Here is a 230,686-nt window from a genome sequence, read left to right on the forward strand (position 1 = left end):
CTTGACTGTTCCTATGGCAACGAATCCGTCAACGCCAACCCGGATGATTTCTCGGCTCTCATGGGAAGTGAAAAGCCGGGTAAGCAATTCTGGAAGTGCTCGCAATAGTAAGTTTTATTGAAGTTATTTTAATCAATTAAAGAGGTGATTTGTGCGCGTAAAAGTTCTAGTACTCTCAGTCCTGACATTGGCTTTGGTTGCATGCGGTGGGGATAATGTCCCGAAAAAGACAGAGGTCGCCAGGGCCGAAATAAAAGCGGGCCAGAATTTTGGTATCATCAAAGTGACTCGTGACTCTTCTGGCGAACTGAGCTGTTCTGGCTCTGTTGTCAATGTCGCGTGGGATGCCAATAAGCCAGGTGTCGAGCAAAAAAACGCAGAAATACAAATTTGGATTGAGCCAATTGCTGGCGAGCCGATACTCTTCGTTGAAGGTGGGTTGGCAGGTGAAGCCAAAACCGGCAATTGGGTGAATCCTGGGCTTAAGTTCGTTGCTAAATTGAAGAAAGATAATTCAATTGTGGATGAATTTATTGTCGCTGGTAAGAAGTGCTAGTTTTGCGATTTGAGCGTTTAACATGTTTCATGTTTTAGGCTAGGGGGCTGCGCCTTTATAAGATTAATCGGCGCAGCTACTGGGCTTTATGTTTTGCATGAAAGCTTTTGTGGTGAGTAGTGCAAAAAATAGATAAGAAAAATGAAGTTTTGGCTGTTGCGATGCCGCGAAGAGGTCGCCAGGGAAATGCCATAAGATGCTGTAAGGCGCATTGGTTTTTCACTGGTTTAGTGACTTCGAGATTTTGACGGATTTTACATGGTGATATCGCGATTGCTGTTTGTAAGTTTAAAATTTTCCCTGTTTTCAGGGGCTCGGGAGTAGTGAATGAGTGTTCAACCAATATTTGTTATCGGTAGTTATCGCTCCGCAACAAGTCTGATGGGATGGGTGTTGGGGCAGCACTCTAATATCTTTCCTTTGGAAGAAACTCATTATATTTATAAAATGAGTACTGATGCGGCAGCGCAGCATGATCTCGGGACAAAAGGCCTGGCTCGTTCGTTTCTTTTGTCGGCTAACATCTCGCGCAGGTCTTATTGTATTGCGGCCGGGGTCTCCTGCAATGATTTGATCCTCAAGTCGCGTAGCAATATTGTTGAGAATGCTGCACAGCCGCAACATGCGGCGGACGCCTCCGAGTTTGTCAAGTTTTCCACCAGCCCCGACAAGAAGCGCTGGTTGGATGCGACACCAGAAAATGCGCATTTTGTGTACTCGTTGTTACGTATGTTTCCCAATGCAAAATTTATACATATTTTGCGCAATCCGAAGTTGGTGGCGAGCTCTCTGATGAACTTCAGTGGTGTTGGTGCCAATGACTATGAAGAGGAAAATGCCTACAATACCTGGACGCGCCTGGTGACTGCATGCCAACTTGCAGAGAAAGCCTTTGGCACCGACGTAGTAAAGCGAATTTATTATGATGATATTGTTGCAAATCCGGAACAGGTCGTCAGGGAGTGTCTCGAATTTGTTGGTGAAGCCTATCAGGCTGATTGCTTGGGGCCATTTTCGCTGAAGGTGAACTCGTCCAAACATAAGCAGCCAATGGATATTTCCATCGAAGGCAATATTAACGACTCCAGGCTTTATGTAAGAAAAGCTTTCCTACTCTATCAGCAGTTACTGCAAGATAAGGAAATCGCGCCCAGAGGGGATCTGGAAGCGCTGCGTCTATGCAAGTCTCAAGATGCAGATTATATTTTTTCACGGAGTCAAAAGGGTATCGCAGATTACAATGCTAATGTAACCCGCCTATATGCCGAAAATCAGCGGCTGAAAGCTGAAAGTGTACAACTTAAATCTGATTTGATGCGGGCGAGCCTGGAGGTTATTGATTGGGGGCCAAAAGAGATCTATGCAGGGCAACCGTTCAATGCTCAAGCGAATGGGGCTTCAGCCCTCTGGCTTAAGGTTCGTGGCGTTGTAGATGATGTCCAGGTTGAGCTGGGTGGAAATGTATTGCCTGCGGTATTGTCCAAGGACTTCAGTGTAATCACTCTCGAAGTGCTCCCCAGCTTGACCTGTACGCCTTGCAGTATGCCGTTGGTATTAAAAAGTAAAGCAAGTGGCGACATTGTCGGCGGTATTGAGTTATCAATTTTGCCGGTTGCCGAAGATGAGGGCCATGCGTTCGAAAGCCTGGAAGTGGCGACGTGACAAAAGGGTGTTTCATGGGATTCCTCCCATAGAAATTACTGCGCGTTTTTCGTCGACAGTTGCGCCAAGTTTCCAAAGGCGTTTTTAAACCGGATGGAGTAGGTGCCATGGAAGGAAACTACTGATCGAGTCAGGGGGGCTGCCTGCCGTCCCTGACTCGATAATCACTATTGAGCAATGGGCTGCACGGTTATGATTTTATAGTTTCTACGACTTTTGCGATCGTTTCTCTAATCGTCATTCCGTCTGAGCCCACCTCAACCTCTGCCGCAAGCGGCGCCTCATAAGGACTCCCCACCCCCGACAAATTCGGTAGTTGCCCCGCCCGGGCTTTCTTGTACAGCCCCTTCACATCCCGCTGCTCGCAGACCTCCAACGGTGTGTTGACGTAGACCTCGACAAAATTCTCTTCCCCGATCAGTTCCCGTGCCATCTGCCGCTCTCTCCTGAACGGTGAAATGAATGCAGTCATGACCACCAACCCGGCATCCATCATCAGCTTGGCCACTTCGGCGATTCGGCGGATGTTTTCTACGCGGTCGGCATCGGTGAAGCCGAGGTCTTTGTTCAGGCCCTGGCGGACGTTGTCGCCGTCAAGCAGGTAGGTGCGATAACCACTGGCGTGCAGTTCGACTTCGAGGGCATTGGCCAGTGTCGATTTGCCCGAACCGGACAGGCCGGTGAACCAGATGACCTTGCCCTTGTGGCCGTTGAGTTTCTCGCGGTTTTCGCGGCTGATCGAGAGGGCCTGTTTATGCACGTTCTGCGCGCGTCGCAGGCTGTGGGTGATCATGCCGGCGGCAACCGTGGCGTTGCTGATGCGATCGACCAGGATGAAGCTGCCAAGGGTCTTCGAGTATTGATAGCTGTCGTAGACCATTGGTTTGCTGATGGCGAGCGTACACACGCTGATATCGTTCAGCAGTAGTTGGGTGCTGGCGTCGTGGGCCAGGGTGTTGATGTCCACCCGGTATTTGATGGTGGTGATGGAGGCGCTGGCCCATTGCGAGGCAAGCTTGATGTCGTAGTTGCGGCCGTGCAGCCCGGCTTCTTCGTCCATCCACACCAGCGTTGCTTCAAACTGGTCGGTGGTTTCCAGCGGGTTCTTGCTCAGTGAAATGATGTCGCCGCGAGATGCATCGATTTCCCGGTCGAGCTTCAAGGTGACGGCGTCGCCGCGCTCGGCCTGTTGCATCGAGCCGTCCATGCTGACAATTTCCGCCACCGTTGCGGTTTGACCGGAGAGGGTCACGCGGATCTCGTCGCCGACGTTGACCTTGCCTTCGCCAACATAGCCGCTGAACCCGCGGAACGAGGCGTTCGGCCGATTCACCCACTGCACGGGAAACACCAGGCGTTCGGCTTCTGGTGCGGTGATTTGCGCGGTTTCCAGGTAACCCATCAGCGTTGGGCCGTTGTACCACGGCGTGTGGGCCGAGCGCTGGGTGATGTTGTCGCCCTTGAGCGCACTGACAGGAATGGCCGTGACCTTCTCAAAGCCCAGTGTCTGGGTGAATGCCTGGAAGGTCTCGACGATACGCTGGAAGGTGTCCTGATCAAAGTTGACCAGATCCATCTTGTTCACGGCCAGCGCCACGTGACGGATACCCATCAGTGATGTCAGGTAGGCGTGACGCCGGGTCTGGGTCAGCACGCCTTGCCGCGCATCGACAAGGATGATTGCCACGTCGGCAGTGGATGCACCGGTCACCATGTTGCGCGTGTATTGCTCATGGCCCGGCGTATCGGCCACGATGAATTTGCGTTTGGCAGTTGCGAAATACCGGTAGGCCACATCGATCGTGATGCCCTGTTCACGCTCCGCCGACAAGCCGTCGACCAGCAACGCAAAGTCGATGTCAGCACCTTGGGTGCCATATTTTTTCGATTCGTTTTTCAGGGTTGCCAGTTGATCGTCGGTCAATTGCCGGGAGTCCCACAGCAGGCGACCGATCAGGGTGCTTTTGCCGTCGTCGACGCTGCCGCAGGTGATAAAACGCAGCAGGTCCTGGCCTTGTTGCTGTTCGAGGTAAGCCTCAATGGTCGAGGGTTGTTGCGGGGCAATTGCCAGGGCTTTAGGGGACATCAGAAGTATCCTTCTTTCTTTTTCTTTTCCATGCTGGCGGAGCTGTCACTGTCGATGGCTCGGCCTTGCCGTTCGGAATGACTGGAGTCCAGCAACTCAAGCAAAATGTCAGCCACGGTGGTGGCGTTCGATTCCATTGCGCCGGTCAGCGGGTAGCAACCCAGGGTGCGGAAGCGAATGTTCCTGGCTTCGATTTTCTCGCCGGGCAGCAGGGGCATGCGGGCGTCATCGACCATGATGGTCATGCCGTTGCGCACCACGACGGGACGCTCCTTGGCGAAGTACAGGGGGACCAGCGGAATGTTTTCCTGGTAGATGTATTGCCAGATATCAAGCTCGGTCCAGTTGGATAACGGGAACACACGAATGCTCTCGCCCGGTTTTTTTCGCGTGTTGTAGAGGTTCCACAATTCGGGGCGCTGCTGTTTCGGGTCCCATTGGTGGCTCTGGGTGCGGAACGAAAAGATGCGTTCCTTGGCCCGGGATTTCTCTTCATCGCGGCGTGCGCCGCCGAACACCAGGTCGAACTTGTATTTGTCCAGTGCTTGCTTGAGGCCTTCGGTCTTGGTGATGTCGGTGTGCAGTGCCGAACCATGATCAAAGGGGTTGATGCCCTTGCTGATGGCTTCCGGATTGATGTGCACCAGCAGGTCCATACCGCTTTCTCGTGCCATCAGGTCGCGGAAGAGGTACATCTCCTGGAATTTCCAGCGCGTATCGACGTGCAGCAAAGGCAGTGGCGGTGGAGACGGGTAAAAGGCCTTGCGTGCCAGATGCAGCATCACCGCGCTGTCCTTGCCCATCGAGTACAGCATCGCGGGGTTTTCCGCCTCGGCCACCGCCTCGCGAATGATTTGCAGGCTTTCGGCTTCAAGATGCTTGAGGTGGGGCGTGCGCACCTTCAGCATATCGACCGGACCGATCTGGCTGCTTGTGTTCAGTATGGCCGGGTACCCCAGCAGTCCGAACTCAACCAGTTCTGGCGCAGTGGCCTGCCTGCAAACGTTGACCAGGCGACCACTGGGGAAGATGACGATGTTCTTGGCGATGTGGGCCTGCAGGCGACGCAGTGCAGCGCTTAGCGATTGAGCGTCAACCGGTTCGATCCCGAGTGGCAACCAGTAGCGCGCACCTCGGGCGTCGTTGGCGTGCAAGACGTCCGTGCCGTCTGCGGTGCGATGCAGCTGGGCATATAGCACCAGTTTGCGTTTGATCCGGGCCTTTTCAATCTCCCAGTCCAGAACCGAGGGTGTCGGACTGCGCCCGGATTCGTCACTCAGGTTTTGCGCATTGAGCGTATCGGGCAGAAGTGCAAGCTCGTGCAAGCGTCGTTCGGCGGTGCGCTTGGTGTCAGCTTGATTGAGTTGATTGAGATGGACGAAGGCCTGCTGCGTATCCCATACAACCGGGGCATCGAGGCCAAGAAGATCGGGGTTTGCCACTGGATAGCTTCCTTGTCGCAAAATGTTTATTTTGCTTTTTTGGATTCTGGTTATTATGTTTTATCGAGTGTTTTCGATTTATTTTGCAATTAAAGCACAAATTGCGACACTGGTTCATTGAATGTTTACGTGCCTGCACCTCAACGCCGTGTCACGCAGTAACCCATTGCCATTCTTGTGCAGCGCTGGTTATAGTCAGCCCTCGGCAGGTTCATGACCTGCTTTTCCACTCCTGAAAAAGATCAGCCCAATGCCTGCATCCCTCATCAACGCGGTAGTCGATTCAGCGGTCAACGCTGGCGTCGTGCCGTGCGGGAATCAGCAGCCGGGGCAGATCAGTCATTACCCCCCTCCTGTCAGTCGCACGCCAGTGTGCGCGGTGGTCTCACCGCCAGGCGTTGGCATTTCGGGCTGATCGGCTGCTTTCTGCCGTTCCCCCTGCCAACCCGAAAAAAAACGACTGAATTTCAGCTTCGGCTGAGTTGGCTTTTTGCCTGACTACAGGTGGTATTCATGTTTGTCCTTTCGAAAAACTCCGTGCTCGCGGCGGCGTCCACGAGCCTGTTCGTTTTGCTGTGGAGCAGCGGGGCGATTTTCTCCAAGTGGGGGCTGGCCCACGCGTCACCCTTCGCCTTTCTGGTGTTTCGTTTTGTCATTGCCCTATGCGGCCTGGTGTTGCTGGTGCCGTTGCTCAAGCTGAAGTTGCCCAAGGGCGGCAAACCGATGCGGTATGCGATGGCTACCGGCGTGGTGTTGTTGGGGGCGTATCAGATTTTCTATCTGCTGGCCCTGGACCTTAAAGTCACGCCCGGGGTGATGGCGACTATCATGGGCGTGCAACCGATCCTCACCGTGGTGCTGATGGAGCGCGAGCGCTCCTGGAGCCGGATGTTCGGTCTGGCCCTGGGGCTGACCGGCTTGGTCATGGTGGTCTATCAGGGCATCGGGCTGGCGGGGATGTCGCTGGCCGGGATGCTCTTCGGTCTGCTGGCGCTGGCGAGCATGACCTTCGGTTCGATCATGCAGAAACGCATCACCGACAATCCCCTCGGCACACTGCCGGTGCAGTATCTGGCCGGGCTGCTGTTGTGCGGGATTTTCGTACCCTTCCAGCCATTTCACTTCGAGCACGGCAGCGGTTTCATCCTGCCGGTGCTGTGGATGGGGCTGGTGGTGTCGGTGCTGGCGACACTGTTGCTCTACCGTTTGATCGCCAGGGGCAATCTGGTGAACGTCACCAGCCTGTTTTACCTGGTACCGGCGGTCACAGCGGTGATGGACTATCTGATCTTCGGCAATCGCCTGGCGCTGTTGAGCCTGTTCGGCATGCTGATGATCATCGTCGGTCTGGTGTTTGTGTTCCGTAAACCTGCATAAACCGGAGAAGGCCTGTTGCAATGCTCCGGGCCTTTTTCATTTGGCCAGTGCATACCCGGCACGCACCGAATTCATGAACGGCTGCATTGCCGAAGACTGAATGCGATGGGGAGATGAGTGCTTCCACCTTGTGATTGTCGGAGTATGGGCTGACGCCATCGCGAGCAAGCTCGCTCCCGCAGGGTTCTGCGCTGAACACAGAGTTTGTGTACAACACCGACCTCTGTGGGAGCGAGCCTGCTCGCGATGACATTTTCAGCATCCCGGCAGCTCTACCGGTCCGCCACCATTTGCGGTTTCACAGCAGCCGGCTTCAACACCAACCACAACGCCAGCGCAATCAACAACCCGCCATAGATATGCGCCATCGACAGCGGCTCATCGAGAAACAGCGCCCCCCACAGTACGCCGAACAGCGGGATCAAAAAGGTCGTAGTCATCGATTTCACCGGACCAATCGAGCTCAGGAGCCGGAAGTAAACAATGTACGCAAACGCCGTGCATCCCAGACCCAACCCCAGCAACGAGAGCCAGACACTCCAGCCGCCCCAGGTCGCCGGTGATTGGCTGGTCACGCTGTAGCCGAACAGCGGCAGCAGGAACAACGTCGCGCCGAGCATGCTGCCCAGCGCCGACAGGCGGCTGTCGAGCCCACCGGCCTGATCGAGCCAGCGGCGGGCCAGAAACCCCGCAAATCCGTAGCAAGTAGTCGCGAGCAGACAGGCGACGGCCCCCATCAGCAGTTGCATGTCGAACGTCACCGGGCCGGCACGGGTCAGCACGCCCACGCCGAACAGCCCCAGGAACACGCCGCCGAGTTTGGCGCCAGTGAGCCTTTCATGGAAAAACAGGCCGCCGATCAGCACGCCCATCAAGGGGGTCGTGGCATTGAAAATCGACGAATAGCCGGCCGGCAGCACCTGCGCGGCCACCGAATAGAGCGTCGCCGGAATCCCGGAGTTGATCACCCCGAGCAGCATCACGGTCTTGAGTTTGCCCTTGAAGTCCCAGCTGATGCGCATCAGCCCGAGAATCACCAGCAGTCCGGCAGCGGCTATCGATACACGGAAAAAAGCGGTCGGAATGCTGCCAATCACCGGGGCAATGATGCGCATGAACAAAAAACTCGCACCCCAAATGGCCGCCAGGGACAGTAAACGGAAAATATCGACGGGGTTCACAGCGGTCCTTCCTTGGGGGAGGGGCGAAAGTGTTGCTGAGTGTGTGATCGATGGCAACCGAAAACCGGGCATTTAATTCACCCGGAAAATTACGCTTCTCCTGCACCCGGTTCACTAGCTAAGCTCAAGCCTCCCGAATTCCCGCAGAGGTCTCTCCATGCCGCAGCAATGGCCAGCCGCCGACATCGCCCGCTTGATCCTCGATGGCTTTGACGATTACCGCGAGCATTTTCGCCAGATCACCGACGGCGCCCGGGCCCGTTTCGAGCAAGCCAGGTGGCAAGAGACTCAGTCGGCATCGGCGGCGCGGATCAATCTGTACGAAGACAAGGTCGGTGAAACGGTGGAGCGACTGCGCACCGCGTTTGACGCCGACACCCTGGACGTCAGTTGCTGGCCGCTGGTCAAGAGCGCCTATATCAGGCTGATCGACCTGCGCTTCGACGATGAACTGTCCGAGACCTGGTACAACTCGATCTTCTGCGGGCTGTTCAGCCATGACCTGATCAGCGACGGCTGCATGTTCATCCACACCACCCGGCCGAGCCTGCGCCGTGCCCGGGCCGCGCAAACCCGCACCTACAAGCCGCAAGGCCAATTGTCGGCGATGCTCGCCAGCATCTTTGCCGACTATCGCTTCAGCGAGGATTACGCCGACCTGTCCAGTGACCTGAAACGCCTCGAAGCGCAACTGCGCGAGAACCTGCCGGATTGGGTGTGCAAGGACCCGGAACTGAGCGTCGAGCTGTTTTCCTCGGTGCTGTACCGCAATAAGGGCGCGTACCTGGTGGGGCGTATCTACACCGCCGACGAGCAATGGCCGCTGGCGATTCCATTGCTGCACCTCGAGGGTCGCGGCATCCAGATCGATGCGCTGATCACCGATGAGGCGGACGTGTCGATCATCTTCTCGTTCACCCGTTCGTATTTCATGGTGGATGTGCCGGTGCCGGCGGAGTTCATCGGCTTCCTGCGACGTATCCTGCCGGGCAAGCACATTGCCGAGCTGTACACCTCGATCGGCTTCTACAAGCACGGCAAGTCGGAGTTCTACCGGGCGCTGATCAATCACCTGGCCAACACCGACGACCAGTTCATCATGGCCCCCGGCGTGCGCGGCATGGTGATGAGCGTGTTCACCCTGCCGGGTTTCAACACCGTGTTCAAAATCATCAAGGACCGTTTCTCGCCGTCGAAAAACGTCGACCGCGCCACGGTGATCGAAAAGTACCGCTTGGTGAAAAGCGTCGATCGGGTCGGGCGCATGGCCGATACCCAGGAGTTCGCCGATTTCCGTTTCCCCCTGAGCAAGTTCGATCCGGCGTGTCTGGAGGAGTTGCTGGAAGTCGCACCGTCCACGGTGTCGGTGGAAGACGACACGGTGTTGATCCGTCACTGCTGGACCGAGCGCCGCATGACCCCGCTGAACCTCTACCTGGAAAACGCCAACGAGGCGCAGGTGCGTGAAGCGCTGGAAGACTACGGGCTGGCGATCAAGCAACTGGCGGCGGCCAACATTTTCCCCGGCGACATGCTGCTGAAGAACTTCGGGGTGACCCGTCACGGTCGTGTGGTGTTTTACGACTACGACGAGATCTGCTTTCTGACCGAGGCCAACTTCCGCCACATCCCGCTACCGCGTACACCCGAAGATGAAATGGCGTCCGAACCGTGGTACTCGATCGGGCCACTGGACGTGTTCCCCGAGGAATTTCCGCCGTTCCTGTTTGCCGATTTCGGGCAACGCAAGTTGTTCGATCAGTTGCATGGCGAGTTGTATAACGCCGATTACTGGAAGAGCCTGCAGGAAGCGATTCGGGCGGGGAAGGTGATTGACGTATTTCCTTATCGGCGTAAAGGCCTGGACACCGAGTAGTCCTCTGCAATTGCTGCGCAATTGATCGCGAGCAGGCTCGCTTCCACATTGGGCTGTGGTGTACCCCGATTTTGTGGCCGCTATAGATCCAGTGTGGGAGCGAGCCTGCTCGCGATCGGCCGCGCAGCGGTCGTAAAATCTGCGACAATCCGCACCCTGCGCCACTAGACGACTGAATTGCGTACCCGATGACCGACGAATCGCCCTCCATCGACAAACTGCTGAAAAACCTCGATCACGCCATGCTCGCCGACCGCCACCGGCTGCGGCGGCAGTTGCTTGAGCTGCGCAAGAAACCCGACGAGGCCAGGCTGGGCCAGTGGGTGACGCGGATGCAGGCGTCCTGCGAGCAGGTGTTGGCGCGCAAGGCCAGCTTGCCGGTGATTCGTTACGACGACAGTTTGCCGATCGCCGCCAAGCGCGACGAAATCAAGAAAGCGCTGGAAAAGCACCAGGTGCTGATCATCGCCGGTGAGACCGGCTCGGGCAAAACCACCCAGTTGCCGAAGATCTGCCTGGAAATCGGTCGCGGCCAGCATGGCCTGATCGGCCACACCCAGCCGCGCCGGATCGCTGCGCGCAGTGTCGCCAGCCGGGTCGCCGAAGAACTTGGCACCCCGCTGGGCGCGCTGGTCGGCTATCAGGTGCGCTTCGAGGATCAGAGCGATTCCAGCACCCTGATCAAGCTGATGACCGACGGCATCCTGCTGGCGGAAACCCAGAACGACCGCTATCTGGAACGCTACGACACGATCATCGTCGACGAAGCCCACGAACGCAGCCTCAACATCGACTTCCTGCTCGGCTACCTGAAAACCCTGCTGCCGCGCCGTCCCGACCTGAAGGTCATCATCACTTCGGCGACCATCGACCTGGAGCGTTTCTCCAGGCACTTCGACGACGCGCCGATTGTCGAGGTGTCTGGCCGCACCTACCCGGTGGATACCTGGTATCGGCCGCTGACGCTTGAGCAGGACGAAGAGGGCAACCGCGTCGAGGACGACCTGACGGTGGATCAGGCGATCCTCGCCACCCTCGACGAAATCGCCGCCTATGAGCGCAGTGAACGCCGCAGTCCCGGTGACGTGCTGGTGTTCCTGCCCGGTGAGCGCGAGATTCGCGACGCCGCCGACATGCTGCGCAAGGCCCAGCTCAAGCACACCGAAATCCTGCCGTTGTACGCGCGTTTGTCGCCGGCCGAGCAACAGCGGATTTTCCAGTCTCACCCTGGGCGTCGCGTGGTACTGGCGACCAACGTCGCGGAAACCTCGCTGACTGTGCCGGGCATTCGCTATGTGATCGACAGCGGCACTGCGCGCATCAGTCGCTACAGCTATCGCGCCAAGGTCCAGCGCCTGCCGATCGAAGCGGTTTCCCAAGCCAGTGCCAACCAGCGTAAAGGCCGGTGCGGACGGGTCGAGCCGGGCATCTGCGTGCGCCTGTACAGCGAAGAGGATTTCCTCGGTCGCCCGCAATTCACCGATCCGGAAATCCTGCGTACCAACCTCGCGGCGGTCATTTTGCAGATGTTGCATCTGCGTCTTGGCGAGGTCACCGCGTTCCCGTTCATCGAGCCTCCGGATGGCAAGGCCATCAGCGACGGTTACAACCTGCTGCAGGAACTCTCGGCGGTGGATCGCAATAGCCAGCTGACGCCGCTCGGTCGTCAATTGGCGCGGCTGCCTGTGGACCCGCGCATGGGCCGCATGCTGCTCGAAGCGGCGAAGCTCGGCAGCTTGCAGGAAGTGCTGATCGTCGCCAGCGCCATGTCGATCCAGGACCCGCGCGAGCGTCCGCCGGAGCGTCAGCAAGCGGCGGATCAGGCCCACGCTCAGTGGAAAGACGTCGACTCGGACTTCGCCGGGCTGGTCAATCTGTGGCGCGGTTTCGAAGAGCAGCGCCAGGCGCTGACGGCCAGTCCGCTGCGTAACTGGTGCCGCAAGAATTTCCTCAATTACCTGCGCTTGCGCGAGTGGCGCGACTCCCATCGCCAATTGAGCCTGATCTGCCGCGACATGCAGTTGAGCCTTAATAAAGAGCCGGCGGACTATCCGAAACTGCACAAAGCGGTGCTGGTGGGGTTGCTCAGCCAGATCGGGCAGAAAACCGAAGACGGCGATTACCTCGGCGCGCGCCAGCGGCGGTTCTGGATTCATCCGTCGTCGGGCATCGGCAAGAAGCGTCCGCAATGGCTGATGACCGCCGAACTGGTGGAAACCACCAAGCTCTACGCGCGCATGGTCGCCAAGATCGACGCCGACTGGATCGAGCCGCTGGCCGGGCACCTGATCAAGAAAAACCACTTCGAACCCCATTGGGAGAAGAAGCGCGGCCAGGTCGTGGCGTTCGAGCAGATCACCTTGTTCGGGTTGATCGTGGTCGGGCGCAGGCCGGTGCATTACGGCCCGGTCGACCCGGTGGTGTCCCGCGAGTTGTTCATCCGCGAAGGGCTGGTGCGTGGTGAGATCCAGTCCAGGGCCAAGTGCCTGACGGCCAACAAGCAATTGCTGGAACAGCTCGACGAGCTGGAAGCCAAGGCCCGCCGTCGCGACATCCTCGCCGATGAAGAAACCCTGTACGCCTTCTACGACGCGCGACTGCCGGCGGAGATCCACCAGACCGCGACCTTCGACAGCTGGTACCGGATCAACAGCCAGAAAGACCCGCAGCTGCTGATCATGCGCGAAGAAGACGTGCTGGCCCGTGAAGCCAGTGAAGTCACCGCCCAGCATTACCCGGACACGCTGCATATCGGCGATCTGGAGTTGGCCCTGAGTTATCACTTCGAACCGAACCACCCGCGCGACGGCGTGACCCTGCGCGTGCCGGCGCCGCTGCTGCCGATGTTGCCACCGGAACGCCTGGAGTGGCTGGTACCGGGCGTCATCGAAGCCAAGTGCATTGCCCTGGTGCGCAACCTGCCCAAGGCGCTGCGCAAGAACTTCGTACCGGTGCCGGACTTCGTCAAGGCGGCGTTGCAGCGCATGACCTTTGCCGAGGGCTCGCTGCCCCAGGCCTTGGGTCGCGAGCTGCTGCGCATGACCGGTGCGCGGGTCAGCGATGAAGCCTGGGCCGAGGCGGCGCAGCAGGTCGAAAGCCATCTGCGGATGAACCTGGAAATCGTCGACGCCCAAGGCAAGTTCCTCGGTGAAGGTCGCGATCTGGCCGAACTGACTGCGCGTTTCGCCGAGGCCAGCCAGGCTGCATTGGCGGTACCGCAAACCGCAAAGAGCCAGCAGCCGGTGGAGCCGAAAGTGTTCGCTGCTGTGGCCGAGAAAACCCAGCAGAAGATCGCAGGGCTGTCGATGACGGTCTACCCGGCGCTGGTGGAAGAAGCCGGGACGGTCAAGGAAGGGCGTTTCTCGACCCCGGCCGAGGCCGAGTTCCAGCATCGCCGTGCCCTGCAACGCTTGCTGATGCAGCAACTGGCCGAGCCTGCCAAGTTCCTGCGTGGCAAGTTGCCGGGGCTGACCGAACTGGGCCTGCTGTACCGCGACATGGGGCGCGTCGATGCGTTGGTGGAAGACATTCTGCTGGCCAGCCTCGACAGCTGCATTCTTGAAGGCGAAGACCCGTTGCCCCGCGACGGCGCCGGTCTGGCGTCCCTGGCCGAGCGCAAGCGCGGCGCCTGGACCGAGCACGCCGAGCGTGTGGCGAAGCTGACCCTGGAAATCCTCAAGCTCTGGCATGGCCTGCAAAAACGCTTCAAGGGCAAGATCGACCTGGCGCAAGCCGTGGCCCTGAACGACATCAAGCAGCAGCTCAGCCACTTGGTTTATCCGGGGTTTGTCCGGGAAACGCCGATGCAGTGGCTCAAGGAATTGCCGCGTTACCTCAAGGCGATTGAGCAGCGCTTCGAAAAAATCGGTGCCCAGGTGCAGCGCGACCGGGTCTGGAGCGGCGAATTGTCCGGTCTGTGGACGCAATACCAGACCCGCGCCAGCAAACACGCCCAGGAAGGCAAGCGCGATCCGCAGTTGGAGTTGTATCGCTGGTGGCTGGAGGAATACCGGGTTTCGCTGTTTGCGCAACAGTTGGGAACCAAGGTGCCGATCTCCGACAAGCGCCTGAACAAGCAGTGGAGCCAGGTCGAACCCTGACACAATCCCTGTAGGAGCTAGCTTGCTCGCGATGGTCGTCAACGATAACGCTGGGAACCTGACACCCCACGGCGTTCTCTGGTTCATCGCGAGCAAGCTCGCTCCTACAAGTATTGCGTTGCTCTCGCAAAAGGCGCCAAAACCCAAGCTTTATGGCAAACTTCGCGACCATAAACGCCAGTTTCGCGACCTAGAGCCTTCGACCAGGTTGCGAGCAGGAATAAAGCGATGCCAGGTTTGCGTCCCCCGGATGGAAATAGACCCTTTATGTGTTGGTACGACGGTGCCAATGCTTTCTGCCTGAACAGATTAGAGACACGACCATGCATAACGTCGTCATCAGCGGCACCGGCCTGTACACCCCGGCCAACAGCATTTCCAACGAAGAGCTGGTGCAGTCTTTCAATACTTATGTGGCGCAATTCAACGCCGACAACGCTGACGCCATTGCGCGCGGTGAAGTCGAAGCATTGACCGAATCCAGCGCAGCCTTCATCGAGAAAGCTTCCGGCATCAAGAGCCGCTTTGTCATGGACAAGGAAGGCATCCTCGACCCGCAACGCATGGCTCCACGTCTGCCGGAGCGTTCCAACGACGAGTGGTCGGTGCTTTGCCAGATGGCCATCGGCGCCGCCGAACAAGCCTTGCAGCGCGCCGGCAAGACCGCAGCCGACATCGACGGCGTGATCGTCGCCTGTTCCAACCTGCAGCGTGCCTACCCGGCCATTGCCATCGAAGTCCAGGAAGCGCTGGGCATCCAGGGTTTCGGTTTCGACATGAACGTGGCTTGTTCTTCGGCGACCTTCGGCATCCAGACTGCTGCCAACAGCGTGCAACTGGGACAGGCCCGGGCGGTCCTGATGGTCAACCCGGAAGTCTGCACCGGCCACCTGAACTTCCGTGACCGCGACAGTCACTTCATCTTCGGCGATGCCGCCACTGCGGTGATCATCGAGCGTGCCGACCTGGCGACGTCCAGGTACCAGTTCGACATCGTCAGCACCAAGCTGCTGACCAAGTTCTCCAACAACATCCGCAATAACTTCGGCTTCCTCAACCGCGCGGCGGAAGAGGGCATCGGTGCCAGGGACAAACTGTTCGTGCAGGAAGGCCGCAAGGTGTTCCGTGACGTTTGCCCGATGGTGGCCGAGCTGGTCGCAACGCATCTGCAAGAGAACCAGCTCAACGTCAGCGACGTGAAGCGCTTCTGGCTGCACCAGGCCAACCTCAGCATGAACCACTTGATCGTGAAGAAACTGCTCGGTCGCGACGCCACCGAACAAGAGGCGCCGGTGATTCTCGACACCTACGCCAATACCAGTTCCGCCGGTTCCGTGATTGCGTTCCACAAGAACCAGGACGATCTGGCCGCCGGTTCGCTGGCCGTGCTCAGTTCGTTCGGTGCCGGTTATTCGATTGGTAGTGTGTTGCTGCGCAAACTGTAGGAGCGAGCCTGCTCGCGATGGTCGTCAACGATAACGCGGTAAACCTGACTCCCTGCGGCGTATTCAGGTTTATCGCGAGCAAGCTCGCTCCTACAAGAGAGGGTTGGCAAAAACAAACAGCCCGGCGTTGATGCATCGGAGGATGGTGGGGACCGACACACCAACGCCAGGCTGTAAAAGGGGCCGGGCTTCCCTGCCCGAGTCGTATAGCGGGGAGAATCAGAACTTGGCTTCGGCATCCAGTTGCAGGGTGTTGATGTCCGAATCGGTTTTCTTGATGTTGGCGTTGGTCTGATCCGAGGTCGCCATGAAGTAGGTCGCGCCCAGGGCAAAGTTCTTGTCCAGGTCGTAGCTCACTTTCAGCTTGCTGCCGCGCGAACCGGTGAAGCCGTTGGCGAAGTCGGAGTCGGTGAAGGCACCCACCACAGCGTTACGTTGCACGTCGCGGTAGTTGTAGTCCACGTTGAAGCCGTAGAGCTTGGACTTCACACCGGCCAGCCAGCCAGTGTCCTGGTCGTTGCTGGCATCGGTGTTGTTGACGTACTGACCGTAGATCGACAGCGGAACCGGCAGGTTGCTGAAGTCCAGCTGACCAAAACCTTCGTACAGATTGAACTGCTCGCCCGGGCTGTTGCCGTTGACGGCCAGTGCGCATGGCGCAGTAACGGTACCCGAGGTAGGGCAAGCGCTGCTGTCGTCGTTGTCGTAGGCGTAGAGACTGCCGCCCAAGGTCATTTTCATGCTGTCGGTGATGGCGAAGCGCGCACCCAACTGGCCGGCGTACAGACGCAGGTCGTGCTTGAACTGCACGCCTTCGCCGTCGACGTTGTCCTTGAGGGTGTAGTGACCGGCGCTACCGAACAGCTCGGTGCTGCCGCTCAGCGGGTACTTGTAGGTGACGGCCAGACCTTCCGGGTTGATGTCGCTATCCCAGATGATGTCGCCCATGCTCACCCATTGTTGCGGCATCTTGCCGCCAACCAGGTGCAGGTTCTTGATCGCGTCCGGGTGGTAGTCGATGTAACCCTGGTCCAGCCAGATCTGCTTCTTGTCGAAGTAGTTGTTCAGGTCCTGGTTGGTCGAGCGAGCGTCGTCATTGCTGCCGGTGGCGATACGGATACCGGTGTCGACCTGCGGGTTGATTTCGCTGTAGGCACCCAGGCGGGCACGAATGCGCTGACGGTCCTGGTCCTTGTTGTTCGGCACGCCATCGTTGTGCACGGTTTCTTCGCGGAAGCGCACGTCACCCTTGAACTGGGTCTTGGCGGCCCATGCCAGCTTCTGGTCGAAAGTGCTCAGTGCATCGGTTTTCTTCGCGGTGGCTGCAATTTGCTCGTTGGTCTCTTGTTGAGCCTGACGGGCGATCTGCTGGTCTTTCTGATCCCTGGCCAGCTCGGCTTGCAGTTCGCTGTACTGCGCATTGGTGATCGAGCCGTTAGCCTTGAGCATGTCGAGCAGTTTGGCGTCGACTGCGGCACTGGCCGGAACACTCATGGCCAGCAACAGGCCACCGCACAAGGCCGCCGCAGTTTTCGTGGAAGCAAGACGCATATCAATCTCCGAAGATGAGAGGGGATGACAGAGCCATCCGGGTCACAACCGACCGTAAGGGGCGGAAAACAGTGGCCGGGTATAACCCGGCGCTCTAAAAACAGGCGCCAGTATCGCGATGGTTTATTACAGGGCAGTGGCAATGTGATGTCATGTCGATGACGATACAAAGTCGTCGTGAACTATTGAGTTAGAGCACTGTCGTCGTTTTGCCCGTGTGCATTGCAGAGCGATAGGCGATACTCGCTGGGCTTTCACGCCATGAAGAGTGAGGATGGTGATGCCGTTGCAACGCCTGCAAAAACTGTCAGAAATCGCCCCGCAGACGTGGGACGCACTGGTGCCCCAGACTCAGCCTTTTCTGCGTCATGCCTTTTTGAGCGCGCTGGAAGACAGCGGCAGCGTCGGGCCCCATACCGGCTGGCAGCCCGAGCATTTATTGCATATGGAAGGGGATCGACTGATCGCCGCGCTGCCCGGTTATCGCAAGTGGCATTCCTACGGCGAGTACGTGTTCGATCACCCCTGGGCCGATGCCTGTGAGCGTGCCGGCATCGACTACTACCCCAAACTGTTGAGCGCGGTGCCGTTCAGTCCGGTCAGCGGGCCGCGGCTGTTGGCGGCCACGGTCGAAGAGGGTTTCGAGTTATTGAAAAGCCTGCCGGGCTACCTTGAACTTGAAGGGCTCTCCAGCGCCCACATCAATTTCACTGATCCGTTCACTGACGCGGCATTGAGCGAGCAGCCCGGCTGGCTGCAGCGCGTTGGCTGTCAATACCACTGGCAGAATCGCGGCTACCGGGATTTCCAGGATTTCCTCGATGTACTCAGTTCGCGCAAGCGCAAACAGATGCGCAAGGAGCGCGAGCAGGTGGCCGGGCAGGGCTTCGATTTCGAGTGGTTCGAAGGTCGGGAACTGAGCGAGGCGCAATGGGATTTCGTCTATGCCTGTTACGCCAATACTTACGCGGTGCGCCGGCAGGCGCCGTATCTGACGCGGGAGTTTTTCAGCCTGCTGGCCGAGCGCATGCCGGAGTCGATTCGCGTGGTGCTGGCCAGGCAAGGTTCACGGCCGGTGGCGATGGCGTTCAGTCTGGTGGGGGGCGACAGCTTTTATGGCCGCTATTGGGGATGCCTGGCGGAGTTCGATCGCCTGCATTTCGAGACCTGCTTCTACCAGGGTATGGACTATGCCATTGCCAACGGTATCCAGCGTTTTGATGCCGGAGCACAGGGTGAACACAAACTGATTCGTGGATTCGAGCCAGTCATTACCCATTCCTGGCACTACTTGCGGCATCCGGGATTGAAAGCTGCGGTGAAAGACTTCCTGGAGCAGGAACGGTTGGGGGTGCTGGCTTATGCAGAGGATGCGAAGTCAGCCTTGCCTTATCGACAAGGCTGATCTTCAACGTTTCAGCTTTCTTCTTTGCCCAGCCAGCGATACAGCACGCCGCCGACCACTGCACCGAGAAGCGGTGCGACCCAGAACATCCACAGTTGTTGAATCGCCCAGCCGCCGACGATCAGCGCCGGGCCGGTGCTGCGCGCCGGGTTGACCGAGGTGTTGGTGACCGGGATCGAGATCAGGTGGATCAGCGTCAGCCCCAGGCCAATGGCAATGGGGGCCAGTCCTGCCGATGCACGTTTGTCGGTGGCGCCTAGGATGATCAGGATGAACATCGCGGTCATCACCAGTTCAGTGACAAACCCTGACGCCATCGAATAACCGCCGGGCGAGTGTTCGCCATAGCCGTTAGATGCAAGACCTCCCGCCAGTTCGAAACCGGGTTTGCCGCTGGCAATGAAGTACAGCAGGGCGGCTGCAATCACGCCGCCAATGACCTGGGCAACGATGTAGGCCGGCAATTCCTTGGCCGGAAACCGCCCACCCACCACCAGGCCGAGGGATACCGCGGGGTTGAGATGACAGCCGGAAATATGGCCGATGGCGAAAGCCATGGTCAGCACGGTCAGGCCAAACGCGAAGGATACTCCGAGCAGACGCGATCCCCACCTCCGGGAAAGCCGCCGCCAACACCGCACTGCCGCAACCACCCAACACCAGCCAGAATGTACCTACCAACTCTGTAGCCGAACGTTTTAACAGAGACATAAGAGCGTGTCCTTTCGAGATTATGCTGCCTTTAGCATCCAGCCGATGGACTGCAGAACCACCTCTAGAACGTTGAAGTCAGTACAGCATGGTTTTTCCAGAATTCCAGCAGGCATAAAAACCGCCAGGCCCCGTTGTTGGCTGGGCTGGCGGTCTTCTGTGATCGATCGGCTTCACTGGACCCCTGTGGGAGCCTGCTCGCGATGACGGAATATCATTCAACAATGATGTTGTCTGACGCACCGCTATCGCGAGCAGGCTCGCTCCTACAGGGGAAGTGTGTTGTTCAGGGGATCAATCGATCCCGACAAACCCACCGGTCTGGTGTTGCCACAACCGCGCATACAAACCGCCATGGGCGAGCAGTTCGGCATGGGTTCCGGTTTCGGCGATCTTGCCGTTTTCCAGCACCACCAGCCGGTCCATCCGGGCGATGGTCGAGAGGCGGTGAGCGATAGCGATCACGGTTTTGCCCTGCATCAGGGTTTCGAGACTTTCCTGGATTGCCGCTTCGACTTCCGAATCCAGTGCCGAGGTGGCCTCGTCCATGATCAGGATCGGCGCGTCCTTGAGCAGTACCCGGGCGATGGCGATGCGCTGGCGCTGGCCGCCGGAGAGCTTCACCCCGCGCTCACCGACGTGGGCATCGAAACCGGTGCGGCCTTCAGCGTCCGACAGTGTAGGAATGAACCCGTCGGCCCGGGCCTTTTGCACCGCTTCCCAGAGTTGGGCGTCGGTGGCGTCGGGCTTGCCGTACAGCAGGTTGTCACGGATCGAACGGTGCAGCAGCGAGGTGTCCTGGGTGATCATCCCGATGCGTTCGCGCAGGCTTTCCTGGCTGACGTCGGCGATGTTCTGGCCGTCGATCAGGATGCGTCCGCCTTCGACGTCGTACAGGCGCAGCAGCAGGTTCACCAGAGTCGATTTGCCGGCACCGGACGGGCCGATCAGGCCGATTTTTTCACCGGCCTTGATGGTCAGGTTGAGGTCACCGATGATCCCGCTCCGCTTGCCGTAGTGGAAGTCCACCTGTTCGAAGCGCACTTCGCCACGTGCCACCGCCAGGGGTTTGGCCTGGTCGCGGTCGGTAACGGAGACCGGTTGCGAAATGGTCTGCAGACCGTCCTGCACCATGCCGATGTTTTCGAAAATGCCGGTGACCACCCACATGATCCAGCCGGACATGTTGACGATGCGGATCACCAGACCGGTGGCCAGGGCAATCGCCCCCACACTGATCAACGACTGCGTCCACAACCACAGGGCCAGGCCGGTGGTGCAGACGATCAGCAAGCCGTTCATGCTGGTGATGACCACGTCCATGCTGGTGACCACGCGGCCGGCCAGTTGCGCCTTCTCGGTCTGCTCCTTGATGGCTTCGCGGGCGTATTGCTGTTCGAAGTTGGTGTGGGCGAACAGCTTCAGGGTGGTGATGTTGGTGTAGCCGTCGACAATCCGCCCCATGAGTTTGGAGCGCGCATCGGACGCCACCACCGAGCGATCCTTGACCCGAGGCACGAAGTAACAGAGGGCGCCGATGAAGGCGAAGATCCAGGTCAGCAGCGGGATCATCAGGCGCCAGTCGGCTTCGGCGAACAGTACCAGGGAACTGATGGCGTAGATCAGCACATGCCACAACGCATCCACCGCTTGCACGGCGGAATCGCGCAGTGAGTTGCCGGTTTGCATGATGCGTTGGGCGATGCGCCCGGCGAAGTCGTTCTGGAAGAAATTCAGGCTCTGCTTGAGCACGTAGCTGTGATTCTGCCAGCGGATCATGCTGGTCATGCTGGGGCTCAGGGTCTGGTGCACCAGCAGGTCATGCAGGCCGACAAAAATCGGGCGCAGCACCAGCGCAACCACTACCATCCAGGTCAGTTCGAGGGCGTGATCCTGGAACAGGCTGACGTTCGGCGTGCCTTGGGCCAGGTCGATGATGCGGCTCAGGTAGCTGAACAGCGCCACCTCGATCAACGCACCGATCAGGCCGACGATCAGTAGGGCGGCGAAGCTCGGCCAGACCTGCTTGAGGTAATAGGTATAAAAAGGGAATACACGGTCTGGCGGAGACGCCGTCGGTGCTTCGCGGAAAACATCGATCAGTTTTTCAAAGCGGCGATAAAGCATGGGTTGTTCGCCCGCGTACGGGCTCTCCTTTTAACGTTTTGAGCGTTGCCGGCAATCACCGGCAACGGCTCGGACATCCTTGTCCAGCTTAGTCTCAGTCGATGCGCTTGGCCGACTTGATGAACACCGGGTCGGCCGGCACATCCTTCATGCCGCCACGAACGGTGGTTGGCGAGTTGACGATGATATCCACCACGTCCATGCCTTTGACCACTTTGCCGAACACCGCGTAGCCATCGCCCTGGTCAAGGAAGTCGTTGTCCTTGACGTTGATGAAGAACTGGCTGGTGGCCGAGTCAGGCACCGAGGTACGGGCCATGGACAAGGTCCCGCGTACGTTATGCAGGCCGTTTTTCGATTCGTTCTTGATCGGAGCGTTGGTGTCTTTTTGCTGCATCTGTTGAGTGAATCCGCCGCCCTGGACCATGAAGCCCGGGATCACCCGGTGGAAAATCGTGTTGTTGTAGAAGCCTTTGTCGACGTACTCAAGGAAGTTCCTGGTACTGATCGGGGCCTTGACCGGGTCCAGTTCGATTTCGATCTGGCCGTTGGTGGTTTCCAGCAGCACATGCGGTGCCTTTTCCGGCGTCGCGGCCATCAGGTTGGCGGCAAACAGGACGGAGCCTGCGGCGAGGGCGATTTTTTTCAGCATGGGTCAGTGATCCTGAGTGGTGGTGTCGACTGCGGCCAGAAACTCCAGCAGTGTTTGGTTGAAGTGTTCCGGCTGGTCCAGCGGCGTGGCGTGGCGTGAATCGGCGATCACCACCAGTCGCGCGTCGGGCAGCAGTTTTACGTAGTTTTCCTTCAGCGCCACCGGTGTGTAGTCCCGGTCGGCACTGACGATGAGGGTTGGACAGGTGACCTTCGAAAGTCGTTCCTGAACCCCCCAGCCGACAATGGCATTGAAGCTGGCGAGATAAGCATGTTTGTCGTTTTTTGCCCAGCGCTCGGCCATTTTTTGTCGCAAGTCGGCCTGCTCGGGTTTCGGGAACAACTTGGCGCCCAGCGCCTTGCCGATGGTGCCCAGGCTAAGGGCGCGCATCAGGCTCCAGCGCTTGAACCACTGCCAGTAATCGTCGCGGCTGCGCAGTTTGACCTCGGGCGCGCTGTTGACGATGCACAGGCTCTTGAGCAGTTTCGGCTGGTCCACGCCCAACTGGAAGCCGATCATGCCACCCATCGACAGGCCGACATAATGTGCCGGACCGAGATTGAGGTGCTCGATCAGTGCAACCAGGTCAGCGCTGAATCCGGCAATGCTGTAGCGCTCCCGGGGTTTGTCCGAGCGACCGTGACCGCGCACATCCGGGACAATCACCCGGTAGCGGGTGGCCAGTGTCGGGATCTGTTTTTCCCAGTCCAGCGTGCTGGAGCCCAGACCGTGGACCAGCAGCAGCGGCGTGCCGTGGCCATATTCCTCATAGTGCAGGTTGCAACCTTCGTGTTCGAAATAGGCCATGCATACACTCCGTGTCAGGCTTGTTCGGGGGCGGCGAACGGTGCGTCCAGTGGGGCGGTGTCAAACGTGCGCAGCAGTTCGATGAGAATCTGCGTGGCCGGCCCCAGCGGTTTGTCCTTGTTCGAATACAGGTAAAAGCTCGGGTTACGGCTACCGCCCTGATCCAACGGTAGCAGCTTGAGCGTACCTTCCTTGAGCTCCCGTTCGATCAAGTGCCTGGGCAACCAGGCAAAACCCAGGCCGCTGCTGACGAAGGTCGCGGCGGTGGCCAGGCTGCCGACCGTCCAGCGCTGTTCGGCACCGAGCCAGCCGACATCCCGCGGTTGCTGGCGGCCCGAGTCGCGGATCACCACCTGCATCTGGCTTTCCAGGTCCTGGAAGCTCAGTTCGCGGTTGAGGCGGTGCAGGGGATGCTCCGGGTGGGCGACCGCGACGAATTCGACGTCGCTCAATTCCGCGCCCAGGTAACCGGGAATACTGAAACCGGTGATGGCCAGGTCGGCCACGCCTTCGAGCAGGACTTCCTCCACGCCCGACAGCACTTCCTCACGCAGACGCACCCGGCAGCCACGGCTTTGCGGCATGAACGCGGTCAAGGCGCGGACGAGGCGGGCGCTTGGGTAAGCGGCATCGACCACCAGGCGCACTTCGGCTTCCCAGCCCTGTTCCATGTGATGGGCCAGGTCTTCGAGTTGGCTGGCCTGTTTTACCAGTTGTCGGGAGCGACGCAACAGCACCCCGCCGGCTTCGGTCAGCACGGCTTTGCGTCCGTCGATGCGCAGCAACGGCACGCCGAGTTGATCCTGCATGCGGGCCACGGTGTAGCTGACGGACGATTGCGAGCGATGCAGCGCCTCGGCGGCCTGGGCGAAACCACCGTGATCGACCACGGCCTGCAGCGTTCGCCATTGATCAAGGGTCACGCGGGGCGCTTTCATGTTGAGCTCCTCTTGTCCTAAGCTGGCAGCCCTTATTGGAGGCTGCTGAATGAAAAAATTCTGTTGTGTGCTGCTGGCGCTGCTGCCGCTGACGGCGATGGCTTACCCGATCGATGTGAAAAAAGACCTCAACGGCATGAAAATCGATTACCAGACCTACGACACGGATAGCGACATCGGCTCCATTCAGGTGGCCAACTACGGCGACGTCGATGCCAGCTGCAAGGCCGTTTTCATCAATGGCCCGGAAGCACCGCGTACCCGCAAGATCGACGTACCGGCCGGCAAGCACAAAAATGCCACCGCCAAGTTCACCCGCAGCATCATCAAGCTGCGCATCGAGCTGTCCTGCACCCCGAAATGACGCCTGGCTCTTCTGTGGGAGCGAGCTTGCTCGCGATGCGGTGGGTCAATCGACACCACTGCGTCTGATACACCCTCGCGAGCAAGCTCGCTCCTACAGAGGTAGGGCATGCTGAGCTTATAAACGAATTTCTTGATGGGTTATAGCAGTTATTTGCGCTTTTTCATCGATATGACTCTGTTTAACCTTCACTCCATCGACCTACCGCATTCTCAGATGGAGGCTACATCCCATGTCCCGCGTTCTGATCATCGAAAGCAGTGCCCGTCAGCAAGACTCGGTTTCCCGCCAACTGACCCAGACCTTCATCAACCAGTGGAAAGCCGCTCACCCGAATGACCAGATCACCGTCCGGGACCTGGCCGTCAAGCCGGTGCCGCACCTGGACAGCAACCTGCTGGGTGGCTGGATGAAACCCGCCGAGCAGCGCAGCGACATCGAACAGGCGTCCCTGGAACGCTCCAACCAGTTGACCGATGAATTGCTCGCCGCCGATGTATTGGTCATGGCCGCGCCGATGTACAACTTTGCGATCCCCAGCACCCTGAAAGCCTGGCTCGACCATGTGCTGCGTGCCGGCGTGACGTTCAAATACACCGAAACCGGTCCGCAAGGTTTGCTCAGCGGCAAACGCGCCTATGTGCTGACGGCTCGTGGCGGCATCTATGCCGGCAGCACCGCCGATCACCAGGAACCGTACCTGCGGCAGGTCATGGGTTTCATCGGTATCCACGACGTGACGTTCATCCATGCCGAAGGCATGAACCTGGGCGGTGACTTCCAGGAGAAAGGCCTGAACCAGGCAAACGCCAAGCTTTCGCAAGTGGCCTGAGCCGTTTAATCGCCAGATAATCGCTGGATGGTCTAGTGATCTGGCGCAACCCTTCAAGCCTGTACGCGCATCGACCTCCCTTCGCACTTGTTGCTCCTGAGTGCTCTGGCCCGATTGAACGCTTTAGCGAGATCGGGCTTTTTTTTGCCTGCGATTTTATAGACACCCACGCAACCCTGTGGGAGCGAGCCTGCTCGCGAAAGCGTCGGCACATCCAGCCTCTATGCGTCTGACGCGCCGTCTTCGCGAGCAGGCTCGCTCCCACAGGTTTTGTGTTGGTTTAGCGTTCGCGATCAGCAGCAAAAACCGCTATCGTCGCCGCCATTCGAAATGAGGCGAGCATGGGCTATCTACTTTTTGTCACGCTGATCCAGGCGTTTTCCTTCAGTTTGATCGGCGAATACCTGGCCGGTCATGTCGACAGTTACTTCGCCGTGTTGGTACGCGTACTGCTGGCGGGGCTGGTGTTCATCCCGCTGACCCGCTGGCGCTCGATTGAGCCGGCGTTCATGCGCGGCATGCTGCTGATCGGCGCGTTGCAGTTCGGCGTGACGTACGTCTGCCTGTACCTGAGCTTCCGTGTATTGACGGTGCCGGAAGTGCTGCTGTTCACCATCCTCACGCCGCTGCACGTGACCCTGATCGAAGATGCGCTCAATCGTCGCTTCAATCCCTGGGCCCTGGTCGCGGCGCTGGTGGCAGTGGCCGGGGCGGCGGTGATTCGCTTTGACCGGATCAACCCGGACTTCTTCATGGGCTTCCTGTTGCTGCAACTGGCCAACTTCACCTACGCCGCCGGGCAGGTGCTCTACAAACACCTGGTCGCACGCCACCCGAGTGATCTGCCGCATTACCGGCGCTTCGGCTACTTCTACCTCGGCGCACTGGCCGTGGCGTTGCCGGCGTTTCTGTTGTTCGGCAAGCAGAACTTCCTGCCCGAAGCGCCGTTGCAATGGGGCGTGCTGCTGTTCCTCGGCCTGGTCTCGACCGCTTTGGGGCTCTACTGGTGGAACAAGGGGGCGTGCATGGTCAACGGCGGGACGCTGGCGGTGATGAACAACCTGCATGTGCCGGTGGGGTTGCTGATCAACCTGCTGATCTGGAACCAGCATGAAGAACTGGGGCGGTTGTTGCTCGGCGGTTCGGTGATTTTGCTGGCGGTGTGGATCAGTCGGTTGGGTATACGCAAGCCTTTGGCCGTTCACTGAACCCTGGGTGACCCGATACCTCTGTGGGAGCGAGCCTGCTCGCGATGGCGGAGTGTCAGTCGACGAAGATGTTGCCTGATCCACCGCTTTCGCGAGCAGGCTCGCTCCTACAAGGGATTGCGTGATCTGCGAAAATCATTTCGGCGCCAATTGTCCCACCAGAAACTCGATGAACGCCCGGGTCTTCTGCGGCACCCGCCGCGCCGACGAATACACCGCGTTGATGGTGATCGCCGGAGCCTGCCATTCGCACAGCACCGGCACCAGCCGCCCGGCCGCCAGCGCATCCTCGACGATGAAGTCGGGCAGCAGGGCGATGCCCATGCCGGCTTCGGCCGCCTGGGCGAGCAGGTCGCCGTTGTTGGCGTGCAGTGGGCCGGTGACGTTCACCCGCTGGGTTTCCTTGCCATTGCACAGTTGCAGGCTGACACCGCTCTGCAGATACCCGTAGTTCAGGCATTGATGGGCGCGTAGATCCTGCGGAGTCTGTGGCACGCCCGCGCGCTCGAGATAAGCCGGGGACGCCACCATGATGCGCGGCGCGGGAGCCAGTTGCCGGGCGATCATCGTCGAGTCGGGCATGCTGGCGATGCGGATGGTCACGTCAAACCCGCCCCGCACGGGATCGACCTGCTGGTCGCTGAGCACCAGTTGCAGCTCGATGTTCGGGTGCTGTTCATGAAACAGCGGAATCAACGGCCCCAGCCGCCGAAGACCGAACGACATCGGCGCATTGACTCGCAACACACCGCGTAACTCGCCGATGCCGTCACGGGCCCGTTGCTCGGCCTCGTCCAGTGCCGCCAATACCTCCCGTGCCGCATCGAAATACTCGGCCCCGGCCTCGGTCAGGTGCAGGCTTCGGGTGGTGCGTTGCAGCAATTGCACGCCGATGGTTTCTTCCAATGCCTGAATCTGTTTGCTGACTTTCGAGCGCGGTACATCCATGGCCCGGGCAGCTGCGGCGAAGCCGTTCTCGCCGACCGTGACGACGAAGGCGCGCATGCATTCGATACGATCCATATTGTCCCTGTTTTGGAATCAATGATTCTCGATTTTAGGTAATTGTCCCTTTTATCGCCAGCCCCTAAAGTGACATCCAAGCCGACAACAACGCCGCTGAAGGCAAAGTCGACTAACCCCTTACCCATTCGAAGTATCGACATCAAAAGGAACGCGCCATGTCTATTCGTGAACTGCTCAACCCAACCAACTCCGCCCTGATCCTGATCGACCACCAGCCGCAAATGGCTTTCGGCGTGCAGTCCATCGACCGCCAGACCCTGAAGAACAACACCGTGGGCCTGGCCAAGGCGGCGAAGATCTTCGACGTGCCGACCATCTATACCTCGGTCGAAACTGAAAGCTTCAGCGGTTACATCTGGCCCGAATTGCTGGCTGTACACCCGGATCAAAAGCCGATCGAGCGCACTTCGATGAACTCCTGGGAAGACAAGGCATTGGTCGACGCGGTGAAAGCCACCGGTCGCAAGAAGCTGATCATTGCCGCGCTGTGGACTGAGGTCTGCCTGACTTTCCCGGCACTGGAAGCCCTGGCCGAAGGCTACGAGGTGTACATCGTCACCGACGCCTCCGGCGGCACCAGCAAGGAAGCCCACGACATGTCGGTGCAAAGGATGATTCAGGCCGGCGCGGTGCCGGTGACCTGGCAACAAGTGTTGCTCGAATACCAGCGTGACTGGGCGCACAAGGACACTTACGAGGCGGTGATGGAACTGGTGCTGGAACACAGCGGCGCGTACGGCATGGGCGTGGATTACGCCTACACCATGGTGCACAAGGCGCCGCAGCGGCAGGTGAAGTAACCGAAAAATTATCGCGACACTTGTGGGAGCGAGCCTGCTCGCGATGAGGGAGGGTCAATCGACATCATTGTTGAATGACCCAATGCCATCGCGAGCAGGCTCGCTCCCACATTTGTTTTTTGTAGTGTCACACCCTGTGTTTTTCGGCTTCGGGAAGATAGCTAGCGCCCAACACCGCCGGCAATATCCCCGCACGCAAATCCGACCCGCTCGGTTGCTGATAAAGACTCAACCCAAACTCCGGCAGCACCGCCAGCAGATAGTCGAAAATATCCCCCTGGATCCGCTCGTAATCGGCCCACGCCGTGGTTCCGGTGAAGCAATAGATTTCCAGCGGAATACCCTGGGCCGTGGTCTGCATCTGACGCACCATGCAGGTCATGTTCGGCTGGATCCCCGGGTGACTCTTCAGGTAGGCCAGCGCATAGGCGCGGAAAGTACCGATGTTGGTCATCCGCCGACGGTTGGCCGACATCGCCGCGACGTTGCCCTGGGCTTCGTTCCAGGCCTTGAGTTCGGCCTGTTTGCGGGTCATGTAGTCGGTGAGCAAGTGCACCTGGGACAGCTTCTGCTCCTCGTCGTCGCGTAGAAAGCGTACGCCGCTGGCGTCGATGAACAGGCTGCGTTTGATCCGGCGGCCACCGGAAGCCTGCATGCCGCGCCAGTTCTTGAACGACTCGGACATCAGGCGCCAGGTCGGGATCGAGACGATAGTCTTGTCGAAGTTCTGCACCTTGACCGTGTGCAGCGTGATGTCCACCACATCGCCGTCGGCGCCCACCTGGGGCATCTCGATCCAGTCGCCGACCCGCAGCATGTCGTTGCTGGTCAACTGCACGCTGGCTACGAACGACAGCAACGTGTCCTTGTAGACCAACAGAATCACCGCCGACATGGCACCCAGACCCGACAGCAGCAACAGCGGCGAGCGGTCGATCAGCGTGGCGACGATGATGATCGCGCCAAACACGTACAACACCATTTTCGCCAGTTGCACATAGCCTTTGATCGACCGGGTGCGGGCGTGCTCGGTGCGCGCGTAGATGTCCAGCAGGGCGTTGAGCAGGGCGCTGACCGCCAGCAACAGAAACAGGAAGGTGAAGGACAGGGCGACGTTGCCGAGGAAGTTCAGGCTGGTTTTGCTCAGGTCCGGCACCAGATTGAGGCCGAACTGGATCACCAGCGAAGGCGTGATCTGCGCCAGGCGATGGAACACCTTGTTCTGTAGAAAATCATTGACCCAGTGCAGGGCCGGCTGGCGGCTGAGCATTTTTGCCGCGTGCAGAATGAGGTAGCGCGCCACCCGTCCGAGGAACAGCGCAATTGCCAATAGCAGCAACAGCGACAGGCTGGAGTGCACGAGCGGGTGCTGGTCGAGAGCGCCCCAAAGGTCCAGAACGTTGGTCCAGAGCTGTTTGATATCCATGGTCGAAACGATTCTTCTGTAAGGCGCGAGAGGGGATTAGAGCATTTAAGACGCTTTGTATTACGTTTCGGGAAAAATCAGGCAACAAAAAACCAACTGTTTACCGTCATTTGTATAAAGAAACTCGGCCTGAGCGTTCGAAACCGTTACCCTATGCAGCTGTTTTTTTGCATTTCTTCGAGGTAGCACCCGTGTTTTCCCAATTCGCCCTGCACGAACGCCTGCTCAAAGCCGTGGCCGAGCTGAAATTTGTCGAGCCAACGCCTGTGCAAGCCGCGGCCATCCCGCTGGCGCTCCAGGGGCGTGACCTGCGGGTGACGGCGCAAACCGGCAGCGGCAAAACCGCTGCATTCGTTTTGCCGATCCTCAACCGTCTGATCGGCCCGGCGAAAATCCGTGTCAGTATCAAGACCCTGATCCTGCTGCCGACCCGCGAACTGGCCCAGCAGACCTTGAAAGAAGTTGAACGCTTCTCGCAGTTCACTTTCATCAAGTCCGGCCTGATCACCGGCGGCGAAGACTTCAAGGTCCAGGCCGCGATGCTGCGCAAGGTGCCGGACATCCTGATCGGTACGCCGGGCCGGATGATTGAGCAGTTGAACGCCGGCAACCTCGACTTGAAAGAAGTTGAAGTACTGGTGCTCGACGAAGCCGACCGCATGCTCGACATGGGCTTCGCCGAAGACGTTCAGCGTCTGGTGGACGAATGCACCAACCGTCAGCAGACCATGCTGTTCTCCGCCACCACCGGTGGTTCGGGCCTGCGCGAGATGATCGCCAAGGTCCTGAACAACCCTGAGCACTTGCAGCTCAACGCGGTCAGCCAGTTGAACGACACCACCCGCCAGCAGATCATCACCGCTGACCACAACCAGCACAAAGAACAGATCGTCAACTGGCTGCTGGCCAACGAGACCTACCAGAAGGCCATCGTCTTCACCAATACCCGGGCCATGGCCGACCGTATCTACGGCCGCCTGGTGGCGCAGGAATACAAAGCGTTCGTGCTGCACGGCGAGAAAGACCAGAAGGATCGCAAACTGGCGATCGACCGTCTGAAGCAGGGCGGCGTGAAAATCCTCGTGGCCACCGACGTTGCCGCTCGCGGTCTGGACGTGGACGGCCTGGACCTGGTGATCAACTTCGACATGCCGCGCAGCGGCGACGAATACGTGCACCGCATCGGTCGTACCGGTCGCGCCGGTAACGATGGCCTGGCCATTTCGCTGATCTGCCACGGCGACTGGAACCTGATGTCGAGCATCGAACGCTACCTCAAGCAGAGCTTCGAGCGCCGCACCATCAAGGAAGTCAAAGGCACCTACGGCGGACCGAAAAAGGTCAAGGCCTCGGGCAAGGCCGTCGGCGTGAAGAAGAAAAAGACCGACACCAAGGGCGACAAGAAGAAGACTGCCGCCAAGACCCCGACCAAGCGCAAGAGCGCCAACCGGCCCAAGAGCGATTCCCTGGTCAGCAAGGACGGCATGGCCCCGCTCAAGCGCCGCAAGCCGGAAGCGCCGGCGGCTGAGTAAGTCGTTGTAGATGGCCTGTGAAAAACCCGGACAGTGTCCGGGTTTTTTTATGCCTGGCGTTTATCAGCCTTCGGTTTTCTTCTCGGCGGACTCCAACTCCTTCAGGCGTTGATCGATCAACTGGCATTTATCCGGCAAGTCCTTGGCCGCCGTCCCCAAGTCCATCTTCTGCAATTCGTCGTTGATCTCCTTGGCCTTGGTCGGGTTTTGCTCGGTGAGCCTGGCCACTTCCCGGGCCAGTTGTTCGCGCTTGGCGGTGGCTTCATCAAGGGTGCAGGCCCAGGCGGGCAGGGCGCAGGTGAGGGCAGCGGCGAGAGTGAGCGTCTTCAGCAGTGGTTTCATGGGGGCGGGCCTCAGCTCCGGTCAAGGCGGGTTAACCGGTTGAGCGTTGGCCCCTGGGGAAAGTTCAGTCTGTGATTGCCGGGGCCCCTTCGCGGGTAAGCACACAGGTTTTGTGAGCGCCACAGGAACTGTGGGAGCGTGGCTTGCCCGCGAAGGCCGCGCCTCGCTGTCTGGGGCTAACCACCATGACAGCAGCTCGACTTCTCCTGTTCCTCATATTTGTCGTGATGCCGGACCCACTCCATGATTTCTTCTTCGTTGCGCCCCTTGGGCGTCAGGTCGAGGTAGTTGTAGGCGCCGACCAGCATGTCCAGGCCCCGGGCATAGGTGGAGTAGGTATGGAAGATTTCGCCGGCGTCATTGCGATAAAACACGCTGAGACCGGGGAGTTCTTCCTCGGCGCCGTCGGTTTTTTCGTAGTTGTACGTAGCCTTTCCGGCGGCGACCTCTTCGGCTCGGGCACAGACGCCAAAGTCGTAGTTGAAATCGCATCCTGCCGAAGACACCCAGTCGAATTTCCAGCCCATGCGCCGTTTGAAGGCCTGGAATTCAGCGAACGGTGCGTGGGAAACCGCCACCACGGCCACGTCATGGTGGGCCAGGTGCTGGTTGGCGCCGTCGATGTGATCGCTCAGGTACGAGCAACCGGGGCAGCCCTCGTCCCAGCCCTCGGCGAACATGAAGTGGTAGATGACCAACTGGCTGCGCCCCCCGAACAGGTCCGCCAGTTTCAGTTCGCCATCGGGGCCCTGGAAGTGGTAGTCCTTGTCGATTTTTACCCAGGGCAGGGCGCGGCGTTCGGCGCTGAGCCTGTCTCTTTCCTTGGTGAAGGCTTTCTCGTGGGCCAGGTGCTGTTTGCGGGCGGCGAGCCATTCTTCCCGCGATACGACGGGATGGTTCTGAATGTTCATGTTGTTTTCTCCTGCGTGGGGCGGGGAGGTGACCTACACAGCCTAGTCGTTTGGCTTGCATGAAATTCGACATGCCGCCGGTCGGTCGTCTGCAAACGCCCGGCTGAACGGCGGCCGGGTGTACCGGTCACAACCTGTAAGGCCCGTTCAATTGCACGGGCATCAATCGAACGGGTACCGGAGGCTGAATCAGGATGACGACTTACAACTGGGACTTGATTGAGCGCTTGCTGCATGAAGTGCAAAACAGTGCGGGCCACAGTTTCACGCCGCGGCCCTACGCCGAACAGCATGCCGCGCAGAAGGCCGCGGAAGGCGAGCCGATTGAAAATCTTGATCACTTGAAAACGATGGCTGGCGAGTACGAAAAGTTGCTGCTGGCGCGTGGCTATATCGAGCCGCGACCGGAAGACGAAGGTGGCACGGGCACCAATTACATATTGACGGCACGGGGTTCGCGTTTGTTGAGCCTGATCGACAGCAGTATTCCCGGCAATGATCACCCGCGGCAGGTGCTGGACGAACAGGAGGATGCGCTGAATGAAGTAACGTTTGATGAGGTGGCGTCAAAGGCGCAGATTGCCTGACGTGGTGTGATCCCCTGTGGGAGCGAGCAGGCTCGCTCCCACATTGGTCTTGCGTTGTCCTCAGCTTTGTTTCGCTGCTTTCAGGCACTTCAGGTCGCTGAAGTCCTTCCTCACACCTTCAATTTTCTTCAGCAATCGTGCGCGCTGGTTCGGCGTGCTTTCGGCCATCAGATCCACGAACAGCGAACGTGCCTGGGCTTCGGTGTTGGCAAAGGCCTGTCGATAGGCGGGCGTCCACAAGCTCTCGCGATTGACCAGAAGTGTCTCGATGCGTTGTGGGAATTGCGGACTCTGGCGTTGCGCAATAGCCGCGCTGAACTGCTTTTGCCAATGGACCCGGTTGGCAAGCCACTGGGTGTTCTGCTCGCCCAGGGCGTTGGACCATGTGGCTACCCGCTGTTGCTGGGTAGTGCTCAGTGGCCCGAGCCAGTCGTTCAGGCGCTTCTCCATGCGCGCGCCGCGTTCCTTGATCTGCTGGTCGAGGGAAGGTTTGAGGTATTCCTGCTGGCGTTTGCGCTGGTCCTTGGCAAAGGCGTCGTTCATTTCGGCGACCTGTTTATCATCCAGCCCTTGCAGCAACTCGATGGCTGACGGGGTGATTTCCCGCGCGGTTTCGGCGATCGCCTGTTCGGCTTCACGGGCACGGGCCTGCAAGGCGGCATCGGTGACCTGGTTGGTGGCGATCATGGCTTGCAGGCGGTCCAGCCAGTCGAGGTAGCCGGGCAGTTGGGTGGTGCAGTGCCAGCTCAGGTGTTCCTTCAGGCGTTCGTCCAGCCAGCTTTTCTGCTCGCCGTTCATGTCCAGATAGTCGCTGAGCGTCCACGGGATGATCACATCGAGATTGCGGTAGGCCAGGCCCACGCGGCTGCACGCGCCGAGGGCGAGGGAAACGCTCAGCACAACGACGATATGTTTGAACCAGCGGGACATGGGCGAATCCTTGCGAAAGCCAGTCTTCGGGGTCTGATTCTCATGTGAACCCGGGAGGCGTCCGGCAGTTCAGTCGATCAATAGAACGCATGTTCGGCCTTGAGCGTCACCAGCCCGTCGCATTGGTTGTTGTGCCCGGCATAGGCCGAGCAACCGCTGCCGCTCAGGCTGGAGTCACTGTAGATCAGGTCGAGGTCGATGCCCATGAACGGTCGGGACAATTTCAGCGACCAATCGGTAAAGCTGCCTACATACCCGCCATCCACCGCCACTGGCGTATTGAATTGGTGGGTGGTGTATTTCAGGCTGATGCCGACACCGAACGGTTGATTGCCGCTCAAGTCAGCGAACAGGGTGTTGTTCTGCTTGTCCGGGTCATTGCTGAAGGCGATGCCGAAACGGCTGCCGAGCAAGGTCAGGCCGCCGAACAGTTCCTGGCTGGCAGGGGTCGTGACTTCGGGGTAGCTGTAGCGGATCAGGCCCACTTCGTAGCCGAGGGTTTGGTCGAAGGGTTGTTTAAAACCCATGTAGGAATCGATTTCGAGGTCTTTTCCCGGGCTGATGCCCATGCTGGGCGACCATTGGCCCACATAGAAACCGCTGTCGTGGCTCAGGTCCAGGCCGCCGTGGAACGAGCCGACGGCCGAAGGCTTGACCAGGCCCTGGGCCATGCTGCGGGTGGGGCTGGTGCCGAGCTTGAGGTCGAAGGCACCCAGTTCACGCTGAAAGATTTGTGCGTGTGCCACGGAGCAGGCCAGCAGGCCACCGAGCAATGCCGATAGATAGAAAGGTTTGAACATGCGTCACTCCATGAACAGCGAGGACAGGCGGGTGGGCCCGCTGAAACGCTTGATCCAGACGTGTGCAAGGATACCGGCGAATGATCGGCAATGAAGGCCGTTCGTCGATTTACAGAGAATTGAAGGAGTGGCGCGGGAGTATCGAGGGTTCCAGTCCAAGCGCTTCGAAGCTCAAAGCGCTTTGGGACCAGGTGACGCGAGGGGATTACTTTTTGCCCAGGGTGATCTGCTTGGACGGGCCGAACGTCTGGCCGCTGACGCCTTTGGCAATTTGCTGGATTTCACCGCCGGACTTGAGGAACGCAGCGATCTGGCTGTTGATCGATTCGCTGGTTTCGACGGCTGGAGCTGGCTTTGCTTTGCTGGTGGATGCTTTTACGCGCATGGCGGCCATTAACCTGTAGAAAATTAACTTGGCCAGGCATCGTACAGGAATTACCAGATAATTGCTTGGCAAATATCCCCTCGGTATATCCGTGAGGGCGGGGTAACCAGTCACCGGCCAATATTCGAAATATGCACCTAAGCCGCTGTTTTAACTAATAACATTGCCTGAAAAAATACCGCGTCACGCTTGCCTGGGCATGGCGTAAATGCCCGGATCGGCCTGACGAGCGGCCAGGCGCGGTATGAAACCCCGGGAAAATTAAGGGTTTCAGAGGATTTTCTCGCGCCACCGGGCCGGCTGCCGAACGCGGCGCTTAAAACCGGGTAGAATGCCGCCCACGCAATGAGGGTATTGGACATGGCTTTAGTCGGGCGTTACAACAGTTTACAAGTGGTTAAACACACTAACTTCGGTTTATATCTGGACGGTGGCGCGGATGGCGAAATCCTTCTGCCTAATCGTTATATTCCAAAAGATATTCCTAGCGAAGATGAAGACTGGCTCAACGTTTTTATTTATCTGGACAGCGATGACAAACTCATCGCAACTACTGAAAAACCGAAAGTTCAAGTCGGTGAATTCGCCAGTTTGAAAGTTGTTGAAGTCAACAGCATCGGCGTATTCCTGGACTGGGGGTTGCCGAAAGACCTGTTGCTGCCGTTCTCCGAAGAGAAGCGTCAGATGACGGCGGGCGAGTATGTGGTTGTGCATGTCTATCTCGACAAGCACACCCGTCGCATCACCGCGACCGCGCGCCTGGACCGCTACCTGGACAAAACCCCGGCCAACTACACCGCGGGCCAGGAAGTGGATCTGCTGGTGGCCGAAGCCACGGACATGGGCTTCAAGGCCATCATCAACAACAAGCATTGGGGCCTGATCCACAAGAACGAAATCTTCAAGTTCATGCGCGCCGGTAAAGAAGAAAAGGGCTTCATCAAGGAAGTTCGCGCCGACGGCAAGATCAGCCTTAGCCTGCAGCCGGTCGGCCAGGACGCGGCCACCAGCCTGAACTCGAAGATCCTCGCCAAGTTGCGCGAAAACAACGGCAGCCTGGCGGTGAGCGACAAGAGCGATCCGGCGTTGATCAGCAGCCTGTTCGGTGTCAGCAAGGGCAACTTCAAGAAGGCCATCGGTGCGTTGTACAAGAATGGCCAGATTGTCATTCATGCCGATCGCATTGAACTCAGTTGATGCGCTGACAATACAGAGGGCCAGGATGGCGCAGGCAGAGAAGTAGAGGTCTCTGGCAGGCGGCATTTTCTGGTCTTCTGGTCAATAATCGACAATATGATTCTTCGCCCCGGTGTTTTCTTTTCAACGAGAAGGTCGGGGCTTTGCTTTTACTGCCGAGTCTTTGCCATGGATTGTGTCTTCGAGGTGTTCCGGTGAGCGCCACCCGGCGCAGCGCCGACGGGTTTGCCCTGCAAGTGATGGTCGGGTTGTGCCTGGTCTGGGGCGTGCAGCAGGTGATGATCAAGTGGGCGGCGGCCGATATTGCGCCGGTGATGCAGGCGGCCGGACGTTCCGGTATGTCGGCGTTGCTGGTCGGGCTGCTGATCTGCTGGAAGGGCGGCTGGAACCAGGTGGGTGCGACCTGGCGCGGCGGTCTGTTGGCCGGTGCCTTGTTCGGCCTGGAGTTCTTCTTCATTTCCGAAGGCCTGCAACTGACCACGGCGGCGCACATGTCGGTGTTCCTCTACACGGCCCCGATCTTCACCGCATTGGGGGTGCACTGGTTGCTGCCCAGTGAGCGTTTGCGGCCGTTGCAATGGCTGGGGATTGTTCTGGCGTTTATCGGGATTGCGATTGCGTTTGCCGGTGGGGTGTCCTGGGACAACCTTGATTACCGCATGTTGATGGGCGATGCCCTGGGCGTGCTGGCGGGTGCCGCCTGGGGCGCGACCACGGTGGTGGTGCGCGCTTCGCGCCTGTCGGAAGCGCCGGTGACCCTGACGCTGTTCTATCAGTTGATTGTCGGCTTCTTCGGCCTGTTGTTGATTGCGCTGCTCAGCGGCCAGATCACCCATGTCAGCCTGACCAGCGTGGCGGTGGCCAGTGTGCTGTTTCAAGGCGTGGTCGTGTCGTTCTTCAGTTACCTGATCTGGTTCTGGCTGCTGCGCCGTTACCTGGCGGCCAACCTCGCGGTGTTTTCGTTCATGACGCCGTTGTTCGGCGTCACCTTCGGTGTGGTGCTGCTCGGCGAGGAACTGAGCCTGAACTTCGTCATCGGTGCCGTACTGGTATTGGCGGGCATCACTTTTGTCAGCGCCGAACAGTGGTTGCGCCGTCGTTTGCGCAAAGCCCTCGGGCAGCACTGACCGGCGCGAGCAACAGACCGCCGGCGATCAACAGGCCGCAGCCAGCGACCACCAGTGCCGGCTGCAAACCACCACTGAAATGGCTGCTCAGCGCCGCCAGCAATGGCCCGCTCAGTTGACCCACGGCAAAGCAGGCTGTCAGCAGGCCGGCATTGCGCTGGGTGGCGTGGGGCGCCAGTTCCCGGGAGCGTTGCATCACCAGTTGCATGCAGGCCAGGAACGGCGTGCCGCACAGGATCACACCCAATGCCAGGCCCGGCCCGTTGCCCAGCAGGCAGGCAAACACGCCAGCGGCTTGCAGCCATAACGTCGCCATCAACCAGTGCCCCGTGGCGCCGGATTTTTGCCGCCGCAGACTCACCAGCACCACGCCGGTTGCCGCCGCCAAACCAAAGCATGGCCAGAACAGGTCGGCCTGCCATTGGCCATGAAATTGCGCGTTGGCCATTTGCGACAAAAAGGTCGCCGGAATGATGTAGCCCAATCCGTACAAGGCGTAGATCCAGCCCAGACGAGCGATGCCTTGATTGCCCGACGCGCTGGCGCCGCGTGTAGCCGTCGCGGTGACCCCCGGTTGTGGCAGGAACGGCAAGATCCCCAGCAACATCGTCAGCCCTGCGGCGGCGTACACCAGCCACAAGGTGGCGGACGTCTGGCCCAGCAGATTCGAGCCCAGGGCCAACAGACCTGTCAGAAAAATCCCCAAACCCGGCCCGGCGAAGACCAGGGCACCGAGTCGAGGACGACCGGCCGTTGCCGCGAGTGGCTGGCTCAGGGCGGTAATCATCACCAGCACCCAGGCGCTGGCCACGCCGGTGCCGAAGCGCAGCAGCAGGTGCGACCAGAAACCATTGGCCCAGAACGACGCCAGGGTCAGCAGCACACAGAGCCACAATCCGCCGAGCAAGCGCCGACGCACTTGCGCGGGACGCCGGGAAAACATGGCGTCCACCGCACCAATGAAATACCCGAGGTAGTTGGCGGCGGCAATCAGCCCGGCGGCGGTCAGGTTGATCTGGCCTTCGCTGAGCAGGTGCGGCAGTTGCGGTGTCAGGGCAAAACGGCCGATGCCCATGGCCATCATCAGGGCAACGAAACTGGCGGATAAGCGGATCAGGGGAGACATGGTCTGGATTCCGTTCAGAGGATCGATGACCGTCAGGCTAGGACTGATTGACTTTCTTTAAAAATGAATAATAGTGAGTAACTTGTTCTTTTTTGGAGAATGTCGTGGAGTTCAGCCAATTGCGCATCTTCCAGGCGGTGGCGGAGGAAGGGTCGATAACCCGTGCCGCCGAACGGCTGCATCGAGTGCCGTCGAACCTGTCGACCCGGCTCAAACAGCTGGAAGAGCAACTGGGCGTCGAACTGTTCCTGCGCGAACGTCAGCGTTTGCAGCTGTCGCCTGCGGGAAAAGTCTTGCTGGACTACACCGCCAGGCTGTTTGCCTTGCGCGACGAAGCCAGCGCGGCAGTGCAAGGCGGGCAACCGGCGGGCGACTTCGTACTCGGCACCATGTACAGCACGGCGGCGATTCACCTTCCGGGGCTATTGGCGCACTACCACCGTTTGTATCCGGCAGTGAACCTGCAAGTACAGTCCGGGCCCAGTGGTGAATTGCTCGAAGGCCTGCTCACCGGTCGACTTGATGCGGCGCTGGTGGATGGCCCCCTGGAACTGGCCGGGCTCGACGGGGTGCCCTTGTGCGACGAGCGCCTGGTGCTGATCAGCGAGGCCGACCATCCGCCCGTGCGCAGCGCGCTGGATGTGGAGGGGCGTTCGGTGTTCACCTTTCGCCAGGGCTGCTCCTACCGCATGCGCCTGGAGGCCTGGTTCGCCCATGACCATGCGGCCATGGGCCGGGCGATGGAGATCGAGTCTTACCCGGGGATGCTGGCATGCGTGATTGCTGGTTCCGGTGTAGCGCTGATGTCGGAGTCGATGCTCGCCAGTCTGCCAGGCCGTGAGAGTGTGGCCGTGCATCCGTTGGCCGAGCCGTTCGCCAGCGCTACTACCTGGCTGATGTGGCGCAAAGGCATGGTCGGGGCCAATCTGAACGCCTGGATCGAGCAGCAACAGGTGGTTTTTCCGCCGGCACGGGTACGGTCACGGGAAATTGCCTGAACACAGGCTGATTGTGATGGATTCAGTAACAGATCATTGTGACTTTGCGCGAGCATTGCGTAGGACTTCGGACTATTATCTGTACGAAGGGGCTACAGAACTTTGGCCGCTCGGCACTACCCTGAAGGGGGCACCATGAAAGAGAAAATCCAAAACTGGCTGCATGACCTGGGCGTCGCTCTCGGTTTGATCGAGCCGCCTTTGCAACCCGTGCCAATTCGTACTGATGACGAACAACGTCGGCGCCAGCAGCGACGCCGGTAATGGCAGATAACATCTGACAGGTGAAAGGTTTCCTGTGGCGAGGGAGCAAGCTCCCTTGCCGCTTCGTGTACGTTTGATCACCCGCCTTAGTAGCGCTCGATCTCCAGCAAAAACCGGCTCAAATCATTCGCCGTCCTGGCGGTCTTGAGCATCCGGTCTTCCTCCACCGTAAATGCCGTGACACCCAGTTCATCTTCCAGATGGAAGATCAGCTCTTCGATGTCTTTTTTATCCAATCCCAACTGCGCCAGGCTGGCGTTGTCGTCGAAGTCATCCCGACCTTCCAGCAGGCGGCTGATGTAGCGATGTACGACAGCACGAAGGGCAGCTTCTTTCATGATGGTTCTTCGAGGCGGTGGGTGTCGTTCTCCCTGCCGGTGCAGTTCCTGCCGTTGAGTACAGCAGGATTTAGCCGTGTGAGCGCTGCCACTCGTCAATCATATTGCGCAAATGTTCCCCGGAAAAACTGCCGAAATGCCCGCCGTGCACCGTGCGGATCGATAACGCGTGCAAGCGTCGCAGGCTGCGGGCGTAGTCATCGAGGTTGGAGTGGTAGGCGTCTTCGATCAGCGGGCCGTCGTAGATGATGTCGCCGCTGAACAAGGTCTCGGTGGCGGCTTCGTACAGGCAGATGCCACCCGGCGAGTGTCCCGGTGTGTGCACGACCTGCAACACCCGATTGCCCAGGTCCAGCACATCTCCGTCTTCGACAAAACCCGTCGCCGGTGCGGCCTTGACCCGGTACTCGGCGTAGCACAGCGGGCAATCGGGGTGCGCCTCGAACATGTCGTCGCCGACGAAGGCTTTGCTCAGGTCGTTGTCGCCATCGGGCGCGGCGAGAATGTCCGCCTCGGCCGGGTGCACCAGTCGTTCCGCGAATTCGTGATGGCCGGCGATGTGATCGAAATGGCAGTGGCTGGCCACGGCCACCAGCGGCCGTTCGGTGATCCACGGCAGTTGCTCGCGCAGACTGACCAGGCCCGAACCGCTGTCGAGCAGCAGGTCTTTGTCACGGCCCTGGATGTGCCAGAGGTTGCAGCGGTAGAAAGGCCGGATGTACGGCTCGTGGATCAAGCGGATGCCATCGCAGAGATGTTTGACTTCGAACCACTGATCGCGGCTGACGATCTTCATGTGCAGTTTCCTTCAGACGAAAAAAACGGGTGTGGCAAGTGGGCGTGTCCTCCCTTATTTCATGCGTCGCGCCGGATCTGATGTCGTGCAGGGCAAGGCGCGAGGAGCGTGGTTTGGTTGTTCCAAATAAGGTCCGAGCAACGCAGCCCTGCACGACATCAGATCCGGCCCTTCGGGTTGTGCCTAAAAGCGAGCTAGGCTGTGTTGCAGTCCTTGGCAAGGAAACGACCCTTACCTACGGACTGCGCCTTGCCTAGCTCGCTTTTAGGCGCAACGCGGCGCATGAAATAAGGGAGGACACGCCCGTGCCACACCCGTCGAAGAAAGCATCAAGTCGTTATGTACAGCTTAGGCAGCGTTGGCCTCAGTCACCGGGCGAGGGGACAGCAGGCTGACCAGCACGAAGCTCACCAGGCTTACGCCGAGGCTGAAGTAGATCGGCGAGTTGGCATCCATTCCGTCCTTGAACATGAATATCAGGGCGGTAATAAAGCCCAATGCCATGGCGGCGATTGCACCGGCCGTGGTGGCGCGTTTCCAGAAGATCGCACCCATCAGCGGGATCAGCATGCCGCCTACCAGCAGGTTGTAGGCCAGAGTCAGCGCGCTGATGACGTCATTCACCACCAATGCGATGCCCAGCACGACAATGCCGGTCAGCAGGGTGAACAAGCGGTTGGTAGCAATGTTCGACTCTTTACCACCGCGCAGCTTTGGCAGCAGGTCTTCGGTCAAGGTGGTGGACGCGGCCAGCAAGCCGGCGCTGGCGGTGGACATCATGGCCGCCAGGGCCGCAGCGATCACCAGGCCACGGATGCCGTCCGGCAGCGAGACTTTGACGATAGCGGCGAAGGCGTTGTTGACGTTGTCCAGGTCCGGGATCAGCACGTGTGCAGCCATACCGATCAGTGCGCAAACCAGGCCGTAGATGATGCAGTAGATACCGGCCGAAGTACCGGCGTACTTCGCCACTTTTTCGCTTTTGGCGGTGAACACCCGTTGCCAGATGTCCTGACCGATCAGGATGCCGAAGAAGTAAATCATGAAGTAGGTGATGATGGTGTCCCAGCCAATGCTGGTGAAGCTGAAGCTGGCGGCCGGCAATTGCGCGACCAGTTGATCCCAGCCACCCACGCGGAACAGGCAGATCGGCAGAAGCAGGAACATCAGGCCGACGGTCTGGATACCGAACTGCACAATATCGGTCAGGGTCAGCGACCACATGCCGCCGATGGTCGAGTAGATGACGACGATACCGCCACCCACCAGTACCGAGACCCAGAATGGCAGGTCGAACAGCACTTGCAGTACGGTGCCGATGGCCAGGATTGAAACCACGCCGATCATCAGGGCGTAGGCCAGCATGATAGTCGCGCTGGCGGTGCGGGCCATTGGGTTATAGCGTTTTTCCAGCACCTGGGTGACGGTGAACACTTTCAGTTTCAGCAAAGGTTTGGCGAGGAACAGGTTCAGCGCGATGATCCCGCAACCCAGTGCGGCGCAGAGCCAGAAACCGGAGATGCCGTGCACGTAGCCCAGACGCACGGTGCCCACGGTGGATGCACCGCCGAGGACGGTGGCGGCCATAGTGCCCATGTACAGGCTCGGGCCGAGGTTACGACCGGCGACCAGGTAGTCCTCGTGGGTCTTGGCCTTGCGCATGCCGTAGTAGCCGAGTATCAGCATTGCGGCGGCGTAGATGAGTACGACGAATAAATCCAAAGCCATTATGGCGTGTCTCCGATTGTCTTTTTTATGGTGGAACAAAGATGGTTCTGTGGGCTAGGTCTCTGTGGGAGCGAGCCTGCTCGCGATTGCGATTTGTCAGTCACATCAATGTCGGATGTGCCGCAGTCATCGCGAGCAGGCTCGCTCCCACAGGTGGATCTGTGTCAGGCGGGCTGACGTAGTTCAGGCTTTGCCATGGTGCTTGCGCCCTTGCTGCGAGAATCGTTCGGACCGAACACTGCGCTCGACTCCGGGAACAGGCTCAGCAGCGCCAGGTACACCAGCGAGGCCAGGCCCAGGGTCACCGGCAGGCTGATGTCGATACCACCGGCCATTTCGCCCAGCGGCCCGACAAACTGACCCGGCAGGTTCACGAAGCACAGGCCGACGGCCGCGCTCGGGATCCAGGCGCCCAGGCCACGCCAGTTCCAGCCGTGGGTGAACCAGTAGCGGCCACCTTTCTCGCCGCGGGTGAACACTTGCAGGTCATCCGGGCAGTAGAAACCGCGACGCACCAGCAGGCCGATGATCATGATCACCATCCACGGGGTGGTGCAGGTGATGATCAGCACGGCGAAGGTCGACACGCTCTGCACCAGGTTGGCCGCGAAGCGCCCGATGAAGATGAAGGCAATCGACATCACACCGATCAGCAGCGTGGCCTTGACCCGCGACAGCACCCGTGGGAATACGCTGGACATGTCCAGGCCGGTGCCATAGAGCGAAGTGGTACCAGTGGACATGCCACCAATCACCGCGATCAGGCACACCGGCAGGAAGAACCAGCTCGGTGATACCGCGAGCAGGCCGCCGACATAGTTGTTGGCCACGATGTAGTCCGGTGCCTTGACCGCTACGATGGTGGCGGTGACGAGGCCGAACAGGAACGGGATGAAGGTTGCGATCTGCGAAATCACCACCGCCGCCATGATGCGGCGCTTGGAGGTGTCACGCGGAATGTAGCGCGACCAGTCGCCGAGGAACGCACCGAAGGAAATCGGGTTGCTCATGGCTACCAGCGCAGCGCCGATGAACGCCGCCCAGAAACCGGGTTGGCCCATGTTGACGGTGCCGGCGTAGTTCACATCGAAGGGACCGGCGAAGGCGAAGGCGCCCAGCAGGAACAACAGGCTGGCACTCCACACCGCGATCTTGTTGACCCACAGCAGGAAGCGGAAGCCATAGATGCACACGGTCAGTACCAGGATCGCGAACAGACCGTAGGCCAGGCCCAGGGTCAGGTCGGTTTCCGGCAGGCCGATCAGGCGTTTGGCACCACCGATCAGCGCATCCCCCGAACTCCACACCGAGAGCGAGAAGAAGGCGATGGCGGTCAACAGCGACAGGAACGAACCGACGATCCGCCCGTGCACGCCGAAGTGCGCACCGGACGACACGGCGTTGTTGGTGCCGTTGATCGGGCCGAACAGGCCCATTGGCGCGAGGATCAGCGAACCCAGCAATACGCCCAGCACAATCGCCCAGACGCCCGCCTGGAAAGACAGGCCGAACAGTACCGGGAAGCTGCCGAGGACGGCGGTTGCAAAGGTGTTGGAACCACCGAAGATCATCCGGAACAAGTCCGTCGGGCCTGCGGTGCGTTCGCTGTCCGGGATCTGTTCGACCCCGTGGGTTTCAATTTGCGTAAGGCTTTGGTCGTTGTTGTTGTTATTCATGATCAGCTCCGATCATAAAGGCGCGCTCATCGTGCGTGAGCGTCACCTGTGTTGGCTAAGGGGTTGGCAGCCCTTCCGGCATCGCGGACAAATGTTCGTGGCAGGCCAGCCATAGGCCTTGTTGTTCTTGGCCAGACGCTTGTTTCTTGAAAACAATCGTCTCGCGCTCCTGGCTGAAGTGTTGCTCCCCTTGCATGCGCAACTCGGTGGCGACGTCATGGATGAAAATCGCCACGTCACCCAGCAGGCTGACGAAAGCGTTGCTTGAGGTGCACGAGAGCACCTCGAAGCCATCCTCGGCGCGCCAGCTGTCCCACATCGCCTGATAGGCGTCGCGCGACAGCAGGGGCTGTTCGAGGGTGTAGAAGACGAAGCTGGCTTCAAAGCTGAATGCGCCGAAGTAGGCTTCGCGATCGTTACGGGCAAAAGCGGACACCAGATCGGCGGCGGCTTTCAAGACCTGATCACGTTCATTCATGACCAATCCTCAGCGGTGGACTACGCCAGGCAGTACGCAGAGCATTTCGTACAGCAGGTTGGCGGCCAGCAGCGAGGTGTTACCGGTGGTGTCGTAAGCGGGGGAGACTTCTACCAGATCGCAACCGACCAGGTCGAGGCCTTGGCAGCCACGAACGATCTCGATTGCCTGAATGGTCGTCAGACCGCCGATTTCCGGGGTGCCGGTGCCAGGCGCCCAGGCCGGGTCAATGCCGTCGATGTCGAAGCTGAGGTAAACAGGACCGCCGCCGACTTTCTCGCGAACTTCAGCCATCAAGGGCTCCAGCGATTTGTGCCAGCACTCTTCGGCCTGAACCACACGGAAGCCCTGGTTGCGGCTCCAGTTGAAGTCGTCAGCGGTGTAGCCCTGGGCGCGCAGGCCTATCTGCACGACACGGTCCGGGTCCAGCAGGCCTTCTTCGACGGCGCGGCGGAAGGTGGTGCCGTGGGCGATCTTCTCGCCGAACATGTGATCGTTCACATCGGCGTGAGCGTCGATGTGCACCAGGCCGACCTTGCCGTGCTTCTTATGGATGGCACGCAGGATCGGCAGGGTGATGGTGTGGTCGCCGCCCAGGGTCAGGGGGATCACGTTGTGTTCGAGGATGTCGTCGTAGGCTTCTTCGATGATGCGTACGGCGTCCAGCAGGTTGAAGGTGTTGATCGCCACGTCGCCGATGTCGGCAACCGACAGCGAGTCGAACGGCGCAGCACCGGTGGCCATGTTGTAAGGACGGATCATCACCGATTCGGTGCGGATGTCGCGAGGCCCGAAGCGGGTGCCGGGGCGCAGCGAGGTACCGATGTCCAACGGCACGCCAACGAAGGCAGCGTCCAGGCCGGCAGCGGTATTCAAATGGGGGAGTCGCATCATGGTGGCGATGCCGCCGAAGCGCGGCATTTCGTTGCCGCCCAGTGGTTGGTGAAGAATCTTGTCCACGGGTAGGGCCTCATCGTCGTTGTTTTATTTATTGGTTTGCGCCGTTCACGGGAGTACGGACGAACCTTGTGGCGCCGATTCTGCGAAATGTAGTGCCCGGGAAGAATCGCTACGGGCAAATACTTAGTTCAGATTTTTCTAAACTAATGACTGGGACAGCGATAGACTTCCCTCCATACGCAAAACCCGATGCCAGGAGCAAACCCTGTGGGAGCGAGCCTGCTCGCGATGGCGGCGGGTCAGTCAACATTGATGCTGATTGTCATGGCCTCATCGCGAGCAGGCTCGCTCCCACAAGGTTCTCTATTGATTCGAGTACTACGTGTCACCCCGAGATCGGAGCATTTCCATGGCCAACGCTTTACCCGACCTGAAACTATTGCGCATCTTCGTCAGCGTGGTGCGCCATCAGGGGTTCGCCAACGCCCAGCAGGAGCTCAATCTCTCGACGTCGGCCATCAGCACCTACATGAGCCAGCTCGAAGCAGCCCTCGGCCTGGTGCTCTGCCATCGCGGCCGTGGCGGTTTCAGCCTGACCAGCAAGGGCGAGCTGTTCCATCAGGAAACCCTGCGTCTGTTGGGCGAGCTCGAAGGCTTCGAGCAGTACGCCGCCGCCCTCAAGGGCGAGTTGCGCGGTACCTTGAACCTGGGGGTGATCGACTCCACCGTCAGCGACAAGGCCCTGCCGTTCGCCGAAGCCATCGGCGCCTACAGCCAGGAACACCCGGCCGTGCATTTGCACCTGTCGGTGATGAGCCCTTACGAATTGCAACTCGGCGTGCAGGACAACCGCCTCGACCTGGCCATCGGCGCGTTTTCCACGCGCATGAGCGGTCTGGTGTACATGCCGCTGTACCGTGAACAACACTGGTTGTATTGCAGCACGCGGCATCCACTGTTCAACGAGCGGCGCATCCCCGAGCAAGTCATCACCCAGCAACGCATGGTCGGTCGTGGCTATTGGAGCCAGGCCGAACTGGCGCGCCACGGCTTCAAGCACAGCGCCGCGACAGTAGAAAGTATGGAGGCCCAATTGATTCTGGTGCTGTCCGGCGCCTACATCGGCTACCTGCCGGAGCACTACGCCCAGGCCTGGGCCGACAAGGGGGACTTGCGGGTGTTGCTGCCGGCGACCTTCGGTTATCAGGCGCCGTTCTCGATGATCGTGCGTCGGGGCCGTAGCCGCGAGCCGCTGATCCAGACCTTCCGTGATCTGCTCAAAGCACAACTGAATCAGGCGTAAAGACGATGTCCAGAATTCAATGTCCGCGTTGCCTGCGCCCGCAAACTCATTGTCTGTGCCCGTTGATTCCCAACCTCGACAGCCGCACCCGGGTGCTGTTGTTGCAACATCCGAGCGAAGTGAACCATGCGCTGAATACGGCGCGGTTGGCGGCGTTGGGCTTGAACAATGCCGAGTTGATCGTGGGCGAAGTGTTCGAGGATTTGCCGACGTTGTTGAATCAACCGGGGCATCGGGCGCGGTTGCTGTTTCCCGGCGAAGATGCCCAACCGATGCAGGCTTGTGCCGCGACAGACGAACCCTTGCTGCTGGTGGTCCCCGACGGCACCTGGCGCAAGGCGCGCAAGATACTGCACCTCAATCCGCTGCTGGCGGCATTGCCGAGGGTGACGCTGGCCGAAGGCGGTGTGTCCCGTTATCGACTGCGCAAGGCGCCGGGGCCGGGGGCGTTGTCGACGGTGGAGGCGATTGTGCAGGCGCTGGAAATCCTCGAAGCGCCGGCGATGTTTACGCCGTTGCTGAAGCCGTTCGAGGCGTTGATCGAGGGGCAGATTGCGGCGATGGGGGAGGAGGTTTACCAGCGTAACCATGGGTCAAAATAGTCGGTGCCTGTCATGGCCCCATCGCGAGCAGGCTCGCTCCCACAGGGGATTTTCGGTGGCTACAAAAATTGTGTTTACCGAAGAACCAATGTGGGAGCGAGCTTGCTCGCGATGGCGGCAGATCAGTCACCACAGATTCTGGATACTGCCTACCTTTCCCGCATCGCCTCGGTCCGCGCTTTCAACACCGGTTTAAGCAAGTAATCCAGCACCGTTTTCTCCCCGGTAATAATATCCACCGTCGCCACCATCCCCGGGATGATCAGCAGCGGTTTCACATCCCCGCCCAAATGGTTTTTGTCGGTACGCACCTGAATCAGATAGAAACTGTTGCCCTTGTCGTCGGTGATGGTGTCGGCGCCGATCAGTTCCAGCTTGGCGCTCAGGCCGCCGTAAATGGTGTAGTCGTAGGCACTGAACTTGACCATGGCTTTCTGGCCAGGATGCAGGAATGCGACGTCCTGTGGCCGCACTTTGGCTTCGATCAGCAGGTTGTCTTCCAGTGGTACGATTTCCACCATGTCACTGCCGGGCTGGACCACGCCGCCGATGGTGTTGACCTTCAACACCTTGATGATGCCGTGCACCGGCGAGACCACCGTGGTACGTGTCACGCGGTCGTCGATGGCAATGCTCGATGCCGTGATTTTCGACAGGTCGGTGCGTTTCTCGTTCAGCTCTTTGGCGGCTTCCGAGCGGAAGGTTTGCTCCGACTCGTCGATCTTGCTTTTGATCTCTTCGATCGCCGACTCGGCCCGGGGAATCGCCAGGGTGGTGGCGTTCAAGGAACCGCGAATCTCCACGGCGCTGCGTTTGAGCCGCAGGATTTCCACCGGTGATACCGCACCCGTGCCCACCAGCGGTGTGGACATGTTCATCTCTTGTTGCAGCAGCGCCAGGCTGGAGCTGAACTGCCCCTGTTTCGAGCGGAACTCCGCCAGCTCCTGGGTTTTTTGCCGAAGTTGCTCGGTCAGGGTGCGCTGTTCGCTGGCCAGTCGCCGTTGCCGTTGTTCGTACAGCGAGCGCTCGTCTTCAGCCACTTGCGGGGCCTTGGCGATCACCTCTTCCGACAGCTTGAACGGCCGGCCTTCGGCTTCGGCCGAAAGCCGTTCGACCTGCGCGGTCAAGGCATAGCGATCGGCTTCGCTTTCGCCCTTGTTCGACAGGTAGCGGGTGTCATCCAGGCGCAGCAAGGTATCGCCCTTGTTCACCATTTGTCCTTCACGGACGAAAATTTCAGTGACGATGCCACCCTCCAGGTTCTGGATCACCTGGACCTTGCTCGAGGGAATCGCCTTGCCTTCGCCCATGGTCACTTCCTGCAACACGGCGAATTTGGCCCAGACCACTGCGCTGACCAGCAGCGCGGCCGCCAGCCACACGGTGATGCGCGACCAGCGCGGTGAGTCCTGCAACGAGGCGCCGGCGGTTTCCGGCATGAACTCGGTTTCGGCGCTTTTGTTGAAACTGTCGAAGTAGCCACGGGATCCTTGATCGGCAGACATGGGCGACTCCTAGACGGCCGCAGAGCCGACACGGCCCTTGCGCAGTGCATCGATGACCGCTTCCTTCGGACCGTCGGCGACGATCCGTCCGTTGTCCAGCACCACCAGCCGATCCACCAGGCTTAGCATCGAGGTTCGGTGGGTCACCAGCAGGATGGTTTTGCCCTGGACCCAGCCGTGAAGTTTTTGCCGAAGGATGTCTTCGCTGCTGTTGTCCATAGCGCTGGTGGGCTCGTCGAGCAGCATGATGGGCGGGTCGAGCAACATCGCCCGGGCCATCAATACGGCCTGGCGCTGGCCGCCGGACAGCAGTTGCCCGCGTTCGCCGACGGGCCGGTCGAAGCCTTGCGGGTGTTGCCGGGCCAGTTCGGTCACGCCGGTCATTTCCGCCACTTCGAGCATGCGTGAGTCGCTGATGTAGCGCGCGCCGAGGGTCAGGTTGTCGCGCAGGCTGCCGGCCAGAAGCGGCAGGTCGTGGGCGACGTAACCGATTTGATGGCGCAGGTCGGCGACGTCCAGTTGCCGCAGGTCCAGGCCATCGAGCAGCAGCTGGCCTTCATCCGGTTCGTAGAAGCCCATCACCAGTCGCGCCAGGGTGCTTTTGCCCGAGCCGCTGCGGCCGATGATTCCGATGCGCTCGCCGGGTTTCACACTGAAGCTGACATTGGCCAGGGCAGGAGAATTCTGACCGTTGTAGTGGAAGGTCACGCCGACGACATCCAGCGCGCCTTGCAGTTGGGTGCGCTCCAGCGGCCGCTGTTTGATGTCGCGTTCCTGGGGCAGGCCCATCAGCGCGTCGGTACTTTTCATGGTCAGTTGCGCTTGCTGGTAGCGGGTGATCAGGCCGGCGATCTGCCCCAGTGGCGCCAGTACCCGGCTGCCGAGCATGTAGCTGGCCACCAGGGCACCGACGCTGAGGTTGCCGGCGATGATGCTGTAGACCCCGGCGACGATGGTGGCCATACCGGACAGTTGCTGGATGAACAGCGTGCCGTTGGTGGCCAGGGCCGAGAGGTTGCGCGCGTGGCTGTCGAGGCGGGTGAGGGCGCCGTGGGTGCTTTCCCATTTGTGCTGGCGTTCGCTTTCAGCGCTGCAGGCCTTGAGGGTTTCCAGGCCGCTGAGGGTTTCGATCAACAGCGCCTGGCGTTCGGCGCCGAGGCTGAGGCTTTTCTGCACGGTATCGCGCAGGCGCACCTGGATCACCATGGCGAAGATGATGGTGACGGGAAACGCCAGTATCGGGATCACCACCAGCCAGCCACCGAGCAGCCCGATCACCAGCAGCATCAGCAGGCAGAAGGGCAGGTCGATCAGGCTGGTGAGGGTTACGGCGGTGAGAAATTCCCGCAGGCCCTGGAAGTCATGAATGCTTTGGGCGAAACCACCGATGGTCGCCGGTCGCGCTTTCATCGCCATGCCGGTGATGCGCTCGAACAGTGTGGCGGACAGGATCACATCGGTTTTCTTGCCGGCGGTATCGAGCAAGTGCGCGCGCACGACCCGCAGCACCAGTTCGAAGGCGGTGCCGATCAGCAAGCCGATCGCCAGCACCCACAAGGTCGAAGTGGCCTGGTTCGGCACCACGCGATCATAGGTTTGCATCACGAACAACGGCACCATCAGGCCCAACAGGTTGATCAGGAAACTCGCCAGGATCGCATCGCTGTAGAGCCATTTCGACAGCTTCAGCGTGTCGCGGAACCAGGCATGGACCCGAGGCACCAGGGGCGAGCGCAAGTCTTCGAGTTCGTGGCGTGGCCGCGCAAACAACGCCTGGCCACTGTAGTGTCCGGCCAGCTCCTCGGGGCTGAGCCATTGTTCGCCGCCGTCGGCTTCGCAGGGCAGGATCAGCACCTTGCCGTCCTCGCCATAACGGCGCAGGACGGCCGTGCGGCCGTTGTTAAGCAACAGCAATACGGGCAAATTGAGCGCGGAGATATCTTTGAGGTCACGGCGCAGCAAGCGTGCCTGCAAACCGGCCCGGGCCGCTGCACGGGGCAGCAGGTCCAGGCTCAGGCGTTGGTGTGCCATGGGCAGCCCGGCACTGAGGCTGGCGCGACTGACCGTCGCGCCGTGGAGTTTGCAGAGGATCAACAGACCGTCCAGAAGCGGGTCATCGAAGCTCAGGCGCGGATCGACACCGGTGTTGCCGGGTTCCATGCTGGTCATTGAACCCTCCCGGGCACTACTTCATTTCAGGTAGTCGAGCTTCGTTTTTCACTTCGGTCTGGGCGATAGCATCGGCGGGCAGTACGACCCGTTGCTTGCTCAGCAACTGGCCCATGTTCGCCAGGATGCGGTACATCGAGAACTCCTCGGTGTAGCGCACTTCGGTGTAGCGACGGTTGGCGTTGTAGAGCTCGTTTTCACTGTCGAGCAGGTCAAGCAGGGTCCGTTGGCCGAGGCCGAACTGATCCTGGTAGGCGATGCGCACGCGCTTGCTGGTGTCGGCGTATTCACGGGCGGTCGGGGTTTGTTTCTTGGCATTGACCATGGCGTTCCAGGCCAGGTGAATGTTCTCGTTGAGCTGGCGCAGGGCATTGTTGCGGATGTCCATGGCCTGGTTGATCTTGTGCGAGTCGGAGGCCAGGCGCGCCTTGTCGCTGCCGCCGCGGAACAGGTTGTAGTTCATTATCACGCCGACCCGCCATTCGTTGTCGTGGCCTTCGTCACCCTGCAGGTTGTTGTTCGCGCCCACCGCCGCCTCGGCATCGAAGCGTGGGTAGAACGGCGACTTGGCGACTTCGTACTGGCTTTCGGACGATTGCACGTCGGCCTGGGCGGATTTCAGGTAAGGGTTGTTTTCCACCATGCTCTGCTGGGCTTCTGGCAGGGAGGTAGGGACTTCGCCGCGAATCGACGGCGGGGTTTCGAGCTCATCGGGCATGCGCCCCACAACGGCATAGAAGTTCGACTCGGCATCGGCCAGATCGACTTCGGCGGTGTCGAGGTTGTTTTCCGCCAGTGCCCGGCGAGCGCTGGACTGGTCGGCATCGGCGTTGCTGCCCACGCCGCGCTGGGTGCGCAGGCCGATCTGGTCGTTGACCCGCAAGTGCGCTTGCAGGTTGTTCTTGGCCAGTGTCACCAGTTCGCGGCGCTTGAGGACTTCGAGGTAAACCTCGGTGGTGCGCAGGGCCAGGTCCTGAGCCGTGCCCTGAGCGTAATAGGCGCGCGAGTTGACCACGCCTTTGGTGCGTGCGACTTCATTGGAAGTGTTGAACCCGTCGAAGAGCATTTGCCGCAGGCGCAGCTCCGACTGGGTGTAGTTGAGGATTTCGGTATGGTGATTGCCGAACGCCCGGGTATTGGTGTTGTCGCTGTACCCGCGCCCGTAGGCGGCGTTCAGATCAACCGATGGATAAAAGCCCCCTTTGGCGACCTTCACGTCCTCGTCAGCCGACAGACGGCTGTCCACCCGTGATGCCAGCTCCGGGTGCGTCGCGATGGTGCTCTGGATTGCCTCGGTCAGCGTCATGGCCTGGGCCTGGTACGAGCAGGCCATGGCCAAAAGAACCGCGCTGCAGAGGGGGGTTAATAGGCGCATGGTGCATCTCCCTGATTCCTGATGGTGCTTATCAGTCGCCAATTTATTGACGACAATTGTAGGTAAAGTTGTTTCACATCTTTAACAAAAGAGCTAAGAACATTCTGGAGCGTAGCTAAGAAATTTTTTTCATAACGACTATGCAAAAAAAAACTTATGCGCTCTACAAAATCCAGCACATTGTTCAAGTCGAAACCCCTTGTTTTATGAGCTCTCTGGCGCTCATCTGGGTTTGAGGAAAGTTCCAATCCACTTATCGAAATAGAGCGGAGAGGTGCTGGAGGGGAGGGATGCGAGCGATCTGATGGCGACGGTTTTTTGTCACTTTAGTGCTTCGAGATCGTTACGCATCGCTCACAGGCAAGGTTGTTGCGAACAGGGATCCGATGCCATTGATTGCAGAGGGATTTTCCGAAATCGTAAACAGCGCCGTGAGCGACTGGCTGGGCGAGATCGTGTTCCGGGTCCACGGCTTACTCAAGTAAGCCGGCACCCGGAACACGATCCGCCAGGCAACCCGCTCGAGCCATGAGCACGTTCTTCGCACAATCAAGGTGCCGACAGCGGTTGGCGGCGGAGGAAGTGCACATGGCAACGCTCATCGGAATCGTCAGTAAGGTCATCGGTCAGGTGTTCGCGGTTGCGAGCGATGGCACCCGGCGTGCTTTGGTCGAGGGGGACCGGCTGTTCGCTGGCGACCAACTGAGCACCGGCGCTGAAGGCGCGGTGGCGGTGCATCTGCAAAATGGCCAGGAACTGACCCTCGGGCGCGGCAGCAGCATGCAGATGACGCCGCAGTTGCTCGCCAATCAGATTCCCCATGTGAACTCGTCTGAAGCGCTGACGCCGAGCGAAGCGCAACTGACCGATGTTGAACAACTGCAAAAAGCCATTGCGGCGGGCGACGACCCGACCCAAACCGCTGAAGCCACCGCTGCCGGGCCTACCACGACGGCCGGTGTACCGGGTGGCATCGCGGGCAGTGGCCATAGTTTCGTCATGCTCGAAGAAGTGGGCGGACGAGTCGATCCGGTGATCGGCTTCCCTACTGACGGATTCAATGGCATTCCCGAACTTCCCGAAGAGCGCCTGAACGCCAATCCGGACAACGACGTTGTTGCGGCCGAAGCCCCTGTGGTGCCGCCGGTGGTGCCGCCGGTGGTGCCGCCGGTGCCGAACAATCCGGTGACCTTCGACGGCCTGTCGCAGCAGAACGGCGAGCGGACCGTCAACGAGGCCAACCTGGCCGACGGTTCGGCGAGGAGCGAAGGCTCGCTGACGCGAAGCGGCACCTTCACCATCAATGCGCCCGACGGGCTGAGCAGCCTCAGCATCGGTGCGATCAACTTGATCAGCGGCGGTGTGGCGGCAGGTTTCCCGCAGTCGATCACCTCCCCGTTGGGCGGCACGCTGACCGTCACCGGTTTCAACCCGGCCACGGGCGTGGTCAGTTACAGCTACACCCTCAACCGTGCCGAATCCCATGTGAGAGGCGAGGGTGCCAATAGTCTTGTCGAACACGTCACCGTGGTGGCCAGCGACAGCAATGGCGACAGCACTACCGGTACAGTGACAATCAACATCATCGACGACGTGCCGCAAGCAGTCGATGACAACAATGGCACTGCTTCGGAATCTCTGCTGACCCTCAACGGCAACGTACTGAGCAACGACGTGCAAGGCGCTGACCGGGTGCCGCTCGGGGAGAACAGCGGCCCAATCACCCCCGGCACCTTCACCGGCACCTACGGCACCCTGGTGCTGAATGCCAATGGCACCTACACCTACACGCTGAACACCAGCGATGCTGATTTCAAAGCCCTGCACGGCGGTGGCAATGGCACCGAAACCTTCAGCTACACCCTCACCGATGCCGACGGTGACAGCAGCAGCGCCAACCTGGTGCTGCAGATCCACAACAACGATGACTCGATCACGATTGGCGGTTTGAATGCCGGGGGCGGCGAGCTCACCGTCTTCGAGAAAAACCTCAGCGACGGCAGCGCACCGGACGCCACCGCGCTGACCCAGAGCGGCACCTTCACCATCACTGCGCTGGACGGCGTCACCACCCTGACCGTCGGTGGCATCGCCGTGGTCACCGCTGGCGTGGCCGCCGGCTTCCCGCAATCGATCACCACGCCGTTGGGCAGTACCCTGACCATCACCGGGTTCAACGCGGTGACCGGCGTGGTGAGTTACAGCTACACGCTGGTCGATAATGAAACCCATCCAACCGCCAACGGCGCCAACACCTTGCCTGAACAGTTCGCCGTGACCGTGGTCGATGACAACGGCACCACCGCGACCGGTTCACTGGACGTCAGCATCGTCGATGACCTGCCTAACGCTGTGGGCGACAGCAATCCTTCAACGGCTTCGGAAACCCTGCTGACCCTCAACGGCAACGTACTGAGCAACGACGGGCAGGGCGCTGACCGGATAACAGTCGGGGAGAACAGCGGCCCGATCACCCCCGGGACCTTCACCGGCACCTACGGCACCCTGGTGCTGAATGCCAATGGCACCTACACCTACACGCTGAACACCAGCGATGCCGATTTCAAGGCATTGCACGGCGGTGGCGACGGCACCGAAACCTTCACCTACACCCTCACCGATGCCGATGGCGACATCAGCACCGCCAACCTCGTGCTGCAGATCCACAACAACGATGACCCGATCACGATTGGCGGATTGAATGCCGGGGGCGGCGAGTTGACCGTCTTCGAGAAAAACCTCAGCGACGGCAGCGCACCGGACGCCACCGCGCTGACCCAGAGCGGCACCTTCACCATCACTGCGCTGGACGGCGTCACCACCCTGACCGTCGGCGGCATCGCCGTGGTCACCGCTGGCGTGGCGGCGGGCTTCCCGCAATCGATCACCACCCCGTTGGGCAGTATGTTGAGCATCACCGGGTTCAACGCGGCGACCGGCGTGGTGAGTTACAGCTACACCCTCAACGACAACGAAGCCCATCCAACTGCCAACGGCGCCAACACCCTGCCTGAGCAGTTCGCCGTGACCGTGGTCGATGACAACGGCACCACCGCGACCGGTTCACTGGACGTCAGCATCGTCGACGACCTGCCCAACGCCGTGGGCGACAGCAATCCTTCAACGGCTTCGGAAACCCTGCTGACCCTCAACGGCAACGTACTGAGCAACGACGTGCAAGGCGCGGACCGGGTGACGCTCGGAGAGAACGCCGGGCCGATCACCCCCGGAACCTTCACCGGCACCTACGGCACCCTGGTGCTGAATGCCAACGGCACCTACACCTACACCCTCAACACCAGCGATGCCGATTTCAAGGCATTGCACGGCGGTGGCAATGGCACCGAAACCTTCACCTATACGCTGACAGACGCGGACGGCGACAGCAGCACCGCCAGCCTGGTGCTGCAGATCCACAACAACGATGACCCGATCACGATTGGCGGTTTGAATGCCGGGGGCGGCGAGCTCACCGTCTTCGAGAAAAACCTCAGCGACGGCAGCGCACCGGACGCCACCGCGCTGACCCAGAACGGCACCTTCACCGTCGCCGCCCTCGACGGCGTCACCACCCTGACCGTCGGTGGCATCGCCGTGGTCACCGCTGGCGTGGCCGCCGGCTTCCCGCAATCGATCACCACCCCGTTGGGCAGTACCCTGACCATCACCGGGTTCAACGCGGCGACTGGTGTGGTCAGCTACAGCTACACCCTCAACGACAACGAAGCCCATCCAACCGCCAACGGCGCCAACACTTTGCCTGAACAGTTCGCCGTCACCGTGGTCGATGACAACGGCACCACCGCGACCGGTTCACTGGACGTCAGCATCGTCGACGACCTGCCTAACGCTGTGGGCGACAGCAATCCTTCAACGGCTTCGGAAACCCTGCTGACCCTCAACGGCAACGTACTGAGCAACGACGGGCAGGGCGCTGACCGGATAACAGTCGGGGAGAACAGCGGCCCGATCACCCCCGGCACCTTCACCGGCACCTACGGCACCCTGGTGCTGAATGCCAATGGCACCTACACCTACACGCTGAACACCAGCGATGCTGATTTCAAAGCCCTGCACGGCGGTGGCAATGGCACCGAAACCTTCAGCTACACCCTCACCGATGCCGACGGTGACAGCAGCAGCGCCAACCTGGTGCTGCAGATCCACAACAACGATGACTCGATCACGATTGGCGGTTTGAATGCCGGGGGCGGCGAGCTCACCGTCTTCGAGAAAAACCTCAGCGACGGCAGCGCACCGGACGCCACCGCGCTGACCCAGAGCGGCACCTTCACCATCACTGCGCTGGACGGCGTCACCACCCTGACCGTCGGTGGCATCGCCGTGGTCACCGCTGGCGTGGCCGCCGGCTTCCCGCAATCGATCACCACCCCGTTGGGCAGTACCCTGACCATCACCGGGTTCAACGCGGCGACCGGTGTGGTGAGCTACAGCTACACCCTCAACGACAACGAAGCGCACCCAACAGCCAACGGCGCCAACACCTTGCCTGAACAGTTCGCCGTGACCGTGGTCGATGACAACGGCACCACTGCGACCGGTTCACTGGACGTCAACATCGTCGACGACCTGCCCAACGCCGTGGGCGACAGCAATGGCACTGCTTCGGAAACCCTGCTGACCCTCAACGGCAACGTGCTGAGCAACGACGTGCAAGGCGCGGACCGGGTGACGCTCGGAGAGAACGCCGGGCCGATCACCCCCGGGACCTTCACCGGCACCTACGGCACCCTGGTGCTGAATGCCAACGGCACCTACACCTACACGCTGAACACCAACGATGCCGATTTCAAAGCCCTGCACGGCGGTGGCAATGGCACCGAAACCTTCACCTATACGCTGACAGACGCGGACGGCGACAGCAGCACCGCCAGTCTGGTGCTGCAGATCCACAACAACGACAATCCAGTGGTCCTCAACGGCCTCAACGTGTATGGCGGTGAACTGACGGTTTACGAAAAAAACCTCAGTGACGGCAGCAACCCTGACACACCAGACCTGACCCAGAACGGCACCTTCACCATCACTGCGCTGGACGGCGTCACCACCCTGACCGTCGGTGGCATCGCCGTGGTCACCGCTGGCGTGGCCGCCGGCTTCCCGCAATCGATCACCACCCCGTTGGGCAGTACCCTGACCATCACCGGGTTCAACGCGGCGACCGGTGTGGTGAGCTACAGCTACACCCTCAACGACAACGAAGCGCACCCAACAGCCAACGGCGCCAACACCTTGCCTGAACAGTTCGCCGTGACCGTGGTCGATGACAACGGCACCACTGCGACCGGTTCACTGGACGTCAACATCGTCGACGACCTGCCCAACGCCGTGGGCGACAGCAATCCTTCAACGGCTTCGGAAACCCTGCTGACCCTCAACGGCAACGTACTGAGCAACGACGTGCAGGGCGCCGACCGGATGCCGCTCGGGGAAAACAGCGGCCCGATCACCCCCGGCACCTTCACCGGCACCTACGGCACCCTGGTGCTGAATGCCAACGGCACCTACACCTACACGCTGAACACCAACGATGCCGATTTCAAGGCATTGCACGGCGGTGGCAACGGCACCGAAACCTTCAGCTACACCCTCACCGATTCCGATGGCGACAGCAGCACCGCCAACCTGGTGCTGCAGATCCACAACAACGACAATCCAGTGGTCCTCAACGGCCTCAACGTGTATGGCGGTGAACTGACGGTTTACGAAAAAAACCTCAGTGACGGCAGCAACCCTGACACACCAGACCTGACCCAGAGCGGCACCTTCACCATCACTGCGCTGGACGGCGTCACCACCCTGACCGTGGGTGGCATCGCCGTGGTCACCGCTGGCGTGGCCGCGGGCTTCCCGCAATCGATCACCACGCCGTTGGGCAATACTTTGAGCATCACCGGGTTCAACGCGGCGACCGGCGTGGTGAGTTACAGCTACACGCTCAATGACAACGAAGCCCACCCGACCGCCAACGGCACCAACACCCTGCCTGAGCAGTTCGCCGTGACCGTGGTCGACGACAACGGCACCACTGCCACGGGCAGCCTCGACGTGAACATCGTCGACGATCTGCCAAAAGGCGTGTACGACAGCAATCCTTCAACGGCTTCGGAAACCCTGCTGACCCTCAACGGCAACGTGCTGAGCAACGACGTGCAAGGCGCGGACCGGGTGACGCTCGGAGAGAACGCCGGGCCGATCACCCCCGGCACCTTCACCGGCACCTACGGCACCCTGGTGCTGAATGCCAATGGCACCTACACCTACACCCTCAACACCAGCGATGCCGATTTCAAAGCCCTGCACGGCGGTGGCAATGGCACCGAAACCTTCACCTACACCCTCACCGATGCCGACGGCGACAGCAGCACCGCCAACCTGGTGCTGCAGATCCACAACAACGACGCTTCAGTGGTCCTCAACGGCCTCGACGTGTATGGCGGTGAGCTGACGGTCTACGAAAAAAATCTCAGCGATGGCACCCACCCGGATACACCGGCCCTGACTCAGAGCGGCACCTTCACCGTAACCGCCCTCGATGGCCTGCAAACCCTGACCGTGGGCGGCATCACGGTCGTCAGCGGCGGTGTTGCAGCCGGCTTCCCGCAAACCGCCGTCACGCCACTGGGCAGCACCCTGACCATCACCGGTTACAACCCGGCGACCGGCGTGGTGAGCTACAGCTACACCCTCAACGATAACGAAGTCCATTCACCAGGCAACGGCGCCAACAGCCTGACCGAGAACATCAACGTCGTGGCCACCGACACCGATGGCGACAGCGATACCGGGCAGATCAACGTCAAGATCGTCGATGACCTGCCGAGCGCCAATCCCGACGCGGATTCGGTGCAGGAGGGCGGCACCGTCAACCTCAGTGTGCTGGGCAACGACGTCAGCGGGGCTGATGGTCCGGCTGTCGCTGGAGCGGTGGTTGGTGTGCGTGCGGGTAGCGACACATCAACCTCGGCCATCGGCGGGCTCGGCGACCACATCGCCGGTACTTACGGTTACCTGACCCTCGATGCCAACGGCAGCGCCGTGTATCACAGCACGCCTAACGCAGTGAGCGGCCCCGGCGCGGTGGATGTGTTCACCTACACCGTGCGCGACTCCGATGGTGACGAAAGCACCACCACCCTCACCATCGACGTCTACAACAGTTACCTGAAGGCCGTCAGCGACAACGACGTGACGGTTCTGGAAAAAGCCCTCGACCTGAGCCAGGACGGTCAGGACCTGGTGGCCGGCACCGTCACCGGCAGCGATCCGACCAGTACGGGCGAAACCGCGTCCGGCACGCTGGTGGGTTCGGTCACCAACGCCGTCGGCGCGATCACCTATGCCCTGGTCGGCAGCGATGTCGGGGCATACGGGCAGATTCAGCTCAACGCCAACGGCACCTATACCTACACCCTGACGACACCACCGAGCACCATGCCGCATGCCAATGACGGCCCGAACGTGATGTACGAAACCTTCACCTATCAGGCCACTGATTCGCTGGGCAACATCGTCACCAGCACCATCATGGTGAACATTGTCGATGACGTGCCCAAAGCGATGAACGACAGCAACCTCGGCACGGCTTCGGAGACAGTGCCAAGCCTCAGCGGCGATGTGTTCGGCAACGACGTGATCGGCGCCGATAAAGTCGCCATCGGCCCGGATGCCGGCCCGGTCACCCCAGGCACCTTCACCGGTACCTATGGCACCCTGGTGCTCAATGCCAACGGCACCTACACCTACACGCTGGATCCCGATAATGCGGACTTCAAAAACCTGCATGGCGGTGGCAGCGACACCGAAACCTTCACCTACACCCTCACCGATGCCGACGGTGACATTAGCACCGCCAACCTGGTGCTGAACGTCTACAACAACGACGATAAGGTCACTCTCGACGGCCTCGACGTGTATGGCGGTGAACTGACGGTCTACGAGAAAAATCTCAGCGACGGCACCAGCCCCGACACACCGGCCCTGACCCAGAGCGGCACCTTCACCGTGGCTGCCCTCGATGGCCTGCAAACCCTGACCGTGGGCGGCATCACGGTCGTCAGCGGCGGTGTTACAGCCGGCTTCCCACAAACCACCGTCACGCCACTGGGCAGCACCCTGACCATCACCGGTTTCAGCCAGGGCGTGATCAGCTACAGCTACACCCTCAACGATAACGAAGCCCATCCAACGGCCAACGGCACCAACAACCTCATCGAGAACATCAACGTCGTGGCCACCGACACCGATGGCGACAGCGATACCGGGCAGATCAACGTCAAGATTGTCGACGACCTGCCAAACGCCAAACCAGACTCGTCGTCGGTAGTGGAGGGCGGCACCGTCAACATCAGTGTGCTGGGCAACGATGTCAGCGGCGCCGATGGACCGGCGACGGTGGTTGGCGTGCGTGCCGGCGGCAACACCTTGACGTCAGCCATCGGCGGGCTGGGCAATCAGATCAACGGTACCTATGGCTACCTGACCCTCGATGCCAACGGCAACGCGGTGTACCACAGCAACCAGAATTCCGTCGGCGATCCGGGCGCCACTGACACGTTCACCTACACCGTGCGTGATTCCGATGGCGATGAAAGCACTACCACCCTCACCATCGACGTCGCCAACAGCGCGATCAAGGCCAACCCCGACAGCGACGTGACGGTCTACGAAAAAGCCCTCGACCTGAGCCAGGACGGCCAGGACCTGGCCGCCGGTACGGTCACCGGCAGCGACCCGGGCAACACTGGCGAAACCGCATCCGGGACCCTGGTCGGTTCGGTCTCCGGTGCTGGCGGCGCGCTCACCTACACACTGGTCGGCAGCGCCACCGGCAGCTACGGGCAGATCCTGATCAACCCCGACGGCAGCTACACCTACACCCTGACCTCGGCGCCGAAAACCTTGCCGAACGCCAACGACGGGCCGAACAGTCTGAGTGAAAGCTTCACCTACAAAGCCACCGATGCGCTGGGCAACAGCAGCACCAGCACCATCGTGGTCAACATTGTCGATGACGTGCCCAAGGCGGTGGCAACGGATCGCTCGGTGGCGGCGGTGGAGATCGATTCCAACCTGCTGATCGTGCTCGACGTCTCCGGCAGCATGGCCGATCCTTCCGGCGTGTCGAACCTGTCGCGGCTGAGTCTGGCCAAGCAGGCCATCAGTGCGTTGCTGGATAAATACGACGACCTGGGCGATGTGAAAGTGCAGCTCGTCACCTTCAGCAGCAGCGCCACCGACATGACTTCGGTGTGGGTCGATGTCGCGACCGCTAAGACACTGCTGGCCGGCCTCGTCGCGAACGGCGGCACCAACTACGACGCGGCCGTGGTGACCATGCAGACCGCGTTCAACACCTCGGGCAAACTGACCGGTGCGCAAAACGTCGGCTACTTCTTCTCCGACGGCAAGCCCACCACCGGCCAGGAAATCGGCACCGCCGACGAGACCGCGCTGAAAGCCTTCCTCGATGCCAACGACATCAAGAACTACGCGATCGGCCTGGGCAGTGGCGTGAGCAACGCCAACCTCGATCCGTTGGCCTACGACGGCAACAGCCACACCGACACCAATGCGGTGGTGGTCACCGACCTCAACCAACTCAACTCGGTGCTGTCCGGCACCGTGGTCGGCGCACCGGTCACCGGTTCGTTGCTGGGTGAGGGTGGCGCGTTCGGCGCTGATGGCGGTTTCATCAAATCCATCGTGGTCGACGGCACCACCTACACTTACGATCCCAAAGCCCTCAGCGGCCAGGGTTCGTTGACGCCAAGCGGCGGCACCAACCACGGCACCTTCAACACCGTGAACAACACGCTGAGCATCGCCACCAACAACAGCGGCACATTGGTGATCAACCTCGACACTGGCGACTACAACTACACCTCGCAGAAAACCACGTCGGTGTTGATCACCGAGAACATCGGCTTCACCGTCAGCGACAACGATGGCGACCTCACCAGCTCGACGCTGACCGTGAAAGTGATCCCCAACGCGCCTCCGGTGGCGGTGGACGACCACGTCATCACCAACGTCCTGTCGAGCAATATCGTGGTGCCGGCCGAACTGCTGCTGGTCAACGACACCGACCCCAATGGCGACCAGCTTTCGGCGACCCCGACCTCGTTCAACACCGGCTGGGTCGTGAAAGGCGGGGACTTCACCGGTACCGGCGCGATCGACTTCGCCGGCGAAAACAACAACCCCGCCAACCAGAGTCTGGCCAATGTGCGCAACGCCTTTGTGGCCAACGCGACGACCATGACGGCGCTGCTGGTGATCAGTGGCTATCTGGGCGCCGCGAACAACTCCAATGGCAACAATGAAGACTTCATCACGGTCAAGCTGAATCAAGGTGAGACGCTCAACCTCAATCACAACCTGGATGCCGGGCACATCACGATGGAGTATTCGCTCAACGGTGGGGCGTTCGTCAGCATCGCCGATGGTGACACCATTACCGCAGGCGCGGATGGCACTTATCAGATCCACGTGACCAACATCGCCAACACCAGTGGCGGCAATAAGAATTCGGCGGAAAACTACGAACTGACCATGACCGTCAACTACGCCGGAGCACACGAAGTCACCACGGACTACCACGGCACCTACACCGCCAACGACAACCACGGCGGCAGCGATTCGGCCAACCTGACCATCAGCTATCAGGACGGCCACACCCTCACCGGCACCAGCGGGGATGACGTACTGGTGGCGGGCACGGGCAACAACTTCATCAATGCCGGCGACGGCAACGATGTGCTCACCGCCGGTTCCGGCAACAACGAGCTGCATGGCGACGCCGGCAATGATCTGCTCTTCAGCGGCCAGGGCAGTGACATCGTCGATGGCGGCACGGGTATCGACACGGCCAGTTACGCCCACGCCACCGCCGGAGTGACGGTCGACCTCAGCCTGCTCGGTGGGCAAAACACTCTCGGTGCCGGCACTGACACCCTGGCCGGCATCGAAAACCTCACCGGCTCGAACTTCAACGACACCCTTACCGGAGACAACACCAACAACGTGATCAACGGCGGCCTGGGCAACGACATCCTCAACGGCGGGGGCGGCGATGACTTGCTGATCGGGGGCCTGGGCAACAACACCCTCACCGGTGGGGCGGGGGCCGATACCTTCCAGTGGCTCAAGGGCAACAATGGCCATGACGTGATCACCGACTTCACGCCCGGCACCGACAAACTCGACCTGTCGCAACTGCTGCAAGGGGAAAACGGCACCACGGCGTCGCTGGATGACTACCTGCATTTCACCGTCACCGGCAGCGGGCCGTCGACGGTGACCAGCATCGACGTCAGCGCCATGGCCGGCGCCGCGCCGAACCAGACCATCGACCTGGCCGGCGTCGACCTCGCCAGCCATTACGGTGTAACGCCGGGGGCGGGTGGGGTGATCGCGGGCGGGTATGACACCGCGACCATCATCAACGGCATGCTCAACGATCATTCGTTGAAGGTGGATACCGTGTAACCCGAAGCCGCAACCACAGAACCCGCGTTCCCGATCAAACGGGAGCGCGGGTTTTTTATGGGCAAAATCGGGTGGTCTGAGGGCAGTTTTACGATGAACGGTCGCAATACCTGTTATTTCTGACAGTAGGCAGATTCTTCCCGCGGGCATTAAATAAAGCCATTCAAGCAGCGCAATCAGGTGCGTTGCACCACCACCTTCACTCAGGAAGGCTCGAAATGGCGACGCCCGAAAAACCTGCTGATGATTCGCAAGTACACGACGCATCTGTGCTTGCTGCTGACGCCCCCGACATCCCAGCGGTCATTGATCCTGCTGACTCATGTGGGCTGTTGCCGCTGACGGCACTGGGTGACGATCTGATCGCGACCTTCATGGAGTTTGGTCGGGGAACCAACCCGGGCGAAGAAGATTTGGTCGAGCTGGGGTTCATGCAACCAGGGGCTGAGTTTTACGCTGTCGATGAACGCTGGTATCCGACCACCGACGTTATCGTGTTCCCGCAAACCCTCAAGGTCCCACGCAATCGCTTGATACAGGGCATCTATGAGGTGGCGCTCAGGGTGTCCATTTACGGCGTCAATCCTGTGGAGGGGAAGAGGAAAACCCTGACGATCGACACCACGCAACCCAACTACGGTCGCAAGCCTCTGGCGGTAGTGTTTCCTCCAGAGTTGAACGGCACGATCACCGAAGCCTTCCTGACGCAGGAAGGAGAGGTCAGCGTGCAAGTACCCTTGTATACCGATGCCAAAGCCCGGGATCGCGCCGTTTATTACTGGACAGACAAAGACTCTCCGCCCGACGCCGAAACGCCGATTCGTGAGCAGGAGTTCAGCCAGCAGGATATTACCGACGAACGACTGCGCATCACTGTCTATGCCGACGAAATCCGCGCTTGGGGCAGCGGTAAGCGTTACCTCTATTACTACCTGAGGGATCTGGCCGGCAATGCCGGACCACGGTCTTATCTGGCTGACATTTACGTCGATTTAAGCCCCGTGCCGGGAGCCCTGCCGCCACCCCGAGTGCCACTGTCTCCCAGAGGTCTGGTGGATCGGCAGCAGGCCCGCGATGGTGTGCGGGTGGAGATCGATGAGTACGAATTTGCGGATCCCGGCCATTGGGTGGCCATTTTTTGGGATGAGACGCCGCTGGCGGAGATTCAGGTTGATCCGGCAGGCTTTCCGCTTTCCGCTCCGGTGCTCTGGCCGACTTTGCAGGCCAAAGGTGATGGGCCATTGCGGGCAAAAGTGTACTACCGGATTCGCCAAGGCACTGCGTATGGGCCTGCATCGCCGGATATCTCGGTCGCGGTCGACCTCACCGTGGCCGGCCAGGATCACGACAAGGCACCTGCATTGATCAATGCGAACCTCGCATTGGTGGATGTATTTGGAGAAGTATCAGGCATCAAGAACACATTGTTGACCGAAGACCATGGCCGTCCGGCCAGAGTTGAGCTCGCCTTGTATGACGCACCCGAACCATTGCAAATACTTGAGTTGTACTGGGGAAGCTATCCAGGAGCAGTCGCTGAATACAAAGTCAAACCGGGAGATACCGCCGGGCAGCTCATCGAATTCATCGTACCTTGGGAAGTGATCGACACCGATAAGCAGAATCCGGCCTTGCCCGTTTACTACACCACCAGCAATGGAGTGAACGGGCAACAATCCCTGACGACGCTGGTCAGGGTGGACATTGTACCGATTGAAAACCTCAAGGAGCCGACGTTTCCTCATGGCGGTTTGTATGGCGTACTCCACTGCTGTTCGAGGCCCAGGCTCTGGGAGGGGGTGACGGTCAGGATCAAGGCCGACCCCCGTATCGAGCAGGGCGACACGCTGATACTGGTTTGGCAAGGGTGTGCCGGACCGAATGGCACCAGCCCCATCGCGGGGGCCTACAGCGAGATTGTCAAAGAGCTGACAACGCTACAACCCGGAATGGATATTGATATTGTCGTGCAAGACTACGACAACTTGATTGCCCCGATGGTGAACAACGGCTCCGGGCTGGCTTATTACCGACTTGAAAAGCGTAACGGTGGTCGGGGGCGGTCCCGATCGGACTTTGTGGTGATCAATCGCACCATGCCCAGTGGCGAGATATGTTCGCCAACGAATGATTTGTGTAACGAAAACTGAAGAGTTTTCGCCGTAGCAATGTAGTGAATGTCCGGCATCTGTATTGACGCTTAGCCATAAGTGGCAGATGACCCGGCGCGTCTAATGAAAAGGAGAACAGGCAATGACTGATATGAACATTTTATCGGCAGCGGAGTTGGCTCGGAAGAAGTTGTTTGATTTGCGCGAGTCACTGCGGCTTGCCGCCGGCACGCCACCTAAAGTAGTGGATTTGTTGCCGGCGCTACCCAGCGATAATGTAGAGAAACTTCAACTGGCTCGCCAGGGTCACGATTGCGATGTAGAACTTCGCGATGTGCAGGTACCTCCGGGAGCACAGCCAGGAGAGATCGAAATTACCTTGATGAAAGGTGATACTGAGGTTTCAGGGTGGGAGCTACTACCAAATCCTGTTCCAGATCCTTTTAAGATGGTATTGAAAGCTATCAATACGGTGACTGAAGGGCCGTTCTCTCTGCGCTACAAAACCCAGTATGCAAGTAATGCGTTCACATCTGACCCGTCGTTGTTTTTCATCGATAAAACGGCACCCAATCATGGATCACCCGGGCCCGTGGCTACCCCTCCGGCCGAAGTCGTGAATGGCCTTGTCACTCGCGAAATTCTGGATAAATTGGATGGTTTGACAATGACTGTCGAGACTCCGGGTGATATGAAGGAGGGAGATAGATACTACGGTTACTATGGCAAGAGTATTCCGGGGGTTCTTACTGGTGTGTTCAGTGTTACTGATGATCTCACTCGGCCGATTGAAATAAAAATACCCAAGAGTCAAATTGAAACTGGCAGCTCAGGGGATTTTATTTTTTATAGCAAGTATGAGGACCGTGTGGGGAACCTCGGGCCTGAATCCGCACCGCTAGACCTTTATGTTCGACTGACCCCCGTACCCAGCGGGCTGCAACCGCCAGAGGTACCGGAACACGATGATGGCGTGATCGATCTGGACGATGCCTGGCCTCATGTGGGCGTGGTCATCCCGACCTTCGCTAATGGACTGCCAGGAGACCAGGTCAAGGTAACGTTCGATGGCATCGTTCAACCGCTCAAGCTCACGGACGGCACGACGCAAGTGGTTGTTGACGTACCTTTTGCGGATGTGGCGAGCAAAGGCGATGGTCCGAGAGAAGTCCTCGTGACCTATGTCATCGTACGAGGCAGTGATGAATATCCGGAACTGACGGGGATTAGGCTCAATATCGACCTGACAATTCCGGGCCCGACCAATCCAGAACCGGATCCGGACCTGGGCAACCCGAACCTGACCAAACTGGTGGTAAAAGGCTCAACAGGCGATGACACGTTAGTGGAAGGAGATATTGGCAATTTAATTGATATCGAATTGCCGATTTATACGGGATTCAAGGTCGGGGATCTTGTTGACTTGCTCTGGAACGGCGTGCCCGTTCCAGAACCGGACGGACACTATGAGGTGGTCGGAGATGAAGATCCTGACTTCAAGATCCCGTTCAAACTTCCGTCGGCTGTATTTGAGGCGACCGGCAACGGTATTCAGAAAGCGCGATATATCATCACCAACCCTACTCAAAATGGAGAGAACAAAAACCCGTCACCACCTACGGATGTCGATGTGTACATCCACCCCGTGTCGCTTCCTGATCCCGAAATTTTGCATCTTTATACCAGTCCGAACGATAAAAAGTTCCTAGACTGCAGTTCTCTGCGGGATATTCCGGTGGTGGGTAAGGCCGCGATAGTCAAAGTGCAAGGGGGGGGCTCTCTGGCCGCAGATATGAAACTGGACTTCGAGTGGTCGGGGGGCAAGTATCCGGGTCCGACCCCGGTGCCCGAATACTTGTTTGATAAAACGCTGACAGGAAACGAGCATGTCGACGGATTTGAAGTTTATTTGCCATTCAACGCCGCACTCAGGCCGATTGTCGATGGGCTTGGGGGGATTGTTTACACGACAACAGTGGATGGGCGCACTCATAGTTCAGTCAAGGTTGAAGTGAGGGTTGTGGTCATCGACTCAAACGAAAACTTCTGCCCTGGCACTCGTGCTGAATAACATTTATTAGTTTTATCACCCAGAGGTGGAGGATGACCTCCACCTCTCTCGCACATATAAGTGAGGAATCACTCTTTTAATTTTAGGAAAACTCCTACAGAACCGTCGTACTCCTCCTTGTACTCTGCGCGCATGTTTTTTATGCCTGCCTCCCACTGGAGGACTGTATCGCTCAAAAGTTAAAGGGAGTCATCATGGATGCTTGTTCGCAGTTGTTTCCGTTGAACCGAATCAAAAAAAATCTCGCGTGGCTGACCCTGGCCCCGTCCCTTCTTTCAAGTCCCCTGGTGTTTGCGTTGACCACGATCGACGCGGGTCAAACACTGGGCATCGATCAAACCACACCGCAAGACAACTATCTCGCCCGGAACGGCGGCGTATTGAATTCCAATGGCGCGGCCACCTTTGAGGTGTTGGTCACCAGCGGAGCACAATTCAATGCGGTGGGCGGTACCTACGACGGCCGTCTGGGCAGTCCAGGGGTTTCGCTCACCAACGCCAGTGGTAGTTTGACGGGTGCCACGGTAACCGGCACCCGCATGGGCATGCTCATCAACCGGGTCAGTGGAACCAACACCGGTTCGACTGCCGTGATCAACGATAGCCGGATCCAGGGCGTATCCGCCGGGATCGAAACCGGTGGTGGCAGCCTTGTGCAGTTGACCAATACACAGGTTTCCGCAACCAGGTCGAACGGGATCGGTCTGAATTCGTTTGGTGCTGATGTAAGGGCCACGGGTGGCAGCATTACCGGTGGCGCGAACGGCGTTCGCCTGCGGGCTGACGCCGAAGGTGTGGGCGACGGCGCCAAACTGCGGCTCGACAATGTCCTGGTGCAGGGGCAAGCGGGCTCGGCGATCCTCGCTGATGCCGGTGTGACGGCGCAGATACAAGTGCTGAACAACACTCGTCTGCTTGCCGGCAACAACCTTCTGCTTGAGGTGAAGGGCGCCTCCACCGCCAACATGACCGTCGCCAACAGCACCCTGCAAGGCAACGTGAGCGTCGACGGTGGCAGCACTGCGAACCTGACGTTCGATGGCGGACACATGGTCGGCGATGTGGTGAAGGTCGATGATGCCTCGACGGCCAACGTCACCCTGCAAAACGGTTCGACCCTCACCGGCCGCCTCGACAAGGCCAACGGTGTCACCATCAACAGCGGTTCGAACTGGACGCTCACCGGCAACGACAGCATCGGCACACTGGCCATGAATGACGGTCGTGTCAGCTTTGGCGCGGCGGGTGCCCCGGCTACCTACTATCAATTGAATGTCGGGACACTGGCGGGCAACGGTGTGTTTGCCATGAAGGGTGACTTCGCCACCGGCAACCGCGACTTCCTCAACGTTACCGGTGTGGCGACGGGCGACTTCGGCCTGGCCGTGGCCGCCTCCGGGCTGGACGCGGCGTCACCGCAGGCCTTGACCCTGGTGCACACCGCGGCGGGCGATGCGAAATTCTCGCTCGAAGGTGGCCCGGTCGACGTGGGCACCTGGTCCTACGACCTGGCCCAGCGCAGCACGGGGCCAGGGGAGACCGAATGGTTCCTCGACCCGACCACCAAGACCGTCAGCCCCGGCGCGCGCTCGGTGCTGGCCTTGTTCAACGCACCGATCACCATCCTGTATGCCGAGGGTGCATCGCTGCGCAGCCGCATGGGCGAACTGCGTTTCAACGGCGGTAAAACCGGCTTCTGGATGCGTGGCTACGGCAACAAATACAACGTGTCTTCCGGTTCCGGCGTGGCCTATCAGCAAACCCAGCAAGGCCTGTCCCTGGGGGCGGATGTGCGTTTGGGCGAGAGCCAGTGGCTGGCAGGTGTCATGACCGGTTACAGCGATTCCGACCTGAACGTCGAGCAGGGCACGTCCGGGACCATCAACAGCTACTACCTGGGGCCATACGCGACCTGGCTGGACGCCGAGACGGGGTACTACTTCGACGCCACGCTCAGGTTCAACCGCTATCACAATGAAGCCAAAGTCAGCATGAGCGACGGCTCGCGCAGCAAGGGCGATTACCGCAACTCCGGCATCAGCGCTTCCGCCGAGTTCGGGCGCAACATCAAGCTGGACAGGGGCTACTTCATCGAGCCGTACGCCAAACTGTCGACCGCGGTGATTCAAGGTAGCGACTATGACCTGGACAACGGCATGAACGCCGACGGTGATCGTGCACGTTCCGTTCTCGGCGAAGCCGGCGCCACCGCCGGCCGTACCTTCAACATGGACAACGGCATGATCGCGCAACCGTATGTGCGTGCCGCCGTGCAGCAAGAGTTCATCAACAACAACCGCGTCACCGTCAACCACGACAACCAGTTCAACAACGATTTGTCCGGCACTCGCGGGCTGCTGGGGCTGGGCGTTGCATTGGCGGTGACCAAGGACGTGCAAGTGCATGCCGATTTCGATTACAGCAACGGTGAGAACATCGAACAGCCGTATGGGGTGAATGTGGGGTTTCGTTGGGGTTTTTAAACGCTTGGTGTGAAGGGTTCCAAAAAAAACGCCTCGCAATGTGCGAGGCGTTTTTTATGCGCGATTATCTAAATCCAACACCGAGGGCGGTGCTCCCCCCTTGTTCATGAACGTCGCCATTCGCGGAAGTAACAATGTTCATACATTTTCTGCTCGGAAATGGCCAAGTAGTGGTGCCTTGGGTTGTCGACCAATAAAGTGCATTGCCCATGGGCCAACGTGAACCATACGCCTGATGAAGTTCATACAGTTCAGCATAACTGGGTATCCGCGCCCCAGCTTGAGTGGCTGCTGTATTGATTCTGGCCCATGTGTCCCTTCCCAGGCCCACGCAATGGATAACACCCGTGACGGTTACGGTGTAGCTCAAGGACTGATTGACCGCATCCTGTACCGTAATGTTAGCAGTGCCGCGACCTCTGACCGTCACCAGTCCCGTGGTATCGACGACCGCCACCGCCGTATTACTGGAGCTATAGGTGTACCCAGGCACACCTCCCGATGCCTGATGTTGCACCGATGTTCCCGGGCCAAACGCTGGAAGGACTTCGGGGTTATTGGGAAGCAAGTAGATTTTCCCGTCCAATGTCACCGGGCTGGTATTGAAGTTCAGCGGCGGGGTCGCCGTGTTCACGGTAAAGCGGCGGGCATTGGAAAACTGCCCGGTGCTGACCGCTTTCACCGTGATGCTATGTCCACCCAAGGCCACAGGCAAGGTAGCATTCCAGGTGTCCCCCACGGCTCGCACTATGTGTTTGGGCTCATTGTTATCGTGGATCTGAACCTCATGGTCGGGCGTGACACTCCCTTGAAGGCTCACGGTCGTATCGGTGGTGCTCCCGCCATCTGGCAGCTCGCCACGGGAATCCCTGACGGACGTGATTGTCGGGGCGACATGAGTCGCCACGGTGAAGGTCCGGGTCGGAGACGTTAAATCGCCCTCATCCACGGCGACGAGGTTGTAGGTTTTTTCACTCAATCCACTGATGGACAGGTTCCAGATTGGTCCAGAGCCTTCATCCAATAGGGTATTGCTGTCATACAGCCTGATTTTCCTGTTGGCGCTGGCCGTAACAGTGACCGTGACGGATCGATCATAGGTCGTGCCGCCATTGGGCACCGGTCCCTTGGAGTCAGTGACATTGGTGATATCAGGACCACTGGCCTCCAACACGGTGAAGTTGTAAGCCGAAGACGGTAAACCGCCTTCATCCACATCCACGGCGACGAGGTTGTAGTTTTTGAGACTCAACTCACTGATGGTCAGGTTCCAGATTGGTCCAGAGCCTTCATCCAATAGGGTATTGCTGTCATACAGCCTGATTTTCCTGTTGGCGCTGGCCGTAACAGTGACCCTGACGGATCGATCATAGGTCGTGCCGCCATTGGACACCGTTCCCTTGGAGTCGCTGACATTGGTGATTCTAGGTGCACTGGCCACAGCCACGGTAAAGGTCCGAGGCGGTTCGGAAACCGCTCCGTCGCCATACAGCGCTTTCGCGGTGAGTTTGTAGGTCTTGACAGCCAGTGAGTTGATCACTTGGGTCCATGTGCCATTCTCGGTTGGAACTTTAACCAGCGATGTTGCACCATCGAATAGCTCAACTGTCTGATTGGGGCTGGCCGTGCCGGTGACGCTGACGGATCTGTAATAAGTCCTTCCTCCCTCGGGCACTGTGCCTTTGGCGTCGGTAACATTTTTAATCACCGGTTTATCGGCCTGGGCAACGGTAAAGGTCCGGGGCGGTTCGGAAACCGGTTCTTCACCATACAGTGCCCGTGCGGTGAGGGTGTAAGGCTTGAAAGCCAATGAGCTGATCACACGGTTCCATGTGCCATTGCCGGTTGGAATTTCACCCAGCGATGTTGCCCCATCGAATAGCTCAACTTTGTGATTGGGGCTGGCCGTGCCGGTGACAGTGACGGATTTGAAATAGGTCGTTCCTCCCTCGGGCACTGTGCCATTGGCGTCGGTAACGTTGTCAATCATCGGTTTATCGGCCCGGGCAACGGTAAAGGTCCGGGGCGGTTCGGAAACCGGTTCTTCACCATACTTTGCCCGCGCGGTGAGGCTGTAGGCCTTGACAGTCAGTGAGTTGATCACACGGGTCCAAGTGCCATTACCGGTTGGAATTTCACCCAGCGATGTTGCCCCATCGAATAGCTCAACTTTGTGATTGGGGCTGGCCGTGCCGGTGACGGTGACGGATCTGAAATAGGTCGTTCCTCCATCGACCACTGTGCCTTTGGCGTCGGTAACCTCGGTAATGGTCGGAGTGACGGCCTCAACCACCGAAAATGTCCTGAGCAGACTGTCCACCGGGGCTGCGTCATACAGGGCACGGGCGAGAATGTGGTAATTCTTCACAATCAGATTGGTCAGCACCTTCGTCCAGATGCCGCCATTATCAACATCGACGGGTCCAAGTGACGTGGAACCGTCAAACAGTTCAACCTTCTCGCCCCGCGTCGCCGTCCCGGTGATGGTCACTTGCCTGAAGTAAGTGGATTCGCCCTCGCCGACCGTACCTTTCGGGTCAGCCACGTCAGTAATCTCCGGCCTCAGGTAGTCGTACCGGGTTTTGACGGTCAGCGCCAGACGCGGAAACTCGATGGCCGTGTGTTCCTGCGAGTCGCCATCGAAGGCAACCTTGCAGATCACCGTCGCCGGTGAAGCATGACCCAGTTTCAACAGTTCGGATCTGAGGAGGGTTTCATTGAGGCCGTTGGCGAGTTGTGTCTGTGTGATCTCCGTACCGTCGAGCAGTTCAATCGTGTGAGTCGCACCGGATGCGGTCTTGCCTTGCAGCCTTAGCCAGATGCGTTGTTTGAGCGCGATAAATGGCCATTTATCGACAGTGACTCTGGCGTCGCCGGCAAAGGTCATCAGGTCAAGGATGCCGTTGGGGGCCTGGGGCACTTGTGGGCGCGGAAGCTGGTTATCGGGATCTTGAAACCTCAACACATTGAGGGTCAGCAAATCGGAGGGTTTCCAGAAATTGTAGCGCTTGACCTCATAGGACACTGCAACGCTTTTACCGATGTTCGGCCCTACGACAGAGGACGGCAGAGAGAACTTCACCCGGCCACTGGCGTCTGCCGGTAATTCCAGATCTTCCGATGTGCCCGCACCGGGTGTGCCGCGCCATTTCAAGGCAATGGTGTCCAGTGCCGGATCCATGTTTGCGTATTCGACCGATACGTCCACGCCCTGGGTCGCATTCATGGGATCAAGCTCGTCATCCGGGGCCTGAATCACCCTCGGTGGCGGAAGCTCTCCCACCAGTTGACCAATCAACAGATTCAGCGTCGCCGAGTAACTCGTCAGGCCGGTGCCGGCGTGTTTGAGGGTGTACCTGACCTTGACGTACTGCCCGATGTTGGCCGAGACAAACCAGGCGTCGACCCGGAAGTTTACCGGCTTGCCCGCAATGACGGACGTGATCGGTAGCCAGTCGCTGGTACTGCTGCCAGCGCTGATACCCGTCCAGTAATACGTCAGAATGTCGCCTTTGAGCGTCCCGAGGTATTCGATCCGTACCGTGGCGTTATCGAAAATTTTTGACGGGTCCAGCACGTCGTCGTCGGCCTCCACTACCTTCGGCGCCGGCAGCGTGGCCCGGATGGCCTTGACATCGACCAGCAGGTGCTCGGATTCGCTGACCCCATAAATTGCCGCTTTATCGTTGGACACCACATACGACAAATCCAGCTTGCCGTCAGCCAGAACGGCGATGTGTTCACTCAGCACGTAAATCGTGATCTTCTTGCGCTCGGCGTCCCCCTGGCTGACGGTGTACTCCTCGCCATGGACATAGGGCTGACCATTGGATCGGGTGCCCAGCCATCTCAGGTTGATGAAGTCGCCGTTGGTCATTCCCGGGTAAGTGATGTCTACGGTGGCAATGGAGTTGTCAGGTTCGAGGAGGTTGCCAACCAGCTCCCGAATGGTCGGTGCCGGATGCGCATACACATCGCCGATCACACTGGCGAAGGCGCGTTTGGAGGAGAGCGGTGGGCCGCCATTGCGTTTGGTCAAGACGTAGGAGGCGTCGGCCGAGCCCATGGCGATGGCGCGGACCTCGGCGTAAGGCACCATGAAATCCTTGACACTGGGGATGTTGTCCACGGTCCATGATTCGGTATGAATCAGCGGGTTGCCAGTGAGCGGCGTGCCGATCCAGGTCATCGTGACCGTATCGCCCAGGTCGAAATCAGTGCCCACGACCAGGACTTGTACTGTCACGTCTTTCTGGTTCAGTTTCTTGAGGTCGATCACACCGTTGTCCGACTCCCGGATCATCGGTGGGTCCAGACGCCAGGCGCCTGCCTCCACCCGCACGGTGGTGGCTTGCGACCATTGTTCGGAGTAGTTCCAGACTTCGTCGTGGACCTCGTATTGCACCATCAGTGCCGCGCTGTCGCCGCCCGCCAGTATGTCGGCCTGCGTGGCGGTGATCACGATAGGCTCGGAGCCATCAACTTGTGCCGTCGTGACAAAGTGAGGTGCCAGATAAGCGCTGCCCCATTTCACCTGGACCACATCGCGCACGGCGATGTTCGGGTACACGCCGATGGTCATGGGCACACCCCTTTGCGCCCACTCGGCATCCACGCCGTTTTTGATCACGTCTTCCGGCAGTTGCGCAATATGCAATTCGGAATGGCCCGGTAGATGAGGGTCTTTGTCGCGCCCGGCCGGCCGATCCAGTTTCACCAACAACCGCAACGGCACGGCCGGATCATCGGGTACGGGTTCACCCTGACGGGTCAGCACGTAGTAGACCTCCTCGACCCAGCCGGAAACGATAGCCTCGGCAGGCAGGAAAAAAAACACGGTCTTGTCGATTTCATCTGGCTCGACAATCCGGGTAAGGAGCTTCTCGGTGCCCCAGTAGATATCCAGCGTATCGCCGTCGAGCATTGGAAAGCTGTAAGCGTTGACGGCACACAAAATGCCTTCGGGGTACTCTTCGACGGCGTGGATGTTGAGGCCACCGTCACCGTCAACGACCGGATGCGTCATGCCGGCAATCAGCAAGGGGCGTAGAGCAAGAGGGGAAATGGCGGCCGGGAAAACCGGAAACAGAAACGAGCGGAAATGCGACATGGAAAAAGCCCTCGTCGATGTGATGCTATTCAGGTACGAATAGATCGTTCGATTGGGCCCCAGGGCGGAGGTGTTGGCTACTGTCAGAAATAACAGGTTGGGGTGGGTTTTCGATGAGTGGTAGGGGGTAGCGCAAAGCAGCTCGAACCATCAATCGGCTGTTTGAGGCTGGAGAAGCATCCAGGCAAAACCTATGTGGGACGTATTGAGCGGGGGGGAGCACTTTCCTGGGACGGCATTATCCCGCGCAATAAGTCGCTTTGTTAATCTTCCTCCATCGAAAAATCGCCAGCTTTAGGAGCAAGCCTCAAACACCATCGCCGTATGGGGATGGTGTTTGAGATGGACTCACGTTTTTCCGTTTCATCGCTTCCTATTTAAGGCAAGCAAACGCGGGAAACGATTGTAAACGGGTGGACGTCTGTTCATAGTATCTAAGGTATATGGGGGGGGCGTATATCGCTCATTAAAAAGTCAAGTGCTCTTTACCCCCCAAGCCCCGGCTCTATCGTAGATACTTTGGCAATGAATAACGCCGGCGGCTTTTTGGAATATCGTTCCTTGGTATGCTGGGCAAGCCATGGAATCCTGCGTATCTCCTGGCCAGTAGAACGCAAGTGGATAGGGTGCCTTTGTATTGATATTCTCGATGAATAGAGCGTTCGCCATGCTACTAGTCAGAATTCGTACACCTGTTGCATCCCTCCACTGGTACGCTTGCGTCCAGTCAATTAAGTTGTTGTTTACAACTAAGTCATATACGTTCGAGACGTTGACGCTGTAGGAAGCACGTTGACCGCTTTGGTCGGCCACAGTAATTGTGGCAACTCCATTTTTTTCGCTTTTTACTTTCCCGCTAGATGGATTAACGGATGCCACGGAGGGGTTACTAGACGAGTAAGTGTATGCAGGCCGGCCACCGGTCGCAGTCCTGGTTGCTGTAGTGCCAGGCGCGTCAGCTCCTGTTTTCGGCCAGTCTTGAGCCTTCAAACGGATTCCGTTCAAGCTTACAGGAGATGGATCAATCACCAGCGTCGGAATAACGGTGAAGGTTCTGGCCGCTGACGAGGCGCCCGCACCATAGAGTGCTTTGGCGGTGATGCTGTGCGCCGCAACCGCCAGGCCGGTGACGGTCAGGGTCCAGATTCCCGTTGTGACATTGGCCGTGGCCTTACCTTTGGAAACGGTGCCGTCAAACACCTCGACCTGTTGGCCCTTGCTCGCTGTACCGGTCAAGACCACGGCGGTTTCCACGGTGTAACCGTTCGCCGGAATGTCGGTATTGCTGGGCGAGCCTTTCACCGTGGTGATCGTCGGGGCCACCACCGCCGTGACGGTGAAGGTTCTTGCCGCTGACGAGGCGCCCGCACCATAGAGTGCTTTGGCGGTGATGCTGTGCGCCGCAACCGCCAGGCCGGTGACGGTCAGGGTCCAGATTCCCGTTGTGACATTGGCCGTGGCCTTACCTTTGGAAACGGTGCCGTCAAACACCTCGACCTGTTGGCCCTTGCTCGCTGTACCGGTCAAGACCACGGCGGTTTCCACGGTGTAACCGTTCGCCGGAATGTCGGTATTGCTGGGCGAGCCTTTCACCGTGGTGATCGTCGGGGCCACCACCGCCGTGACGGTGAACGTTCTTGCCGCTGACGAGGCGCCCGCACCATAGAGTGCTTTGGCGGTGATGCTGTGTGCAGCAACCGCCAGGCCGGTGACGGTCAGGGTCCAGATTCCCGTTGTGACATTGGCCGTGGCCTTACCTTTGGAAACGGTGCCGTCAAACACCTCGACCTGTTGGCCCTTGCTCGCTGTACCGGTCAAGACCACGGCGGTTTCCACGGTGTAACCGTTCGCCGGAATGTCGGCATTGCTGGGCGAGCCTTTCACCGTGGTGATCGTCGGGGCCACCACGGCCGTGACGGTGAAGGTTCTTGCCGCTGACGAGGCGCCCGCACCATAGAGTGCTTTGGCGGTGATGCTGTGTGCAGCAACCGCCAGACCACTGACGGTCAGGGTCCAGATTCCCGTTGTGACATTGGCCGTGGCCTTGCCTTTGGAGGTGGTGCCGTCAAACACCTCGACCTGCTGGCCCTTGCTGGCGGTCCCCGTGAGGGTGACGGCGGTGTCGACGGTGGTGCCGTTTTGAGGAATTTCATCGCCCTTGGAGTCTTCGGCCTTGGTGATGGTCGGAGCTGCCACAGCCGTGACGGTCAGGGTGCGTGGCGGCGTTGAAACCTGGCCACTGCCATACAGCGCCTTGGCGGTAAAACTGTGGGCGGCCAGGCTCAGGCCCGTCATGGGATGGGTCCAAATACCGGTCGTGAGGTCGGCCGTCGCCTTGCCTTTGGAGGTGGTGCCGTCAAACACCTCGACCTGCTGGCCCTTGCTGGCGGTCCCCGTGAGGGTGACGGCGGTGTCGGCGGTGGTGCCGTTTTGAGGAATTTCATCGCCCTTGGAGTCTTCGGCCTTGGTGATCGTCGGCGTCACCACCTCGAAGGCCTTGATCGTATAGACCTGATCCGCGAACACCAGCGCCTTGGCCTCGACATTGCTTTTATCCAGCGCGGCCTTGAAGCTCAGCGTCAAGCGGCTGCCGTCGGCCAATTCATTGAAGTAGCTTTTGGCGACCGGTCTTGGCCAGTATTTTTGCGCGAACCAGGTGCTGTTGACATAGCTACTTCCTCCGGCCCAGACGGTATGGTCATGGTCATCACCATTCGCTTTCTTGCCCGCCAGGCTCATCCACACCTGTTGACCGACCGCGATCAGCGGCCAATCCCGTGCATGGATCGTCGCGTTGCTGCCTAGCGCGCTGACATCCAGGACACCGTTGTCGTCGGCATCGGTGATGATCGGTGAGTTCAGCGCGTCAACCGGCAAGGTACCGACCGCCAGGCTCAACGGCAACGACGTAACAGATTTGCCGTCACGGGTAACGGTAAACGTCACGGTCACCGTTTTGCCCAGGTTGAACGCCAGCACCGTGACCGGCAGTTCAATGTTCAGACTCGTCTCACTGATCGGCCTGGCTTCGGTGGTGTGGGAGCCCTCGGCATGGCTGCCGGCCGCCGCGGCCCAGGTCACGCTCAGCAGGTCGGTCAGCAGCAACCCTTCCGGCGGCACCTCGGCCGTCAGCGCTTCCACGGCGTTCATCGGGAGCAAGGTTTTGCCGTCCGGTTCGGCTTGCCGGATTTTCGGCGGGTCGAGCGCCAGTGCCGCGCCCACACTGAAGTCCAGTGGCTGTGAATGCCGGGTGCGTTCCCCCGCCCGTTCGACGAAGTACCTCGCCCGTACGGTGCCGCCCTCGTTGCCCTTGATCAAATCGGCGCTGATGGGGAAGGGCACCGGTTTACCGGCGGTGATCGAGCTCAGGGTGACGAAGTCGCTGGACAGGCCGGTTTTCGACCCCACCCACTCGCGTGTCACCGTGTCGTTGGCCAGGGTATTGAGCCAGGTGGCGGTCAGCGTGGTGCCGTTGCGGTCCGGGTCGAGAACGTTGTCGACCACACCGGCTACCGTCGGCGGCGGCAGTTCCAGGCGCGGCTCGCCAACATTGAGCAGTGCGGCATGTTCGGACTCGCGGACCGCATTGAGCGCACTGTAGTGATCCAGCTTGGCCAGCACACTGTCGTCGCTCAGCAATTGGTAATAGAGCTCCAGCGTCCCGCCTTCCAGGGGCTTGATGTGGACGCCGTCAACGGTGATGTACAGCGACTCTCCGGCGCTGATATCGCCATGGGTGATGGGGCGCAATGGCAGGTCGGGCAGGGACGGGGTGAGATCCGGCAGGGTGCCGAGCCAGAACAGTTTGATCGCCTGACCGGCCTCGAACGAAGCATCGAACGGGATTTCGATGCGCGTGTCTGGCAGGTCCGGATCGAGTGCCCCTTGCGAGGCGTCTTTGGCGATTGGCGCCTTGAGGCGCTGGAGTTCGCCGATGACGCTGATGAACTGCCCTTTGGAATGAAATTCGGCCGAGCCATCGGCTTTCTGGATGCGGTACGACAGCACCATCTGGGTCTTGGCCAGGCGTCGCAGCAGCGCATTGTCGATCGATATTTCAAGGATGGTAGGAACGCTCTCCAGGACCTTGCCCGGCAGTTCCTGGTCGATCGGTGTCCCTTCCACCGGCGTGCCTTTGAGCTTGAGGAAGATGGTGTCGCCCACCGCGAAAAACTTTTTGTCCATGGCAATGACTTGCCCGGTGCCCTCGGCATCGCCCAGCTTGTCGAGATCCAGCACATTGTTAAGCGTTTCCTCGAGCAGTGGCGCCTCCGGGCGCGCCGCGTCGATGCTGACCACCACCCGTTGGGCGGCACTCCAGTCCTCGGAGCGGTTGTCGACCTTGTCGTAGAGTTCGAACACCACCACCAACCCGGTGCTGTCAGAGTCCCCCGCGTCACGGATCGTGGCCTCGTCGACATGAATGACGATAGGCGTTTTGCCGTCGGCCTGATCCTGGGTCAGGGGCGGGTTGAGCACGAAAACGCCGCCCCAGCTCAGGCGGATCACATCGCCGGGGCTAATGTCCGGGTAGAGGTCAATCCCGATGTCGACGCCATCGGCCACGTTGTCCTGATCGATGCCACCCTCGAGAATCTCGCGGGGAATGTGCATGATCAGCTTGGAGTGGCCCGGCGTGTCGTTGTCATCCTTGCCGCCGGGGCGGGTGAGTTTGACCAACACCTTCATCACTTCGGAGGGCTCGGCCGTCTGGCCCAGACGGGTCACGGCGTAGGAGACATCGACGTTGCCGGCAAGGATGTGCCGTGCCTCCACGAACATCCGCAGTTCCGTGTTGACCTCTGAAACGTCCACGGTCTTTTGCAGCACCTGATTGCCTAGGCCCCAGAAAATTGCCAGGCGGTCGCCTTGGCCCATGACCCCCCACGGGCCGGCCAGACATTGCAGGCCATGGCGCGGGAAGTTGTCCAGCACCGCCGCGATGTTCAGGCCCCAGACATCCGGATTGCTGGAGATCGGCTCCCTGGTGCGTCCGGGAATGTCCAGCTCGCGCAGGAGGTTGATGTGGTTGTCGGGGGAACGGGACGAGGCCATGGGCGGGACTCCGGTCGAGGGAAGGGGACGGAGTGATTTAAAGCCTGAAGGGGTGGGGCTGCCTACTGTCAGATCTGACAGGTTTGGAGGGGTTTCCGATGAGTGGTAGCGAGATCTGCAGCCAGGGGGGAGGGTGATACAGACAGGGCGCGAAGGGGGTATTTCACGGTCTTTGCAGGGTCTTCTGCCGCAGTATGTAAACCGTCACCAGCACCGCACTGGTCAGCATGAAACCCCTTGCCCAGGGCTGCGCTACCAGGTAGCAGGAGAGCAGGATGCTCGCCCACATCAGGCCGATGGCGTAGACCTTGCTCTTGAGCGGGATGCCGTTACCGTCGAGGTAATCGCGAATCCAGGGGCCAAGCCGTGGATGCTCGACCAGCCATTGATAAAAGCGCGGCGAACTGCGGGCGAAGCAGGCGGCCGCCAGTAGCAGGAAAGGGGTGGTGGGCAATACCGGCAGGAAAATCCCGATCACCCCCAGCGCCACGCTCAGCCAGCCGATGGCCAGCAGCCCGTAGCGCAACATCAGGGGGCGGTTGCCTATGGGGTTGTCCATAGGCCGGATCTTAGTGGTGACGGGGCTTGAGGATCGCCGGTTTTTCGTCTGGTGCGTTGCACAGCAGGTACAGCGCGGTCAGGGCTTCCGGGATCTGCACGATCATGTCGTCCATCAGGTTGGCATCTTTGGCGATGTCTTCGAACTCCGGCTGCTCGTCGAACAGGCCCGAGCCGACCATGATCGGCAGCAGCATTTCGCTGACTTCTTCTTCGGCGCTTTCGAACCAGGCCGCTTCGCGCAGGAATACGCCTTCCATGAAACCGATGCACCAGCCGCGCAGTTCGGAGTCGTCCGGGTCGTCGCCCAGGTCGAGGTCGCACGGCAGCTCGAACTCTTCGTCGGAGGCCAGTTGGCGGGCGATGTGGGCCTTGAGGCCGATCAGCGTGGCTTCGATCTCTTCGCGCTGGGCTTCGCCGCTGTAATGCGGCTCTTCGGCGAAGAGGGCGTCGATCCACTCACGATCAGGAACGACTTCGGAACAGATCGACAGCGCGGTGAGGTAGCCGTGGGCGGCCACGTAGTCCAGCGCCTCGTCATGCAGTTCATCGGCGTCGAGGAAGACTTGCAGGCGGGTTAGTTGCTCAGCGAAGGACATTAAAGGGCTACCTTGGGGAATGTTCGATGCGGGAATTCTAGGCCTTCTTGAGCGCTTGGGCCAGCCGCACCGCATATTTGCACCGTATTCCCTGTAGGAGCGAGCCTGCTCGCGATAGCGGTGGTTCAGGCGAAATCAATGTTGACTGTGATGGCCTCATCGCGAGCAGGCTCGCTCCCACAGTGTTCCCACAGTTTTTTTGCACATCAGGTTTGCCGGTGTCTTATCAGCGGTGCCCTTTGCCGGACGGGGCTCGGGTATACTCGCGCGTTTTGTGATGCCCTGCTGGCGTCACGGCTGAAATGTAAAGCGTCATGCAATGCGCACTTACGATTTGTCGGTGCGGCGTTGCGGGTTCTGAGCCAGCCTTGCAGGGATGTTTCGGTGATTTTTGGAGTTTCTATGCTCGAACAGGCTCAACGCGTCCTCAAGGACATCTTCGGCTACGACAGTTTCCGTGGCCGCCAGGGTGCAATCATTGAGCGCGTGGCCAGCGGCGGCGATGCCCTGGTCCTGATGCCTACCGGCGGCGGCAAGTCCCTGTGCTTCCAGGTGCCGGCGCTGTTGCGCGAAGGCCTGGCCGTGGTGGTCTCGCCGCTGATCGCACTGATGGATGATCAGGTCGCCACCCTCGAAGAGCTGGGCGTGGCGGCGGCGGCATTGAACTCCACCCTCAGTGCCGAGCAGCAGCGCGACCTCGCCGCGCGCATCCGCCGCGGTGAAGTGAAGATGCTCTACCTGGCGCCGGAACGTCTGGTCCAGCCGCGCATGCTGTCCTTCCTGCAGGGGCTGGACATCGCCCTGTTCGCCATCGACGAAGCCCACTGCGTGTCGCAATGGGGCCACGATTTCCGTCCGGAATACCTGCAGCTGGGGCAGTTGGCGGAAATGTTCCCCGACGTGCCGCGCATCGCCCTGACCGCCACGGCCGACAAGCGCACCCGGGAAGAAATCGTCACCCGACTGCACCTGCAAGACGCCGAGCGCTTCCTGTCGAGCTTCGACCGGCCGAACATCTTTTATCGCATCGTGCCCAAGGAACAACCGCGCAAGCAGTTGCTGGCGTTCCTCGCCGAGCGCCGTAGCGATGCGGGCATCGTGTATTGCCTGTCGCGCAAGAAAGTCGAGGAAGTCGCCGCGTTCCTCAGTGAGCAAGGCTTCCCGGCGTTGCCCTACCACGCCGGCTTGCCCAACGATTTGCGGGCCTACCATCAAAAACGCTTCCTCAATGAGGAAGGCCTGATCATGGTCGCCACCGTGGCGTTTGGCATGGGCATCGACAAGCCCAACGTGCGTTTTGTCGCGCACCTCGATTTGCCGAAATCCCTTGAGGCCTATTACCAGGAAACCGGTCGCGGCGGCCGTGACGGCCTGCCGGCGGATGCCTGGATGGCCTACGGCCTGCAAGACGTGGTGATGCTCAAGCAGATGCTGCAGAACTCCGAGGGCGACGAGCGTCACAAGCGCCTGGAGCAACACAAGCTCGACGCCATGCTCTCGCTCTGTGAAGAAACCCGCTGCCGTCGGCAAACGCTGCTGGCCTACTTCGACGAAGACATGCCCGAGCCCTGCGGCCACTGCGACAACTGCGTCGACGGCGTGCAGACCTGGGATGCCACCGAGCCTGCGCGTCAGGCGCTGTCGGCGATCTATCGCACCGGTCAACGCTATGGCGTCGGGCACCTGGTGGATGTGTTGCTGGGCAAGGACAACGAAAAAGTCCGCAGCTTCGGCCATCAGCACCTGTCGGTGTATGGCGTTGGCAAGACGATGGCGGAGGGCGAATGGCGTTCGTTGTTCCGCCAGCTGGTGGCCCGTGGCCTGGCGGACATCGACCTTGAAGGCTACGGCGGCCTGCGCCTGAGCGACAGTTGCCGGCCGCTGCTCAAGGGTGAAGTGACCCTGGAGTTGCGCCGCGATCTCAAGGCGCAAACCGTGGCGAAAAGCAGCAAGAGCCAGGCGAGCCAACTGGTCCGTGGCGAGGAGCGCGAACAATGGGAAGCCTTGCGCGCCCTGCGTCGCAAACTCGCCGAAGAACATGGCGTGCCGCCGTACGTCATCTTCCCCGACTCGACCTTGCTGGAAATGCTGCGCAGCCAGCCGACCTCGCTGGCGGAAATGGCCAGGGTCAGCGGTGTCGGCGCGCGCAAGCTGGAGCGCTACGGCGAGGCCTTCCTCGAAGTGCTCGGCGGCCAGGTCGAGGCGCCGAAACCGGTGGCCGACGTGCGTCACGAACTGATCACATTGGCGCGGGCCGGGATGACGCCGGTGCAGATCGCCGGTCAGTTGCAGTGCTCGGAAAAGAACGTCTACACCATGCTGGCCGAAGCGATCGGCAAGCAGCAGTTGTCGTTGGAACAGGCGCTGGATCTGCCTGAAGATCTGATGGGTGAAGTGCAGGACGCCTTCCTCGACGGCGAAGGTGAGTTGCCGCCGGTTTCCGAGATCGCCGCGCTGTTCGCGGGCCGGGTGCCGGAAGGGGTGTTGTACTGCGTTCGGGCGGCGTTGCAGTCGGAGTTCGAGATTTGAGACATCCGTAGTGCTGATGTAACGATTCACTACAGATCAAGCCTTGCCTCAAGTCGAGGCTCATGCTTAGCTGACTAATAATTAGCTTTTATTTATTTTAGTCTGATCATGAGTGTTTTATGCCGTTAACCGATCAACACCGCTTTGGCATGCAATTGGCCCAGATGTCCCGTGGCTGGCGTGCCGAACTGGACCGCCGACTGGCGGGCATGGGCTTGTCCCAGGCGCGCTGGCTGGTGCTGCTGCACCTGGCCCGTTTCGAAGAAGCACCGACCCAGCGTGAGCTGGCACAAAGCGTTGGCGTTGAAGGCCCGACCCTGGCCCGTTTGCTCGACAGTCTGGAAAGCCAGGGCCTGGTGCAACGCCAGGCAGTGCTGGAAGACCGTCGGGCGAAGAAAATCGTGCTCTGCGCCCCGGCGCGTCCCCTGATCGAACAAATTGAAACCATTGCCACGCAACTGCGTCACGAACTGTTCGAAGGCGTCGATGAGGCGGATTTGAAGGTGTGCATGCGGGTTCACGGGCTCATCCTGGGCAATCTTGAAAAGTCTTGAGGCATAACCGAACGCCAGGTTTTTGAGATAGCGCATTGGGCAAACTATAAGAACTACTCGGCCATATCGTGTTCGTAACGGATGTACGAACGCGTACGTGTAGTTTCTGTAGATCTCAAGGATGCTCATGCTCAAGTGTTGGCGATTGGTTTTACGCGGTGGTTCTCAGTGGTTGCTGGCCGGGGCCGCTGTCACTTACTCGGCATGGGCGCCTGCGCTGGGCCTGGGTGAAATCACCCTGCATTCGGCGCTGAATCAACCGCTGCGTGCCGACATCGCACTGGTGGATGCCGCTGGCGTGGAGGAAAACCAGCTGTCGGTGAGCCTGGCAACGGCGGACGAATTCAGCCGTGCCGGGGTCGACCGGGCATTTTTCCTCAACAACCTGACGTTCACCCCGGTGCTGCGTGGTAATCGCAGCGTGATCCAGGTGACCTCCGGCAAGCCGGTCAGTGAACCCTTCCTGAATTTCCTCGTGCAGCTCAATCAGCCTAATGGGCGATTGCTGCGTGAGTACACGGTACTCATCGATCCGCCGGGTTCCCCAAGTGTTGTTCCGGCCGCCGATGAACCGGTTTCGAGTTCCTCTGCGTCAGCATTCCCCCGTGTTCAACCGGTCGTGGCACCGTCACCCGTGGCCAAGGCGCTGCCCGAAACGGACGTCGCCGTGGTTGATCCCGCAGTCGAGCAACTGGCCGCCAGCACCCTGCAAAACCATCAGTTGCAAACCACGGTCGATGAGCTCAGCGCGAAGCTTCAAGGCCAGGATGAGCTGATCGCCGACCAGAAAAAACAGTTGGCTGAACTGCAAACACAACTGGCGGAACTCAAAAAGGTAAAGGCGCAACCCATTGCATCCGACGTGGCGGCGCCAGCCCCCGCCATTGCTGAAAACCCCGGGATTGGCTGGTTGCCGATTGCCGGCGTGATGGCGTTGCTGGCGCTGGGCTGGTTTGTTCGCCGTCGACACCAGCAGTATCAGGCCGCAGCTTCAGAGGCGCTGCCGTCGCAGCCTGAACCGTTGGCGGAGCTTTTTACCGAGCCTGTGACGTGGCCCACCGTCAGGCAACCAGTCGTGGTGCCGGCCAACGATGAGCTGGAGTGGGCCGACAGCAGTCGTTCCACCTCGGTCGCTGCTGCCGTGGCGGTGGTTCCGGGTCTGGCGATAACCGGGGAATCCACCACTGACGATGAGTACCGGCTCAACCTGGATGAGCTATCCATGGCGTCGAATTGGGACGTGATCAGCCCAGGCGGGAACCCGCAGCCGGCTGCTCTGGCCGTGATCGAGCCTGGGTTCGAGTTGGAAGCGCAATTCGCTCCGCCGTCTCGACAGCCTCCGGTCGGGCTATCATAGCGGTGTCGTCAAACTCTGGAGTCACGTTCCATCATGGCCGTCAGCAAACCGGAAATCGTCATCACTTATTGCACGCAATGCCAGTGGCTGTTGCGTGCGGCCTGGCTGGCCCAGGAACTGCTCAGCACCTTTGGTGATGATTTGGGCAAAGTCTCCCTGGTGCCGGGCACCGGCGGGGTCTTTCATATCTACTGTGACGCCGTACAGATCTGGGAGCGCAAGGCCGACGGTGGCTTCCCCGAGGCCAAAGTGCTCAAGCAGCGGGTCCGCGACCAGATCGACCCGGACCGCGACCTGGGGCACAACGACCGCACTCAGTGAGACGCGGCCTCGGCTGCAATGGCTGTCTTGCTTGAACCGCTCGCGAACCGGCTGGACACCACAATTGCCACAATGATCAGCACGCCCCCCAGCAACATGCGCAGGGTCGGGTTTTCGTTGAACAGCAGCCACGCGACGGTGATGCCGTAGACCGGCTCCAGGGCAAACACCACGGCGGCGGTGCGTGCCTTGATCACCGCGAGGCTGGCGACGAACAGGCTGTGGGCGACACCGGTGCAGAACACACCAAGCAGGCCGATCCACAGCCAGTCGATGGCACGCACTTCGCTCAATTGAGGCGCCGCCACCGGCAGCAGGCACAGGGCAACCACCACGTTCTGGCACAGCGCCGCCTGTACCGGCGGGACTCGCCCGGAACTGGCACGGTTGGTCAGTGACAGCAAGGCGAACAACAACCCGGAACCCACGGCCCACAGCAGGCCGGTGGTGGCGCCACTGGCCAGGTCAAAATCGGGTGTGACCAACACCAGGCCGACACTCACCAGCAGCACCAGCACAATTTCATTGGCGCGAATGCGCTCGCGGAAGATCAGCCCTTCGAGGATCACGGTAAAGGCCGGGAAACTGGCGAAGCCGAGCGTCGCAATCGCCACGCCTGCGACTTTCACCGCAATGAAGAAGCTCACCCAGTGCCCGGCCAGCAACAAGCCGCTGAGCAGCAGCCGACGCCAGTCCACCGCTTCGAGTTTCTGCCAGCGTGTCTGGCTGGCGAACCGTGCAAAGAACGCCAGTGCGAGCACGGCAAACGCGGCACGGCCGAATACGATAATCGCCGGGGACGCGGCAGCCAGTTTGCCGAATACGCCGGTCAGGCCGAACATCAATGCGCCGATATGCAAGGCGCCAAGGGCGGTACGGGGAGTCATTGCAATCCTTAACGACAAACGAACAGAGGCCTCATTGAAGCGCGTATTGGCTCATCAAGTCTGTCGGCAAACTCGCGTTATTTGTCGCCAGCCTCGCGCCGCAGTTTTCCGGGTGATACCCCGAACTCGCGCAGCACCGCCGCCGCGAAGGCACTCTGGGAGCTGTAGCCGACGCGGCTGGCAACCTCGCCGATGGGCAGCGCCGAGCTACGCAGCAAGCCCGCCGCGATGTGCAGGCGTCGGCTGCGGATGTAATCCATCGGCGTCTGCCCGCATTCGGCCATGAACCGTGCATGCAAACGGGCACTGGAGAGGCCCGCGACCCGGGCCAGGTCGGCCACTTGCAACGGGTACGCCGCGTATTGATCGATGTGTGCATTCAGCGCCGCATAGGGCAGGCGCCGACCGCCGACAGCCTCGGGTCTGGCATTGTTGAGACTGGCCAGCAACAGCACCGCGCCTTGTTGAGCGATCAGCGGATCATCCACCGGACTGTTCGCCAGCCAACTGACCAATTGGCTTTGCCCGGCGTCCAGGGGCAGGCGCCCGGCGTTGTCGAGCAGGCGTCGGCTGGGCTCGGCGTGATCGCCCAACGACTGGGCGACCCATTGTTCGCCGGGGACATCCAGCACCAGGCAGCGGCTGCCATTGGCGCTGCCACAGGCGTGATGCGCTCCGGAGGGGACCACCACGAAGCTCTGCTGGACCACCTGGCTGCCACGGCCGTCGACCTCGAAATCCAGCGCGCCCGAAAGCCCGAACACCAGTTGCGCGTGTTCGTGGCTATGGACGATCAGATCATGGCTGTATTGGCGAAGCGTGAGGATCGGTCTCATCGCGGGTCTCCCGGTTCAGGGCATCAGTCTACACCGAGCGGGCCAACAAGCGCTGTCACAGGACTGACTTGGTGCTGTCATGGACCATTAACCGGCTCGGGGCAGACTTGGCAAAACTTGCCAGAGGGTTGCCCATGACCAGCGCCGAGCTCGCCAAACCCACCCGTAAGCAACGTGTACGGACTTTATGGATTTCCGATGTGCATTTGGGCACCCGGGATTGCCAGGCTGAACACCTGTCGCAGTTTCTCAAGGGCTACCACGCAGACAAGATCTACCTGGTGGGCGACATCATCGACGGCTGGAAACTGCGCGGCGGCATGTACTGGCCGCAAGCGCACACCAACGTCATCCGCCGCCTGCTGACCATGAGCAAGCGTGGCACCGAGGTGATCTATGTCACCGGCAACCACGACGAATTCCTGCGCCGCTATTCGAAACTGATCCTGGGAAACATCCAGTTGGTCGACGAAGCCGTGCACGTCACCGCCGACGGCCGGCATCTGCTGGTGATCCATGGCGACCAGTTCGATGTGATCACCCGTTACCACCGCTGGCTGGCGTTTCTCGGTGACTCGGCCTACGAATTCACCCTGACCCTCAACCGCTGGCTCAATCATTGGCGCGCGCGATATGGCTACGGCTACTGGTCGCTGTCGGCCTACCTCAAGCACAAGGTGAAAACCGCAGTCAGCTTCATCAGCGACTTCGAGGAAGCCATCGCCCATGAATGCGTCAAGCGCGAACTGCACGGGGTGGTGTGCGGGCACATTCACCATGCCGAGATTCGCAAGGTCGGCGAGGTGGACTACCTCAATTGCGGCGACTGGGTGGAATCGTGCACCGCGCTGATCGAGCATTGGGATGGTTCGATCGAGCTGTACCGGTTGGCGGATGCCCAGGCGCGCGAGGCGCAGTTGAAGGCGGCCGGGGTTGCAGAGTTGGCCTGATGATCAATGTGCCTGTGCGGGCCTCATCGCGAGCAGGCTCGCTCCTACAGTTGATTTTTGCTGAATACAGAATCTGCTCGCGCCGCAAAACCCTGTAGGAGCGAGCTTGCTCGCGATGGACCGCGAAGCGGTCCCGCTGGATCTGTCAGGCTGGCGAATGCTCCTGCATCGCCGCCTTGTAGATCGAATTTCTGGGGTGCGCAAACAGGCGCTCCATCATCGGTTCGAAAAAGCTCAATGGCAGCGTGTCGTACGCCGGGTCAAACGCCGCCGCATCGTACCTGGCGCAGAACTCGACGGTCGCCTGGTACTGCGGATGGTCCTGGAATTGCTCGCGCAGATGCCGGTCCATGCCCAGGTGATGGAAGAAGTAGTAGCCCTGGAAAATCCCGTGCTTTTCCACCATCCACAAGTTCTCGGCGCTGACGAACGGCTTGAGGATCGCCGCCGCGATGTCCGGGTGATTGTAGGAGCCCAGGGTGTCGCCGATATCATGGAGCAGGGCGCAGACCACGTACTCTTCATCGCGGCCATCGCGCCAGGCGCGGGTGGCGGTTTGCAGGGAGTGGGTCAGACGATCCACCGGGAAGCCGCCAAAATCACCCTCCAGCAGTTTCAGGTGCGCCACGATCCTTGTCGGCAATTGTCGGGCGTACGCGCTGAAGTCCGCGGCGATGATCGCCCAGTCTTCCTGTGTGCCGTCCTTCATGTGGGTGAAGCGGGCATTGGCATTCATGGGCAACTCTCTTGTGACGGGTGTCAGCTAGAACGGTACGCGCCCCAGGATCATGTCCCGGTACATGACGAAATCGCCGAGCAGGCTATAGATGGGATGTTGGAACGTTGCCGGGCGGTTCTTCTCGAAGAAAAAATGTCCGACCCAGGCAAAGCTGTAGCCTGCCAGCGGCAGGGTCCACAACAGCATCCAGGCTCCGCGACCAATGGTCAGCGTCAGAATCAAGATAACCAGGGTGGTGCCGATAAAGTGTAAACGGCGACAGGTACTGTTGCTGTGCTCACTGAGGTAGTAAGGATAGAACTCAGCGAAGCTGTTGAATCGTTTGACGTTTTCCACGACTGCGATCTCTGTGGTTATTGTTCTTGCTGCAAGTTGTTCTGCGGCTAGCCTATTTGAGTCTAGAGTGATCAAAGGCATCAGCCAGTGACAATAGGCGCCACTTTAGTATCCTTCGGTCAATAGCCGTAGCATTCGGCCACCATGTAAGAAAACGCCATGAGCGAACGAACGACTTCTGCAAGCTGGGCGATGGGGATTGTCAAAGCGCTGGAGATGGACGGCCTGGATTGCCGGGTTCTGTTCAAGCAGCTGGGACTCGACTACGCGGCACTGGATGATCTCGACGCACGCTTCACGCAAGACTCCATGACACGGCTGTGGCAGCGCGCGGTCGAGCTGTCCGGCAACCCGGCCATCGGCCTGAACATGGGCAAGGTGGTGCGACCGGCGCAGTTTCATGTGGCCGGTTACGCCTTGATGTCCAGCCGGACCCTGGCCGAAGGCTTTCAGCGTCTGGTGCGTTATCAGCGGATCATCGCCGAAAGTGCCGACCTGAGCTTCCAACTACTGGAAGAAGGTTACGCGCTGATTCTGACGGTGCATGGCGATCATCTGCCGCCGACCCGGCAAAGCGCCGAAGCTTCGCTGGCCTGTGCCCTGGGGCTGTGCGGCTGGTTGACCGGGCGTACGTTGCAACCACGCAAAGTGTTGTTGCAAGGCGCCGAGCCGGCCAACCTGGAACCCTATAAACAAGCCTTCCATGCACCGCTGGTGTTCAACGCGCCTTTCGATGCGCTGATTTTCGAACGCGCCGATATGGAAGCGCCGCTGCCGACGGCCAACGAAGCCATGGCGTTGCTGCATGACCGCTTTGCCGGCGAGTACCTGGCGCGTTTTTCCGAAAGCCGCGTGACCCACAAGGCGCGGCAGGTGTTGTGTCGCCTGCTACCCCAAGGCGAACCCAAGCGCGACACCGTGGCGCAGACGCTGCATCTGTCCCAGCGCACCTTGCAACGGCGTTTGCAGGAAGAAGGCACGAGTTTTCAGGCACTGCTGGACGATACCCGGCGCGAACTGGCCGAGCAGTATTTGGCGCAACCGACCATGACCTTGCTGGAAATTGCCTACTTGCTGGGGTTTGCCGACCCGAGCAACTTTTTCCGTGCTTTCCGCCGCTGGTTCGATGCCACACCCGGCGAGTACCGGATGCGGCTGATGCAATCAGCTGAAGCGATCAATGACGCCAAAATGCCGGAATACAAAGCACAAACACCGTAATGATCTCCAGTCGGCCCAGCAGCATGCCGAACGAGAGAATCCACTTGGCGGCATCCGGCAGGGTGGCGAAGTTGCCCGCCGGGCCGATGGTTTCGCCGAGCCCCGGGCCTACACCGGACACGGTACTGGCCGCGCCGGTGAGGGCGGTCATCCAGTCCACGCCGAGCAGCGACAGCAGCAGTGCAATCACGCAGATGGTGATTGCGAAGAAAAATGAAAAGGTCAGGATCGACCGCACGATTTCTTCGTCGAGGCGGTGACCGTTGTACTTCTGCTTGATCACCGCCCGCGGGTGAATCAGCTGGTTAAGGTTGGCCTTGAGCAGGATATAGGCCACCTGGAAGCGGAAAATCTTGATACCGCCCGCGGTCGAGCCGGAGCAACCGCCGACAAACCCCAGGTAGAAGAACAGCATCAGCGAGAAATTGCCCCACAGGCTGTAGTCCCCCAGTGCAAAACCGGTGGTGGTCACTACCGACGTCACGTTCAGCGCCACATGCCGCAACGCCTCCAGCCAATGCAGCTGGGTCGTCCACCAATACCAGGTGCCGAGCACCAGCCAGGTCACCAGCAGCATGCCGAGCAGGCCTTGAACCTGTTCGTCCTTGATCAGCGCCCGACGGTTACCACGCAACATGGCGACATACAGGGTGAACGGCAGGGCACCGAGAATCATGATGACGATCGCGACCCAGTGCACCGCCGGTTGCGGCCACTTGGCCAAAGACTGGTCGGAGGTGGAGAAACCGCCGGTGGAAATCGCCGACATCGCATGGTTGATGGCGTCGAACAGGCTCATCCCGGCCCACCAGAACGCCAGGCTGCCGACAATGGTAATGCCGACGTAGGCCGCCACAATCAAACGCGCCACCATGTGCGAGCGGGGCATGACCTTTTCCGAGCGGTCCGACGATTCGGTCTGGAACAGGCGCATGCCACCGATGCGCAACAGCGGCAGGATCGCCACCGCCATACCGATAAAACCGATGCCGCCGATCCAGTGCAGCAACGAGCGCCACATCAGGATGCCGGGGGACATGGTGTCCAGGCCATTGAGTACGGTTGCGCCAGTGGCGGTGATGCCGGACATGCTTTCGAAAAATGAATCGGTGTAGCTGATGTGCTGGGTCAGCAGGAACGGTAGCGCGGCGAAGATGCACACCACCAGCCAACTGCTGACGGTCAGCAGGTACATGTCCCGGGGGCGCAGGTGAATGTGTTCGGGGCGCCCCGGAATCACCAGCGCCAGACCGGCGACAAAGGTGATCATGCTCGCCCAGAGGAACGACGGCAGATCGCTGGTGCGCTCGAAAATGACCAGCGTGGCCATGGGCACGACCATGGAGATCGCCAGCGTGATCAGGAAGATGCCGATGATGAAACCAATGATCCGTAAGGTCGGCAACGCCATGAGGTCCGCTCGGCTGATAGTGGAAAGGGCGCCATTCTACCTGCGGGGCAGGGCATGTAAACCGGCACTGTCGCGGCAGTTACCGCTAGAATAGCCGCACAAATTTTTCAGGAGGTGGCCGATGCAGGCTCTCGACGCTTTGCTCAACCGTGTTTCCGTTCCACGACTGATTGACCCTGCACCCACTGCCGAGCAGCGCGAGGTGCTGTTTGGCGCTGCCATGCGCGCTCCGGATCACGGTCACTTGCAGCCTTGGCGTTTCCTGACGGTGGAAGGCGCGGCGCGTGAGCAGATGGGCGAATTGCTGGCCGAAGCGGCGAAGTTGCAAGACAGCGAAGTCGGCGAAGCGGCCCTCGACAAGGCGCGCAATGGTCCGTTGCGGGCCCCCTTGGTGGTGGTCGTGATTGCTCGCGTGCAGGATCACGCCAAATATCCGAAGTCCGAGCAGTTGCTGGCGGCGGGTTGTGCGGCACACGGGATATTGCTCGCGGCCTATGCCCAGGGCATTGGTGCGGTGTGGCGTACCGGTGACCTGGCTTACTCGGCCCATGTGGCCAAGGGCTTGGGTTTGGCTGAGGGGGAAGAGGTGATTGCCTTCCTGTATCTGGGCACGCCGCAGAAAGAGCCGCGAGTGGCCGAGAAAGTCGATCTCGCAGAATTCGTCAGCGCCTGGCCGGGTAGACCGTAAACCCTGTAGGAGCGAGCTTGCTCGCGAAGGCGTCGGTCCATCCAGTATTGAGTTGGCTGGCACACCGCTTTCGCGAGCAGGCTCGCTCCTACAGTAGATCCGGGTGGTTCTGAGCCGGCTCAGGGCTGTACGACAGCCCCCGGCACCAACGGCAACTCCAGGCTGGCAATGAACCCGCCTTCCGGGTGATTGGCCAGCACCAGGCTGCCGCCATGTCGCTCCGCCGCGCGGCGGGCGATGGCCAGGCCCAGGCCGTGTCCGGCTGCTGTCTGCCCCGGTGCCCGATAGAACGGCTCACCGAGCTGGTTCAAATATTCGGCACTGACCCCAGGCCCGTGATCGCGCACGGTCACGACGATCCGCTCACCCTGACGCAGCGCCTGCATTTCGATCGGCAGGCCACCCACCGGATTGAAACGCTGGGCGTTGCGCAGCAAATTGTCCACGGCCCGTTCAATCATGGTCGGCCAGCCCTTCAGATTCAGCTGCGACTCGGCTTCGAGGTGGACCAGTTGCTCGGGTGAACCGAGTTGCGCATCCTTTTGCAGGCTATTGAGCAAGGCGTTCAGGTCCACCTCTTCGGCACTGGCGTTATCGGAGTCGACCCGCGCCAATACCAGGATTTCGCTGATCAGTGCTTCCAGTCGGTCGCACTCGCGGGTCAGGCGCGGCCACAGCTGTTCCCGTTCCGGCGGGGTGGCCCGTTCGGCCAGTGCCAGCGCGATACGCAGGCGGGCGAGGGGCGAACGCAGTTCGTGGGACACATCCCGCAGCAGTTGTCGCTGACTGCCAATCAGGCTTTGCAGGCGCGCGCCCATGCGGTTGAAGTCGTTGGCCAGGACGCCGAACTCATCGCGACGGTTGGCCAGTTTGACCAGGCTGTTCTGTTGATAGGTGGTTTGTCCAAGGTCATGCACCGCTCCGCGCAGACGGCTGAGCGGGCGAGTGATGGAATAGGTCACCAGCAGGCTGAACAGTGTCAGCACCACCAGGGCGATTCCCAGGGCACTGAGCGGCCAAAGCAGGCTCTCGCGGTGCCAGGCGTTCAGTTCCGGATGCGGGATGCGGTAGATGAACAGGTAGGTGTCACCGGTTTTTTCGCTGGTGAACTCATCGGTCAGACGCCGCCATGGCAGGCGCCGGTCATCCTTGTTCTGGCGCGCCTCAAAGGCCGCCGCACGTTTGGGGAAGGTGCCGCGCACCACCGGATCGCCGCTTTCGTTAAGCACCTGAACGTCGATGTGATACTGGCGTTTGCGTTGCTGGAGAATGTCCTGGGCGGCGTCTTCGCCCTGGCTTTCGTAGGTTTGCGTCCACTCTTCGGCCAGTGTGTTGAGGCCCGGGTGGCGGCTGAGAATCCAGGCGTCCTGGTTGAGCATGTGCCCGAGCAGGATGGAAAGCCCTGCAACCAGAGCGATGGCCAGCCAGAAGCTGGCCAGGATACGCCAGAACAATGAACGCACGGAAAATCCTCAAACGATCACAAATCCATGTGGGAGCGAGCCTGCTCGCGATAGCGTCGGCACATTCAACATCGATGTGACTGACAGAACGCCATCGCGAGCAGGCTCGCTCCCACAGTGAGTAGTGTGGTGCCAGACCCAGCGGTGAAAAACCGTTGGGTCCGGGGTCAGCGCATTATTGCGCCTTTTGCGGTTGTTGCGCTTTCCAGGCCTTGAACTCCGCCCACTCGGCGCGACGTTCAGCCTGTTTTTTCTGGATCTCGTCGAATTTCTTCTGTTGATCCGGTTTCAGCACTGCGCGCACGTCAGCTTCGGCTTTCTTGTGGTTGGCCGCCATCTCGTCTTTCATGGCTTTCTGGTCGGCTGGCGAGAGCTTCTCCAGGTACTTGTCTACCAGTTGCTTACGCTCGTGCATCTGCTCGCCCATGATCTTGCGGATCTGCTCGCGCTGTTCGCGACTCAGGTCCAGTTCACTGTACGGGCCTTTGCCGTGCATGCCGTGCATCTGACCGCCGTGGCGCGAACCGTCCATCGACCCATCCATGGGGCCCGCGCCTTCAGGCATGGCCATGGCAACGGTCGGCAGGGCGGCAGCGAACATCAGAGCGATAAGAGTCTTGCGCATGGTGTATCTCCTTGTCTCGTTCCCGGTACGTTCCGGATGAGTACAGATTACGCAGATCAAGGTCAGCGGCGGTCAGCGGAGGGTAAAGCTTTGGTAAACATGATTTTCGGCTGACCTGACAAAGCGGCAGCTCCTACGGGGTTCAGAGGCTGTAGTAATAGCCGCGGCTGCGCAGTGCGACGATGCGGGGTCGGCCATCGGGGTGTGGGCCGATCTTCTTGCGCAGGTTGCTGACGTGCATGTCCAGGCTGCGGTCGTACAGGGTCAGCTTGCGGCCGAGGGCGATCTGCGCCAGCTCCTGTTTGTCCAGGGGCTGGCCGGGTTGCTTGAGCAAGGCTTCGAGCAGGCGGCTTTCGGAGACGGTGAGGGTGAATTCCTGTTCATCGATGCTGACCACGCCGCGCACCGGGCTGAAACACAGGTCGCCCAGTTCGATCTGGCTGGACACCGCCGCCGGGTGGCTGCGACGCAGGACTGCGCGCAGGCGGGCGGTCAGTTCCCGTGGGTCGCAGGGCTTGGCCAGGTAATCGTCGGCGCCGAGTTCCAGGCCGAGGATGCGGTCGAGGGGTTCGCCCCGGACCGAGAGCATCAGCACCGGCAAATCCGGGTGGTCACTGCGCAATTGCTTGAGCAGTTCCAGGCCGCTGCCGTCGGGCAACATCACATCCAGCACCACGGCCGCCGGGGCGGTTTCGGCCAGCGCGCGGCGTGCGCTCTGGCCGTCGTGACAGGCACGTACCTGAAACCCTTCCTGGCTCAGCCAACTGCTCAGGAGCTCACACAGCTCCTGGTCATCATCAATAAGTAACAGCTCGCTCATGACTCACTCAATTTAGCCATTGTCGACGTTTTCGACTTGCTCCACTGGCGAAGATACCGCAGAGCAGAGCCAATAGCGCTACCCCGGCGCCAATGACGAACCATTGTTGCTGGTCGGTCAGCAGGCGCGGCAGGGGACTGCTGGCCTGGGCTTCCTTGAGTTGCAGCTTCAATCGCTGGTTCTCCTGGCGCAACCGGGCCAGTAGCGGGCTTTCGCGTTCGCCATCGGCCGTTTGCAATTGCTTGTTCAATTCTTCCCGTTGCCGTTCGCTTTCTTTCAAGCGTTGCTGCAGCTCGGTGATCTGGCCGCCGGCGCTCAAGGAAAGCGGCGTCGAGTTGCCGCCTTCGGCGGATTCTTCACCGTGGGCGGGCGCCCCAATCGACAACGTGACCAACATCAGGCACAACGGACCCTTGCGCATGGCGACTCCTGGTTCCAATACGAGTATTGGTGAAGTTGTCGGCTGGCAAACGAGAATAATGAGCGATTGAGAGCGCGATGAACCGATATGGTTCACCGCGTGGGGGCAAATGCGAGTAGAAAGTTACGGCAGGACTTGCTTGAACGGCTTGACCAGAACGTTGGCGTAGACGCCCGCGGCGATGTACGGATCGGCGTCGGCCCAGGCCTGGGCGGCGCTCAGGGAGTCGAATTCGGCGACGATCAGACTGCCGGTGAAACCCGCCGCGCCCGGATCATTGCTGTCGATTGCCGGGTGCGGGCCGGCCAATACGATGCGACCTTCGCCCTTGAGCACTTGCAGGCGCTCCAGGTGTGCAGGCCGGGCGGCCAGGCGGGCTTCCAGGGAGTTGGCGACGTCTGTGGCAATGATTGCGTAAAGCATGTCAGTCCTCGGTTTTTGGCGTTGTGGTGTCGGCATCGTGCAGATGGCGGGACAGGTAGATGCCCTGGCCGACCAGGAACAGCAAAGTCATGCCCAGGCTGCCGAAGACCTTGAAGTCGACCCAGTAGCTCTGGAAGGTGAACGCGACAAACAGGTTGGCGGCACCGCAAAACAGGAAGAAGGCGATCCAGGCGATGTTCAGGCGTGTCCAGACCGGCTCCGGCAGGGTCAGCGCGTGGCCCATGATGCGTTTGATCAGCAGGCTGTCACCGACGAAGTGGCTGCCGATGAACGCCAGGGCGAACAGCCAGTTGACCACCGGGGCTTTCCATTTCAGGAACGTTTCGCTGTGGAACGCCAGCGTCAGGCTGCCGAACACCAGGCAGGCGATCAGGGTCAGCCACTGGCTCTTCTCCAGCTTGCGCTGCTTGACGAACAGTGTGCCGTAGACCACCAGGGAGCTGACGATCAGCATCGCGGTGGCGCTGTAAATACCGCCTACAGTGATCTGATGACCGGCGATGTCGACGACCCGTGGGTCGATTTTGAAGACGATGAAAAACAGCAGGAGCGGGATGAAATCGATGAATTGTTTCACAGTGGCAGCCAGAAGCAGGATGTGGCGGCATAATAACAAACATATGGGCGCGCGATAGCGCCAGCTGATTTGAGGTTACAAAGCCCTGTGAATGTTGATTTGCACTGCCATAGCACGGCCTCCGATGGCGCCCTGGCGCCTGCGGTTCTGGTGGCGCGGGCGTTCGAGAAAGGCGTGCGAGTCCTGGCCTTGACCGATCACGACACCCTCGAAGGCCTCGACGAGGCCCGGCACGCGGCTACCGCGCTGGGGATGCAACTGGTCAACGGCGTCGAATTGTCCTGCACCTGGGGCGGCGCAACCATTCATGTCCTGGGCTACGGTTTTGACGTGAACGCCGCGCCGTTGGTCGAGGCCATCGCCAGATTGCATGATGGCCGCTGGCTACGCTCCGAGGAAATCAGCCGCAAACTGGCGCTCAAAGGCATGCCGGGGGCGCTGGAGGGCGCCCGGGAGATCCAGCAGGAACTGGGCGACAGCGCAAACGCACCGGCCCGCCCGCATTTCGCCGACTGGATGGTGCGAGAAGGTTTCGTCAAGGACCGCGCCGAGGCGTTCCGCAAATGGCTGGGCGCCGGCAAGCTGGGCGACGTCAAGCAACACTGGCCGACCCTGGAGGAAACCGTCGAAACCCTGCGCGCGGCCAAGGCCTGGGTCAGCCTGGCACACCCATGGCACTATGAATTCACCCGCAGCAAGCGTCGTCGTCTGATTGCCGACTATATTCAAGCAGGGGGCCACGCCATCGAAGTGGTCAATGGTTACCAGCCTGCCGAGCAAGTGGGCAGCCTGGCCATTCTGGCCCGTGAGTTTGGTCTGCTGGTCAGTGCCGGCAGTGATTTTCATGGCCCAGGAGGCTGGTCGGAAATCGGTGAATACCGGCCACTCCCGGAGGATCTGCCACCGCTATGGTGTCGATTCAAACATGACCCAGTTATTGCCGCCGTCTGAACAGGTAGAGAATGTGAGTCAATTTTTCCAGATTCATCCGGAAAACCCGCAAGCGCGCCTGATCAAACAGGCAGTCGAAATCATCCGCAAGGGCGGGGTGGTGATTTATCCCACGGACTCTTCCTACGCCATAGGTTGCCAGATCGGCGACAAGGTGGCCGTGGAACGCGTTCGGCGCCTGCGACAGCTCGATGAAAAGCACAATTTCGCGCTGATCTGCAGCGACCTGTCGCAACTGGGCCTGTTCGCCAAGATCGACACCGGCACGTTCCGCATTCTCAAGGCTCATCTGCCGGGGCCGTATACCTTCATCCTCAACGCCACCCGCGAAGTGCCGCGGCTGTTGTTGCACCCGAAGAAACGCACCATCGGCCTGCGCGTGCCGAGCCACCCCATTGCCCTGGCGTTGCTGGCTGAACTGGGGGAGCCTTTGATGAGCGTGACCCTGATCATGCCAGGCGATGAAGATCCGTTGAGCGACCCGTACGAAATGCGCCAGTTGCTCGAACACCAGGTCGATCTGATCATCGACGGCGGTTTCGGCGGGATCAAGGCGTCCACCGTGATCAGCCTCGCCGACGGCGAGCCGGAAGTCATTCGCGTCGGTTGCGGCGACCCTGCGCCGTTCATGGTCGAGGCCTAGATGTCCGCAGTAGAACCCGTCGACAGTCAGGCCGGAGCTCAGCAGGAACTGCCCTTCGCCATGGTCTATGGCCAGGCGGTCATGGAAATGCCCCTGGACCTGTACATCCCGCCGGATGCCCTCGAGGTCTTTCTCGAGGCGTTCGAAGGCCCGCTCGACCTGCTGCTGTACCTGATCCGTAAACAGAACATCAACATCCTCGATATCCCGGTGGCGGAAATCACTCGCCAGTACATGGGCTACGTCGAGTTGATGCAGTCGGTACGCCTGGAGCTGGCCGCCGAGTACCTGGTAATGGCCGCGATGCTGGCCGAGATCAAGTCGCGGATGCTGCTGCCACGGGCCGAAACCGTCGAAGACGAAGAGGAAGACCCGCGCGCCGAACTGATCCGCCGCTTGCAGGAATACGAGCGCTTCAAGGCTGCAGCCGAAGGCATCGACGGCCTGAGTCGCGTTGGCCGTGATGTGGTGGTGCCCAAGCTTGACGCCCCGGAAGCCCGGGCGCGCAAGCTGCTGCCAGACGTGCGCTTGTCAGAGCTGCTGTTGTCCATGGCCGAGGTCTTGCGCCGTGGCGACATGTTCGAAAGCCATCAGGTCAGCCGCGAGGCACTGTCGACCCGCGAGCGCATGAGCGATGTGCTGGAACGCCTCAAAGGCGGCGGTTTCGTGCCGTTTGTCGAGCTGTTCACCGCTGAAGAAGGGCGCCTTGGGGTGGTGGTGACCTTCATGGCGATCCTTGAATTGGTCAAGGAGTCGCTGGTCGAGCTGGTGCAGAATGAGCCATTTGCCGCGATCCACGTGCGAGCCCGAGCCGAATAACGAGTCGAAACATGAACCTGACTGAACCCCGCGATCTGGCACCCCTGCTTGAAGCCTTTCTGTTGGCCTCGGGAAAGCCGCAATCTTTGGAAAGCCTGTTCGAACTCTTCGAGGAAGGCGAGCGGCCGGAACCGCAGGTCTTCAAGAAGGCCCTGACGATTCTCGCCAAGTCGTGCGATGGCCGCGCGTTTGAACTCAAGGAAGTGGCCTCGGGGTATCGCCTGCAGATTCGCGAGAAGTTTGCGCCGTGGGTCGGACGTCTGTGGGAAGAGCGCCCGCAGCGTTACTCCCGGGCCATGCTGGAAACCATGGCCCTGATCGCCTATCGCCAGCCGATCACCCGTGGCGAAATCGAAGACGTACGGGGCGTGGCGGTCAACAGCAACATCGTCAAGACCTTGATGGAGCGCGAGTGGATCCGCATCGTCGGCTACCGCGACGTGCCCGGCAAACCGGCGATGTTCGCCACCACCAAGGCGTTCCTCGATCACTTCAACCTGAAGAACCTCGATGACCTGCCGCCGCTGGCGGAACTGCGTGAGCTGGAACCGGATCCGGTGCTCGATTTCGACGACGCCCCCGTACCCGCCGGGCTGCAAGAGCTGGCCGACGCCAGCGCCGAGCCGGAAGAGCCGAAAGAAGAGACCAGTTTCCACACGCTGTTGCTGGAACTGGACAGCATGGAAGAGGGGATCAAGACCGATTTCGACGATTTGCTGCGTGATGGTGCGGCACCTGAGTTCGATCCGGAACAGTCGGTTATCGAACCAGAAATCGAAGCGGCACAGCCCGAGCCTGAGCCGGACGGCGAGCCAGAACCCGAAATCGAGCCGGAGCAGGACGACGACATCCTCGGCGTTGCCGAAGCCCGGGAAAAACTCCTGGCCGCCGTTGCCGCCCTCGAACAGCCGAAACCCGAGCCGGAACTGTCGGACGAAGAGGCCGAAGCCCGGGCCCTTGCCGAAGCCATCGAAGCAGAACGCCGCCAATTCGAAGACTGATACGATTCTCATGAACAATGGAGATTCACTGTGGGAGCGAGCCTGCTCGCGATGGCGGCAGGTCAGTCACTTCGATGTTGGATGTGCCACCGTCATCGCGAGCAGGCTCGCTCCCACAAGGTTTGTGTCCATAAGCAAGCTGTGTGTCACCGGCCAGCGGAAAAACAAATAACCTTGCCTTGATCAGCTAGTCTCTGATGCGCAAACGCCCTCATGCGCGTATGATTCGCGACCCTTCGGCGATCCCTTCGCCCAAGTACCCAGTTTTCAGACCACACCGGGAGGTGCCCAGATGAGTATCAAAGACCAGCAAGACGACCAGCCAATCGGCCCAGCAGGCGAAAAACTGCAGAAAGTCCTCGCCCGAATCGGCGTCGGCTCGCGCCGTGACGTGGAAGCCTGGATCAGCCACGGCCGCATCAAGGTCAACGGCAAAGACGCCACCCTTGGTCAGCGCGTCGACATGCACGACGCCATCACCATCGATGGCAAGGTGATCAAGCGCGAAGAGGCCGCCGAGTCGGTGCGCCGCGTGATCATGTACAACAAGCCGGACGGTGAGATCTGCACCCGTGTCGACCCTGAAGGTCGCCCAACGGTGTTCGACAAGATGCCGCGTCCTAAAGAGGGACGCTGGATCAACATCGGTCGCCTGGACATCAACACCACCGGTCTGCTGATGTTCACCACCGACGGTGAGCTGGCCAACCGCCTGATGCACCCTTCCTACGAAATGGACCGTGAATACGCGGTGCGTGTGCGTGGCGAAGTCGATGACGAGATGATCGAGCGTCTGAAGGCTGGCGTGGTCCTTGAAGATGGCCCGGCGAAGTTCACCGACATCAAGCAGGCGCCAGGCGGTGAAGGTTTCAACCACTGGTACCACTGCGTGGTGATGGAAGGCCGTAACCGCGAAGTTCGTCGCTTGTGGGAATCCCAGGGCCTGGTGGTCAGCCGTCTGAAGCGCGTGCGTTTCGGCCCGGTGTTCCTCAACTCCGACCTGCCGATGGGCCGCTGGCGCGAAATGAGCCAGTACGAAGTCGACATCCTGAGTGCCGAGGTCGGTTTGACGCCGGTCGCGATGCCGCAGATGAACGCCAAGAGCAAGGACAAGCTTGACCGGATGCAGCGCAAGTCGTCGCGTCCGATGGCCAAGACCGAGCGTGTGCGTACCCTGCGTCCAGCCACTGGTGCAGCTTCGGCACCTGCCGCGCCGCGTGCCAACCGCGAGCCACAGATCGAAGGCGAGCGTCCAGGGCGCAAGCCAGCTGCCCGTCAGGACGGCGAGCGCGGTCCGCGCACGCCACGTCCGGCCAATGGCCGTACCGAGCGTGGCGAAGGTCGTGGTACGCCGGTAGCCGATCGCCCGGCCGACACCAAGCGTCCGGCCAAGCCTGCGCCGAAGCGTCCGGGGATCAAACTGGTCGACGGCGACACGCCATCGGGCAAGCGCCGTGGCGCACCGGCCGGTTCCGGCCAGCGTCCTGGCTTTGGTCGTCGCAAGCCGGAATAATCGGCTGAGCGCTTCATGAAAAACGCCAACCTTCGGGTTGGCGTTTTTTTTGGGCCTGGCTTTATGTCTGTGTTGTTTTTGAGGCCGCCTTCGCGAGCAGGCTCGCTCCCACAAGGGATCGCATTTCTGCAAAACAAGCCGCTCTCCTGTGGGAGCGAGCCTGCTCGCGATAGCGCCAGTTGCCGCACCGGGATGCCCGAAGTGGAAAGCCAAAATTACGCACTGTAAAGAATTCATGACGAAATCAGCAGGTTAACCCCGTGAAATCGCCATTCCCCGAATACTGTAAGAAAACGCTTACGCATCAGCGTCTTCCTTCCTCCTTCCAGCGCTCTATCCCGCTTGTTTCACTGCTCCATGCAGGGTGTTATGCGCGCCATGCCTGTCGTGCAGGTGCATAACAAAAAGGAGGCGCAATGAACGCCGTATTCCATCTCCATCTCTCTGCGAGGGGCGGTTTTCCTGCCTTTCCCGTCGATGATCCGCAAGGGTCTGACCCATTTTTTGCAGCCGCCCGAGCTTCTCGGGGCGGACACAGGCAATCCCGGCCATAGACGCGCTTGTCCAGCGGGTCTGGCAGCAGGGGGTTACGGGTGTACAATGCGCCGCGTTTTACCTGTGACCTCCTGCGCATCTGCGCAAACCTCAAGGCTATCCGCCTTGTTCACTCCGTCGCGTCACGAGCGTGTCGGGTTCGATTTCGTCACAGATAAAAACAAACAGGTGACGCATGACCGTTGTAAATACGCTGAACTCCTGGTGCCTGCGCTGGGGTTTGATCGGTGCCGCTTAACGCCTTTCTTGAGCAGCAACGTCTACTGAACATCATCAAACCTTGCGTGAGACCCTTTTCATGAGTGGACAAAACCCGCAATCAGGCGAGCTGAAACGCGGCCTGAAAAATCGCCATATTCAACTGATCGCCCTCGGTGGCGCGATCGGTACCGGCTTGTTCCTCGGCTCGGCCGGGGTACTGAAATCCGCCGGCCCGTCGATGATCCTCGGCTACGCCATCTGCGGCTTCATCGCTTTCATGATCATGCGCCAACTGGGCGAAATGATCGTCGAAGATCCGGTGGCCGGTTCCTTCAGCCACTTCGCCCACAAGTACTGGGGCGGCTTTGCCGGCTTCCTGTCGGGCTGGAACTGCTGGATCCTGTACATTCTGGTGGGCATGTCCGAGCTGACCGCGGTCGGCAAATACATCCACTACTGGGCGCCGGACATCCCGACCTGGGTCTCCGCAGCGGCCTTCTTCGTGCTGATCAACGCCATCAACCTGGCCAACGTCAAAGTCTTTGGCGAGGCCGAGTTCTGGTTCGCGATCATCAAGGTCGTGGCGATCGTCGGCATGATCGCCCTGGGCAGCTACCTGCTGGTCAGTGGCAATGGCGGCCCGCAAGCAGCGGTCAGCAACCTGTGGTCCCACGGCGGCTTCTTCCCGAACGGCGTCAGCGGTCTGGTGATGGCCATGGCTTTCATCATGTTTTCCTTCGGTGGCCTGGAAATGCTCGGTTTCACCGCAGCCGAGGCTGACAAGCCGAAAACCGTGATCCCGAAAGCCATCAACCAGGTGATCTACCGGATCCTGATTTTCTACATCGGTGCCCTGGTCATCCTGCTGTCGTTGACGCCGTGGGACAGCCTGCTGACCACCCTGAACGCCTCCGGTGATTCCTACAGCGGCAGCCCGTTCGTGCAAGTGTTCTCGATGCTGGGCAGCAACACCGCCGCGCACATCCTCAACTTCGTGGTCCTGACCGCGGCGCTATCGGTGTATAACAGCGGCACCTACTGCAACAGCCGCATGCTGCTGGGCATGGCCGAGCAGGGCGACGCGCCGAAGGGCCTGGCGAAAATCGACAAGCGTGGCGTGCCGGTGCGTTCGATCCTGGCCTCGGCCGCCGTGACCCTGATCGCGGTACTGCTGAACTACCTGATCCCGCAAAACGCGCTGGAACTGCTGATGTCGCTGGTGGTGGCCACCCTGGTGATCAACTGGGCGATGATCAGCTACTCGCACTTCAAGTTCCGCCAGCACATGAACAAGACCAAACAGACGCCACTGTTCAAGGCCCTGTGGTACCCGTACGGCAACTACATCTGCCTGGCGTTCGTGGTGTTTGTTCTTGGTGTGATGCTGTTGATTCCGGGGATTCAGACTTCGGTGTATGCGATTCCGGTGTGGCTCGTGTTCATGTGGGTCTGCTACGGCATCAAGAACAAGCGCAGTACGCAACACGCATTGCAGGCTGCAGTGAAGTAACTCAGTCGTAGAAACAACAAACCCGGCCGAGTGCCGGGTTTGTTGTTTCAGGGCATACCAACATTTCCCTGTGGGAGCCAGCCTGCTGGCGATTGCGGTGTGACAGGTTAGTCGATGTTGACTGACACGGCCCTATCGCGAGCAGGCTCGCTCCCACAAGGGATTTGTGGCGTGCTGAAGATCTGATCGCGGTATCCTGCACGCTCTGAATACGGACGCTTTTCCATGCTGGTGATTTCCAACAACGTGCAGCTGCCGGATGCCGAGATCGAGTTGACGGCCATTCGCGCCCAGGGTGCCGGTGGGCAGAACGTCAACAAGGTCTCCAGTGCCGTGCACCTGCGCTTCGACATACCTGCGTCGTCCTTGCCCGAGTTCTACAAGGAACGGCTGCTGGCGCTGCGCGACAGCCGCATCACCAGCGACGGTGTGTTGATCATCAAGGCCCAGCAGTACCGGACGCAGGAGCAGAACCGCGCCGATGCGCTGTTGCGCCTGACCGAGTTGATCCAGAGTGCCACCAAGGTCGAGAAAAAGCGCCGCCCGACCAAGCCGACCCTCGGCTCGAAGACCCGTCGCCTCGAATCCAAATCCAAGCGCGGCAACATCAAGGCCGGGCGCGGCAAGGTCGATTTCTAGCGAGCGTCCCGCGCTTCGCGTTGCTTCGGTGCCTGCCGGTACAGGTAAAGGCTCAACATCAAACCGCTGAGGGCAGCGAGGGCGGCGAACAGGAAGATCGATGCAAAACCAAATCCTGCCGCAATCGCACCGGCCAATGGCCCGGTAATCCCCAACGACAAGTCGATGAACAGCGAATAGGCGCCGACGGCTGCGCCACGGCTGGAAGCCGGGACCAGATTGACCGCCTCCACCCCCAGTGCCGGAAACACCAGGGAAAAGCCGAAGCCGCTCAGCGCCGCACCCGCCAGTGCCCAATGGGCATCCGGCGCCAGCCACAGCAACAGCAATCCCAGGGTTTCCACCGACAGGCAGGCAATGGCCACGCGAAAGCCGCCGAGGCGATTGATCAGGTTGCCGAACAGCAAGCGCGCGCCAATGAAACTGGCGCCGAACAGGCTCAGGCACAGCACCGCGTTGTCCCAGTGTTGCGTGGCGTAATACAGGGTGATGAAGGTGGCGATGGTGCCAAAACCGATGGAGCCCAGGGCCAGGCCGCAGCCGTGGGGGAAGACTCGCCCCAGCACGTGCATGAACGGCAGACGCTCACCGGTAACGATCGGCGCGGCGGTTTTCGGCCAGGCCAGCAGCAGGCCGAGCACAGCCAGCAAAACAATGCTCACCCCCATGCTCCACAAGCCCAGTTGATGGACGAGCAATACGCCCAGGGGCGCGCCGACAGCCAGTGCGCCATAGCTGGCGATACCGTTCCAGGAGATGACCTTGGCCGTGTTCGCCGCGCCGACCCGGCCAATGCCCCAGCCAATCGAGCCCGAGCCCACCAGGCTTTCGGCGCTGCCGAGCACCAGGCGGCCGATCAACAGGCTGATCAGGCTCAAGGTCGGCAGGCTCTGGGTCCAGGCGGAGATCAGCATGAACACACCGCTCAATCCACAACCGGCCAGGCCATACATCACAGCCAGCTTGCTACCCTTGTTGTCGATGATCTTCCCGGCATAGGGGCGGCTGAGCAGGGTGGCCAGGTATTGCACGCTGATCACCAGACCCGCGATGACTGCGCCGAAGCCCAGGTCGCTGTGGACGTAACCGGGCAATACGGCCAGGGGGATGCCGATGTTCAGGTAGCCGATGAAGGTGAAAAGGACGATGGAGACAACTTGCAGCGTGACCGCCAGGGGGCGCTGGTTTTCGGGCATGGGTAAAGGTCCACGGTAAAGCAGGATAGATAGGCTGCTTATGATAGCGGTGTGGACGGTCACAGGTTGTGAAAAAGTAAAACTATTTGCCGGGTGGCGTCATTCAGGTTTGGCGGGAGCGACCAGTTGCGTGGTGACCAGGGCGGCCAGCGCATTTTCCTGGGTGCCGAAGCGGGCGAGCAAGGCGGCTTGTTTCTCGGGGGGGAGGCGATTCCAGATCCCGATCATTTTCTCGGCGGTGCCGATCAGGACGCTGGCCTGCGCTTCACTGAATTCATCGGTCATGGTCAGGCTCGTTTCAGGCAGTGTGGAAAGCGCATGGTAGCGCTTTCCACACAGTCTGTGCGGCGGGTATTTCAGTCTTCTCTGTCAGCCTGGCGGCTGTCAGTGGCTTCTTTCGGCTGGGGCTGTTGGGCTCCGGCTTGCTGCGTGGTCGTCTGCTCAGGTTCGTGCAGGCTTGGGAAGGGGAGATTAGGAATCTCGTGCATGGTTGCGCTCCTCGCTAAGTCTGTTGATAGATCTGGTAGATCCGCGCTTTTAAAAAAGCCTGGGCAGGATACAGCAGTAAAAATGACAAACGGACGTTTATATCCATTTGTTTCGACGGATGGGGTTGTATAGACAGATCGGTAACACTGGCGCAGAAATAATTGTAGGAGTGAGCCTGCTCGCGATAGCGGAGTGTCAGTCAACATCAATGTTGAATGACACTCCGCTATCGCGAGCAGGCTCGCTCCTACAGGGGGATTTGCAGTGTTTGAAGGTTATTTGCAGACCTTCGCAATCGCCTCGGCCAGCAGATCCAGACGCGTGGCATCAATCCCCGCCACGTTGGCCCGGCCCGAGCTGACCATGTACACGCTGTGATGATCGCGCAGGTTGTTCACTTGCGCAGGCGACAAGCCGGTGTAGGAGAACATCCCGCGTTGCATGCCGATATGAGCAAAACGCTCGCGCAAACCATGAGGTTCCAGCGCTTCCACCAGACCGCTGCGCAGTTGGGCGATACGCAGGCGCATGGCTTCCACTTCGTCAGCCCAGAGATTTTTCAACTCCGGGTCACCGAGGATGGTCGCGACCACGGCCGCACCGTGATCCGGCGGCGTCGACCACAGGTTGCGGGCGATGTTGGCCAGCTGGCTGCGGATGTCGACGAGCTTGTCGGCGGTTTTCGCGCAGACAATCAGGGCGCCGGTGCGGTCGCGGTACAGGCCGAAGTTCTTCGAGCAGGAGCTGGTGATCAACAGCTCCGGCAACTCGGCGGCGAACAGCCGGGTCGACCAGGCATCCTGTTCCAGGCCATCGCCGAATCCTTGATACGCGAAGTCGATCAGCGGCAGCAGTTCGCGCTTGCGCACCACCTCCAGCACCCGCTGCCAGTCATCCCGGGACAGGTCGAAACCGGTCGGGTTGTGGCAACAGGCGTGCAGCAACACCACGTCGCCCTTGGGCGCTTCATTGAGCGCCGCGAGCATTCCTTCAATGTCGAGACGGTTGTCGCTGCCCACGTACGGGTAGTGGCTGACCTTGACCTTGGCCGCCGCGAAAATCGTTTCGTGGATCGGCCAGGTCGGGTTGCTCAACCACACGCCGCGCCCCGGCAGGCACTGCGCGATGAAGTCCGCGCTCAGGCGCAAAGCCCCGGTGCCGCCCGGCGTCTGGGTGGCGCCGGCGCGTTGTGCACTGATCAGCTTCGAGTCGGCGCCCAGCACCAGCTCATTGATGGCCTTGCCGAACGCCGGCTCGCCGTGACCGCCGATGTAGGTCTTGGTGGACTGGCGATCCACCAGGCGCTGCTCGGCAAGTTTCACCGACTCAAGAATCGGCGTCAGGCCCTGGGCGTCCTTGTAGACACCCACGCCCAGATCGAACTTGCGCGGGTTCGGGTCCTGCGCGTAGGCCTCCATCAGGCCCAGGATCGGGTCGCCAGGCACTCGACCGATGGCGTCGAAATGCATTACTTGCGCCCCTCTGCGTCCTTCGCAACGATGTCCGTGCGCGCGGCCATGATGAAGTCGTTGCGGTGCAGGCCCTTGATCGAGTGGCTCCACCAGGTCACGGTCACTTTGCCCCACTCGGTCAGCAGGCCCGGGTGGTGGCCTTCGGCCTCGGAGATTTCGCCGACGGCGTTGGTGAACGCCAGGGCGTGCTTGAAGTTCTTGAACAGGAAGACCTTTTCCAGCTGCATGATGCTGTCACGTACTTCGATGTTCCAGTCCGGGATCTGCTTGATCAGGATCGGCAATTCTTCGTCGCTGACTTGTGGAGCGTCGGCGCGGCAGGCTTCGCAATGGGCTTGAGTTAATGCGGTCATGATGAATTCCTGAAATCGAATGTGGGGAAATCGGCCCTCAGTGCTACCACGCTAATCCAAAGCGATGGTTTCTGACAGGCTCACTTGATTCTAAAAGCGGCGGATCACGCGGCCTTTGGTTTTGGCGGAAACTTCGGTGTGTGCAGACCCATCTGCATCGCTTGCTTGACCATGCCCATGATGTCTTCGTGGGCGAGGTCGAACAGGCGCTTGAGATTTGGCAATGCGAAGTACAGTGGTTGCAAGATGTCGATGCGGTAAGGCGTGCGCATGCATTCCAGCGGATCGAACGGCTGATGCTCAGGCTCGTCCGACAGGCAATACACGGTCTCTTTCGGTGAAGACAGAATGCCGCCGCCGTAGATGCGTTGGCCTTGCGGGGTGTCGACCAGGCCGAACTCGATGGTCATCCAGTACAGCCGCGCCAGGTACACGCGTTCTTCCTTGGACGCCTTGAGGCCGAGTTTGCCGTAGGTATGGGTGAATTCGGCGAACCACGGGTTGGTCAGCAGCGGGCAGTGACCGAAGATCTCGTGGAAAATGTCCGGCTCTTGCAGGTAGTCCAGTTCTTCGCGGGTACGAATGAAAGTCGCCACCGGAAACTGCTTGCTGGCGAGCAATTCGAAAAAGGTCTGGAAGGGAATCAATGCTGGAACCCGGGCAACCTGCCAGCCGGTGGTTTCACCGAGGACCTTGTTGATTTCGCCGAGTTGAGGAATGCGGTCGTGGGGCAGACCGAGTTTTTCGATACCGTCCAGGTATTCCTGGCACGCACGCCCTTCGATCACTTTCAGTTGACGGGTGATCAGCGTGTTCCACACCGCGTGTTCTTCGGCGGGGTAGTCGATAAAACCTTGCGCATCGGGCTCGCGAGCCACGTATTGCGTCTGCTTCATGCTGCTCTCCTGCTAGGGGATTTCGTTCTTGTTATGTACTGCTATGGACCTAGAAATACCCCATCAATTGCAGCGTTGCAGCAGGTGCCCGGCGTGATACGTAGGAAAATCCCTCGATATTCGTAAAGTTTTCGTTACGAGTTGGCCGCGATCGTGCAGCTATTGAGATTTCCCGGTTTGAAAAACGCTTTGCCTGTCACATAATCTTGACGACTATCTGAGTGCCTCGACAGAAAAATGCGATCGAGCGCACCGCAATACCCTGTGGGAGTGGCGGTGCGACGATTCGACTTGCTCGCGAAAGCGCCGGCATGTCCAACATTGATGTATCAGACAGGCCGCCTTCGCGAGCAAGCCCGCTCCCACAGTTCATGCGCCAGGCATCAACCTCAATCACTGCTTTTTCAGGTCTTTTTTATGCGTATCAAAGTCCACTGCCAGAACCGCATCGGCATCCTGCGCGACATTCTCAACCTGTTGGTGGAGTACGGGATCAACGTGGCCCGCGGTGAGGTGGGCGGTGAGCACGGCAACGCCATCTACCTGCATTGCCCGAACCTGATCAACATTCAGTTCCAGGCCCTGCGTCCGAAATTCGAAGCAATCGCCGGGGTCTTTGGCGTCAAGCGTGTAGGGCTGATGCCCAGCGAGCGTCGGCACATGGAACTCAATGCACTGCTCGGCGCGCTGGAGTTTCCGGTGCTGTCGATCGACATGGGCGGCTCGATCGTCGCCGCCAACCGGGCGGCGGCGCAGTTGCTCGGGGTGCGGGTCGACGAGGTGCCGGGGATTCCCCTGTCGCGCTACGCCGAGGATTTCGATTTGCCGGAACTGGTGCGCGCCAACAAGTCGCGGATCAACGGGCTGCGGGTCAAGGTCAAGGGGGATGTGTTCCTGGCCGACATCGCGCCGCTGCAATCGGAGCACGACGACAGCGAAGCCATGGCCGGTGCGGTACTGACGCTGCACCGCGCCGACCGGGTGGGCGAGCGCATCTACAACGTGCGCAAGCAGGAATTGCGTGGCTTCGACAGCATCTTCCAAAGTTCGAAAGTCATGGCCGCCGTGGTGCGCGAAGCGCGGCGCATGGCGCCACTGGATGCGCCGCTATTGATAGAAGGCGAAACCGGGACTGGCAAAGAGTTGCTGGCGCGAGCTTGCCATCTGGCCAGCCCGCGTGGGCAGTCGCCGTTGATGGCGCTCAATTGTGCCGGTCTGCCGGAATCGATGGCCGAGACCGAGTTGTTCGGTTACGGCCCGGGTGCTTTCGAAGGGGCAAGAGCCGAAGGCAAGCTCGGGCTGCTGGAACTGACGGCGGGCGGCACGCTGTTTCTCGATGGCGTCGGGGAAATGAGTCCGCGCTTGCAGGTGAAATTGCTGCGCTTTTTGCAGGACGGTTGCTTCCGTCGCGTAGGCAGTGATGAGGAAGTCTACCTCGACGTGCGAGTGATCTGCGCGACCCAGGTCGACCTGTCCGAATTGTGCGCTCGCGGCGAGTTTCGCCAGGACCTTTATCACCGCTTGAATGTGTTGTCGCTGCACATCCCGCCGTTGCGCGAATGCCTCGACGGTTTGACGCCGTTGGTGGAGCACTTCCTCGATCAGGCCAGCCGGCAGATCGGTTGCCCGCTGCCGAAACTGGCCCCGGCGGCCATGGAGCGGCTCAGTCATTACCATTGGCCGGGCAACGTGCGGCAGTTGGAAAACGTGCTGTTCCAGGCCGTTTCCCTGTGTGACGGCGGGACCGTCAAGGCCGAGCACATTCGTTTGCCGGACTATGGCGTGCGTCAGCCCCTGGGTGATTTTTCGCTGGAAGGAGGGCTGGACGAGATCGTCGGGCGTTTCGAGAAGGCGGTGCTGGAGCGGCTGTATTCGGAGCATGCCAGCAGCCGATTGCTCGGCAAGCGACTGGGTGTTTCCCATACAACGATTGCCAACAAGTTGCGTGAATATGAAATAGGCAAACTGGAGCGTTAATGACTCGACCAGACAAGAATTATTATCGGATGTAAATATTTATCCAGCGCTTCAAGTTTGCATTTAAAACGCTAAAACCTCTGCTATTGACCTGAATCATGGAACTTACAGAGGAAGCCATCTAGGCTCTTCTCAAAGTTTGGCAGGAGCGCTGACCATGCCATCAATGGATGACTCCACCCGGCGAGTTCGCAAAGAAACTCGCCTGTTCTATTTCCTGATCATTGTTCTGTTTCCACTGTTATCAGTGGCGATAGTCGGTGGTTACGGTTTTTTTGTGTGGTTTCTGCAAATGCTCCTCGGTCCGCCAGGGCCTCCCAACTGATCGACATTCATCGCTAATTCAGCAGGGAGTACGGGTCGTGGAAAAGACGCTGCACATTGCCAGCCTGGTAGTACATGCCCGTCCTGCCTTGTTCGAGGCGGTGAAAGCCAATCTGCGTTTGCTCACGGGCGTTGAGCTTCATCAGGAAAGCCCCGCCGGCAAATTGGTGGTTGTGCTGGAAACCGAGCATGAAAGCCAGATTCTTCAGCGAATCGATCAGATCAATCGCTTGCCGGGTGTGCTCAATGCCGCTCTGGTTTATCACGAGATTCTCGATGTGACGGGAGAAAGCACATGCCTATGACTCGGCGAGAGTTTGTCAAAGCCCAGGCTGCCGGAATCGCGGCAGCGGCTGCGGGTCTCCCGGTGTTTACCTCGGCCAGCAACCTGATTACCGAACAGGACATGGTTTCCCTGAACTGGAACAAGGCGCCCTGTCGTTTTTGCGGTACCGGTTGCAGCGTCATGGTGGCGACCAAGGACAACCGCGTAGTTGCAACTCACGGCGATGTAAAAGCCGAGGTCAATCGCGGGTTGAACTGCGTCAAAGGCTACTTTTTATCCAAGATCATGTACGGCGTTGATCGGCTGACTCAGCCGCTGTTGCGCATGACCAATGGGCAATATGACAAACAGGGCGAATTTCACCCGGTGTCCTGGAAACAGGCATTCGATGTGATGGAGTTGAAGTACAAGGAGGCGCTGAAGAACAAGGGCGGGGAATCCATCGCCATGTTCGGTTCCGGCCAGTGGACGATCTGGGAAGGGTACGCGGCCAACAAATTGATGAAGGCGGGATTCCGCTCGAACAACATCGACCCCAATGCACGCCATTGCATGGCCTCGGCGGTCATGGGATTCATGCGCACGTTCGGTATCGATGAGCCGATGGGCTGTTATGACGATATCGAAGTCACCGATGCATTCGTCCTGTGGGGTTCAAACATGGCGGAAATGCACCCGATTCTCTGGAGTCGGGTGACTGATCGTCGTTTAAGCCAGCCGAATGTGAAAGTGGCCGTGCTCTCTACGTTCGAACATCGCAGTTTTGAACTGGCCGACATTCCGATGGTGTTCAAGCCGCAGACTGACTTGCTGATTCTCAACTACATCGCCAATCACATCATTGAAAGCGGCTCGGTCAACAAAGACTTTGTCAGCAAGCACACCAAATTCGCCAAAGGCACCGATGACATCGGCTACGGTTTGCGTGCCGATAATCCGCTGGAGATGAAGGCCAAAAATGCCGACAAAGCGAACACCTGGACCGACATCGACTTCGAGCAATTCGCTGCTTTCGTAAAACCCTACACCCTGGAACGCACCGCGAAGGAAACCGGGGTGCCAGCCGAGCGCCTCAAAGCACTGGCCGAACTGTATGCCGACCCCAAGCGCAAGGTGGTTTCGTTCTGGACCATGGGTTTCAACCAGCACACCCGGGGCGTGTGGGCCAACAACCTGATCTACAACATCCACCTGCTGACCGGAAAAATCAGCGAGCCGGGCAACAGTCCGTTCTCCCTGACGGGCCAGCCTTCGGCCTGCGGAACGGCGCGGGAAGTGGGCACGTTCTCCCATCGTCTGCCGGCCGATCTGGTGGTGACCAATCCGAAGCATCGCGCCACGGCGGAAAAAATCTGGAAACTGCCGGCGGGCACCATCAAGGAAAAGGTCGGGTTCCATGCCGTGCAGCAGAGCCGCATGCTCAAGGACGGCGTGCTCAATGTGTATTGGACGATGGCCAGCAACAACATGCAGGCCGGGCCCAACATCATGCAGGAAGTGTTGCCGGGTTGGCGCAATCCCGAGAACTTCGTGGTGGTGTCGGATGTGTATCCCACCGTCTCGGCGCAGGCGGCGGATCTGATTTTGCCCACGGCCATGTGGGTCGAGAAAGAGGGCGCTTACGGCAATGCGGAGCGACGTACGCAGTTCTGGCACCAACTGGTTTCGGCGCCGGGTGACGCCAAGTCGGACCTCTGGCAACTGGTCGAATTTTCCAAGCGCTTTAAAACCGACGAAGTCTGGCCGGCGCAATTGTTGGAGAGTTCACCGCAGTACAAGGGCAAGACCCTGTATGAGGTGTTGTTCAAGAATGGCCAGGTCGATCAGTTCCCGGCTGAGCAACTGGCTGAGGGCTATCAGAACGACGAGGCCCGGGATTTCGGTTTCTACCTGCAAAAAGGCTTGTTCGAAGAATATGCCCAGTTCGGCCGGGGGCATGGACATGACCTGGCGCCCTTTGATCGTTATCACTCCGAACGCGGCTTGCGCTGGCCCGTCGTCGAAGGCAAGGAAACGCTGTGGCGCTTCCGCGAAGGTTACGACCCCTATGTCGAGAAGGGCAGTGGTGTGCAGTTCTATGGCTACCCCGACAAGAAGGCAATCATCTTCGCGCTCCCCTACGAGCCACCTGCGGAAGCCCCGGACGCGGACTTCCCGTTCTGGTTGAGCACCGGGCGGGTGCTTGAACACTGGCACACCGGGACCATGACCCAACGTGTCGAAGAACTCTATAAAGCGGTCCCCGATGCGCTGGTCTACATGCATCCGGCCGACGCCAAGGCCTTGAATGCCAGGCGTGGCAGCGAAGTGAAGCTGATCAGCCGGCGTGGCGAAATGCGCGCCCGAATTGAAACCCGTGGACGCAACAAACCGCCTCAAGGCCTGGTGTTCGTGCCGTTTTTCGATGCCAACAGGCTGATCAACAAAGTCACGCTCGATGCAACGGACCCCATCTCCAAGCAGACCGATTACAAAAAATGCGCGATCAGGATTGAGTTGATCAAGACGGCATAAGGAGCGCTTTCATGAACTATCGTTCGCTGTCCCTGCTTGCCGCTCTGCTGGTGTGGCTGCCCGTGGCATTTGCGGCAGAACCCGGTTACCCACTGGATGCGCCGGCACCCGATGGTCGACGGGTCGGCGGGACCTTGACTCAGGAGTTGCCCGCTCCACCCCTCGCGGAAGACGAGAACAAGGACCTCAAGCGTGAACGTAATTATCCCGAGCAACCGCCGACCATTCCCCACAGCATTCGCGGCTATGGCATCGACATGAACAGCAACAAGTGCCTGACCTGCCACAGTCGTGGCAACAGCGCGCGCACCCAGGCGCCGATGATCAGTATCACGCACTACATGGACCGCGACGGCCAGGCATTGGCGGCGGTGTCGCCGCGCCGCTATTTCTGTAACCAGTGTCATGTGCCGCAAAAAGATGTGAAACCACTGGTGAACAACAGCTTCAAGAACATCGATCAGGTCTTGCAAGACGAAATCAACCGCCAGCCGAAACCTTGAGGAGAGGCCATGAAATCTTTGCTTGCCTTGCTCAAGGATTATTGGGGTGTGCTGCGTCGGCCCAGCGTGCATTACAGCCTGGGCTTCCTGACCCTGGGCGGGTTTATCGCCGGGGTGATTTTCTGGGGTGGGTTCAACACCGCGCTGGAAGCGACCAACACCGAGAAGTTCTGCACGTCCTGCCATGAAATGCGCGACAACGTGTTTGTCGAGTTGCAGGAAACCATTCACTACACCAACCGCTCGGGCGTGCGCGCCACGTGCCCGGACTGCCACGTCCCCCACGAGTGGACGCACAAGATCGCGCGCAAGATGCAGGCCTCCAAGGAGGTCTGGGGCAAGCTGTTCGGTACTATCAGCACCCGGGACAAGTTTCTGGGCATGCGCCGGGAGCTGGCCGAGCACGAGTGGGCGAGGCTCAAGGCCAACGATTCCCGGGAGTGTCGCAACTGCCACAACTTCGAGTTCATGGACTTCACCCGCCAGGGCAAACGCGCCGCCAACATGCACTCCACCTCATTGGCCAGCGGCCAGGCCACCTGTATCGACTGCCATAAAGGCATTGCCCACAAACTGCCCGACATGAGCGGCGTGAAAGGCTGGTAGCCGGCTTTTCACGGCGTTGCCGTCAAGCGGCATAATCGCGCCGGTTTTTCGTCTTCGATCGATTGTTCGTTTCCCTTCCAGTCAGCCTCCAACCCCCGGTTTCAAGGGGGTTCGAGCCGCTGCGCGCAAGTTGGTCTGCAAATTGCTACAGCCTGCGCAACACAGCAGTGGGCGGCAAACGTCCGGCAGGCAGAGGAACAATTGTGGACAAGTACCTTTATGTGGCAATGACCGGCGCCAGCCAGAATGCACTGGCGCAAAAGGCTCATGCCAACAACCTCGCGAACATCTCCACCAACGGCTTCCAGAAAGACCTGGAACAGGCCCGTTCGATGCCGGTGTTCGGTGACAGCTTTCCGGCGCGTGCGTTTGCCATGTCCGAACGCCCGGGCACGGATTTCTCCCCGGGTTCACTGGTGGAAACCGGTCGCGACCTCGACGTTGCCGTGCAAGGCAACGGCTGGATTGCCGTGCAGACGCCCGATGGCGGTGAAAGCTACGTGCGCACCGGCAGCCTGAACGTTGACGCCCTGGGCGTGCTGCGCGCCGGCAATGGCATGCCGGTCATGGGCAATGGCGGGCCGATTGCCGTGCCGCCCGAGCAGCAGATCGAAGTTGGCGAGGACGGCACCATCAGCATCCGCGCGATGGGTGAAGGTCCTCGGGTGATGGCTGAAGTCGACCGCATCAAACTGGTCAACCCGGACCTCAAGAACATGAGCAAGGGCCTGGATGGTTCGATCCACACCAAGGACGGCGCGCCTGCGCAGGCCGATGCCAACGTCAAGCTGGTGTCCGGGTTCCTCGAGTCGAGCAATGTCAATGCCGTGGAAGAGATGACCTCGGTACTGGCCTTGGCCAAGCAGTTCGAACTGCACATCAAGATGATGAACACCGCCAAAGACGATGACCAGGCCATGGCTCGGGTCTTGCAGATCAGCTAATTACCAGAACGTCGCGCCGTAAAACAGGCGCACGAGGAGAATCGAATGCTTCCGGCTCTATGGGTTGCCAAGACAGGTCTGTCCGCCCAGGACACCAACCTGACCACCATTTCCAACAACCTGGCCAACGTGTCGACCACGGGTTTCAAACGTGACCGCGCCGAGTTCCAGGACTTGCTCTACCAGATCAAACGCCAGCCAGGCGCCCAGTCGACCCAGGACAGCGAACTGCCGTCGGGTCTGCAACTGGGTACCGGTGTGCGCATCGTCGGCACCCAGAAAAACTTCACCGCCGGCAGCCTGCAAACCACCGAGCAGCCACTGGACATGGCCATCGACGGTCGCGGGTTCTTCCAGATCCTGCAACCGGACGGCACCACGTCCTACACCCGTGACGGTACATTCCACCTGGACTCCAACGGTCAGATCGTGAACGCCAGCGGCTTTGCCCTGGAGCCGGCGATTGTCATTCCGAACGAAGCGCAGACCTTCACGGTCGGCCGCGACGGCACCGTGTCCATCACCGTTGCCGGCAACCCGGCTGCCCAGGTGATCGGCAACCTGCAAACCGCCGACTTCATCAACCCGGCCGGCCTGCAAGCGGTGGGCAACAACCTGTTCCTGGAAACCGCCGCCAGTGGCGCGCCGCAAGTCGGCACCCCGGGCCTGGCCGGTTTCGGTACCACGCTGCAGAACACCCTGGAAACGTCCAACGTCAGCACCGTTGAGGAGATGGTCAACATGATCACCACTCAGCGCGCCTACGAGATGAACTCCAAGGTGATCTCCACTGCCGACCAGATGCTCTCGTTCGTAACGCAGAATCTGTAATCAAGTCTAAGTGGCGGCCATTGGGCCGCCTGCAACACCGTGAGGTAGGGTCATGAATCGCTATGTATCTGTTCTGGCACTGAGTGGGATCGCCGCGCTCGCAGGTTGCGTGCCTGCGACGCCCAAGCCCAATGACCCTTACTACGCCCCGGTGTTGCCGCGCACGCCGTTGCCGGCGGCGGCGAACAATGGCTCGATCTATCAGGCCGGTTTCGAACAGAACCTCTACAGCGACCGCAAGGCGTTCCGGGTCGGTGACATCATCACCATCACCCTGAACGAAAGGACCCAGGCCAGCAAAAACGCCAATTCGCAAATTGGCAAGAACAGCAAGGCCAACATCGGCCTGAGTTCGCTGTTCGGCAGCAGCGCCACCACCAACAACCCGTTCGGCGATGGCGACCTCAGCCTGAGTGCCAGTTACGAAGGTGACCGCGCGACCAAGGGGGACAGCAAGGCGGCGCAGGGCAACACCCTGACCGGCTCGATCACGGTCACCGTCGCCGATGTGTTGCCCAACGGCATCATCGCGGTTCGCGGCGAGAAGTGGATGACCCTCAACACCGGCGATGAGCTGGTGCGGATTGCCGACCTGGTTCGCGCCGATGACATCGCCACCGATAACACCGTGCCGTCGACCCGTGTCGCCGATGCGCGCATCACCTACTCGGGCACCGGTTCGTTTGCCGATGCGAGTCAGCCAGGCTGGTTCGACCGTTTCTTCCTCAGCCCGCTGTTCCCTTTCTAGGTGGTCAGTTTGAATCTTAAACACCTCATGGTGGCCGCCTTGATGCTGTGCGCCGCGTTCAACGCGCAGGCCGAGCGCCTGAAGGACATCGCCAGCATTTCCGGCGTGCGTTCCAACCAATTGATCGGCTACGGCCTGGTGGTCGGGCTTAACGGCACCGGCGACCAGACGACGCAGACCCCGTTCACCCTGCAGACCTTCAACAACATGCTCTCGCAGTTCGGCATCAAGGTACCGCCGGGCTCGGGCAACGTGCAGTTGAAGAACGTCGCGGCGGTGTCGATCAGTGCCGATTTGCCAGCGTTCGCCAAGCCGGGTCAGCAGGTCGACATCACTGTTTCGTCCATCGGTAACTCCAAGAGCCTGCGTGGCGGTACCTTGCTGCTGACGCCACTCAAGGGCATCGACGGCAACGTCTATGCGGTGGCCCAGGGCAACCTGGTGGTCGGCGGTTTTGATGCGGAAGGGCGAGACGGTTCGAAGATTACCGTCAACGTTCCGTCGGCCGGTCGCATCCCGGGTGGTGCGTCGGTGGAGCGTGCGGTGCCGAGCGGTTTCAACCAGGGCAACAGCCTGACGCTGAACCTCAACCGTTCCGACTTCACCACCGCCAAACGCATCGTCGACAAAATCAACGACATGCTCGGCCCTGGCGTAGCCCAGGCCATCGACGGCGGTTCGATTCGCGTCACTGCGCCGCTCGATCCGAGCCAGCGCGTCGACTACCTTTCGATCCTGGAAAATCTCGAAGTCGATCCGGGCCAGGCGGTGGCGAAAGTCATCATCAACTCCCGTACGGGCACCATCGTGATCGGCCAGAACGTCAAGGTGTCCCCGGCCGCCGTGACCCACGGCAGTCTGACCGTGACCATCACCGAAGACCCGATCGTCAGCCAACCCGGCCCTCTGTCCAATGGCACGACGGCGGTGGTACCGCGCTCGAAGGTCAACGCCCAGCAGGAAGCCAAGCCGATGTTCAAGTTCGGCCCGGGCACCACCCTCGACGAGATCGTACGTGCGGTGAACCAGGTCGGCGCGGCACCGGGTGACCTGATGGCGATCCTCGAAGCGCTGAAGCAGGCCGGTGCCCTGCAAGCCGATCTGATCGTGATCTGAGGACGGCCATTGTGGATATGCGCAAGAGCGGTCTGGTCAGCAGCAGCGATTCGGGCTCCTATTCGGACCTGAACCGTCTGAATCAGCTCAAGGTCGGCGACAAGAACAGCGACGGCAACCTGCGCAAGGTGGCGCAGGAGTTCGAATCGCTGTTCCTCGGTGAGATGCTCAAGTCAATGCGCTCGGCAACCGAAGCGCTGGGGCAGGACAATCCGCTGAACACGCCGGCTGCCAAGCAGTACCAGGAAATGTACGACCAGCAACTGGCGGTTTCCATGTCCCGCGAGGGTGGAGGTATCGGCCTGGCCGACGTGCTGATGCGCCAGATGTCGAAGAACAAACCGCTGACGTCGGGTGAGGCGGCTGCTGCGTCACTGGCCAAGCAAGAGGCTGCCAAGACCGCCGTGGAAACGCCGGTGGCGGCAGGTACGGTGGCAATCGATGGCCCGCTGTCGCGGGTCAATGGCCAGCGTCCGTTGTGGGCTTCGCGTTCAGTCCATGCGCCGCAAGAGGCGGGCGAGGGTGCCCATCGCAATGACATGGCGCTGATCAATCAGCGACGCCTGGCACTGCCGCCGAAACTGGCTGATCGGTTGTTGGCCGGGCTGGTGCCTTCGGCGGCGACCGCTGTCACCACGACGATCGACAAGACAACCTTGCCAGAGCGCACGACGAACACCGGCACGGGACCGTTGTACAACGGCGACTGGCTGGCGACCGCGCAACAATCCTCCACTGGCGGCATGCAGATCTACGGGCGCGCCATGGCGCAGATTCCGCTGGCACCAGCGAAGAAAGCCTTCAGTTCCGTCGACCAGTTCGTCAACACCATGCTGCCGATGGCCAAGGAAGCGGCGGCCCGCATTGGTGTCGACCCACGTTACCTGGTGGCCCAGGCGGCCCTGGAAACCGGCTGGGGCAAGTCGGTCATGCGTGCTCAGGACGGCAGCAGCAGCCACAACCTGTTCGGCATCAAGGCCGGCAACAGTTGGCAGGGCAATTCGGCGCGGGCGATCACCAGCGAATTCAGGAACGGGCAGATGGTCAAGGAGACGGCCGAGTTCCGTTCCTACGACTCCTACAAGGACAGTTTCCATGACCTTGTGACTTTGCTGCAGACCAACAATCGCTATCAAGATGTCGTGAAGTCGGCCGATAACCCAGAACAGTTTGTACGCGAGTTGCAGAGAGCCGGTTACGCAACCGACCCGAACTACGCGAGCAAGATTTCGCAGATAGCCAAGCAGATGACGAGTTACCAGAACTACGCTGCGGCGGGCGTTTCCACCACGCCTTTATAGGCACAAGGTATAAGGTCTGAACCATGAGTTTGCTCAATATCGGGATGTCGGGGCTGAGCGCCAGCCATAACGCCTTGGCGACTACCGGCAACAACATTGCCAACGCCGACACCGCCGGTTACTCGCGCCAGCAAACCGTGCAAGGCAGCAAGGGGTCGATTCAGTACGGCAACGTCTACATCGGCACCGGCACGACGCTGGCCGATGTGCGCCGGGTATACAACAGCTACCTCGACGCGCAGTTGCAGACCACGACGTCGCTCAACAGTGATTCGGCCGCGTACCTTGGGCAAGTCACGCCACTCGATACCTTGCTGTCCGACAGTGGTACCGGTCTCAATGGTGCCCTGACCAAATTCTTCGCCTCGGTACAGAACGTCAATGCCAAACCCGGCGACGACGCTTCCCGCCAGTTGTTGCTCAGCGATGCCCAGGCCCTGAGCAATCGCTTCAACTCCGTGTCCAGCCAGTTGAACACGCAGAATGCGAACATCAACGGCAACCTGACGAACATGGCAGATCAGGTCAACAAGCTGGCCACGACCCTGGCGCAGTTGAACCAGAAAATCAGCGAGATTTCGAGCTCCGGCGGTACGCCGAATGAACTGCTCGATGCCCGTAACGAAACCATGCGCCAGCTGTCGACCTTCACCGGCGCACAGTATGTCGAGCGCGACGGCAACGTCGATGTGTATCTGGGTAGCGGCCAGCCACTGGTGATCGGCAGTACGGTCAACAAGCTCGAGGCGGTGCCGGGTAAAGATGATCCGGGACGCTTGTCGCTGCAGCTCAATCGTGGTTCGAGCACCATCGACATCACCTCGATCATGGCCGGTGGTGAAATCGGCGGCCTGCTGCGTTATCGCAGCGAAGTGCTCGATCCGGCCATGAATGAATTGGGTCGTGTGGCGCTGGTCGTCGCCGATCAGATGAACAGTATCCAGGCTCAGGGCATCGACAAGAACGGTGATTTCGGTTCGAACCTGTTCAACAGCATCAACAGTGCCGCGCAGATGTCTCAGCGCAGCATTGCGTCCACCAGCAACAGTGCCGGCTCCGGTAACTTCGATGTGAGCATCGAGGACACGGGCAAACTGACCATCAACGATTACAAGGTCACGTTCACCAGCGCTACCGATTACACCGTTCAGCGTCTGCCCGATAACACGCCGATGGGCAACTTCAGCACCACGACGACACCTGCGCCGGTGATCGACGGGTTCTCGATGACGTTCAACGGGGGAGCTGCCCAAGGCGACACTTTCAAGCTCACCCCGACACGTAACGCATCGGCCAATATCAAAACCGAGATGACCGACTCCAAGCGTCTGGCCATCGCGGCGCCGTTGGGAGCGGCCATTGCTGCGGGTGGTAGCGGCACGCTGACCATTCCGGCCAGCGGTCAGCCGACCCTGACTACCCGATTCGACCTCTACGACGCGGCCACCACCACCGCGATGCAGAACGGTATGAAGTATTCGACGCCGGTTAAAGTGGTGTTTGGCGATCCGTCGGCTGACGGCACGACCCAGAGCTATCAATTGCTGGATGCCAAAGGTGGCGTTCTCGGCAGCGGTACCATCCAGCCTGGCCAGAACAACACCTTGAACCTGAGCATTGCGCTCAAGGATTCGACCGGTGCGCCGATCCCGCCAGCGCCTGCCACGCAGTACACCGTTGATTTCGACATGACCGTCGCCGGTTCACCTGGCAAGGGCACGGCGATCAACGTCAGCCTGAGCCAGCCAGGTTCCCTGGACAATCGAAACGGCACGGTTCTGGCGGGTCTGCAGACTGCGCAAACAGTCGACACCGGTTCGGCAAGCAAAGGTATTTCGCTGAATGATGCCTATGGCAAACTCGTCGAGGGCGTCGGCTCCAAGGCGGCCCAAGGCAAGCTGGACAGTGCTGCGACCACCGCCATTCTGGCGAACGCCAAGGGCGCGCGTGACTCGCTTTCGGGTGTCGACCTCGACGAGGAAACCGGCAACCTGGTCAAGTACCAGCAGTACTACACCGCCTCTTCGCAGATCATCAAGGCTGCGCAGGAAATCTTCAGCACACTGATCAACAGTCTTTAAGGAGTCGTAGCCCATGCGCATTTCTACCGCCCAGTTTTACGAGTCCTCGGCAGCGAACTATCAGAAAAATTTCGCCAACGTGGTCAAGAGCAGCGAAGAGGCGAGCAGCCTGGTTCGCGTCAACACCGCAGCGGATGATCCGGTTGGCGCTTCGCGTTTGCTGCAATTGGGTCAGCAGGCTTCGATGCTCGACCAGTTTTCGACCAACATGACCACCATCAAAGGCACGCTCGGTCAGACCGAAGCGGTGATGACCAGCATCGGCAACGTGTTGCAGCGGGCCAAAGAACTGGCGCTGGGTGCGGGCAACGCCGGTTTTACCGATGCCGACCGTCAGGCGAACGCATCCGAGCTGGGTGAGATTGAAGAGCAATTGCTCAGCCTGATGAACAGCAAGGACGAAAACGGTAAATACATCTTCGCCGGCTCCAAGGGTGATGTGGCTCCGTTCAGTCGCAACACCGATGGCACCTACAGCTACAACGGCGACCAGGTGACCCTCGACCTGCCAATTGGCGACAATCAATCGATGGCTTCCAACAGTACCGGTTGGGACGTATTCCAGCAGGCGATCAACACCAACCGAACGTCCGCCACGCTTACGTCGCCAGCGGTGGATGACGGTCGTGTCGCGTTGTCCAACGGTCAAGTCGCGTCGGATGTCACCTACAGTGCCAAGTTCCGTAGCGGCGAGCCTTACACCGTGGAGTTCTTGAGCAGCACTCAGCTGAAAATCACCGATGCGCTGGGTAACGACGTAACGTCTGAAGCGAGCCAGAACGGCGTGTTCAACTCCAACAACGCAGCCACGCAAACCGTGAGCTTTCGCGGCGTTGATCTGAACCTCAATATTAACCTCAAGGCAGGTGACAGTGCCGACCCGGATGCGGCAATTGCCGGCCACAGTTTCACCCTGGCGGCCAAGCCGGACAGCTTCAATACTTCGCGCAGCCCGGGCAATCCTTCGAGCGCCCTGGTGACAGGCGCCTCGGTGACCAACAGCGCTGACTACCACGCCAGCTTCCCGGGCGGTGGTGCTGTGCTCAAGTTCACCAGCGCTACGGATTTCGAACTGTATGCCGCGCCGGTGACGGCTGACAGCACGCCAGTGTCGACCGGCACCATGGCTGGCACTACCGCAACCGCATCGGGTGTTTCGTTCACCGTCGCCGGCGCACCGGGCGCAGGTGACCAGTTCTCGGTAGCGGTCAACACGCACCAGACCCAGAACGTTCTGGATACGGTCAGCCAACTGAAAATGGCCCTGTCGACACCGACCAACAATAATCCGATCGCCATTCAGAAAATGAACGCGGCAGTCACAGCCGGTATCGGCAACCTGGCCAGCGGCATCGATCAACTGGCCACTGGTGTCAGTTCTGTGGGGGGGCGCGGTGCATCGCTGGTGACCCAGACGGACATCAACCAGAGTCTGGTACTGGCCAACACGCAGACCCAGGGCGCCATTCGCGACTCCGATCCGGCTGAAGTAATGACCCGCCTGACCCTGCAGCAAACCATGCTGCAGGCATCGCAATTGGCGTTCAGCAAGATCGCTCAGTTGGGCCTGTTCAACAAAGTCTGAGTCAGGGCCTTCCCGATGACTTCGCGAAGGCTTTCGACAACCGAGTGAAAACCGTCTTTTTTCTGCGGTTCAGGGAGTCTTGCTTCATCCAGGCAAGCTCCCGCCGCTCGCGAGTTCTCCCGCCGTGAAACCAGCACCTCTTGTCACCATTGCCATTCCCGCCTTCAATCCGCAATTCTTCCTCGTGGCACTGGAAAGCGCCCTGAGTCAGACCTACGCCAATCTTGAAGTGATCGTTTGCGATGACAGTGGCGGTGACGAGATCCGCGAGATCGTCGATGCCTGTGAAGTGCCTGTCTCGATTCGTCTGCGTTATGTGCGCAATCCGCGGCGCCTGGGTTTTCAAGGCAACCTCATCGCGTGTGCGCAGGAAGCCAGCGGCGACTACCTGAAATTGTTGTGCGATGACGATCAGTTGCTGCCTGAGTGCATTGCGCAACAGATCGCCGGATTCATCGATCACGACGACGTCAATCTGGTCATCGGCCAACGGCAGTTCTACGACGAAGACTGCATCCTGTTATCCGACCGTGTGGAAAATAGCTGCTTTTCCAAAGGTGTCACCTTGTTCAAGGGTGAGGATCTGTTGGGGATTCTGGAAACCACTGTCTTTAATTTTCTCAGTGGCCTCAGTGGGGCCTTGCTGCGAACTCTGCATGCACTGGAATACTTGCCGGCCCTGACGCAGATCGGCGAGGGCTTTGTTGCGAACCTGGATTTTGCTTTGTTCGCGTGTCTGTTGCGACGCGGCAATCTTGTCGTGGTCGGGCAGATCCTGAGTCTTGAGCGTTTGCATCCGGCGCGCCTGAGCAACCAGTCCGCAGTCAAGGCTGCGGTCGTGACCGAACTCGACTGGCTCAAGCAAATGCTCGCTCTGCGCAGTGGCGAGCCGGCGCCGGCACCCGGTTGGGTGCGTCATGTTGCGCTGGCCGATGCCATTGAAGGGCAGGCTTATGCGTGGGAAGAGGCCGCCCTTGGCCGACAGCTGGGTTTCATTCAAACCCTGGTGAATTCCCGGGTCGGCCCGGATTGCGACAGTTTCGCTGACATGTATCGGCAATGGCTGTCCTGCCGCCATCTGAATCCGGCCCAGCAACGCCTGCTTGATGCTCGCGTGCAGAGTTGGAGCTGGCGTCCGCGCGTCGTGCCGATCGTGCTCGACAGCGAAGGTGATTTGTCGGCGTTGGAGGACACCCTCAAAAGTCTTCGTCAGCAAGCCTACAGCGCTGAGCAAGTGGTGGTGCTTTCCCCATTGCGGCACGCACCTGTCGACGGTGTGCGTCATGTGCCACTGGAGGCGGACGCGGTTGCCCAGTTCAACCACCTGCTGGCCGAGTTGGACAACGCGGACTGGATCTATCTGGTTCGCGCCGGTGACCGCATGCATGAACTGGCGCTGCTGTTGCTCGCCGAGCGCATGGTGGAGATGCCGGATGTGCGCTGCCTTTACAGCGACGAAGGCGGCTTGCGTGACGAGATCTCGATCGAGCCGGTGTTCAAGCCGGATTTCAATCTCGACTTGATGCGCAGCTTTCCCTATGTCGGCCGTGTGCTCGCGCTACAGCGCCAGCGCCTGTTGGAACTTGGCGGGATGGCGGCGGGCTTTGGCGAGCTTGGCGTGCACGATCTGCTCTGGCGCCTGGTCGAAAACAACGGGCCACACGCGATCGGGCACATTGCCGAAGTTCTGGTGGAGTCCACCCTGCGCCTGTCCCGGTGGCTGACACAACCACAGGTCATGGATCAGGCCCCGGTAGTGTTGGCGGCGCATCTGACGCGCCTGGGTGTTCCTCACCGAATCCGCACCGGCAGTCAGCGTATGATCAGTCGTGTGGACTACCTCCATGTTCAACCGGGCATGGTGTCGATCATCATCGCGACCCGTAATGAGCTGGCGTCTCTGGAGCGTTGCATTGAAAGCCTGCTGGAGAAAACCACCTGCCAGCAATTTGAAGTGCTCATTGTCGATAACGGCAGCACGGCGCTGGATGCCTGCAACTGGCTGTCGGCCGTGGAGCAAATGGGAAGCGACAAGCTGCGCGTGCTTCGTTGTGATTATGGCGACAATCTGGCGGCGGTGCACAACTTCGCCGCCGGCCAGGCTCGCGGTGACTACCTGTTGTTTTTCAGTCCGTGCAACAGCGTGGTCAATCCGGACTGGCTCGACGAGTTGCTCAACCATGCCCGGCGTCCGGAAGTCGGCATCGTCGGTGGCCGTCTGGTGAGTCCGCAAGGGCGCATCGAAGGGGCTGCGCTGGTGTGCGGGCTGCGGGGGGCAGTGGGGGTGCCTAATCGTGGCGAGCTACTGAATACACCGGGTTACATGCAGCGCCAGCAGACCGTGCAGAACTTCAGCGCGGTGGGCATCGACTGCCTGCTGGTGCGCAAGAAGGTCTTCGATGAAGTGCTCGGCCTCGACGAAAAAGACCTGTCGCAGGCACTCAATGGCGCAGACTTCTGCCTGCGGGTGAAGCAAAACGGATACCTGGTGGTATGGACGCCGTACGCCGAACTGATGCGAGTGACAGTGGCTTCCTATGGGGAGCCGGCCCCGCGCATCCTGCAAAACGAGCAGAAAAGCTTTTATCAGCGTTGGTTGCCTCTGGTTGCCAGGGATCCGGCTTACAACCCTAACCTGAGTCTGGGCAGCAGTAATTTCAGTCTCGAACCCGGATTCAAAAGCGGCTGGGATCCGTTCTTCCGTCAGTTGCTGCCCAAGGTGCTGGCGATCCCGATCAACACGTCTGCCGTGGGCCATTACCGGGTTGCCCAGCCGTTTCTTGAGCTGGAAGCGGCCGGGCGTATAGTCGGACATTTGAGTTACCACACGCCGACGAACATCGAGCTTGAGCGCAGTTCGCCGGACGTGATTGTGTTGCAGGGTCGCTATAGCCGGAACGCGGTCGACGAAGTGGAGCGCGTCAAAGATGCCTCCCGGGCATTCAGGATTTTCGAGCTGGATGACTATGTGATCGATGTGCCGAAAAAGAACGCACACATTCGCAAGGCTGAAGTCGGCGTCGACAGTATCGTGCGTCGTGGCATCAGTCTGTGTGACCGGGTGGTGGTATCGACCCAGCCGCTGGCCGATGCATTGCGCGACATGCACCACGACATCCGGGTCGTCCCGAACATGCTGGCGCCACACCTGTGGGCCGGCCTGAGCAGTCGTCGACGTACTTCGCGAAAACCTCGCGTCGGCTGGGGGGGCGGGACCAGTCATGACGGCGACCTGGCGATCATTGCCGATGTCGTCCGTCTGCTGGCCAACGAAGTCGAGTGGGTGTTCTTCGGCATGTGCCCGCCGGCGCTGCGTCCGTTCGTTCATGAATTCCATCCAAGCGTCGGCCTGGACGCCTATCCGGCCAAACTGGCCAGCCTGAACCTTGACCTGGCACTGGCACCACTTGAATTTCATATCTTCAACGACTGCAAGAGCAACCTGCGCCTGCTGGAATACGGTGCCTGCGGCTACCCGGTGATCTGCACCGAGACTGAAGCCTATCGCGGCTATCTTCCGTGCACCAAGGTCGTGAGCAACAGCGCCGAGGAATGGCTTGAGGCGATCCGCATGCATCTGTCCGATCCAGAGGCCAGCTACCGCATGGGCGATGCGTTGCGCGAGGAAGTGCTGCGCGATTACATGCTCAAGGGCAACAACCTCAATTACTGGGTCGAGGGTTGGTTGCCCAACTGATCCGAAGTGAATATTGGTGTTTGAGCAGGCGGCCTTGGGCCGCCTGTTTTGTTTGTGTCGAAAGCGTCGCAAATCCCGCTGATGAATTCATCCCTTTTTTCATGGCCGATTACGCCACCGGCATAGAGCCTGCGCGGCTGGCGCGTTTCCTGCACGTCCCCCTCAAATCGCCATAAAACGAGCGCTCGCGGTCATTCCACCAGCGCCCGGAACGGTAGAAGGTTTAGCCAGAAGGCCTGCAACGCTCAAGAAAGCTGCGCGCAGCCGGGTGAAGAACAAGAGGGGAGACGATGAAGGCAGTTATTTTGGCGGGTGGCCTCGGCACGCGCATCAGTGAAGAGTCGCACCTCAAGCCCAAGCCGATGATCGAGATCGGCGGCAAGCCAATTCTCTGGCACATCATGAAGCAGTATTCCGCCCACGGAATCCACGATTTCGTGATCTGCCTTGGCTACAAGGGTTACGCGATCAAGGACTTCTTCGCCAACTACTTCCTGCACACCTCCGACGTCACCTTCGACATGCGTAACAACCGCATGGACGTGCACCAGAATTACAGCGAGCCGTGGAGCGTCACCCTGATCGACACCGGCGAAGAAACCATGACCGGTGGCCGTCTGCTGCGTGCCGGTCGATACCTGAAGGATGAAGAGGCGTTCTGCTTCACCTACGGCGATGGCGTTTCCGATCTGAACATTCGTCAATTGGTGGACTACCACCGAGCCCATGGCCGTCTGGCAACCGTCACCGCCGTGCAACCGCCCGGTCGTTATGGCGCGCTGGACCGTCACGGTGATCAGGTGCTCGGGTTTACCGAGAAACCGCGTGGCGACGGTGGCTGGATCAATGGCGGATTTTTCGTTCTGTCACCCAAAGTGCTGTCGTATATCGCCGGTGACGGGACGACATGGGAAGCCGAACCCTTGGCGCGCCTGGCCCAGGAAGAACAGTTGAAAGCCTTCGAACACAATGGTTTCTGGCAACCGATGGACACCCTGCGCGACAAGAACCATCTCGAAGCACTGTGGCAGAGCGGGGAGGCCCCATGGAAGCAATGGGCCTGAGTGCGGATTTCTGGCGTGGCAAGCGCGTCCTCGTTACCGGCCATACCGGTTTCAAAGGCAGCTGGCTGACGCTGTGGCTGCAAAGCCTCGGCGCACAAGTCAGCGGTTTTGCCCTTGATCCTTCAACCGGGCCGAGCCTGTTCGAACTGGCGCGTGTCCACGAAGGCATCAACGATCAGCGCGGCGATCTGCGGGATCTCGGTGCCTTGCTGGAGATCATCGCCGAAACCGAGCCTGAGATCGTCCTGCACCTGGCCGCTCAGCCGCTGGTGCGTGAAGGTTATCGCGATCCGCTCGGCACCTATTCCAGCAACGTCATGGGCACGCTCAACTTGCTCGAAGCGATTCGACAGGTCGGCTGTGTGCGTGCCTGCGTGCTGGTGACCACCGACAAGGTCTACGCAAACAAGGAATGGCTGTGGCCGTACCGCGAAGACGAAGCCCTGGGTGGCCACGATCCTTACAGCAGCAGCAAGGCCTGCTGTGAACTGTTGGCGCAGTCTTATGCCGCGTCGTTTTTTCCGGCCGACAAATACGCCGGGCACGGTCTGGCCCTGGCTACCGCGCGTGCCGGCAATGTCTTGGGCGGCGGTGACTTTGCGCCTGAGCGACTGATTCCCGACGTGCTCAGAGCCTGGACGGCAGACGAGCCGGTGACCCTGCGCTACCCGCAAGCCGTGCGCCCGTGGCAGCACGCGCTGGAGCCACTGGCCGGTTATCTGCAATTGGCCGCCGGCCTCTACGAGCAAGGCCCGGAATACGCCGGTGCGTGGAACTTCGGCCCGGGCGAAGCGGACATGTGCAGCGTCGGTGAAGTCGTCGAAATGCTTGCCAATCGCTGGCCACAAGCCCGTGGTCTACGCATCGAGCCGAGTGAATTGCACGAGGCCGGTCTGCTACGTCTGGACAGCAGCCGCGCGCGCCAACGGCTCGGCTGGCAGCCACGCTGGACCTTGCAACAATGCCTGACTCAAACCCTCGACTGGCATCTGGCATGGCAGAACGGCGATGACATGCGTGCCGTGACCCTTGGCCAATTGAACCTGTACCGAGGCGCACTGTGAGCGAGTTTTCCTTGCGCGCGCTACCGCTGGCCGGACTGTTCAGCGTCCAGCACAAGCGCTTCGAAGATCAGCGCGGGCACTTCGCCCGACTGTTCTGCGAGGGCAGCCTGAGTGCGTTTGGCAGCGAATTTCACATACGTCAGATCAACCATTCCCGCACCCGTGAGAAGGGCAGTGTGCGCGGTCTGCATTATCAGAATGCCAATGCGCCGGAAGCCAAACTGATCACCTGCCTGCGCGGTGAAGTGTGGGATGTGGCGGTAGACCTGCGCCCCGAATCCGAGACCTTTTTGCATTGGCACGCCGAGCATCTGAAGGCGGGTGACGGTCGCGGTCTGCTGATTCCGGCGGGGTTCGCCCACGGTTTCCAGACACTGACTGAAGACGCCGAATTGCTTTACCTGCACAGCGCCGATTACGCGCCGGAGCATGAGGGCGGTCTGTCGGTGAACGATCCACGGCTGGCGATTGCCTGGCCGTTGCCTGTCAATAATTTGTCAGCGCGTGATTCCAGCCATCCCGCGCTCGATCAACACTTTGCTGGAGTGCGTCTATGAACTGCCGTGGGTGCGCCGCACCGCTGAGCCTGCCGCTGATCGACCTTGGCACCTCGCCACCGTCCAACGCCTACGTGCATGCCGATCGCCTGGAGCAGGCCGAGCAATGGGTACCGCTGAAGGTCGCCGTGTGCCAGCAATGCTGGCTGGTGCAGACCGAGGATTACACCCGCGCCGACAGCCTGTTCGACGCCGAGTACGCTTATTTCAGTTCGTTCTCCAGCACCTGGCTGGCCCATGCCGAGCGTTATGTCGCCGAAATGGTCGAGCGTTTCGGCCTGACTGCCGACAGCCGCGTGGTCGAAGTCGCTGCCAACGATGGTTATCTGCTGCAATTCGTGGCGGGTCGCGGCATCCCTTGCCTGGGTGTCGAGCCCACTCGCAGCACTGCGCAAGCCGCGCGGGAGAAAGGCCTGGAAATTCGTGAGCTGTTCTTCGGTCGTGAAACTGCCGCGCAGTTGAACAGCGAAGGCTGGGGCGCCGACTTGATGGCCGCCAATAACGTGCTCGCGCATGTGCCGGACATCAATGATTTCCTCGGTGGTTTCGCAACGCTGCTCAAGCCGACCGGCGTGGCCACTTTCGAATTCCCGCAACTACTGACGCTGATGGCCGGCGCGCAGTTCGACACGCTGTATCACGAGCACTATTCCTACCTGTCTTTGACTGCCGTGCAGACCCTGTGCGAACGCAATGGCCTGGAAGTGTTCGACGTCAGCCCATTGAGCACTCATGGCGGATCGCTGCGGGTGTTTGTGCAGCGCAAGGACGGCGAACGTCGCGCGGTACAAGCGAGCGTGCAGCAGCAGTTGCAGGCCGAGCTCGATGCCGGGGTGAAAACCGCCGAGTACTACACGAGCCTCGCGCCCGCCGCTGAGCGCATCAAACATGAACTGCTGCGCTTCCTGTTGCAGGCCAAGGCCGAGGGCAAGCGCGTGGTCGGTTACGGCGCAGCGGCCAAGGGCAACACGCTGCTCAATTACGCCGGGGTCAAACCCGACCTGCTCGCCTGGGTGGCCGACGCCAACCCGCACAAGCAGGGCAAGTTTCTGCCGGGCAGTCGCATCCCGATCGTGGCGCCGGCGCAAATCGACCTGGAAAAACCCGATTACGTGCTGGTGCTGCCCTGGAACCTGCTGCACGAAGTCAGTCAGCAACTGGCGCAAGTGCGTCAATGGGATGGGCGCTTCGTGATCGCCGTGCCTGAGTTGAGCGTACTGTGAGAATTCTGGTTACGGGAGCCACGGGCTTCGTCGGTCGGCATCTGGTCGCTGCGTTGCTGACGCGCGGCTGTGCCGTTCGCGCCGTGGCGCGCAATGCAGACACGGCGCAGGGCATGCCGTGGATAAACGATGTCGAGTTCGTGAGCGCGGATATTCACGCCGCCGATCTCGATGTCAGCGCGCTGACCGATGGCATCGACGCGCTGGCGCATCTGGCCTGGCCGGGGTTGCCGAACTATCGGGCGCTGTTTCATTTTGAACATAACCTGATGGCCGATTACCGCTTTATCAAAGGCGCGGTCGAGGCGGGCGTGAAGCAGGTTCTGGTCACCGGTACTTGCTTCGAGTACGGCATGCAAGGCGGACCGCTCAGCGAAAGTACCGAGCCGCGCCCGAGCAATCCGTACGGTCTGGCCAAACACACGTTGCACCTGTTTTTGCAGAACCTGCAGCAGGAACATCCGTTCACCTTGCAGTGGGCGCGACTGTTCTATCTGCACGGCGAGGGACAGAACCCCAACAGTCTGCTGGCGGCCCTGGACAGTGCGATCGATGCCGGTGAGCAATCGTTCGACATGTCCGCCGGTGAACAGCTACGCGATTTTCTACCGATTGAAACCGCGGCCGGTCACCTCGCCGCAATCGTGCATCAGCGCGATTTCGACGGCGTTATCAATTGCGCCAGTGGTCAACCGGTGTCGGTACGGACGCTGGTCGAACAACGCCTGCGCGAACGCGGCGCGACGCTGAATCTGAACCTTGGCCACTACCCATACCCGAGCCACGAACCGATGGCGTTCTGGGCCGTGACCGAGCGTTTGCAACAGTTATTGGGAGAGCCGCAATGAGGCACGAGTTGTATCGGGTCACCGACCTGCCGGTGTTGCAGAATCGCACTTTTGCCGATGCCGGGTCGGCGCGAGCCTCTGCCAGTGCCGACATGCTGCTGGTGCAGGACGAGCGTAGCGGCCTGGTCTTCAATGCCGCCTTCGACGCCGACAAGCTCAGCTACGACGCTGACTATCAAAACGAGCAGGCACATTCAGGGCAGTTCCAGAAGCACCTGAGCGACGTCGAAGGCATCATCGCCAGGCACTTCAAGGGCCAGGAGCTGATCGAAGTCGGCTGCGGCAAGGGCTACTTTCTTGAACTGCTCAAGGGCCTGGGCTATTCGATCACGGGCATCGATCCGGCTTACGAAGGCGATAACGCCGACGTGATCATAGCGCCGTTCACTCGCGGTCTCGGTCTGGCTGCGCACGCCATCGTCCTGCGGCATGTTCTGGAGCACATTCAGGATCCGGTGAGCTTCCTCGCTGAAATTGCCAACGCCAACCAGGGCGGGCAGGTCTACATCGAAGTGCCGTGCTTCGACTGGATCCTTGAGCATAAAGCCTGGTTCGATCTGTTCTACGAACACGTCAATTATTTCCGCCTCGATGACTTGCGCCGGATGTTCGGCACTGTGCACGAGGCTGGTCACCTGTTCGGTGGCCAATACCTGTACATCGTCGCCGATCTTTCCACGTTGCGCCTGATCCCGGAGCAACCGGTGCCGCGCCTGACGCTGCCGCAGAATTTCACCGCCAGCCTCGACCGCGCGGTGCGGATCGTTCAAGCCGCGCCCGAGCAGGGTTCGGCGATCTGGGGCGCCTCGTCCAAAGGCGTGATCTATTCGCTGTTCCTGCAACGCGCGGGTGTGGCGGTTGATCGAGTGGTGGATATCAACCCGGCCAAGCAGGGACGTTATCTGCCGCTGAGCGGTGCCCGCGTGTCTTCGCCGCAAGAGGCCCTGGACGCGTTGCCCGAAGGCGCCAACCTGTTTGTGATGAACTCCAATTACCTCGAAGAAATCAAGCGGATGACCGGTGGACGCTACGTCTATCACGCCGTTGACAGCGCTTCGTTCCAGTGACCCTTGAGATTTTGACAATGACCGACAACAGCATCAATAAAGCCTTCGAAGCCGAGTGCCGGGAACAGATTGCCCAGCAGGGCGACGACCAGAAACTCACTGGCCTGGCCCGAGATTTCTTCAACGAATCGGCCAGGCACAAGTACAGCTACCACTTCTCGTGGATGGGCCGTCCGATCATCCAGTTGCCACAAGACATGATGGCGATGCAGGAGATCATCTGGCAGGTCAAACCGGACCTGGTCATCGAGTGCGGCATCGCCCACGGTGGTTCGATCATCTACTACGCCTCGTTGCTGGAGCTGCAAGGCCACGGTGAAGTACTGGGCATCGACCTCGACATTCGCCCGCACAACCGCGAGGCGATCGAAAGCCATCCGATGGCCAGGCGCATCAAGATGATCGAAGGTTCCAGCATCGACCCGGCCATCGCGGCTCAAGTTCACGCTGCGGCCAAAGGCAAAAAAGTCATTCTGGTCCTCGACTCCAATCACACCCACGACCACGTACTCGAAGAGTTGCGCCTGTACGCGTCGCTGGTTTCGGTCGACAGCTACTGCGTGGTGATGGACACCGTGGTGGAAGACATGCCGGCCGACTTTTTCCCGGATCGCCCATGGGGCCCGGGCGACAACCCGAAAACCGCGGTATGGAAATACCTGGAAGAGAACAAGGATTTCGAGATCGACCAGCAGTTGCAAAACAAGCTGCTGATCACCGTGGCGCCGGACGGCTATCTGCGTCGCGTTCGTTAATCAAAAACAGTTTCAGGCGTCAGGCGACTGGCCGGTTGCGGGGATAGGAAAATGCAGGTTCAAAGCAGTACGCAAACCAACGTGACACCGCTGAACGAGCTGTTCACGGTGGTGCTGATCACCCACAACCGCAAGGCGTTCCTGCGACGCGCGTTGCAGTACTACAGCAGTTACTCCGCCAAGGTGATGGTGCTGGATTCATCGGTGCAGGGCGATGACAGCATCGCAGGCGATTTTCCTTCGGTCGATTATCGCCATTTACCTGATTACACCTATCTGGGGTTTCAGCAAAAGCTGGCCTATGGGGTCAGCCAGGTTACTACGCCCTACATGGTGCTGGCCGCTGACGACGACTTCATGCTGCACGGTGCATTGACCGACTCAGTCAATTTTCTGGAAGCCAACCCCGATTACGGCATGTGCCATGGCTATTGCCTGATGTACCTCACGCACGCCAACTTCGTGCAGTACTATCGCCGTGACAAGAAGGTGCAAGAGGACTACAACGCCGAGCGTGCGCAGGATCGTATTCTCGACTACATGGGGCAGTACATACCGCCGTTCTATGCAGTGCATCGCACCGCATTGTTGCAGGACTGGTATGCGGCGATGCCGCAAGGCACGATTTTCGAGTGGCAGGAAATCGGCCATGTGTATTACATGCTGGCGCGGGCCAAGGCGCGGATTCTGCCGATTCCGTATGTGGTGCGGGAGGTCAACTATGGCCGCTCGGATCACAACACCGAGATCATTCACGTCCTCAGTTTCAAGGATGCCCGTTCCGTCGCCGAGCGTGAGCGCTTTGCCGGTTTCCTCGCCACGTTGCCAACCGACATCGATGAGCCGAACGCGGAGCAAACCGCAGCCTTTGCCCTGCAGAGTTTCCAGGCGCTGGCGAACAGCCTCGCCACACGCAATGCACTGACGATCGAACCGATCTTCGAGTCCTGGTGGAAAGACCCGACTACCGGGCCGAAACGAGTATTCGGACCCAGGCAATACGTCGAAATGCCGTTCTACAATCAGGCGTTTTTCGATCGGTTGACCGAGTTTGAATTCCTCCTGCATGCGATGCCTGCGGGGCGCTTGCAACTTGAAGAAATGGAAGGTGCATTGCTCAAGCAGCACACGCTGCTGGGCACTTATTCCAATGACACGACCGAGACTATCCAGAACCGCTTGCTGGAAGCCGTGCAGTTGGGGCCGTTCAACCGTCGCGTCGTGCAGAAAATGCATCGGCAGTTGCTGGACATGGGCCAGAACGGTGATGCGCAGGTACTCGCAGACTGGATGGCGCGGCTGGACAGCGTGCCGACCTACGATAGCCGTCAACTGCTCGACAGCACGCGTTCCGGCCAATTGATGAACTGGTTGCAGGCACGTCAGCCGAACGAGACCGCCATCCGCAAGATCAATCAACAGCTGGCGACTGTCGAGGGCGGGCCGCGGTTCGGCATTCTGTTACTGGATCTTGAAGCTGATATGGACAAGCTTCAGGTCACCTTCGACAGCCTGATGGAAAGCGCTTTCCGCGCGTTCAAGGTGGTGGTCTTCACGACAGGGGACCTGCCGGCTGTCACGACCGAACAGAGCACCGTGCATTTCGTCAAAGTCAGCACCGCTAACTACGTCGACAAGCTGAACCAGATCGCCCGGCGCTCGAATGCCGATTGGCTGCTGCTGGCCGAGGCCGGTGACGAGTTCACCCGCAGCGGTTTCCTGCGTGCCAGCCTTGAACTGCAGAACGCCGAAGGTTGCCGTGCAGTGGCCATGGATGAGATCCATCGTCGTCCTGATGGTCAGTTGACTGAAATGTTCCGCTCGGCCTTCAACCTCGATCTGCTGCAAAGCATGCCGTCGCTGACGGCCCGGCATTGGCTGATTCGCCGCGAATTCATGGTCGAGGCCGGAGGCTTTGCCCGCGAGTACAGCGATGCGCTGGAATTCGACCTGCTGTTGCGCCTGATCGAAGCCGGAGGCCTGGCCGGTCTGGCGCATCTGGCCGAGCCGTTGCTGATCACCCCGGCCGTGGCGCCGGCGCCGAGCGAGCATCAACGTCAGGCCCTCGCGCGGCATCTGGCAACCCGCGGTTATCAGGCGCAAGTGAGTGCCGAGGCATTCGGTGGCTTGCGCGTCGATTACCGCCACGCCGAGCGACCGAAAGTGTCGATCATCGTCTGCAGCGATGACAATCAGGAACACCTGCAGCGTTGCCTGGTGAGTGTGTTGCAACGCACGCGTTATCAGAACAACGAGATCATCATTGCCGACAACCACAGCCAGTCGAGTGAGCTTTTGGCCTGGCTGGAAAGCCTCGAGCAAAACGGGCGTGGGCGTATTCGTCTGATCAGGAATGAGCAGCGCCTGAGCGCTTCGGCATTGGTCAATCAAGCTGCCGCTCAGGCTCAAGGCGAATATCTGGTGCTCCTGGCAGCGGACGCCGAAGTGCTCAACGCCAATTGGATCGAAGCCCTGCTGAACCAGGCACAGCGCCCGGAAGTCGGCGTGGTCGGCGCCAAACTGGTGGATCGCGAAGGCTCTGTCACTGGCGCCGGATTCATCCTGGGCCTTGGTGATGGTTTGGCTTCACCGTTCCTCGGCGAGAAAAAGGACGCAACGGGTTACATGCACCGGTTGCTGGTCGAGCAGAATTGTTCGGCGGTCTCCCGCGTATGCCTGATGCTGCGCAAGGAGATTTTCGAGGCCTTGGGTGGACTGGATCAGGAGCATTTCGATGAGGCGTTCGCCGATGTCGACCTGTGCCTGAAAGCCGCGGATGCGGGGCTGTTGACCGTATGGACGCCGCAGGTGCAGATCGTCCACACCGGCACGTTGGCGAACGATGCGCAGGCCATTGCCGCGCTGCAAGACAAGTGGCAAGCGCACTTTGCCCAAGACGTTGCCTACAACCAGAACCTTTCCCTGACCGGCAAGGGCTTCACCCTCGGCCAGGCCTCCAGTATCGACTGGGCGCAGTTGCTCGCCTAAGCCTGACGATCAGGAAACAGGACTCAAGACATGTTCAACGGTCAATCGATTTTCATCTCCGGCGGCACCGGCTCGTTCGGTCGCAACTTCATTCGTCGCTTGCTGGAGCAATACCAGCCCAAGCGCGTGGTGGTGTTCTCGCGCGATGAACTCAAGCAATACGAAATGCAGCAGACGTTCAACGCGCCGTGCATGCGTTACTTCCTCGGTGACGTACGCGATGCCGACCGTTTGCGTCAGGCGATGCGCGGCATCGATTACGTGGTGCACGCGGCCGCGCTGAAGCAAGTGCCGGCGGCGGAATACAACCCGACCGAGTGCATTCGCACCAACGTCAATGGCGCGGAAAACATCATTGCCGCCGCCATCGACAATGGCGTTAAGAAAGTTGTGGCGCTGTCGACCGACAAGGCGGCCAGCCCGATCAACCTGTACGGCGCAACCAAGCTGCTGTCGGACAAACTGTTCGTGGCTGCCAACAACATTGCCGGCGAACAGCAGACCCGTTTTGCCGTGGTGCGCTATGGCAACGTGGCCGGTTCGCGGGGGTCGGTGGTGCCGTTCTTCAGCAAATTGATTGCCGATGGTGCCGAAGAATTACCGATCACCGATGAGCGCATGACACGCTTCTGGATCACCCTCGACCATGGTGTGCAGTTTGTTCTCGACAGCTTTGCACGCATGCACGGTGGTGAAGTATTCGTGCCGAAGATCCCGTCGATCCGCATCGTCGACTTGGCGCGCGGCATGGCCGAGCACCTGCCGCACAAGCACGTCGGGATTCGTCCGGGCGAGAAACTGCACGAGCTGATGGTGCCGCTGGACGATGCGCGGATGACCCTGGAGTTTGCCGATCACTACACCATCCAGCCGTCGATCCGCTTCACCAGCGTCGATGTCGATTTCGCTGTCGACAAACTGGGCGAGCGCGGTCAGCCGGTGGGTGAAGAGTTCGAATACCGGTCCGACACCAACCCGCACTTCCTCTCGGTCGGGCAGATCGCCGCACTGCACGCGAAGCTGTCGAAATGATCCCTTACGGTCGGCAGAATCTCGATCAGGCCGATATCGAAGCCGTGGTCGACGTGCTGAAATCCGACTGGCTGACCCAAGGGCCGACCATCGAGCGTTTCGAACGGGCGATGGCCGAACGTTGCCAGGCGGATTACGCGGTAGCGGTGTGCAACGCCACGGCGGCGCTGCACATTGCCTGTCTGGCGGCCGGTCTCGGCGTGGGTGATCGCTTGTGGACGACGCCGAACACTTTTCTGGCCTCGGCCAACTGCGGTCGTTATTGCGGCGCCGAGGTTGATTTTGTCGATATCGATCCGCTGACCTGGAACCTCGATGCGTTCGCGCTGGCCGCGAAGCTGGAACGGGCCGAGCGCGACGGTACGTTACCGAAGGTTTTAGTGGCGGTGGCGTTCTCCGGGCAAAGCTGTGACATGCGCCGGATCGGCGAACTGGCCGAGCGCTACGACTTCACCGTCATCGAAGATGCTTCGCATGCGGTCGGCGCCTCATATGCCGGTCGTCCTGTGGGCTGTGGTGAATTCGCGGCGATGACCGTGTTCAGTTTTCATCCGGTGAAGATCATCACCAGTGCCGAGGGCGGCATGGTGCTGACCAATCGCGCGGAGCTGGCCGAGCGCTTGCAGCGCTTGCGCAGCCACGGCATGACCCGCGATCCGCAACAGATGAGCGAGCCCAGCCACGGCCCCTGGTATTACCAGCAGGTGGAGTTGGGCTTCAATTACCGGATCACCGATTTGCAAGCCGCGCTCGGGCTGTCGCAGCTTGGCAAGCTGGATGAGTTTGTCGCCCGTCGACGTGAGCTGGCGGCACGCTATGCGCGCTTGCTGGCTTGTCTGCCTGTGACATTGCCGAGCGCACAGTCCGAAGCCGAATCCGCCTGGCATTTGTACGTGGTGCGTTTGCAGAGCGAGCGCATCAACCTCAGCCATCGTCAGGTGTTCGAAGGCTTGCGCGCGGCCGGGGTCGGGGTGAATCTGCACTATATTCCGGTGCACTTGCAGCCTTACTATCAGGACCTGGGTTTTGCCGAGGGAGACTTTCCCGAGGCCGAACGTTATTACGCAGAAGCGATCAGCCTGCCGCTGTTTCCACTGCTGACCGATCAGCAACAGGACTACGTGGTCGAGCAATTGCGACGCTTGGTTCTTGAGGAGTAGGACAAGGTGAGCTGCGTTGCGATCATCCCCGCCCGTGGTGGCAGCAAGCGCATTGCGCGCAAGAACCTGAAGCCGTTCGACGGCGTACCGATAATCGTCCGTTCGATTCGCACTGCGCTGGAGTCGGGATTGTTCGAGCGCGTGGTGGTCAGCACCGACGACGAAGAGATTGCTCGGGTCGCACGAGCGCATGGCGCCGATGTGCCGTTCCTGCGGCCGGCTGAACTTGCCGACGATTTCACCGGTACCGCTGCTGTGATCGTCCACGCCTTGCAGCAGTTGCCGGGCTTCGATTACGCCTGTTGCGTGTACGCCACCGCGCCGCTGTTGCAGGCGCGGTATTTGCGTCAGGGTTTTGATTTGCTGGAGCAGCGTGCGGACAAATCCTTTGCCTTCTCCGTCAGCAGTTTCGGTTTCCCGGTCCAGCGTGCGCTGACCCTCGACGGGCAGGGCGCGCTGACGGCGTTGTACCCGGAATTTCGTAATACCCGCTCGCAGGATCTGCCTGAAGCATTTCAGGATGCCGGTCAGTTCTACTGGGGGCGCAGCGAGGCCTGGTTGCGCGGCGAGGTGCTGTTCTCACCGGCCAGTCTGCCGGTGATCGTGCCGCGGCATCTGGTACAGGATATCGACACGCCAGAAGACTGGACGCGCGCCGAGTATCTGTACGCCGCACTCAAGGCGGGCGGAGAACTTTCATGAGAGTGCTGATTCGTGCCGACGCCTCGCCGACCATCGGCAGCGGCCACATCGCTCGTTGCCTTACGTTGGCGCGGGTGTTGCGCAAGCAGGGCAGTCATGTGGCGTTTGCCTGTCGGCGCTTGCCGGGACATCGGCTCGACGCCTTGCAGGCCGAAGGTTTTGAGACGTTCGCGCTGCCCGAGCGCTATGTCGATGAAGACCCACAGCAGACTATCGAAGCGATGCTGCCTTGGCAGGCCGACATCGCAGCGCTAGCCCAATTGCTTGAGGAGCACGCGGGGTTCGACTGGATCATCGTCGACCACTATGGCCTCGATCATCACTGGCAAACGGCGGCCCGGCGCTGGGCACCACGGATTGCCGCGGTGGATGATCTGGGGACCCGGCGCTACAGCGTCGATCTGCTGCTCAATCAGAACTTGTCGGGCCTGACCGAGAATTACCCACCACTGCTGCCTGAAGGTTGCCGCACGCTGCTCGGCCCGCGCTACGCCATGTTGCGTGAAGAGTTCAGTTGCCCGGCCATCGCGATCAAACCCAGGGCGCAGCGGGTGCTGGTGAACTTCGGTGGTTTCGACGCGGCAATGCAGACCCATCACGCCATGTTGGCGCTGGCCGATTTTGCAGCGCTGGAGGTGGACTTTGTCGCCGGTGCCGATAACCCGGCATGGGCGCAGATGCAGGCACTGGCCGAGACTCGGCCGAACTGGCATCTGCACAGTTTTGTCAGCGATTTTTATCAGCGCATGAGCGCGGCCGATCTGTTTATCGGCGCGGGTGGCGGTACCAGTTGGGAGCGCGCGGCCATGGGCCTGCCGACGATTTGTATCGCCGTGTCGAACAACCAGCAGGCCAACGGCGAAGTGATGGCGGCAGCGGGAGCGCATGTGTTCATGGGCGCTCGCGAGCAGGTCAGCGTCGAGCAATTGCGCCAGGCCATCGGCTTTGTCGCCGAGAATTTTTATTTGCGTCAGAGCCTCGCCGATCGTTCGCGGCGGTTGGTCGATGGTGGCGGGGCGCTTCGCGTCGCGGTAGCGCTGGCCGGTGCCATGCTCAACCTGCGCGTGGCGACTACGCAAGATGCTCAGCTGTTGTTCGAGGGGCGCAATGCCAAGGCCGTGCGGCGCTGGTCGAAGGATCAAGGCTTGATCGACTGGGCGCAACACCTGAACTGGTTGAACGCAAGTTTGCGCAACCCGCAGCGTCTGCTGTTGATTGCCGAGGCCGATGACGGTCCGGTGGGGGTCTTGCGTTATGACCTGCGCGGGCTCGAAGCCGAAGTGTCGATTTATCTGCTTGAGGGGCGTTTCGGGCTTGGCTGGGGCAGGGCGTTGCTGGCGCGCGGCGAGTCGTTCGTCAGTGAATACTGGCCGCAACTGACGACCATTACGGCCCAGGTGCTGCCCGCCAATCACCCCTCATTGAATGTTTTTCGAGACGCCGGGTTCACTCAAGGTGCCTGCGCGTTCACCCGTGTTTTGAAGGAACATCCGCATGCCTAGTTTCAAGATCGGCAACCGCCTGATCGGTGCCGACGCGCCGCCGTTCATCATTGCCGAGATGAGCGGCAACCATAACCAGTCGCTGGACGTTGCCCTGCAAATCGTCGAAGCGGCGGCCAGGGCCGGCGCGCATGCCTTGAAACTGCAAACCTATACAGCCGAGACCATGACTCTGGATATTGCTGAAGGTGAGTTCTTCATCAAGGATCCGGGCAGTCTGTGGGCGGGCAGCTCGCTCTACGATTTGTATGAAAAGGCCTATACGCCGTGGGAATGGCATGCGCCGATTTTCGCCCGGGCCAAAGAGCTGGGGATGCTGGCCTTCTCGACGCCGTTCGATGACACGGCGGTGGATTTCCTCGAAAGCCTCGATGTGCCGGCCTACAAGATCGCCAGTTTCGAAAATACGGATTTGCCGTTGATCCGCCGTGTGGCCTCCACCGGCAAACCGCTGATCATCTCCACCGGCATGGCCAGCATCGCCGAGCTTGATGAAACCGTGCGCGCGGCCCGCGAGGCCGGTTGCAAGGATCTGGTGCTGCTCAAATGCACCAGTACTTATCCGGCGACCCCACTCAACAGCAACGTGCGCACGATCCCGCATCTGCGCGAATTGTTCGGTTGTGAAGTGGGACTGTCCGACCACTCCATGGGCGTTGGCGTGTCCGTCGCCGCTGTGGCGCTCGGCGCGACCGTGGTGGAAAAACACTTCACCCTCGACCGCGCGGCCGGCGGGGTGGATGCCGGTTTCTCGCTGGAACCTGAGGAAATGGCCAGTCTGGTGCTCGAGACCGAACGCGCCTGGCAGGCCATGGGGCAGGTGCAATACGGCCCCACCGAGGCCGAGCGCAAGTCGCTGGTGTTTCGCCGTTCGTTGTACGTCACCGCTGACATGGCCGCCGGTGAGCTGTTTACCGAGGACAATCTGCGCGCCATTCGTCCGGGTCTCGGTTTGCCGCCCAAGCATACCGACGCGCTGCTCGGGCGCCGCGCTCGGGCCCCGATCAAGCGCGGCACGCCGCTGGACTGGTCATTGGTTGAATGACCCGATATGCAACCGATTCGGCAAAATAGCGTGACCTGCGAGTCATAACGCGCATCTTCACTGTATTGTATTGATCGGGGAGATGGCGCCTGGTCCTTTATTGGATCCAGTGATAGCCCTTTGCGCTCCCCATGGCTGTCCGTTGTGGCGGCCGTTTTCTGTTTGTCGGCGCCCCTCGAATCCTTGCGAGCGGTGGTCTTGGGCTGTTTTTTATTGGGAAGCCGTAATGATTGGCATAAAAAGCATTGCGAGCTACGTTCCTGTAGCCGGCGTGGACAATTACGCACAAGGTGCAAAATTCGAGAAGGATGAAGAATTCATCCTCGGCAAGATCGGTTCGGCATTCCTGCCGCGCAAAGATGCTGAACAGGAAACCTCCGATCTGTGCGTGGAAGCGGCCAATGCGCTGTTTGCCAACAACCCTGAGCTGAAGCGTGAATCGATCGACGCACTGATCGTCGTCACCCAGAACGGTGACGAAGAAGGCCTGCCGCACACCGCGGCGATCGTGCAGGACAAACTCGGTCTGCCGACCAATGTCGCTGCGTTCGATATTTCCCTGGGCTGCTCCGGTTACGTTTACGGCATCTACGCGATCAAGGGCTTCATGGAAGCCGCTGGCCTGAAAAACGGCCTGCTGATTACCGCTGACCCCTATTCGAAGATCGTCGACCCGGAAGATCGCAACACCACCATGCTCTTCGGCGATGCCGCTACCGCGACCTGGATGGGCGAAGATCCGTCCTGGGCGCTGGGCAAGGCCAAGTTCGGCACCGACGGTTCTGGAGCGCCGCACCTGAAAGTCACCGATGGCGTGTTCTTCATGAACGGCCGTCAGGTGTTCAACTTCGCGCTGCTCAAAGTACCGGCACACTTGCACGAATTGCTCAACGACTCAGGCCTCAAGGCCGATGACATCGATGCGTTCTGCATTCACCAGGGCAGTGCGGCGATAGTCGATGCCGTGGCGCGGCGCTTCGAAGGCGAGCCGGAGAAGTTCATCAAGGACATGGTCGAGACGGGTAATACCGTGTCGTCGAGTGTTCCGCTGCTGCTGGAAAAACACGTGCTCGATTCTGACTGGAAGCGCATCGCGATCAGCGGTTTTGGCGTAGGTTTGTCCTGGGGTTCGGCGATCATCTACCGTCCCTGAGCAAGCTCCTTATCGGTAAATCGCGGCACAAAATAGCGCTCAAGGTGTAACCTTGAGCGCTATTTTTTTGCCCGAATTTTCACGAGGCGCCATGAGCGAGTTTTTTCAATCGAATGCCGACGTTATCCAGCGTCGCTGGCCTCTGGTGGCTGCCCGCCTGTTGGCGGAAGATCCGTCATCGCTGCAGGCTGATCTGGTGGAAGGGCTGGGTTCGACGTTGAGCATCAACGGCATTCAACTGACCAGCCGCCATGACCGGACGCGCGAGGCGCAAATCCAGGCGGCGAGCCTGGCGCAGAACAGTCGGGTGCTGCACGTCTATGGCACCGGGCTGGGCGATCTGCAACTGGAACTGTTGCAGCGTCCGCAGCTCAAGCAATTGCACGTGCATCTGCTCAACGGTGCGGTGTTTGCGTTGGTTCTGCAGTTGCTCGATCAACAGCCGTGGCTCAACGATCCGCGCATCGAATTGCATTACGCCGGCGATCTTGCGGAAATCTGCCTGCCGTTTTTCGCGTTGCCCTCGGAGTTGGTATTGGCCGACAACTACAACGCCAAGATCCGTGATCGGCTGATCAGCGAAACCCACCTGAGCTTCAACAATCGCGAGTTCGACCCGCAATCACCGGAATGCGTCGAGCGTCTGCAAGCCAGCAAGACGCTGCTGCAGGGTGATGGCGATGTAGCTGAGCTGTTTGGCTCGCAGACTGGACGCGATGTTTTCGTGATTGCCACGGGGCCGAGCCTGGAGCTGCACTTCGAGCGCCTGCGAGCCATTCGCGAGCAAGCCGAGCGGCCGTTGTTCATTTGTGTCGATACGGCGTATCGCCCGTTGCTGGAACACGGCATTCGTCCAGACTTTGTGGTCACCATCGATCAGCGCATTTCGGCCCGGCATCTGCCGCCGACGGACACTGCTTCAATAGCGCTGATCTATATGCCCATGGTTGATCCGCAGGTGCTCGAGGACTGGCAAGGCGTGCGCTACGCCGCTTACTCGGCCAGTCCGATCTATCAAGCGATTCGCCAGCAACTGCCTCGCGGCGAACTGTATGTCGGTGGCAGTGTGATTCATCCGGCGGTGGATCTGGCGGTGAAAATGGGTGCGGCGCAGATCACTCTGTTCGGCGCCGACTTTGCTTTTCCTGGCGACAAGACCCATGCCGGTTGGGGCGACGGTGATCTGGGGCCGCAACTGGTCGCAGCCAAACACTGGGTGCTCGATGGCCATGGACAGCGAATCAAGACCCAGCTCAACTTTCGCAGTTATCTGTGCGAACTGGAGCGCTACATCGCCAGGCATCCGCAGGTGCGTTTCCATAACACCAGCCGGGCAGGAGCGATGATTGCCGGAACGGCGTTTGATCCGGAGTGGGCGGTATGAGCATGAGCGATTCGTTTGTTGTCAGGGCGCGCGAGTGCGCCGTCCTGTTTCGCCTGGGGCGGGACGTGGAGGCCGAGGGCGTGATGATCGATCTTGTGACTGATATACAGCCGTCATTCGACAAGGCATCGCAGCAAAGTCAGCAGCAGTGGTTGCAGGTGCTTGCTCAGATGCTGCAATGCCAGGAAACCCAGAATTGGTTGGCGTTGGCCGACTATCTGGAATACGAGCTGGTACAGGTGGTGACTGACAATCTGTCCATTTGAACAATTTTGCTCTGTCGCGGCTGTCAGGAGGGCATTGTTCTGAGTGAGTGGCGAATTCCTGACGCCATTTATTCGCTGTCGAGCGGTCGCCAAGACCTTGATTTACGGGGGGGTGGCCACCTGATGGCAAAAATTTTCGAAATTCTGCTAAAGCAACCTGCGTTGGCGACGATAACTATTACGAAGGTTCTCTAGGCCATACCGGGCGGTTGCCAGGGCCGGAAGCCGTAGTACCCAACCAACGAGGAATTCGTCATGGCTTTAACAGTAAACACCAACACTACTTCCCTGGGTGTTCAGAAGAACCTGAACCGTGCGTCCGACGCACTGTCGACCTCGATGTCCCGTCTGTCCTCCGGCCTGAAAATCAACAGCGCTAAAGACGACGCCGCTGGCCTGCAGATCGCTACCCGCATGACTTCGCAAATCCGTGGTCAGACCATGGCTATCAAAAACGCCAACGACGGTGTTTCGATCGCTCAGACCGCTGAAGGCGCTCTGCAAGAGTCGAGCAACATTCTGCAACGTATGCGTGAAATCTCGCTGCAATCGCGAAACGACTCGAACGGTACTGCTGACCGTACCGCTCTGGACAAAGAATTCCAACAGTCCGTTGCTGAATTGACCCGTATCGCTCAATCGACCAACCTGAACGGTAAGGCTCTGATCGACGGTACTGCTGGTGCGATGGAGTTCCAGGTAGGTTCGAACACAACTTCCGACAACCAGATCACTCTGACCCTGTCGACCAGCTTCGACGCCAGCGCCCTGGGCATGACCGGTCTGGTCATCTCTGGTGTGGACAACGCTACCAACCACACCAACGTTGATGCTTCGATCTCGGCAATCGATGCTGCCCTGGCAAACATCAACGCCACTCGCGCTGACCTGGGTGCTGCTCAGAACCGTTTCTCGACCACCATCTCCAACCTGCAGAACATCAACGAAAACGCCAGCGCTGCACTGAGCCGCGTACAAGATACCGACTTCGCTGCTGAAACTGCACAGCTGACCAAGCAGCAGACTCTGCAACAAGCTTCCACCGCAGTTCTGGCCCAGGCCAACCAACTGCCATCCGCTGTACTGAAACTGCTTCAGTAATAGCCGATGAGTTTTGGCGGGGGAGTGCGCTTGCGTGCTCTCTCGCTTTTTCACTTTGAGAGGTGATGGACATGGATATGAGCGTCAAGCTGAACTTGTCTTATCCTGCGGCACAGCAGGCGACGACTGTTGCCGACAAGCCTGCGCAGAAGCCTCGAGCGGAAACTGCGCAAGTGGTAGCCGTCAAGGAAGAAAGTAAAAGCGCAAAAACCGAACAGGAAAAACTGAAGATGGCCGTTGAGGAAATCGAAAAGTTCGTACAGTCGGTCAAGCGTAACTTGGAGTTTTCGATTGATGAGCCTTCAGGCAAAGTAGTGGTCAAGGTAATTGCCGGCGACTCCGGTGAGGTGGTCCGCCAGATCCCCAACGAAGAAGTCCTGAAACTGGCAAACAGTTTGAATGATGCAAGCAGCCTGTTGTTCAGCGCAAAAGTCTGACAGCTGGCACGAATTTTGTTGCTATGTTCTTTTGGGCGTTGTAGTGGTCAAAAGGCCGGCGACACACTGAAGGGAGCTCAACATGGCAAGTCCAATTCTACCGGGTCTGGGTTTAGGCTCTGGCCTCGATACCACCGCCATCGTCAAAGCATTGGTGGATGCCGATAAGGCCGCCAAACAGAATCAGATCACTCGTCAGACGGCTACCAACACTTCGCAGATCTCCGCGATTGGTAGCCTCAAAAGTGTCCTGGCGAACTTTCAGGCGGCGATCAAGAATCTGGGCGATACCAAAAATCCGCAATTCCTGGGTTTCACTGCGACGTCCGCCGATCCAAAAGTGCTGACAGCGGTAGCCAGCAATACGGCCGTCAACGGTACGTATTCGATCAAGGTCACCAACCTTGCGACCTCCTCCAAAGTGGCGACTGCCGCTTTTGTTGGTGGCGTCACCAGCTCTATTCCTGAAGGTACGCTGAATATCACGCAAAATGGCGTCAGCCGTCCCGTGACCATTCCGGCGGGCGCAACGTTGCAATCGGTGCGTGATGCGATCAACACCCAGCAGGGCGCCAACGGCTTCAGCGCCAACATCGTGACCGACCAGTACGGTTCGCGTCTGGTGATGGGTTCGACGACGACCGGTGCCGGTTCCGATATCACCCTCAGTGGTATTGCAGGCCTGGAAATCACCGCTGGCCAGAAAATGGACACGCCGCCGACGGCGACCTCGGCCGGTGCCATCGGTGAGTTCGCGATGGATGCGAGCTTCAGCGTGGATGGCCTCGCGCTGACCAGCAAGAGCAACACGGTCGATAAGGCGATCTCCGGCTTGACCCTTAATCTGGTCGCCGGTGGTAATGCAACCACAACGGTAACAGTGGGCCCGAACAGCGATGGCTTGAAAAAATCCATTCAGACGTTCGTGGATGCTTACAACCAGGTCGTGACCAGCGTGAATGCCTTGACCAAGCCAACTCTGGATGACGACGGCAAACCGACCGTTGCGGCAGCGTTGACCGGTGACCCTCTGGCGCGCGGTATTCTGGCGTCGATTCGTGAGCCTCTGGCCACGACGGGTGCGGGTGACAAACTCACGGTTCTGTCGCAGTTGGGTATTACCACCAACCAGAAGACCGGTGCGCTGGATTTTGACAGTGCCAAGTTTACAACCGCCATGGGTGCGCAGCAGCTCGGTGGTGAGGTTCAGAAGCTGTTCCTGGGCGACCCGGCAGCAACCGGTGCCGCCTCCAAAGGCTTGCTGGATCGTATGAACGATGCCATCACGCCTTATACCGTCACCGGCAAGGACGGCATCCTGGATGCGCGCTCGACCAACCTGGCCAAGGCCAAGACCAATCTGTCCAACCAACAGGTCGCGCTGGATCGTCGGGTTGAAACGCTGACTGCCGTGTTGACCAAAAAGTACAACGACATGGACACCCTGGTCGGAAAGCTGAAGGCCACTGCCAGCAACATTACTTCGATGTTCGAAGCGATCTCGGCGCAGCAGAAGAACAGCTGATAACGCGGTAAACGCCAAAAGCCCGGCGACGTTTTCGGCGTTCCGGGCTTTTTGCATTTGCATCTAAAGTTTTTTGACGCGTCGTCGATATGCTGGTTATACGAACCAAAGAATTCAGATGAGGTACAACATGAATCCAATGTTAGCCCTTCGCCAATATCAGAAGATTGGCGCTCAGGCCCAGACTTCCGAAGCCAGCCCTCATCGTCTGGTGCAAATGCTGATGGAGGGAGGCCTGGATCGAATTGCCCAGGCCAAAGGTGCGATCGAACGCAAAGACATCCCGAACAAGGGTGTGTTCATCAGCAAGGCCATCGGCATTATCGGTGGTCTGCGTGAAGGTCTGGATCTGGATAACAAGGCTGAGTCGGTGGGCGAGCTGGACAGTCTCTACGCTTACATGATGAAACGTCTGGCGCAAGCCAACGTCAATACCGATTCAAAGATCCTCGACGAAGTCGCTGACCTGCTGAACACGGTCAAGGACGGCTGGGATGCCATCGGCACGCCAGGTCCTCAGTTTTAAGGAGATCACCATGAGTCTTGTATTGCAGCGAATCGAACAAACCCGGGAAGGTCTTGTAGGCGCTCTGGCCGAGCGTAACTGGGAAGCTATCGGGGAGTTGGACCAGGCTTGCCGTTCCTGCATGGAAGACGTCTTGAGTGAACCTTCGGTGGACGAGGCGGCGTTGCGCGATAATCTTGAGGAGTTGCTGGGGGTCTACAAGCAGCTACTTGAGGCGGCAACGGGAGCGAGGCAGGCGATAGTCGATGAGATGTCGCAGATCCACCAAGCACAAAACGCGGCAAAGGTTTACCATCTGTTTGGTTAATTAAACCCAGGTTAATCCAGACATGTGCGCCATAAATTTGACTGTGCACGGTTTTTTGACTTAACTAGTGGCTGGTTCCAGATTTCAGTCGTCTTCAGGCATATCAGGCCTGCAAGCGTTTAGCTTGCCCCAGCATTTTGGGCATTGAGTTGACTAGGGAAGTTGCTATTGCATGTGGCGTGAAACCAAAATTCTGCTGATCGATGACGATAGCGTCCGCCGCCGCGACCTGGCGGTGATTTTAAATTTTCTCGGCGAAGAAAATTTACCCTGCGGTAGCCATGACTGGCAGCAGGCTGTCGGCTCTTTGTCGTCAAGTCGTGAAGTGATCTGCGTCCTCATCGGGACGGTCAACGCTCCTGGTGCACTTCTGGGTTTGCTTAAGACACTCTCGACATGGGATGAGTTCCTTCCGGTTTTGTTAATGGGCGATAATTCTTCCATTGACCTGCCCGAAGACCAGCGTCGGCGAGTGCTTTCGACCCTCGAAATGCCGCCCAGCTACAGCAAATTGCTCGATTCGCTGCACCGTGCCCAGGTCTATCGCGAGATGTACGACCAGGCCCGCGAGCGCGGTCGCCATCGCGAACCCAATCTTTTCCGCAGCCTTGTCGGTACCAGCCGGGCGATTCAACACGTCCGCCAGATGATGCAGCAAGTCGCCGACACCGATGCCAGTGTGCTGATCCTCGGTGAGTCCGGCACCGGCAAGGAAGTGGTTGCGCGCAACCTGCATTACCATTCCAAGCGCCGCGAAGCGCCGTTCGTGCCGGTCAACTGCGGTGCGATCCCGGCCGAGTTGCTGGAAAGCGAATTGTTCGGCCATGAGAAGGGCGCCTTCACCGGGGCGATCACCAGCCGCGCCGGTCGATTCGAACTGGCCAACGGCGGCACCCTGTTCCTCGATGAAATCGGCGACATGCCGCTGCCGATGCAGGTCAAGTTGCTGCGCGTGTTGCAGGAGCGCACCTTCGAGCGCGTGGGCAGCAACAAGACCCAGAGCGTCGACGTGCGCATCATTGCGGCGACCCACAAGAATCTCGAAAGCATGATCGAGATCGGCACCTTCCGCGAAGACCTGTACTACCGCCTGAATGTGTTCCCGATCGAGATGGCGCCGCTGCGTGAGCGCGTCGAAGACATTCCGCTGCTGATGAACGAACTGATCTCGCGCATGGAGCACGAGAAGCGCGGTTCGATCCGTTTCAACTCGGCGGCGATCATGTCGCTGTGCCGCCATGCCTGGCCGGGCAACGTCCGCGAACTGGCCAACCTGGTGGAGCGCATGGCGATCATGCATCCATACGGCGTGATCGGCGTGGTCGAGTTGCCGAAGAAATTCCGCTACGTCGACGATGAAGACGAGCAAATGGTCGACAGCCTGCGCAGCGATCTGGAAGAGCGCGTGGCCATCAACGGCCATACCCAGGACTTCACCGCCAATGCCATGCTGCCGCCGGAAGGCCTGGACCTGAAGGACTACCTCGGTGGTCTGGAGCAGGGGCTGATCCAGCAGGCGCTGGATGATGCCAACGGCATTGTGGCCCGCGCTGCCGAGCGCCTGCGCATCCGTCGTACCACGCTGGTGGAAAAGATGCGCAAGTACGGCATGAGCCGTCGTGATGGAGACGAACAGGCGGATGATTGACGCCTGTTTTCCAATCCATTCATTTATAAGCAGTTTTTTTTAGGCACGGGTATTGCTAAGTCCCTCGCAACGTTCCGTTTAACTGACGGTCAGCCAAGCGAGAGAGCACGATGCCCCAAGCCGCCCAGATGTCTCCTGTCCCTGATGCTTCGCGGCAACCGTCGTCCGTAGAGCAGGCGAGCCGGCTTGGCCTTGAGCAGGCATTCGCGCTGTTCAATCAGATGTCCAGTCAGTTGACCGATTCCTACAGCATGCTTGAAGCCCGGGTCACCGAGCTCAAGGGTGAATTGGCGGTGGTCAGCGCCCAGCGCATGCAGGAACTGGCGGAAAAAGAACGCCTGGCCAACCGCCTGCAAAACCTCCTCGATCTGTTACCCGGCGGTGTCATCGTCATTGACGCCCAGGGCATCGTGCGCGAAGCCAATCCGGCGGCGTGCGAGTTGCTGGGACTGCCGCTGGAAGGTGAATTGTGGCGCCACGTCATTGCCCGCTGTTTTGCGCCGCGCGAAGACGATGGCCATGAAGTCTCCCTCAAGGATGGTCGGCGCCTGTCGATCGCCACGCGCTCGCTGGACGCCGAGCCAGGCCAGTTGGTGTTGCTCAACGACCTGACCGAAACCCGCCACCTGCAGGATCAACTGGCTCGTCATGAGCGGCTGTCGTCACTGGGGCGCATGGTTGCTTCGTTGGCTCATCAGATACGCACGCCGTTGTCCGCCGCGTTGCTGTATGCCAGTCATTTGACCGAGCAAGAGCTGCCGGTCGCCACCCAGCAGCGCTTTGCCGGGCGCCTCAAGGAGCGCCTGCACGAACTGGAACATCAGGTGCGCGACATGTTGGTCTTCGCCCGTGGTGAGTTGCCGCTGACCGATCGCGTAACCCCCGGTCAATTGATGCAATCGTTGCAAGCGGCGGCGCTGACCCATGTACAGGATCTGCCGATCCGCTGGCAGTGCGATAGTCACTCGGGTGCGTTGCTGTGCAATCGCGACACCCTGGTCGGCGCGATCCTCAATCTGATCGAGAACGCCATTCAGGCCAGTGCCGGTCAATTGCGTCTCAAGATTCACCTCTATACCCGCGGCAGCAACCTGCGCCTGTGCGTGAGCGACAGTGGCTGCGGTATCGATGCCGCCGTTCTGGCGCGATTGGGTGAGCCATTTTTTACCACCAAGACTACCGGAACAGGTCTTGGCCTGACCGTGGTCAAGGCAGTGGCTCGTGCTCATCAGGGAGAATTGCAGTTGCGTTCGCGGCTTGGTCGCGGCACCTGCGCGCAGGTGATCCTGCCGTTGTTCAGCAGCGCTCAAGGAGCGGAGTGACACAGATGGGTATCAAGGTTCTGTTGGTCGAGGACGACCGCGCGCTGCGCGAGGCATTGGCCGATACGCTGTTGCTCGCGGGGCACGATTACAAGGCGGTGGGTTCGGCAGAGGAGGCGTTGCTTGCCGTCGGCGAAGAGGCCTTCAACCTGGTAATCAGCGACGTCAACATGCCGGGCATGGACGGCCACCAGTTGCTGGGCCTGCTGCGAGCGCGGCAGCCGCAGTTGCCGGTGTTGCTGATGACCGCCCACGGTGCGGTCGAGCGTGCGGTCGATGCGATGCGCCAGGGGGCGGCGGACTATCTGGTCAAGCCATTCGAGCCCAAGGCATTGCTCGATCTGGTGGGGCGTCATGCCCTGGGCAATCTCGGCCTGGCCGAGGGCGAAGGGCCGATAGCATTCGAGCCGGCGAGCGCGCAGCTGCTCGAATTGGCAGCGCGGGTCGCGCGCAGCGATTCCACGGTGTTGATCTCGGGTGAGTCGGGCACGGGCAAGGAAGTGCTGGCGCGCTACATCCACCAGCATTCTCATCGCGCCAATCAGCCGTTCATTGCGATCAACTGCGCGGCGATTCCGGACAACATGCTCGAAGCGACCTTGTTCGGGCACGAGAAGGGTTCCTTCACCGGCGCCATTGCCGCGCAAGCCGGCAAGTTCGAGCAGGCCGACGGCGGCACCATTCTGCTCGACGAAATTTCCGAAATGCCCCTGGGGCTCCAGGCCAAATTGCTGCGCGTGCTGCAAGAGCGCGAGGTCGAAAGGGTTGGGGCGCGCAAACCGATCACATTGGACATTCGTGTGGTCGCCACCACCAATCGCGACCTCGCGGGTGAAGTGGCGGCGGGGCGCTTCCGCGAGGATCTTTACTATCGTCTGTCGGTGTTTCCCCTGGCCTGGCGCCCGTTGCGCGAGCGCACCGCCGACATCCTGCCGCTGGCCGAGCGCCTGCTGGCCAGGCACGTCAATAAAATGAAGCATGCGGCTGCCAGATTGTCCCCCGAGGCCCAAGCGTGCCTGATCGGTTATCCGTGGCCCGGCAACGTGCGTGAACTGGACAACGCGATTCAGCGTGCGCTGATCCTGCAGCAGGGTGGCTTGATCCAGCCGCAGGATTTCTGCCTGACCGGGCCGGTGGCTTGCGCACCACTGCCGACGTTGGCGCGTCCCGTGGAAGTCGAGTCCGAGTCGGCCGGTGCGCTGGGCGATGATCTGCGTCGCCGTGAATTTCAGATGATCATCGATACCCTGCGCGCCGAGCGCGGTCGTCGCAAAGAGGCGGCCGAGCGCCTGGGCATCAGCCCGCGAACCCTGCGTTACAAGCTGGCGCAGATGCGCGATGCCGGCATGGATGTGGAAGCCTTTTTGTTCGCCACCTGATGCCTTCCCCCCTGTAGGAGCGAGCCTGCTCGCGATGGTCGCCAACGATAACGCTGGGAACCTGACACCCCGCGGTGTTCTCGGGTTCATCGCGAGCAGGCTCGCTCCTACAGGAGGGGGGCGTAAGGAAGGGCTTTTGTGAAACAAGCCATGGAGCTGGCACCCTTGTTGCTAACACCTCACTACCCGTCGAGTGAGTGTCAAAAAAATGCGGGTCGTCAAAGAGAGAGACCATGAGCCAAGGTATTGAATTCAATCGGTTGATGCTGGATATGCGCGCCATGCAAATGGATGCCATGTCTGCGCCGAAATCCACTGCCGTCCCTGAAATGACGGGCAGCAGCTTTTCCGACATGTTCGGTCAGGCCATCAATAAAGTGAACGACACCCAGCAGGCTTCCACGCAGTTGGCCAGTGCGTTCGAAATCGGCAAAAGCGGCGTCGATCTCACGGACGTGATGATTTCCTCGCAGAAGGCCAGCGTGTCGTTCCAGGCGTTGACCCAGGTGCGCAACAAAGTGGTTCAGGCCTACCAAGACATCATGCAGATGCCGGTTTAAAGGACGAGATTGAGTCATGGCAGATGCAGTCGCCGATAACGTTCCGGCCAAGGCCACTTCAATAGACGGCAAACCGCCGCTGTTCGGGTTGTCCTTCCTGGAAAACCTCTCCGAGATGACCATGTTGCGTCAGGTGGGCCTGTTGGTCGGCCTGGCAGCGAGCGTGGCGATTGGTTTTGCCGTGGTGTTGTGGTCCCAGCAACCGGACTACCGGCCTCTGTACGGCAGCCTTGCCGGCATGGACGCCAAGCAGGTCATGGATACCCTGGCCTCCGCCGATATCCCGTACACCGTCGAACCCAATTCAGGTGCCTTGCTGGTCAAGGCCGATGACCTGTCCCGTGCCCGGCTCAAGCTCGCGGGCGCTGGTGTCACTCCCAGCGACGGCAACATCGGCTTTGAAATCCTCGATAAGGAACAGGGGCTGGGCACCAGCCAGTTCATGGAGGCGACCCGTTATCGTCGCGGCCTCGAAGGCGAACTGGCACGCACCATTTCCAGCCTGAACAACGTCAAGGGTGCCCGCGTGCACCTGGCAATCCCGAAAAGCTCGGTGTTCGTGCGCGACGAGCGCAAGCCGAGCGCTTCGGTTCTGGTTGAGCTCTATTCCGGTCGTTCCCTGGAACCCGGCCAGGTCGTGGCCATCATCAACCTGGTGGCGACCAGCGTTCCCGAACTCAGCAAGTCGCAGATCACCGTGGTCGACCAGAAGGGCAACCTGCTCTCCGATCAGGCGGAAAACTCCGAACTGACCATGGCCGGCAAGCAGTTCGACTACAGCCGCCGGATGGAAAGCATGCTCACCCAGCGCGTGCACAACATCTTGCAGCCGGTGTTGGGCAACGACCGTTACAAGGCCGAAGTCTCGGCCGACGTGGATTTCAGTGCGGTCGAATCGACTTCCGAGCAATTCAACCCGGATCAACCGGCGTTGCGCAGCGAACAGTCGGTCAACGAACAGCGTACCGCCAGCAATGGCCCGCAAGGCGTACCGGGTGCCCTGAGCAACCAGCCGCCAGCACCGGCCTCCGCGCCGCAAACCACCGGCGGCACTCCGGGGGCAGCCGGCATGGTGCAGCCGGGTCAGCCACTGGTTGATGCCAACGGCCAGCAAATCATGGACCCGGCCACCGGTCAGCCGATGCTCGCACCGTACCCGGCGGACAAGCGTCAACAATCGACCAAGAACTTCGAACTCGACCGCTCCATCAGCCACACCAGGCAGCAACAGGGCCGGTTGAATCGCCTGTCGGTGTCGGTGGTGGTCGATGATCAGGTCAAGATCAACCCGGCCAACGGTGAAACCAGCCGTGCGCCGTGGACCGCCGATGAATTGGCGCGCTTCACGCGTCTGGTGCAGGACGCAGTCGGCTTCGATGCCAGCCGTGGCGACAGTGTCAGCGTGATCAACATGCCGTTCTCCGCCGAGCGCGGTGAAGCGATTGCCGAAATTCCGTTCTACTCCCAGCCCTGGTTCTGGGACATCGTCAAGCAAGTGCTGGGCGTGCTGTTCATCCTGGTGCTGGTGTTCGGTGTACTGCGTCCGGTGCTCAACAACATCACCGGCGGTGGCAAGGGCAAGCAGCTTGTTGGCTTGGGTAGCGATGTCGAGTTGGGTGGCATGGGCGGTCTGGACGGCGAACTGGCCAACGACCGTGTCAACCTCGGTGGCCCGACCAGCATCCTGTTGCCGAGCCCGAGCGAAGGCTATGACGCTCAGTTGAACGCAATCAAGAGTCTGGTGGCAGAAGATCCGGGTCGTGTGGCCCAGGTCGTGAAAGAGTGGATTAACGCAGATGAGTGATAACCGAGCCGTTGCCGCCAAACTGTCCAAGGTCGACAAAGCCGCAATCCTGTTGCTGTCCCTGGGTTCCACCGATGCTGCCCAGGTGCTGCGCCACATGGGCCCCAAAGAGGTTCAGCGCGTGGGCGTGGCCATGGCCCAGATGGGTAATGTGCACCGCGAGCAGGTCGAGCAGGTGATGAGCGAGTTCGTCGATATCGTCGGCGACCAGACCAGCCTGGGCGTCGGCTCCGACGACTATGTGCGCAAGATGCTCACCCAGGCCCTGGGCGAAGACAAGGCCAACGGCCTGATCGACCGCATCCTGCTCGGTGGCAACACCAGTGGCCTCGACAGCCTGAAGTGGATGGAGCCGCGCGCCGTCGCCGACGTGATCCGTTACGAGCACCCGCAGATCCAGGCGATCGTGGTGGCGTATCTCGATCCGGACCAGGCCGGTGAAGTGCTCGGCAACTTCGACCACAAGGTGCGGCTCGACATCATCCTGCGGGTGTCCTCGCTGAACACCGTGCAGCCCGCGGCCTTGAAAGAGCTCAATCAGATTCTCGAGAAGCAGTTCTCGGGCAACTCCAATGCCTCGCGCACCACCCTGGGTGGCATCAAGCGCGCGGCGGACATCATGAACTTCCTCGACAGCTCGATCGAAGGCCAGCTCATGGACTCGATCCGCGAAGTCGACGAAGACCTGTCGGGTCAGATCGAAGACCTCATGTTCGTGTTCAACAACCTGGCCGATGTCGACGACCGCGGGATCCAGGCGCTGTTGCGCGAAGTCTCCTCCGATGTGCTGGTACTGGCCCTCAAGGGGTCGGACGAAGGCGTCAAGGAGAAGATTTTCAAGAACATGTCCAAGCGTGCGGCCGAACTGTTGCGCGACGACCTGGAAGCCAAGGGCCCGGTGCGCGTCAGCGATGTGGAAACCGCGCAGAAGGAAATCCTCACCATCGCCCGCCGTATGGCCGAAGCCGGAGAAATCGTTCTCGGCGGCAAAGGCGGCGAGGAAATGATCTAACACCATGGTCAAGAATGATGATGCACCCACTGACCTGATCCGGGCCAGGGATGTCGGTGGCTTCGAGTCCTGGGCACTGCCCAGCTTCGACCCGCCGGAACCCGAGCCGGAACCAACACCGGAACCCGAGCCGCCGGAAATGGAGGACGTGCCGCTGGAGGAAGTCCAGCCACTGACCCTCGAAGAACTCGAAAGCATTCGCCAGGAAGCTTACAACGAAGGTTTCGCGGTGGGTGAGAAGGAAGGTTTCCACAGCACCACGCTCAAGGTCCGTCAGGAAGCCGAACAGGCACTGACGCCGAAGCTTGCCGGGTTGGAGCAGTTGATGGCGCACCTGTTCGAGCCCATCGCCGAGCAGGACACCCAGATTGAAAAGTCCCTGGTCGACCTCGTGCAGCACATCACCAGACAAGTGATTCAGCGTGAACTGGCCATCGACTCGACGCAGATCGAACACGTCATGCGCGAAGCCCTCAAGCTCTTGCCGTTGGGCGTGGGCAATGTGCGGCTGTATATCAATCCGCAGGACTTCGCACAGGTCAAAGCCCTGCGCGAACGCCATGAGGAAACGTGGCGCATCGTCGAGGACGAATCGTTGTTGCCTGGCGGTTGCCGGGTCGAGACAGAACACAGCCGCATCGACGCCACGGTCGAAACCCGTATCGCGCGGGTAATGGACAAGCTGTTCGATCAGTTGCACGAGCAGGCCTTGCACCCGGCCGCGCCGGACCTGAGCCTGGAACTGCCGATCCACAGCCAACCTGCGGCCGCGCCAGAGCCGGATGCACCTGATGCGCCTTGAGCGCACCAGCTTCGCCAAGCGCCTGGGCAGTTACGCCGAGGCGACTACGCTTGCCGGTGCGCCGATCCTTGAGGGCCGCCTGCTGCGCATGGTCGGCCTGACCCTCGAAGCCGAAGGCCTGCGCGCCGCCATGGGCAGCCGCTGCATGGTTATCAACGACGACAGTTATCACCCGGTGCAGGTCGAAGCCGAAGTGATGGGCTTCTCCGGCAGCAAGGTCTTTCTGATGCCGGTTGGCAGCGTCGCTGGTATTGCCCCTGGCGCCCGCGTTGTTCCCTTGTCCGATACCGGGCGTTTGCCGATGGGCATGAGCATGCTCGGGCGGGTGCTCGATGGCGCCGGTCGCGCGCTGGACGGCAAGGGCGGGATGAAGGCCGAAGACTGGGTGCCGATGGATGGCCCGACCATCAACCCGCTCAAGCGCGAACCGATCAGCGAACCGCTGGACGTGGGCATCCGGTGCATTAACGGCATGTTGACGGTCGGGCGCGGTCAGCGGCTTGGGCTGTTCGCCGGTACCGGTGTCGGTAAATCCGTGCTGTTGGGCATGATGACCCGCTTCACCGAGGCCGACATCATCGTCGTCGGGTTGATCGGTGAGCGGGGTCGCGAAGTTAAAGAATTCATCGAGCACATCCTCGGTGAAGAAGGGCTCAAGCGTTCAGTGGTGGTGGCGTCCCCGGCGGACGATGCGCCGCTGATGCGCCTGCGCGCGGCGATGTATTGCACGCGCATCGCCGAATATTTCCGCGACAAGGGCAAGAACGTTCTGTTGCTCATGGATTCGCTGACCCGTTTCGCCCAGGCCCAGCGGGAAATCGCCCTGGCCATCGGCGAGCCGCCGGCGACCAAGGGTTATCCGCCGTCGGTGTTCGCCAAGCTGCCGAAACTGGTGGAGCGGGCCGGCAACGCGGAGAAGGGCGGTGGTTCGATCACCGCGTTCTACACCGTGCTGTCCGAAGGCGATGACCAGCAGGATCCGATTGCCGACTCGGCGCGGGGCGTGCTCGACGGGCACATCGTGCTGTCCCGGCGCCTGGCCGAGGAAGGGCATTACCCGGCCATTGATATCGAGGCGTCCATCAGCCGGGTAATGCCGGCGGTGGTGTCGCCGGAACACATGACCCGTGCGCAGTATTTCAAGCAACTGTGGTCACGCTATCAGCAGAGCCGCGACCTGATCAGTGTCGGCGCCTATGTCGCCGGAGGAGATCGCGAGACCGATCTGGCGATTTCCCTGCAACCGCAATTGGTCAAATACCTGCGCCAGGGCCTCAACGACAGCATCAGCCTGGGCGAAAGCGAGGCGTATCTGGCCTCGATCTTCGCGCCCGCGGCAGGCGGTTAAGCGGTCATGGCCCTGAGTCGGGCAGGAAGGCTGGCGCCGGTGGTGGAAATGGCCGAAAAGGCCGAGAAAACCGCGGTCCAGCGTCTGGGGCACTTTCAAGGGCAGGTTCGCCTGGCACAAAGCAAACTCGCCGACCTCGAAGCCTTCCGTCTCGACTATCAGGAACAATGGATCGTACGCGGCAGCAGCGGTGTCTCGGGCCAGTGGTTGCTGGGCTATCAGGGCTTTCTCGCGCAACTGGGCACGGCCATCGACCAGCAGCGGCAAAGCCTGGCCTGGCATCAGAACAACTTGAACAAGGCCCGGGAAACCTGGCAGCAGGCGTTTGCCCGGGTTGAAGGCTTGCGCAAGCTGGTTCAGCGCTACGCCGATGAAGCGCGGGCGCTTGAAGACCGGCGCGAACAGAAGCTGCTGGATGAATTGTCCCAGCGCTTGCCGCGCGAGAACCCCTATTGAGCGTGCTTTCAAAAAACGCGCAGGCTTGCCCCTATCGACACCTGATGCTAAACCTTCTAAACGTTTTATAAAGACAAGGAAGCCATGAAATGTCGGTGATTACAGAAGTGTCCGAGGATGGACAAAGACTGACGATCTCGATCAGGGGACGATTCGATTTCGCCAAGCATCAGGAATTTCGTAAGTCCTACGAAGATAGAGAGCTATCAGCGGTCGTGGTCGACCTGAAAGACGCCACTTACCTCGACAGTTCGGCCCTGGGGATGCTGCTGCTGTTGCGCGATCACGCCGGTGGCGACGACTCCGATGTGCGCGTCGTCAACAGCAGCACCGATGTGCGCAAAATCCTCGCCATCTCCAACTTCGACAAACTGTTCGACATCAGTTGATTGCCATGCAGCCACTGGAGCCGCTGACGATCCTGATTGCCGAGGACAGCGCCGCTGATCGCCTGCTGTTGTCGAGTATCCTGCGCCGCCAGGGGCACGAGGTACTGACAGCGGCCAACGGCGTCGAAGCGGTCGAGGTGTTTGGCCAGCAACACCCGCACCTGGTGTTGATGGATGCGATGATGCCGGTCATGGACGGCTTCGAGGCGGCCCGGCAAATCAAGGCCATGGCCGGTGAAACCCTGGTGCCGATCATCTTCCTCACGTCGTTGTCCGAAAACGAAGCCTTGGCCCGCTGCCTGGAAGTCGGCGGTGACGACTTTCTGGCAAAGCCCTACAACCAAGTGATTCTCGCCGCCAAGATCAAGGCGATGGATCGCTTGCGGCGCTTGCAGGACACCGTGCTGCAACAGCGTGACCAGATCGCCCGGCACCACGACTATTTGCTCAACGAGCAGCGCGTGGCCAAGGCCGTTTTCGACAAGGTGGCGCACTCCGGCTGTCTGAATGGCGCACCGAATATCCGTTATCTGCAATCGCCCTATGCGCTGTTCAACGGCGACCTGTTGCTGGCCGCGTTCACTCCGGCCGGAGACATGCACGTGCTGCTGGGCGACTTCACCGGCCACGGTTTGCCAGCGGCGGTAGGCGCCATGCCCCTGGCCGAAGTTTTCTACGGCATGACCGCCAAGGGCTATGGCCTGGCGGAAACCCTGCGCGAGATGAATGCCAAGCTCAAGCGCATCCTGCCGGTGGACATGTTCTGCTGTGCCACGTTGCTGTGCCTGAGTTTTCAGCGCCGTTCGGTGGAGGTCTGGAACGGCGGCATGCCCGACGGTTACCTGCATCGCATTGCCAGTGGCGAGCGCACGCCTCTGCCGGCGCGGCACCTGCCTTTAGGGGTGCTGAGCCCGGAATCCTTCGATGAGCGTACCGACATGTATCCCATGGCCCTCGGGGATCGGGTGTTTCTCCTGTCCGATGGGGTGATCGATACCTGCGACGCCAATGATCAGTTGTTTGGCGTACAGCGATTGCAGCAGGTATTTGCCACCAATCGACATCCGGATGCGCTGTTCGAAGAGATCGAGCAGGCGTTGCGTCATTTCGGCGGAGAAACGCGTGACGATGTCAGCATGGTCGAAGTCAGCCTGCTGGAGTCGGCGCAGATCAGCCCGCCGGCGTTGGTCTACTCCGACAGCGGCCAGTCCTGCCCGCTGGACTGGTCGGTAAGTTTCGAGTTTCGCGCCGCCACGCTCAAGCGCTTCAACCCGTTGCCCTACCTGTTGCAGTTGTTGCTTGAGGTCCATGGTCTTCGGGCTCAGAGCGGTGCGCTCTACAGTGTGCTGGCGGAGCTCTATTCCAATGCGCTGGAGCATGGCGTGCTGGGGCTGGATTCGGGCCTCAAGCGCGATGCCTCGGGGTTTGCGCGGTATTATCAGGAGCGCAATACCCGGCTGGACGAGCTGCGCGAAGGCTATGTACGGTTAAGTTTGCAGGTGACGCCAACGGACGATGGCGGTTGCCTGACCATTCACGTTGAAGACAGTGGCAAGGGTTTCGATGTCGAGCGGGTGATGGCAAGACCTTTGGAAGACATCCGCCTGTCGGGACGCGGGGTCAGTCTGATCCGCCAGTTGGGGCGTAATGCCCGCTGGACCGACGATGGTCGAAGTGCACGCGTGGAGTTTATCTGGGAGGCTCTGGCATAATCCGCGCATTCTTGATCAAGGAGTGAGCAAGTGGACGACACACATGTGGATCGCGACGTGCTGAGTGCATTGCAGGAAGTGATGGAGGAGGGCTATCCGGATCTGCTGGATATCTTTCTTGCTGACTCCGAAGAGCGCCTGAAAGTCTTGAGAGCGGCAGACAGCGCCGCATTGCTCGTTGCAACCGCCCATAGCTTCAAGGGCAGCAGCAGCAATATGGGCGCCCTCAGGCTGACCGAGCTATGCCACCAGCTTGAGCAGCAGGCCAGAAGCTTGCCACGCCCCGCCGTTCAGGAACTGGTCGGCGAAATCGATCGCGAGTTCGCCGGTATCCGGCCTCTGTACGAAGCTGAACGACAGCGTTGCCCGGCGAAAATCTGAGCACACGCTGCATTTGGTCTTCTTCGAGTGAAACTGGCTCGACCTTTGCAGTCAACTTATCTAACTGTACTTACGAGCCCCGTGCAGCGGAGACCGTTTCATGCCCGTTACCCCCGATATTCTGCTTCAGGCCTTCAGGCAGGCCAAGACTCAGGCCGGCTCCGCCAGTCCTGTGGCACTGACCGCTGAGCCCGGGGGCAAGGCCGCAAGCTTCGCTCATGTCTACGCCAGCGAGGCCCAGAGCAAGTCCAAGGCGTTGGCGGATGCCTCGGTCAGGCCGGGTAGCGACAAAGCCCGCGATGTTTCCGGAAAAAAAGATGCTGGTGACGACAAGTCTGCCGCCGAGGAACCGGTGGTTGCCGATGGCGGCAAATCCTTGCCTGCCGACCCTTCAGTGCAGGTTGACGACAAGGCCGCCGACGATGAAGCGTCAGATGCCGGCCAGGTTCAGGTCGTCGATGCCCTGCCGCTCGATCCGGCGCTTGATCCTTCAACGCAGCAAGTCCTTCAGCCAGTCGATCCGACACCGGCACCGGTAGCGCCCGTCGTGGCCGACACCGTGCAACCTGCCGTTGAAGTGTCGGTTGGCGCCGCAGTTACCGCTACGGCTGCAATCGCTCCGGCGCCGGCCACTGCCGACGGCGATTTCGATCCCTCGACCGATCCGCTCGACGCATTGCCGGCGGTACGCCTGGCGATGGAGCAGGGCGGTCACGTATCGGCTTCCAGCCAGGCGCAGCCCAAGGCTGCACCGGCACAGGCGCAAGCCCAGGCTGACGGGGAGCTGACGTCGGCGCAAAACTTTGCCGCGGGCATGGCAACCATGCTGGATGTTCAGGGCGACAAGAACGGCACCAGCCAGGGCGACGCCAAGGCTTTCAGCGGCCTGATCGATGACGGCCTGAAGGATCTCAAGTCCGCCAGCAGCGACACCCGTGTCGATGATTTCGCCAACCGTCTGGCAGCGCTGACCCAGGCGGCCACACCGAAGACCGCCAATGCCTTGCCGGTGAACCAACCGATCGCCATGCATCAGAGCGGCTGGACCGAAGAGGTGGTGAACCGGGTCATGTACCTGTCGAGCGCCAATCTCAAGGCGGCGGACATCCAGTTGCAGCCCGCTGAACTCGGGCGTCTGGATATTCGGGTGAACATGGTTCCCGATCAACAGACCCAAGTCACGTTCATGAGTGCGCATCCGGGTGTCCGAGAGGCGCTGGATGGGCAGGTCCATCGCTTGCGCGACATGTTCGCGCAGCAGGGCATGGGGCAGGTCGATGTCAATGTTTCGGACCAGTCCCGTGGTTCGCAGCAAGGGCAGGAACAAGCCGGGCAAAGCCACAGCGGTCGGGCCAGTACCAGCGGCGGTCGCCTTGATTCAATGGATGACGACATGACCCCGGGCATCGCTGAAGCGGCGGCCAATACCACCCGCGTGATCGGCTCCAGCGCGGTCGATTACTACGCCTGATCAAACGCCCCCCTCTGTAGGAGCGAGCTTGCTCGCGATGATCATTAACGATAACGCGTGCTTGCTGGCTAAACGCGCCGTTCTTGAATTCTTCGCGAGCAGGCTCGCTCCTACATGGCATAACACTTGCTCTTGCCTTGCCGTGCGACTGTGAAAACCCGATTAGTGACGGATTATTGGCATGGCGAAGAGCGACGCAGCAGTAAAAGACCCCGCAACCAAAGGCAAACTCAAGCTGATTATCTTGATCGTGGTGGCCCTGCTGCTGGCGATCGGTGTGTCCGTGGGCGCGACCTGGTACTTCATGCACAGCGCTCAGAGCAAACCTGCCGCCGCCGTGGCTGAAACCGCTCCGATCGGCAAGCAGCCAGCGATTTTCGAGTCGATGGCGCCGGCTTTCGTGGCCAACTTCAACCAGAACGGTCGCCAGCGCTACATGCAAGTGAGCATCACCATGCTCGCGCGCAATCAGGCGGATCTGGAGGCGCTCAAGGTCCACATGCCGGTGATCCGCAATAACCTGGTCATGCTGTTCTCCGGGCAGGATTTTGCGACCCTCGCCTCGCCGGTCGGCCAGGAAATGCTGCGGCAGAAAGCCACCGCCAGCGTCCAGGAAGTGGCGCAGAAAGAGCTCGGCAAAGTGGTGATCGAACAGTTGCTTTTCACTAATTTCGTACTGCAGTAGGAACACGACATGGCCGTGCAGGACCTGCTGTCCCAGGATGAGATCGACGCGCTGTTGCATGGCGTCGACGATGGTCTGGTACAGACCGAGAACGCTGCCGAACCCGGCGCCGTCAAAAGCTATGACCTGACCAGCCAGGATCGCATCGTCCGTGGACGCATGCCGACCCTGGAAATGATCAACGAGCGTTTCGCCCGCTATACCCGCATCAGCATGTTCAACATGCTGCGTCGCTCGGCGGACGTGGCGGTTGGTGGTGTGCAGGTGATGAAGTTCGGCGAATACGTGCACTCGCTGTACGTGCCGACCAGCCTCAACCTGGTCAAGATCAAACCCCTGCGTGGCACCGCGCTGTTCATCCTCGACGCCAAACTGGTGTTCAAGCTGGTGGACAACTTCTTCGGTGGCGACGGCCGGCACGCCAAGATCGAAGGGCGTGAATTCACCCCCACTGAACTGCGTGTGGTGCGCATGGTGCTGGAGCAGGCCTTCGTCGACTTGAAGGAAGCCTGGCAGGCGATCATGGAAGTCAATTTCGAGTACATCAACTCGGAAGTGAACCCGGCCATGGCCAACATCGTCGGCCCGAGCGAAGCCATCGTGGTGTCGACCTTCCACATCGAACTCGATGGCGGTGGCGGTGACCTGCACGTGACCATGCCGTACTCGATGATCGAGCCGGTGCGCGAAATGCTCGACGCCGGCTTCCAGTCGGACCTCGACGACCAGGACGAGCGCTGGGTCAATGCCCTGCGCCAGGACGTGCTGGACGTCGACGTGCCGATCGGTGCGACGGTGGCTCGTCGTCAGTTGCGCCTGCGCGACATCCTGCACATGCAGCCGGGGGATGTGATCCCGGTCGACATGCCGGAAGAAATGATCATGCGCGCCAATGGCGTGCCGGCCTTCAAGGTCAAGATGGGTTCGCACAAGGGCAACCTGGCGTTGCAAGTGATCGAGCCGATCGAGCGCCGTTGAACGGCGCTCGTACCCATTCGCGATTAACCGAATTCTGAATTTTTGCTCGCCGAGGACACTGACACTATGAGTACGCAAGACGATCAGGCTCTGGCCGATGAGTGGGCAGCAGCCCTGGAAGAAACCGGTGATGCCGGGCAGGCCGATATCGACGCCTTGCTGGCCGCCGATTCCGGCAACTCCGCGTCCAACCGCCTGCCGATGGAAGAGTTCGGCAGCGTGCCGAAAAACAACGATCCGGTGAGCCTGGAAGGCCCGAACCTGGACGTGATCCTCGATATCCCGGTGTCGATCTCCATGGAAGTGGGCAGCACCGACATCAACATTCGCAACCTGCTGCAACTGAACCAGGGTTCGGTGATCGAGCTCGATCGCCTGGCCGGCGAACCGCTGGACGTGCTGGTCAACGGCACGCTCATCGCCCATGGCGAAGTGGTGGTGGTCAACGAGAAGTTCGGCATCCGCCTGACGGACGTGATCAGCCCAAGCGAACGCATCAAGAAGCTGCGCTGAGTGAAAAGTGTTCTCGGATTTGTGTTGGCGATGCCGTTCAGCGTGCTGGCGGCCGAGCCTGTCGCAACGGCCACCACGGCCGCTGCGCCTGCGGTGAGCAGCGGTGTGGCGGGCCAGTTGACGCAGTTGGTGTTCGGCTTGCTGCTGGTGCTGGGGTTGATCTTCTTCCTCGCCTGGTTGCTGCGTCGGGTCCAGCAGGCCGGTCCGGCGGGCAAAGGGCAGGTGATCGAGATTGTCGGCTCCCGCGCGCTGGGGCCTCGCGATCGCCTGATGCTGGTGCAGGTCGGCAACGAGCAGATTCTGTTGGGCCTGAGCCCCGGCAACATCACTGCACTGCACGTCCTCAAGGAACCGGTGCAAGTGCCGAGTACCGAGAAACCCACGCCGGAATTTGCCCAGCGCCTGTTGGAGATGCTGGGTAAAGATCAGAAGGATAAGAAGTAATGGGTGCGCTGCGCATCGTCTTGACGCTGACCCTGATGCTGGCCGCGCCGCTGGCATTCGCCGCCGATCCGCTGTCGATTCCGGCCATCACCCTGGGCACCAATGCGCAGGGTGCGCAGGAATACTCGGTCAGCCTGCAAATCCTGCTGATCATGACCGCGCTGAGCTTTATCCCGGCGTTTGTCATGCTGATGACCAGTTTCACCCGGATCATCATCGTCTTCTCGATCCTGCGCCAGGCCCTGGGCCTGCAGCAGACGCCGTCGAACCAGATCCTCACCGGCATGGCGCTGTTCCTGACCCTGTTCATCATGGCGCCGGTGTTCGACCGGGTGAACCAGGACGCCTTGCAGCCGTATCTGGCGGAAAAGATGACGGCCCAGGATGCGGTCGCCAAGGCTCAGGTGCCGATCAAGAACTTCATGCTCGCCCAGACCCGCACCAGCGATCTGGAGCTGTTCATGCGCCTGTCCAAGCGCACTGACATCGCGACGCCGGATCAGGCGCCGCTGACCATCCTGGTGCCGGCCTTCGTGACCTCCGAGCTGAAAACCGCCTTCCAGATCGGCTTCATGATCTTCATTCCGTTCCTGATCATCGATCTGGTCGTGGCCAGTGTGTTGATGGCCATGGGTATGATGATGCTCTCGCCGCTGATCATTTCCCTGCCGTTCAAGATCATGTTGTTCGTGCTGGTCGATGGCTGGGCGCTGATCATCGGCACGCTGGCCAGCAGCTTTGGTGGTGTCTCGCCATGACCCCGGAAGTTGCGGTCGATATTTTCCGCGAAGCGCTGTGGCTGACCACCATGATGGTGGCGGTGCTGGTGATTCCGAGTCTGCTGGTCGGCCTGCTGGTGGCGATGTTCCAGGCTGCGACGCAAATCAACGAACAGACCCTGAGCTTCCTGCCGCGCCTGCTGGTGATGCTGGTAACCCTGATCGTTGCCGGCCCGTGGCTGGTGCAGACCTTCATGGAATACATCCTGCAGTTGTACGGCAGTATTCCTCAGGTCATCGGCTAGACCATGTCACTGCTAGCGCTGACCGATACCCAGATCAGCACCTGGGTGGCGACGTTCATGTTGCCGCTGTTTCGCGTCGGCGCCTTGCTGATGGTCATGCCGGTGTTTGGCACGACCCTGCTGCCCCGGCGCATCCGTCTGTATTTCGCGCTGGCCATTACCGTGGTCATCGTGCCGGGCCTGCCGCCGATGCCGCCGGTCAATCCCCTGGATTTGAGCGGGCTGTTGCTGATTGCCGAGCAGATTCTCATCGGTGCGGTGATGGGTTTTTCCTTGCAACTGTTCTTCCAGGCCTTTGTGGTGGCCGGGCAAATCGTCGCCATCCAGATGGGCATGGGCTTCGCCTCCATGGTCGACCCGACCAACGGTGTGTCGACGGCGGTGATCGGGCAGTTTTTCACCATGCTGGTGACGCTGCTGTTCCTGTCCATGAACGGTCATCTGGTGGTATTCGAGATCCTCACCGAGAGTTTCACCACGTTGCCGGTGGGGGGCGGCCTGATGGTCAATCACTACTGGGAACTGGCCGGCAAGCTCGGCTGGGTGTTAGGTTCGGCGTTGTTGCTGGTACTGCCGGCGATCACCGCATTGCTGGTGGTCAACATCGCCTTTGGCGTCATGACCCGGGCAGCGCCGCAACTGAACATTTTTTCCATCGGCTTCCCGCTGACCCTGGTGCTTGGGCTGTTCATCATCTGGGTCGGATTGGCGGACATTCTCAACCAGTATCAACCGCTGGCCACCGAGGCCTTGCAGTTGTTACGCGAAATGGCACGGGCGAGCTGAGCCATGGCCGAGAGCGAAAGCGGTCAGGACAAAACAGAAGACCCCACGGAGAAGCGCAAGCGGGACTCCCGTGAAAAGGGTGAGATCGCGCGTTCCAAGGAACTCAACACCCTGGCGATCATGCTGGTCGGTGCCTCGGCGCTGCTGATTTTTGGCGGCGCCATGGCGCAGGACATGATGGAGCTGATGCGCATCAACTTCTCGCTGCCGCGGGAAGTGATCCTGGATCAGCACTCCATGGCCGCCTACCTGATGCGCTCGGGGCAAATTGCCCTGTGGTCGATCCAGCCGGTGATGATTGCGCTGGTGCTGGCCGCCATCATCGGCCCGATTTCCCTGGGCGGCTGGCTGTTCGCGGCGGGTTCCATGGCGCCCAAGTTCAGCCGCTTGAACCCCGGCCCCGGCCTCAAACGCATGTTCTCCACCAAGTCGCTGGTCGAACTGCTCAAGGCCCTGGCCAAGTTCATCATCATCCTGTTCGTGGCGCTGGCGGTATTGTCGTCGGACATCGATGACCTGCTGCGCATCGCCCATGAGCCCCTGGACATGGCGATCATTCACAGCCTGCAAGTGGTGGGCTGGAGCACCTTGTGGATGGCGTGCGGGCTGATCATCATCGCCGCGGTGGATGTGCCGATACAGATTTGGGAAAGCGTTAAAAAGCTGAAGATGACCAAGCAGGAAGTGCGCGACGAGCATAAGGACCAGGAGGGGCGACCTGAGGTCAAGCAGCGCATTCGTCAACTGCAGCGCGAGATGTCCCAGCGCCGGATGATGGCCGCCATTCCCGAGGCCGACGTGGTCATCACCAACCCGACGCACTACGCCGTGGCGCTCAAATACGACCCGGAAAAGGGTAATGCGCCGGTATTGCTGGCCAAGGGCAGCGACTTCCTGGCCCTGAAGATCCGCGAGATCGCGGCGGCCAACGAGATTTTGCTGCTGGAGTCGCCGGCGTTGGCGCGGTCGATCTACTACTCCACCGAGCTTGAACAGGAAATTCCCGGCGGACTCTACCTGGCGGTTGCGCAGGTGCTGGCTTACGTCTACCAGATTCGACAGTATCGGGCGGGCAAGGGCAAGCGTCCGGATCCGCTCAAGGATGATTTGCCGATCCCGCCGGATTTGCGGCGCGATCGCTGATCCAACCGTTGATCTGAAAGTTTCGCAGACCTGTCAGTTATGACAGTAGACCCCGAGTGCTGTCTTGCTATTCCATGGCCCTCGACAGGTTGCTGTCAGGCGCAGGGCCTGCCAGCTGTTACCTGTCTTACTGACGATGGGTAAGGAGAAGGTCATGACGGTGGTTTATCGGCGGCTCGAAGGGATGGCGTTGACGTTTGTTTCCGGCACCCTTGAGCAGAATGACGCGCGAATGCTCAGTTATGCGGTTACTTTCAGAATGTCGCTGGACTTCGTGCATTTCTTGCACATGAGCAATCAGTTTCTTTCGGGGTACCTGGATGATCCGGTCAATGCGATCAGGCCGGAGTTGGGTGGGCTGGCTTATCACTACTCCTACAATTACTTCTTCTCTGCCGCTGGTGATATCAGCAGTAGCGCAGATCTGTTCAAGGTCTTCGCCAGTCCCTATTACTACATGGATGCTTGGTCGACCGGAGGGCTGGAGCGCCGATACGGCAAGCCAGCTTTTCGGCATGTCGGTGAACAGTTGGAAGTGACTGTTCGTCGGGATTTTCGTTGGGAGGACGGTGCGCCGATTTACGTGAAGGATTTGCCGCTCATTACATTTGATTGGTCGCTCAATGTAATGCAGGGGCATTCATCTCAGAAACCGAAGCTGAAGCTGAAGCCGAAGCTTGCTCCTGGTTCGATCGTCATTTTTGGCTATACGGAAGCTGAAACAGTGGAGATCGGTGGAGTGCCGGTGCGCAAGCGCATGCGTTACATGGTGGGCAGTGAGTTGCAACTCGGCGCCATTCTCCCTGAGCAGATTCTGACCGCCGAGTGATTGTTTTCCGCCCCGGATTCCTGCATTCCGTTCCTTGGCAAAAAGTTGGAAAGCTTCTTGCAGTAGCCGCTCTGCGTCTGCTTCAGGCGTCAAAAGTTTGCTTTAAAGGAACGGGGAAAACCGGTGGATCGCTCTCAGTTAATCAACAGTGCCCGCACAAACGTTGCCGACCTCAGTCGAGGCAATCTGGGCGTGCCGCTGTTGCTGCTGGTCATGCTGGCGATGATGATGTTGCCGGTGCCGCCGTTCCTGCTGGACGTGTTCTTCACCTTCAACATCGCGCTGTCCATCGTCGTGCTGCTGGTGTGCGTCTACGCTTTGCGGCCGCTGGATTTCGCGGTGTTTCCGACCATCCTGCTGGTGGCGACGCTGTTGCGCCTGGCGTTGAACGTGGCCTCCACGCGGGTGGTGATGCTCCACGGTCAGGACGGCCATGCGGCGGCCGGCAAGGTGATCCAGGCCTTCGGTGAGGTGGTGATCGGCGGTAACTACGTGGTTGGTATCGTGGTGTTCGCGATCTTGATGATCATCAACTTCGTCGTGGTGACCAAGGGCGCCGGGCGGATTTCCGAGGTGAGCGCGCGTTTCACCCTTGATGCGATGCCCGGCAAGCAAATGGCGATCGACGCCGACCTCAACGCCGGCCTGATCGATCAGGCCCAGGCCAAGGTCCGCCGCTCGGAAGTGGCCCAGGAAGCCGAGTTCTACGGCTCCATGGACGGTGCCAGCAAATTCGTTCGCGGTGACGCCATCGCCGGCCTGTTGATCCTGTTCATCAACCTGATCGGCGGCATGGCGGTCGGTATCTTCCAGCACGGCATGACCTTCGGCGACGCCGGCAAGGTGTATGCGCTGCTGACCATCGGTGACGGTTTGGTGGCGCAATTGCCATCACTGTTGTTATCGACAGCAGCGGCAATCATGGTGACCCGTGCGTCCGGTTCGGAAGACATGGGCAAGCAAATCAATCGCCAGATGTTCGCCTCGCCCAAGGCGCTGGCGGTAGCAGCCGGTTTGATGGCGGTCATGGGCCTGGTGCCCGGCATGCCGCACTTCTCGTTCCTGAGCATGGCGGCCCTGGCGGCCGGTGGTGCTTATCTGTTCTGGAAAAAGCAGAACGTCGCCAAGGTGCAGGCCCTGCAAGAGGTCAAGCGCCAGCAGGAGTTGCTGCCGTCGCCGGCCCGTGCCCAGGAAACCAAGGAGCTTGGCTGGGATGACGTGACGCCGATCGACATGATCGGCCTGGAAGTGGGTTATCGCCTGATTCCATTGGTGGACCGCAACCAGGGCGGCCAATTGCTGGCGCGGATCAAGGGCGTTCGCAAGAAGCTGTCCCAGGATCTGGGCTTCCTGATGCCCACGGTGCATATCCGCGACAACCTCGACCTGGCGCCAAGTGCCTATCGCCTGACCCTCATGGGGGTGATCCTGGCCGAGGCGGAGATCTACCCGGATCGCGAGCTGGCGATCAACCCGGGGCAGGTCTACGGCACGCTCAATGGTATTACCGCCAAAGATCCGGCTTTCGGCCTGGAGGCGGTCTGGATCGAAATCAGCCAGCGCGCCCAGGCGCAATCCCTCGGCTATACCGTGGTCGATGCCAGTACAGTAGTGGCTACCCACTTGAACCAGATACTCTACAAGCATTCCAGTGAACTGATCGGTCACGAAGAAGTGCAGCAACTCATGCAATTGCTGGCCAAAAGCTCGCCGAAACTGGCCGAGGAGCTGGTGCCGGGCGTGGTTTCGCTGTCGCAGTTGCTCAAGGTGCTGCAAGCGCTGCTGGCCGAACAAGTACCTGTACGCGATATCCGCAGCATTGCCGAGGCGATCGCCAACAATGCCGCCAAGAGTCAAGATACCGCCGCGCTGGTGGCTGCCGTGCGGGTTGGCGTATCCCGTGCAATCGTCCAAAGCATTGTAGGCACTGAGTCGCAGCTGCCAGTCATCACGCTGGAGCCAAGGTTGGAACAGATATTGCTCAATAGTCTGCAGAAGGCAGGACAAGGCTCGGAAGAGGGTGTTCTGCTGGAGCCAAGCATGGCTGAGAAGCTGCAACGTTCGTTGATCGACGCGGCGCAGCGTCAGGAGATGCAAGGTCAGCCGGTGATTCTGCTGGTGGCCGGTCCGGTTCGCGCGATGCTCTCGCGATTCGGCCGGCTCGCAGTCCCGGGTTTGCACGTGTTGGCTTACCAGGAAATCCCTGACAACAAGCAAGTGACCATCGTTGCGACAGTAGGGCCCAACGGCTGAGGTAGTGGTTTATGCAAGTTAAGCGTTTTTTCGCCGCCGATATGCGTCAGGCCATGAAGCTGGTTCGCGATGAGCTGGGCGCTGATGCCGCCATCATTGGCAACCGCCGGATCGCCGGGGGTGTCGAATTGACGGCTGCGCTGGATTACAAGCTGTCGGCCCTGGCGCCGCGGGTCCCGAACATGGAGCTCGAAGACGAGCTGCGCAAGACTCAGTCGCGGATCGTCACTGCCCAGGCCGAATTGAGCCTGCGTGGCGATGGCGAGAGCGACAACGCAACCAATCGCCAGTTGTTCGCCGGCTTGCCGTTGACCGCCGCCGAGCCGCTGATGGAACCGACCTACGCCGAACCCCGTCGCCCCGCGCCGGCCGCTGCGCCAGCGTCCGGTGGCGTGGATCCGCGGGCGTTTGACTCGATGCGTTTCGAGCTCAACAGCCTGCGCGAACTCATGGAAGTCCAACTCGGCTCCCTGGCCTGGAATCAGCTGCAAGGCAGCCGTCCGGACCAGGCCAACCTCTGGCGTCGCTTGCAACGCATTGGCCTGTCCGGCCCGCTGTCGCGCGACCTGCTGGCGATGATCAGCGAAATCGAAGAGCCTCGTCAGGCCTGGCGCATGTTGCTGGCGCACCTGGCGCGCATGATCGTTACCCCGGAAGTCGAGCCGCTGGAAGAGGGCGGTGTGATTGCCATGGTCGGCCCTGCCGGCATGGGCAAGACCACCACCCTGGCCAAGCTGGCCGCCCGCTACGTGCTCAAGTACGGCGCGCAGAACATCGCGCTGGTGAGCATGGACAGCTTCCGCATCGGTGCCCAGGAGCAGCTCAAGACCCTGGGGCGCATTCTCAATGTGTCGGTGACCCACGTCGATCCGGGCCAGTCCCTGGTGCAGGCCCTGGAACCACTGTTGCGCAAGCGCGTGGTGCTGATCGATACCGCCGGCCTGCAGGCCAGCGATCCGGCCCTGCGCATGCAGCTCGAAAGCCTGGCCGGTCGTGGCATCCGCTCGAAAAATTATCTGGTCCTGGCAACCACCAGCCAGAAACAGGTTCTAACGGCCGCTTATCACAGTTACAAGCGTTGCGGGCTCGCCGGCTGCATCCTGACTAAACTGGATGAAACGGCAAGTCTGGGCGAGGTGTTGAGCCTGGCCATCAGTCATGAACTGCCAGTGGCCTACCTGACCGATGGCCCGCGGATCCCGGATGATTTGCATCTGCCGCGTCGTCATCAGTTGGTCAGCCGCGCCGTGAGCGTGCAAATGCAGGAAGAACCCAGCGAAGAAGCCATGGCTGACATGTTCGCTGACATCTACCACAGCCCGACCAAGCAGGTTGGCTGAGGTATTAATGAACAGTTTTTGTACCTACATCGATGGTCTGCCATGCATTGTTCCGTTTGTGAACGCGCAGCCAGTAATGTGGCCTCCGTCTATGCAAGACAAGGTAAAGAAATAACATGGGCAGCATGCATCCCGTACAGGTGATCGCGGTGACCGGCGGCAAAGGTGGCGTCGGGAAAACTAATGTGTCAGTGAACTTGTCCCTGGCTTTGGCCGAGCTTGGCCGGCGCGTCATGCTGTTGGACGCGGACCTTGGACTGGCGAACGTCGACGTTCTGCTGGGCCTGACACCCAAACGTACCCTGGCCGACGTGATCGAAGGCCGCTGCGAACTGCGCGATGTATTGCTGCAGGGACCCGGCGGCATCCGTATCGTTCCGGCCGCATCCGGCACTCAGAGCATGGTGCATCTGAGCCCCGCGCAACACGCCGGCCTGATCCAGGCCTTCAGTGATATCGGCGACAACCTCGACGTACTGGTGATCGACACCGCTGCGGGCATTGGGGACTCGGTAGTCAGTTTCGTTCGCGCAGCCCAGGAAGTGCTGCTGGTGGTGTGCGACGAGCCGACCTCGATTACCGATGCCTATGCCTTGATCAAGTTGCTGAACCGCGACTACGGCATGAACCGCTTCCGCGTCCTGGCCAACATGGCCCAGAGCCCGCAGGAAGGACGCAACCTGTTCGCCAAGTTGACCAAGGTCACGGATCGCTTCCTCGATGTCGCCTTACAATACGTCGGCGCGGTGCCCTACGACGAAAGCGTGCGCAAGGCCGTGCAGAAGCAGCGCGCCGTCTACGAGGCCTTCCCGCGTTCCAAGTGCTCGCTGGCGTTCAAGGCCATCGCGCAGAAGGTCGATACCTGGCCGCTGCCTGCCAACCCGCGCGGGCACCTGGAGTTTTTCGTCGAGCGGCTTGTGCAGCAGACAGCAGGACCTGTTCTATGACAGCCAGCGGCTACAACCTCTACAAAAAGTCGGCACGCGATGCGCAGTACGAGCTGATCGAGCGTTACGCGCCGCTGGTTAAACGCATTGCCTACCACTTGCTGGCGCGATTGCCGGCCAGTGTCCAGGTTGAAGACCTGATCCAGGCCGGGATGATCGGCCTGCTTGAAGTATCGACCAAATATGACGCCAGCAAAGGCGCCAGTTTCGAAACGTACGCGGGCATACGAATCCGCGGCGCCATGCTTGATGAGGTGCGCAAGGGGGACTGGGCGCCACGTTCGGTTCACCGCAATACGCGGATGGTCAGCGATGCCATTCGCTCGATTGAAGCTAAAACCGGCCGAGACGCTAAAGATCACGAAGTTGCGGCCGAACTCCAATTGAGTCTCGATGATTACTACGGGATTTTGAACGACACCCTGGGCAGCCGGCTGTTCAGTTTCGACGACCTTTTGCAGGACGGCGAACACGAGGGGCTGCACGAGGATGGCGCGAGTGCTCATCTCGAGCCGTCACGCGACCTGGAGGATGAACGCTTCCAGGCTGCGCTGGCGGATGCGATTGCCAATTTGCCGGAGCGTGAGCGGCTGGTGTTGGCGCTGTACTACGACGAAGAGTTGAACCTCAAGGAAATCGGTGAGGTCCTGGGGGTCAGCGAATCGCGGGTCAGCCAGTTACACAGCCAGTGCGCGGCCCGTTTGCGGGGGCGTTTGGGGGAGTGGCGAGCGCGCTGAGGGCAGTGTGGGGACACTGCGAACGAGGCTGGTGTGGTGTTGAACTGCGCCGGTCGCGATCTGTTGTGCTCCAGACAGTCATTGAGTGCTTTGCCGGATTGATTGAAATGGCGCGTCCAGGTGCTGGGCGCGTTTAAGACTGCTTGGAGGTCGAATTGGACAAGAACATGAAAATCCTCATCGTTGATGACTTCTCAACGATGCGGCGGATCATCAAGAACCTGCTGCGTGACCTTGGGTTCACCAACACCGTCGAGGCCGACGATGGCACTACCGCCATTCCGGTGCTCAACAGCGGAAGCATCGACTTTCTGGTAACGGACTGGAACATGCCTGGCATGACCGGTATCGATCTGCTGCGCCACGTGCGTGCCGATGAAAAGCTCAAGCACCTGCCGGTGCTGATGGTGACCGCTGAAGCCAAGCGCGAGCAGATCATCGAAGCCGCCCAGGCCGGTGTTAACGGCTATGTGGTCAAACCCTTCACGGCCCAGGCGTTGAAAGAAAAAATCGAGAAGATTTTCGAACGCATCGGTTGATGAATGCGCCACGGGGGAGCTATGGGCAATAACGAAACTTCATTGGGCGACTTTGAATCGACCCTGAAAAAACACGCCGTCGAATTGGTCGAGAGCCTTGAAAAAGGCAAGTTCGGCGACGCGGTGCAATTGATCCATGAGCTCAACCAGACCCGTGACCGTGGCCTGTATCAGGAAGTGGGCAAGCTCACCCGCGAACTGCATAGCGCGATCGTCAATTTCCAGATTGACCCGCACATGCCGCAAGCCGAAGAAGTGTCGCAGATCACCGACGCCACCGAACGCCTGGGGTACGTGGTCAAGCTGACCGAGGCCGCGGCCAATCGCACCATGGATCTGGTGGAAAGTGCCACGCCGCTGGTCAATGGCCTGGCCGATGAAGCCAAGGTGTTGAGCGCGGACTGGGGGCGCTTCATGCGTCGCGAAGTCGGCGCCGAAGAGTTTCGTGAACTGGCCCGGCGGGTCGACGGGTTCCTGACGCGCAGCGGCACGGACAATCGCGCGGTGTCGGGCAACCTCAACGACATCCTGCTCGCCCAGGATTACCAGGACCTCACAGGCCAGGTGATCAAGCGTGTGACCCAGTTGGTCACCGAAGTTGAAAGCAACCTGCTCAAGCTCGTGCTGATGGCCAGTCAGGTGGACCGCTTTGCGGGCATCGAACATGACCGTGAAGCGATGCTTGCTGAAAAAGATCCACAAAAACATCTCTCTCAGGGTGAAGGTCCGCAGATTCATGCCGATAAAAGAGAAGACGTTGTGTCCGGTCAGGACGATGTGGACGATTTGTTATCCAGCCTGGGATTTTAGAGTTTTGGAATTTTAGGTTTTTTGGGTTTTTAGACCTGTAGGAGCACCCCCTTAATGAGCTTCGGCGCCGATGAAGAGATCCTTCAGGATTTCCTGGTTGAGGCCGGCGAGATTCTAGAGCAACTGTCCGAGCAACTGGTCGAGCTGGAAAGCCGTCCGGATGATGCGGATCTGCTCAATGCAATTTTTCGCGGTTTTCACACTGTAAAAGGGGGCGCCGGCTTCCTCCAGCTCAACGAACTGGTGGAGTGCTGCCACATCGCCGAGAACGTGTTCGACATCCTGCGCAAGGGTGAACGTCGCGTCGACTCGGAACTGATGGACGTGGTTCTCGAAGCGCTGGACGCGGTGAACGGCATGTTCAGCGAAGTCCGCGAACGCGGCCCGATCACGGCCGCGACACCGGAACTGCTCGCGGCGCTGGCCCGTCTGGCCGAGCCGCAATCGGCTGACGAGGTGGCTGCCGCGCCTGTCGCCGCCGTGGTCGAAGCGCCTGTGGCTGAAGCCGAGTCGGGCGATATCACCGACAATGAATTCGAACAACTGCTGGACTCGCTGAATGCCGTCAAGGCCCAGGCCGAGGCCCCGAAGGCTGCTCCAGCGCCTGCCGGCAATGCCGCCGGCAGCGATGAAATCACCGATGCCGAGTTCGAGTCGTTGCTCGATCAGCTGCACGGTAAAGGCCAGTTCGCCGTTGACGCGGTGGTCCCGGCGACCGCTGTGCCAGAAGCGCCGAAAGCGGCCGGCGACAGTTCCGATATTACTGACGACGAATTCGAAGCACTGCTCGACCAACTGCACGGCAAGGGTAACTTTGCTGTCGAGGCGCTGGAGTCGGCCATTGCTTCTGTGCCCGCGCCCGCGGCACCCAGCGCGGTGGCGGCCGGCAGCGATCTGATTTCCGATCACGAGTTCGAAGCGCTGCTCGACGAGTTGCACGGCAAAGGCAAGTTCACTGAAGTGGGCGCAACGGCTGGAACGGCAACCGGCGCCAACGCCTCGGTTGCGGCACCTGCCGCCAAGGCAGCCGCGCCGAAACCCGTGGCCAAGGCTCCCGAGCCAATAGCCGAAACACGGGCCCCTGTGGCCGCTGCTGCACCGGCTGCTGCCCGTGCCCCGGCCGTGCCACCGGCGGAAAAGCCGGCGAGTGAAGCCGAGACCACCGTGCGCGTCGATACCGCGCGTCTCGACGAGATCATGAACATGGTCGGCGAGTTGGTGCTGGTGCGTAACCGCCTGGTCCGCCTGGGCCTCAACAGCGGCGACGAAGCCATGTCCAAGGCCGTGTCGAACCTCGACGTGGTCACCGCCGACCTGCAGACCGCGGTCATGAAGACCCGGATGCAGCCGATCAAGAAAGTCTTCGGGCGCTTCCCGCGCCTGGTTCGCGACCTGGCCCGCCAGCTCAAGAAAGAGATCAACCTGGAACTGGTCGGCGAAGAAACCGACCTCGACAAGAACCTCGTCGAGGCTCTGGCCGACCCGCTGGTCCACTTGGTGCGCAACGCGGTCGACCATGGCATCGAATCGCCGGAAGAACGCGAAGCTTCGGGCAAGGCCCGGGGTGGCAAAGTGATCCTGGCGGCCGAGCAGGAGGGCGACCACATCCTGCTGTCGATCTCCGACGACGGCAAAGGCATGGACCCGAACGTCCTGCGTTCCATCGCGGTTAAACGCGGCGTGATGGACAAGGATGCCGCCGATCGTCTGAGCGACACCGAATGCTACAACCTGATCTTCGCCCCGGGTTTCTCGACCAAGACCGAGATCTCCGACGTATCGGGTCGCGGCGTGGGCATGGACGTGGTGAAAACCAAGATTTCCCAGCTCAACGGTTCGATCAACATCTACTCGGCCAAGGGCCAGGGTTCGAAGATCGTCATCAAGGTGCCGCTGACCCTGGCGATCATGCCGACGCTGATGGTCATGCTCGGCAACCAGGCGTTCGCGTTCCCGCTGGTGAACGTCAACGAGATCTTCCACCTCGACCTGTCGACCACCAACGTCGTGGACGGCCAGGAAGTGGTGATCGTGCGGGACAAGGCGCTGCCATTGTTCTATCTCAAACGCTGGCTGGTCAGCTCCGCCGCTCACGAAGAGCAGCGCGAGGGCCATGTGGTGATCCTTTCGGTGGGCACCCAGCGGATCGGCTTTGTCGTCGATCAACTGGTGGACCAGGAAGAAGTGGTCATCAAGCCATTGGGCAAAATGCTCCAGGGAACTCCGGGCATGTCCGGCGCCACCATCACCGGTGACGGCCGCATCGCGCTGATTCTCGATGTTCCGAGCATGCTCAAGCGTTACGCCACACGGCGTATTTGATTCTGGTGGAGCGGGGCGCCTGGCCTCGCTCCATCTAATGGAGTGTTTATGGCAGTCAAAGTCCTGGTGGTGGACGATTCGGGGTTTTTCCGCCGCCGCGTCTCGGAAATTCTTTCAGCGGATTCCAATATCCAGGTCGTCGGCACGGCGACCAATGGCAAAGAGGCGATCGATCAGGCGCTGGCCCTCAAGCCCGACGTGATCACCATGGACTACGAGATGCCGATGATGGACGGCATCACCGCCGTGCGACACATCATGCAACGCTGCCCGACCCCGGTCCTGATGTTCTCCTCGCTGACCCACGAAGGCGCCCGGGTCACCCTCGATGCGCTGGATGCCGGCGCGGTGGACTTCCTGCCGAAGAACTTCGAAGACATCTCGCGCAACCCCGAGAAGGTCAAGCAACTGCTGTGCGAAAAGATCCTGAGCATTTCGCGCAGCAATCGTCGCGTCAGCACTTACAGCGCTCCGGCCCCTGTGGCCGCACCTGCTCCAACACCTGCGCCTTCCAGTATCGGAAGTTACGGCAGCAGCGCGCCCGTGCGTCCGGCACCGGCACCGATTCCTGTGCGTACACATGGGGCCTGCGCGTCGTCGCCCGCGCCGAAACGCAAAGCCTACAAACTGGTGGCCATCGGTACGTCCACCGGTGGCCCGGTCGCCCTGCAGCGGGTCTTGACCCAATTGCCGGCCAACTTCCCGGCCCCGATCGTGCTGGTCCAGCACATGCCGGCCGCCTTCACAAAGGCCTTTGCCGAGCGCCTGGACAAGCTCTGCCGCATCAGCGTCAAGGAAGCCGAGGATGGCGACATCCTGCGTCCGGGCCTGGCGCTGCTGGCGCCGGGTGGCAAGCAGATGATGATCGACGGTCGCGGCGCGGTGAAAATCCTCCCGGGTGACGAACGTCTCAACTACAAACCGTGCGTGGACATCACCTTCGGTTCGGCGGCCAAGACCTACGGTGACAAAGTTCTGGCGGTGGTCCTGACCGGCATGGGCGCCGACGGCCGCGAAGGCGCGCGCCTGCTCAAGCAGGGTGGCAGTTCGATCTGGGCACAGGACGAAGCCAGTTGCGTGATCTACGGCATGCCGATGGCCATCGTCAAAGCCGAACTCGCCGACGCGGTGTACAGCCTCGACGACATTGGCAAGCACTTGGTCGAGGCCTGTATCTGATGGATGTTCTCAGCCTGATTGGCATCATCATGGCCTTTGTCGCGATCATCGGCGGCAACTACCTTGAAGGCGGTCATCTCGGCGCCCTGGCCAACGGCCCGGCAGCACTGATCGTACTCGGCGGCACCATTGGCGCCGCGCTGCTGCAATCGCCGATGAGTGCCTTCAAGCGCGCCATGCAGATCCTCGCCTGGATCCTGTTCCCGCCCCGTGTCGACCTGGCCGGTGGCATCGACCGCGTGGTGAACTGGAGCCTGACCGCCCGCAAGGAAGGCCTGCTGGGCCTTGAAGGCATCGCCGACGCCGAGCCCGACAACTACGCGCGCAAAGGTCTGCAACTGCTGGTTGACGGCGCCGAGCCGGAAGCGATCCGCAGCATTCTGGAAGTGGATTTCTACACCCAGGAAAGCCGCGACATCGAAGCGGCCAAGGTCTTCGAAAGCATGGGCGGTTACGCGCCGACCATCGGCATCATCGGTGCGGTCATGGGCCTGATTCATGTCATGGGCAACCTCGCTGATCCATCGCAACTGGGCAGCGGTATTGCCGTGGCGTTCGTCGCCACCATCTACGGCGTGGCCAGTGCCAACCTGGTGCTGTTGCCGATTGCCGCCAAACTCAAATCCATCGCGTTGCGCCAGTCGCGTTATCGCGAAATGCTGCTGGAAGGGCTCCTGTCGATCGCCGAAGGTGAAAACCCACGCTCCATTGAGTTGAAGCTTCAGGGCTTCATGGATTAAGGGAATATCCTCATGGCTCGTCGTCGACATCAGGAAGAACATGTAAACCATGAACGTTGGCTGGTTTCCTACGCCGACTTCATCACCTTGCTGTTTGCCTTTTTCGTGGTGATGTACTCCATCTCGTCGATCAACGAAGGCAAGTACAAGGTCATTTCCGAGGCGCTGATCGGGGTCTTTACCGATTCCGATCGTTCGCTCAAGCCGATCCCCATCGGTGACGAGCGACCGAAGACCGTGACCCCGGCCAAGCCGCTGGTCCATGACAGTGATCAGGTCGATGCCGGTGTCTCCGGCGCCAGCGATCCGCTCAAAAGCATCGCCGACGACATCAGTGCGGCGTTCGGTGACTTGATCAGCTCCAACCAGATGACCGTGCGCGGCAATGAGTTGTGGGTTGAGATCGAACTCAATTCCAGCCTGTTGTTCGGCAGTGGCGACGCCATGCCCAGCGACATCGCGTTCAACATCATCGATAAGGTCGCGGCGATCCTGAAGCCGTTCGACAACCCGATCCATGTCGAAGGTTTCACCGACGATCAGCCGATCCGCACCGCGCAGTACCCGACCAACTGGGAGCTGTCCTCGGCCCGCTCGGCCAGCATCGTGCGCATGCTGGCGATGCAGGGGGTGAACCCCGGTCGCCTGGCTTCGGTGGGCTACGGCGAGTTTCAGCCGGTGGCCAACAACGCCACCGCCGAAGGCCGCGCCCGCAACCGTCGCGTGGTGCTGGTGGTGTCGCGCAACCTCGATGTTCGCCGCAGTCTGACCGGCACCGGAACCGCCCATGCGCAACCGGATGCCGCATTGAAGCGTGCTGGCACACAAACTGCACCGACCCCGGTCAAGTCGCCGGTACGAGAGAGCGCCGTCAATTCTCCGTCACCGGCATTAACACGTTGAGCTATTTCTCGGTCGATCCGTTCGGCCGGGAGGAACAATCCGAATGAGAGTCTGGGCAGTCGCCAATCAAAAGGGTGGTGTCGGTAAAACCACTTCCTCCATCGCTTTAGCCGGTTTACTGGCGGAGGCGGGCAAGCGCGTGGTCGTGGTCGATCTCGACCCCCACGGCTCGATGACCAGCTACTTCGGCTACGATCCAGACACCCTGGAACACAGCAACTACGACCTGTTCCTGAACAAGGGCAACGTGCCCCAAGGCCTGCCAGGTCAATTGCTGCTGTCGACCAGCGACGAACGCATTTCCCTGTTGCCCTCCAGCACCGCACTGGCCACCCTTGAGCGCCAGTCGCCGGGACAGAGCGGTTTGGGCCTGGTGATTGCCAAGAGCCTGGCGCAACTGTGGCAGGACTTCGATTACGCCGTGATCGACAGCCCGCCCTTGCTCGGCGTGCTGATGGTCAATGCCTTGGCGGCGAGCCAGCAACTGGTGATCCCGGTGCAGACCGAACACCTGGCGGTCAAAGGCCTGGAGCGCATGGTCAACACCCTGGCGATGATCAACCGCTCGCGCAAACAGGCGTTGCCCTTCACCATCGTGCCGACCCTGTTTGACCGACGCACCCAGGCGTCCCTTGGAACCTTGCGCGTGCTGCGCGACAAATTCCCCGAGGAAATCTGGCAAGGCTATATCCCGGTGGACACCCGCCTGCGCGATGCCAGCCGCGCCGGTCTGACGCCTTCGCAGTTCGACGGCAAGAGCCGTGGCGTTCTCGCTTACCGCGCATTGCTCAAGCATCTGTTGGCGGCACAACTCGTGCCGCAGGTGGCCTGACATGACCCCGAACCCTGTAGGAGCGAGCATGCTCGCGATGGTCGTCAACGCTGACGCGGGAAACCTGACATGATCCCGATCCCTGTAGGAGCGAGCCTGCTCGCGATGGTCGTCAACGATGACGCGGGAAACCTGACACCCCGTGGCGCGCTCAGGTTCATCGCGAGCAGGCTCGCTCCTACAGGTGTGCGCGCATGAACCGCCCATTGAAGACCACCTCGCGCCCACAACTGGCCTTGCAGTCGTATCTGGACAGCCTGCTGCAGGACGTGACTGAGGAGCTGACACCGCCAGTAGAGGCAGTGGCCGAGGAGATCGCGGCCGAAGCCGTGCTGGACGAATTTCAGGCAGCGGTGCTCGAAGAGCAGGCCCGGGATGCACAGAAAACCGCGCCTGTGGTCGCGCCAGTAGCTCCGGCGGCCAAGGCGCCGGTTGCTGTGGTCGAAGCGCCGGAGCCCGTTCTGGCACCGGTATCGACCCTTGCGCCGCTGTTGCAAACCCTGAACGCTCCGGTGATCGAGGAACCTCAGGCACGGGTTCCGCCCGTCGTCGAAGTGCACCTGCCGCCAAGCAATACGCCGCCACCGGTGGAAACCGATGGTCGTCCGTCCTGGGCTGCCGAACCCTTCGAATGCCTGCTGTTCGATGTCGCCGGCTTGACCCTGGCGGTGCCGCTGGTATGCCTGGGGTCGATTTATTCCCTGGCCGGTCACGAGTTGACGCCGTTGTTCGGTCAGCCGGAGTGGTTCCTGGGCATTCTGCCGAGCCAGGCCGGCAACCTGAAGGTGCTCGATACCGCGCGTTGGGTCATGCCCGACCGTTATCGCGACGATTTCAAGCAGGGCCTGCAATATGTGATTTCGGTGCAAGGCTACGAGTGGGGGCTGGCGGTGCATCAAGTCAGCCGTTCGTTGCGCCTGGACCCGAACGAAATCAAATGGAGAAGTCACCGAGGTCAGCGGCCATGGCTCGCCGGTACGGTGATTGAACACATGTGCGCCTTGCTCGATGTCGCCTCGTTGGCCGAGTTGATCGCCAGCGGCGGAGCCCGGCACATGTCCGGCAGCAAGCCGGGCCACAAACCGACATCAGTCAAATAAACAAAACAGGCGACGTCACTCTGATGACGTTGCACGGAACACACACCGCCAGGGCGGTTTCTTGAGGGGTCAGGGTATGAATGACAAGGCAACGGCGGCAAAGGGTTCCGAAGATCCGATCCTGCAATGGGTCACCTTCAAGCTGGACAACGAGACCTACGGCATCAACGTGATGCGCGTCCAGGAAGTCCTGCGCTACACCGAAATCGCCCCGGTCCCGGGTGCCCCGAGCTACGTGCTGGGCATCATCAACCTGCGCGGCAACGTCGTCACCGTGATCGACACCCGCCAGCGCTTCGGCCTGATGAATGCCGAGATCAGCGACAACACCCGTATCGTCATCATCGAAGCCGACAAGCAGGTGGTCGGGATCATGGTCGACAGCGTGGCCGAAGTGGTTTACCTGCGTCAGTCGGAAATCGAAACCGCGCCGAACGTGGGTAACGAAGAGTCCGCCAAGTTCATTCAAGGCGTGTGCAACAAGAACAACGAATTGCTCATCCTGGTCGAGCTCGACAAGATGATGAGCGAAGAAGAATGGTCGGAACTGGAGAGTATCTGATTGATTCTCGAGGTGGCGGTCATTGTCCTGTTCCTGTTCTGGGCAGGTACGCTGGCAATGTTCCTGGCGTACATACGCGCTCAAAAGCAGATCGCCGCGCAACAGGCCAAGGGTGATGCGCTGCGCGATCAGCGCATCAAGGACCTGGCCAGGCACGTCGACGACTACCAGAACGGCAATGTGCGCATGGGCGAAGACCTGCATGAACTGCGGGCGATCGTCGCGCCCCTGCCGGACAAGCTCGCTCAGCTGGAACAACGGGACCCCTCAAGTCTGTCATTCGCCCAGGCGGCGCGACTGGTCGGGATGGGCGCCAGCGTCAACGAACTGACCCAGTCCTGCGGCCTGACCCAGGCGGAGGCGGAGTTGATGAGCAAGTTGCACAAGAACTGACAGCCTGTAGGAGCGAGCCTGCTCGCGATGGACGTTAACGATGACGCGGGCCTCCTGGAGAAACGCGGCGCTCATACCTCCATCGCGAGCAGGCTCGCTCCTACAATGGTTCTATGTCGGACACAGAACAAGTGTTCACAGAAGACCAAATGTGGGAGCGAGCCTGCTCGCGAAGGCGTCCTCGAATGCGCAGCAATCTTCCCCGCGATCCGACGCATTCCTCTCTATCCTCAGACCGGGATTACGCTTTCGTAGTCTCCTGCCTATAGCACTCTCAGATTCCACCGTCTTGTGATCGCAACCAGCGATCAGTAGTTTGACCTGCCCAAACATACACAGTGCCAGGAAGGCTTATGATCGACATTGTGCGCGGTACACCGCTGTGGGTTTATGCGGTGTTTTTAATTCTGAGTTACTACGGCGTCATCGCCTGTTTCAGGAGCCACGTATCGAAAAGGTCATTGCAGATATCACCTGTGATATTCGTGGCTTTGTCCCTCGCATCGCTCAATCCCTCCCAGGAAATTGCAATCCAGCTTTCAGCCTATTCGTTGGGATTACTGGCGGGGTGGTGGGTGGCACTGCGCTTTTTCTCGTACAGCAATGTGCAGCGCGAGGGGGACCATCTGGTACTGCCTGGCACGATCAAGGTGCTGATTGTGTATTGGGGCTTTTTTGCCTGGCGCTACTACGGCGGTTACCAGGCGGCCATGTACCCGGAGCTGGCCAATGAAATGTCGGCGGTCGCAGGGGCGGCACTGGGGGCTGGCCTTATCAACGGTTTGATTGTCGGTCGCAGTCTCAGGCTTTTGCGGTTTTTCAGGTTTGAAGGCGCCACGCAGGCGAGGAATGACGGATGACCACCATTGGAGTATTCGCAGCGATCTTTAACGAGCAGCACGAGATCTTGTGTGTGCAGCGTAACTACCCGCCCTACGGCTGGACGACTCCCGGCGGACGCCTTGAAAATGGGGAGTCACCGGAGGCGGCCGTCGTTCGTGAAGTGCTTGAGGAAACCGGTTACCACGTCACGGTTGAAAAATTGATCGGCCTGTACTCGGCGCCATTCAAAGATGATCTGGTCATTTCCTTCGCATGCTGCATTACCGGCCGTGAGCAGTGGCTGCCTGGTGAAGAGATCTCTGCGATGGGTTTTTTTTCCTTGAGTGATCTTCCCGGACCTATGAAAAACAATACCCGCATTCGTGTGCTGGACGCCTTTGAAGGCAAGTCAGGTACCTGGAGAAGCTTTACCGCGGCGGAACATGCATGAACATGTTGTGACGCAGGCTCGCTTGGCCTGCTGTCGGCAATGTTCTGCTCAGCCGGGACCCTCTACGCAATACCTCCAAGGCGAATGGAGATGGGTGCCAGGTCATCACCCCCACGTTCAGTGACATCCTCCTCCGCGATCCAATATCCACGCACACCCCCGTCTGCAACCTCAATGCATCCATTTTCATGAACAGGCGCTTCGTAATCGCGGGCAGGTTCGCACTCGGGATACGGCCTACGTGGTCCTGGGAATCGGACTACTTGATTTGAGGAATGCGCCGACTTGAGACGGCCGGCTTCGGTCAGTACCGTGCAGTTCCTTTATTTGCTCTCGTTTTTGGACTGATGTCCTGCCCATGTTCAAACACGGAAGTTCACCATGCGCCCCATCATCGTAATCGACGACCCGACCTCTGATGGAGGGCGGGTGTGTGAAGGATCGCCCTGGACGGATATCAACGGTCTCGCGGTTGCGAGAGTCGGAGATCGAGTCTTGTGCCCGCATGGGGAATGCATGATCGAAAGTGGTGATGAAACACTGCTGGTCGATGACAGGGCGGTTGCTCGTGACGGGGATCTGACTTCCTGCGGTGCAAGGCTGATAGCTACGCAAAAGGACACTGGCCTTCTCTAAGGAACAGAGATGGAATATCGAACAAGTCTCTATGATCGGATCTCCGAACGCCGGTTGGCGGCGCAGGAGGCGCAACGCCTGGCGGATGCGATATTTCCCGCGGGGGATTTCACCTCCAACTGCGTCAGCATTGCGCGGGCCTGGGTCTGGCTACCCTGCGGCGCCTATGACGCACCGTTACCGGTAAGCGAACTGGCAGGAATGCGTACCGACTTTTCTCACGACCCACGCCTGCTGGATGCCAGCGGACTGCGTCGGCCCATTTGCCGTCTCGCCACTCCCATCGAAGGATGGCCAGCAGTCGAGGCGCTTGGTCGCTCCGGCGAAATCCTGCAGGGTGCCCTGAAAAAATGGGCATCGGCATTCCGCGAATCAATCGACTGGTCGAACACCCAGGTCGTGTTGTTCGTTCCAGACGCTGTCGGCGCGATGGACTGGATTGATCGAGTCGTGAGCCTGTGGCCTCGTGAGCTGATGCCGCTACGTGGTTTTGACTTGCAGACCCAAGCCCCCGCGCAGTGGTTGCCCGAGGTCCTTGGTCACAGTGCCGGGCCGCAGTACCTGTTGTGCCTGAGTCTGGCCACATGGGTCTGCAAGGAGCAGGTGCCGTGTCTCGCACCTGATGAGATGGCCGGCGAAGCGGTCAGCGCGGTGTTGCTGCATCGCCAGCCGAAGCTTGCGGACCTGCGGACCGACAGCGCTCTGAAACTGTTTGCGCCGATCCAGCTGGATCACCCGCCTCGCACTGCACAGGCGCGTATCGACACGCAAACCCTCGAACGGTTGATGGCAAAACTGTGTGAGCTCACGGCCATCGATCCGGTGCGAGTCAGCGTGCTGATCGGAGAGGGCGCACTCGGTGACAACCGCCTCACTCAGCTCGGTGAATATGCCCGGAAATTCTTGCCTGGCCTGGACCTCGAGCGCCAGGTTCGCCTCAACACAATGGGGGCCCGGTTCGGGTCTGTGACCGGGCAATGGGTGCAAATCGGCCTCGCTTGGCTGACTGCAAGCGCTGAACCTGGCTGCGCCGTGTGGATATTGGATCGCACATTGTCCGACCAGACCCGGGGCTGGCTGATCGGCTGAAGCCTCATGGATTAGTGAAACAGGGAGTTTGAATGGTGAATTCAATTACAGACACCGCATTGGCTTCGTTTGTCCAGCCATTGAGCCAGGCCGGACGCTTGTTGCAACTGACCACGCCCCAAGGGCAGGAACTGTTCGCGTTGCGAGCCCATGCCCGGGAGAGGCTGGGCCGGGTGCCTCGCTACACGGTAGACGTGATCAACCAGGCGACGGTGTTCGACTCCGAGCAATTGATTGGTGAGGCGGTGCAACTGAGCATCAAGCTGGACGATGGCAGTTTGAGCCCCAGGCATGGCTGGGTGGAAAGCGTGCGCTACCTGGGAAGTGACGGCGGTCTGGACGATTGGCAACTGGTCTTCGCTCCCTGGTTCAGCCTGCTGGAATACCGTGTGGATTGCAGGATCTGGCAGGAGGTGAGTCTTCCCGACATCTTCGCCCAGGTCTTCCAGCACTACAGCCAGGCGCGTGGCGCGTACCGCTTCGAACTGTCACGGGAATATCCGCTGCTGTCCTACGTCACCCAGTTCAACGAGACCGATGCCCATTTCGTGCAGCGCTGGTGCGAACAGGAAGGTTTGTTCTGGTACGTGGAACATGCGCTTGACAGCCACTGCATCGTCTTCACCGACAGTGTCATTCTTTTGCCGACCTTGAACCCGCCAGCCTTGCGTTTTCATGCGCAACAGGCCGCTGACCAACAAGACAGCATTACCCAGTGGAGCCCCGGGGCCCGATTGCTCAATGGCGTGGTGCAATCGAGCAGCAGCGACTACCTCTGTCATGCCCGATCACAAATCACCCGAACCCCGGCGCTGCCTGCATCCTCGGCGCCACCCGATCTCGAGCGTTATCAATACCGTGGGCAATATGCCTGGCAAAACCCGGATCGGGGCGACTGGCTGAGCCGTGTGCAGATTGAACAGGACGAATCGGCTGCCAGGCGCATCCATGGGCAAGGTGGCGTGCGCCAGATGCAACCGGGTCATGGTTTCGAACTGACCCAACATCCGTTGTATGAATTCAAGGCGCCCAAGGAACGCCAGTTCCTGATCATCGCGGTCGAGTTTTTTGTCCAGAGCAACCTGCCGGTCGGCACGCAGCGCGTCAGCCCGCCCGGTAGCCTGAAAGCGCTTTTCGAATCCGAGCAACGCCAGTCGATGCACAAAGTGGATAACGAAGGCTTTTACCTGAACCGCTTTGAGACCCAGCGGCTGGACATTGCTTATCGCAGCCCTTTTGCCCATGCCAAACCGGCCAACCCCGGCCCGCAGACCGCCGTCGTCGTGGCCCCGAGCGGTCGCGAGGTCTTTACCGACAAGCTCAACCGTATCTGCGTCCGTTTTCATTGGGACCGTCTGCTCAAGAATGGCGAACTGGGCTCATGCTGGCTGCGCATGATGCAGGCCAGCAGTGGCGAGGGTTGGGGCAGCGTGAACGTGCCGCGCTCGGGGGAAGAGGTCGTGGTGACGTTTCTCGACAACGACATCGACCGCCCCCTGGTGATGGGGCAGGTCTATGGCGGACACAAGCCCGCCTGGCACTCAAGCGGGTTGATGAGTGGTTACAAGAGCCAGGAGATCAAAGGACTTGGCTACAACCAGTGGGTGATGGACGACTCCACCGGCCAGGTACGGACCCAGATCCATAGCAGCCACGGCCACAGCCAGTTGAACCTCGGTTATCTGATCGACCAGCAAGGCAATCAGCGTGGCGCCCTGCGGGGCACAGGTTTTGAGTTGCGCACCGATGCCTACGGTGCCCTGCGCGCGCAGCAGGGTTTGTATCTCAGCACCTGGCCACGCACCAAAGCGCAAGGCGGCCAGGTCGATGTCGAGGAAGCCCGCACGCAACTGACAAACGCCCAGGAGCGGGTCAAGGCATTGTCCGAGGCCGCTCGCCAGCACAATGCCCTGCCGATGCAGGGAAGTGTCGACAGCCTCGATCAACTTGAAATCGATACCCGGCTGGACTATGGCAGTGAAGACAAGCACCTCACCAGCACTCAACGACAACCCCGCAATGGCGGCGACACCGATGCGGCGATCAGCAGCGGTGGCCGTGGCCGCACGACCGGCTTTCACAAGCCGCTGCTGATCGCTTCAGCGCCGGCCGACATCGTCACCGCGACGCCGCAAAATACCCACGTACATAGCGGCAAGCAGTTGACCTTGTCGAGCGGAGAGGACATCAACCTTGCCGGCGGCCAGTCATTGCTCGCCAGTGTCGCTCAAAGCATCAGCCTGTTCGCCAAGGCCGCGGGCGCCAGGCTGTTCGCGGCCAAAGGCAAGATCGAAATACAGGCGCAGAGCGATGCCATCGAGCTCACCGCCCAGGACAGCGTGCGTATCACCTCGACCGCGCGTTCCGTCGAAATTGCCGCTCAGGATGAAATCCTGCTGACCAGCGGTGGCGCCTACATTCGCATCAAGGACGGCAACATCGACATCCATGCGCCCGGCACCGTTGATGTAAGGGGCGTGAAAAAGACCTTCAAGGGCCCGGCACAACTCAACCGCGAAAACCCTGCGTGGCCAACGGGCTCGGTCAGGCAGACGCTGGCATTGGCGGTCGGGCAAAGCAGTGCCGCAGGTTTCCAGTCGTGGAAGGGCATGCCTTACACACTCTTTGCCGATGGGCTTCAGGTCGCAAAAGGTGTCATGGACGGCAGTGGCCGGATTGCCGTCGACCACCACGTCACCACCCGCCGTTATCACATCGAACTGGCCAACGGCATCAGCTACGAGGTGCCGGTGGGCGGCGATTACCTGGGAGAGCCGGGCAATGCCGAACGGGCCAACCAGGGTTTCCACCGTCATGAGCAGCAACCTCGACCCGGCGATACGCCGCCAGACAGCTCCAGCCGGTTCCGCCAGGCCTATGCCCAATTGAACACGCCAGAGTCGGAGGCTTGAAGATGACCCCACCCACGATCACCGTCCCGATCGCCACGAGCAAGACCACCTCCTGCCAGCTCAACCTGCCATGGTTCGTGCAGTGCACCGAATACGGCCCGGTACCCGCCACCTTCGAGCCGCTGGTGAACGGCGAGCGTGCCTTCGGCTCGGTTTATGACGCCATCGAGACCGCCAAAAGCAGCGTGGAAATCATCTGTTGGGGGTTTCAGCCCTCGATGTATTTCAAGCGCGGCAAAGCGAATTCGCTGTGCATCGGCGATCTGCTGATCAAGAAAGCCCATGAAGGCGTTCAAGTCCGAATCCTGTGTTGGTACGACACCTTGCGCCTCGCCCAGACTTCGGAAAACCCGACGCCCGGTGACAACGTCACCAACTGGCTCGGCAAGTACAAGCAGAACCGCAACGACGCACAAGTCGAATATGACAAGATGTGGTATCGCCAGATCCGCCTGGCCTATACGGGCGCCGAAACCGGCCCCATCGAGCTGGGCCAGCGTTTCTTTCGCTTGTTGCTATGGGGCAACGATCCCTCTCTGCGGATCAAGAACATCGAATTCGTCACTCGCGACTTCGGCTTGCTGGATCGTGCGGAAATTGCCTGGCGCCTGAAATGGAAGGCACTGGACAAGGATCGCGACACGACCAACAAAGTCATGAGTTCGGTGGCGATGGTTGCCGAGCCGAGCCACCACCAGAAAATGGTGCTGGTGGACTACGAGCAACCGGAGGTCGCCGTCGGGTTCGTGATGGGGCACAACACGCTGGATGCCTATTGGGACAATGATGATCACAGCCACGTGCGACATCACGGGCAGTTCGGACGCAACGGCGAAACGCCCCGGCAGGATATTTCCAGCCGAGTGAGCTGTCCGGTGCTTGAGTTCTTGAACGACAACTTCTGTGCCGCCTGGAAAAAAGAAACCCGCGTCGACCTGCTCGGCCCGCGTAAACACCTCGCCGGACAACTGCGCGTGCGACCAGACTATGGCCCTCCCGTCATGGCGCAAATACTCAGGACCCAAAGCCAGGAAAACATCCGCGACATCGAGAAGGTCTACCTGAAGGCCGTCAACAACACGACCCGATTCATCTACATCGAGAACCAGTACTTTCGCTGGCCACCGCTGGCGGACAAGATCAAGAGCGTCGTGCAAAACCTTCTCAAAGGCGGGCGTGATCTTGAAAAGGACGGGCCGCTGTATCTGTTCGTCGTGACCAACTCCTCCACCGAGGCCATGGGCGATGGCTCGGTCAATACTTTCCGCATGTTGAAGCAGTTGGGCCGCCCGGAGCTGATGCCGGGTGTCGCCAAGGCCGAACGGCGCGACGGTCTAGAGGCCGAACTTGCCCAAGCCAGGCTGGCCGAGCGCCTGGCTTCCATCAATGCGCGCATTTTCAAGGATCAACGCGATACCGAGCATGACCAGGCGGCGGCTCGGTACTACGCAACCTTGAAAGACAAGCTGGAGCGCGCACGCGCCAGGGTCGCGCAGCTTGAAAAAGAGTTTCCCCAGCAAGACCAGGCCGTCATATCCCCCACGGAAATTCCCGGCCTGAAAGTGCACATTTGTACCCTGGTGGCCCCAGATTCCCCGCCGGAAAACTGGATGGATGTGTATGTGCACAGCAAGTTGATGATCGTCGATGACGTGTTCACCACGCTGGGTTCCGCGAATATCAATACCCGCAGTATGCAGGTGGATAGCGAGTTGAATATTTGTATTGAGGATCCTGCGGTGACAAGGCCGTTGAGGGAGCATTTGTTTGGGGTGCATACGGAGTGGAGGGCTGCCGGGGGTGAAATGTCTAAGATATATAGAGAGTGGCAAGACATTATTAGCCTAAATAGAAATGCTCGAACGAATAACTCTCAACGTGAAGTAACGAGCGAGCCGGCGTCTCCAGTTGCATCATTGATTGAGTTTATGCGAGAAAGTCCTGACAGAAAAAATTGGGACTAGTTTATGAATAAAATATGTCTCGCGTTTAGTGTGTGTTTGTTTGCTATGGCCTGTTCAAAGGTGGAGGAAAGTATGGTGGGTGCCTCGCAGGTAAATTTTGCTTACAGTAGATTGGAATTTAAGTGCGCATATGAGCGCGATTCGTTACCTTTACTTAACCAAGATGCAGACGTTTTCTATCGGTATGGCCTTTACCTGGAAAAGCGTAAAGGACAGAAAGATTACGATGAGATCGCCCGCTATTATCGTATTGCGGCAGCTCACGATCACTACAAGGCCGCGACCAATCTGCAGTTCCTGTTGTCAACCGGACAAGCCCGCTCTCCTGACGCCAGTAAAGAGGTCATCGATCTAGCCGAGTATTATATTGCTCAAGGCATTCCCGGGGCTTATTACGATATGGCGCATTACCTCGAGTTGGGTTATGGCGTCAAGCAGGATGTCGCCGCGTCCAAGGCGTACTTTCGTCGGGCGGCCGATTTGGGGAATCCGGACGCTCAGTATTACATAGGCAGACTTCTGTCCTATGTACCCAATACGGCAAAAATCATGCTGGCGATGTACGAATGTTCGATGGAGCAAGGCAACAGATTGGCGGGGAGAGAGTATGCAAGTTATTCGAAGGTCTCAGGTTTGTATCGAGAGTCCTTGGAAGGCTACCAACATGCGACTAGAAATGGTGACGCAAACAGTGCCGGAAATCTGGCGAGTGCCTTCGAAGGGCCTCCAGCCTCCGATCGGTTGTACTACCTGGCTGTTCAGCAAGATGACGAGCGCGCCGACCGATACAATAGAATCACCGACTTCCTGACGCGACACGAACACCTCGGAGCAAAAGTCCCCGATCTGGATGACATCGTCCCACTTCCACCTGCGACCCTCCCCGAGTGGGACGGTACCTTCCAATGGAAACGCGAGCGTGACTCGGCTGTCCCCATCATTCCATCAGCAGAACTGATCGAGAAACTCAGCGCCGAAAAGGGACTTGATCCCGCCACGGGCTTGCCGCTGCCAAAACCCACCAGGAATACCTGACCATTATCGCCGGGGGAGCGAGTTGGAGAGTTCGGAGGACGTGAATAGATGAGGGGATTCATTAATTATCGAGTGAAGTTATGCCGGAATATAATCGTGTGGGGGCGAGTAGGCCGCTGCTGGCATTGTTCAGCTTCTTGATGATCACGGCCTGCTCAAAAAAAGAAGAGCAGATGCCTGATGCCGCGTCGGTAGACTTTGCCTACAGTAGACTTGAGTTTAAGTGCGCATATGAGCGTGATTCGTTGCCTGTATTGAATCATGATGCGGACGTCCTATATCGGTATGGCCTTTACCTGGAAAAGCGTAAAGGGCAGAAGGATTACGACGAGATCGCCCGCTATTATCGTATCGCGGCTGCGCAGGATCATTACAAGGCCGCGACCAATCTGCAATTTCTACTGTCAACCGGACAAGCCCGCTCTTTTGACGCAGGTAAAGAGACCATCGATTTGGCCGAGTATTATATCAATAAAGGGATTCCCGGGGCTTATTACGATATGGCGCATTATCTGGAGTTGGGTTATGGCGTAAAACAGGATGTCGCCGCCTCAAGAGCCTACTTTCGGCGTGCAGCCGACTTGGGGAATCCGGAGGCCCAATACTACATAGGTAGGGTTCTGTCCTACGTGCCCAATACGGCCGATATCGTATTGGCAATGTACAAGTGTGCGATGGAGCAAGGTAATCGATTGGCAGCAAGGGACTACTCAAGTTACTCGCAAGACTCAGGGTTTTATCAAGAGGCTCTGCAAGGTTACCAGACAGCTACCCGAAATGGCGACGATCTGAGTGCATATAATCTCGCTAATGCATTCAAAGGACCGCCTGCTTCCAATGAACTAAACTATCTGGCTTTACAGCAAGATGACGAGCGCGCCGATCGATACTATAAAATCAGCGACTTCCTGATGCGACACGAACACATCGGCGCAAAAGTCCCCGATCTGGATGACATCGTCCCACTCCCACCTGCGACCCTCCCCGAGTGGGACGGTACCTTCCAATGGAAACACGAGCTTGACTCGGCTGTACCCATCGTTCCATCAGCAGAGCTGATCGAGAAACTCAGCGCCGAAAAGGGACTTGATCCCGCCACGGGCTTTCCGCTGCCAAAAACCGCCGGGAACCTCTAATCAATGCTGTTCCTGCAATAACTGCACGTGATGGTCGGCATGGGCTGACTGAGTCCGGCGGCTTGGTCCAGGCTTAGAGAACCTGTAGGAGCGAGCCTGCTCGCGATGGTCGTTAACGATGACGCGGGCTTCCTGGAGATACGCGGCGCTCATACGTGCATCGCGAGCAGGCTCGCTCCTACAGTGGTTCCATGTCGGTCACAGAATCACTGCAGATCACCTGTGGGCGAGCCTGCTCGCGATGGCGCCCTTGAAATCTCAGTAATCATCCCCGCTTTCGGTGAGGTCCTTCTCCACCATCAGCGCATCCGGCCCCATCCCCGCCGGAAACTTCCCCTTCAAACTCCACGCAAACGCAATGATCTCGGCAATCGTCAGATAGAGCTCCTGCGGAATGCTGTCCCCCAGCTCCATCCTCGCCAGCAGTCTCACCAGTTCGGCGTTTTCGTAGATCGGTACCTCGCAGTCGCGGGCAATGCGCAGGATTTCTTCCGCCAGCGCTTCGTCGCCCTTGGCGGTGAGGGTGGGGGCGTGGGTGCCGTCGTATTTGAGGGCGATGGCTTGTCTTGGGGCGTTGGGGTTTTTCATGCGGTTTCGTCGACCCAGCGTTGTTCGAGGCGGGTTTGCGGGCCTTGGGGTGGTGTGCCGTGGTGGCAGTCCAGGTCGCCGACGTTCAGGCCGGCGGACAGCAGGCGGTCACGTAGCCTGGCGAGGTTGCTTTCGATCAGGTTGGCGGTGTACGGCCGTTCGGCCCAGAGCTGGCCGGACAGGCTGCCCTTGATCAGTTGTGCCTGAATTTGCAGCGGCCCCAAGGGCTCCATGGCGAAGGCCAGTTCCACACGCCACAGCTGTTGTTTGGGTTCGCGTTCTTCGCGACGTTCCTTCGGCGGGTCTTTTTCGGGTGATTCTTCACGCTGGAACTTGACCTGCAAGGGCACGATGTCCTGCATATTGCGCATAGGGATTTCCAGTTGCCAGGTGCTCATCAGCCGTCCGTCGGCAGTTACGCCGGTTTGTTCCAGGCTCGACAGCTGATGGCTTTGCAGGCGTGAAACCGCGGCGGCGGCCAGGCGCAGCAGGTGTTCGAGGTCTTTTTCACCGTCGGCGCCTTGCAACTGGCGCTCGGGCAGCGGGAAACCGGTCGGCGACGGCTTGGCACTGACCTGGCCGAGCATGCCCAGGGCATTGCGGACAAAATTCGGCATGGCTTGGGCCAGGGTATTGGCGGCGATGATCGCGCCGAGGCTGGTGTTGGTCGGCAAGCCCTGACTCAACTGGGCCACCAGTTTGAGCAGATCGCCTTTGATGTCCGGCGCGAGCGTCGGGTTTTGCCCGGTCAGCAGTTTGCTTTCGAGGAACGCACCACTGCTGGCCAGGGCCTGGGCCAGGCCCTTGGGGGTGCTCAACTGTTGAACATCCGGCAAGCCGGCGAGCAACCGGGCAGCGGCGCTGCGCAATTCAACGGATGTCTGGTCCGAGGGCGCAAGGTTTTGCAGGAGCTTGAGCAAGCCGTCCAGCGATCCCTGGCGGCTTTGCTGGTCGACCAGTTGCCGGGTCACCTCCAGTTGTTCCTGTCGGCTGCTCAGTGGCACGAACTTCACGGTCTGGGCGTCCTGCACCTGCGCGCTCAACAAGGTGCCAATGCGCAAGGGCTGCGGGCTGTCGATGCTCAGGGTGCTGCCGCTCAGTGCGGTGTTGAGCAGGCCCACCATCGAGCGAAACACCATGGGCTGGCCGGGCACCTGGGGCAGCACTTGCGAGGTCAGCACTTTGCCCTGCAGCAGAGTGCCGACGGGCAGTTGCGCGGTGTCGAGGCGGGTGAGGGTGGCGATGCTGGAGGCAATGGCTTGTTGCACCGTCACGGCCAGGTTGCCGGCCGAGGGCTGGGTGACGACCAGCGTGGTGCCCTGGGCCAGCGGCTGATTGCTGGTGGTCTGGACTGTGGTCTGGCGGCCGCTGTCGAGGGTGACCTTGAGTAGCATCTGGAAAGTCTGGTCCGCCTGCTTGAGCGACAACACTTCGGCCTGGGCGGTTTGACCGACGCTGATCAGCCCCTCCACCGGGGTCAGCAATTTGAGCAGCTCGCCGCTGACCACCTGCGGGCGGGAAGTCGCCGGGAGGGTTTGCGGTAGCGGGAGGATGTTCATTTCGCCTGTCATACGCGGTCACAACCTGAGGAAAATGCACTCTTTAGAGTAAGGCATGGCATGTATAATGCCGCGCCGTTGTATCCAAAAATGGCGAAAACTTTGCAATTGTTTGACGCAGCTCTCTAGAACAAGACGTCATTGCATCTATGCTGCGTCTCTTTAACGGCCGCGCCAGAGCCGACTTGAACCGTATAAGGCCCGTGATCCCTTGACCAGTCCTGTCCTGCAAACCGTTGCCCTTGCCTGCGAGCGAGACCTTCGGCTGCTCTTCGAAAATCTCGATTTGAGACTGGCCAGTGGCGAAATGATGCAAATCAGCGGCCCCAACGGCAGCGGCAAGACCAGCCTGTTGCGCCTGCTCTCGGGGCTGATGCAGCCGACCGCCGGCCAGGTGTTGCTCAACGGTCAGCCGCTGAACGAACAACGCGGTGAGCTGGCGCGCAACCTGCTGTGGATCGGCCACGCCGCCGGGATCAAGGATTTGCTGACGCCGGAAGAGAACCTGAGCTGGCTGTGCGCCTTGCATCATCCGGCGACCCACGAGGCGATCTGGCAGGCACTGGCCGCGGTTGGCCTGCGTGGATTCGAGGATGTGCCTTGTCACACCCTGTCTGCCGGTCAACAGCGCCGCGTCGCCTTGGCGCGCCTGTATCTGGACAGCCCGCCGCTGTGGATCCTCGATGAACCCTTTACCGCCCTCGACAAGCAGGGCGTGGCGCAACTCGAAGAACACCTGGCCGGCCACTGCGAGCGCGGCGGCATGGTGGTGTTGACCACCCACCATACGCTGAGCCGGATGCCGGCCGGTTATCGCGATATCGATCTGGGGAGCTGGGCCGTATGAGTGTTTTCGGCCTGTTGGTCGCCCGCGAGGCTCGTCTGCTGTTCCGCCGTCCTGCGGAACTGGCCAATCCGCTGGTGTTCTTTGCCATCGTCGTTTCCCTGTTCCCGTTGGCGGTCGGTCCTGAGTCTCAATTGTTGCAAACCTTGTCTCCGGGGCTGGTCTGGGTCGCGGCACTTTTATCGGTCCTGCTCTCGCTGGACGGGCTTTTCCGCAGTGATTTCGAGGATGGATCCCTCGAACAGTGGGTCCTTTCGCCGCACCCCCTGGCTCTTCTGGTTTTGGCCAAGGTGCTGGCACACTGGGCTTTTTCCGGCCTGGCACTGGTTTTGCTCGCGCCCTTGCTGGCGCTGATGCTCGGTTTGCCTGCCGCCTGTCTGCCGGTGTTGCTGCTTTCGTTGCTGCTCGGTACACCGGTACTGAGCCTGCTCGGTGCGGTGGGCGCGGCGCTGACGGTGGGCTTGAAGCGCGGCGGCCTGTTGCTGGCACTGCTGATTTTGCCGCTGTACATCCCGGTGTTGATCCTTGGCAGTGGCGCCTTGCAGGCGGCCTTGCAGGGGATGCCGGCGACCGGTTATCTCCTGTGGCTTGGCAGCCTGACCGCCCTGGCGATAACCCTGACACCTTTTGCAATAGCTGCTGGCCTGAAGATCAGTGTCGGCGAATAATGAGGTCTGGTTAAAAAACAACCAGCAAAGACCCTGGCTCTTCACAGTAAAGAGCAACCGTGATGGAAACAGTATGAACTGGACGTGGTTTCACAAGCTCGGCTCGCCCAAATGGTTTTACGGCATCAGCGGCAAACTGCTGCCCTGGCTGAGCGTCGCGGCGTTGCTGCTGATCAGCGTTGGCGTGGTCTGGGGCCTGGCCTTCGCGCCGCCGGACTACCAGCAGGGCAACAGCTTCCGCATCATCTATATCCACGTCCCGGCTGCCATGCTGGCGCAGTCCATCTACGTGATGCTGGCGGTGTGCGGCATCGTCGGGCTGGTATGGAAGATGAAACTGGCCGACGTCGCCCTGCAATGCGCGGCGCCCATCGGTGCCTGGATGACCACCGTCGCGCTGGTCACCGGGGCGATCTGGGGCAAACCGACCTGGGGCTCGTGGTGGGTCTGGGATGCACGCCTGACGTCCATGCTTATCCTGCTGTTCCTGTACTTCGGTCTCATTGCATTGGGCAATGCGATCAGCAATCGTGACAGCGCGGCCAAGGCCTGTGCGGTGCTGGCGATCGTCGGCGTGATCAATATCCCGATCATCAAATACTCGGTGGAGTGGTGGAACACCCTGCACCAGGGCGCAACCTTCACCCTCACCGAAAAACCGGCGATGCCGGTCGAGATGTGGCTGCCGTTGCTGCTGACGGCGCTGGGTTTCTACTGTTTCTTCGGCGCGGTGCTGCTGCTGCGCATGCGTCTTGAAGTGCTCAAGCGCGAAGCCCGGGCCAGTTGGGTCAAAGCCGAAGTGGAAAACAGCCTGGAGGTCGCTCGATGAGTTTTGCTTCATTCGGCGACTTCATCGCCATGGGTCATCATGGCCTGTATGTCTGGTCAGCCTATGGCATCTGCCTGGCGGTACTGACCCTCAACGTGGCGGCGCCGATCCTGGCCCGCAAGCGGTATCTGCAACAAGAGGCGCGTCGTCTGCGCCGGGAGAACGGCAAGTGAATCCGCTGCGCAAAAAGCGTCTTATCATCATTCTCGCGATCCTGGTCGGGGTCGGCGCTGCCGTCGGCCTGGCCCTGAGCGCCCTGCAGCAGAACATCAACCTGTTTTACACACCGACCCAGATTGCCAACGGCGAAGCCCCGCGGGACACGCGTATCCGTGCCGGCGGCATGGTCGAGGCCGGTTCCTTGCAGCGCTCCGGCGACTCGCTGGACGTGAAGTTTGTCGTCACCGACTTCAACAAGTCCGTGACCATCACGTATCGCGGCATCCTCCCGGACCTGTTCCGCGAAGGGCAGGGCATCGTCGCTTTGGGCAAGCTCAACGCCGATGGCGTGGTGGTGGCCGATGAAGTGCTGGCCAAGCACGATGAAAAGTACATGCCGCCGGAAGTGACCAAGGCCTTGAAAGACAGCGGCCAGTCGGCACCGACTCCTGTGAAAGAGGGCTAACCGATGACATCTGGAATATTTATCCCGGAGCTGGGCCACCTGGCCATGATCCTGGCGCTGTGTTTCGCGCTGGTTCAGGCCGTGGTGCCATTGGTCGGTGCCTGGCGCGGTGACCGCTTCTGGATGAGCCTGGCCCAGCCGGCCGCGTGGGGGCAGTTCGCGTTCTTGCTGTTTGCCTTCGGTTGCTTGACCTACGCCTTCATGGTCGATGACTTCTCCGTGGCTTATGTGGCCAACAACTCCAACAGCGCCTTGCCGTGGTACTACAAGTTCAGCGCCGTGTGGGGTGCCCACGAAGGTTCCCTGCTGTTGTGGGCCTTGATTCTCGGCGGCTGGACCTTCGCGGTATCGGTGTTTTCCCGGCAGTTGCCGCAGGTCATGCTGGCCCGCGTGCTGGCGGTGATGGGCATGATCAGCACCGGATTCATGCTGTTCCTGATCATGACCTCCAACCCGTTCAAACGCATCCTGCCGCAAACGCCCACCGACGGTGCCGACCTCAATCCACTGTTGCAAGACATCGGCCTGATCGTTCACCCGCCGATGCTGTACATGGGCTACGTCGGTTTCTCGGTGGCTTTCGCCTTCGCTATCGCCGCGCTGATGGGCGGTCGCCTGGATGCCGCGTGGGCGCGCTGGTCGCGTCCGTGGACCATCGTGGCCTGGGCGTTCCTCGGCATCGGTATCACTCTCGGTTCGTGGTGGGCTTACTACGAACTCGGCTGGGGCGGCTGGTGGTTCTGGGACCCGGTGGAAAACGCCTCGTTCATGCCATGGCTGGTGGGCACCGCACTGATTCACTCGTTGGCGGTCACGGAAAAACGTGGCGTGTTCAAGAGCTGGACCGTGTTGCTGGCCATCGCCGCCTTCTCCTTGAGTCTGCTGGGCACTTTCCTCGTGCGTTCCGGCGTGCTGACCTCGGTGCACGCCTTTGCGTCCGATCCGGAGCGCGGGGTGTTCATCCTGATTTTCCTGCTGTTCGTGGTCGGTGGTTCGCTGACCCTGTTCGCCCTGCGCGCGCCGGTGGTCAAGAGCCAGGTGGGCTTCAACCTCTGGTCCCGGGAAACGCTGTTGCTGGGCAACAACCTGGTGCTGGTGGTGGCGGCTTCGATGATCCTGCTCGGCACCCTGTATCCGCTGATTCTCGACGCCATGACCGGCGCCAAGCTGTCCGTCGGCCCGCCGTACTTCAATGCGCTGTTCATTCCGTTGATGGCGTTGCTGATGGTAGTGATGGCGGTCGGCGTGATCGTGCGCTGGAAAGACACCCCGGTGAAATGGCTGGTGAGCATGCTGACCCCGGTCCTGCTCGGCAGCGCCGCGCTGGCAGTCGTGGCCGGCGTCGCCTATGGCGATTTCAACTGGGCCGTGCTCGCGACCTTCATGCTCGCCGCCTGGGTATTGCTGGCCGGCGTGCGTGACATCTTCGACAAGACCCGGCACAAGGGCCTGATCAAAGGCCTGCCAACCCTGACCCGCAGCTACTGGGGCATGCAGGTCGCGCACCTGGGCATTGCCGTGTGTGCGCTGGGTGTCGTGCTGTCGAGCCAGAACAGTGCCGAGCGCGACCTGCGCCTGGCGCCGGGCGAATCCATGGACCTGGGCGGCTATCAGTTCGTCTTCGAAGGCGCCAAACACTTCGAAGGCCCGAACTTCACTTCCGACAAAGGCACCGTGCGGGTGATCCGCAACGGCAAGGAAATCAGCGTGCTGCACCCGGAAAAACGCCTGTACACCGTGCAGAACTCGGTGATGACCGAAGCGGGCATCGATGCCGGTTTCACCCGCGACCTCTATGTCGCCCTCGGTGAACCGCTGGGCAACGGCGCCTGGGCTGTGCGCGTGCATGTCAAACCGTTCGTGCGCTGGATCTGGTTCGGCGGTCTGTTGACAGGCGCAGGCGGGCTGCTGGCGGCGCTGGATCGGCGTTATCGGGTCAAGGTCAAAAGCCGCGTGCGCGAAGCGCTGGGCATGTCGGGAGCCACTGCATGAAGCGTTGGTTGATGTTGTTGCCACTGGCGATTTTTCTGGTGGTCGCTGTATTCCTTTACCGTGGGTTGTACCTGGATCCGGCCGAGCTGCCTTCGGCCATGATCAACAAACCGTTCCCGGAGTTTTCCCTGCCGTCGGTGCAGGGCGACAAGACCCTGACCCGCGCTGACATTCTGGGCAAACCGGCGTTGGTCAACGTCTGGGGCACCTGGTGCATTTCCTGCCGGGTCGAGCACCCGGTGTTGAACAAACTGGCCCAGCAGGGCGTGGTGATCTATGGCATCAACTACAAGGACGTCAACGCCGATGCCTTGAAGTGGCTGAAGGACTTCCACAACCCCTATGCACTGGACATTCGTGACGACGACGGCTCGCTGGGCCTGAACCTCGGCGTGTACGGCGCACCGGAAACCTTCTTCATCGACGCCAAGGGCATCATCCGCGACAAGTTCGTCGGCGTGATCGACGAGCAGGTCTGGCGCGAAAAACTGGCGGGCAAGTACCAGGCGCTGGTTGACGAGGCCAAGCCATGAAGCGCTGGATCGCTGCCGTTGCCTTGGGCTTGAGCCTGGCGGGCGTGGTCCACGCGGCCATCGACACCTACGAGTTCGCCAAGGAAGAAGATCGCGAGCGTTTCCGCGAGCTGACCAAGGAGCTGCGTTGCCCCAAGTGTCAGAACCAGGACATCGCCGACTCCAACGCACCGATTGCCGCCGACCTGCGCAAAGAGATTTTCCGCATGCTCGGCGAAGGCAAGGACAACCAGCAGATCATCGACTTCATGGTCGACCGTTATGGTGATTTCGTCCGCTACAAGCCTGCGCTGAACGCCAAGACCGCCTTGCTCTGGTTCGGCCCCGCCGGCCTGCTGCTGGGCGGTGTCGTGATCATCGCGGTGATCGTCCGCCGTCGTCGCGTGCAACGCGCCGGCACCCCGGGCTCGCTGTCTGCCGAGGAGCGCTCGCGCCTCGACCACCTGTTGGATAAAACCAAGAATGATTGATTTCTGGCTCGCTGCAGGTCTGCTGCTTCTGGTTGCCCTGAGTTTTCTGTTGATCCCGGTGCTGCGCAGCCGTCGCGCCCAGCGTGAAGAGGATCGTACCGCCCTGAACGTCGCGCTTTATCAGGAGCGCGTGGCTGAGTTGCAGACTCAGCAGGAAGAGGGTGTGCTCGATGCGGCGCAAATGGACGCCGGTCGCGCCGAAGCCGCCCGTGAGTTGCTGGCGGACACCGAAGGCGCTGAAGCGCCACGGGTATCGCGTCTGGGCAAACCCTTGCCGTTGCTGGCGGCCATACTGGTGCCGGTGCTGGGCCTGGGCCTTTATCTGCATTTCGGTGCCAGCGACAAGGTCGAACTGACCCGTGAATTCTCCCAAGCCCCCCAGTCGATGGAAGAGATGACCCAGCGCCTGGAGCGCGCGGTCGCTGCTCAGCCGGATTCCGCTGAAGGCATGTACTTCCTCGGTCGCACCTACATGGCTCAGGATCGCCCGGCGGACGCGGCGAAGATGTTCGAACGCACGGTGAACCTGGCCGGTCGTCAGCCCGAGTTGCTCGGTCAATGGGCCCAGGCCCAGTACTTTGCCGATGGCAAGAAGTGGTCGGACAAGGTCCAGGCCCTGACCGACGAAGCGCTCAAGGCCGATCCGAAAGAAGTCACCAGCCTTGGCCTGCTGGGCATTGCCGCGTTTGATAGTGAGCGTTATCAGGACGCCATCGATTACTGGGATCGCCTGTTGGCGCAATTGCCGCCGCAAGACCCGTCCCGCGAGGCGCTGCAAGGCGGGATTACCCGGGCCACGGAGAAACTGGTGGCCAGTGGCGGCAAGGTTGCGCAAGCACCGACGGCCAAGGCGGCGTTGCTCAAGGTCAGTGTCGATCTGGCCTCGGACCTTAAATCCAAGGTCCAGCCTGGCGACAGCGTGTTCATTTTCGCCCGTGCGATCTCCGGTCCTCCGGCCCCGCTGGCGGTCAAGCGCATGACCGTGGCCGACCTGCCGGTGACCGTCGAACTGGGCGATGCCGACGCAATGATGCCGCAATTGAAACTGTCGAACTTCCCTGAAGTCCAACTGGTTGCGCGCATTTCCCGTGCTGGCAAACCGACTGCCGGCGAATGGATCGGTCGCAGCCAGCCCCTGGCCAGCAGCACCACCGCGCCGCAAACATTGACCATCGATAGTCCGGACAAATAACAGGAAAACGCAATCATGACCGCATTCGCTCGTATCACCCTGCTCAGCGTCGTCATGGGGTTAAGCGCTTGTGCGGTCCAGCCACCAACGGAACATCAGGCACCAGCACCGTTCCCGCCGTCGCAGCCGAGCCCCACGCCATCGACGTCACCTGTACCGAGCAAGCCGACCATTCCGGCCAAACCCTCAAAGCCGTTGCCACGCACCTCTGCCAGCTTCGCGCCGCCACCAGGGGGCAATAGCCATTGGGATCCGAAGCTTGGGGTGTATGTGCTGGATGACCAGCCCAATACCTTTTATCGCCAGCGTACCTATTACCGCTGGGATAACGGCTGGAGCCGGTCGATCAGTCCGAACGGGCCGTGGGAAGATACTGACATCCACGGTGTACCGGGTGGCCTGGGGCGGCAATTCGGGCAGTAGCGCAAAAAAGGCGACCTTCGGGGGCGCCTTTTTTGTGGGCGTTGAAGTTGTGCTTTCACGGCAGGAGTATGTTGATGGGCGCACCGAACATCGTGCACGGCCGGTCGCACTCGGGTAACGTGGCCGCCGCAGAGCTGGCCGCCGGGCTGGACGATCGTGGCGAGATTGCGACGGGCCTGCGGGCCGAACTGCTGCGGGCACGGACGGTTTACCGGTGGTCCAAGTGGTGACAAGCGAAGAGGGTGTTTTGATGGCGGGCAGGTTGATCTATCTCATCGGGCCTTCAGGTTCGGGCAAGGACAGCCTGCTGGATGCCGCGCGAACGCGGTTGGCCGAACACGGCTGCCGTATCGTGCGCCGGATCATTACCCGCTCGGCCGAAGCCGTGGGCGAGGCGGCGCTGGGCGTCAGTGCCCGGCAATTCGCCGACATGGAAGCCCGGGACGCGTTTGCCCTGAGCTGGCACGCCAATGGGTTGTCCTATGGCATCCCACGGGAAATCGACGATTGGCTGGCCGCTGGCCAGAACGTACTGGTCAATGGCTCGCGGGGGCATTTGCAGAATACGCAGCTGCGCTATCCGGATGTGTTGGTGCTGTTGCTGAGCGTGGACCAGGCGGTGCTGCGTCAACGACTGCTCAAGCGCGGGCGTGAATCGGTTAGCGAGATCGATCAGCGCCTGGCACGCAATGCCCGATTCAACGAGCAGCTGCTGGCGGAAGATTCTGCCGTGCACCTGCTCGACAACTCCGGGCCACTGGAGCTTACGGTCGAACGCTTGCTGGCCTGCATTGACGAGCAAGCTCCCCGCGCCTGACGTTGCCGGGCACCGGTGATGCCCGGCAAGTGCCAGCCTGCGATCTGTTGATTTTGATTCAACGGTTTTTACCCCGCCCACCCCTTCAAGTCTAAACATACAAGCGAGCTTGCTCGCGATGACGGCAGTACCTTCACCATTGATGTGGCTGACAGTCCGCTATCGCGAGCAAGCTCGCTCCCTCAGTGGATGGGTGTTGGTAAGTTAGAAAGCAGCCTTGCCCACAGAAGCACCACCATCGACAAACAGCATCTGCCCGGTGATGAACCCGCTCTGTTCCGACAGCAGAAACGTAATTGCGGAGGCGATTTCCTGTGGTTGTCCCAGGCGGCCCATCGGCACGTTGGCCAGATACCGCGCTTTTAGCGATTTACGCCGTCGCCAACGAACCCTTCTGCGAAACACTCAAGAACCGCAACAATGCCAGCAGCGGAAACGCGCTGCCGACGATCACGATCCACAACCAGCCGCCGTGTTCGTACACCGCGCTGGCCACCGAAGAGCCGAAGGCGCCGCCGATGAAGATGCTGGTCATGTACAGCGCATTCAGGCGGCTGCGGCTTTTGCCGTCGAGGGCGTAGACCGCACGCTGGCCCAGGACCATGTTCATCTGCACGCAGAAGTCGAGCACCACGCCGGTCACCGCCAGGCCGATGACGCTGTAGGCCGGATGGATAAACGCCGGCATAAAACTCAGGCTGGCGAACAGCAGGGCCAGCAACGAGGCGATGCGGGTGTGACCGGCATCGGCCAGGCGCCCGGCGATCGGGGCGGCAATGGCGCCGATGGCGCCGATGGCGCCGACCAGCGCGAAAATCGCGATCTCGCTTTGCGACAAGCCATGGTTGCGCGCCAGCTCCAGTGGTACGGCGGTCCAGAACAGGCTGAAGGTGGCAAACATGCAGCCCTGGTAAAACGCCCGCTGGCGCAGCACCGGTTGGTTGCGCAACAGCGTCCACAGCGAGCCCAGCAATTGGCCATAGGACGCACTGTGATCAGGTTCATGCTTGGGAATGGTCACGGCCAGCACGATGCTGATGGCCGCCATCAACACCGCGGCAATCATGAACATCGCCCGCCAGCCGAAGTGGTCGGCTACCACGCTGGACACCGGCCGGGCCAGCAGAATGCCGAGCAGCAAACCGCCCATGATCCCGCCCACCACACGGCCACGGGTTTCTTCCGGCGCCAGGTGCGCGGCCAACGGAATCAGGATCTGCACCGAAACCGAACTGAACCCCACCAACAGCGAAATCAGCAAAAACACGTTCGGCTGATCGGTGAACGCCGCGCCCAGCAGACTGACAATCGCCACCAGCGTGGTGATGATCATCAACCGACGGTTCTCCAGCAGATCCCCCAGCGGCACCAGGAAAAACAGCCCCAGCGCATAGCCGATCTGGGTCAGGGAGACGATCAGGCTGGCCATGGTGTTGGTCAGGCCGATGTCCGGGGCGATCAGGCCGATGATCGGTTGCGCGTAGTAAATGTTGGCGACAATCGCGCCGCAGCAGAAGGCGAACAGCAGCACCATCCCTGGGGTCATTGTCGCAGTGCCGTGGGGCACCTGGGTCGCTGGGTTCATAACGGGTCTCGCTGTACGGAAAGGAATGCGCGCAGGCTAATGGGCTGACTGAAACGGCGGAAGTGGGATTGGAGTGATAGCAGTCATTCCATTGCGGAATGACTGACGAACGCGTGTGTCGTCCGTCGCAGAGCCTTGCGTCAGAACTATGCAGGTGAATGATACATTCACTTACATCTTGTTCGATAGCGTGCTTATGTTCTCTCTTCCTGTCTCACCACCGGAGGGCCATCCCATGAAGGTGAAGTTTCGTCAGCTGATTCGCTGGGTTTGCGTCGTCACCTTGATCAGCGTATTCAACGTTGGCCTGGCTCAGGCCGAAAATGCGCCGGGCACGCGCATCGGGGTGCGCGGCGAGATAACCGGTGTCAGCCAGGACGCTCTGAAGGTCCATGCCAACAGTGGCGAAAACGTCATGATCAACCTGACCAAGGACACCAAGGTCCGCGCCGTGACCCTGGCCAACATCGAAGACATCAAGCCCGGCAGCTACATCGGCTCCGCGGCCATTCCTCAGGAGGATGGCAGCCTCAAGGCCTTGGAGGTTCATGTGTTCCCGCCGGAACTGGCCGGCAGTGGCGATGGTCATCGGCCGTTTGACCTGGTCAAGGGCAGCAGCATGACCAACGGCAGCGTCGGCGACCTGGTGGTGAGCAATGGCCGGGTGCTGACCGTCAACTACAAGGGCGGCCAACAAAAGATTCTGGTGCCCGAAGACGTACCCATCGTCAATCTGATGCCGGCCGATCGCAGCCTGTTGAAAGTGGGCGTGAAGATCGTAACCTTTGTGACCCAGGGCGCTGACGGCACGCTCACCGCTCAATCCATCTCGGCGGGCAAGGATGGCGTGACGCCGCCGATGTAGTCTTTGCTGGCCTGACCGACCATCCGAAGAAATGCCCACATTTGCCTGACAACTAGAATCAACAGGGGGATCACTTCAACGCGTCCTTTCAAGCGGGAGTGTCACGATGAAAATCGTATCTTCGCTGGCGTTGGTGGTAGCGGTCGGGTCGATCTCCGGGTGCTCGACGGTGCCTGATCGTCAGGTCACCAACGTTCCCCTGAACGCTACTTCCATCAATGCCGGGAAAATCGCCCGGCCCATCATGATGTCCGACGGTAATGCAACGGTGTTCTGGTTCGCGGTCAGTGGCGAAAGCATGGGCAGTGCTTTGCCGGGTCGTTTGCAGGCTTATATCTATCCGGGAAGCTGTGCGAGCCTGGGTGCGAAACCGGCCTATGACATGAACGACGGACCCAATGCGCGGTTTTATTCAGCGGCGTCGCACCAGTATTTCTGGAAAAGCGCACCGGTCGCCTACGAGACTCTTCGAGCGGGCGGCTATTCGTTGGTTGTGCGTGAAAGCCCGGCCGACGGGAACCAGAATATTTTCTGCGGCAACCTGAGCTGAAATGGCAGGTGAAAAAACTGTGGGAGCGAGCTTGTTCGCGATGACATTTGTACAGTCAACATCGTCGTTGTCTGCCATGACGCCATCGTCAGATCGCCGCCCGGAGCAAGCTCGCTCCCACAGAAGTTGCAGTGTTTCAGTCGATCACTGACCGCTGTAGATCTGATCGAAAACCCCGCCATCATTGAAGTGGGTCTTCTGCACGGTGCGCCAGTCACCGAAGGTCTTCTCGACGGACAGGAAGTCCACTGTAAACGCTCCATGAACCCCACATTCAAAGCGCTTAGCTGATCCCGGATGCTGTGCTCCCGATTCCCTCAGGAGCCAGCCCGCCATGATGCGACCCGATGCCAAAGTCGAAAAAGTCTATCTCTACCCCAAGCCCGTCGACTTTCGAAAATCCATTGATGGCCTGGCCGCACTTGTCGAGCTGGATATCAAAGTCGCGGTATTCGACCCTGTGCTTTTCGTCTTCCTCAACAAACCACGCAACCGCGTGAAGATTTTGTATTGGGAACGCAACGGCTTCTGCCTTTGGCTCAAGCGCCTCGAATCCGAACGATTTAAAACATCGCCCGATGCCAACGATGAAGCGATCATCCTGACCGTCCAGGAACTGAACTGGCTACTGGATGGTTTTGATCTCTGGCGCAACCGTCCTCATCAGGTTTTGACGCCTCGATACGTGGCCTGATTCGGTATAATCCAGGGCATGATTTCCATGCCCGAAAACCTCCCCGATGATCCTGAATTGCTCAAGCAGATGCTTGCGAAGATGCAGTCCAGAGTCGGTTTCCTCGAAGAAGAAAATGCGCTGTTGCGTCAGCGCCTGTTCGGACGCAAGTCCGAGCAAACGGTTGATCCGGCAACGCCGCAGTTGGCCCTGTTCAATGAGGCGGAAAGCGTCGTCGAGCCCATTGATGAAGCGGCAGAAGAAGAGGCTGTTGCGCCGACCCAGCGGCGTGGCAAACGCAAACCGCTGCCGGCCGATCTCCCCCGCATCGAAGTCATCCACGAACTGCCCGAACATGAACTGACCTGTGCCTGCGGCTGCCGCAAACACGCCATCGGCGAGGAAGTTAGCGAGCAGCTTGAAATCGTGCCGATGCAAATTCGCGTGATCAAGCACGTCCGTAAGGTCTACGGTTGCCGCGCCTGTGAAACGGCTCCGGTCACTGCGGACAAGCCCGCTCAGTTGATTGAAAAAAGTATGGCCAGCCCAAGCGTGCTGGCGATGCTGCTGACCACCAAATACGTGGACGGTTTGCCGCTTCACCGTTTTGAAAAAGTGCTGGGCCGCCATGGCATCGATATCCCGCGCCAGACCTTGGCCCGCTGGGTTATCCAGTGCGGCGAACACTTGCAACCACTGCTGAATTTAATGCGCGACCAGTTATTGGAAAGCCGCGTCATCCACTGCGATGAAACCCGCGTGCAGGTGTTGAAAGAGCAGGATCGGGAGCCCAGCAGCCAGTCCTGGATGTGGGTGCAAACCGGCGGCCCACCCGACAAACCAGTGATCCTTTTCGACTACTCCACCAGCCGGGCTCAGGAGGTGCCGACGCGCCTGCTTGATGGCTATCGCGGCTACGTGATGACCGATGATTACGCCGGTTACAACGCGCTGGGCGCGCAGGAAGGAGTGGAGCGTTTAGGCTGCTGGGCGCATGCACGGCGCAAATTCGTCGAAGCGCAAAAAGTGCAGCCCAAAGGCAAGACGGGACGTGCCGACATCGCGCTGAACCTGATCAACAAGCTTTATGGCATCGAACGCGACCTACAGGCCGGCAACGACGGCGAACGAAAAACCGGTCGTCACGCGCACAGCCTGCCGGTGCTGGCTCAGTTGAAAAGCTGGATGGAAAAGACCCAACCCCAGGTCACCGCTCAAAACGCCCTGGGCAAAGCCATCAGCTACCTGGCGAGCAACTGGAACAAACTTGAACGGTACGTCGAGGAAGGTTACTTGCCGATCGACAACAACGCTGCCGAACGCGCCATCAGGCCCTTCGTGATCGGAAGAAAGAACTGGCTGTTTAGCGACACCCCCAAAGGTGCGACGGCCAGCGCTCAACTTTATAGCTTGGTCGAGACTGCCAAAGCCAACGGCCAAGAGCCCTATGCGTGGCTGCGCCACGCACTTGAGCGCCTGCCGACGGCTTCTTCGGTTGAGGATTACGAAGCTTTACTGCCCTGGAACTGCTCGTCGGTATCGCGTAGTTAAACGCGCTATCCATCTTGCTGGCTGGTAGGGTTTACGGTGAGCTTAAAGAATACGAGCGGAGCAACGATCATGGAATACGACGATAAACTGATTGAAGAAGCCGTGCTTGCCCTGTTGGCAACCTTCAGTTTTGATAACGGCAATGCTTGGAAAGGGTTCGACTTCGAGACCATGAGCCGATTACATGAACAGGGTTTCATCAGTAATCCGGTGAACAAGAACAAATCGATTTGGTTGACGGCTGAAGGGTTGGAGCGAGGTCGGCAGACAGCCGACCGGTTGTTTGGGGTAGGAACCCAAGGGGAGCATGCATCCGAGTCGGATACCTGACTTCATACCACGGCCATCCGGTAGGTGGGGTTTATGGATCGCATACAGTCCACTTTCGGGAAGCGGTCGGTGTACTTGGCCAACACAGCCGGGTCACGTGGACGCAGGTAGTTGGCAGCAGCGATTTCCTGACCTTCCGGTGACCACAGGTACTTCAGGTATTCCTCGGCGGCGGCGCGGGTACCTTTCTTGTCGACGGTCTTGTCGACCACCGATACCGGTGGCTCGGCTTCGGCGGAAACGCTTGGGTAGATGACTTCGAACTGATGTTGAGGGATTGCAGTCTGCTGAAACTGAGCATGACATTCGTGACGTAGATTGCTGACGGTAAGCTTACCCCTCAGTCGATTTCGGCGGACTAGGGTAGAGCGACACCACCGATGAAACAGTGCGCAAGATGCCGCTAGAACTCAATCGACCTAGCGGTATTATCTTTTGTATTACATTGATAAGGATTACATTTTTTCCTGTGGAGTTATTTGTGTTGGTTTAAAAAATAGTGACTCAATCAGTTCTTCTCGTGCCTTTTTTGGATTAGATGTAAATAGAATGACTTTAAGGTCTTTTATCGCTCGCGAGAAACAGACGTAAGATAAGTTCAAGCTCTTCGAATACTGGCCGTCTGTTGGTGCTGTTCCTGCAGTTTTTGGGGTTAAAAGGCGTGAAAAATTATACTGGTTCCAACTTGCTTCGGTGTCGTCAAATACGACAAGCACTTTTTCAAACTCATCTCCTTTGACTCCATGTTGCGTGCTGTATGGGGTCATGTTTGAAATAAATTCGTTAAATTTTGATAGTTCGTCAGTTTTTAAGCTAAAAAACTCGTCGCAAAGCCAATCACCCTTTTCTCGGGAGTGTATTAGCTCATCAAATTCTTCCTCGCGAGGAGGGCGGGATAGTTGAAGTACTAATCTTTCGCTTGGTGTTATGATTCCTCGTTCGATTGCCAGTGTGAGTATTTTTCGAGTATCTGATGAATGCCAAGAGTTGTAAATTAACTCGACGGCGCTGTGCATTTCGTCATATACCATTTTCAATGGTTTATTTTTGTTTTTTCCTGATGGTGCCAGTATGGCACTGTCTCTTCTTAGTAAGCTGGTTATAAGGTGCCAGTTGTTGTTTTCTCGTGCGCATATAAGTGGGATTATTGTATTTATAAAGGGTTTCAGTAGGTAATGTTCACCCTCTTTAAATTCATCTTCCGAGGCCTTAGATGAATAGGGGCCTGTAAAGAGCTTATTCAGTTTTGTGAAGCCGAGTCTATGAGCAATCATTTGCCTAGTTAGGAAGAGGAATTTTACCTCGCTGTCATCACTCCAACCAAAACTTTTTAACGCGTCGTTGAAGTCAAGTAGTACTTTGTCAAGTTGTTCCGCGGTGTAAACCTTTCTAACTCCCTGGCCGGGTTCGGATTGAATTAAGCGCAGCTCTACACTCCCAGCAAAATTATCTTCTCCAGGTGTTTGCTCAATATCAGTTCTCATTCGGTTCAAAAGTGTTATGACTTCTTGAGAACAACGGTAATTTTTCTTTTTTTGAATTTCTCTTGCGCCTAGGGGGGCACGAAACTGACCAGCTCTTTTTTCATATATTTGCTGCATAGGGTCGCCAAAGTATCCAATTATCGGCAGTCCTTCTTTTGCAGTAACTGTGTTTAATGCGTCCATTACATTAGGGAAAGTATCTTGTGCTTCGTCTATAAGTATATAGGGGTAAAGATGGCCCAGTATTTTTTGAAGAGGGTTATTTAGTTCGATCATGTATGATGCCAAATCGATGATGTCATCGTGATCAAGTTTTCCATTCAAATAGTCTCTTCGTCCCGCGTTGTCGTATTTGAAATTATCGACGTTGTCAATGTTTTGTAGTGCGTCACGCAAACGAGTTAGCAGTAATCTTGCTTTTTGTGCTAGCTTGCTGTTTCCGTGATCATCTTTCTCTTTGTGCTTGATTCTTTCCGGAATTAGATAGGTTTTTAATGCCGAGCGAATGTCTTTTTGGTAGTTGGAAATAAGACTCCACATAAAGCCGTGTATTGTGGTGATGTAAAATAATTCATCAAGATTTGTTCGGCGTTTTATAACCTTTACGGCAGCATTCGTATAAGTAATGCACACCACTCTCTGGCCATTTGCTCTAAGTCTTTGCTGATGCGTATCTCTGATGTGTTGAAGTGCATTAATTAAGGAGCTTGTTTTGCCCGAACCAGCACCCGCTGTCACGATGAAATTTTCATTGTTATCAATGCTGCTAATTATCTCTTGATCTGGATCGATGCTGGCGGAGGTAAATGATTCCAATTTGTGTTACTCCGGGATTAATTGGTGTTAGCAGCGTCTTTAGAGATTTGGAGCGTCTCACAAAGCCATATTAGTCCTTCCTCTATATAGAGTGGAGCCTTCCATAAGGTTGATGTTTCAATTTGTAATAGTGCAAATTCAACTTTTTTGAAGTCGTTATTTATTGCCGAGTATATTGTTTCATGGTCGGTAACATAATCTTTCAGGGACTCCACTAGGATAAGTGCATCTAATTCTTTGTTTTTGACTTTCTCTATGTTGGTGTAGATGAAAGATTCTTCAAAGGTGCGAGGGATCATGGTTTTTCCAATCCCGTAAGACGGGACTGAAACTTCCTGTTGGAAGGAGACAAAGATTTTCGAGTTTTTTACCAGTTTGTCTTTTCCAGATAGTGTCATTAAGTGGCTGATTTTTCTTCTTTGGTCGTACTCGATTTTTTCTGTTCCTTTAAGATTTTTCTTTCCTCCAAGGAGTAGCGATTTTATTGAAGCATTACTAGTCACCGAGTCTACTGTGCTGGCAATACAAGCAGAGTTGTTTTTTGAAGGGTCTACGGAGTCAAGGTCAGTGATAATTAGGCAGGTTAAATCTAAAAAATTTATTAGAGATAAAAACTTATGCGCAAATGCCCCGCCAAGCTCAAGTGTTGTTAAGTAAGCAGATTCTAGTTCTGGGAAATTGTTTTTTATGATTTGCGGCATCAATATTCGTTCGACTGTTCCTTCAATTATAATTACTGCGTCTGCAAAAAATAAATCGCAATGAGTTAGCTCTAGATATTTTTTTAGGAATGTTAAGTTTTCTTTGTCTGACATCTCTGAAGCGAATCTAGCGAGATTCAGTACTTCTGTTGATATTAGTTTTTTTGAGTTGGAGGTTGCTGAATCTTCTGCCGTGCGGCGTCTAAAGTACCTGATTGTTTCAAAGTCTGCTTCTGCAATTATGTGCGACGAATGAGTGGTGATGACAAGTTGGGGTGTGTGGTTTGAATGGCCAAGGTCCTTAGTCGTTTTTTCAATGACTTTTCGAATTTTTCTTATGAATGTTTGCTGAACTTGGGCGTGTAGATGTGCTTCAGGCTCTTCGATGAAAATTATTTGACATAAAGGTCGATCATTTTCGGTGTTAAACCATTGTATCTGAAAGTGTGCGACTTGAATTGCCATGAATATTAGATTTTTGAATCCTAAACCATTGTACGCTTCTGGAAGAAGATGATCGGTTTCTAGGTCGAAGTATGTAAGTGCAGTGTTCCCACTTAAAGCCTTTTCTGGGTTTAGGTTTGATACGACTTTTAACTCTCTATCGTTTACTGATGGAAAGCCCAGATTGCTTATTGTTGATATCAGGGATTTGAATTCTTTTGCATAGTGATTCGATAGGCTTTCATTGCTTTGTTCAATTATTTGTAATGACTCGGCGTCACTTTTGTGCTTCTCAAGGTTGTGTTGATAGAAGTCATAAAAAACTTGAGAGAGTCTGTTGCTTTTGATTGTTGCGTTATCATCGATATTTCTTTGAGCGTCAACAAAGTCGACCCTGATTAGTGTGGAAAGATTCTTTTTGCCTTCTGATGAATCAAGAGGATGATATTCAATTTCTCCGTTATCTAGCTGCTCTAACATAAAATACTTTACTGAAAAATGTTTTCTCAAATTTTCATCTTGAGATAAATAGTGAGATAGGGTTTTTCTTTTGTGCTTTGAGCTGCTAGGTGGGTTGTCGGTAATTTCTGGATAGGTGTTTTCGTAGGCACTTATTAAATTGCTTGGATCAGAGGCCGAGTAGCTTAGTCGTATGCCGACTTCAGTGTGCTCTAAATTAATTGTAGGTAGAAAGCTTGCAATTCTACCGTATTCGGTTTCTGGGTTTATTGAGAACCACAGGTCTAACTCAATATTTGGTAGGTCTTTGGCTTCAGATTTTGTTTGGGCGAATTTATCAAATATTTGAATGGAGCTGGCTGGAAAGTCGTGTATCTTGAATTCATTGCGTTGAGAAATAAAAAGTCGAAAAGCAGCAGTGGCGGAAGTTTTACCAGCATTGTTTGCGCCAACGTAAATTGTTTCTTTTTCTTGCAGTTTTATTTCTATATTTTTTAGCCGGCGGAAATTTCTCAGGCAGTATCTATTTAAATGCATGGAGTTACCTTCCGATGTTTTTGGATTTTCGTCTGGATCAGTCAGGTACTTTTCACGATCCGAAGTAAATGTGACGATCATTCCTGTTTTACTGCAAGTGAGAGTGTATTCTGTATCTGGGTCTAAATTTAGATCTTCGTTTCTTAAGCCCTGCCATTGAGCTAAATATTTTAATGAGCCAAATTTTTTAACATTTTTTAAAGTGCGATCAACGCCACCTTTCCAACCAAGTACGGGTAGTTCATCTTTGCAGCATGAGTTAGATAGTCCTGGTTGTTTTTTTGCTTTTTCACGGCCAACTTCCCAGCATTTAATTAAGCCGGTGTCTTCGCTGTTCCATAACTCAAAAGTAGATAGGCCCGTGCGGATGTTTTCTGTAATGCTTCTGTGTATTTTCACAAGCATTTACCTCGTCCTGAGTGAGTATCCAAGTCTTTGACTTTTCTTTGTTGTTTTTGGTGGCTAAATGATGTTACTGATTGAGCGCATTGGTGTCCACAGGGAACGTGCGGTTCCTACAATTGTTAGTCAGGGTTCGATTTTTAGGCGTTATGCGCTATAAGGTTTTATTAATCAATGGGTTATGTTTTTTTAGGTGTGTTATTGATTGAATGTCATCTATTTTCCTGAGCCTTTTCAGCAAGAGCATAAAACTGATCGAAAACGACAAATCATTAAAACGTCTTTTGCGATGCTAATTTCTTGCCAATAGATATTCTGAAATGATGGGAGTAGTTGTTTTGGAGTCGGTCATCGAATTGGGAGCGTCCACCTGACGGTCTGACAAACAACGCATCATTGGCGGCGTAGGTAGCAGGCTACATCACCTTGCGTCATTGCCTACGACTGCGCCAGAATCCGCCGGCTTGTGCGTCCTGGACCAAGTCGGTAGCTTGACTCCTGTCACTGTTCATCAGTGATCGGGTCTGCAAGCCCGCTGGAATACCAGTCGCACAGCATTGCCGTGACGGACACTTGTCTGTGTCCGCCTTAATGGCGGCTTTGCGCGGGAGACCTTCGGGTCTGCCGGGTTCCTGGTTTCCCGGTCTTGCAGACCCGCGCATAGCTGCCACCCATCATCTGCAAGTGATTGTGGCAGCTCCTCAGGGATAATCAGGAGCTTCACAATGTTCAAGCCAACACCCAACCCCCCAGGTTCAGAAATAGAATCTATCCCTTCCGATGCTTCAATCGATTCCCCCAAAAAAACACATGACGCTACCGATAGCGACCTTGAGGATTACCTCAAATTTTCCGCTTTCAAAAATGGCACTACCCCTCGTAAACCAAGCACGATGTTTATGATCGTCCCCGATGTTGATACCGAAACACTGCTCGCCCATGCCTGCGAGTCTCTGGCTTCGGCGAATGTCATGGCGTGTGATTTAGCAGGTTTCTTGGAGGGGCCTCATCGCAATACACTACTGGCGATAGCACAAATAATCATGCTGGGTGAGCTGGCGGTGAATCGTGCGCTAGATAATATTGATCCGCAGGATTAAGTTGCAATACCACTGATCGTGCCCGCGCTCGTGGAACGATAAATAAAAAAGGCGACCTGCACAGATCGCCTTTTTCGTTAATGCCCAGCCATTACTGACCGCTGTAGATCTGGTCGAAAACCCCGCCATCATTGAAGTGGGTCTTCTGCACGGTGCGCCAGTCGCCGAAGGTTTTCTCCACCGACAGGAAGTCCACTTTCGGGAAGCGGTCGGTGTACTTGGCCAGCACAGCCGGGTCACGCGGACGCAGGTAGTTCGCCGCGGCAATTTCCTGGCCTTGCGGCGACCACAGGTACTTCAGGTATTCCTCGGCCGCCGCGCGGGTGCCTTTCTTGTCGACGGTCTTGTCGACCACCGACACCGGTGGCTCGGCTTCGGCGGAAACGCTTGGGTAGATGACTTCGAACTGATCACGTCCGAACTCGCGGGCAATCATTTCCGCTTCGTTCTCGAAGGTCACCAGCACGTCGCCGATCTGGTTGGTCATGAAGGTGGTGGTGGCGGCACGGCCGCCGGTGTCGAGTACCGGCGCTTGCTTGAACAGTTTGCCGACGAAGTCTTTGGCCTTGTTCTCGTCGCCGCCGTTTTTCAACACGTAGCCCCAGGCCGAGAGGTAGGTGTAGCGACCGTTACCGGAGGTTTTCGGGTTCGGGACGATGACCTGAACGCCGTCCTTGAGCAGGTCCGGCCAGTCTTTCAGGGCTTTCGGGTTGCCCTTGCGCACGATGAACACGGTGGCGGAGGTGAACGGCGCGCTGTTGTTGGGCAGGCGCGTGACCCAGTTGTCCGGAACCAGTTTGCCGTTGTCCGCCAGGGCGTTGATGTCGGTGGCCATGTTCATGGTGATGACATCGGCCGGCAGGCCGTCGATGACCGAACGTGCCTGTTTGCTGGAGCCGCCAAAGGACATCTGCAGGACGATGTTTTCGTTATGTTCGGCTTGCCAGTGTTTCTGGAACGCAGTGTTGTAGTCCTTGTAGAAATCTCGCATCACGTCGTAGGAAACGTTGAGCAGGGTCGGTGCGGCCTGGGCGATGTTGCCCAGGGCGAGGCCAGCGGCGAGAAGCGAGGCGCCAAAGAGTTTTTTCACTGCGAATTCCTTGTTCTATTAAAAGTGGGGCAATTTGCCAGCGACTATAACTGGGCTCGTTTAGTCCCTTAAAGATTAAAAAGCTCTTTGCTTATTCCAGTTTTTTGAACAATGCATTGCCACAACGGGAGCAGAACGACGCCTCCGGTTCATGGCTGTCCTTGGCACACACCGGGCAGTCGCGATGCAACTGGCCGCCACGCATGGCTGTGGCCAGTTCGGCGGTGAAAATCCCGGTGGGCACGGCGATGATCGAGTAACCGGTGATCATCACCATCGACGAGATGACCTGGCCCAGTGCGGTCTTGGGCACGATGTCGCCGTAACCGACGGTGGTGAGAGTGACGATAGCCCAGTAAATGCCCTTGGGAATGCTGGTGAAGCCATGTTGCGGGCCTTCGACCACATACATCAGGGTGCCGAACACCGTCACCAGGGTGCAGACGCTGAGCAGGAACACGAGGATTTTCTGCTTGCTGCCGCGCAAGGCATCGAGCAGGTAATGGGCTTGCTTGAGGTACGGGCCGAGCTTGAGCACGCGGAAGATCCGCAGCATCCGGATTACCCGGATGATCAGCAGGTACTGGGCATCGCTGTAGTACAGCGCGAGGATGCCGGGCACGATGGCCAGCAGGTCCACCAGCCCATAGAAACTGAAGGCATAGCGCAGGGGCTTGGGCGAGCAGTACAGGCGCAGGATGTACTCGCCGAGGAAGATCACCGTGAAGCCCCACTCGATGTACGCCAGCAGGCTGGCGTAGTTCTGGTGGACGTCATCGATGCTGTCCAGGATCACCACCACCAGGCTGGCGAGGATGATCAGCAGCAGGGAGGAGTCGAAGCGTCGCCCGGCAACGGTATCGGTCTGGAAAATAATCACGTACAGGCGATTACGCCACGTGTCGTTGCTGTTCATGTACATCGCCTTGGCCGCAAATCAGCGCAGCCTAGGTTGATTCTCCCCGGGAGCGCAAGGCGCGCTTTCGACGGTGGCCTTGCCGAGCATTTGAATAACGCAGCGGATCAGCCAGCCGGCAAGAATGAACGGCGCGGTCAGCGTGGGCAGACCGATGGCGGCAAACACGGGAGTCAGCAACAGCGCCAGGCCGATGCCAACCAGTGGCAGCCACGGGTGGCGACGCTGCGAGCTGAAGGCGAGGGCGGCCAGCACGGCGTTATAGCCACCGAGGCCGAGCAGTGCGGTATAGAAGTCGTGGTGCAACAGGCTCCAGCCCATGCCCGCGACAGACGCCAGTAACGCCCAGCAGAAGGCGCGGCGATCAGCGATCAGCAAACCGGCGGCAATCATCGCACCGGCCAGCGGATGACCGAGGAACATCACCTGACCAATGCCTTTGAGGGGGGCGACGAGCGTGTTCAGGGTGCTGACTTCGATCAAGTGCGGCTCAGTCGAGGGCGTGGCGAAGCACAGCAGCAGCCAGCCCAGTCCGACGAAGGGCGCGGTGTAGGCCGGCAGGCATTGGCTGAACCGGACGCGCTTGAGCCACTGCTGGGTGACCATCGCGCTCAGGCCTCCGGCGGCCAGAATCAGTGGCGGCATCATCGCCGACCAGGGGAAATACAGGCTCAGTAACAGTCCGAGCAGCACGCCGTTGTAGCTGAACAACCCGGCCTGACGATCAGCCTTGGCATAGTTGCGGCGTTGCGCGGTGAGCAGCCCGGCGACACCACCGAGCAAGGCGCCGCCGAGCAGGGCGGGCGCGGTGAACAGGATGGCCAGGACGCACAGCAGGCCGCACAACGGATTGCGCTGGAGAAAGATCTGGCTGAAGCCATTGAGCAAGGCTTCGGCCCAATCGGGGCAGTGGGTGTTGAAATGGTTGGCAGGCATGGCAGTTCTGAAAGGTCAGTGAAACCGAGTTGGTCGAGCGCGACCCCGGCTGATCGCCAGCAGGCTGGCTCCCACACTGAATCTCTGTTCAGTCTTGATTCCGTGATCGACACAAAACCAATGTGGGAGCGAGCCTGCTCGCGATGAGGCCGGTACAGGCGCTAGATCAATGTCTCGATACGCAAAGAGTTAGTCGACCCCGGCTGCCCAAAGGGCACACCGGCGGTGATCAACAGCGTGTCGCCGCGCTGAGCCATGCCTTGTGCCTGGGCGATCTCTAGCGCCGTGGAGCAGACTTCATCGACCTGACGCAGGCGGTCGTTGACCACCGAGTGCACCCCCCACGCCACGCTCAGGCGACGGGCGGTTTGCAGGTTCGGTGTCAGGTTGAGGATCGGCACCGTCGGCCGCTCCCGCGCCGCGCGCAGGCTCGATGCGCCAGATTCGCTGTAGTTCACCAGCACCGCCACCGGCAGCACGTTGCTGATGCGGCGAATGGCGCAGCTGATCGCGTCGGAAACAGTCGCCTCGGCTTTCGGTCGGCTGACGTCCAGTTGAGTCTGATAGTCCGGACCGTTTTCCACCTGGCGGATGATCTTGCTCATCATCTGCACGGCTTCGAGCGGGTATTCGCCGGAGGCGGTTTCCGCCGACAGCATCACCGCGTCCGCACCTTCGGCCACGGCATTGGCCACATCGGTGACCTCGGCGCGGGTTGGCGCCGGTGAGAAGCGCATCGACTCCAGCATCTGCGTCGCCACCACCACCGGTTTGCCGAGCTGGCGGCAGGTGCTGATGATGTTCTTCTGGATCTGCGGCACGCTTTCGGCCGGCACTTCCACGCCCAGGTCACCACGGGCGACCATGATCGCGTCGCTCAATTCGGCGATCTCGCGCAGTTGTTCGACGGCCGAGGGCTTCTCGATCTTGGCCATCAGGAACGCCTTGTCGCCGATCAGGGTGCGGGCTTCGCGGATGTCATCGGGGCGTTGCACGAACGACAGCGCCACCCAGTCCACACCCAGCTCCAGACCGAAGGTCAGGTCGCGGCGATCCTTGGCGGTCAGCGGGCTCAGGTCGAGCACCGCTTGCGGCACGTTCACGCCCTTGCGGTCCGACAGTTCGCCGCCATTGAGCACGGTGGTGTCGATGGCATCGGCGTACTTGGTCACGACCCGCAGGCGCAGCTTGCCATCGTCCAGCAGCAGGTCCATGCCTGGCTCCAGGGCGGCGATGATTTCCGGGTGGGGCAGGTTGACCCGGCGCTCATCGCCCGGCGTGGCATCGAGGTCCAGGCGCAGGGCCTGACCGCGCACCAGTTGCACCTTGCCTTCGGCGAACTTGCCGACCCGCAGTTTCGGGCCTTGCAGGTCCATCAGAATGCCCAATGGATAATTCAACTGGCGCTCGACTTCACGGATCCACTGAAAACGCTGGGCGTGGTCGGCGTGATCGCCATGGCTGAAGTTCAAGCGGAAGATGTTGACCCCGGCCAGCACCAGCTCACGGATGGCGTCGATGCCGTCGGTGGCCGGGCCGAGCGTGGCGAGGATTTTGACCTTTTTATCAGGCGTCATGTTTAGTGCTCTCAAGGATCAGAATGGCGCGGAAGTCGTTGACGTTGGTACGGGTCGGCTCGGTGACGATCAGGGCGTCGAGCGCCTCGAAGTAGCCGTAACCGTTGTTGTTGTCCAACTCGTCGCCGGCGCTCAGGCCCAGGGCGGCGGCGCGGGCGTAGCTGTCCGGGGTCATGATCGCGCCGGCGTTGTCCTCGGAGCCGTCGATGCCGTCTGTGTCGCCGGCCAGCGCGTAGACGCCCGGCAGGCCCTTGAGGTTGTCGGTCAGGCTCAGCAGGAACTCGGCATTGCGCCCGCCACGGCCATTGCCGCGCACGGTGACGGTGGTTTCGCCGCCGGAGAGAATCACGCAGGGCGCCGCCAGCGGCTGACCGTGCAGGACGATCTGCCGTGCGATGCCGGCGTGGACTTTCGCCACCTCGCGGGATTCGCCTTCCAGGTCACCAAGGATCAGCGGACTGAACCCGGCCTGACGGCATTTCACCGCCGCTGCTTCAAGGGATTGCTGCGGGCGGGCGATCAACTGGAAATGACTGCGTGCCAGGCTCGGGTCGCCGGGTTTGACGGTTTCCGACTCGGGGCTTTGCAGCCAGGTGCGCACCGAAGCCGGAACCTCGATGGCGTAGCGTTTGAGGATCGCCAGCGCTTCGGCCGAGGTGCTCGGGTCGGCCACGGTAGGGCCGGAGGCGATGACCGTGGCGAGGTCGCCCGGCACATCGGAAATCGCATAGGTGTAGACCGTGGCAGGCCAGCAGGCTTTGCCCAGGCGGCCACCCTTGATCGCCGAGAGGTGCTTGCGCACGCAGTTCATCTCGCCGATGGTCGCGCCGGACTTGAGCAGGGCTTTGTTGATCGACTGCTTGTCGGCCAGGGTGATGCCGACCGCCGGCAGTGCCAGCAGGGCAGAACCACCACCGGAGAGCAGGAAGATCACGCGGTCGTTTTCGTTCAGGTCGCTGACCAGTTCCAGCACACGCTTGGCCACGGCCAGACCCGCAGCGTCCGGTACCGGGTGCGCGGCTTCGACCACTTCGATTTTTTCGCAAGGTGCGCCGTGACCGTAGCGGGTCACTACCAGGCCTGTGACTTCACCCTGCCAGCAGCGCTCGACCACCTGGGCCATGGCGGCTGCGGCTTTGCCGGCGCCAATCACGATCACGCGACCGCTGCGGTCGGCAGGCAGATGGGCTTCGAGGACTTGTTGCGGATGCGCCGCGTCGATGGCTGTGGCAAACAGCTCGCGCAGCAATTGTTGCGGATCGACCGACATGGCGGGCTCCCGGAATTCTTGTTATTCGAAAGGGCAACTCTGATCCCTGTAGGAGTGAGCCTGCTCGCGATCCAGGCACTGCGGTGTATCAGGTACACCGCGGTGATTTCATCGCGAGCAGGCTCACTCCTACAGGTTTGAAGCGGTGTGGGGCAGGGGCTTACTTCTTGTCGCGAATCGAGAAGTTCGCCATGTGTTCCAGGCCCTTGATCAGCGCCGAGTGATCCCAGTTGCTGCCACCGATGGCCGCGCAGGTGCTGAACACTTGCTGGGTGTTGGCGGTGTTCGGCAGGTTGATGTTCAGCTCCCTGGCGCCTTGCAGGGCCAGGTTCAGGTCCTTCTGGTGCAGGCTGATGCGGAAGCCTGGATCGAAGGTGCCTTTGATCATGCGCTCGCCGTGCACTTCGAGGATCTTCGAGGACGCGAAACCGCCCATCAGTGCTTCACGCACCTTGGCTGGATCGGCACCGTTCTTCGAAGCGAACAGCAGGGCTTCGGCCACGGCCTGGATGTTCAGGGCCACGATGATCTGGTTGGCCACCTTGGCGGTTTGACCGTCGCCGTTGCCACCGACCAGGGTGATGTTCTTGCCCATGGCCTGGAACAGCGGCAGGGCACGTTCGAAGGCGTCGGCATCACCGCCGACCATGATGCTCAGGGTCGCAGCCTTGGCGCCGACTTCACCGCCGGATACCGGGGCGTCGAGGTATTGCGCGCCTTTTTCGTTGATCCTGGCCGCGAAAGCCTTGGTGGCGGTCGGCGAGATCGAGCTCATGTCGATGACGACTTTGCCTTTGCTCACGCCTGCAGCGATGCCGTCGGCACGGAACAGCACGTCATCGACCTGCGGGGTATCGGGCACCATGACGATGATGAACTCGGCTTCCTGGGCGACTTCTTTCGGGTTCGCCAAGGCAACGGCGCCAGCGGCGATCAGGTCGGCGGGCGCAGGGTCGTGGTGGGCCGACAGGAACAGGCTGTGACCGGCTTTCTGCAGGTTCGCCGCCATTGGGTGGCCCATGATGCCGGTGCCGATAAATCCGATTTTAGCCATGAGAAAATCCTCTTGTTTTGTGCTTTCTGTAGGAGCGAGCCTGCTCGCGAAAAAACTCAACGAAAACGCGTGCTGCCTGAGTAAACGCGGCGCCTGATCGTTCTTCGCGAGCAGGCTCGCTCCTACAGGGATATGTATTAGATCGCGTTATGGGTTTTCAACCAGCCCAGGCCCGCTTCAGTGGTGGTCAGCGGCTTGTATTCGCAACCGACCCAGCCTTGGTAACCGATGCGGTCCAGGTGTTCGAACAGGAAGCGGTAGTTGATTTCACCGGTACCAGGTTCGTTGCGCCCCGGGTTGTCCGCGAGTTGCACATGGTTGATCTCGCCCAGGTGCGATTGCAGGGTGCGGGCCAGATCGCCTTCCATGATTTGCATGTGGTAGATGTCGTATTGCAGGAACAGGTTGGCGCTGCCGACCTGCTCGCGAATCGACAGGGCTTGCGCCGTGTTATTCAGGTAGAAGCCTGGGATGTCACGGGTGTTGATCGCCTCCATCACCAGCTTGATACCCGCCGCTTGCAGCTTGTCGGCCGCGTACTTGAGGTTGGCGACGAAGGTTTTCTCCACGGTGGCATCGTCAAACCCCTGCGGACGAATACCGGCCAGGCAGTTGACCTGGGTGTTGCCCAGCACTTGCGCGTAAGCGATGGCCAGGTCGACACCGGCACGGAACTCTTCGACCCGGTCCGGCAGACACGCGATACCGCGCTCGCCCTTGGCCCAGTCACCGGCCGGCAGGTTGAACAGCACTTGGGTCAGACCGTGGGCGTCGAGCTTGGCCTTGATTTCGGCGGAGCTGAAGTCGTACGGGAACAGGTATTCGACACCACTGAAGCCGGCCTTGGCGGCCGCTTCGAAACGGGCAAGAAAGTCCTGTTCGGTGAACAGCATGGACAGGTTGGCTGCGAAACGCGGCATGGTGGTCTCCTGTAAATGTGTGAGTGCCCCCCTGTAGGAGTGGGCCTGCTCGCGATAGCGTAATGTCAGTCAACATTGATGTTGAATGTGCCGGCCTCATCGCGAGCAGGCTCGCTCCTACAGGGAGAGCGATCAGCTGTTAATCAATCAAGCAACGAGATCGCAGTCGGTGCGTCGTCGCCAACCAGTGCCAGGTCTTCGAATTCGTTGACAGCGTTGATCTCGGTACCCATGGAAATGTTGGTCACGCGCTCCAGGATGATCTCGACGATTACTGGAACCTTGAACTCTTCGATCAGCTCCTGGGCCTTGCGCAGGGCAGGCTGGATCTGGGACGGTTCGAATACACGCAGTGCCTTGCAGCCGAGGCCTTCGGCAACGGCGACGTGGTCCACACCGTAGCCGTTGAGTTCCGGCGCGTTCAGGTTGTCGAAGGACAGCTGCACGCAGTAGTCCATGTCGAAACCGCGCTGCGCCTGACGGATCAGACCCAGGTACGAGTTGTTCACCACGACGTGGATGTACGGCAGCTTGAACTGCGCGCCCACCGCCAACTCCTCGATCATGAACTGGAAGTCATAGTCCCCCGACAGGGCCACGACTTTACGGTTCGGATCAGCCTTGACCACGCCCAGCGCTGCCGGAATGGTCCAGCCCAACGGGCCAGCCTGGCCGCAGTTGATCCAGTGGCGCGGCTTGTAGACGTGCAGGAACTGCGCGCCGGCAATCTGCGACAGACCGATGGTGCTGACGTAGCAGGTGTCTTTGCCGAACACCTGGTTCATTTCTTCGTACACGCGTTGCGGCTTGACCGGTACGTTGTCGAAGTGAGTCTTGCGCTGCAGGCTGGCTTTGCGCTGCTGGCAGTCTTGCAGCCAGGCGCTGCGGTTCTTCAGCTTGCCGGCGGCTTGCCATTCGCGAGCGACTTCGATGAACACGGTCAGCGCGGCAGCGGCGTCGGAAACGATGCCCAGGTCCGGGGTGAATACGCGGCCGATCTGGGTCGGTTCGATGTCAACGTGAATGAACTTGCGGCCTTCGGTGTAGACGTCGACGGAACCGGTGTGACGGTTAGCCCAACGGTTACCCACGCCCAGAACCACGTCGGACTTGAGCATGGTTGCGTTGCCGTAGCGGTGCGAAGTCTGCAGACCAACCATGCCGACCATCAGCGGGTGATCGTCCGGGATCGTGCCCCAGCCCATCAGGGTCGGGATGACCGGGATGCCGGTCAGCTCAGCGAACTCCACCAGCAGGTCGGCGGCGTCGGCGTTGATGATGCCGCCACCGGCCACCAGCAATGGACGCTCGGCCTGGTCCAGCATGGCCAAGGCTTTTTCAACCTGGACGCGGGTAGCGCTCGGCTTGGCCAATGGCAGCGGCTGGTAAGCATCGATGTCGAATTCGATTTCGGCCATCTGCACGTCGAACGGCAGGTCGATCAGCACCGGGCCTGGACGGCCGGAGCGCATTTCATAGAAAGCCTTCTGGAACGCATAAGGCACCTGGCCCGGTTCCATGACGGTGGTCGACCACTTGGTGACTGGCTTGACGATGGTGGTGATATCGACGGCCTGGAAGTCTTCCTTGTGCATACGGGCGCGGGGTGCCTGACCGGTAATGCAGAGGATTGGAATCGAGTCGGCCGAGGCGCTGTAGAGCCCGGTGACCATGTCGGTGCCGGCAGGGCCGGAAGTGCCGATGCACACGCCGATGTTGCCGGCCTTGGTGCGGGTGTAGCCCTCGGCCATGTGCGAGGCGCCTTCAACGTGGCGAGCGAGTACGTGATCGATGCCGCCGACCTTTTGCAGGGCGGAGTACAGCGGGTTGATGGCGGCACCCGGGATGCCGAAAGCGGTATCGACCCCTTCACGGCGCATCACCAGAACGGCGGCTTCGATTGCTCTCATTTTGCTCATGGTTTTGTGCCTCTTTACGTTTTGTAATTGTATACAAGTGGCTTTGCGCAGAGTGTATTCACGGCGGACGGCGCAGGTCAATCCATTTTCTCAAGCGCTTGTTTCATTCGTCGGAAGCCCGTTCTGCTGTGGCTTTTCGTCGCATGTGGCGCCTTTCGAGAATTATTGTATACAAAAAAATAATTCATTGTGTTCTATTTGTTGTATCGGGCTGCGGCACAACGTCTCGCACTTGTGCCGCAGCCCACCGACTTTCCGAAAAACAAAATGAGGACGGCACCATGAGCGCTTTAACCTTGAAAGTCGCAGTCAACCTGGTCAACGAGGCCATCACCGCAGGGCGGGCAATCGCTGCGGCACCCTTGACCATCGCAGTACTGGATGCCGGCGGGCATCTGATCACCCTGCAACGCGAGGACGGTGCCAGCCTGCTGCGCCCGCACGTCGCCATCGGCAAAGCCTGGGGCGCCATCGCGCTGGGCAAGGGTTCACGCCTGCTGGCGCTGGACGCCCAGCAACGCCCGGCGTTTATCGCCGCGTTGAACAGCCTGGGGCAGGGCAGCGTTGTGCCGGCACCGGGTGGTGTGCTGGTTCGGGATCAGGACGGGAACGTGCTGGGGGCGGTGGGGATCAGCGGCGATCTGTCGGATGTCGACGAGCAGTGCGCGATCAATGCGATCGAGGCGTTGGGGTTGGTGGCGGATGCGGGGGTGGCGGCTTGATTTGTAGCTTCTGATCAATCGCCTTCGCGAGCAGGCTCGCTCCCACAAGGGGCGGTGGCGGACACAGAATGTCTGATCACCGCAATACCACTGTGGGAGCGAGCCTGCTCGCGAAGGCATTCTCCCAGTCACATCCAGCTAAAAGTCTGCATTACCCTCCAGCATTTCCGGGGCTAGCCTTTTCATGACGTCATCATGAGAGTGGCAAGGGAATGCCTGAACTGTCTGCTTCACACCGTCTGCGCCTCGGCCGCTACACCGAACACAATCGAATCTATCTGCTGACAGCCAATACCTTCGAACGCCGACCTGTCTTCAAGGATTTCACCTTGGGCAGATTAGTCGTGAACCAATTTCGTAATGCTCAGGAGCAAGGTTGCGCCAAGTCATTGGCGTGGGTCGTCATGCCTGATCATTTTCATTGGTTGGTCGAGTTGCAGCGGGGTTCGCTGAGTGGATTGATGCAGAAGACCAAATCGTTGAGTACTAAGGCAGTGAATCGGTTCGTCGACGGGAAGATCTGTCTTTGGCAACAGGGGTATCACGACCGAGCGCTGCGGCGAGATGAGGATTTGGTGAAGATGGCGCGGTATGTAGTAGCCAACCCGTTGCGGGCTGGACTGGTGGCAAAGCTTGGCGACTATCCGTTGTGGGATGCGATCTGGGTTTGAGCTGAAACCGTGTCGTCTCGATCGCGAGCAGGCTCACTCCTACAGGGGAATGCATTCCAAATGTAGGAGTGAGCCCGCTCGCGATTGGTAGCACCGCTGTCCATCAATCCGGCTCACACCCCTTGAGCACCAACCGGATAATTGTCTGTGCCGCCGCTTCATAATCTTCTTCATCCAGCCTGGCCTTGCCGGTGATGGCGGTGATTTGCCAGTCGAAGTCGGCGTAGGTCTGGGTCGCGGCCCAGATGCTGAACATCAGGTGGTTGGGGTCGATGGGGGCGATTTGCCCGCGGTCGATCCAGGTCTGGATGCACTCGATGTTGTGTTTGGCCTGGCCATTGAGCTGTTCGACCAGATCGCTGCTCAGGTGGGGGGCGCCGTGCATGATTTCGCTGGCGAACACCTTGGAGGCGAATGGCAGGTCACGGGAGATGCGGATTTTCGAGCGAATGTAGCCGCTGAGTACTTCACCGGGTTCGCCGTCCGGATTGAATGGTGTCGAAGCCTGCAGGATGGGCTCGATGATACTTTCCAGAACCTCGCGGTAGAGGTTTTCCTTGGACTTGAAGTAGTAGTAGACGTTGGGCTTGGGCAATCCCGCCTTGGCTGCGATGTCGCTGGTTTTGGTCGCAGCGAAGCCTTTGTCGGCGAATTCCTCACTGGCGGCACGCAGGATCAGTTGTTTGTTGCGCTCGCGGATAGTGCTCATAAACCGGGTGATTCCTTGCCTGTTCTGGCGGTTGCGCATGGTATCACCGGCCTCGCGCGGCGCTCAAGAATGCACCGCAGGCTCTTATGTCGCGCTATGCTGCTGCGCATTCATTGCAGAAGGAAACCCGATTCATGGCAGGAAGCAGTTTGCTGGTACTGATCGACGATATCGCGACCGTGCTGGACGACGTGTCTTTGATGACCCAAATGGCCGCCAAGAAAACGGCCGGTGTACTCGGTGACGATCTGGCACTCAATGCCCAGCAAGTCAGCGGCGTGCGTGCCGAACGGGAAATTCCGGTGGTCTGGGCGGTCGCCAAGGGGTCGTTCATCAATAAACTGATCCTGGTGCCGTCGGCATTGGCGATCAGTGCATTCATTCCGTGGCTGGTCACGCCGTTGTTGATGGTCGGCGGTGCCTATCTGTGTTTCGAAGGTTTTGAGAAGCTCGCCCACAAGTTTCTGCACAGCAAGGCTGAAGATGTCGCCGAGCATGCGCAGTTGGTCGAGGCGGTGGCCGATCCTGCCATCGACCTGGTGGCGTTCGAGAAGGACAAGATCAAAGGCGCTATCCGCACCGATTTCATTCTTTCGGCGGAAATCATCGCCATCACCCTCGGTACTGTGGCCGGCGCGCCATTGACTCAGCAAATCATCGTGCTTTCGGGCATTGCCATTGTCATGACCGTCGGCGTGTACG

General features: G+C 59.6%; 196 protein-coding genes and 7 pseudogenes (1 of these 203 cut by a window edge). 138 read left to right on the plus strand and 65 right to left on the minus strand.

The features are described 5' to 3' along the window. Positions 1-151: 151 nt before the first annotated feature. Both AC3ITA_RS07180 and AC3ITA_RS07185 read left to right on the plus strand, forming a co-directional pair. Positions 152-556, plus strand: coding sequence for a hypothetical protein (locus AC3ITA_RS07180; protein WP_150673534.1), 405 nt, complete (start codon positions 152-154; stop codon positions 554-556). A gap of 327 nt (positions 557-883) precedes the next feature. Beyond that, positions 884-2,218, plus strand: coding sequence for a sulfotransferase family protein (locus AC3ITA_RS07185; RefSeq protein ID WP_095945338.1), 1,335 nt, complete (start codon positions 884-886; stop codon positions 2,216-2,218). Positions 2,219-2,408: 190 nt separating this feature from the next. On the opposite strand, the gene cysN is transcribed toward AC3ITA_RS07185, so the two are convergent. Then, positions 2,409-4,304 (minus strand): sulfate adenylyltransferase subunit CysN, encoded by a 1,896-nt coding sequence (gene cysN, locus AC3ITA_RS07190; RefSeq protein WP_489279867.1) that lies wholly within the window; start codon positions 4,302-4,304, stop codon positions 2,409-2,411. Beyond that, a complete protein-coding gene (gene cysD / locus AC3ITA_RS07195; RefSeq protein ID WP_371918278.1) occupies positions 4,304-5,245 on the minus strand; it encodes a sulfate adenylyltransferase subunit CysD in 942 nt (313 codons plus the stop codon). The genes cysN and cysD overlap by 1 nt, the downstream gene beginning before the upstream one ends. Positions 5,246-6,259: 1,014 nt before the next feature. On the opposite strand from cysD, the gene AC3ITA_RS07200 reads away from it, so the two are divergent. After that, the gene (locus tag AC3ITA_RS07200) at positions 6,260-7,123 is read left to right on the plus strand and encodes a DMT family transporter (RefSeq protein ID WP_150673530.1); all 864 of its coding nucleotides are present in this window, start codon (positions 6,260-6,262) and stop codon (positions 7,121-7,123) included. A gap of 272 nt (positions 7,124-7,395) precedes the next feature. On the opposite strand, the gene AC3ITA_RS07205 is transcribed toward AC3ITA_RS07200, so the two are convergent. Continuing rightward, on the minus strand, positions 7,396-8,304 hold the full coding sequence (locus AC3ITA_RS07205) for a DMT family transporter (protein ID WP_489279869.1): 909 nt from the start codon (positions 8,302-8,304) through the stop codon (positions 7,396-7,398). 157 nt (positions 8,305-8,461) lie between these two features. Between AC3ITA_RS07205 and aceK the strand changes: the two genes are divergently transcribed. The 3 genes from aceK (at position 8,462) to AC3ITA_RS07220 (ending at position 15,725) form a co-directional block, all read left to right on the plus strand. Beyond that, a complete protein-coding gene (aceK, locus tag AC3ITA_RS07210) occupies positions 8,462-10,180 on the plus strand; it encodes a bifunctional isocitrate dehydrogenase kinase/phosphatase (RefSeq protein ID WP_095944621.1) in 1,719 nt (572 codons plus the stop codon). A gap of 188 nt (positions 10,181-10,368) precedes the next feature. Further along, positions 10,369-14,280, plus strand: coding sequence for an ATP-dependent RNA helicase HrpA (gene hrpA / locus AC3ITA_RS07215; RefSeq protein WP_095944620.1), 3,912 nt, complete (start codon positions 10,369-10,371; stop codon positions 14,278-14,280). Between the two features lie 323 nt (positions 14,281-14,603). Continuing rightward, complete coding sequence (locus tag AC3ITA_RS07220; protein WP_095944618.1) at positions 14,604-15,725, plus strand: beta-ketoacyl-ACP synthase III; 1,122 nt, start codon at positions 14,604-14,606, stop codon at positions 15,723-15,725. Positions 15,726-15,944: 219 nt separating this feature from the next. On the opposite strand, the gene AC3ITA_RS07225 is transcribed toward AC3ITA_RS07220, so the two are convergent. Continuing rightward, positions 15,945-17,276 carry a putative porin gene (locus AC3ITA_RS07225; RefSeq protein ID WP_489279871.1) on the minus strand — a complete coding sequence of 444 codons (1,332 nt, stop codon included), beginning with the start codon at positions 17,274-17,276 and terminating at the stop codon, positions 15,945-15,947. A 280-nt stretch (positions 17,277-17,556) separates the two neighbouring features. On the opposite strand from AC3ITA_RS07225, the gene AC3ITA_RS07230 reads away from it, so the two are divergent. Then, on the plus strand, positions 17,557-18,681 hold the full coding sequence (locus AC3ITA_RS07230) for a GNAT family N-acetyltransferase (protein ID WP_489279872.1): 1,125 nt from the start codon (positions 17,557-17,559) through the stop codon (positions 18,679-18,681). A gap of 11 nt (positions 18,682-18,692) precedes the next feature. On the opposite strand, the pseudogene aqpZ reads toward AC3ITA_RS07230, so the two are convergent. The 5 genes and pseudogenes from aqpZ to AC3ITA_RS07255 all read right to left on the minus strand — a co-directional run bounded on the left by aqpZ (position 18,693) and on the right by AC3ITA_RS07255 (position 23,916). Further along, positions 18,693-19,392 (minus strand): annotated as a pseudogene (gene aqpZ / locus AC3ITA_RS07235) (aquaporin Z). Between the two features lie 294 nt (positions 19,393-19,686). Further along, the gene (locus AC3ITA_RS07240) at positions 19,687-21,519 is read right to left on the minus strand and encodes an ABC transporter ATP-binding protein (protein WP_095944615.1); all 1,833 of its coding nucleotides are present in this window, start codon (positions 21,517-21,519) and stop codon (positions 19,687-19,689) included. 94 nt (positions 21,520-21,613) lie between these two features. Beyond that, positions 21,614-22,171 (minus strand): peptidylprolyl isomerase, encoded by a 558-nt coding sequence (locus AC3ITA_RS07245; RefSeq protein WP_095944614.1) that lies wholly within the window; start codon positions 22,169-22,171, stop codon positions 21,614-21,616. Between the two features lie 3 nt (positions 22,172-22,174). Next, a complete protein-coding gene (locus AC3ITA_RS07250) occupies positions 22,175-22,978 on the minus strand; it encodes an alpha/beta fold hydrolase (protein WP_489279875.1) in 804 nt (267 codons plus the stop codon). A gap of 14 nt (positions 22,979-22,992) precedes the next feature. Continuing rightward, a complete protein-coding gene (locus tag AC3ITA_RS07255; protein ID WP_007972479.1) occupies positions 22,993-23,916 on the minus strand; it encodes a PA3225 family LysR-type transcriptional regulator in 924 nt (307 codons plus the stop codon). A 49-nt stretch (positions 23,917-23,965) separates the two neighbouring features. On the opposite strand from AC3ITA_RS07255, the gene AC3ITA_RS07260 reads away from it, so the two are divergent. The 3 genes from AC3ITA_RS07260 (at position 23,966) to AC3ITA_RS07270 (ending at position 26,320) form a co-directional block, all read left to right on the plus strand. Beyond that, complete coding sequence (locus AC3ITA_RS07260) at positions 23,966-24,280, plus strand: 3-phosphoglycerate kinase (RefSeq protein WP_095944612.1); 315 nt, start codon at positions 23,966-23,968, stop codon at positions 24,278-24,280. Positions 24,281-24,512: 232 nt separating this feature from the next. Then, the gene (locus AC3ITA_RS07265; RefSeq protein WP_095944611.1) at positions 24,513-25,112 is read left to right on the plus strand and encodes an FMN-dependent NADH-azoreductase; all 600 of its coding nucleotides are present in this window, start codon (positions 24,513-24,515) and stop codon (positions 25,110-25,112) included. 341 nt (positions 25,113-25,453) lie between these two features. Beyond that, on the plus strand, positions 25,454-26,320 hold the full coding sequence (locus AC3ITA_RS07270; RefSeq protein WP_489279877.1) for a carboxylate/amino acid/amine transporter: 867 nt from the start codon (positions 25,454-25,456) through the stop codon (positions 26,318-26,320). 135 nt (positions 26,321-26,455) lie between these two features. On the opposite strand, the gene AC3ITA_RS07275 is transcribed toward AC3ITA_RS07270, so the two are convergent. After that, positions 26,456-27,343 (minus strand): LysR family transcriptional regulator, encoded by an 888-nt coding sequence (locus AC3ITA_RS07275; protein ID WP_095944609.1) that lies wholly within the window; start codon positions 27,341-27,343, stop codon positions 26,456-26,458. Between the two features lie 158 nt (positions 27,344-27,501). Between AC3ITA_RS07275 and AC3ITA_RS07280 the strand changes: the two genes are divergently transcribed. After that, complete coding sequence (locus AC3ITA_RS07280; RefSeq protein WP_095944608.1) at positions 27,502-28,146, plus strand: hydrolase; 645 nt, start codon at positions 27,502-27,504, stop codon at positions 28,144-28,146. Positions 28,147-28,273: 127 nt separating this feature from the next. Here AC3ITA_RS07280 and AC3ITA_RS07285 read toward each other — a convergent pair whose 3' ends face one another. Continuing rightward, a complete protein-coding gene (locus AC3ITA_RS07285) occupies positions 28,274-29,572 on the minus strand; it encodes a mechanosensitive ion channel family protein (protein ID WP_150673522.1) in 1,299 nt (432 codons plus the stop codon). A gap of 191 nt (positions 29,573-29,763) precedes the next feature. Here AC3ITA_RS07285 and AC3ITA_RS07290 point away from each other — a divergent pair, with 191 nt between their 5' ends. Then, positions 29,764-31,104: a DEAD/DEAH box helicase gene (locus AC3ITA_RS07290; RefSeq protein WP_489279880.1), complete on the plus strand. Its 1,341-nt coding sequence runs from the start codon at positions 29,764-29,766 to the stop codon at positions 31,102-31,104. Between the two features lie 63 nt (positions 31,105-31,167). Here AC3ITA_RS07290 and AC3ITA_RS07295 read toward each other — a convergent pair whose 3' ends face one another. Both AC3ITA_RS07295 and AC3ITA_RS07300 read right to left on the minus strand, forming a co-directional pair. Continuing rightward, positions 31,168-31,446 carry a hypothetical protein gene (locus AC3ITA_RS07295; protein WP_095944606.1) on the minus strand — a complete coding sequence of 93 codons (279 nt, stop codon included), beginning with the start codon at positions 31,444-31,446 and terminating at the stop codon, positions 31,168-31,170. A 176-nt stretch (positions 31,447-31,622) separates the two neighbouring features. Next, positions 31,623-32,357: a DUF899 domain-containing protein gene (locus AC3ITA_RS07300; RefSeq protein WP_095944605.1), complete on the minus strand. Its 735-nt coding sequence runs from the start codon at positions 32,355-32,357 to the stop codon at positions 31,623-31,625. 194 nt (positions 32,358-32,551) lie between these two features. On the opposite strand from AC3ITA_RS07300, the gene AC3ITA_RS07305 reads away from it, so the two are divergent. Next, entirely contained in the window at positions 32,552-32,944 is a 393-nt protein-coding gene (locus AC3ITA_RS07305) for a transcriptional regulator (RefSeq protein WP_095944604.1), read from the plus strand. 60 nt (positions 32,945-33,004) lie between these two features. Here AC3ITA_RS07305 and AC3ITA_RS07310 read toward each other — a convergent pair whose 3' ends face one another. From AC3ITA_RS07310 to AC3ITA_RS07320, 3 genes are all read right to left on the minus strand, one after another. After that, entirely contained in the window at positions 33,005-33,874 is an 870-nt protein-coding gene (locus AC3ITA_RS07310) for a DUF6279 family lipoprotein (protein WP_489279883.1), read from the minus strand. Between the two features lie 77 nt (positions 33,875-33,951). Then, on the minus strand, positions 33,952-34,674 hold the full coding sequence (locus AC3ITA_RS07315; protein WP_095944602.1) for a TorF family putative porin: 723 nt from the start codon (positions 34,672-34,674) through the stop codon (positions 33,952-33,954). 205 nt (positions 34,675-34,879) lie between these two features. Continuing rightward, positions 34,880-35,068, minus strand: a complete 189-nt coding sequence (locus AC3ITA_RS07320; RefSeq protein ID WP_015096330.1) for a hypothetical protein — start codon at positions 35,066-35,068, stop codon at positions 34,880-34,882. Between the two features lie 351 nt (positions 35,069-35,419). Here AC3ITA_RS07320 and AC3ITA_RS07325 point away from each other — a divergent pair, with 351 nt between their 5' ends. Then, positions 35,420-36,256, plus strand: a complete 837-nt coding sequence (locus AC3ITA_RS07325) for a CvfB family protein (protein ID WP_489279884.1) — start codon at positions 35,420-35,422, stop codon at positions 36,254-36,256. 194 nt (positions 36,257-36,450) lie between these two features. Beyond that, the gene (locus tag AC3ITA_RS07330; RefSeq protein WP_095944600.1) at positions 36,451-37,383 is read left to right on the plus strand and encodes a DMT family transporter; all 933 of its coding nucleotides are present in this window, start codon (positions 36,451-36,453) and stop codon (positions 37,381-37,383) included. On the opposite strand, the gene AC3ITA_RS07335 is transcribed toward AC3ITA_RS07330, so the two are convergent. Next, positions 37,328-38,509, minus strand: a complete 1,182-nt coding sequence (locus tag AC3ITA_RS07335; RefSeq protein ID WP_489279885.1) for an MFS transporter — start codon at positions 38,507-38,509, stop codon at positions 37,328-37,330. The genes AC3ITA_RS07330 and AC3ITA_RS07335 overlap by 56 nt on opposite strands. Positions 38,510-38,613: 104 nt before the next feature. On the opposite strand from AC3ITA_RS07335, the gene ptrR reads away from it, so the two are divergent. Together ptrR and AC3ITA_RS07345 are read left to right on the plus strand one after the other, a co-directional pair. Next, positions 38,614-39,507, plus strand: coding sequence for a putrescine utilization regulator PtrR (ptrR, locus tag AC3ITA_RS07340; protein ID WP_489279887.1), 894 nt, complete (start codon positions 38,614-38,616; stop codon positions 39,505-39,507). A 135-nt stretch (positions 39,508-39,642) separates the two neighbouring features. Further along, a complete protein-coding gene (locus AC3ITA_RS07345; RefSeq protein ID WP_007914492.1) occupies positions 39,643-39,771 on the plus strand; it encodes a PA1414 family protein in 129 nt (42 codons plus the stop codon). Positions 39,772-39,857: 86 nt separating this feature from the next. On the opposite strand, the gene AC3ITA_RS07350 is transcribed toward AC3ITA_RS07345, so the two are convergent. The 6 genes from AC3ITA_RS07350 to speB form a co-directional block, all read right to left on the minus strand. Further along, entirely contained in the window at positions 39,858-40,109 is a 252-nt protein-coding gene (locus AC3ITA_RS07350) for a phosphopantetheine-containing protein (protein ID WP_095944597.1), read from the minus strand. Positions 40,110-40,179: 70 nt separating this feature from the next. Next, a complete protein-coding gene (locus AC3ITA_RS07355) occupies positions 40,180-40,905 on the minus strand; it encodes an MBL fold metallo-hydrolase (RefSeq protein WP_489279888.1) in 726 nt (241 codons plus the stop codon). Between the two features lie 348 nt (positions 40,906-41,253). Then, complete coding sequence (locus AC3ITA_RS07360) at positions 41,254-42,633, minus strand: sodium:solute symporter family protein (protein ID WP_095944595.1); 1,380 nt, start codon at positions 42,631-42,633, stop codon at positions 41,254-41,256. Positions 42,634-42,797: 164 nt separating this feature from the next. After that, positions 42,798-44,309: a purine-cytosine permease family protein gene (locus tag AC3ITA_RS07365; protein ID WP_095944594.1), complete on the minus strand. Its 1,512-nt coding sequence runs from the start codon at positions 44,307-44,309 to the stop codon at positions 42,798-42,800. A 55-nt stretch (positions 44,310-44,364) separates the two neighbouring features. Beyond that, positions 44,365-44,787 (minus strand): YybH family protein, encoded by a 423-nt coding sequence (locus AC3ITA_RS07370; RefSeq protein ID WP_095944593.1) that lies wholly within the window; start codon positions 44,785-44,787, stop codon positions 44,365-44,367. Between the two features lie 9 nt (positions 44,788-44,796). Next, positions 44,797-45,747 (minus strand): agmatinase, encoded by a 951-nt coding sequence (gene speB, locus AC3ITA_RS07375; protein WP_008018246.1) that lies wholly within the window; start codon positions 45,745-45,747, stop codon positions 44,797-44,799. Positions 45,748-46,096: 349 nt separating this feature from the next. On the opposite strand from speB, the gene AC3ITA_RS07380 reads away from it, so the two are divergent. Together AC3ITA_RS07380 and AC3ITA_RS07385 are read left to right on the plus strand one after the other, a co-directional pair. Further along, entirely contained in the window at positions 46,097-46,990 is an 894-nt protein-coding gene (locus tag AC3ITA_RS07380) for a LysR family transcriptional regulator (protein WP_007972518.1), read from the plus strand. Positions 46,991-46,995: 5 nt separating this feature from the next. Next, positions 46,996-47,592 carry a tRNA-uridine aminocarboxypropyltransferase gene (locus AC3ITA_RS07385; protein ID WP_095944592.1) on the plus strand — a complete coding sequence of 199 codons (597 nt, stop codon included), beginning with the start codon at positions 46,996-46,998 and terminating at the stop codon, positions 47,590-47,592. A 149-nt stretch (positions 47,593-47,741) separates the two neighbouring features. On the opposite strand, the gene AC3ITA_RS07390 is transcribed toward AC3ITA_RS07385, so the two are convergent. From AC3ITA_RS07390 to AC3ITA_RS07400, 3 genes are read right to left on the minus strand one after another with little or no spacing between them, the layout of a single operon-like run. Beyond that, the gene (locus AC3ITA_RS07390) at positions 47,742-49,097 is read right to left on the minus strand and encodes an HlyD family type I secretion periplasmic adaptor subunit (protein ID WP_095944591.1); all 1,356 of its coding nucleotides are present in this window, start codon (positions 49,095-49,097) and stop codon (positions 47,742-47,744) included. 9 nt (positions 49,098-49,106) lie between these two features. Continuing rightward, a complete protein-coding gene (locus AC3ITA_RS07395; RefSeq protein WP_489279891.1) occupies positions 49,107-51,266 on the minus strand; it encodes a type I secretion system permease/ATPase in 2,160 nt (719 codons plus the stop codon). A gap of 16 nt (positions 51,267-51,282) precedes the next feature. After that, a complete protein-coding gene (locus AC3ITA_RS07400) occupies positions 51,283-52,641 on the minus strand; it encodes a TolC family outer membrane protein (RefSeq protein WP_095944589.1) in 1,359 nt (452 codons plus the stop codon). Between the two features lie 588 nt (positions 52,642-53,229). Between AC3ITA_RS07400 and AC3ITA_RS07405 the strand changes: the two genes are divergently transcribed. The 4 genes from AC3ITA_RS07405 (at position 53,230) to AC3ITA_RS07420 (ending at position 70,817) form a co-directional block, all read left to right on the plus strand. Then, entirely contained in the window at positions 53,230-64,152 is a 10,923-nt protein-coding gene (locus AC3ITA_RS07405; RefSeq protein WP_489279894.1) for a retention module-containing protein, read from the plus strand. A gap of 218 nt (positions 64,153-64,370) precedes the next feature. Further along, a complete protein-coding gene (locus tag AC3ITA_RS07410) occupies positions 64,371-66,302 on the plus strand; it encodes a hypothetical protein (protein ID WP_489279896.1) in 1,932 nt (643 codons plus the stop codon). Between the two features lie 103 nt (positions 66,303-66,405). Beyond that, the gene (locus AC3ITA_RS07415; RefSeq protein ID WP_150673511.1) at positions 66,406-68,334 is read left to right on the plus strand and encodes a hypothetical protein; all 1,929 of its coding nucleotides are present in this window, start codon (positions 66,406-66,408) and stop codon (positions 68,332-68,334) included. A 194-nt stretch (positions 68,335-68,528) separates the two neighbouring features. Next, positions 68,529-70,817, plus strand: coding sequence for an autotransporter outer membrane beta-barrel domain-containing protein (locus tag AC3ITA_RS07420; RefSeq protein ID WP_489279898.1), 2,289 nt, complete (start codon positions 68,529-68,531; stop codon positions 70,815-70,817). Between the two features lie 64 nt (positions 70,818-70,881). On the opposite strand, the gene AC3ITA_RS07425 is transcribed toward AC3ITA_RS07420, so the two are convergent. The 4 genes from AC3ITA_RS07425 to AC3ITA_RS07440 all read right to left on the minus strand — a co-directional run bounded on the left by AC3ITA_RS07425 (position 70,882) and on the right by AC3ITA_RS07440 (position 82,139). Continuing rightward, entirely contained in the window at positions 70,882-75,927 is a 5,046-nt protein-coding gene (locus AC3ITA_RS07425; RefSeq protein ID WP_489279899.1) for an immunoglobulin-like domain-containing protein, read from the minus strand. Positions 75,928-76,401: 474 nt separating this feature from the next. Next, complete coding sequence (locus AC3ITA_RS07430) at positions 76,402-80,982, minus strand: immunoglobulin-like domain-containing protein (protein ID WP_489279901.1); 4,581 nt, start codon at positions 80,980-80,982, stop codon at positions 76,402-76,404. A gap of 163 nt (positions 80,983-81,145) precedes the next feature. Beyond that, entirely contained in the window at positions 81,146-81,541 is a 396-nt protein-coding gene (locus AC3ITA_RS07435) for a YbaN family protein (RefSeq protein WP_095945493.1), read from the minus strand. A 10-nt stretch (positions 81,542-81,551) separates the two neighbouring features. Then, positions 81,552-82,139 (minus strand): UPF0149 family protein, encoded by a 588-nt coding sequence (locus tag AC3ITA_RS07440; RefSeq protein WP_008051200.1) that lies wholly within the window; start codon positions 82,137-82,139, stop codon positions 81,552-81,554. A 402-nt stretch (positions 82,140-82,541) separates the two neighbouring features. Between AC3ITA_RS07440 and recQ the strand changes: the two genes are divergently transcribed. From recQ to AC3ITA_RS07460, 4 genes are all read left to right on the plus strand, one after another. Beyond that, complete coding sequence (gene recQ, locus AC3ITA_RS07445) at positions 82,542-84,668, plus strand: DNA helicase RecQ (protein WP_095945492.1); 2,127 nt, start codon at positions 82,542-82,544, stop codon at positions 84,666-84,668. A 119-nt stretch (positions 84,669-84,787) separates the two neighbouring features. Further along, positions 84,788-85,222: a MarR family transcriptional regulator gene (locus AC3ITA_RS07450; protein WP_489279903.1), complete on the plus strand. Its 435-nt coding sequence runs from the start codon at positions 84,788-84,790 to the stop codon at positions 85,220-85,222. Between the two features lie 127 nt (positions 85,223-85,349). Beyond that, positions 85,350-86,579, plus strand: coding sequence for a type IV pilus assembly protein FimV (locus AC3ITA_RS07455; protein WP_489279904.1), 1,230 nt, complete (start codon positions 85,350-85,352; stop codon positions 86,577-86,579). A gap of 33 nt (positions 86,580-86,612) precedes the next feature. After that, complete coding sequence (locus AC3ITA_RS07460) at positions 86,613-86,900, plus strand: Rdx family protein (RefSeq protein WP_095945490.1); 288 nt, start codon at positions 86,613-86,615, stop codon at positions 86,898-86,900. On the opposite strand, the gene AC3ITA_RS07465 is transcribed toward AC3ITA_RS07460, so the two are convergent. Beyond that, positions 86,894-87,787, minus strand: a complete 894-nt coding sequence (locus AC3ITA_RS07465; RefSeq protein WP_095945489.1) for a DMT family transporter — start codon at positions 87,785-87,787, stop codon at positions 86,894-86,896. The two genes, AC3ITA_RS07460 and AC3ITA_RS07465, sit on opposite strands and share 7 nt — an antisense overlap. A gap of 77 nt (positions 87,788-87,864) precedes the next feature. Next, positions 87,865-88,623, minus strand: a complete 759-nt coding sequence (locus AC3ITA_RS07470; RefSeq protein ID WP_489279906.1) for a helix-turn-helix transcriptional regulator — start codon at positions 88,621-88,623, stop codon at positions 87,865-87,867. Between the two features lie 134 nt (positions 88,624-88,757). On the opposite strand from AC3ITA_RS07470, the gene AC3ITA_RS07475 reads away from it, so the two are divergent. After that, positions 88,758-89,573, plus strand: a complete 816-nt coding sequence (locus tag AC3ITA_RS07475) for a UDP-2,3-diacylglucosamine diphosphatase (protein WP_095945487.1) — start codon at positions 88,758-88,760, stop codon at positions 89,571-89,573. Between the two features lie 145 nt (positions 89,574-89,718). On the opposite strand, the gene AC3ITA_RS07480 is transcribed toward AC3ITA_RS07475, so the two are convergent. Both AC3ITA_RS07480 and AC3ITA_RS07485 read right to left on the minus strand, forming a co-directional pair. Then, on the minus strand, positions 89,719-90,309 hold the full coding sequence (locus tag AC3ITA_RS07480; protein WP_150673501.1) for an HD domain-containing protein: 591 nt from the start codon (positions 90,307-90,309) through the stop codon (positions 89,719-89,721). 27 nt (positions 90,310-90,336) lie between these two features. Then, on the minus strand, positions 90,337-90,648 hold the full coding sequence (locus tag AC3ITA_RS07485) for an Mpo1-like protein (RefSeq protein ID WP_095945485.1): 312 nt from the start codon (positions 90,646-90,648) through the stop codon (positions 90,337-90,339). A gap of 159 nt (positions 90,649-90,807) precedes the next feature. On the opposite strand from AC3ITA_RS07485, the gene AC3ITA_RS07490 reads away from it, so the two are divergent. After that, positions 90,808-91,869 (plus strand): AraC family transcriptional regulator, encoded by a 1,062-nt coding sequence (locus AC3ITA_RS07490; RefSeq protein WP_095945484.1) that lies wholly within the window; start codon positions 90,808-90,810, stop codon positions 91,867-91,869. Here AC3ITA_RS07490 and AC3ITA_RS07495 read toward each other — a convergent pair. Next, positions 91,826-93,280 (minus strand): TrkH family potassium uptake protein, encoded by a 1,455-nt coding sequence (locus AC3ITA_RS07495; RefSeq protein WP_095945483.1) that lies wholly within the window; start codon positions 93,278-93,280, stop codon positions 91,826-91,828. The two genes, AC3ITA_RS07490 and AC3ITA_RS07495, sit on opposite strands and share 44 nt — an antisense overlap. Before the next feature lie 121 nt (positions 93,281-93,401). Between AC3ITA_RS07495 and AC3ITA_RS07500 the strand changes: the two genes are divergently transcribed. Continuing rightward, complete coding sequence (locus tag AC3ITA_RS07500) at positions 93,402-93,968, plus strand: NAD(P)H nitroreductase (RefSeq protein ID WP_095945482.1); 567 nt, start codon at positions 93,402-93,404, stop codon at positions 93,966-93,968. A gap of 119 nt (positions 93,969-94,087) precedes the next feature. Here AC3ITA_RS07500 and AC3ITA_RS07505 read toward each other — a convergent pair whose 3' ends face one another. The 6 genes from AC3ITA_RS07505 to AC3ITA_RS07530 form a co-directional block, all read right to left on the minus strand. Beyond that, positions 94,088-95,431 carry a sensor histidine kinase gene (locus AC3ITA_RS07505; protein WP_095945481.1) on the minus strand — a complete coding sequence of 448 codons (1,344 nt, stop codon included), beginning with the start codon at positions 95,429-95,431 and terminating at the stop codon, positions 94,088-94,090. 175 nt (positions 95,432-95,606) lie between these two features. Then, positions 95,607-96,056, minus strand: a complete 450-nt coding sequence (locus tag AC3ITA_RS07510; RefSeq protein ID WP_095945480.1) for a Spy/CpxP family protein refolding chaperone — start codon at positions 96,054-96,056, stop codon at positions 95,607-95,609. A 142-nt stretch (positions 96,057-96,198) separates the two neighbouring features. Beyond that, positions 96,199-96,876, minus strand: coding sequence for a response regulator transcription factor (locus tag AC3ITA_RS07515; RefSeq protein ID WP_489279909.1), 678 nt, complete (start codon positions 96,874-96,876; stop codon positions 96,199-96,201). A 7-nt stretch (positions 96,877-96,883) separates the two neighbouring features. Beyond that, complete coding sequence (locus AC3ITA_RS07520) at positions 96,884-97,297, minus strand: SH3 domain-containing protein (protein ID WP_095945478.1); 414 nt, start codon at positions 97,295-97,297, stop codon at positions 96,884-96,886. A 123-nt stretch (positions 97,298-97,420) separates the two neighbouring features. After that, positions 97,421-97,720, minus strand: a complete 300-nt coding sequence (locus AC3ITA_RS07525) for a YciI family protein (RefSeq protein ID WP_057715934.1) — start codon at positions 97,718-97,720, stop codon at positions 97,421-97,423. Between the two features lies 1 nt (position 97,721). Next, entirely contained in the window at positions 97,722-98,318 is a 597-nt protein-coding gene (locus tag AC3ITA_RS07530) for a septation protein A (protein WP_095945476.1), read from the minus strand. Between the two features lie 87 nt (positions 98,319-98,405). On the opposite strand from AC3ITA_RS07530, the gene AC3ITA_RS07535 reads away from it, so the two are divergent. From AC3ITA_RS07535 to arfB, 7 genes are all read left to right on the plus strand, one after another. Beyond that, positions 98,406-99,269, plus strand: a complete 864-nt coding sequence (locus AC3ITA_RS07535; protein ID WP_095945475.1) for a PHP domain-containing protein — start codon at positions 98,406-98,408, stop codon at positions 99,267-99,269. 13 nt (positions 99,270-99,282) lie between these two features. Then, complete coding sequence (locus tag AC3ITA_RS07540; protein WP_095945494.1) at positions 99,283-99,912, plus strand: L-threonylcarbamoyladenylate synthase; 630 nt, start codon at positions 99,283-99,285, stop codon at positions 99,910-99,912. Further along, entirely contained in the window at positions 99,913-100,731 is an 819-nt protein-coding gene (locus tag AC3ITA_RS07545; RefSeq protein ID WP_007984128.1) for a segregation and condensation protein A, read from the plus strand. 11 nt (positions 100,732-100,742) lie between these two features. Next, entirely contained in the window at positions 100,743-101,732 is a 990-nt protein-coding gene (gene scpB / locus AC3ITA_RS07550) for an SMC-Scp complex subunit ScpB (RefSeq protein ID WP_095945474.1), read from the plus strand. 292 nt (positions 101,733-102,024) lie between these two features. Continuing rightward, complete coding sequence (gene rluB, locus AC3ITA_RS07555) at positions 102,025-103,245, plus strand: 23S rRNA pseudouridine(2605) synthase RluB (RefSeq protein ID WP_095945473.1); 1,221 nt, start codon at positions 102,025-102,027, stop codon at positions 103,243-103,245. Positions 103,246-104,098: 853 nt separating this feature from the next. Beyond that, complete coding sequence (locus AC3ITA_RS07560) at positions 104,099-105,511, plus strand: amino acid permease (protein WP_095945472.1); 1,413 nt, start codon at positions 104,099-104,101, stop codon at positions 105,509-105,511. 225 nt (positions 105,512-105,736) lie between these two features. After that, a complete protein-coding gene (gene arfB / locus AC3ITA_RS07565; RefSeq protein ID WP_056721500.1) occupies positions 105,737-106,150 on the plus strand; it encodes an alternative ribosome rescue aminoacyl-tRNA hydrolase ArfB in 414 nt (137 codons plus the stop codon). On the opposite strand, the gene AC3ITA_RS07570 is transcribed toward arfB, so the two are convergent. The 6 genes from AC3ITA_RS07570 to phhA form a co-directional block, all read right to left on the minus strand. Beyond that, positions 106,147-107,346: an MFS transporter gene (locus AC3ITA_RS07570; protein WP_095945471.1), complete on the minus strand. Its 1,200-nt coding sequence runs from the start codon at positions 107,344-107,346 to the stop codon at positions 106,147-106,149. The two genes, arfB and AC3ITA_RS07570, sit on opposite strands and share 4 nt — an antisense overlap. Positions 107,347-107,445: 99 nt before the next feature. Continuing rightward, positions 107,446-107,631: a hypothetical protein gene (locus AC3ITA_RS07575; RefSeq protein WP_095945470.1), complete on the minus strand. Its 186-nt coding sequence runs from the start codon at positions 107,629-107,631 to the stop codon at positions 107,446-107,448. 71 nt (positions 107,632-107,702) lie between these two features. Beyond that, positions 107,703-107,834 (minus strand): hypothetical protein, encoded by a 132-nt coding sequence (locus tag AC3ITA_RS07580; protein ID WP_256589141.1) that lies wholly within the window; start codon positions 107,832-107,834, stop codon positions 107,703-107,705. A gap of 276 nt (positions 107,835-108,110) precedes the next feature. After that, on the minus strand, positions 108,111-109,304 hold the full coding sequence (locus tag AC3ITA_RS07585; protein WP_489279911.1) for an amino acid aminotransferase: 1,194 nt from the start codon (positions 109,302-109,304) through the stop codon (positions 108,111-108,113). Further along, positions 109,304-109,660 (minus strand): 4a-hydroxytetrahydrobiopterin dehydratase, encoded by a 357-nt coding sequence (locus AC3ITA_RS07590; protein WP_095945468.1) that lies wholly within the window; start codon positions 109,658-109,660, stop codon positions 109,304-109,306. The genes AC3ITA_RS07585 and AC3ITA_RS07590 overlap by 1 nt, the downstream gene beginning before the upstream one ends. Positions 109,661-109,764: 104 nt before the next feature. Next, on the minus strand, positions 109,765-110,556 hold the full coding sequence (gene phhA / locus AC3ITA_RS07595) for a phenylalanine 4-monooxygenase (RefSeq protein ID WP_489279912.1): 792 nt from the start codon (positions 110,554-110,556) through the stop codon (positions 109,765-109,767). Between the two features lie 417 nt (positions 110,557-110,973). Between phhA and AC3ITA_RS07600 the strand changes: the two genes are divergently transcribed. The 80 genes and pseudogenes from AC3ITA_RS07600 (at position 110,974) to AC3ITA_RS07995 (ending at position 196,163) form a co-directional block, all read left to right on the plus strand. Further along, the gene (locus AC3ITA_RS07600; protein WP_095945466.1) at positions 110,974-112,533 is read left to right on the plus strand and encodes a sigma-54-dependent transcriptional regulator; all 1,560 of its coding nucleotides are present in this window, start codon (positions 110,974-110,976) and stop codon (positions 112,531-112,533) included. Between the two features lie 157 nt (positions 112,534-112,690). Continuing rightward, entirely contained in the window at positions 112,691-112,858 is a 168-nt protein-coding gene (locus AC3ITA_RS07605; RefSeq protein WP_095945465.1) for a periplasmic nitrate reductase, NapE protein, read from the plus strand. 37 nt (positions 112,859-112,895) lie between these two features. After that, positions 112,896-113,162, plus strand: coding sequence for a chaperone NapD (locus AC3ITA_RS07610; protein WP_414929280.1), 267 nt, complete (start codon positions 112,896-112,898; stop codon positions 113,160-113,162). Next, positions 113,153-115,657, plus strand: coding sequence for a nitrate reductase catalytic subunit NapA (gene napA, locus AC3ITA_RS07615; protein WP_150673931.1), 2,505 nt, complete (start codon positions 113,153-113,155; stop codon positions 115,655-115,657). The genes AC3ITA_RS07610 and napA overlap by 10 nt, the downstream gene beginning before the upstream one ends. 11 nt (positions 115,658-115,668) lie before the next feature. After that, the gene (locus AC3ITA_RS07620) at positions 115,669-116,160 is read left to right on the plus strand and encodes a nitrate reductase cytochrome c-type subunit (protein WP_150673930.1); all 492 of its coding nucleotides are present in this window, start codon (positions 115,669-115,671) and stop codon (positions 116,158-116,160) included. A gap of 9 nt (positions 116,161-116,169) precedes the next feature. Then, a complete protein-coding gene (locus tag AC3ITA_RS07625) occupies positions 116,170-116,766 on the plus strand; it encodes a cytochrome c3 family protein (protein ID WP_085723386.1) in 597 nt (198 codons plus the stop codon). A gap of 203 nt (positions 116,767-116,969) precedes the next feature. Further along, a complete protein-coding gene (locus tag AC3ITA_RS07630) occupies positions 116,970-117,710 on the plus strand; it encodes a flagellar basal body rod protein FlgF (RefSeq protein WP_095945461.1) in 741 nt (246 codons plus the stop codon). A 45-nt stretch (positions 117,711-117,755) separates the two neighbouring features. Further along, positions 117,756-118,541, plus strand: a complete 786-nt coding sequence (gene flgG, locus AC3ITA_RS07635) for a flagellar basal-body rod protein FlgG (protein WP_095945460.1) — start codon at positions 117,756-117,758, stop codon at positions 118,539-118,541. A gap of 52 nt (positions 118,542-118,593) precedes the next feature. Continuing rightward, positions 118,594-119,289, plus strand: a complete 696-nt coding sequence (gene flgH / locus AC3ITA_RS07640) for a flagellar basal body L-ring protein FlgH (RefSeq protein ID WP_489279914.1) — start codon at positions 118,594-118,596, stop codon at positions 119,287-119,289. Positions 119,290-119,316: 27 nt separating this feature from the next. Next, positions 119,317-120,405, plus strand: a complete 1,089-nt coding sequence (locus tag AC3ITA_RS07645) for a flagellar basal body P-ring protein FlgI (RefSeq protein WP_095945458.1) — start codon at positions 119,317-119,319, stop codon at positions 120,403-120,405. Positions 120,406-120,416: 11 nt separating this feature from the next. After that, on the plus strand, positions 120,417-121,706 hold the full coding sequence (gene flgJ, locus AC3ITA_RS07650) for a flagellar assembly peptidoglycan hydrolase FlgJ (protein WP_489279915.1): 1,290 nt from the start codon (positions 120,417-120,419) through the stop codon (positions 121,704-121,706). Between the two features lie 23 nt (positions 121,707-121,729). Next, a complete protein-coding gene (flgK, locus tag AC3ITA_RS07655; protein ID WP_150673925.1) occupies positions 121,730-123,787 on the plus strand; it encodes a flagellar hook-associated protein FlgK in 2,058 nt (685 codons plus the stop codon). 13 nt (positions 123,788-123,800) lie between these two features. Continuing rightward, on the plus strand, positions 123,801-125,372 hold the full coding sequence (locus tag AC3ITA_RS07660) for a flagellar hook-associated protein 3 (protein ID WP_489279916.1): 1,572 nt from the start codon (positions 123,801-123,803) through the stop codon (positions 125,370-125,372). Between the two features lie 124 nt (positions 125,373-125,496). Next, positions 125,497-129,069, plus strand: a complete 3,573-nt coding sequence (locus tag AC3ITA_RS07665) for a glycosyltransferase (RefSeq protein WP_489279918.1) — start codon at positions 125,497-125,499, stop codon at positions 129,067-129,069. Between the two features lie 290 nt (positions 129,070-129,359). Then, positions 129,360-130,133, plus strand: coding sequence for a glucose-1-phosphate cytidylyltransferase (gene rfbF / locus AC3ITA_RS07670; protein ID WP_008052842.1), 774 nt, complete (start codon positions 129,360-129,362; stop codon positions 130,131-130,133). Then, positions 130,115-131,197: a CDP-glucose 4,6-dehydratase gene (rfbG, locus tag AC3ITA_RS07675; RefSeq protein ID WP_095946236.1), complete on the plus strand. Its 1,083-nt coding sequence runs from the start codon at positions 130,115-130,117 to the stop codon at positions 131,195-131,197. The genes rfbF and rfbG overlap by 19 nt, the downstream gene beginning before the upstream one ends. Continuing rightward, positions 131,194-131,754 (plus strand): dTDP-4-dehydrorhamnose 3,5-epimerase family protein, encoded by a 561-nt coding sequence (locus AC3ITA_RS07680; protein ID WP_095946235.1) that lies wholly within the window; start codon positions 131,194-131,196, stop codon positions 131,752-131,754. The genes rfbG and AC3ITA_RS07680 overlap by 4 nt, the downstream gene beginning before the upstream one ends. Beyond that, positions 131,751-132,977 carry a class I SAM-dependent methyltransferase gene (locus AC3ITA_RS07685; protein ID WP_150673923.1) on the plus strand — a complete coding sequence of 409 codons (1,227 nt, stop codon included), beginning with the start codon at positions 131,751-131,753 and terminating at the stop codon, positions 132,975-132,977. The genes AC3ITA_RS07680 and AC3ITA_RS07685 overlap by 4 nt, the downstream gene beginning before the upstream one ends. Then, a complete protein-coding gene (locus AC3ITA_RS07690) occupies positions 132,974-133,825 on the plus strand; it encodes an NAD-dependent epimerase/dehydratase family protein (protein ID WP_150673922.1) in 852 nt (283 codons plus the stop codon). Before AC3ITA_RS07685 ends, AC3ITA_RS07690 begins: the two co-directional genes overlap by 4 nt. Further along, positions 133,822-134,892, plus strand: a complete 1,071-nt coding sequence (locus AC3ITA_RS07695; protein ID WP_150673921.1) for a class I SAM-dependent methyltransferase — start codon at positions 133,822-133,824, stop codon at positions 134,890-134,892. The genes AC3ITA_RS07690 and AC3ITA_RS07695 overlap by 4 nt, the downstream gene beginning before the upstream one ends. A gap of 17 nt (positions 134,893-134,909) precedes the next feature. After that, positions 134,910-135,647: a cephalosporin hydroxylase family protein gene (locus tag AC3ITA_RS07700; protein ID WP_489279920.1), complete on the plus strand. Its 738-nt coding sequence runs from the start codon at positions 134,910-134,912 to the stop codon at positions 135,645-135,647. 51 nt (positions 135,648-135,698) lie between these two features. Continuing rightward, complete coding sequence (locus AC3ITA_RS07705) at positions 135,699-138,635, plus strand: glycosyltransferase family 2 protein (protein WP_489279921.1); 2,937 nt, start codon at positions 135,699-135,701, stop codon at positions 138,633-138,635. A 30-nt stretch (positions 138,636-138,665) separates the two neighbouring features. After that, positions 138,666-139,667: a UDP-N-acetylglucosamine 4,6-dehydratase (inverting) gene (gene pseB, locus AC3ITA_RS07710; protein WP_095946229.1), complete on the plus strand. Its 1,002-nt coding sequence runs from the start codon at positions 138,666-138,668 to the stop codon at positions 139,665-139,667. Next, complete coding sequence (gene pseC, locus AC3ITA_RS07715; RefSeq protein WP_414929289.1) at positions 139,664-140,827, plus strand: UDP-4-amino-4,6-dideoxy-N-acetyl-beta-L-altrosamine transaminase; 1,164 nt, start codon at positions 139,664-139,666, stop codon at positions 140,825-140,827. The genes pseB and pseC overlap by 4 nt, the downstream gene beginning before the upstream one ends. A 6-nt stretch (positions 140,828-140,833) precedes the next feature. After that, positions 140,834-141,529 (plus strand): pseudaminic acid cytidylyltransferase, encoded by a 696-nt coding sequence (gene pseF / locus AC3ITA_RS07720; protein ID WP_095946227.1) that lies wholly within the window; start codon positions 140,834-140,836, stop codon positions 141,527-141,529. Beyond that, positions 141,526-143,031: a UDP-2,4-diacetamido-2,4,6-trideoxy-beta-L-altropyranose hydrolase gene (gene pseG, locus AC3ITA_RS07725; RefSeq protein ID WP_489279923.1), complete on the plus strand. Its 1,506-nt coding sequence runs from the start codon at positions 141,526-141,528 to the stop codon at positions 143,029-143,031. The genes pseF and pseG overlap by 4 nt, the downstream gene beginning before the upstream one ends. Next, complete coding sequence (gene pseI, locus AC3ITA_RS07730) at positions 143,024-144,076, plus strand: pseudaminic acid synthase (RefSeq protein WP_489279925.1); 1,053 nt, start codon at positions 143,024-143,026, stop codon at positions 144,074-144,076. The genes pseG and pseI overlap by 8 nt, the downstream gene beginning before the upstream one ends. Before the next feature lie 226 nt (positions 144,077-144,302). Further along, complete coding sequence (locus AC3ITA_RS07735; RefSeq protein ID WP_095946224.1) at positions 144,303-145,229, plus strand: ketoacyl-ACP synthase III; 927 nt, start codon at positions 144,303-144,305, stop codon at positions 145,227-145,229. A 91-nt stretch (positions 145,230-145,320) separates the two neighbouring features. After that, positions 145,321-146,613: a motility associated factor glycosyltransferase family protein gene (locus tag AC3ITA_RS07740; RefSeq protein ID WP_095944087.1), complete on the plus strand. Its 1,293-nt coding sequence runs from the start codon at positions 145,321-145,323 to the stop codon at positions 146,611-146,613. Beyond that, positions 146,610-146,879 (plus strand): hypothetical protein, encoded by a 270-nt coding sequence (locus tag AC3ITA_RS07745; protein ID WP_095944086.1) that lies wholly within the window; start codon positions 146,610-146,612, stop codon positions 146,877-146,879. The genes AC3ITA_RS07740 and AC3ITA_RS07745 overlap by 4 nt, the downstream gene beginning before the upstream one ends. A 255-nt stretch (positions 146,880-147,134) precedes the next feature. Further along, positions 147,135-147,980: a flagellin domain-containing protein gene (locus AC3ITA_RS07750; RefSeq protein WP_008052859.1), complete on the plus strand. Its 846-nt coding sequence runs from the start codon at positions 147,135-147,137 to the stop codon at positions 147,978-147,980. Between the two features lie 71 nt (positions 147,981-148,051). Beyond that, a complete protein-coding gene (locus tag AC3ITA_RS07755; RefSeq protein WP_095944091.1) occupies positions 148,052-148,417 on the plus strand; it encodes a flagellar protein FlaG in 366 nt (121 codons plus the stop codon). Positions 148,418-148,499: 82 nt separating this feature from the next. Next, positions 148,500-149,942: a flagellar filament capping protein FliD gene (fliD, locus tag AC3ITA_RS07760; RefSeq protein WP_095944085.1), complete on the plus strand. Its 1,443-nt coding sequence runs from the start codon at positions 148,500-148,502 to the stop codon at positions 149,940-149,942. A 130-nt stretch (positions 149,943-150,072) separates the two neighbouring features. Beyond that, the gene (gene fliS / locus AC3ITA_RS07765) at positions 150,073-150,468 is read left to right on the plus strand and encodes a flagellar export chaperone FliS (protein WP_095944084.1); all 396 of its coding nucleotides are present in this window, start codon (positions 150,073-150,075) and stop codon (positions 150,466-150,468) included. Between the two features lie 10 nt (positions 150,469-150,478). After that, a complete protein-coding gene (gene fliT / locus AC3ITA_RS07770; protein ID WP_095944083.1) occupies positions 150,479-150,775 on the plus strand; it encodes a flagellar protein FliT in 297 nt (98 codons plus the stop codon). Positions 150,776-150,947: 172 nt separating this feature from the next. Continuing rightward, positions 150,948-152,423 (plus strand): sigma-54 dependent transcriptional regulator, encoded by a 1,476-nt coding sequence (locus tag AC3ITA_RS07775; protein WP_095944082.1) that lies wholly within the window; start codon positions 150,948-150,950, stop codon positions 152,421-152,423. A gap of 128 nt (positions 152,424-152,551) precedes the next feature. Then, complete coding sequence (locus AC3ITA_RS07780) at positions 152,552-153,745, plus strand: sensor histidine kinase (protein WP_172435352.1); 1,194 nt, start codon at positions 152,552-152,554, stop codon at positions 153,743-153,745. Between the two features lie 5 nt (positions 153,746-153,750). Continuing rightward, a complete protein-coding gene (locus tag AC3ITA_RS07785; RefSeq protein ID WP_095944080.1) occupies positions 153,751-155,124 on the plus strand; it encodes a sigma-54-dependent transcriptional regulator in 1,374 nt (457 codons plus the stop codon). A gap of 233 nt (positions 155,125-155,357) precedes the next feature. Further along, positions 155,358-155,684 carry a flagellar hook-basal body complex protein FliE gene (gene fliE, locus AC3ITA_RS07790; RefSeq protein WP_008052868.1) on the plus strand — a complete coding sequence of 109 codons (327 nt, stop codon included), beginning with the start codon at positions 155,358-155,360 and terminating at the stop codon, positions 155,682-155,684. 16 nt (positions 155,685-155,700) lie between these two features. Then, on the plus strand, positions 155,701-157,488 hold the full coding sequence (fliF, locus tag AC3ITA_RS07795) for a flagellar basal-body MS-ring/collar protein FliF (RefSeq protein ID WP_489279928.1): 1,788 nt from the start codon (positions 155,701-155,703) through the stop codon (positions 157,486-157,488). Beyond that, positions 157,481-158,500, plus strand: a complete 1,020-nt coding sequence (gene fliG, locus AC3ITA_RS07800; RefSeq protein ID WP_007983391.1) for a flagellar motor switch protein FliG — start codon at positions 157,481-157,483, stop codon at positions 158,498-158,500. Before fliF ends, fliG begins: the two co-directional genes overlap by 8 nt. Before the next feature lie 4 nt (positions 158,501-158,504). Then, positions 158,505-159,302: a flagellar assembly protein FliH gene (gene fliH, locus AC3ITA_RS07805; RefSeq protein WP_095944078.1), complete on the plus strand. Its 798-nt coding sequence runs from the start codon at positions 158,505-158,507 to the stop codon at positions 159,300-159,302. Next, positions 159,292-160,650, plus strand: coding sequence for a flagellar protein export ATPase FliI (gene fliI, locus AC3ITA_RS07810; protein WP_095944090.1), 1,359 nt, complete (start codon positions 159,292-159,294; stop codon positions 160,648-160,650). The genes fliH and fliI overlap by 11 nt, the downstream gene beginning before the upstream one ends. A 6-nt stretch (positions 160,651-160,656) precedes the next feature. After that, positions 160,657-161,106 carry a flagellar export protein FliJ gene (fliJ, locus tag AC3ITA_RS07815; RefSeq protein WP_095944077.1) on the plus strand — a complete coding sequence of 150 codons (450 nt, stop codon included), beginning with the start codon at positions 160,657-160,659 and terminating at the stop codon, positions 161,104-161,106. An 89-nt stretch (positions 161,107-161,195) separates the two neighbouring features. Beyond that, entirely contained in the window at positions 161,196-161,495 is a 300-nt protein-coding gene (locus AC3ITA_RS07820) for an STAS domain-containing protein (RefSeq protein ID WP_095944076.1), read from the plus strand. A 5-nt stretch (positions 161,496-161,500) separates the two neighbouring features. After that, positions 161,501-163,207, plus strand: coding sequence for an ATP-binding SpoIIE family protein phosphatase (locus AC3ITA_RS07825; RefSeq protein WP_095944075.1), 1,707 nt, complete (start codon positions 161,501-161,503; stop codon positions 163,205-163,207). A 30-nt stretch (positions 163,208-163,237) separates the two neighbouring features. Beyond that, positions 163,238-163,588: an Hpt domain-containing protein gene (locus tag AC3ITA_RS07830; protein ID WP_095944074.1), complete on the plus strand. Its 351-nt coding sequence runs from the start codon at positions 163,238-163,240 to the stop codon at positions 163,586-163,588. A 100-nt stretch (positions 163,589-163,688) separates the two neighbouring features. Continuing rightward, positions 163,689-165,059 carry a flagellar hook-length control protein FliK gene (locus AC3ITA_RS07835; RefSeq protein WP_095944073.1) on the plus strand — a complete coding sequence of 457 codons (1,371 nt, stop codon included), beginning with the start codon at positions 163,689-163,691 and terminating at the stop codon, positions 165,057-165,059. A gap of 181 nt (positions 165,060-165,240) precedes the next feature. Beyond that, positions 165,241-165,744 (plus strand): flagellar basal body-associated protein FliL, encoded by a 504-nt coding sequence (gene fliL, locus AC3ITA_RS07840; protein WP_095944072.1) that lies wholly within the window; start codon positions 165,241-165,243, stop codon positions 165,742-165,744. Between the two features lie 9 nt (positions 165,745-165,753). Beyond that, the gene (gene fliM / locus AC3ITA_RS07845) at positions 165,754-166,722 is read left to right on the plus strand and encodes a flagellar motor switch protein FliM (protein ID WP_008052878.1); all 969 of its coding nucleotides are present in this window, start codon (positions 165,754-165,756) and stop codon (positions 166,720-166,722) included. A 66-nt stretch (positions 166,723-166,788) separates the two neighbouring features. Further along, positions 166,789-167,235 carry a flagellar motor switch protein FliN gene (gene fliN, locus AC3ITA_RS07850; RefSeq protein WP_095944071.1) on the plus strand — a complete coding sequence of 149 codons (447 nt, stop codon included), beginning with the start codon at positions 166,789-166,791 and terminating at the stop codon, positions 167,233-167,235. Between the two features lie 30 nt (positions 167,236-167,265). Continuing rightward, positions 167,266-167,679 (plus strand): flagellar biosynthetic protein FliO, encoded by a 414-nt coding sequence (fliO, locus tag AC3ITA_RS07855; protein ID WP_095944089.1) that lies wholly within the window; start codon positions 167,266-167,268, stop codon positions 167,677-167,679. Continuing rightward, positions 167,679-168,437 carry a flagellar type III secretion system pore protein FliP gene (gene fliP / locus AC3ITA_RS07860; protein WP_095944070.1) on the plus strand — a complete coding sequence of 253 codons (759 nt, stop codon included), beginning with the start codon at positions 167,679-167,681 and terminating at the stop codon, positions 168,435-168,437. The genes fliO and fliP overlap by 1 nt, the downstream gene beginning before the upstream one ends. Further along, the gene (fliQ, locus tag AC3ITA_RS07865) at positions 168,434-168,703 is read left to right on the plus strand and encodes a flagellar biosynthesis protein FliQ (RefSeq protein WP_007948918.1); all 270 of its coding nucleotides are present in this window, start codon (positions 168,434-168,436) and stop codon (positions 168,701-168,703) included. The genes fliP and fliQ overlap by 4 nt, the downstream gene beginning before the upstream one ends. 3 nt (positions 168,704-168,706) lie before the next feature. Then, a complete protein-coding gene (fliR, locus tag AC3ITA_RS07870; RefSeq protein WP_095944069.1) occupies positions 168,707-169,489 on the plus strand; it encodes a flagellar biosynthetic protein FliR in 783 nt (260 codons plus the stop codon). A gap of 3 nt (positions 169,490-169,492) precedes the next feature. Continuing rightward, on the plus strand, positions 169,493-170,632 hold the full coding sequence (gene flhB, locus AC3ITA_RS07875) for a flagellar biosynthesis protein FlhB (RefSeq protein WP_414929296.1): 1,140 nt from the start codon (positions 169,493-169,495) through the stop codon (positions 170,630-170,632). A 154-nt stretch (positions 170,633-170,786) separates the two neighbouring features. Continuing rightward, positions 170,787-171,461 carry a hypothetical protein gene (locus AC3ITA_RS07880; RefSeq protein ID WP_489279930.1) on the plus strand — a complete coding sequence of 225 codons (675 nt, stop codon included), beginning with the start codon at positions 170,787-170,789 and terminating at the stop codon, positions 171,459-171,461. A gap of 123 nt (positions 171,462-171,584) precedes the next feature. Further along, positions 171,585-173,714, plus strand: coding sequence for a flagellar biosynthesis protein FlhA (gene flhA / locus AC3ITA_RS07885; protein WP_489279931.1), 2,130 nt, complete (start codon positions 171,585-171,587; stop codon positions 173,712-173,714). Between the two features lie 11 nt (positions 173,715-173,725). Continuing rightward, on the plus strand, positions 173,726-175,054 hold the full coding sequence (flhF, locus tag AC3ITA_RS07890) for a flagellar biosynthesis GTPase FlhF (protein WP_095944066.1): 1,329 nt from the start codon (positions 173,726-173,728) through the stop codon (positions 175,052-175,054). 116 nt (positions 175,055-175,170) lie between these two features. Next, positions 175,171-176,001, plus strand: coding sequence for a flagellar synthesis regulator FleN (gene fleN / locus AC3ITA_RS07895; RefSeq protein WP_008001746.1), 831 nt, complete (start codon positions 175,171-175,173; stop codon positions 175,999-176,001). Then, positions 175,998-176,738, plus strand: a complete 741-nt coding sequence (gene fliA, locus AC3ITA_RS07900) for an RNA polymerase sigma factor FliA (RefSeq protein WP_007894214.1) — start codon at positions 175,998-176,000, stop codon at positions 176,736-176,738. The genes fleN and fliA overlap by 4 nt, the downstream gene beginning before the upstream one ends. Before the next feature lie 167 nt (positions 176,739-176,905). Then, complete coding sequence (locus AC3ITA_RS07905) at positions 176,906-177,277, plus strand: chemotaxis response regulator CheY (protein WP_003183998.1); 372 nt, start codon at positions 176,906-176,908, stop codon at positions 177,275-177,277. A gap of 21 nt (positions 177,278-177,298) precedes the next feature. After that, entirely contained in the window at positions 177,299-178,087 is a 789-nt protein-coding gene (locus AC3ITA_RS07910; RefSeq protein WP_008052267.1) for a protein phosphatase CheZ, read from the plus strand. A 54-nt stretch (positions 178,088-178,141) separates the two neighbouring features. Beyond that, complete coding sequence (locus AC3ITA_RS07915) at positions 178,142-180,409, plus strand: chemotaxis protein CheA (RefSeq protein WP_489279933.1); 2,268 nt, start codon at positions 178,142-178,144, stop codon at positions 180,407-180,409. A gap of 48 nt (positions 180,410-180,457) precedes the next feature. After that, positions 180,458-181,588, plus strand: coding sequence for a protein-glutamate methylesterase/protein-glutamine glutaminase (locus AC3ITA_RS07920; protein WP_095944064.1), 1,131 nt, complete (start codon positions 180,458-180,460; stop codon positions 181,586-181,588). Then, the gene (locus AC3ITA_RS07925; RefSeq protein WP_057715870.1) at positions 181,588-182,328 is read left to right on the plus strand and encodes a flagellar motor protein; all 741 of its coding nucleotides are present in this window, start codon (positions 181,588-181,590) and stop codon (positions 182,326-182,328) included. The genes AC3ITA_RS07920 and AC3ITA_RS07925 overlap by 1 nt, the downstream gene beginning before the upstream one ends. A gap of 12 nt (positions 182,329-182,340) precedes the next feature. Beyond that, positions 182,341-183,231, plus strand: a complete 891-nt coding sequence (gene motD / locus AC3ITA_RS07930; protein ID WP_095944063.1) for a flagellar motor protein MotD — start codon at positions 182,341-182,343, stop codon at positions 183,229-183,231. A gap of 43 nt (positions 183,232-183,274) precedes the next feature. Beyond that, complete coding sequence (locus AC3ITA_RS07935) at positions 183,275-184,063, plus strand: ParA family protein (RefSeq protein ID WP_095944062.1); 789 nt, start codon at positions 183,275-183,277, stop codon at positions 184,061-184,063. 69 nt (positions 184,064-184,132) lie between these two features. After that, positions 184,133-184,246, plus strand: a pseudogene (locus AC3ITA_RS07940) (outer membrane lipoprotein carrier protein LolA); the annotation flags it as partial. 11 nt (positions 184,247-184,257) lie between these two features. Then, positions 184,258-185,163 (plus strand): CheW domain-containing protein, encoded by a 906-nt coding sequence (locus AC3ITA_RS07945; protein WP_414929298.1) that lies wholly within the window; start codon positions 184,258-184,260, stop codon positions 185,161-185,163. Between the two features lie 76 nt (positions 185,164-185,239). Next, positions 185,240-185,725, plus strand: a complete 486-nt coding sequence (locus AC3ITA_RS07950) for a chemotaxis protein CheW (protein WP_007980742.1) — start codon at positions 185,240-185,242, stop codon at positions 185,723-185,725. Next, positions 185,726-186,118 (plus strand): DUF2802 domain-containing protein, encoded by a 393-nt coding sequence (locus AC3ITA_RS07955; RefSeq protein WP_095944060.1) that lies wholly within the window; start codon positions 185,726-185,728, stop codon positions 186,116-186,118. 353 nt (positions 186,119-186,471) lie between these two features. Beyond that, positions 186,472-186,978: a hypothetical protein gene (locus tag AC3ITA_RS07960; protein ID WP_489279935.1), complete on the plus strand. Its 507-nt coding sequence runs from the start codon at positions 186,472-186,474 to the stop codon at positions 186,976-186,978. Next, positions 186,975-187,391, plus strand: coding sequence for an NUDIX hydrolase (locus tag AC3ITA_RS07965; RefSeq protein WP_414929300.1), 417 nt, complete (start codon positions 186,975-186,977; stop codon positions 187,389-187,391). The genes AC3ITA_RS07960 and AC3ITA_RS07965 overlap by 4 nt, the downstream gene beginning before the upstream one ends. 381 nt (positions 187,392-187,772) lie before the next feature. Beyond that, positions 187,773-188,027, plus strand: coding sequence for a PAAR domain-containing protein (locus AC3ITA_RS07970; RefSeq protein ID WP_150673909.1), 255 nt, complete (start codon positions 187,773-187,775; stop codon positions 188,025-188,027). A 9-nt stretch (positions 188,028-188,036) separates the two neighbouring features. After that, complete coding sequence (locus tag AC3ITA_RS07975) at positions 188,037-189,116, plus strand: hypothetical protein (protein WP_489279936.1); 1,080 nt, start codon at positions 188,037-188,039, stop codon at positions 189,114-189,116. Positions 189,117-189,148: 32 nt separating this feature from the next. Continuing rightward, positions 189,149-192,028, plus strand: a complete 2,880-nt coding sequence (locus AC3ITA_RS07980) for a type VI secretion system Vgr family protein (protein WP_489279937.1) — start codon at positions 189,149-189,151, stop codon at positions 192,026-192,028. A 2-nt stretch (positions 192,029-192,030) separates the two neighbouring features. Continuing rightward, the gene (locus AC3ITA_RS07985; protein WP_489279938.1) at positions 192,031-193,992 is read left to right on the plus strand and encodes a phospholipase D-like domain-containing protein; all 1,962 of its coding nucleotides are present in this window, start codon (positions 192,031-192,033) and stop codon (positions 193,990-193,992) included. Positions 193,993-193,995: 3 nt separating this feature from the next. Continuing rightward, positions 193,996-195,027: an SEL1-like repeat protein gene (locus AC3ITA_RS07990; protein ID WP_414929304.1), complete on the plus strand. Its 1,032-nt coding sequence runs from the start codon at positions 193,996-193,998 to the stop codon at positions 195,025-195,027. A 140-nt stretch (positions 195,028-195,167) separates the two neighbouring features. Continuing rightward, positions 195,168-196,163: an SEL1-like repeat protein gene (locus AC3ITA_RS07995; RefSeq protein ID WP_489280759.1), complete on the plus strand. Its 996-nt coding sequence runs from the start codon at positions 195,168-195,170 to the stop codon at positions 196,161-196,163. A 258-nt stretch (positions 196,164-196,421) separates the two neighbouring features. On the opposite strand, the gene AC3ITA_RS08000 is transcribed toward AC3ITA_RS07995, so the two are convergent. Further along, complete coding sequence (locus AC3ITA_RS08000) at positions 196,422-196,751, minus strand: EscU/YscU/HrcU family type III secretion system export apparatus switch protein (RefSeq protein WP_489279939.1); 330 nt, start codon at positions 196,749-196,751, stop codon at positions 196,422-196,424. After that, complete coding sequence (gene fliK, locus AC3ITA_RS08005) at positions 196,748-198,322, minus strand: flagellar hook-length control protein FliK (protein ID WP_414929306.1); 1,575 nt, start codon at positions 198,320-198,322, stop codon at positions 196,748-196,750. Before fliK ends, AC3ITA_RS08000 begins: the two co-directional genes overlap by 4 nt. Positions 198,323-198,521: 199 nt before the next feature. Here fliK and ccmA point away from each other — a divergent pair, with 199 nt between their 5' ends. The 12 genes and pseudogenes from ccmA (at position 198,522) to phnN (ending at position 206,703) form a co-directional block, all read left to right on the plus strand. Next, positions 198,522-199,157, plus strand: a complete 636-nt coding sequence (gene ccmA / locus AC3ITA_RS08010; RefSeq protein ID WP_095944048.1) for a cytochrome c biogenesis heme-transporting ATPase CcmA — start codon at positions 198,522-198,524, stop codon at positions 199,155-199,157. Continuing rightward, the gene (ccmB, locus tag AC3ITA_RS08015) at positions 199,154-199,822 is read left to right on the plus strand and encodes a heme exporter protein CcmB (RefSeq protein ID WP_007980754.1); all 669 of its coding nucleotides are present in this window, start codon (positions 199,154-199,156) and stop codon (positions 199,820-199,822) included. Before ccmA ends, ccmB begins: the two co-directional genes overlap by 4 nt. 73 nt (positions 199,823-199,895) lie before the next feature. After that, a complete protein-coding gene (locus tag AC3ITA_RS08020; protein ID WP_489279941.1) occupies positions 199,896-200,651 on the plus strand; it encodes a heme ABC transporter permease in 756 nt (251 codons plus the stop codon). Next, a complete protein-coding gene (gene ccmD, locus AC3ITA_RS08025) occupies positions 200,648-200,824 on the plus strand; it encodes a heme exporter protein CcmD (protein ID WP_060541438.1) in 177 nt (58 codons plus the stop codon). The genes AC3ITA_RS08020 and ccmD overlap by 4 nt, the downstream gene beginning before the upstream one ends. Then, entirely contained in the window at positions 200,821-201,276 is a 456-nt protein-coding gene (ccmE, locus tag AC3ITA_RS08030; protein ID WP_489279943.1) for a cytochrome c maturation protein CcmE, read from the plus strand. Before ccmD ends, ccmE begins: the two co-directional genes overlap by 4 nt. Positions 201,277-201,279: 3 nt before the next feature. Continuing rightward, the gene (locus AC3ITA_RS08035; RefSeq protein WP_489279945.1) at positions 201,280-203,268 is read left to right on the plus strand and encodes a heme lyase CcmF/NrfE family subunit; all 1,989 of its coding nucleotides are present in this window, start codon (positions 201,280-201,282) and stop codon (positions 203,266-203,268) included. Beyond that, positions 203,265-203,801, plus strand: a complete 537-nt coding sequence (locus AC3ITA_RS08040) for a DsbE family thiol:disulfide interchange protein (protein ID WP_095944045.1) — start codon at positions 203,265-203,267, stop codon at positions 203,799-203,801. The genes AC3ITA_RS08035 and AC3ITA_RS08040 overlap by 4 nt, the downstream gene beginning before the upstream one ends. Further along, positions 203,798-204,271 (plus strand): cytochrome c-type biogenesis protein, encoded by a 474-nt coding sequence (locus AC3ITA_RS08045; protein ID WP_489279947.1) that lies wholly within the window; start codon positions 203,798-203,800, stop codon positions 204,269-204,271. Before AC3ITA_RS08040 ends, AC3ITA_RS08045 begins: the two co-directional genes overlap by 4 nt. Continuing rightward, the gene (ccmI, locus tag AC3ITA_RS08050; RefSeq protein WP_489279949.1) at positions 204,264-205,463 is read left to right on the plus strand and encodes a c-type cytochrome biogenesis protein CcmI; all 1,200 of its coding nucleotides are present in this window, start codon (positions 204,264-204,266) and stop codon (positions 205,461-205,463) included. Before AC3ITA_RS08045 ends, ccmI begins: the two co-directional genes overlap by 8 nt. A 15-nt stretch (positions 205,464-205,478) precedes the next feature. Further along, positions 205,479-205,886, plus strand: a complete 408-nt coding sequence (locus tag AC3ITA_RS08055) for a hypothetical protein (protein WP_150673901.1) — start codon at positions 205,479-205,481, stop codon at positions 205,884-205,886. A gap of 59 nt (positions 205,887-205,945) precedes the next feature. Continuing rightward, positions 205,946-206,116: pseudogene (locus AC3ITA_RS08060) on the plus strand (hypothetical protein); the annotation flags it as partial. Between the two features lie 20 nt (positions 206,117-206,136). Further along, on the plus strand, positions 206,137-206,703 hold the full coding sequence (gene phnN / locus AC3ITA_RS08065) for a phosphonate metabolism protein/1,5-bisphosphokinase (PRPP-forming) PhnN (RefSeq protein ID WP_095944040.1): 567 nt from the start codon (positions 206,137-206,139) through the stop codon (positions 206,701-206,703). A gap of 204 nt (positions 206,704-206,907) precedes the next feature. Here the strand turns inward: phnN and AC3ITA_RS08070 are convergent. Both AC3ITA_RS08070 and AC3ITA_RS08075 read right to left on the minus strand, forming a co-directional pair. After that, positions 206,908-207,066 (minus strand): annotated as a pseudogene (locus AC3ITA_RS08070) (SDR family oxidoreductase); the annotation flags it as partial. A 7-nt stretch (positions 207,067-207,073) separates the two neighbouring features. Continuing rightward, positions 207,074-208,288 carry an MFS transporter gene (locus tag AC3ITA_RS08075; RefSeq protein ID WP_489279952.1) on the minus strand — a complete coding sequence of 405 codons (1,215 nt, stop codon included), beginning with the start codon at positions 208,286-208,288 and terminating at the stop codon, positions 207,074-207,076. Between the two features lie 235 nt (positions 208,289-208,523). Here AC3ITA_RS08075 and AC3ITA_RS08080 point away from each other — a divergent pair, with 235 nt between their 5' ends. Then, complete coding sequence (locus tag AC3ITA_RS08080) at positions 208,524-209,153, plus strand: hypothetical protein (protein ID WP_489279954.1); 630 nt, start codon at positions 208,524-208,526, stop codon at positions 209,151-209,153. 106 nt (positions 209,154-209,259) lie between these two features. Further along, the gene (locus AC3ITA_RS08085) at positions 209,260-209,703 is read left to right on the plus strand and encodes a hypothetical protein (protein ID WP_489279956.1); all 444 of its coding nucleotides are present in this window, start codon (positions 209,260-209,262) and stop codon (positions 209,701-209,703) included. A gap of 144 nt (positions 209,704-209,847) precedes the next feature. Here the strand turns inward: AC3ITA_RS08085 and AC3ITA_RS08090 are convergent. Continuing rightward, positions 209,848-209,952 (minus strand): annotated as a pseudogene (locus AC3ITA_RS08090) (sulfate ABC transporter substrate-binding protein); the annotation flags it as partial. Between the two features lie 85 nt (positions 209,953-210,037). On the opposite strand from AC3ITA_RS08090, the gene tnpB reads away from it, so the two are divergent. The 3 genes from tnpB to AC3ITA_RS08105 all read left to right on the plus strand — a co-directional run bounded on the left by tnpB (position 210,038) and on the right by AC3ITA_RS08105 (position 212,257). Further along, the gene (gene tnpB / locus AC3ITA_RS08095; RefSeq protein WP_052966798.1) at positions 210,038-210,397 is read left to right on the plus strand and encodes an IS66 family insertion sequence element accessory protein TnpB; all 360 of its coding nucleotides are present in this window, start codon (positions 210,038-210,040) and stop codon (positions 210,395-210,397) included. Between the two features lie 18 nt (positions 210,398-210,415). Beyond that, entirely contained in the window at positions 210,416-211,927 is a 1,512-nt protein-coding gene (gene tnpC, locus AC3ITA_RS08100; protein ID WP_489278309.1) for an IS66 family transposase, read from the plus strand. A gap of 69 nt (positions 211,928-211,996) precedes the next feature. Continuing rightward, positions 211,997-212,257, plus strand: a complete 261-nt coding sequence (locus AC3ITA_RS08105) for a DUF6429 family protein (RefSeq protein ID WP_258696284.1) — start codon at positions 211,997-211,999, stop codon at positions 212,255-212,257. Between the two features lie 47 nt (positions 212,258-212,304). Here AC3ITA_RS08105 and AC3ITA_RS08110 read toward each other — a convergent pair. The 4 genes and pseudogenes from AC3ITA_RS08110 to AC3ITA_RS08125 all read right to left on the minus strand — a co-directional run. Continuing rightward, positions 212,305-212,646: pseudogene (locus tag AC3ITA_RS08110) on the minus strand (substrate-binding domain-containing protein); the annotation flags it as partial. Between the two features lie 66 nt (positions 212,647-212,712). Continuing rightward, positions 212,713-214,557 carry a UvrD-helicase domain-containing protein gene (locus tag AC3ITA_RS08115; protein ID WP_489279957.1) on the minus strand — a complete coding sequence of 615 codons (1,845 nt, stop codon included), beginning with the start codon at positions 214,555-214,557 and terminating at the stop codon, positions 212,713-212,715. 17 nt (positions 214,558-214,574) lie between these two features. Next, positions 214,575-216,698 carry an ATP-dependent nuclease gene (locus AC3ITA_RS08120; RefSeq protein ID WP_489280761.1) on the minus strand — a complete coding sequence of 708 codons (2,124 nt, stop codon included), beginning with the start codon at positions 216,696-216,698 and terminating at the stop codon, positions 214,575-214,577. Between the two features lie 45 nt (positions 216,699-216,743). After that, a pseudogene (locus AC3ITA_RS08125) lies at positions 216,744-217,103 on the minus strand (hypothetical protein); the annotation flags it as partial. 722 nt (positions 217,104-217,825) lie between these two features. Here AC3ITA_RS08125 and AC3ITA_RS08130 point away from each other — a divergent pair. Beyond that, positions 217,826-218,200: a DUF6124 family protein gene (locus tag AC3ITA_RS08130; protein WP_489279959.1), complete on the plus strand. Its 375-nt coding sequence runs from the start codon at positions 217,826-217,828 to the stop codon at positions 218,198-218,200. 91 nt (positions 218,201-218,291) lie between these two features. On the opposite strand, the gene AC3ITA_RS08135 is transcribed toward AC3ITA_RS08130, so the two are convergent. From AC3ITA_RS08135 to gcl, 8 genes are all read right to left on the minus strand, one after another. After that, positions 218,292-219,290, minus strand: coding sequence for a sulfate ABC transporter substrate-binding protein (locus tag AC3ITA_RS08135; RefSeq protein ID WP_095944037.1), 999 nt, complete (start codon positions 219,288-219,290; stop codon positions 218,292-218,294). 91 nt (positions 219,291-219,381) lie between these two features. Continuing rightward, positions 219,382-220,206, minus strand: coding sequence for an ion transporter (locus AC3ITA_RS08140; RefSeq protein WP_489279961.1), 825 nt, complete (start codon positions 220,204-220,206; stop codon positions 219,382-219,384). 21 nt (positions 220,207-220,227) lie between these two features. Then, entirely contained in the window at positions 220,228-221,142 is a 915-nt protein-coding gene (locus tag AC3ITA_RS08145; protein WP_414929314.1) for an urea transporter, read from the minus strand. Positions 221,143-221,303: 161 nt separating this feature from the next. After that, a complete protein-coding gene (gene pyk / locus AC3ITA_RS08150; protein ID WP_046037667.1) occupies positions 221,304-222,719 on the minus strand; it encodes a pyruvate kinase in 1,416 nt (471 codons plus the stop codon). After that, positions 222,709-223,989: a glycerate kinase type-2 family protein gene (locus AC3ITA_RS08155; protein WP_095944033.1), complete on the minus strand. Its 1,281-nt coding sequence runs from the start codon at positions 223,987-223,989 to the stop codon at positions 222,709-222,711. The genes pyk and AC3ITA_RS08155 overlap by 11 nt, the downstream gene beginning before the upstream one ends. A 160-nt stretch (positions 223,990-224,149) precedes the next feature. Beyond that, a complete protein-coding gene (locus AC3ITA_RS08160) occupies positions 224,150-225,043 on the minus strand; it encodes a 2-hydroxy-3-oxopropionate reductase (protein ID WP_095944032.1) in 894 nt (297 codons plus the stop codon). 137 nt (positions 225,044-225,180) lie between these two features. After that, positions 225,181-225,963, minus strand: coding sequence for a hydroxypyruvate isomerase (hyi, locus tag AC3ITA_RS08165; RefSeq protein ID WP_095944031.1), 783 nt, complete (start codon positions 225,961-225,963; stop codon positions 225,181-225,183). 143 nt (positions 225,964-226,106) lie between these two features. Beyond that, positions 226,107-227,882 carry a glyoxylate carboligase gene (gene gcl / locus AC3ITA_RS08170; RefSeq protein ID WP_095944030.1) on the minus strand — a complete coding sequence of 592 codons (1,776 nt, stop codon included), beginning with the start codon at positions 227,880-227,882 and terminating at the stop codon, positions 226,107-226,109. Positions 227,883-228,163: 281 nt separating this feature from the next. Between gcl and AC3ITA_RS08175 the strand changes: the two genes are divergently transcribed. Together AC3ITA_RS08175 and AC3ITA_RS08180 are read left to right on the plus strand one after the other, a co-directional pair. Next, positions 228,164-228,604 carry a GlcG/HbpS family heme-binding protein gene (locus AC3ITA_RS08175; protein WP_015096201.1) on the plus strand — a complete coding sequence of 147 codons (441 nt, stop codon included), beginning with the start codon at positions 228,164-228,166 and terminating at the stop codon, positions 228,602-228,604. Between the two features lie 212 nt (positions 228,605-228,816). Continuing rightward, a complete protein-coding gene (locus AC3ITA_RS08180) occupies positions 228,817-229,275 on the plus strand; it encodes an REP-associated tyrosine transposase (RefSeq protein WP_095944029.1) in 459 nt (152 codons plus the stop codon). Positions 229,276-229,378: 103 nt separating this feature from the next. Here AC3ITA_RS08180 and AC3ITA_RS08185 read toward each other — a convergent pair whose 3' ends face one another. Further along, a complete protein-coding gene (locus AC3ITA_RS08185) occupies positions 229,379-229,984 on the minus strand; it encodes a TetR/AcrR family transcriptional regulator (RefSeq protein WP_008020589.1) in 606 nt (201 codons plus the stop codon). A gap of 134 nt (positions 229,985-230,118) precedes the next feature. On the opposite strand from AC3ITA_RS08185, the gene AC3ITA_RS08190 reads away from it, so the two are divergent. Then, positions 230,119-230,686: the 5' portion of a DUF808 domain-containing protein gene (locus AC3ITA_RS08190; protein WP_489279964.1), read on the plus strand. The gene runs 347 nt beyond the window's last position; the window shows 568 of its 915 coding nt (coding positions 1-568); it begins with the start codon at positions 230,119-230,121; the stop codon falls past the right edge of the window.

The organism is Pseudomonas sp. GL_090 (assembly GCF_057837765.1).

Excerpts from the sequence above, each read along its gene's own strand:
- AC3ITA_RS07520 (WP_095945478.1), bottom strand. The coding sequence starts at position 97,297 with ATGCGCAAGGGTCCGTTGTGCCTGATGTTGGTCACGTTGTCGATTGGG.
- tnpB (WP_052966798.1), top strand. The coding sequence starts at position 210,038 with ATGATGCGACCCGATGCCAAAGTCGAAAAAGTCTATCTCTACCCCAAG.
- AC3ITA_RS07495 (WP_095945483.1), bottom strand. The coding sequence starts at position 93,280 with ATGGCGTTGCCGACCTTACGGATCATTGGTTTCATCATCGGCATCTTC.
- AC3ITA_RS07360 (WP_095944595.1), bottom strand. The coding sequence starts at position 42,633 with ATGGCTTTGGATTTATTCGTCGTACTCATCTACGCCGCCGCAATGCTG.
- AC3ITA_RS08105 (WP_258696284.1), top strand. The coding sequence starts at position 211,997 with ATGGAATACGACGATAAACTGATTGAAGAAGCCGTGCTTGCCCTGTTG.
- AC3ITA_RS07945 (WP_414929298.1), top strand. The coding sequence starts at position 184,258 with ATGAACCGCCCATTGAAGACCACCTCGCGCCCACAACTGGCCTTGCAG.
- AC3ITA_RS07695 (WP_150673921.1), top strand. The coding sequence starts at position 133,822 with ATGAGGCACGAGTTGTATCGGGTCACCGACCTGCCGGTGTTGCAGAAT.
- fliI (WP_095944090.1), top strand. The coding sequence starts at position 159,292 with ATGCGCCTTGAGCGCACCAGCTTCGCCAAGCGCCTGGGCAGTTACGCC.
- phhA (WP_489279912.1), bottom strand. The coding sequence starts at position 110,556 with ATGAAGCAGACGCAATACGTGGCTCGCGAGCCCGATGCGCAAGGTTTT.
- napA (WP_150673931.1), top strand. The coding sequence starts at position 113,153 with ATGCCTATGACTCGGCGAGAGTTTGTCAAAGCCCAGGCTGCCGGAATC.
- AC3ITA_RS07625 (WP_085723386.1), top strand. The coding sequence starts at position 116,170 with ATGAAATCTTTGCTTGCCTTGCTCAAGGATTATTGGGGTGTGCTGCGT.
- fliH (WP_095944078.1), top strand. The coding sequence starts at position 158,505 with ATGGTCAAGAATGATGATGCACCCACTGACCTGATCCGGGCCAGGGAT.
- AC3ITA_RS08185 (WP_008020589.1), bottom strand. The coding sequence starts at position 229,984 with ATGAGCACTATCCGCGAGCGCAACAAACAACTGATCCTGCGTGCCGCC.
- AC3ITA_RS08080 (WP_489279954.1), top strand. The coding sequence starts at position 208,524 with ATGAAGGTGAAGTTTCGTCAGCTGATTCGCTGGGTTTGCGTCGTCACC.
- flgG (WP_095945460.1), top strand. The coding sequence starts at position 117,756 with ATGCTTCCGGCTCTATGGGTTGCCAAGACAGGTCTGTCCGCCCAGGAC.
- AC3ITA_RS08020 (WP_489279941.1), top strand. The coding sequence starts at position 199,896 with ATGAACTGGACGTGGTTTCACAAGCTCGGCTCGCCCAAATGGTTTTAC.
- phnN (WP_095944040.1), top strand. The coding sequence starts at position 206,137 with ATGGCGGGCAGGTTGATCTATCTCATCGGGCCTTCAGGTTCGGGCAAG.
- recQ (WP_095945492.1), top strand. The coding sequence starts at position 82,542 with ATGCTCGAACAGGCTCAACGCGTCCTCAAGGACATCTTCGGCTACGAC.
- AC3ITA_RS07590 (WP_095945468.1), bottom strand. The coding sequence starts at position 109,660 with ATGACCGCATTAACTCAAGCCCATTGCGAAGCCTGCCGCGCCGACGCT.
- pseI (WP_489279925.1), top strand. The coding sequence starts at position 143,024 with ATGCCTAGTTTCAAGATCGGCAACCGCCTGATCGGTGCCGACGCGCCG.
- AC3ITA_RS07435 (WP_095945493.1), bottom strand. The coding sequence starts at position 81,541 with ATGGACAACCCCATAGGCAACCGCCCCCTGATGTTGCGCTACGGGCTG.
- AC3ITA_RS07575 (WP_095945470.1), bottom strand. The coding sequence starts at position 107,631 with ATGACCGATGAATTCAGTGAAGCGCAGGCCAGCGTCCTGATCGGCACC.
- AC3ITA_RS07525 (WP_057715934.1), bottom strand. The coding sequence starts at position 97,720 with ATGCTTTACGCAATCATTGCCACAGACGTCGCCAACTCCCTGGAAGCC.
- AC3ITA_RS07995 (WP_489280759.1), top strand. The coding sequence starts at position 195,168 with ATGATCACGGCCTGCTCAAAAAAAGAAGAGCAGATGCCTGATGCCGCG.
- AC3ITA_RS08045 (WP_489279947.1), top strand. The coding sequence starts at position 203,798 with ATGAAGCGCTGGATCGCTGCCGTTGCCTTGGGCTTGAGCCTGGCGGGC.
- AC3ITA_RS07200 (WP_150673530.1), top strand. The coding sequence starts at position 6,260 with ATGTTTGTCCTTTCGAAAAACTCCGTGCTCGCGGCGGCGTCCACGAGC.
- AC3ITA_RS07980 (WP_489279937.1), top strand. The coding sequence starts at position 189,149 with ATGGTGAATTCAATTACAGACACCGCATTGGCTTCGTTTGTCCAGCCA.
- pseC (WP_414929289.1), top strand. The coding sequence starts at position 139,664 with ATGATCCCTTACGGTCGGCAGAATCTCGATCAGGCCGATATCGAAGCC.
- AC3ITA_RS07230 (WP_489279872.1), top strand. The coding sequence starts at position 17,557 with ATGCCGTTGCAACGCCTGCAAAAACTGTCAGAAATCGCCCCGCAGACG.
- AC3ITA_RS07295 (WP_095944606.1), bottom strand. The coding sequence starts at position 31,446 with ATGAAACCACTGCTGAAGACGCTCACTCTCGCCGCTGCCCTCACCTGC.
- AC3ITA_RS07600 (WP_095945466.1), top strand. The coding sequence starts at position 110,974 with ATGCGTATCAAAGTCCACTGCCAGAACCGCATCGGCATCCTGCGCGAC.
- AC3ITA_RS07970 (WP_150673909.1), top strand. The coding sequence starts at position 187,773 with ATGCGCCCCATCATCGTAATCGACGACCCGACCTCTGATGGAGGGCGG.
- AC3ITA_RS07335 (WP_489279885.1), bottom strand. The coding sequence starts at position 38,509 with ATGTCTCCCCTGATCCGCTTATCCGCCAGTTTCGTTGCCCTGATGATG.
- hrpA (WP_095944620.1), top strand. The coding sequence starts at position 10,369 with ATGACCGACGAATCGCCCTCCATCGACAAACTGCTGAAAAACCTCGAT.
- AC3ITA_RS08155 (WP_095944033.1), bottom strand. The coding sequence starts at position 223,989 with ATGTCGGTCGATCCGCAACAATTGCTGCGCGAGCTGTTTGCCACAGCC.
- arfB (WP_056721500.1), top strand. The coding sequence starts at position 105,737 with ATGCTGGTGATTTCCAACAACGTGCAGCTGCCGGATGCCGAGATCGAG.
- AC3ITA_RS07265 (WP_095944611.1), top strand. The coding sequence starts at position 24,513 with ATGTCCCGCGTTCTGATCATCGAAAGCAGTGCCCGTCAGCAAGACTCG.
- AC3ITA_RS07915 (WP_489279933.1), top strand. The coding sequence starts at position 178,142 with ATGAGCTTCGGCGCCGATGAAGAGATCCTTCAGGATTTCCTGGTTGAG.
- AC3ITA_RS07425 (WP_489279899.1), bottom strand. The coding sequence starts at position 75,927 with ATGTCGCATTTCCGCTCGTTTCTGTTTCCGGTTTTCCCGGCCGCCATT.
- AC3ITA_RS07450 (WP_489279903.1), top strand. The coding sequence starts at position 84,788 with ATGCCGTTAACCGATCAACACCGCTTTGGCATGCAATTGGCCCAGATG.
- fliA (WP_007894214.1), top strand. The coding sequence starts at position 175,998 with ATGACAGCCAGCGGCTACAACCTCTACAAAAAGTCGGCACGCGATGCG.
- AC3ITA_RS07365 (WP_095944594.1), bottom strand. The coding sequence starts at position 44,309 with ATGAATAACAACAACAACGACCAAAGCCTTACGCAAATTGAAACCCAC.
- AC3ITA_RS07545 (WP_007984128.1), top strand. The coding sequence starts at position 99,913 with ATGTCCGCAGTAGAACCCGTCGACAGTCAGGCCGGAGCTCAGCAGGAA.
- AC3ITA_RS07285 (WP_150673522.1), bottom strand. The coding sequence starts at position 29,572 with ATGGATATCAAACAGCTCTGGACCAACGTTCTGGACCTTTGGGGCGCT.
- AC3ITA_RS08130 (WP_489279959.1), top strand. The coding sequence starts at position 217,826 with ATGTTCAAGCCAACACCCAACCCCCCAGGTTCAGAAATAGAATCTATC.
- AC3ITA_RS07920 (WP_095944064.1), top strand. The coding sequence starts at position 180,458 with ATGGCAGTCAAAGTCCTGGTGGTGGACGATTCGGGGTTTTTCCGCCGC.
- AC3ITA_RS07880 (WP_489279930.1), top strand. The coding sequence starts at position 170,787 with ATGACGGTGGTTTATCGGCGGCTCGAAGGGATGGCGTTGACGTTTGTT.
- AC3ITA_RS07405 (WP_489279894.1), top strand. The coding sequence starts at position 53,230 with ATGGCAACGCTCATCGGAATCGTCAGTAAGGTCATCGGTCAGGTGTTC.
- fliF (WP_489279928.1), top strand. The coding sequence starts at position 155,701 with ATGGCAGATGCAGTCGCCGATAACGTTCCGGCCAAGGCCACTTCAATA.
- aceK (WP_095944621.1), top strand. The coding sequence starts at position 8,462 with ATGCCGCAGCAATGGCCAGCCGCCGACATCGCCCGCTTGATCCTCGAT.
- AC3ITA_RS07245 (WP_095944614.1), bottom strand. The coding sequence starts at position 22,171 with ATGCTGAAAAAAATCGCCCTCGCCGCAGGCTCCGTCCTGTTTGCCGCC.
- AC3ITA_RS07480 (WP_150673501.1), bottom strand. The coding sequence starts at position 90,309 with ATGAATGCCAATGCCCGCTTCACCCACATGAAGGACGGCACACAGGAA.
- AC3ITA_RS07685 (WP_150673923.1), top strand. The coding sequence starts at position 131,751 with ATGAACTGCCGTGGGTGCGCCGCACCGCTGAGCCTGCCGCTGATCGAC.
- AC3ITA_RS07315 (WP_095944602.1), bottom strand. The coding sequence starts at position 34,674 with ATGTTCAAACCTTTCTATCTATCGGCATTGCTCGGTGGCCTGCTGGCC.
- AC3ITA_RS08040 (WP_095944045.1), top strand. The coding sequence starts at position 203,265 with ATGAAGCGTTGGTTGATGTTGTTGCCACTGGCGATTTTTCTGGTGGTC.
- AC3ITA_RS08180 (WP_095944029.1), top strand. The coding sequence starts at position 228,817 with ATGCCTGAACTGTCTGCTTCACACCGTCTGCGCCTCGGCCGCTACACC.
- pseG (WP_489279923.1), top strand. The coding sequence starts at position 141,526 with ATGAGAGTGCTGATTCGTGCCGACGCCTCGCCGACCATCGGCAGCGGC.
- gcl (WP_095944030.1), bottom strand. The coding sequence starts at position 227,882 with ATGAGCAAAATGAGAGCAATCGAAGCCGCCGTTCTGGTGATGCGCCGT.
- cysN (WP_489279867.1), bottom strand. The coding sequence starts at position 4,304 with ATGTCCCCTAAAGCCCTGGCAATTGCCCCGCAACAACCCTCGACCATT.
- AC3ITA_RS07700 (WP_489279920.1), top strand. The coding sequence starts at position 134,910 with ATGACCGACAACAGCATCAATAAAGCCTTCGAAGCCGAGTGCCGGGAA.
- fliE (WP_008052868.1), top strand. The coding sequence starts at position 155,358 with ATGAGCCAAGGTATTGAATTCAATCGGTTGATGCTGGATATGCGCGCC.
- rluB (WP_095945473.1), top strand. The coding sequence starts at position 102,025 with ATGAGTATCAAAGACCAGCAAGACGACCAGCCAATCGGCCCAGCAGGC.
- AC3ITA_RS07260 (WP_095944612.1), top strand. The coding sequence starts at position 23,966 with ATGAAAAAATTCTGTTGTGTGCTGCTGGCGCTGCTGCCGCTGACGGCG.
- rfbG (WP_095946236.1), top strand. The coding sequence starts at position 130,115 with ATGGAAGCAATGGGCCTGAGTGCGGATTTCTGGCGTGGCAAGCGCGTC.
- AC3ITA_RS07605 (WP_095945465.1), top strand. The coding sequence starts at position 112,691 with ATGCCATCAATGGATGACTCCACCCGGCGAGTTCGCAAAGAAACTCGC.
- AC3ITA_RS07935 (WP_095944062.1), top strand. The coding sequence starts at position 183,275 with ATGAGAGTCTGGGCAGTCGCCAATCAAAAGGGTGGTGTCGGTAAAACC.
- AC3ITA_RS08035 (WP_489279945.1), top strand. The coding sequence starts at position 201,280 with ATGACATCTGGAATATTTATCCCGGAGCTGGGCCACCTGGCCATGATC.
- AC3ITA_RS07740 (WP_095944087.1), top strand. The coding sequence starts at position 145,321 with ATGAGCGAGTTTTTTCAATCGAATGCCGACGTTATCCAGCGTCGCTGG.
- AC3ITA_RS07225 (WP_489279871.1), bottom strand. The coding sequence starts at position 17,276 with ATGCGTCTTGCTTCCACGAAAACTGCGGCGGCCTTGTGCGGTGGCCTG.
- fliO (WP_095944089.1), top strand. The coding sequence starts at position 167,266 with ATGCCGTTCAGCGTGCTGGCGGCCGAGCCTGTCGCAACGGCCACCACG.
- AC3ITA_RS07370 (WP_095944593.1), bottom strand. The coding sequence starts at position 44,787 with ATGAATGAACGTGATCAGGTCTTGAAAGCCGCCGCCGATCTGGTGTCC.
- AC3ITA_RS07390 (WP_095944591.1), bottom strand. The coding sequence starts at position 49,097 with ATGTCTGCCGATCAAGGATCCCGTGGCTACTTCGACAGTTTCAACAAA.
- AC3ITA_RS07465 (WP_095945489.1), bottom strand. The coding sequence starts at position 87,787 with ATGACTCCCCGTACCGCCCTTGGCGCCTTGCATATCGGCGCATTGATG.
- AC3ITA_RS07950 (WP_007980742.1), top strand. The coding sequence starts at position 185,240 with ATGAATGACAAGGCAACGGCGGCAAAGGGTTCCGAAGATCCGATCCTG.
- fliS (WP_095944084.1), top strand. The coding sequence starts at position 150,073 with ATGAATCCAATGTTAGCCCTTCGCCAATATCAGAAGATTGGCGCTCAG.
- AC3ITA_RS07400 (WP_095944589.1), bottom strand. The coding sequence starts at position 52,641 with ATGCGCCTATTAACCCCCCTCTGCAGCGCGGTTCTTTTGGCCATGGCC.
- AC3ITA_RS07475 (WP_095945487.1), top strand. The coding sequence starts at position 88,758 with ATGACCAGCGCCGAGCTCGCCAAACCCACCCGTAAGCAACGTGTACGG.
- AC3ITA_RS07220 (WP_095944618.1), top strand. The coding sequence starts at position 14,604 with ATGCATAACGTCGTCATCAGCGGCACCGGCCTGTACACCCCGGCCAAC.
- AC3ITA_RS08075 (WP_489279952.1), bottom strand. The coding sequence starts at position 208,288 with ATGAACCCAGCGACCCAGGTGCCCCACGGCACTGCGACAATGACCCCA.
- fliR (WP_095944069.1), top strand. The coding sequence starts at position 168,707 with ATGTCACTGCTAGCGCTGACCGATACCCAGATCAGCACCTGGGTGGCG.
- fliK (WP_414929306.1), bottom strand. The coding sequence starts at position 198,322 with ATGACAGGCGAAATGAACATCCTCCCGCTACCGCAAACCCTCCCGGCG.
- AC3ITA_RS07960 (WP_489279935.1), top strand. The coding sequence starts at position 186,472 with ATGATCGACATTGTGCGCGGTACACCGCTGTGGGTTTATGCGGTGTTT.
- AC3ITA_RS07350 (WP_095944597.1), bottom strand. The coding sequence starts at position 40,109 with ATGAAAGAAGCTGCCCTTCGTGCTGTCGTACATCGCTACATCAGCCGC.
- AC3ITA_RS07660 (WP_489279916.1), top strand. The coding sequence starts at position 123,801 with ATGCGCATTTCTACCGCCCAGTTTTACGAGTCCTCGGCAGCGAACTAT.
- fliP (WP_095944070.1), top strand. The coding sequence starts at position 167,679 with ATGGGTGCGCTGCGCATCGTCTTGACGCTGACCCTGATGCTGGCCGCG.
- fliL (WP_095944072.1), top strand. The coding sequence starts at position 165,241 with ATGGCGAAGAGCGACGCAGCAGTAAAAGACCCCGCAACCAAAGGCAAA.
- AC3ITA_RS07580 (WP_256589141.1), bottom strand. The coding sequence starts at position 107,834 with ATGCACGAGATTCCTAATCTCCCCTTCCCAAGCCTGCACGAACCTGAG.
- AC3ITA_RS08160 (WP_095944032.1), bottom strand. The coding sequence starts at position 225,043 with ATGGCTAAAATCGGATTTATCGGCACCGGCATCATGGGCCACCCAATG.
- AC3ITA_RS07735 (WP_095946224.1), top strand. The coding sequence starts at position 144,303 with ATGATTGGCATAAAAAGCATTGCGAGCTACGTTCCTGTAGCCGGCGTG.
- AC3ITA_RS08145 (WP_414929314.1), bottom strand. The coding sequence starts at position 221,142 with ATGCCTGCCAACCATTTCAACACCCACTGCCCCGATTGGGCCGAAGCC.
- AC3ITA_RS07185 (WP_095945338.1), top strand. The coding sequence starts at position 884 with ATGAGTGTTCAACCAATATTTGTTATCGGTAGTTATCGCTCCGCAACA.
- AC3ITA_RS07385 (WP_095944592.1), top strand. The coding sequence starts at position 46,996 with ATGTCCAGAATTCAATGTCCGCGTTGCCTGCGCCCGCAAACTCATTGT.
- AC3ITA_RS07355 (WP_489279888.1), bottom strand. The coding sequence starts at position 40,905 with ATGAAGATCGTCAGCCGCGATCAGTGGTTCGAAGTCAAACATCTCTGC.
- AC3ITA_RS07415 (WP_150673511.1), top strand. The coding sequence starts at position 66,406 with ATGACTGATATGAACATTTTATCGGCAGCGGAGTTGGCTCGGAAGAAG.
- AC3ITA_RS07905 (WP_003183998.1), top strand. The coding sequence starts at position 176,906 with ATGAAAATCCTCATCGTTGATGACTTCTCAACGATGCGGCGGATCATC.
- AC3ITA_RS07490 (WP_095945484.1), top strand. The coding sequence starts at position 90,808 with ATGAGCGAACGAACGACTTCTGCAAGCTGGGCGATGGGGATTGTCAAA.
- AC3ITA_RS07925 (WP_057715870.1), top strand. The coding sequence starts at position 181,588 with ATGGATGTTCTCAGCCTGATTGGCATCATCATGGCCTTTGTCGCGATC.
- AC3ITA_RS07785 (WP_095944080.1), top strand. The coding sequence starts at position 153,751 with ATGGGTATCAAGGTTCTGTTGGTCGAGGACGACCGCGCGCTGCGCGAG.
- ccmI (WP_489279949.1), top strand. The coding sequence starts at position 204,264 with ATGATTGATTTCTGGCTCGCTGCAGGTCTGCTGCTTCTGGTTGCCCTG.
- AC3ITA_RS07460 (WP_095945490.1), top strand. The coding sequence starts at position 86,613 with ATGGCCGTCAGCAAACCGGAAATCGTCATCACTTATTGCACGCAATGC.
- pseB (WP_095946229.1), top strand. The coding sequence starts at position 138,666 with ATGTTCAACGGTCAATCGATTTTCATCTCCGGCGGCACCGGCTCGTTC.
- AC3ITA_RS07410 (WP_489279896.1), top strand. The coding sequence starts at position 64,371 with ATGGCGACGCCCGAAAAACCTGCTGATGATTCGCAAGTACACGACGCA.
- AC3ITA_RS07620 (WP_150673930.1), top strand. The coding sequence starts at position 115,669 with ATGAACTATCGTTCGCTGTCCCTGCTTGCCGCTCTGCTGGTGTGGCTG.
- ccmB (WP_007980754.1), top strand. The coding sequence starts at position 199,154 with ATGAGTGTTTTCGGCCTGTTGGTCGCCCGCGAGGCTCGTCTGCTGTTC.
- AC3ITA_RS07500 (WP_095945482.1), top strand. The coding sequence starts at position 93,402 with ATGCAGGCTCTCGACGCTTTGCTCAACCGTGTTTCCGTTCCACGACTG.
- AC3ITA_RS07250 (WP_489279875.1), bottom strand. The coding sequence starts at position 22,978 with ATGGCCTATTTCGAACACGAAGGTTGCAACCTGCACTATGAGGAATAT.
- fliJ (WP_095944077.1), top strand. The coding sequence starts at position 160,657 with ATGGCCCTGAGTCGGGCAGGAAGGCTGGCGCCGGTGGTGGAAATGGCC.
- AC3ITA_RS07745 (WP_095944086.1), top strand. The coding sequence starts at position 146,610 with ATGAGCATGAGCGATTCGTTTGTTGTCAGGGCGCGCGAGTGCGCCGTC.
- AC3ITA_RS07305 (WP_095944604.1), top strand. The coding sequence starts at position 32,552 with ATGACGACTTACAACTGGGACTTGATTGAGCGCTTGCTGCATGAAGTG.
- rfbF (WP_008052842.1), top strand. The coding sequence starts at position 129,360 with ATGAAGGCAGTTATTTTGGCGGGTGGCCTCGGCACGCGCATCAGTGAA.
- fleN (WP_008001746.1), top strand. The coding sequence starts at position 175,171 with ATGGGCAGCATGCATCCCGTACAGGTGATCGCGGTGACCGGCGGCAAA.
- fliD (WP_095944085.1), top strand. The coding sequence starts at position 148,500 with ATGGCAAGTCCAATTCTACCGGGTCTGGGTTTAGGCTCTGGCCTCGAT.
- AC3ITA_RS07990 (WP_414929304.1), top strand. The coding sequence starts at position 193,996 with ATGAATAAAATATGTCTCGCGTTTAGTGTGTGTTTGTTTGCTATGGCC.
- scpB (WP_095945474.1), top strand. The coding sequence starts at position 100,743 with ATGAACCTGACTGAACCCCGCGATCTGGCACCCCTGCTTGAAGCCTTT.
- AC3ITA_RS07750 (WP_008052859.1), top strand. The coding sequence starts at position 147,135 with ATGGCTTTAACAGTAAACACCAACACTACTTCCCTGGGTGTTCAGAAG.
- AC3ITA_RS07570 (WP_095945471.1), bottom strand. The coding sequence starts at position 107,346 with ATGCCCGAAAACCAGCGCCCCCTGGCGGTCACGCTGCAAGTTGTCTCC.
- flgH (WP_489279914.1), top strand. The coding sequence starts at position 118,594 with ATGAATCGCTATGTATCTGTTCTGGCACTGAGTGGGATCGCCGCGCTC.
- AC3ITA_RS07430 (WP_489279901.1), bottom strand. The coding sequence starts at position 80,982 with ATGGCCTCGTCCCGTTCCCCCGACAACCACATCAACCTCCTGCGCGAG.
- AC3ITA_RS07985 (WP_489279938.1), top strand. The coding sequence starts at position 192,031 with ATGACCCCACCCACGATCACCGTCCCGATCGCCACGAGCAAGACCACC.
- AC3ITA_RS07820 (WP_095944076.1), top strand. The coding sequence starts at position 161,196 with ATGTCGGTGATTACAGAAGTGTCCGAGGATGGACAAAGACTGACGATC.
- fliN (WP_095944071.1), top strand. The coding sequence starts at position 166,789 with ATGAGTACGCAAGACGATCAGGCTCTGGCCGATGAGTGGGCAGCAGCC.
- flhB (WP_414929296.1), top strand. The coding sequence starts at position 169,493 with ATGGCCGAGAGCGAAAGCGGTCAGGACAAAACAGAAGACCCCACGGAG.
- AC3ITA_RS07975 (WP_489279936.1), top strand. The coding sequence starts at position 188,037 with ATGGAATATCGAACAAGTCTCTATGATCGGATCTCCGAACGCCGGTTG.
- AC3ITA_RS08055 (WP_150673901.1), top strand. The coding sequence starts at position 205,479 with ATGACCGCATTCGCTCGTATCACCCTGCTCAGCGTCGTCATGGGGTTA.
- fliG (WP_007983391.1), top strand. The coding sequence starts at position 157,481 with ATGAGTGATAACCGAGCCGTTGCCGCCAAACTGTCCAAGGTCGACAAA.
- AC3ITA_RS07420 (WP_489279898.1), top strand. The coding sequence starts at position 68,529 with ATGGATGCTTGTTCGCAGTTGTTTCCGTTGAACCGAATCAAAAAAAAT.
- AC3ITA_RS07320 (WP_015096330.1), bottom strand. The coding sequence starts at position 35,068 with ATGGCCGCCATGCGCGTAAAAGCATCCACCAGCAAAGCAAAGCCAGCT.
- AC3ITA_RS08085 (WP_489279956.1), top strand. The coding sequence starts at position 209,260 with ATGAAAATCGTATCTTCGCTGGCGTTGGTGGTAGCGGTCGGGTCGATC.
- AC3ITA_RS08000 (WP_489279939.1), bottom strand. The coding sequence starts at position 196,751 with ATGAAAAACCCCAACGCCCCAAGACAAGCCATCGCCCTCAAATACGAC.
- AC3ITA_RS07380 (WP_007972518.1), top strand. The coding sequence starts at position 46,097 with ATGGCCAACGCTTTACCCGACCTGAAACTATTGCGCATCTTCGTCAGC.
- ccmD (WP_060541438.1), top strand. The coding sequence starts at position 200,648 with ATGAGTTTTGCTTCATTCGGCGACTTCATCGCCATGGGTCATCATGGC.
- AC3ITA_RS07270 (WP_489279877.1), top strand. The coding sequence starts at position 25,454 with ATGGGCTATCTACTTTTTGTCACGCTGATCCAGGCGTTTTCCTTCAGT.
- AC3ITA_RS07705 (WP_489279921.1), top strand. The coding sequence starts at position 135,699 with ATGCAGGTTCAAAGCAGTACGCAAACCAACGTGACACCGCTGAACGAG.
- AC3ITA_RS08175 (WP_015096201.1), top strand. The coding sequence starts at position 228,164 with ATGAGCGCTTTAACCTTGAAAGTCGCAGTCAACCTGGTCAACGAGGCC.
- flgK (WP_150673925.1), top strand. The coding sequence starts at position 121,730 with ATGAGTTTGCTCAATATCGGGATGTCGGGGCTGAGCGCCAGCCATAAC.
- AC3ITA_RS07515 (WP_489279909.1), bottom strand. The coding sequence starts at position 96,876 with ATGAGCGAGCTGTTACTTATTGATGATGACCAGGAGCTGTGTGAGCTC.
- AC3ITA_RS07280 (WP_095944608.1), top strand. The coding sequence starts at position 27,502 with ATGTCTATTCGTGAACTGCTCAACCCAACCAACTCCGCCCTGATCCTG.
- tnpC (WP_489278309.1), top strand. The coding sequence starts at position 210,416 with ATGATTTCCATGCCCGAAAACCTCCCCGATGATCCTGAATTGCTCAAG.
- pyk (WP_046037667.1), bottom strand. The coding sequence starts at position 222,719 with ATGACGCCTGATAAAAAGGTCAAAATCCTCGCCACGCTCGGCCCGGCC.
- AC3ITA_RS07310 (WP_489279883.1), bottom strand. The coding sequence starts at position 33,874 with ATGTCCCGCTGGTTCAAACATATCGTCGTTGTGCTGAGCGTTTCCCTC.
- AC3ITA_RS08120 (WP_489280761.1), bottom strand. The coding sequence starts at position 216,698 with ATGCATTTAAATAGATACTGCCTGAGAAATTTCCGCCGGCTAAAAAAT.
- AC3ITA_RS07395 (WP_489279891.1), bottom strand. The coding sequence starts at position 51,266 with ATGACCAGCATGGAACCCGGCAACACCGGTGTCGATCCGCGCCTGAGC.
- motD (WP_095944063.1), top strand. The coding sequence starts at position 182,341 with ATGGCTCGTCGTCGACATCAGGAAGAACATGTAAACCATGAACGTTGG.
- fliM (WP_008052878.1), top strand. The coding sequence starts at position 165,754 with ATGGCCGTGCAGGACCTGCTGTCCCAGGATGAGATCGACGCGCTGTTG.
- AC3ITA_RS07780 (WP_172435352.1), top strand. The coding sequence starts at position 152,552 with ATGTCTCCTGTCCCTGATGCTTCGCGGCAACCGTCGTCCGTAGAGCAG.
- AC3ITA_RS07825 (WP_095944075.1), top strand. The coding sequence starts at position 161,501 with ATGCAGCCACTGGAGCCGCTGACGATCCTGATTGCCGAGGACAGCGCC.
- AC3ITA_RS07835 (WP_095944073.1), top strand. The coding sequence starts at position 163,689 with ATGCCCGTTACCCCCGATATTCTGCTTCAGGCCTTCAGGCAGGCCAAG.
- AC3ITA_RS07510 (WP_095945480.1), bottom strand. The coding sequence starts at position 96,056 with ATGCGCAAGACTCTTATCGCTCTGATGTTCGCTGCCGCCCTGCCGACC.
- AC3ITA_RS07300 (WP_095944605.1), bottom strand. The coding sequence starts at position 32,357 with ATGAACATTCAGAACCATCCCGTCGTATCGCGGGAAGAATGGCTCGCC.
- AC3ITA_RS07755 (WP_095944091.1), top strand. The coding sequence starts at position 148,052 with ATGGATATGAGCGTCAAGCTGAACTTGTCTTATCCTGCGGCACAGCAG.
- AC3ITA_RS07645 (WP_095945458.1), top strand. The coding sequence starts at position 119,317 with ATGGTGGCCGCCTTGATGCTGTGCGCCGCGTTCAACGCGCAGGCCGAG.
- AC3ITA_RS07470 (WP_489279906.1), bottom strand. The coding sequence starts at position 88,623 with ATGAGACCGATCCTCACGCTTCGCCAATACAGCCATGATCTGATCGTC.
- AC3ITA_RS07455 (WP_489279904.1), top strand. The coding sequence starts at position 85,350 with ATGCTCAAGTGTTGGCGATTGGTTTTACGCGGTGGTTCTCAGTGGTTG.
- AC3ITA_RS07585 (WP_489279911.1), bottom strand. The coding sequence starts at position 109,304 with ATGCATTTCGACGCCATCGGTCGAGTGCCTGGCGACCCGATCCTGGGC.
- AC3ITA_RS07240 (WP_095944615.1), bottom strand. The coding sequence starts at position 21,519 with ATGCTTTATCGCCGCTTTGAAAAACTGATCGATGTTTTCCGCGAAGCA.
- AC3ITA_RS07255 (WP_007972479.1), bottom strand. The coding sequence starts at position 23,916 with ATGAAAGCGCCCCGCGTGACCCTTGATCAATGGCGAACGCTGCAGGCC.
- AC3ITA_RS07345 (WP_007914492.1), top strand. The coding sequence starts at position 39,643 with ATGAAAGAGAAAATCCAAAACTGGCTGCATGACCTGGGCGTCGCTCTC.
- fliQ (WP_007948918.1), top strand. The coding sequence starts at position 168,434 with ATGACCCCGGAAGTTGCGGTCGATATTTTCCGCGAAGCGCTGTGGCTG.
- AC3ITA_RS07440 (WP_008051200.1), bottom strand. The coding sequence starts at position 82,139 with ATGTCCTTCGCTGAGCAACTAACCCGCCTGCAAGTCTTCCTCGACGCC.
- fliT (WP_095944083.1), top strand. The coding sequence starts at position 150,479 with ATGAGTCTTGTATTGCAGCGAATCGAACAAACCCGGGAAGGTCTTGTA.
- AC3ITA_RS08140 (WP_489279961.1), bottom strand. The coding sequence starts at position 220,206 with ATGAACAGCAACGACACGTGGCGTAATCGCCTGTACGTGATTATTTTC.
- AC3ITA_RS07965 (WP_414929300.1), top strand. The coding sequence starts at position 186,975 with ATGACCACCATTGGAGTATTCGCAGCGATCTTTAACGAGCAGCACGAG.
- AC3ITA_RS07910 (WP_008052267.1), top strand. The coding sequence starts at position 177,299 with ATGGGCAATAACGAAACTTCATTGGGCGACTTTGAATCGACCCTGAAA.
- AC3ITA_RS07775 (WP_095944082.1), top strand. The coding sequence starts at position 150,948 with ATGTGGCGTGAAACCAAAATTCTGCTGATCGATGACGATAGCGTCCGC.
- AC3ITA_RS07275 (WP_095944609.1), bottom strand. The coding sequence starts at position 27,343 with ATGGATCGTATCGAATGCATGCGCGCCTTCGTCGTCACGGTCGGCGAG.
- flhF (WP_095944066.1), top strand. The coding sequence starts at position 173,726 with ATGCAAGTTAAGCGTTTTTTCGCCGCCGATATGCGTCAGGCCATGAAG.
- AC3ITA_RS07560 (WP_095945472.1), top strand. The coding sequence starts at position 104,099 with ATGAGTGGACAAAACCCGCAATCAGGCGAGCTGAAACGCGGCCTGAAA.
- AC3ITA_RS07325 (WP_489279884.1), top strand. The coding sequence starts at position 35,420 with ATGGCTTTAGTCGGGCGTTACAACAGTTTACAAGTGGTTAAACACACT.
- hyi (WP_095944031.1), bottom strand. The coding sequence starts at position 225,963 with ATGCCGCGTTTCGCAGCCAACCTGTCCATGCTGTTCACCGAACAGGAC.